At 57.9% G+C, this 223,770-nt stretch carries 229 protein-coding genes and 1 tRNA gene (2 of these 230 only partly in view); 106 read left to right on the top strand and 124 right to left on the bottom strand.

Going from position 1 to position 223,770, the window contains the following annotated elements; genetic code table 11:
• The 3 genes in view from ACR0IV_RS11940 to murJ are tightly spaced (at most 19 nt apart) and all read left to right on the top strand, a layout consistent with a single transcriptional unit that may run on beyond the window.
• Positions 1 to 359, top strand: the end of a protein-coding gene (locus ACR0IV_RS11940; RefSeq protein WP_480470864.1) for a penicillin-binding protein activator. 814 nt of this gene lie to the left of the window's left edge; 359 of the gene's 1,173 nt are visible here — the last part of the coding sequence; its start codon lies off the left edge, out of view; it ends in the stop codon at positions 357 to 359.
• 19 nt (positions 360 to 378) lie between these two features.
• Positions 379 to 3,138 (top strand): [protein-PII] uridylyltransferase, encoded by a 2,760-nt coding sequence (locus tag ACR0IV_RS11935; RefSeq protein ID WP_480659323.1) that lies wholly within the window; start codon positions 379 to 381, stop codon positions 3,136 to 3,138.
• Complete coding sequence (gene murJ, locus ACR0IV_RS11930) at positions 3,135 to 4,676, top strand: murein biosynthesis integral membrane protein MurJ (protein ID WP_480659321.1); 1,542 nt, start codon at positions 3,135 to 3,137, stop codon at positions 4,674 to 4,676. Before ACR0IV_RS11935 ends, murJ begins: the two co-directional genes overlap by 4 nt.
• Before the next feature lie 4 nt (positions 4,677 to 4,680).
• Here the strand turns inward: murJ and ACR0IV_RS11925 are convergent, their stop codons facing one another.
• Complete coding sequence (locus tag ACR0IV_RS11925) at positions 4,681 to 5,367, bottom strand: rhomboid family intramembrane serine protease (RefSeq protein ID WP_480470867.1); 687 nt, start codon at positions 5,365 to 5,367, stop codon at positions 4,681 to 4,683.
• Positions 5,368 to 5,453: 86 nt separating this feature from the next.
• On the opposite strand from ACR0IV_RS11925, the gene trpS reads away from it, so the two are divergent.
• Positions 5,454 to 6,482, top strand: a complete 1,029-nt coding sequence (gene trpS, locus ACR0IV_RS11920) for a tryptophan--tRNA ligase (RefSeq protein WP_480659320.1) — start codon at positions 5,454 to 5,456, stop codon at positions 6,480 to 6,482.
• A 48-nt stretch (positions 6,483 to 6,530) separates the two neighbouring features.
• On the opposite strand, the gene ACR0IV_RS11915 is transcribed toward trpS, so the two are convergent.
• Positions 6,531 to 7,580 carry a Leu/Phe/Val dehydrogenase gene (locus ACR0IV_RS11915; RefSeq protein ID WP_480659318.1) on the bottom strand — a complete coding sequence of 350 codons (1,050 nt, stop codon included), beginning with the start codon at positions 7,578 to 7,580 and terminating at the stop codon, positions 6,531 to 6,533.
• 129 nt (positions 7,581 to 7,709) lie between these two features.
• On the opposite strand from ACR0IV_RS11915, the gene ACR0IV_RS11910 reads away from it, so the two are divergent.
• From ACR0IV_RS11910 to ACR0IV_RS11850, 13 genes are all read left to right on the top strand, one after another.
• Positions 7,710 to 8,171: an Lrp/AsnC family transcriptional regulator gene (locus ACR0IV_RS11910; protein WP_480659317.1), complete on the top strand. Its 462-nt coding sequence runs from the start codon at positions 7,710 to 7,712 to the stop codon at positions 8,169 to 8,171.
• A 58-nt stretch (positions 8,172 to 8,229) separates the two neighbouring features.
• A complete protein-coding gene (locus ACR0IV_RS11905; RefSeq protein ID WP_480659315.1) occupies positions 8,230 to 9,093 on the top strand; it encodes a branched-chain amino acid aminotransferase in 864 nt (287 codons plus the stop codon).
• A 53-nt stretch (positions 9,094 to 9,146) separates the two neighbouring features.
• Entirely contained in the window at positions 9,147 to 9,602 is a 456-nt protein-coding gene (locus ACR0IV_RS11900; RefSeq protein ID WP_480470872.1) for a universal stress protein, read from the top strand.
• A 9-nt stretch (positions 9,603 to 9,611) separates the two neighbouring features.
• A complete protein-coding gene (locus ACR0IV_RS11895) occupies positions 9,612 to 10,205 on the top strand; it encodes a DsbA family protein (protein WP_480659313.1) in 594 nt (197 codons plus the stop codon).
• Positions 10,206 to 10,274: 69 nt separating this feature from the next.
• Positions 10,275 to 10,838, top strand: coding sequence for a NifU family protein (locus ACR0IV_RS11890; protein ID WP_480470874.1), 564 nt, complete (start codon positions 10,275 to 10,277; stop codon positions 10,836 to 10,838).
• Positions 10,828 to 11,415: a tRNA (adenosine(37)-N6)-threonylcarbamoyltransferase complex dimerization subunit type 1 TsaB gene (tsaB, locus tag ACR0IV_RS11885; protein ID WP_480659311.1), complete on the top strand. Its 588-nt coding sequence runs from the start codon at positions 10,828 to 10,830 to the stop codon at positions 11,413 to 11,415. Before ACR0IV_RS11890 ends, tsaB begins: the two co-directional genes overlap by 11 nt.
• The gene (locus tag ACR0IV_RS11880) at positions 11,412 to 11,831 is read left to right on the top strand and encodes a GNAT family N-acetyltransferase (protein ID WP_480659310.1); all 420 of its coding nucleotides are present in this window, start codon (positions 11,412 to 11,414) and stop codon (positions 11,829 to 11,831) included. Before tsaB ends, ACR0IV_RS11880 begins: the two co-directional genes overlap by 4 nt.
• Positions 11,832 to 11,980: 149 nt before the next feature.
• On the top strand, positions 11,981 to 12,979 hold the full coding sequence (locus ACR0IV_RS11875; protein ID WP_480470877.1) for a BMP family lipoprotein: 999 nt from the start codon (positions 11,981 to 11,983) through the stop codon (positions 12,977 to 12,979).
• A gap of 81 nt (positions 12,980 to 13,060) precedes the next feature.
• Positions 13,061 to 14,590, top strand: a complete 1,530-nt coding sequence (locus ACR0IV_RS11870) for an ABC transporter ATP-binding protein (RefSeq protein WP_480659309.1) — start codon at positions 13,061 to 13,063, stop codon at positions 14,588 to 14,590.
• Between the two features lie 3 nt (positions 14,591 to 14,593).
• Positions 14,594 to 15,688, top strand: a complete 1,095-nt coding sequence (locus ACR0IV_RS11865) for an ABC transporter permease (RefSeq protein ID WP_480470879.1) — start codon at positions 14,594 to 14,596, stop codon at positions 15,686 to 15,688.
• Positions 15,688 to 16,698, top strand: a complete 1,011-nt coding sequence (locus tag ACR0IV_RS11860) for an ABC transporter permease (protein ID WP_480470880.1) — start codon at positions 15,688 to 15,690, stop codon at positions 16,696 to 16,698. The genes ACR0IV_RS11865 and ACR0IV_RS11860 overlap by 1 nt, the downstream gene beginning before the upstream one ends.
• Before the next feature lie 227 nt (positions 16,699 to 16,925).
• The gene (locus ACR0IV_RS11855) at positions 16,926 to 17,846 is read left to right on the top strand and encodes a sulfite exporter TauE/SafE family protein (RefSeq protein WP_480659307.1); all 921 of its coding nucleotides are present in this window, start codon (positions 16,926 to 16,928) and stop codon (positions 17,844 to 17,846) included.
• Between the two features lies 1 nt (position 17,847).
• Positions 17,848 to 18,612, top strand: a complete 765-nt coding sequence (locus ACR0IV_RS11850; RefSeq protein WP_480470882.1) for a TIGR02186 family protein — start codon at positions 17,848 to 17,850, stop codon at positions 18,610 to 18,612.
• Between the two features lie 3 nt (positions 18,613 to 18,615).
• Here the strand turns inward: ACR0IV_RS11850 and ACR0IV_RS11845 are convergent, their stop codons facing one another.
• The 6 genes from ACR0IV_RS11845 to ACR0IV_RS11820 form a co-directional block, all read right to left on the bottom strand.
• Entirely contained in the window at positions 18,616 to 19,344 is a 729-nt protein-coding gene (locus tag ACR0IV_RS11845) for an SDR family oxidoreductase (RefSeq protein ID WP_480659306.1), read from the bottom strand.
• Entirely contained in the window at positions 19,341 to 20,873 is a 1,533-nt protein-coding gene (locus tag ACR0IV_RS11840) for an ATP-dependent DNA helicase (protein WP_480470884.1), read from the bottom strand. Before ACR0IV_RS11840 ends, ACR0IV_RS11845 begins: the two co-directional genes overlap by 4 nt.
• Positions 20,874 to 20,934: 61 nt before the next feature.
• Positions 20,935 to 21,573 carry an acyl-homoserine-lactone synthase gene (locus ACR0IV_RS11835; RefSeq protein ID WP_480659305.1) on the bottom strand — a complete coding sequence of 213 codons (639 nt, stop codon included), beginning with the start codon at positions 21,571 to 21,573 and terminating at the stop codon, positions 20,935 to 20,937.
• A gap of 81 nt (positions 21,574 to 21,654) precedes the next feature.
• Positions 21,655 to 22,374 carry a helix-turn-helix transcriptional regulator gene (locus tag ACR0IV_RS11830; RefSeq protein ID WP_480659304.1) on the bottom strand — a complete coding sequence of 240 codons (720 nt, stop codon included), beginning with the start codon at positions 22,372 to 22,374 and terminating at the stop codon, positions 21,655 to 21,657.
• Between the two features lie 367 nt (positions 22,375 to 22,741).
• On the bottom strand, positions 22,742 to 24,028 hold the full coding sequence (gene ccrA / locus ACR0IV_RS11825; RefSeq protein WP_480470887.1) for a crotonyl-CoA carboxylase/reductase: 1,287 nt from the start codon (positions 24,026 to 24,028) through the stop codon (positions 22,742 to 22,744).
• A gap of 112 nt (positions 24,029 to 24,140) precedes the next feature.
• The gene (locus ACR0IV_RS11820) at positions 24,141 to 25,523 is read right to left on the bottom strand and encodes a 1-acyl-sn-glycerol-3-phosphate acyltransferase (RefSeq protein ID WP_480659302.1); all 1,383 of its coding nucleotides are present in this window, start codon (positions 25,521 to 25,523) and stop codon (positions 24,141 to 24,143) included.
• Between the two features lie 145 nt (positions 25,524 to 25,668).
• Between ACR0IV_RS11820 and ACR0IV_RS11815 the strand changes: the two genes are divergently transcribed.
• From ACR0IV_RS11815 to deoD, 3 genes are all read left to right on the top strand, one after another.
• Positions 25,669 to 27,636: a methylmalonyl-CoA mutase family protein gene (locus ACR0IV_RS11815; protein WP_480659300.1), complete on the top strand. Its 1,968-nt coding sequence runs from the start codon at positions 25,669 to 25,671 to the stop codon at positions 27,634 to 27,636.
• Positions 27,637 to 27,753: 117 nt separating this feature from the next.
• Positions 27,754 to 28,071, top strand: a complete 318-nt coding sequence (locus ACR0IV_RS11810; RefSeq protein WP_480470890.1) for an H-NS histone family protein — start codon at positions 27,754 to 27,756, stop codon at positions 28,069 to 28,071.
• An 18-nt stretch (positions 28,072 to 28,089) separates the two neighbouring features.
• Positions 28,090 to 28,800 carry a purine-nucleoside phosphorylase gene (gene deoD, locus ACR0IV_RS11805; protein WP_480659298.1) on the top strand — a complete coding sequence of 237 codons (711 nt, stop codon included), beginning with the start codon at positions 28,090 to 28,092 and terminating at the stop codon, positions 28,798 to 28,800.
• Between the two features lie 14 nt (positions 28,801 to 28,814).
• Here the strand turns inward: deoD and ACR0IV_RS11800 are convergent, their stop codons facing one another.
• Positions 28,815 to 29,678: an urea carboxylase-associated family protein gene (locus tag ACR0IV_RS11800; RefSeq protein WP_480659296.1), complete on the bottom strand. Its 864-nt coding sequence runs from the start codon at positions 29,676 to 29,678 to the stop codon at positions 28,815 to 28,817.
• 289 nt (positions 29,679 to 29,967) lie between these two features.
• Here ACR0IV_RS11800 and ACR0IV_RS11795 point away from each other — a divergent pair, with 289 nt between their 5' ends.
• Entirely contained in the window at positions 29,968 to 30,876 is a 909-nt protein-coding gene (locus ACR0IV_RS11795; RefSeq protein WP_480659295.1) for a DMT family transporter, read from the top strand.
• Between the two features lie 300 nt (positions 30,877 to 31,176).
• Here the strand turns inward: ACR0IV_RS11795 and ACR0IV_RS11790 are convergent, their stop codons facing one another.
• The 10 genes from ACR0IV_RS11790 to ACR0IV_RS11745 form a co-directional block, all read right to left on the bottom strand.
• Positions 31,177 to 31,317 carry a hypothetical protein gene (locus tag ACR0IV_RS11790; protein ID WP_480659293.1) on the bottom strand — a complete coding sequence of 47 codons (141 nt, stop codon included), beginning with the start codon at positions 31,315 to 31,317 and terminating at the stop codon, positions 31,177 to 31,179.
• A gap of 131 nt (positions 31,318 to 31,448) precedes the next feature.
• Positions 31,449 to 32,228, bottom strand: a complete 780-nt coding sequence (locus ACR0IV_RS11785; RefSeq protein ID WP_171233105.1) for a succinate dehydrogenase iron-sulfur subunit — start codon at positions 32,226 to 32,228, stop codon at positions 31,449 to 31,451.
• Between the two features lie 12 nt (positions 32,229 to 32,240).
• Positions 32,241 to 34,046, bottom strand: a complete 1,806-nt coding sequence (gene sdhA / locus ACR0IV_RS11780; RefSeq protein WP_480659291.1) for a succinate dehydrogenase flavoprotein subunit — start codon at positions 34,044 to 34,046, stop codon at positions 32,241 to 32,243.
• Positions 34,047 to 34,064: 18 nt separating this feature from the next.
• On the bottom strand, positions 34,065 to 34,436 hold the full coding sequence (sdhD, locus tag ACR0IV_RS11775; protein WP_480659290.1) for a succinate dehydrogenase, hydrophobic membrane anchor protein: 372 nt from the start codon (positions 34,434 to 34,436) through the stop codon (positions 34,065 to 34,067).
• A 12-nt stretch (positions 34,437 to 34,448) separates the two neighbouring features.
• Positions 34,449 to 34,835: a succinate dehydrogenase, cytochrome b556 subunit gene (gene sdhC, locus ACR0IV_RS11770; RefSeq protein WP_480470898.1), complete on the bottom strand. Its 387-nt coding sequence runs from the start codon at positions 34,833 to 34,835 to the stop codon at positions 34,449 to 34,451.
• Between the two features lie 204 nt (positions 34,836 to 35,039).
• Positions 35,040 to 35,714 (bottom strand): DUF1194 domain-containing protein, encoded by a 675-nt coding sequence (locus ACR0IV_RS11765; protein ID WP_480659288.1) that lies wholly within the window; start codon positions 35,712 to 35,714, stop codon positions 35,040 to 35,042.
• A gap of 63 nt (positions 35,715 to 35,777) precedes the next feature.
• Complete coding sequence (locus tag ACR0IV_RS11760; protein WP_480659286.1) at positions 35,778 to 36,806, bottom strand: MaoC family dehydratase; 1,029 nt, start codon at positions 36,804 to 36,806, stop codon at positions 35,778 to 35,780.
• On the bottom strand, positions 36,806 to 37,012 hold the full coding sequence (locus ACR0IV_RS11755; protein ID WP_480470901.1) for a DUF1737 domain-containing protein: 207 nt from the start codon (positions 37,010 to 37,012) through the stop codon (positions 36,806 to 36,808). The genes ACR0IV_RS11760 and ACR0IV_RS11755 overlap by 1 nt, the downstream gene beginning before the upstream one ends.
• Positions 37,013 to 37,024: 12 nt before the next feature.
• Entirely contained in the window at positions 37,025 to 37,579 is a 555-nt protein-coding gene (locus tag ACR0IV_RS11750; RefSeq protein WP_480659284.1) for an NnrU family protein, read from the bottom strand.
• A 7-nt stretch (positions 37,580 to 37,586) separates the two neighbouring features.
• On the bottom strand, positions 37,587 to 38,444 hold the full coding sequence (locus ACR0IV_RS11745; protein WP_480659283.1) for an HpcH/HpaI aldolase/citrate lyase family protein: 858 nt from the start codon (positions 38,442 to 38,444) through the stop codon (positions 37,587 to 37,589).
• 177 nt (positions 38,445 to 38,621) lie between these two features.
• Here ACR0IV_RS11745 and ACR0IV_RS11740 point away from each other — a divergent pair, with 177 nt between their 5' ends.
• Positions 38,622 to 38,921 carry a hypothetical protein gene (locus tag ACR0IV_RS11740; RefSeq protein WP_480659282.1) on the top strand — a complete coding sequence of 100 codons (300 nt, stop codon included), beginning with the start codon at positions 38,622 to 38,624 and terminating at the stop codon, positions 38,919 to 38,921.
• Here the strand turns inward: ACR0IV_RS11740 and ACR0IV_RS11735 are convergent.
• Entirely contained in the window at positions 38,918 to 39,673 is a 756-nt protein-coding gene (locus ACR0IV_RS11735) for a sulfite exporter TauE/SafE family protein (protein WP_480659281.1), read from the bottom strand. The two genes, ACR0IV_RS11740 and ACR0IV_RS11735, sit on opposite strands and share 4 nt — an antisense overlap.
• Positions 39,674 to 39,834: 161 nt before the next feature.
• Between ACR0IV_RS11735 and mdh the strand changes: the two genes are divergently transcribed.
• The 9 genes from mdh to lpdA all read left to right on the top strand — a co-directional run bounded on the left by mdh (position 39,835) and on the right by lpdA (position 50,967).
• Positions 39,835 to 40,797 (top strand): malate dehydrogenase, encoded by a 963-nt coding sequence (mdh, locus tag ACR0IV_RS11730; RefSeq protein WP_480659280.1) that lies wholly within the window; start codon positions 39,835 to 39,837, stop codon positions 40,795 to 40,797.
• Positions 40,798 to 41,106: 309 nt separating this feature from the next.
• A complete protein-coding gene (gene sucC, locus ACR0IV_RS11725) occupies positions 41,107 to 42,300 on the top strand; it encodes an ADP-forming succinate--CoA ligase subunit beta (protein WP_480659279.1) in 1,194 nt (397 codons plus the stop codon).
• Between the two features lie 83 nt (positions 42,301 to 42,383).
• On the top strand, positions 42,384 to 43,265 hold the full coding sequence (gene sucD, locus ACR0IV_RS11720; protein ID WP_170350627.1) for a succinate--CoA ligase subunit alpha: 882 nt from the start codon (positions 42,384 to 42,386) through the stop codon (positions 43,263 to 43,265).
• Positions 43,266 to 43,718: 453 nt separating this feature from the next.
• A complete protein-coding gene (locus tag ACR0IV_RS11715; protein ID WP_480659419.1) occupies positions 43,719 to 44,258 on the top strand; it encodes a DUF805 domain-containing protein in 540 nt (179 codons plus the stop codon).
• Entirely contained in the window at positions 44,255 to 47,212 is a 2,958-nt protein-coding gene (locus ACR0IV_RS11710; RefSeq protein WP_480659277.1) for a 2-oxoglutarate dehydrogenase E1 component, read from the top strand. Before ACR0IV_RS11715 ends, ACR0IV_RS11710 begins: the two co-directional genes overlap by 4 nt.
• Positions 47,213 to 47,215: 3 nt before the next feature.
• Positions 47,216 to 48,733, top strand: a complete 1,518-nt coding sequence (gene odhB / locus ACR0IV_RS11705; protein ID WP_480659276.1) for a 2-oxoglutarate dehydrogenase complex dihydrolipoyllysine-residue succinyltransferase — start codon at positions 47,216 to 47,218, stop codon at positions 48,731 to 48,733.
• A gap of 2 nt (positions 48,734 to 48,735) precedes the next feature.
• Positions 48,736 to 49,005 (top strand): hypothetical protein, encoded by a 270-nt coding sequence (locus tag ACR0IV_RS11700; RefSeq protein WP_480470912.1) that lies wholly within the window; start codon positions 48,736 to 48,738, stop codon positions 49,003 to 49,005.
• 131 nt (positions 49,006 to 49,136) lie between these two features.
• Positions 49,137 to 49,529: an MAPEG family protein gene (locus ACR0IV_RS11695; protein WP_480659275.1), complete on the top strand. Its 393-nt coding sequence runs from the start codon at positions 49,137 to 49,139 to the stop codon at positions 49,527 to 49,529.
• Positions 49,530 to 49,578: 49 nt separating this feature from the next.
• A complete protein-coding gene (gene lpdA, locus ACR0IV_RS11690) occupies positions 49,579 to 50,967 on the top strand; it encodes a dihydrolipoyl dehydrogenase (protein ID WP_480659274.1) in 1,389 nt (462 codons plus the stop codon).
• 149 nt (positions 50,968 to 51,116) lie between these two features.
• Here the strand turns inward: lpdA and ACR0IV_RS11685 are convergent, their stop codons facing one another.
• From ACR0IV_RS11685 to ACR0IV_RS11670, 4 genes are read right to left on the bottom strand one after another with little or no spacing between them, the layout of a single operon-like run.
• On the bottom strand, positions 51,117 to 51,722 hold the full coding sequence (locus ACR0IV_RS11685) for a pyridoxamine 5'-phosphate oxidase family protein (protein WP_480659273.1): 606 nt from the start codon (positions 51,720 to 51,722) through the stop codon (positions 51,117 to 51,119).
• Positions 51,709 to 52,449, bottom strand: coding sequence for a lysophospholipid acyltransferase family protein (locus ACR0IV_RS11680; RefSeq protein WP_480659271.1), 741 nt, complete (start codon positions 52,447 to 52,449; stop codon positions 51,709 to 51,711). Before ACR0IV_RS11680 ends, ACR0IV_RS11685 begins: the two co-directional genes overlap by 14 nt.
• Positions 52,449 to 53,348: a cell division protein FtsX gene (locus tag ACR0IV_RS11675; protein ID WP_480659269.1), complete on the bottom strand. Its 900-nt coding sequence runs from the start codon at positions 53,346 to 53,348 to the stop codon at positions 52,449 to 52,451. The genes ACR0IV_RS11680 and ACR0IV_RS11675 overlap by 1 nt, the downstream gene beginning before the upstream one ends.
• Positions 53,345 to 54,022, bottom strand: a complete 678-nt coding sequence (locus ACR0IV_RS11670; RefSeq protein WP_480471921.1) for a cell division ATP-binding protein FtsE — start codon at positions 54,020 to 54,022, stop codon at positions 53,345 to 53,347. Before ACR0IV_RS11670 ends, ACR0IV_RS11675 begins: the two co-directional genes overlap by 4 nt.
• Positions 54,023 to 54,204: 182 nt before the next feature.
• Between ACR0IV_RS11670 and ACR0IV_RS11665 the strand changes: the two genes are divergently transcribed.
• Entirely contained in the window at positions 54,205 to 54,909 is a 705-nt protein-coding gene (locus ACR0IV_RS11665; RefSeq protein ID WP_480485020.1) for a zinc-ribbon domain-containing protein, read from the top strand.
• Between the two features lie 5 nt (positions 54,910 to 54,914).
• Here ACR0IV_RS11665 and ACR0IV_RS11660 read toward each other — a convergent pair whose 3' ends face one another.
• The 4 genes from ACR0IV_RS11660 to argH all read right to left on the bottom strand — a co-directional run bounded on the left by ACR0IV_RS11660 (position 54,915) and on the right by argH (position 60,619).
• Complete coding sequence (locus ACR0IV_RS11660; protein WP_480659268.1) at positions 54,915 to 57,452, bottom strand: TIGR02302 family protein; 2,538 nt, start codon at positions 57,450 to 57,452, stop codon at positions 54,915 to 54,917.
• A gap of 35 nt (positions 57,453 to 57,487) precedes the next feature.
• Positions 57,488 to 58,753 carry a diaminopimelate decarboxylase gene (lysA, locus tag ACR0IV_RS11655; RefSeq protein WP_480659267.1) on the bottom strand — a complete coding sequence of 422 codons (1,266 nt, stop codon included), beginning with the start codon at positions 58,751 to 58,753 and terminating at the stop codon, positions 57,488 to 57,490.
• Positions 58,754 to 59,048: 295 nt separating this feature from the next.
• The gene (locus ACR0IV_RS11650) at positions 59,049 to 59,231 is read right to left on the bottom strand and encodes an argininosuccinate lyase (protein ID WP_170395762.1); all 183 of its coding nucleotides are present in this window, start codon (positions 59,229 to 59,231) and stop codon (positions 59,049 to 59,051) included.
• Positions 59,231 to 60,619, bottom strand: coding sequence for an argininosuccinate lyase (gene argH / locus ACR0IV_RS11645; protein WP_480659265.1), 1,389 nt, complete (start codon positions 60,617 to 60,619; stop codon positions 59,231 to 59,233). The genes ACR0IV_RS11650 and argH overlap by 1 nt, the downstream gene beginning before the upstream one ends.
• A 21-nt stretch (positions 60,620 to 60,640) precedes the next feature.
• Between argH and ACR0IV_RS11640 the strand changes: the two genes are divergently transcribed.
• The 10 genes from ACR0IV_RS11640 (at position 60,641) to yddG (ending at position 68,634) form a co-directional block, all read left to right on the top strand.
• Positions 60,641 to 61,207 carry a TlpA disulfide reductase family protein gene (locus ACR0IV_RS11640; RefSeq protein WP_480659264.1) on the top strand — a complete coding sequence of 189 codons (567 nt, stop codon included), beginning with the start codon at positions 60,641 to 60,643 and terminating at the stop codon, positions 61,205 to 61,207.
• 90 nt (positions 61,208 to 61,297) lie between these two features.
• Complete coding sequence (locus ACR0IV_RS11635) at positions 61,298 to 61,627, top strand: hypothetical protein (protein WP_480470923.1); 330 nt, start codon at positions 61,298 to 61,300, stop codon at positions 61,625 to 61,627.
• Positions 61,628 to 61,687: 60 nt separating this feature from the next.
• A complete protein-coding gene (locus tag ACR0IV_RS11630; protein ID WP_480659263.1) occupies positions 61,688 to 62,074 on the top strand; it encodes a hypothetical protein in 387 nt (128 codons plus the stop codon).
• On the top strand, positions 62,071 to 63,042 hold the full coding sequence (locus ACR0IV_RS11625) for a sterol desaturase family protein (RefSeq protein WP_480659261.1): 972 nt from the start codon (positions 62,071 to 62,073) through the stop codon (positions 63,040 to 63,042). The genes ACR0IV_RS11630 and ACR0IV_RS11625 overlap by 4 nt, the downstream gene beginning before the upstream one ends.
• A 91-nt stretch (positions 63,043 to 63,133) precedes the next feature.
• Positions 63,134 to 63,316, top strand: coding sequence for a hypothetical protein (locus tag ACR0IV_RS11620; protein ID WP_480470926.1), 183 nt, complete (start codon positions 63,134 to 63,136; stop codon positions 63,314 to 63,316).
• A 94-nt stretch (positions 63,317 to 63,410) separates the two neighbouring features.
• Positions 63,411 to 64,244: an EAL domain-containing protein gene (locus ACR0IV_RS11615; protein WP_480470927.1), complete on the top strand. Its 834-nt coding sequence runs from the start codon at positions 63,411 to 63,413 to the stop codon at positions 64,242 to 64,244.
• Between the two features lie 190 nt (positions 64,245 to 64,434).
• Complete coding sequence (locus ACR0IV_RS11610; protein ID WP_480659259.1) at positions 64,435 to 65,610, top strand: acetyl-CoA C-acetyltransferase; 1,176 nt, start codon at positions 64,435 to 64,437, stop codon at positions 65,608 to 65,610.
• A 187-nt stretch (positions 65,611 to 65,797) separates the two neighbouring features.
• Positions 65,798 to 66,520 carry an acetoacetyl-CoA reductase gene (phbB, locus tag ACR0IV_RS11605; protein ID WP_170353550.1) on the top strand — a complete coding sequence of 241 codons (723 nt, stop codon included), beginning with the start codon at positions 65,798 to 65,800 and terminating at the stop codon, positions 66,518 to 66,520.
• A 303-nt stretch (positions 66,521 to 66,823) separates the two neighbouring features.
• Positions 66,824 to 67,771, top strand: coding sequence for a transcriptional regulator GcvA (locus ACR0IV_RS11600; RefSeq protein ID WP_480659257.1), 948 nt, complete (start codon positions 66,824 to 66,826; stop codon positions 67,769 to 67,771).
• Entirely contained in the window at positions 67,768 to 68,634 is an 867-nt protein-coding gene (gene yddG, locus ACR0IV_RS11595) for an aromatic amino acid exporter YddG (RefSeq protein ID WP_480659255.1), read from the top strand. Before ACR0IV_RS11600 ends, yddG begins: the two co-directional genes overlap by 4 nt.
• Here the strand turns inward: yddG and ACR0IV_RS11590 are convergent.
• From ACR0IV_RS11590 to ACR0IV_RS11580, 3 genes are all read right to left on the bottom strand, one after another.
• The gene (locus ACR0IV_RS11590) at positions 68,631 to 68,795 is read right to left on the bottom strand and encodes a YdcH family protein (protein ID WP_010443648.1); all 165 of its coding nucleotides are present in this window, start codon (positions 68,793 to 68,795) and stop codon (positions 68,631 to 68,633) included. The two genes, yddG and ACR0IV_RS11590, sit on opposite strands and share 4 nt — an antisense overlap.
• Positions 68,796 to 68,919: 124 nt before the next feature.
• On the bottom strand, positions 68,920 to 69,687 hold the full coding sequence (locus tag ACR0IV_RS11585; protein ID WP_480659253.1) for a tRNA1(Val) (adenine(37)-N6)-methyltransferase: 768 nt from the start codon (positions 69,685 to 69,687) through the stop codon (positions 68,920 to 68,922).
• Entirely contained in the window at positions 69,684 to 69,899 is a 216-nt protein-coding gene (locus tag ACR0IV_RS11580) for a putative signal transducing protein (RefSeq protein WP_480470932.1), read from the bottom strand. The genes ACR0IV_RS11585 and ACR0IV_RS11580 overlap by 4 nt, the downstream gene beginning before the upstream one ends.
• A 56-nt stretch (positions 69,900 to 69,955) precedes the next feature.
• Here ACR0IV_RS11580 and ACR0IV_RS11575 point away from each other — a divergent pair, with 56 nt between their 5' ends.
• Positions 69,956 to 70,954 carry a polyprenyl synthetase family protein gene (locus ACR0IV_RS11575; RefSeq protein WP_480659251.1) on the top strand — a complete coding sequence of 333 codons (999 nt, stop codon included), beginning with the start codon at positions 69,956 to 69,958 and terminating at the stop codon, positions 70,952 to 70,954.
• Here ACR0IV_RS11575 and ACR0IV_RS11570 read toward each other — a convergent pair.
• The 4 genes from ACR0IV_RS11570 to soxR form a co-directional block, all read right to left on the bottom strand.
• Positions 70,947 to 71,768, bottom strand: coding sequence for a 4-(cytidine 5'-diphospho)-2-C-methyl-D-erythritol kinase (locus ACR0IV_RS11570; protein ID WP_480659249.1), 822 nt, complete (start codon positions 71,766 to 71,768; stop codon positions 70,947 to 70,949). The genes ACR0IV_RS11575 and ACR0IV_RS11570 overlap by 8 nt on opposite strands.
• A complete protein-coding gene (locus ACR0IV_RS11565; protein ID WP_480659418.1) occupies positions 71,758 to 73,413 on the bottom strand; it encodes a tetratricopeptide repeat protein in 1,656 nt (551 codons plus the stop codon). Before ACR0IV_RS11565 ends, ACR0IV_RS11570 begins: the two co-directional genes overlap by 11 nt.
• Before the next feature lie 153 nt (positions 73,414 to 73,566).
• Positions 73,567 to 75,213: an electron transfer flavoprotein-ubiquinone oxidoreductase gene (locus tag ACR0IV_RS11560; protein WP_480659248.1), complete on the bottom strand. Its 1,647-nt coding sequence runs from the start codon at positions 75,211 to 75,213 to the stop codon at positions 73,567 to 73,569.
• A 136-nt stretch (positions 75,214 to 75,349) separates the two neighbouring features.
• Positions 75,350 to 75,805, bottom strand: a complete 456-nt coding sequence (soxR, locus tag ACR0IV_RS11555; RefSeq protein WP_480659247.1) for a redox-sensitive transcriptional activator SoxR — start codon at positions 75,803 to 75,805, stop codon at positions 75,350 to 75,352.
• An 85-nt stretch (positions 75,806 to 75,890) separates the two neighbouring features.
• Here soxR and ACR0IV_RS11550 point away from each other — a divergent pair, with 85 nt between their 5' ends.
• The 3 genes from ACR0IV_RS11550 to ACR0IV_RS11540 all read left to right on the top strand — a co-directional run bounded on the left by ACR0IV_RS11550 (position 75,891) and on the right by ACR0IV_RS11540 (position 77,988).
• Positions 75,891 to 76,271 (top strand): VOC family protein, encoded by a 381-nt coding sequence (locus tag ACR0IV_RS11550; RefSeq protein WP_480659245.1) that lies wholly within the window; start codon positions 75,891 to 75,893, stop codon positions 76,269 to 76,271.
• 237 nt (positions 76,272 to 76,508) lie between these two features.
• Positions 76,509 to 76,979: a transcription elongation factor GreA gene (gene greA, locus ACR0IV_RS11545; RefSeq protein ID WP_480470938.1), complete on the top strand. Its 471-nt coding sequence runs from the start codon at positions 76,509 to 76,511 to the stop codon at positions 76,977 to 76,979.
• A 16-nt stretch (positions 76,980 to 76,995) separates the two neighbouring features.
• The gene (locus ACR0IV_RS11540; protein WP_480659243.1) at positions 76,996 to 77,988 is read left to right on the top strand and encodes a hypothetical protein; all 993 of its coding nucleotides are present in this window, start codon (positions 76,996 to 76,998) and stop codon (positions 77,986 to 77,988) included.
• Between the two features lie 5 nt (positions 77,989 to 77,993).
• On the opposite strand, the gene ACR0IV_RS11535 is transcribed toward ACR0IV_RS11540, so the two are convergent.
• Genes ACR0IV_RS11535 through ACR0IV_RS11520 form a run of 4 tightly spaced genes read right to left on the bottom strand, consistent with a single transcriptional unit; the run spans position 77,994 to position 81,283 of the window.
• Complete coding sequence (locus ACR0IV_RS11535; RefSeq protein WP_480659242.1) at positions 77,994 to 79,259, bottom strand: molybdenum cofactor synthesis domain-containing protein; 1,266 nt, start codon at positions 79,257 to 79,259, stop codon at positions 77,994 to 77,996.
• Positions 79,256 to 79,747, bottom strand: coding sequence for a molybdopterin-guanine dinucleotide biosynthesis protein B (mobB, locus tag ACR0IV_RS11530; protein ID WP_480659241.1), 492 nt, complete (start codon positions 79,745 to 79,747; stop codon positions 79,256 to 79,258). The genes ACR0IV_RS11535 and mobB overlap by 4 nt, the downstream gene beginning before the upstream one ends.
• Entirely contained in the window at positions 79,744 to 80,400 is a 657-nt protein-coding gene (gene mobA, locus ACR0IV_RS11525) for a molybdenum cofactor guanylyltransferase MobA (RefSeq protein ID WP_480659240.1), read from the bottom strand. The genes mobB and mobA overlap by 4 nt, the downstream gene beginning before the upstream one ends.
• Positions 80,393 to 81,283 carry a formate dehydrogenase accessory sulfurtransferase FdhD gene (locus ACR0IV_RS11520; RefSeq protein WP_480659416.1) on the bottom strand — a complete coding sequence of 297 codons (891 nt, stop codon included), beginning with the start codon at positions 81,281 to 81,283 and terminating at the stop codon, positions 80,393 to 80,395. Before ACR0IV_RS11520 ends, mobA begins: the two co-directional genes overlap by 8 nt.
• Before the next feature lie 49 nt (positions 81,284 to 81,332).
• On the opposite strand from ACR0IV_RS11520, the gene ACR0IV_RS11515 reads away from it, so the two are divergent.
• Together ACR0IV_RS11515 and ACR0IV_RS11510 are read left to right on the top strand one after the other, a co-directional pair.
• Positions 81,333 to 82,043, top strand: a complete 711-nt coding sequence (locus ACR0IV_RS11515) for an AzlC family ABC transporter permease (protein ID WP_480470944.1) — start codon at positions 81,333 to 81,335, stop codon at positions 82,041 to 82,043.
• The gene (locus ACR0IV_RS11510) at positions 82,040 to 82,372 is read left to right on the top strand and encodes an AzlD domain-containing protein (RefSeq protein ID WP_480470945.1); all 333 of its coding nucleotides are present in this window, start codon (positions 82,040 to 82,042) and stop codon (positions 82,370 to 82,372) included. Before ACR0IV_RS11515 ends, ACR0IV_RS11510 begins: the two co-directional genes overlap by 4 nt.
• On the opposite strand, the gene ACR0IV_RS11505 is transcribed toward ACR0IV_RS11510, so the two are convergent.
• The 7 genes from ACR0IV_RS11505 to ACR0IV_RS11475 all read right to left on the bottom strand — a co-directional run bounded on the left by ACR0IV_RS11505 (position 82,361) and on the right by ACR0IV_RS11475 (position 88,868).
• Positions 82,361 to 82,993, bottom strand: a complete 633-nt coding sequence (locus ACR0IV_RS11505) for a hypothetical protein (RefSeq protein WP_480470946.1) — start codon at positions 82,991 to 82,993, stop codon at positions 82,361 to 82,363. The genes ACR0IV_RS11510 and ACR0IV_RS11505 overlap by 12 nt on opposite strands.
• Positions 82,994 to 83,014: 21 nt before the next feature.
• Positions 83,015 to 83,149 carry an aa3-type cytochrome c oxidase subunit IV gene (locus ACR0IV_RS11500; protein ID WP_480470947.1) on the bottom strand — a complete coding sequence of 45 codons (135 nt, stop codon included), beginning with the start codon at positions 83,147 to 83,149 and terminating at the stop codon, positions 83,015 to 83,017.
• Between the two features lie 68 nt (positions 83,150 to 83,217).
• The gene (locus tag ACR0IV_RS11495; protein ID WP_480470948.1) at positions 83,218 to 83,772 is read right to left on the bottom strand and encodes a hypothetical protein; all 555 of its coding nucleotides are present in this window, start codon (positions 83,770 to 83,772) and stop codon (positions 83,218 to 83,220) included.
• A complete protein-coding gene (locus ACR0IV_RS11490) occupies positions 83,759 to 85,597 on the bottom strand; it encodes a glycerophosphodiester phosphodiesterase family protein (RefSeq protein WP_480659239.1) in 1,839 nt (612 codons plus the stop codon). Before ACR0IV_RS11490 ends, ACR0IV_RS11495 begins: the two co-directional genes overlap by 14 nt.
• Positions 85,598 to 85,661: 64 nt before the next feature.
• Positions 85,662 to 86,114: a DUF6173 family protein gene (locus ACR0IV_RS11485; protein WP_480659237.1), complete on the bottom strand. Its 453-nt coding sequence runs from the start codon at positions 86,112 to 86,114 to the stop codon at positions 85,662 to 85,664.
• Positions 86,115 to 86,118: 4 nt separating this feature from the next.
• A complete protein-coding gene (locus ACR0IV_RS11480; protein WP_480659236.1) occupies positions 86,119 to 87,165 on the bottom strand; it encodes an MBL fold metallo-hydrolase in 1,047 nt (348 codons plus the stop codon).
• Positions 87,165 to 88,868 (bottom strand): acyl-CoA dehydrogenase family protein, encoded by a 1,704-nt coding sequence (locus ACR0IV_RS11475; RefSeq protein ID WP_480659235.1) that lies wholly within the window; start codon positions 88,866 to 88,868, stop codon positions 87,165 to 87,167. The genes ACR0IV_RS11480 and ACR0IV_RS11475 overlap by 1 nt, the downstream gene beginning before the upstream one ends.
• Positions 88,869 to 89,000: 132 nt before the next feature.
• On the opposite strand from ACR0IV_RS11475, the gene ACR0IV_RS11470 reads away from it, so the two are divergent.
• On the top strand, positions 89,001 to 89,948 hold the full coding sequence (locus ACR0IV_RS11470; RefSeq protein ID WP_480659233.1) for an L-threonylcarbamoyladenylate synthase: 948 nt from the start codon (positions 89,001 to 89,003) through the stop codon (positions 89,946 to 89,948).
• Here ACR0IV_RS11470 and ACR0IV_RS11465 read toward each other — a convergent pair.
• Entirely contained in the window at positions 89,945 to 90,499 is a 555-nt protein-coding gene (locus ACR0IV_RS11465; protein ID WP_480470954.1) for a YqgE/AlgH family protein, read from the bottom strand. The genes ACR0IV_RS11470 and ACR0IV_RS11465 overlap by 4 nt on opposite strands.
• A gap of 148 nt (positions 90,500 to 90,647) precedes the next feature.
• Here ACR0IV_RS11465 and ACR0IV_RS11460 point away from each other — a divergent pair, with 148 nt between their 5' ends.
• Both ACR0IV_RS11460 and ACR0IV_RS11455 read left to right on the top strand, forming a co-directional pair.
• Positions 90,648 to 91,460, top strand: a complete 813-nt coding sequence (locus ACR0IV_RS11460) for a protein-disulfide reductase DsbD domain-containing protein (RefSeq protein WP_480659231.1) — start codon at positions 90,648 to 90,650, stop codon at positions 91,458 to 91,460.
• Between the two features lie 4 nt (positions 91,461 to 91,464).
• Positions 91,465 to 91,914, top strand: coding sequence for an NUDIX hydrolase (locus ACR0IV_RS11455; protein ID WP_480659229.1), 450 nt, complete (start codon positions 91,465 to 91,467; stop codon positions 91,912 to 91,914).
• Here ACR0IV_RS11455 and ACR0IV_RS11450 read toward each other — a convergent pair.
• The 6 genes from ACR0IV_RS11450 to ACR0IV_RS11425 form a co-directional block, all read right to left on the bottom strand.
• Positions 91,881 to 95,282 (bottom strand): efflux RND transporter permease subunit, encoded by a 3,402-nt coding sequence (locus tag ACR0IV_RS11450; RefSeq protein ID WP_480659228.1) that lies wholly within the window; start codon positions 95,280 to 95,282, stop codon positions 91,881 to 91,883. The genes ACR0IV_RS11455 and ACR0IV_RS11450 overlap by 34 nt on opposite strands.
• A gap of 5 nt (positions 95,283 to 95,287) precedes the next feature.
• A complete protein-coding gene (locus ACR0IV_RS11445) occupies positions 95,288 to 96,745 on the bottom strand; it encodes an efflux RND transporter periplasmic adaptor subunit (protein WP_480659226.1) in 1,458 nt (485 codons plus the stop codon).
• A 105-nt stretch (positions 96,746 to 96,850) separates the two neighbouring features.
• On the bottom strand, positions 96,851 to 97,393 hold the full coding sequence (gene moaB, locus ACR0IV_RS11440; protein ID WP_480659224.1) for a molybdenum cofactor biosynthesis protein B: 543 nt from the start codon (positions 97,391 to 97,393) through the stop codon (positions 96,851 to 96,853).
• Between the two features lie 6 nt (positions 97,394 to 97,399).
• On the bottom strand, positions 97,400 to 98,020 hold the full coding sequence (locus ACR0IV_RS11435) for a LysE family translocator (protein WP_480659223.1): 621 nt from the start codon (positions 98,018 to 98,020) through the stop codon (positions 97,400 to 97,402).
• Positions 98,017 to 98,616 (bottom strand): metallophosphoesterase family protein, encoded by a 600-nt coding sequence (locus ACR0IV_RS11430; RefSeq protein WP_480659221.1) that lies wholly within the window; start codon positions 98,614 to 98,616, stop codon positions 98,017 to 98,019. Before ACR0IV_RS11430 ends, ACR0IV_RS11435 begins: the two co-directional genes overlap by 4 nt.
• The gene (locus ACR0IV_RS11425; protein WP_480659220.1) at positions 98,613 to 99,386 is read right to left on the bottom strand and encodes a uracil-DNA glycosylase; all 774 of its coding nucleotides are present in this window, start codon (positions 99,384 to 99,386) and stop codon (positions 98,613 to 98,615) included. Before ACR0IV_RS11425 ends, ACR0IV_RS11430 begins: the two co-directional genes overlap by 4 nt.
• Before the next feature lie 85 nt (positions 99,387 to 99,471).
• On the opposite strand from ACR0IV_RS11425, the gene ACR0IV_RS11420 reads away from it, so the two are divergent.
• The 10 genes from ACR0IV_RS11420 to ACR0IV_RS11375 all read left to right on the top strand — a co-directional run bounded on the left by ACR0IV_RS11420 (position 99,472) and on the right by ACR0IV_RS11375 (position 106,012).
• Complete coding sequence (locus ACR0IV_RS11420) at positions 99,472 to 100,086, top strand: scavenger receptor class F, member 2 (protein ID WP_480692743.1); 615 nt, start codon at positions 99,472 to 99,474, stop codon at positions 100,084 to 100,086.
• Between the two features lie 59 nt (positions 100,087 to 100,145).
• Positions 100,146 to 101,081: an aspartate carbamoyltransferase catalytic subunit gene (locus tag ACR0IV_RS11415; protein ID WP_480659217.1), complete on the top strand. Its 936-nt coding sequence runs from the start codon at positions 100,146 to 100,148 to the stop codon at positions 101,079 to 101,081.
• Positions 101,078 to 101,596, top strand: coding sequence for a hypothetical protein (locus ACR0IV_RS11410; RefSeq protein ID WP_480659216.1), 519 nt, complete (start codon positions 101,078 to 101,080; stop codon positions 101,594 to 101,596). Before ACR0IV_RS11415 ends, ACR0IV_RS11410 begins: the two co-directional genes overlap by 4 nt.
• On the top strand, positions 101,581 to 101,967 hold the full coding sequence (locus ACR0IV_RS11405) for a hypothetical protein (protein WP_480659215.1): 387 nt from the start codon (positions 101,581 to 101,583) through the stop codon (positions 101,965 to 101,967). Before ACR0IV_RS11410 ends, ACR0IV_RS11405 begins: the two co-directional genes overlap by 16 nt.
• Positions 101,964 to 102,416, top strand: a complete 453-nt coding sequence (locus ACR0IV_RS11400) for a hypothetical protein (RefSeq protein ID WP_480470964.1) — start codon at positions 101,964 to 101,966, stop codon at positions 102,414 to 102,416. The genes ACR0IV_RS11405 and ACR0IV_RS11400 overlap by 4 nt, the downstream gene beginning before the upstream one ends.
• A complete protein-coding gene (gene pyrC / locus ACR0IV_RS11395; protein WP_480659214.1) occupies positions 102,413 to 103,693 on the top strand; it encodes a dihydroorotase in 1,281 nt (426 codons plus the stop codon). Before ACR0IV_RS11400 ends, pyrC begins: the two co-directional genes overlap by 4 nt.
• On the top strand, positions 103,693 to 104,298 hold the full coding sequence (gene plsY / locus ACR0IV_RS11390) for a glycerol-3-phosphate 1-O-acyltransferase PlsY (protein ID WP_480659213.1): 606 nt from the start codon (positions 103,693 to 103,695) through the stop codon (positions 104,296 to 104,298). Before pyrC ends, plsY begins: the two co-directional genes overlap by 1 nt.
• The gene (locus ACR0IV_RS11385; protein WP_480659211.1) at positions 104,295 to 104,570 is read left to right on the top strand and encodes a hypothetical protein; all 276 of its coding nucleotides are present in this window, start codon (positions 104,295 to 104,297) and stop codon (positions 104,568 to 104,570) included. Before plsY ends, ACR0IV_RS11385 begins: the two co-directional genes overlap by 4 nt.
• A gap of 171 nt (positions 104,571 to 104,741) precedes the next feature.
• Positions 104,742 to 105,218: a YHS domain-containing (seleno)protein gene (locus ACR0IV_RS11380; RefSeq protein ID WP_480659209.1), complete on the top strand. Its 477-nt coding sequence runs from the start codon at positions 104,742 to 104,744 to the stop codon at positions 105,216 to 105,218.
• A gap of 260 nt (positions 105,219 to 105,478) precedes the next feature.
• Positions 105,479 to 106,012 carry an outer membrane protein gene (locus tag ACR0IV_RS11375; protein ID WP_480659207.1) on the top strand — a complete coding sequence of 178 codons (534 nt, stop codon included), beginning with the start codon at positions 105,479 to 105,481 and terminating at the stop codon, positions 106,010 to 106,012.
• Between the two features lie 42 nt (positions 106,013 to 106,054).
• Here ACR0IV_RS11375 and ACR0IV_RS11370 read toward each other — a convergent pair whose 3' ends face one another.
• Positions 106,055 to 107,038 carry a quinone oxidoreductase family protein gene (locus tag ACR0IV_RS11370; protein WP_480470970.1) on the bottom strand — a complete coding sequence of 328 codons (984 nt, stop codon included), beginning with the start codon at positions 107,036 to 107,038 and terminating at the stop codon, positions 106,055 to 106,057.
• Positions 107,039 to 107,236: 198 nt separating this feature from the next.
• Between ACR0IV_RS11370 and ACR0IV_RS11365 the strand changes: the two genes are divergently transcribed.
• Positions 107,237 to 108,094 carry a DUF2189 domain-containing protein gene (locus ACR0IV_RS11365; protein WP_480659206.1) on the top strand — a complete coding sequence of 286 codons (858 nt, stop codon included), beginning with the start codon at positions 107,237 to 107,239 and terminating at the stop codon, positions 108,092 to 108,094.
• Between the two features lie 16 nt (positions 108,095 to 108,110).
• Here the strand turns inward: ACR0IV_RS11365 and ACR0IV_RS11360 are convergent, their stop codons facing one another.
• Positions 108,111 to 109,097, bottom strand: coding sequence for an NAD(P)H-quinone oxidoreductase (locus ACR0IV_RS11360; RefSeq protein ID WP_480659205.1), 987 nt, complete (start codon positions 109,095 to 109,097; stop codon positions 108,111 to 108,113).
• Positions 109,098 to 109,169: 72 nt separating this feature from the next.
• Complete coding sequence (locus tag ACR0IV_RS11355) at positions 109,170 to 109,862, bottom strand: COQ9 family protein (protein WP_480659204.1); 693 nt, start codon at positions 109,860 to 109,862, stop codon at positions 109,170 to 109,172.
• A 111-nt stretch (positions 109,863 to 109,973) separates the two neighbouring features.
• Here ACR0IV_RS11355 and rpsU point away from each other — a divergent pair, with 111 nt between their 5' ends.
• Complete coding sequence (gene rpsU, locus ACR0IV_RS11350; protein ID WP_005614280.1) at positions 109,974 to 110,180, top strand: 30S ribosomal protein S21; 207 nt, start codon at positions 109,974 to 109,976, stop codon at positions 110,178 to 110,180.
• Positions 110,181 to 110,455: 275 nt separating this feature from the next.
• Positions 110,456 to 111,709, top strand: coding sequence for a CAP domain-containing protein (locus ACR0IV_RS11345; protein WP_480470974.1), 1,254 nt, complete (start codon positions 110,456 to 110,458; stop codon positions 111,707 to 111,709).
• 51 nt (positions 111,710 to 111,760) lie between these two features.
• Here ACR0IV_RS11345 and ppk2 read toward each other — a convergent pair whose 3' ends face one another.
• Positions 111,761 to 112,678, bottom strand: coding sequence for a polyphosphate kinase 2 (gene ppk2, locus ACR0IV_RS11340; RefSeq protein ID WP_480470975.1), 918 nt, complete (start codon positions 112,676 to 112,678; stop codon positions 111,761 to 111,763).
• 271 nt (positions 112,679 to 112,949) lie between these two features.
• Here ppk2 and ACR0IV_RS11335 point away from each other — a divergent pair, with 271 nt between their 5' ends.
• Positions 112,950 to 113,789, top strand: coding sequence for a CPBP family intramembrane glutamic endopeptidase (locus tag ACR0IV_RS11335; protein ID WP_480659202.1), 840 nt, complete (start codon positions 112,950 to 112,952; stop codon positions 113,787 to 113,789).
• A gap of 4 nt (positions 113,790 to 113,793) precedes the next feature.
• On the opposite strand, the gene ACR0IV_RS11330 is transcribed toward ACR0IV_RS11335, so the two are convergent.
• Entirely contained in the window at positions 113,794 to 114,252 is a 459-nt protein-coding gene (locus ACR0IV_RS11330; RefSeq protein WP_480470977.1) for an Lrp/AsnC family transcriptional regulator, read from the bottom strand.
• Positions 114,253 to 114,387: 135 nt separating this feature from the next.
• Between ACR0IV_RS11330 and ald the strand changes: the two genes are divergently transcribed.
• Positions 114,388 to 115,506, top strand: a complete 1,119-nt coding sequence (ald, locus tag ACR0IV_RS11325; RefSeq protein WP_480659201.1) for an alanine dehydrogenase — start codon at positions 114,388 to 114,390, stop codon at positions 115,504 to 115,506.
• A gap of 186 nt (positions 115,507 to 115,692) precedes the next feature.
• Here the strand turns inward: ald and ACR0IV_RS11320 are convergent, their stop codons facing one another.
• Together ACR0IV_RS11320 and mscL are read right to left on the bottom strand one after the other, a co-directional pair.
• On the bottom strand, positions 115,693 to 116,487 hold the full coding sequence (locus ACR0IV_RS11320) for a mechanosensitive ion channel family protein (RefSeq protein WP_480471925.1): 795 nt from the start codon (positions 116,485 to 116,487) through the stop codon (positions 115,693 to 115,695).
• A 116-nt stretch (positions 116,488 to 116,603) separates the two neighbouring features.
• Positions 116,604 to 117,032 (bottom strand): large conductance mechanosensitive channel protein MscL, encoded by a 429-nt coding sequence (gene mscL / locus ACR0IV_RS11315; protein ID WP_480659199.1) that lies wholly within the window; start codon positions 117,030 to 117,032, stop codon positions 116,604 to 116,606.
• Positions 117,033 to 117,180: 148 nt separating this feature from the next.
• Here mscL and ACR0IV_RS11310 point away from each other — a divergent pair, with 148 nt between their 5' ends.
• Positions 117,181 to 117,879: a glutathione S-transferase family protein gene (locus tag ACR0IV_RS11310; RefSeq protein WP_480659197.1), complete on the top strand. Its 699-nt coding sequence runs from the start codon at positions 117,181 to 117,183 to the stop codon at positions 117,877 to 117,879.
• A gap of 47 nt (positions 117,880 to 117,926) precedes the next feature.
• Here the strand turns inward: ACR0IV_RS11310 and ACR0IV_RS11305 are convergent, their stop codons facing one another.
• The 11 genes from ACR0IV_RS11305 to ACR0IV_RS11255 form a co-directional block, all read right to left on the bottom strand.
• A complete protein-coding gene (locus ACR0IV_RS11305) occupies positions 117,927 to 118,373 on the bottom strand; it encodes a YtoQ family protein (RefSeq protein WP_480659195.1) in 447 nt (148 codons plus the stop codon).
• A gap of 80 nt (positions 118,374 to 118,453) precedes the next feature.
• On the bottom strand, positions 118,454 to 120,850 hold the full coding sequence (gene pheT / locus ACR0IV_RS11300; RefSeq protein ID WP_480659194.1) for a phenylalanine--tRNA ligase subunit beta: 2,397 nt from the start codon (positions 120,848 to 120,850) through the stop codon (positions 118,454 to 118,456).
• A gap of 88 nt (positions 120,851 to 120,938) precedes the next feature.
• Complete coding sequence (locus tag ACR0IV_RS11295; protein ID WP_480659192.1) at positions 120,939 to 121,343, bottom strand: cupin domain-containing protein; 405 nt, start codon at positions 121,341 to 121,343, stop codon at positions 120,939 to 120,941.
• 66 nt (positions 121,344 to 121,409) lie between these two features.
• Positions 121,410 to 122,204 (bottom strand): CE1 family esterase, encoded by a 795-nt coding sequence (locus tag ACR0IV_RS11290; protein ID WP_480470984.1) that lies wholly within the window; start codon positions 122,202 to 122,204, stop codon positions 121,410 to 121,412.
• 242 nt (positions 122,205 to 122,446) lie between these two features.
• A complete protein-coding gene (locus ACR0IV_RS11285; protein WP_480470985.1) occupies positions 122,447 to 122,866 on the bottom strand; it encodes a hypothetical protein in 420 nt (139 codons plus the stop codon).
• Between the two features lie 155 nt (positions 122,867 to 123,021).
• Positions 123,022 to 124,095 (bottom strand): phenylalanine--tRNA ligase subunit alpha, encoded by a 1,074-nt coding sequence (pheS, locus tag ACR0IV_RS11280; RefSeq protein WP_480659190.1) that lies wholly within the window; start codon positions 124,093 to 124,095, stop codon positions 123,022 to 123,024.
• A 66-nt stretch (positions 124,096 to 124,161) separates the two neighbouring features.
• Entirely contained in the window at positions 124,162 to 125,232 is a 1,071-nt protein-coding gene (locus tag ACR0IV_RS11275) for a Hint domain-containing protein (protein ID WP_480659189.1), read from the bottom strand.
• A 149-nt stretch (positions 125,233 to 125,381) separates the two neighbouring features.
• On the bottom strand, positions 125,382 to 126,752 hold the full coding sequence (locus tag ACR0IV_RS11270; RefSeq protein ID WP_480659187.1) for a glutamate--cysteine ligase: 1,371 nt from the start codon (positions 126,750 to 126,752) through the stop codon (positions 125,382 to 125,384).
• Positions 126,753 to 126,817: 65 nt separating this feature from the next.
• The gene (locus tag ACR0IV_RS11265) at positions 126,818 to 127,345 is read right to left on the bottom strand and encodes a hypothetical protein (protein ID WP_480659186.1); all 528 of its coding nucleotides are present in this window, start codon (positions 127,343 to 127,345) and stop codon (positions 126,818 to 126,820) included.
• On the bottom strand, positions 127,342 to 128,190 hold the full coding sequence (locus ACR0IV_RS11260) for a GNAT family N-acetyltransferase (protein ID WP_480659184.1): 849 nt from the start codon (positions 128,188 to 128,190) through the stop codon (positions 127,342 to 127,344). Before ACR0IV_RS11260 ends, ACR0IV_RS11265 begins: the two co-directional genes overlap by 4 nt.
• Positions 128,187 to 128,912: a 16S rRNA (uracil(1498)-N(3))-methyltransferase gene (locus tag ACR0IV_RS11255; RefSeq protein ID WP_480659182.1), complete on the bottom strand. Its 726-nt coding sequence runs from the start codon at positions 128,910 to 128,912 to the stop codon at positions 128,187 to 128,189. Before ACR0IV_RS11255 ends, ACR0IV_RS11260 begins: the two co-directional genes overlap by 4 nt.
• 12 nt (positions 128,913 to 128,924) lie before the next feature.
• Here ACR0IV_RS11255 and ubiA point away from each other — a divergent pair, with 12 nt between their 5' ends.
• From ubiA to ACR0IV_RS11240, 3 genes are all read left to right on the top strand, one after another.
• Entirely contained in the window at positions 128,925 to 129,887 is a 963-nt protein-coding gene (ubiA, locus tag ACR0IV_RS11250) for a 4-hydroxybenzoate octaprenyltransferase (protein WP_480659180.1), read from the top strand.
• A 66-nt stretch (positions 129,888 to 129,953) separates the two neighbouring features.
• Positions 129,954 to 131,858, top strand: coding sequence for an OmpA family protein (locus tag ACR0IV_RS11245; protein WP_480659415.1), 1,905 nt, complete (start codon positions 129,954 to 129,956; stop codon positions 131,856 to 131,858).
• Position 131,859: 1 nt separating this feature from the next.
• Positions 131,860 to 132,180, top strand: a complete 321-nt coding sequence (locus tag ACR0IV_RS11240) for a hypothetical protein (RefSeq protein ID WP_480470993.1) — start codon at positions 131,860 to 131,862, stop codon at positions 132,178 to 132,180.
• A gap of 13 nt (positions 132,181 to 132,193) precedes the next feature.
• Here ACR0IV_RS11240 and ACR0IV_RS11235 read toward each other — a convergent pair whose 3' ends face one another.
• Genes ACR0IV_RS11235 through pgsA form a run of 3 tightly spaced genes read right to left on the bottom strand, consistent with a single transcriptional unit; the run spans position 132,194 to position 133,556 of the window.
• Complete coding sequence (locus ACR0IV_RS11235; protein WP_480659179.1) at positions 132,194 to 132,637, bottom strand: molybdenum cofactor biosynthesis protein MoaE; 444 nt, start codon at positions 132,635 to 132,637, stop codon at positions 132,194 to 132,196.
• A gap of 1 nt (position 132,638) precedes the next feature.
• Complete coding sequence (gene moaD / locus ACR0IV_RS11230; RefSeq protein WP_480470995.1) at positions 132,639 to 132,884, bottom strand: molybdopterin converting factor subunit 1; 246 nt, start codon at positions 132,882 to 132,884, stop codon at positions 132,639 to 132,641.
• Positions 132,885 to 132,887: 3 nt separating this feature from the next.
• Complete coding sequence (pgsA, locus tag ACR0IV_RS11225; RefSeq protein WP_480470996.1) at positions 132,888 to 133,556, bottom strand: CDP-diacylglycerol--glycerol-3-phosphate 3-phosphatidyltransferase; 669 nt, start codon at positions 133,554 to 133,556, stop codon at positions 132,888 to 132,890.
• A gap of 37 nt (positions 133,557 to 133,593) precedes the next feature.
• Here pgsA and ACR0IV_RS11220 point away from each other — a divergent pair, with 37 nt between their 5' ends.
• Both ACR0IV_RS11220 and ACR0IV_RS11215 read left to right on the top strand, forming a co-directional pair.
• Positions 133,594 to 133,740: a hypothetical protein gene (locus tag ACR0IV_RS11220; protein WP_480470997.1), complete on the top strand. Its 147-nt coding sequence runs from the start codon at positions 133,594 to 133,596 to the stop codon at positions 133,738 to 133,740.
• A complete protein-coding gene (locus tag ACR0IV_RS11215; protein WP_480659178.1) occupies positions 133,737 to 134,621 on the top strand; it encodes a DMT family transporter in 885 nt (294 codons plus the stop codon). The genes ACR0IV_RS11220 and ACR0IV_RS11215 overlap by 4 nt, the downstream gene beginning before the upstream one ends.
• On the opposite strand, the gene uvrC is transcribed toward ACR0IV_RS11215, so the two are convergent.
• From uvrC to ACR0IV_RS11180, 7 genes are all read right to left on the bottom strand, one after another.
• Positions 134,618 to 136,492 carry an excinuclease ABC subunit UvrC gene (uvrC, locus tag ACR0IV_RS11210; protein WP_480659177.1) on the bottom strand — a complete coding sequence of 625 codons (1,875 nt, stop codon included), beginning with the start codon at positions 136,490 to 136,492 and terminating at the stop codon, positions 134,618 to 134,620. The two genes, ACR0IV_RS11215 and uvrC, sit on opposite strands and share 4 nt — an antisense overlap.
• A 290-nt stretch (positions 136,493 to 136,782) precedes the next feature.
• Positions 136,783 to 137,562 carry an SDR family oxidoreductase gene (locus ACR0IV_RS11205; protein ID WP_480659176.1) on the bottom strand — a complete coding sequence of 260 codons (780 nt, stop codon included), beginning with the start codon at positions 137,560 to 137,562 and terminating at the stop codon, positions 136,783 to 136,785.
• Positions 137,563 to 137,583: 21 nt separating this feature from the next.
• A complete protein-coding gene (locus tag ACR0IV_RS11200) occupies positions 137,584 to 138,546 on the bottom strand; it encodes a calcium/sodium antiporter (RefSeq protein ID WP_480659175.1) in 963 nt (320 codons plus the stop codon).
• Positions 138,547 to 138,714: 168 nt separating this feature from the next.
• The gene (locus tag ACR0IV_RS11195) at positions 138,715 to 139,512 is read right to left on the bottom strand and encodes a S49 family peptidase (RefSeq protein ID WP_480659173.1); all 798 of its coding nucleotides are present in this window, start codon (positions 139,510 to 139,512) and stop codon (positions 138,715 to 138,717) included.
• A gap of 104 nt (positions 139,513 to 139,616) precedes the next feature.
• Positions 139,617 to 140,378, bottom strand: coding sequence for an ABC transporter permease (locus ACR0IV_RS11190; protein WP_480659171.1), 762 nt, complete (start codon positions 140,376 to 140,378; stop codon positions 139,617 to 139,619).
• Positions 140,375 to 141,304 carry an ABC transporter ATP-binding protein gene (locus tag ACR0IV_RS11185; protein WP_480659169.1) on the bottom strand — a complete coding sequence of 310 codons (930 nt, stop codon included), beginning with the start codon at positions 141,302 to 141,304 and terminating at the stop codon, positions 140,375 to 140,377. The genes ACR0IV_RS11190 and ACR0IV_RS11185 overlap by 4 nt, the downstream gene beginning before the upstream one ends.
• 105 nt (positions 141,305 to 141,409) lie before the next feature.
• Entirely contained in the window at positions 141,410 to 141,910 is a 501-nt protein-coding gene (locus ACR0IV_RS11180) for an SRPBCC family protein (RefSeq protein ID WP_480659167.1), read from the bottom strand.
• A gap of 138 nt (positions 141,911 to 142,048) precedes the next feature.
• On the opposite strand from ACR0IV_RS11180, the gene ACR0IV_RS11175 reads away from it, so the two are divergent.
• Complete coding sequence (locus tag ACR0IV_RS11175) at positions 142,049 to 143,143, top strand: CaiB/BaiF CoA transferase family protein (RefSeq protein ID WP_480659165.1); 1,095 nt, start codon at positions 142,049 to 142,051, stop codon at positions 143,141 to 143,143.
• 57 nt (positions 143,144 to 143,200) lie between these two features.
• Here the strand turns inward: ACR0IV_RS11175 and hemE are convergent, their stop codons facing one another.
• On the bottom strand, positions 143,201 to 144,235 hold the full coding sequence (gene hemE / locus ACR0IV_RS11170; RefSeq protein ID WP_480659163.1) for a uroporphyrinogen decarboxylase: 1,035 nt from the start codon (positions 144,233 to 144,235) through the stop codon (positions 143,201 to 143,203).
• 107 nt (positions 144,236 to 144,342) lie between these two features.
• Here hemE and hemC point away from each other — a divergent pair, with 107 nt between their 5' ends.
• A complete protein-coding gene (gene hemC, locus ACR0IV_RS11165; protein ID WP_480659162.1) occupies positions 144,343 to 145,299 on the top strand; it encodes a hydroxymethylbilane synthase in 957 nt (318 codons plus the stop codon).
• A gap of 209 nt (positions 145,300 to 145,508) precedes the next feature.
• Here the strand turns inward: hemC and ACR0IV_RS11160 are convergent, their stop codons facing one another.
• Together ACR0IV_RS11160 and ACR0IV_RS11155 are read right to left on the bottom strand one after the other, a co-directional pair.
• Positions 145,509 to 147,749, bottom strand: coding sequence for a CHASE2 domain-containing protein (locus tag ACR0IV_RS11160; RefSeq protein WP_480659160.1), 2,241 nt, complete (start codon positions 147,747 to 147,749; stop codon positions 145,509 to 145,511).
• Positions 147,750 to 147,797: 48 nt separating this feature from the next.
• The gene (locus tag ACR0IV_RS11155) at positions 147,798 to 148,610 is read right to left on the bottom strand and encodes a FecR family protein (RefSeq protein ID WP_480734028.1); all 813 of its coding nucleotides are present in this window, start codon (positions 148,608 to 148,610) and stop codon (positions 147,798 to 147,800) included.
• A gap of 452 nt (positions 148,611 to 149,062) precedes the next feature.
• Here ACR0IV_RS11155 and ACR0IV_RS11150 point away from each other — a divergent pair.
• Positions 149,063 to 149,152: transfer RNA gene (locus tag ACR0IV_RS11150), tRNA-Ser, on the top strand.
• Between the two features lie 366 nt (positions 149,153 to 149,518).
• Positions 149,519 to 149,785 carry a hypothetical protein gene (locus tag ACR0IV_RS11145; RefSeq protein ID WP_480659156.1) on the top strand — a complete coding sequence of 89 codons (267 nt, stop codon included), beginning with the start codon at positions 149,519 to 149,521 and terminating at the stop codon, positions 149,783 to 149,785.
• 30 nt (positions 149,786 to 149,815) lie between these two features.
• Here ACR0IV_RS11145 and ACR0IV_RS11140 read toward each other — a convergent pair whose 3' ends face one another.
• The 4 genes from ACR0IV_RS11140 to ACR0IV_RS11125 form a co-directional block, all read right to left on the bottom strand.
• Positions 149,816 to 150,280 (bottom strand): SDR family NAD(P)-dependent oxidoreductase, encoded by a 465-nt coding sequence (locus ACR0IV_RS11140; RefSeq protein WP_480659155.1) that lies wholly within the window; start codon positions 150,278 to 150,280, stop codon positions 149,816 to 149,818.
• Positions 150,281 to 150,291: 11 nt separating this feature from the next.
• Complete coding sequence (locus tag ACR0IV_RS11135) at positions 150,292 to 150,801, bottom strand: nuclear transport factor 2 family protein (RefSeq protein WP_480659154.1); 510 nt, start codon at positions 150,799 to 150,801, stop codon at positions 150,292 to 150,294.
• Between the two features lie 62 nt (positions 150,802 to 150,863).
• On the bottom strand, positions 150,864 to 151,817 hold the full coding sequence (locus ACR0IV_RS11130; RefSeq protein ID WP_480659152.1) for an alpha/beta hydrolase: 954 nt from the start codon (positions 151,815 to 151,817) through the stop codon (positions 150,864 to 150,866).
• A gap of 114 nt (positions 151,818 to 151,931) precedes the next feature.
• Complete coding sequence (locus ACR0IV_RS11125; protein ID WP_480692741.1) at positions 151,932 to 152,819, bottom strand: helix-turn-helix domain-containing protein; 888 nt, start codon at positions 152,817 to 152,819, stop codon at positions 151,932 to 151,934.
• Between the two features lie 721 nt (positions 152,820 to 153,540).
• Here ACR0IV_RS11125 and ACR0IV_RS11120 point away from each other — a divergent pair.
• Both ACR0IV_RS11120 and ACR0IV_RS11115 read left to right on the top strand, forming a co-directional pair.
• Positions 153,541 to 154,341, top strand: a complete 801-nt coding sequence (locus ACR0IV_RS11120; protein ID WP_480659149.1) for an MBL fold metallo-hydrolase — start codon at positions 153,541 to 153,543, stop codon at positions 154,339 to 154,341.
• A complete protein-coding gene (locus tag ACR0IV_RS11115; RefSeq protein ID WP_480659413.1) occupies positions 154,341 to 155,282 on the top strand; it encodes an MBL fold metallo-hydrolase in 942 nt (313 codons plus the stop codon). The genes ACR0IV_RS11120 and ACR0IV_RS11115 overlap by 1 nt, the downstream gene beginning before the upstream one ends.
• Position 155,283: 1 nt before the next feature.
• Here the strand turns inward: ACR0IV_RS11115 and ACR0IV_RS11110 are convergent, their stop codons facing one another.
• From ACR0IV_RS11110 to ACR0IV_RS11045, 14 genes are all read right to left on the bottom strand, one after another.
• Entirely contained in the window at positions 155,284 to 156,342 is a 1,059-nt protein-coding gene (locus ACR0IV_RS11110) for a YeeE/YedE family protein (RefSeq protein ID WP_480659147.1), read from the bottom strand.
• Between the two features lie 52 nt (positions 156,343 to 156,394).
• Positions 156,395 to 157,618: a 5-aminolevulinate synthase gene (gene hemA, locus ACR0IV_RS11105; RefSeq protein ID WP_480659146.1), complete on the bottom strand. Its 1,224-nt coding sequence runs from the start codon at positions 157,616 to 157,618 to the stop codon at positions 156,395 to 156,397.
• Position 157,619: 1 nt separating this feature from the next.
• Entirely contained in the window at positions 157,620 to 158,054 is a 435-nt protein-coding gene (locus ACR0IV_RS11100; protein WP_480659145.1) for a DUF302 domain-containing protein, read from the bottom strand.
• Positions 158,055 to 158,134: 80 nt separating this feature from the next.
• The gene (locus ACR0IV_RS11095; RefSeq protein WP_480659143.1) at positions 158,135 to 159,397 is read right to left on the bottom strand and encodes an FCSD flavin-binding domain-containing protein; all 1,263 of its coding nucleotides are present in this window, start codon (positions 159,395 to 159,397) and stop codon (positions 158,135 to 158,137) included.
• A 24-nt stretch (positions 159,398 to 159,421) separates the two neighbouring features.
• Positions 159,422 to 160,129: a c-type cytochrome gene (locus ACR0IV_RS11090; RefSeq protein ID WP_480659141.1), complete on the bottom strand. Its 708-nt coding sequence runs from the start codon at positions 160,127 to 160,129 to the stop codon at positions 159,422 to 159,424.
• A gap of 2 nt (positions 160,130 to 160,131) precedes the next feature.
• The gene (locus ACR0IV_RS11085) at positions 160,132 to 161,457 is read right to left on the bottom strand and encodes a c-type cytochrome (protein ID WP_480659139.1); all 1,326 of its coding nucleotides are present in this window, start codon (positions 161,455 to 161,457) and stop codon (positions 160,132 to 160,134) included.
• A complete protein-coding gene (soxC, locus tag ACR0IV_RS11080; protein ID WP_480659138.1) occupies positions 161,441 to 162,703 on the bottom strand; it encodes a sulfite dehydrogenase in 1,263 nt (420 codons plus the stop codon). Before soxC ends, ACR0IV_RS11085 begins: the two co-directional genes overlap by 17 nt.
• A 24-nt stretch (positions 162,704 to 162,727) precedes the next feature.
• A complete protein-coding gene (gene soxB, locus ACR0IV_RS11075) occupies positions 162,728 to 164,425 on the bottom strand; it encodes a thiosulfohydrolase SoxB (RefSeq protein WP_480659137.1) in 1,698 nt (565 codons plus the stop codon).
• Positions 164,426 to 164,512: 87 nt separating this feature from the next.
• A complete protein-coding gene (soxA, locus tag ACR0IV_RS11070) occupies positions 164,513 to 165,358 on the bottom strand; it encodes a sulfur oxidation c-type cytochrome SoxA (RefSeq protein ID WP_480659136.1) in 846 nt (281 codons plus the stop codon).
• A gap of 70 nt (positions 165,359 to 165,428) precedes the next feature.
• The gene (gene soxZ / locus ACR0IV_RS11065; RefSeq protein ID WP_480472253.1) at positions 165,429 to 165,758 is read right to left on the bottom strand and encodes a thiosulfate oxidation carrier complex protein SoxZ; all 330 of its coding nucleotides are present in this window, start codon (positions 165,756 to 165,758) and stop codon (positions 165,429 to 165,431) included.
• A gap of 34 nt (positions 165,759 to 165,792) precedes the next feature.
• Entirely contained in the window at positions 165,793 to 166,209 is a 417-nt protein-coding gene (soxY, locus tag ACR0IV_RS11060; protein ID WP_480659135.1) for a thiosulfate oxidation carrier protein SoxY, read from the bottom strand.
• 46 nt (positions 166,210 to 166,255) lie between these two features.
• Positions 166,256 to 166,732, bottom strand: coding sequence for a sulfur oxidation c-type cytochrome SoxX (soxX, locus tag ACR0IV_RS11055; protein ID WP_480659134.1), 477 nt, complete (start codon positions 166,730 to 166,732; stop codon positions 166,256 to 166,258).
• Between the two features lie 131 nt (positions 166,733 to 166,863).
• Complete coding sequence (locus tag ACR0IV_RS11050; RefSeq protein WP_480472250.1) at positions 166,864 to 167,442, bottom strand: thioredoxin family protein; 579 nt, start codon at positions 167,440 to 167,442, stop codon at positions 166,864 to 166,866.
• 14 nt (positions 167,443 to 167,456) lie between these two features.
• Positions 167,457 to 168,197, bottom strand: a complete 741-nt coding sequence (locus tag ACR0IV_RS11045; protein ID WP_480659133.1) for a cytochrome c biogenesis CcdA family protein — start codon at positions 168,195 to 168,197, stop codon at positions 167,457 to 167,459.
• Between the two features lie 80 nt (positions 168,198 to 168,277).
• Between ACR0IV_RS11045 and ACR0IV_RS11040 the strand changes: the two genes are divergently transcribed.
• From ACR0IV_RS11040 to ACR0IV_RS11030, 3 genes are all read left to right on the top strand, one after another.
• The gene (locus tag ACR0IV_RS11040) at positions 168,278 to 168,652 is read left to right on the top strand and encodes a hypothetical protein (protein WP_480659132.1); all 375 of its coding nucleotides are present in this window, start codon (positions 168,278 to 168,280) and stop codon (positions 168,650 to 168,652) included.
• A gap of 100 nt (positions 168,653 to 168,752) precedes the next feature.
• Positions 168,753 to 169,061, top strand: coding sequence for an ArsR/SmtB family transcription factor (locus tag ACR0IV_RS11035; RefSeq protein WP_170543314.1), 309 nt, complete (start codon positions 168,753 to 168,755; stop codon positions 169,059 to 169,061).
• A 41-nt stretch (positions 169,062 to 169,102) separates the two neighbouring features.
• Positions 169,103 to 170,164: a YeeE/YedE family protein gene (locus tag ACR0IV_RS11030; RefSeq protein ID WP_480659131.1), complete on the top strand. Its 1,062-nt coding sequence runs from the start codon at positions 169,103 to 169,105 to the stop codon at positions 170,162 to 170,164.
• A 1,282-nt stretch (positions 170,165 to 171,446) separates the two neighbouring features.
• Here ACR0IV_RS11030 and ACR0IV_RS11025 read toward each other — a convergent pair.
• The gene (locus ACR0IV_RS11025; RefSeq protein WP_480659127.1) at positions 171,447 to 172,460 is read right to left on the bottom strand and encodes an AraC family transcriptional regulator; all 1,014 of its coding nucleotides are present in this window, start codon (positions 172,458 to 172,460) and stop codon (positions 171,447 to 171,449) included.
• A 112-nt stretch (positions 172,461 to 172,572) separates the two neighbouring features.
• Here ACR0IV_RS11025 and ACR0IV_RS11020 point away from each other — a divergent pair, with 112 nt between their 5' ends.
• Genes ACR0IV_RS11020 through ACR0IV_RS11005 form a run of 4 tightly spaced genes read left to right on the top strand, consistent with a single transcriptional unit; the run spans position 172,573 to position 177,902 of the window.
• Entirely contained in the window at positions 172,573 to 174,336 is a 1,764-nt protein-coding gene (locus ACR0IV_RS11020) for an acyl-CoA dehydrogenase family protein (RefSeq protein WP_480659125.1), read from the top strand.
• A gap of 21 nt (positions 174,337 to 174,357) precedes the next feature.
• Positions 174,358 to 175,167, top strand: coding sequence for a methylthioacryloyl-CoA hydratase (gene dmdD / locus ACR0IV_RS11015; protein ID WP_480659123.1), 810 nt, complete (start codon positions 174,358 to 174,360; stop codon positions 175,165 to 175,167).
• A gap of 16 nt (positions 175,168 to 175,183) precedes the next feature.
• The gene (locus tag ACR0IV_RS11010; RefSeq protein WP_480659121.1) at positions 175,184 to 176,797 is read left to right on the top strand and encodes an AMP-binding protein; all 1,614 of its coding nucleotides are present in this window, start codon (positions 175,184 to 175,186) and stop codon (positions 176,795 to 176,797) included.
• A gap of 1 nt (position 176,798) precedes the next feature.
• Positions 176,799 to 177,902, top strand: coding sequence for a dimethylsulfoniopropionate demethylase (locus tag ACR0IV_RS11005; protein WP_480659120.1), 1,104 nt, complete (start codon positions 176,799 to 176,801; stop codon positions 177,900 to 177,902).
• Positions 177,903 to 178,191: 289 nt separating this feature from the next.
• Here ACR0IV_RS11005 and ACR0IV_RS11000 read toward each other — a convergent pair whose 3' ends face one another.
• The 12 genes from ACR0IV_RS11000 to ACR0IV_RS10945 form a co-directional block, all read right to left on the bottom strand.
• Positions 178,192 to 179,973, bottom strand: a complete 1,782-nt coding sequence (locus ACR0IV_RS11000) for a thiamine pyrophosphate-binding protein (protein WP_480659118.1) — start codon at positions 179,971 to 179,973, stop codon at positions 178,192 to 178,194.
• The gene (locus tag ACR0IV_RS10995; RefSeq protein WP_480659116.1) at positions 179,973 to 181,382 is read right to left on the bottom strand and encodes an aldehyde dehydrogenase family protein; all 1,410 of its coding nucleotides are present in this window, start codon (positions 181,380 to 181,382) and stop codon (positions 179,973 to 179,975) included. Before ACR0IV_RS10995 ends, ACR0IV_RS11000 begins: the two co-directional genes overlap by 1 nt.
• Positions 181,363 to 182,277 (bottom strand): sugar phosphate isomerase/epimerase family protein, encoded by a 915-nt coding sequence (locus ACR0IV_RS10990; RefSeq protein WP_480659115.1) that lies wholly within the window; start codon positions 182,275 to 182,277, stop codon positions 181,363 to 181,365. Before ACR0IV_RS10990 ends, ACR0IV_RS10995 begins: the two co-directional genes overlap by 20 nt.
• Positions 182,278 to 182,431: 154 nt before the next feature.
• Entirely contained in the window at positions 182,432 to 183,622 is a 1,191-nt protein-coding gene (locus tag ACR0IV_RS10985) for a Gfo/Idh/MocA family protein (RefSeq protein WP_480659114.1), read from the bottom strand.
• Positions 183,615 to 184,289 (bottom strand): hypothetical protein, encoded by a 675-nt coding sequence (locus ACR0IV_RS10980; protein ID WP_170353334.1) that lies wholly within the window; start codon positions 184,287 to 184,289, stop codon positions 183,615 to 183,617. Before ACR0IV_RS10980 ends, ACR0IV_RS10985 begins: the two co-directional genes overlap by 8 nt.
• Complete coding sequence (locus ACR0IV_RS10975) at positions 184,279 to 185,466, bottom strand: Gfo/Idh/MocA family protein (RefSeq protein ID WP_247748107.1); 1,188 nt, start codon at positions 185,464 to 185,466, stop codon at positions 184,279 to 184,281. Before ACR0IV_RS10975 ends, ACR0IV_RS10980 begins: the two co-directional genes overlap by 11 nt.
• Entirely contained in the window at positions 185,456 to 186,292 is an 837-nt protein-coding gene (locus ACR0IV_RS10970) for a citryl-CoA lyase (protein WP_480659112.1), read from the bottom strand. The genes ACR0IV_RS10975 and ACR0IV_RS10970 overlap by 11 nt, the downstream gene beginning before the upstream one ends.
• Entirely contained in the window at positions 186,289 to 188,181 is a 1,893-nt protein-coding gene (locus ACR0IV_RS10965) for a bifunctional sugar phosphate isomerase/epimerase/4-hydroxyphenylpyruvate dioxygenase family protein (protein WP_480659111.1), read from the bottom strand. Before ACR0IV_RS10965 ends, ACR0IV_RS10970 begins: the two co-directional genes overlap by 4 nt.
• Complete coding sequence (locus ACR0IV_RS10960) at positions 188,181 to 189,476, bottom strand: TRAP transporter large permease (RefSeq protein ID WP_480659110.1); 1,296 nt, start codon at positions 189,474 to 189,476, stop codon at positions 188,181 to 188,183. The genes ACR0IV_RS10965 and ACR0IV_RS10960 overlap by 1 nt, the downstream gene beginning before the upstream one ends.
• Positions 189,473 to 190,048, bottom strand: coding sequence for a TRAP transporter small permease (locus ACR0IV_RS10955; protein WP_480659108.1), 576 nt, complete (start codon positions 190,046 to 190,048; stop codon positions 189,473 to 189,475). The genes ACR0IV_RS10960 and ACR0IV_RS10955 overlap by 4 nt, the downstream gene beginning before the upstream one ends.
• 30 nt (positions 190,049 to 190,078) lie before the next feature.
• A complete protein-coding gene (gene dctP / locus ACR0IV_RS10950; protein WP_480659106.1) occupies positions 190,079 to 191,089 on the bottom strand; it encodes a TRAP transporter substrate-binding protein DctP in 1,011 nt (336 codons plus the stop codon).
• Between the two features lie 88 nt (positions 191,090 to 191,177).
• A complete protein-coding gene (locus tag ACR0IV_RS10945; protein ID WP_480659104.1) occupies positions 191,178 to 192,479 on the bottom strand; it encodes a Gfo/Idh/MocA family protein in 1,302 nt (433 codons plus the stop codon).
• Between ACR0IV_RS10945 and ACR0IV_RS10940 the strand changes: the two genes are divergently transcribed.
• Positions 192,478 to 193,131: a GntR family transcriptional regulator gene (locus tag ACR0IV_RS10940; RefSeq protein WP_480659103.1), complete on the top strand. Its 654-nt coding sequence runs from the start codon at positions 192,478 to 192,480 to the stop codon at positions 193,129 to 193,131. The genes ACR0IV_RS10945 and ACR0IV_RS10940 overlap by 2 nt on opposite strands.
• Positions 193,132 to 193,536: 405 nt before the next feature.
• Here ACR0IV_RS10940 and ACR0IV_RS10935 read toward each other — a convergent pair whose 3' ends face one another.
• Complete coding sequence (locus ACR0IV_RS10935; RefSeq protein ID WP_480659102.1) at positions 193,537 to 194,394, bottom strand: DctP family TRAP transporter solute-binding subunit; 858 nt, start codon at positions 194,392 to 194,394, stop codon at positions 193,537 to 193,539.
• Positions 194,395 to 194,563: 169 nt separating this feature from the next.
• Between ACR0IV_RS10935 and ACR0IV_RS10930 the strand changes: the two genes are divergently transcribed.
• The 4 genes from ACR0IV_RS10930 to ACR0IV_RS10915 are packed head-to-tail and all read left to right on the top strand — an operon-like array spanning position 194,564 to position 198,395.
• Positions 194,564 to 195,469 carry an alpha/beta fold hydrolase gene (locus ACR0IV_RS10930; RefSeq protein ID WP_480659100.1) on the top strand — a complete coding sequence of 302 codons (906 nt, stop codon included), beginning with the start codon at positions 194,564 to 194,566 and terminating at the stop codon, positions 195,467 to 195,469.
• The gene (gene leuC, locus ACR0IV_RS10925; protein WP_480659099.1) at positions 195,466 to 196,845 is read left to right on the top strand and encodes a 3-isopropylmalate dehydratase large subunit; all 1,380 of its coding nucleotides are present in this window, start codon (positions 195,466 to 195,468) and stop codon (positions 196,843 to 196,845) included. The genes ACR0IV_RS10930 and leuC overlap by 4 nt, the downstream gene beginning before the upstream one ends.
• Before the next feature lie 17 nt (positions 196,846 to 196,862).
• Positions 196,863 to 197,468: a 3-isopropylmalate dehydratase small subunit gene (gene leuD, locus ACR0IV_RS10920; protein WP_480659098.1), complete on the top strand. Its 606-nt coding sequence runs from the start codon at positions 196,863 to 196,865 to the stop codon at positions 197,466 to 197,468.
• Positions 197,469 to 197,483: 15 nt separating this feature from the next.
• A complete protein-coding gene (locus tag ACR0IV_RS10915) occupies positions 197,484 to 198,395 on the top strand; it encodes a LysR family transcriptional regulator (RefSeq protein WP_480659097.1) in 912 nt (303 codons plus the stop codon).
• Positions 198,396 to 198,825: 430 nt separating this feature from the next.
• Here the strand turns inward: ACR0IV_RS10915 and ACR0IV_RS10910 are convergent, their stop codons facing one another.
• Positions 198,826 to 199,116, bottom strand: coding sequence for a hypothetical protein (locus ACR0IV_RS10910; RefSeq protein ID WP_480659096.1), 291 nt, complete (start codon positions 199,114 to 199,116; stop codon positions 198,826 to 198,828).
• A 224-nt stretch (positions 199,117 to 199,340) separates the two neighbouring features.
• Here ACR0IV_RS10910 and ACR0IV_RS10905 point away from each other — a divergent pair, with 224 nt between their 5' ends.
• Positions 199,341 to 200,843 carry a phospholipase D family protein gene (locus ACR0IV_RS10905; RefSeq protein WP_480734006.1) on the top strand — a complete coding sequence of 501 codons (1,503 nt, stop codon included), beginning with the start codon at positions 199,341 to 199,343 and terminating at the stop codon, positions 200,841 to 200,843.
• Between the two features lie 489 nt (positions 200,844 to 201,332).
• On the opposite strand, the gene ACR0IV_RS10900 is transcribed toward ACR0IV_RS10905, so the two are convergent.
• On the bottom strand, positions 201,333 to 202,205 hold the full coding sequence (locus tag ACR0IV_RS10900; protein WP_480659093.1) for a bile acid:sodium symporter family protein: 873 nt from the start codon (positions 202,203 to 202,205) through the stop codon (positions 201,333 to 201,335).
• 227 nt (positions 202,206 to 202,432) lie between these two features.
• Here ACR0IV_RS10900 and ACR0IV_RS10895 point away from each other — a divergent pair, with 227 nt between their 5' ends.
• From ACR0IV_RS10895 to ACR0IV_RS10880, 4 genes are all read left to right on the top strand, one after another.
• The gene (locus ACR0IV_RS10895; RefSeq protein ID WP_480734003.1) at positions 202,433 to 203,410 is read left to right on the top strand and encodes an AraC family transcriptional regulator ligand-binding domain-containing protein; all 978 of its coding nucleotides are present in this window, start codon (positions 202,433 to 202,435) and stop codon (positions 203,408 to 203,410) included.
• Positions 203,411 to 203,571: 161 nt separating this feature from the next.
• Positions 203,572 to 204,438: a cysteine hydrolase family protein gene (locus ACR0IV_RS10890; RefSeq protein WP_480659090.1), complete on the top strand. Its 867-nt coding sequence runs from the start codon at positions 203,572 to 203,574 to the stop codon at positions 204,436 to 204,438.
• Positions 204,439 to 204,486: 48 nt separating this feature from the next.
• Complete coding sequence (locus tag ACR0IV_RS10885; protein WP_480659088.1) at positions 204,487 to 204,972, top strand: YHS domain-containing (seleno)protein; 486 nt, start codon at positions 204,487 to 204,489, stop codon at positions 204,970 to 204,972.
• A 134-nt stretch (positions 204,973 to 205,106) separates the two neighbouring features.
• On the top strand, positions 205,107 to 205,676 hold the full coding sequence (locus ACR0IV_RS10880; RefSeq protein ID WP_480659087.1) for a carboxymuconolactone decarboxylase family protein: 570 nt from the start codon (positions 205,107 to 205,109) through the stop codon (positions 205,674 to 205,676).
• A 47-nt stretch (positions 205,677 to 205,723) separates the two neighbouring features.
• On the opposite strand, the gene ACR0IV_RS10875 is transcribed toward ACR0IV_RS10880, so the two are convergent.
• The gene (locus tag ACR0IV_RS10875) at positions 205,724 to 206,623 is read right to left on the bottom strand and encodes a LysR family transcriptional regulator (protein ID WP_480659086.1); all 900 of its coding nucleotides are present in this window, start codon (positions 206,621 to 206,623) and stop codon (positions 205,724 to 205,726) included.
• A gap of 118 nt (positions 206,624 to 206,741) precedes the next feature.
• Here ACR0IV_RS10875 and ACR0IV_RS10870 point away from each other — a divergent pair, with 118 nt between their 5' ends.
• Genes ACR0IV_RS10870 through ACR0IV_RS10860 form a run of 3 tightly spaced genes read left to right on the top strand, consistent with a single transcriptional unit; the run spans position 206,742 to position 209,375 of the window.
• A complete protein-coding gene (locus ACR0IV_RS10870; RefSeq protein ID WP_480659084.1) occupies positions 206,742 to 207,368 on the top strand; it encodes a pyridoxamine 5'-phosphate oxidase family protein in 627 nt (208 codons plus the stop codon).
• Between the two features lie 60 nt (positions 207,369 to 207,428).
• Positions 207,429 to 208,409 carry an alpha/beta fold hydrolase gene (locus tag ACR0IV_RS10865; RefSeq protein ID WP_480659082.1) on the top strand — a complete coding sequence of 327 codons (981 nt, stop codon included), beginning with the start codon at positions 207,429 to 207,431 and terminating at the stop codon, positions 208,407 to 208,409.
• A gap of 54 nt (positions 208,410 to 208,463) precedes the next feature.
• Positions 208,464 to 209,375 carry a PhzF family phenazine biosynthesis protein gene (locus ACR0IV_RS10860; protein WP_480659081.1) on the top strand — a complete coding sequence of 304 codons (912 nt, stop codon included), beginning with the start codon at positions 208,464 to 208,466 and terminating at the stop codon, positions 209,373 to 209,375.
• 372 nt (positions 209,376 to 209,747) lie between these two features.
• Here the strand turns inward: ACR0IV_RS10860 and ACR0IV_RS10855 are convergent, their stop codons facing one another.
• From ACR0IV_RS10855 to ACR0IV_RS10845, 3 genes are all read right to left on the bottom strand, one after another.
• Entirely contained in the window at positions 209,748 to 210,893 is a 1,146-nt protein-coding gene (locus ACR0IV_RS10855) for a M24 family metallopeptidase (protein WP_480659080.1), read from the bottom strand.
• Positions 210,894 to 210,895: 2 nt separating this feature from the next.
• The gene (locus ACR0IV_RS10850; RefSeq protein WP_480659078.1) at positions 210,896 to 212,044 is read right to left on the bottom strand and encodes an amidohydrolase; all 1,149 of its coding nucleotides are present in this window, start codon (positions 212,042 to 212,044) and stop codon (positions 210,896 to 210,898) included.
• A gap of 557 nt (positions 212,045 to 212,601) precedes the next feature.
• Entirely contained in the window at positions 212,602 to 213,516 is a 915-nt protein-coding gene (locus tag ACR0IV_RS10845; RefSeq protein WP_480659077.1) for a LysR substrate-binding domain-containing protein, read from the bottom strand.
• Between the two features lie 180 nt (positions 213,517 to 213,696).
• Between ACR0IV_RS10845 and ugpB the strand changes: the two genes are divergently transcribed.
• From ugpB to ACR0IV_RS10815, 6 genes are all read left to right on the top strand, one after another.
• The gene (ugpB, locus tag ACR0IV_RS10840) at positions 213,697 to 215,007 is read left to right on the top strand and encodes a sn-glycerol-3-phosphate ABC transporter substrate-binding protein UgpB (protein ID WP_480659076.1); all 1,311 of its coding nucleotides are present in this window, start codon (positions 213,697 to 213,699) and stop codon (positions 215,005 to 215,007) included.
• Positions 215,008 to 215,068: 61 nt separating this feature from the next.
• Positions 215,069 to 215,950, top strand: coding sequence for a sn-glycerol-3-phosphate ABC transporter permease UgpA (gene ugpA / locus ACR0IV_RS10835; RefSeq protein WP_155150415.1), 882 nt, complete (start codon positions 215,069 to 215,071; stop codon positions 215,948 to 215,950).
• 20 nt (positions 215,951 to 215,970) lie between these two features.
• Entirely contained in the window at positions 215,971 to 216,807 is an 837-nt protein-coding gene (gene ugpE, locus ACR0IV_RS10830) for a sn-glycerol-3-phosphate ABC transporter permease UgpE (protein ID WP_480659412.1), read from the top strand.
• Positions 216,808 to 216,810: 3 nt separating this feature from the next.
• A complete protein-coding gene (ugpC, locus tag ACR0IV_RS10825) occupies positions 216,811 to 217,866 on the top strand; it encodes a sn-glycerol-3-phosphate ABC transporter ATP-binding protein UgpC (RefSeq protein WP_480659075.1) in 1,056 nt (351 codons plus the stop codon).
• The gene (locus tag ACR0IV_RS10820; protein ID WP_480659074.1) at positions 217,866 to 218,813 is read left to right on the top strand and encodes a glycerophosphodiester phosphodiesterase family protein; all 948 of its coding nucleotides are present in this window, start codon (positions 217,866 to 217,868) and stop codon (positions 218,811 to 218,813) included. The genes ugpC and ACR0IV_RS10820 overlap by 1 nt, the downstream gene beginning before the upstream one ends.
• A 105-nt stretch (positions 218,814 to 218,918) precedes the next feature.
• Complete coding sequence (locus ACR0IV_RS10815) at positions 218,919 to 219,368, top strand: NUDIX hydrolase (protein WP_480659072.1); 450 nt, start codon at positions 218,919 to 218,921, stop codon at positions 219,366 to 219,368.
• 412 nt (positions 219,369 to 219,780) lie between these two features.
• On the opposite strand, the gene ACR0IV_RS10810 is transcribed toward ACR0IV_RS10815, so the two are convergent.
• Positions 219,781 to 221,676 (bottom strand): adenylate/guanylate cyclase domain-containing protein, encoded by a 1,896-nt coding sequence (locus ACR0IV_RS10810; protein WP_480659071.1) that lies wholly within the window; start codon positions 221,674 to 221,676, stop codon positions 219,781 to 219,783.
• Between the two features lie 483 nt (positions 221,677 to 222,159).
• On the bottom strand, positions 222,160 to 222,528 hold the full coding sequence (locus ACR0IV_RS10805) for a winged helix-turn-helix transcriptional regulator (RefSeq protein WP_480659070.1): 369 nt from the start codon (positions 222,526 to 222,528) through the stop codon (positions 222,160 to 222,162).
• Positions 222,529 to 222,658: 130 nt separating this feature from the next.
• Here ACR0IV_RS10805 and ACR0IV_RS10800 point away from each other — a divergent pair, with 130 nt between their 5' ends.
• Together ACR0IV_RS10800 and ACR0IV_RS10795 are read left to right on the top strand one after the other, a co-directional pair.
• Entirely contained in the window at positions 222,659 to 223,267 is a 609-nt protein-coding gene (locus tag ACR0IV_RS10800; RefSeq protein ID WP_480659069.1) for an NAD(P)H-dependent oxidoreductase, read from the top strand.
• A protein-coding gene (locus tag ACR0IV_RS10795; protein ID WP_480659068.1) for a glutathione S-transferase family protein crosses the window boundary here: on the top strand, positions 223,254 to 223,770 show its 5' portion. Its footprint extends 203 nt past the window's final position; the window shows 517 of its 720 coding nt (coding positions 1-517); the start codon lies at positions 223,254 to 223,256; its stop codon lies off the right edge, out of view. The genes ACR0IV_RS10800 and ACR0IV_RS10795 overlap by 14 nt, the downstream gene beginning before the upstream one ends.

Genomic DNA, 223,770 nt, shown 5'->3' with positions numbered 1-223,770 from the left:
CGGCACAGACGCTAGAATTGCCAGGCGTTCAGGGCGGATGGTTTGCATTGCCGGATCCGGCCAAAGCGCAAGCCTATCGCCAACGCTACAACAACACCTATGGCGAAGCCCCGCATCCGATCAGTGGCCTGGCCTATGACGGAATCGCGGCCATTGGCGCCTTGGTCAGCCAGGGTAAATCCAATGCATTGACTGGGGCAGCCCTGACCCAGAATGCAGGGTTTCAGGGTGTCGGCGGTATCTTCCGCCTGCGTCCTAACGGTACCAACGAACGCGGTCTGGCGGTTGCCACGATCCAGAACAAACAGGTGGTTGTGATTGACCCTGCCCCACAAAGCTTCTCTGGCGCCGGATTCTGAGCAACCGGCGCAGGCAACCATGCCTGACAACAAACTGATCTGCCCCGCTGACCGGATTTTTGACTCGGTCGGTATTCAAGCCAACCTGTCCGCCGCCGTTGAAAGTGGTGCGGACAATGCGGCTCTGCGGGCTGAAACCGTCCGCATCCTGCGCGACGCTCAGAAGGCGGGGCGCGCGGCCATCGCCGACGCATTCGCCAAAGCCCCGTTTGATGCGCGTCCGCTGACGCGCTCTTACACCTATCTGACGGATCAACTGGTCTGTACTGCGATGCGCTTGGCCAGCGAGTACCTGCACCCGCTGGCCACACCGACGCAGGGCGAAAAGATCGCCGTGCTCGCTGTGGGCGGCTATGGCCGAGGCGAAATGGCGCCCTCGTCCGATGTCGATCTGCTGTTCCTGACCCCCTACAAGATCACCGCCTGGGCCGAGAGCGTGATTGAATCCATGCTCTACATTCTTTGGGATTTACGGCTGAAGGTCGGCCACTCATCCCGCACGATCAAGGATTGCCTGCGACTGGGGGGGGACGATTTCACCATTCGCACCGCCATGTTGGAGCAGCGCTATCTGGCCGGGAACAAAGAGCTGGCCGAAGAGCTTGAGGCACGGCTGAAAGCGGATCTTTTCAAAGGCACTGAGCGTGATTTTATCGAAGCCAAACTGAAAGAGCGTGACGAGCGACACCTCAAACAGGGTGAACGCTATATGGTCGAGCCCAACGTCAAAGAGGGCAAGGGCGGCTTGCGCGATCTACAGTCGCTCTACTGGATCGCCAAGTATATCTACGGCGTTCAGGATGTGGCCGAGTTGGTCCCGCTGGGTCTGTTCACACCAGATGAATTCAAAGGGTTTGTTCAGGCCGAAGACTTTCTCTGGGCTGTGCGCTCTCACCTGCATCTGGTGACCGGTCGCGCCACTGAGCAGCTGACTTTCGACCTGCAGGTCGAGGTTGCCGCGCGGATGGGTTATGAAGACCGCGCAGGGCGGCGCGCTGTCGAAGTATTCATGCAGCGCTATTTCCGCGAAGCAACCCGCGTAGGTGAGTTGACCCGCATCTTCCTGACCAAGTTGGAAGCGGCTCATATGAAAGGCGCGCCGCTATTGGAACGCATCTTCCGCCGTCGCCCCCGGGTGAAAGCCGGATACAGGGTTGTGCATGGCCGGTTGGATATCGCAGACCCGGATACCTTCCTGTCAGACAAGCTGAACATGCTACGGCTCTTCGAAGAAGGCTTGCGCACCGGGATGCTGATCCATCCGGACGCAATGCGTCTGGTCACCGCAAATCTGCGCCTGATCGACGAGGATATGCGCACCGACAAGGAAGCACAGCGCATCTTCCTTGATCTGATGTTGAAGCACGGCAACCCCGAGCGCGCCTTGCGACGGATGAACGAGTTGGGGGTTCTGTCGGCCTTCCTGCCCGAGTTCGAGCACATCGTGGCGATGATGCAGTTCAATATGTATCACAGCTATACGGTCGATGAGCACACGATCCAATGCATCGTAAACCTCGCCCAGATCGAACGCGGTGAATTGATCGAGTCGCTGCCACTGGCCTCGTCTATCCTCAAAGAAGGGGTCAACCGTAAGGTGCTGTATGTGGCGCTGCTGCTGCATGACATCGCGAAGGGGCGGCCCGAGGATCACTCGATCCTTGGTGCGCTGATCGCGCGCAAGGTGGCCCCGCGGCTGGGGTTGAACAAATCGGATTCCGAAACGGTGGAATGGCTGGTGCGCTATCACCTGCTGATGTCGGATATGGCGCAGAAACGCGATATCTCGGACCCGCGCACCATTCGCGATTTCGCCAAGGCGGTCGAGACGGTCAAACGGCTGGACCTGCTGACGGTTCTGACCGTTTGCGATATTCGCGGCGTTGGCCCGAATACGTGGAACAACTGGAAAGCCACCCTGCTGCGCGCGCTGCACGCTGAAACCAAGCGTGCGTTGGAAACGGGGATGGAAGACCTCAACCGCGCCAATCGCGGTGCCGGGGCGAAAAAACTGCTACGGGCTGAGTTGGCCGATTGGTCCAAAGCCGATCTGAAAACCGAGACCGGGCGGCACTACGATCCCTATTGGCAAGGTCTTAATCTCTCGACCCATGTCGAGTTTGCCGAGATGCTGAAAGCGCTGGAGGACAGCGGTGATCCCGGAGAAATGGGAATTCGCCTGCACCCCGACGAAGATCGCGACGCGACGCGGGCCTGTTTCGCCATGGGGGACCATCCGGGGATCTTTGCGCGGATCGCCGGGGCCTTGGCACTGGTCGGGGCCAACGTCGTCGATGCGCGCAGCTATACGACCAAGGATGGCTATGTGACGGATGCCTTCTGGATTCAGGATGCCGAGGGCCATCCCTATGAGACGTCGCGCATACCGCGCCTGACCCAGATGATCCACAAGACACTGAAGGGTGAGGTGGTGGCGCGCGACGCCCTGAAATCGCGCGACAAGATCAAGAAACGCGAACGCGCCTTTAATGTGCCGACCCATATCACCTTCGACAATGACGGGTCCGAGATTTACACGATCATCGAGGTCGACACCCGCGATCGCCCCGGCCTGCTCTATGACCTCGCGCGCACGCTGGCCGCAGCCAATGTCTATGTCGCCAACGCCGTTATCGCGACTTATGGTGAACAAGTGGTCGATACCTTCTATGTGAAGGATATGTTCGGGCTGAAATACCACTCGGAAAGCAAGCAGCGCGCACTTGAATCAAAGCTGCGCAAGGCCATCACCGAGGGCGCCGAGCGCGCCGCCTCATGAAGCAGATCCGCCTGTTTTCGGGTTTCTTTACGGTGGGCTTCTGGACGCTCGCCAGCCGTATCCTTGGCTTCCTGCGGGAAATCCTGCTGACCGCCTATATCGGGCCGGGTCCGGTGATGGACGCCTTCGTTGCTGCCTTCCGGCTGCCCAACATGTTTCGCCGGTTTTTCGCCGAGGGTGCGTTCAACGCAGCCTTCGTGCCTATGTTCTCCAAACGGTTGGAAGGGGGCGAGAACGCGGAAGGTTTCGCACAGGATGCCTTCAACCTTCTGGCCATGGCCGTATTGGCATTGGTCGGTTTGGCGATGGTTTTCATGCCTGCACTGGTCTGGGTCACGGCCGAGGGGTTCTATGGCGACGAACGCTTCGATCTGGCGGTGGACTATAGCTATGTCGTCTTCCCTTACATCCTGTTCATGTCGCTGGCCGCGCTGTTTTCCGGGGTGCTGAACGCCACTGGCCGGTTCGCTGCTGCCGCCGCTGCGCCGGTTCTGTTGAACATCTTCGCCTGTTCCGCACTGATCTTCGGAACTCTCTCGGGCGGCGAAGTGATCCGCTGGTTGATCGCCGTTATCCCTGTCGCAGGCGTTGCTCAGCTTGCGCTGGTCTGGGTCGCAACCGAACGCGCCGGCATCCGTATCCGTCCCGGCCTGCCGAAACTCAGCCCCGAAATGCGACGAATGGTGCGTATCGCGGTACCTGCCGCGCTGGCCATGGGGGTGACACAGGTCAATCTGGTCGTCGGGCAGTTGGTGGCCTCGAAAACTGAGAAAGCTGTTAGCTGGTTGTTCGCGGCAGATCGCCTGTACCAACTACCCTTGGGCGTGGTCGGGATCGCCGTAGGCATCGTCCTGCTGCCCGATCTATCCCGACGTCTGCGGGCCGACGACAGGGACGGCGCACGCAATGCCTTTTCTCGAGCCGGAGAATTCACGCTACTACTGACCATCCCATCAACCGTAGCTTTTGTGATCATACCCGTGCAACTGGTCTCGGTTCTGTTTCAACGCGGCCAGTTCACCGCCGAGGATACCGCGGCCACAGCTCTGGCCGTCGCCATCTATGGAATCGGCCTGCCTGCTTTCGTGCTGCAAAAGCTGTTGCAGCCATTGTTCTTTGCCCGGGAAGACACGAAATCTCCGTTCCGCTATGCCGTTGTTGCGATGGTGATGAACGCCGTTCTGGCCTTTGGTCTTTATCCCGTGGTCGGCTGGATCGCGCCCGCCATCGCCGCCTCAACCGCCGGATGGGTGATGGTCCTGTTGCTGGCGCTGGGTGCGCGGCAATTCGGGGACGAAGCGCGCTTTGATGACCGGTTCAAGCGCCGGGCGGGACGGATCGTTGCGGCCTCAATCGGGATGGGGGTCGTGCTCTATGCAGCCATTCATCTCTTTGGTTGGGCCTTCGAGCTTTCTGGTTTGCGTTATCTCGCGCTGCTGCTGCTGATCGCAACGGCGGGGGTCGTCTATTTCGCACTCGGCCACCTGTTCGGGGCCTTCAAACTGTCGGAGTTCCGCACCGCGCTGCGACGCGGATGATCGCTCAATCGCGGCGTATCCTGCCTACGATACGCGCCCATCCACCCGGAGCCAGAAAGAACGACAGGCCGAACCCGGTGGCAAATCCGCCCAGATCCGCAACCCAGTCCGACGTACCGCCAAAGAGCAGACCGAACAGCAACTGGATACCCATCAGCATCGCAATCAGGCTGAAGGCGCGGGACTGGTTCGCCCCGACCAAAGACAGCTTGCGCCAGAGCAGCCATGTAAATGCGCCGATCAGCCCGTAGACGGGCGGGAATCCTCCAACCAGCGGATACGCAGGATCGAGCAGCACCGCATATGCGAGCGCACCACCGACACCGGACAGCACAAAGATGATCAGCATCGCGACGCTGCCAAACACCTCTGCCACCATCTTGCCCATCGCCAAAACAAAGACACAGACAAAGATCGCCTGCGTAAAATTGGCCGAGACAAAGGGATAAGTGACAAAGCGGATCACATGTTCGAATGGCCAGCGCCCGTTCTGCATCATCCAGTCGAAGATGTCGGGGGAGAACGTATACTGCTGCAACGCATCCAGCCGCCAGCCCACTGCCGACGGCCCACCGACAATCCCACGTGCGCCCAGTTGCAGGACCACTTCAATCCCCATGATGAACAACGTCAGCGCCACAACCACGGGCGGCAGAGGATTCACAGGCGGGGTATAATGCTCACTGCTCATTGGGCTTTACCTTTGCGGCTGTTGACGTCCCTTGACCTCATGGGTAAGCGACGGGGACTGATTTTTCCAGACGGGAGTTCCCTTCGATGACCGAGACCAATTTCACGCCGCGCGTGTTCTCCGGCATCAAGCCTTCAGGAAACCTGCACCTTGGCAACTATCTGGGTGCACTCAAGCGCTTTGTGGACATGCAGGGCCCTGAGTTCGAAACCATCTATTGTATGGTTGACCTGCACGCGATCACAGTCTGGCAAGATCCAGAAAAACTGCGCGAAAAGACGCGTGAGGTCTGCGCCGGTTTTATCGCCGCCGGTCTGGATGCAGAAAAATCTATCCTGTTCAACCAGAGCCAGGTTGCCGAGCATTCGCAACTGGCCTGGATTTTCAACTGCGTGGCCCGCATGGGCTGGATGCAGCGGATGACGCAGTGGAAGGACAAGGCCGGCAAAAATGCGCAGAACGCTTCGCTGGGCCTGTTTGCCTATCCCTCGCTCATGGCGGCAGACATCCTGATTTACCATGCCACGCATGTGCCCGTTGGCGAAGACCAGAAGCAGCATCTGGAGCTGACCCGCGATATCGCAACAAAGTTCAATCATGACTACGGAGTCGATTTCTTTCCACTGACAGAGCCTGTCATCGATGGACCAGCTCCACGCGTGATGAACCTGCGAGACGGTACAAGCAAAATGTCATCTTCCGATGCCTCGGATATGACCCGGATCAACATGATTGATGATGCGGACACAATTGCCAAGAAAATCCGCAAGGCCAAGACCGACCCGGATGCTCTGCCGTCTGAGATCGATGGCCTGTCCGAACGTCCTGAGGCGCGCAATCTGGTGAACATCTATGCCGCGCTCAGCGATCAAACGGCCGAGCAGGTTCTGGCTGAGGTTGGTGGCAAGCAATTCGGTGAGTTCAAGCCGATGCTGGCCGAACTGGCAGTCTCAAAGCTAGCGCCGATCTCGTCCGAGATGGCGCGCCTGATGGGGGAAGAGGCCGAGATCGATCAGATCCTCGCACGCGGCGCCGAACGCGCGCGTGAGATCGCCGCTCCGATCCTGCAGCAGACCTATGAGATTGTCGGAATGGTGGGCGCAGGCAAAACCTGATCTCTCAACCAATGGAACGCCGCCCCAATAAGGGCGGCGTTACTTGCTTCAAGCGGCTTCGGCACGCAGCGTTTCGTATACGATGGCCTCGGCAATCTCGTGCGGGCTGATCGCCTCAGCCTTCGCTCGCATCAGAATACGATCCATGGTCTGCTCCAGCGCCTGCAACCTGTGCGCCACCCAATCTTCGCGATCAGCCACGCGCAGAATCTCGGTTGCGACATTTATGATCCCACCACCGTTTGCCACGAAATCCGGGGCATAGAGGATGCCCCTGTCGTGCAACAGTTGCGCGTCGCTGTCATTGGCCAACTGGTTGTTCGCGCCGCCCGCAACTGCCCCGACCCGCAGCAGCGGGACACTGGTTTCATTCAGGATACCACCGATGGCGCAGGGGGCGAAGATGTCGGCCTCGACACCGTAAATCGCGTCGGGGGCAACCGCCTGCGCGTTGAACCGTTCGGCAACGCGCGCCGATTGCTGTGCATCGATATCGGTAACGATCAAATGCGCGCCTGCGTCGTGCAACAGGTGGCAGAGATGCTCACCCACATGGCCCAGCCCCTGGACCGAGACCCTTAAGCCATCAAGATCGGTCTTCCCGAACCGGTGCCATGCGGTTATACGGACCGCGTTGAAAATCCCACGCGCAGTAATGGGCGACGGATCACCGCTGGCGAAGGCTCCGTCGGCCAGCCCGGCCACGTAATCCGCCTGCGCCCCGATATGCGCCATGTCGGCGGGTGTCATGCCCATATCCTCGGCGGTCCAGTAAAGCCCGTTCAAGCTCTGCACGACGCGCCCGAAAGCCTTGAGCAGTTCAGGTGATTTGTCGATGCCGGGATCACCGATGATCACCGCCTTGCCACCGCCCAGCGGCAGATCGGCTGCGGCGTTCTTGAACGTCATGCCACGCGACAGGCGCAGCGCGTCCTGCAGCGCCTCGGCCGCGTGACCATAGGGCCGCATCCGCACGCCCCCAGCCGCTGGTCCGCGCTGGGTTGAGTGGATTGCAACATAGCCCAACAGGCCCAGCGCGTTGTCTTTGAATTCAACCACGCGCTCGTGCCCGGGCGCATCAACTTCGGTGATTTCCATAAGCCTCCTCCGGAATGTCCCGAAGAGTTTGCCACTTTCAGGCGAGAGATTTTCGCCATTGTACAGCTGGATATCGCCTTAGGTTGGAGTTATTCTCTATGAACGTATAAACTAATAGGTATATCCTCTATGGATGCCATAGACGCAAAGATCATTCGCGCCCTGCAAAAAGATGGCCGCATGACCGTCATCGATCTGGCTGAGCATATCGGGCTGTCCCCAACCCCCTGCGCGCGGCGGCTGGAGCGTTTGCAGCGCGATGGCATCATCACCGGCTATGCCGCGCAGGTCGATCCTGAACAGCTTGGATTTGGCGTCTCCATCTTTGTCTCGGTCGAGTTGGAGAAGCAGGACCGCAATGCGATCGATGCCTTTGAGAAAGCGATCCGTCGGTGCGACGAGGTGATGGAATGCTATCTGATGACCGGATCTCGGGACATCCTTCTGCGCGTTGTTGCGAAAGATCTGAACGCCTTTGATGCGTTCTTGGAAAACCGGCTGATGCAGATACCGGGGATTCGAAACCTCAGATCGAACTTCGCGCTGCGCACCATGGTCAAACGCGAAGCACTGCCGTTGCATCATGGATAAACCACTGGACCTTGCGCCAGCCCCAACCTAGGTTTTCCCCGAACTGAGGGAGAACACGATGGCAGTCGGCACAAACATCCGCACCTATTTCGACGGTCAATGGCATGACGGGGACGCACCGATCATGCGCGCAGCCGACCATGGCGCATGGTTGGGGTCGTCGGTTTTTGACGGCGCACGGTTCTTCGACGGGTTGACGCCTGACCTGGACGCTCATTGCGACCGCGTGAACCGCTCTGCCGAGGCGTTGATGCTGACTCCGACCATCACAACTGAACAGATGGTTGAGTTGGTTCACGAAGGGCTTGAGGCCTATGCGCCTGACACCGCCGTATACATCCGCCCAATGTATTGGGGCATCGACGGCGATGTTACGGCGATTGTGCCGCAGGAAAACAGTACGGGATTTGCGATCTGCCTCGAAGCGATTCCGATGGCCCCCGAAACTACCTCGGTCACGCTGACAACCACACGGTTTCGTCGCCCAGTGCTGGAATCTGCCGTCGTAAATGCCAAGGCTGGCTGCCTCTATCCAAATAACGCCAGAATGCTGGCCGAGGCGCGGTCCAAAGGGTTCTCGAATGCTCTGGTGGCGGATGCGATGGGTCACGTGGCCGAAACGGCAACGGCCAATATCTTCATGGTTCGCGATCGAGAGGTTTTCACCCCCATCCCCAACGGTACATTTCTTGCCGGGATCACCCGCGCCCGCCACATCAAGAACCTGCGCGCAGATGGCGTGGCCGTGCACGAAACCGTTCTGAGTTTTGATGATTTCCACAACGCCGATGAGGTGTTCATGTCCGGCAACATGAGCAAGGTGACTCCGGTCACCGCGTTGGATGACACGCAATATCAGGTCGGCCCTGTTGCCCGCCGCGCCCGCGAGATGTACTGGGATTGGGCCGCGAGCAGCCGCTAGTTGCCAGTGCATGCCCGGTCGGGCATGATCGCGAAAACAGTCAGGGGACAAATATGCGTAAATTCCTGGTCGTTCTGGATGACAGCCGCGAATGCCTGAATGCAATGCGTTTTGCGGCCATGCGCGCGGCGCATACAGGCGGTGGTGTCACGATCCTGTCCGTCATTCCTCCGGACGAATTCAACCACTGGATCGGCGTGGCAGAAGTCATGCGCGAAGAGGCTCGTGAACGCATTCATGCCCATTACGAAGTTTTCGCCAAATGGATGCGCGACAAGCAAGAAGTTGAACCTGAACTGGCCATTCGCGAAGGCGACCCGGTGCCCGAGATTATCGCACATGTTCAATCCGACCCCGAGATCGGCGTTCTGGTGTTGGGTGCAGGCACCGACAAGAAAGGCCCCGGCCCATTGGTAACGCAACTGACCCGCAACTCAGGTAGCCTGCCGATCCCGATCACCATCGTGCCCGGCGATCTAAGCAAGGAAAAGCTTGAAGAGATTACCTGAGGCCGACCCGTGAGTGCAAAACTCCAGTTCTGGTTCGATTTCGCCTCGACCTATTCTTATCTCAGCGCAATGCGGGTCGAGGCCGTGGCCTCGGATCATGGCGTGGCTATCGAATGGCAGCCTTTTTTATTGGGTCCGATCTTTGCCGCACAGGGATGGGAAACCTCGCCGTTTAACCTTTATCCTGCAAAAGGTCGGTATATGTGGCGCGATATGGAACGTCTCTGCGCCGCGCGCGAACTACCGCTCAAGCGCCCGGACATCTTCCCTCAGAACAGTCTGAAAGCGGCACGCCTTGCGCTGGCCATCGACGATCCTGACCAACGTGCAGCCTTTTCCCGCGCCGTCTATTCGGGGCAGTTTGGCGCGGGTCGGGATATTTCCGACCTGCAGTTTCTGGCAGATTGTCTGACGGTTGCGGATGCATCACCTGACCTGATCGACAGTATCAATGACCCTGCAATCAAGGCCGCTTTGTTCGGTCAGGTCGACCGGGCCAAGGCGCTGGATATCTTCGGCGCACCCAGCTTTGTTGTCGGGGATGAGCTGTTCTGGGGTGACGACCGTTTGAATGACGTGATTTCTTACGCCACATCAATTTAGAACGGTTCCAAATCTTGACTTCACACGCGCCTGAGCGCATATCAGGGTCACCTTAAACGGAGCCGCGCCATGTTCATCCAGACCGAATCCACACCCAACCCGGCCACATTGAAATTCCTGCCTGGCCAGACGGTGCTTGAGGCGGGAACGGCAGATTTTCCAAGCGCCGAAGCGGCTGAGAAATCACCTCTGGCACAGCGCATTTTTGGGGTGAACGGTGTGACGGGCGTGTTCTTTGGCAACGATTTTGTCACTGTCACAAAATCTGATGACGTTCAGTGGGACCATATCAAACCCGCCATCCTTGGCGCGGTGATGGAGCATTATCAGTCCGGCCAACCGGTAATGGGAGAAGATGCCCAAACCGCCTCGGGCCATGCTGAGCATACGGGTGAAGATGCTGAAATCGTCAACCAGATCAAAGACCTGCTGGACAGCCGTGTGCGCCCCGCTGTTGCGCAGGACGGCGGCGATATCACCTTCCACGGCTTTGACCGCGGCGTTGTCTATCTGCACATGCAAGGGGCTTGCGCGGGTTGCCCATCTTCGACTCTGACGCTGAAGATGGGAATTGAGAATCTGCTGCGCCACTACATCCCCGAGGTAACCGAGGTACGCCCCGTTGCGGTCTGACCCAACGATTCTGGCATTTGACACATCGGCCGCGCATTGCGCGGCCGCTTTGCTGTGTGGCGATCAGATCATCGACACAATCGTCGAGCCCATGACCCGCGGTCAGGCCGAACGGCTCATGCCGTTGCTCGAAGAGCTGCTGACGCGGAATGGGCGAAGCTGGCAAAGCCTTGATGCGATCGGCGTCGGCATTGGCCCAGGCAACTTTACCGGTATTCGGATCTCTGTCTCTGCCGCGCGCGGGCTCGCGCTGGGGCTCAGCGTTCCAGCGGTCGGAGTATCCGGGTTCGATGCATTGGCGGAACTGGCTGCCCCGGGTCAGATCCCCGCGATTCCAGCACCACGCGAACAGGTCTATATTCAGCCCGACACAACACCGCGCCTGGTCGCTCGCAACGAAGCGGAAACGCTTGCCCCCCTGTTCTTCTGCGATGAACCTGCCCGTCAGGTTGAGGCGATTGCGCAACTGGCGGCCCGCCGCTGGCAATCCACCCAAACGTCGCCAGCTCCGCTTTATGTCAGGCCTGCCGATGCCGCACCGTCGCGCGATGTGCCACCGGTCCTGCTGGACGAATGACTCCGGACGCGCTCGCCAAGATCCATGCGGCGGCTTTTACGCAGTCCCGCCCCTGGAGCGCATCAGAATTTGCTGATCTGCTGAACGGACGATTCACCCATCTTGCTGGCGACGAGCGATCCTTTGCCTTGTTTCAGGTAATCGCGGATGAGGCAGAACTGCTGACCATCGCGACTCACCCAAAATACCAACGACGAGGCCTTGCCCGGCGGGTGATGGCAGATTGGCAAGCTCGCGCTCAGCAACTGGGGGCATCGCGGGCGTTTCTTGAGGTCGCTGCGGACAATACTGCGGCCATCGCATTGTACGAAATGTCAGGATATACGCCCTGCGGACGGCGCACTGCCTATTATCGGCGCAATAACGGCCCGAAAGTGGATGCCATCATGATGGAACGCCACTTAGACAGCAAATAATCCAATTTTTTTGACCAGCCGATCAAAATTCAGTTGACCGGGGCTGTTGCAAACGGCCTTAATTCCCGCCATCACAACAAGTATGCTCGCTCTGAGTGGGTGGCGGGGTATATTGGCCCCAGACCGATAATAACCAACGGGAGTAACAAATGACCCTTATGAAATCCTTGATGGGCGCCGCAGCAGCGGTTGCACTGACAGCTGGCGCGGCACTGGCCGAACCCGCCTTGATCTTCGATCTGGGTGGCAAGTTCGACAAGTCGTTCAACGAGGCGGCGCATAACGGTGCTTCACGCTGGGCGGAAGAGACCGGCGGCACCTACCGCGAGATCGAGATGCAGTCCGAGGCCCAGCGCGAACAAGCCCTGCGCCGCTTTGCCGAAGCGGGCTCGAACCCGATCATCACCATGGGCTTCGGCATGGCCGACCCGCTCAGCGCTGTTGTGGCCGACTACCCGGACACGACCTTTGTTGTGGTCGACGTGACATGGCTGGACGCGCCTAACCTGCGTCAGGTCGGTTTCGCCGAACATGAAGGCTCGTATCTGGTCGGCATGATGGCGGCGATGGCGTCCAAATCCGGCACCGTGGGTTTCATCGGCGGTATGGATGTTCCGCTGATCCGTCACTTTGGCTGCGGCTATGCGCAAGGCGCCAAAGCCGTGAACCCCGATATCAACGTGGTTGCAAACATGACCGGAACCACTCCGGCGGCATGGAACGACCCGGTTAAAGGTTCAGAGCTCACCAAAGCGCAGATCAGCCAGGGTGCTGACGTGGTTTACGCCGCTGCTGGCGGTACCGGTGTTGGCGTGCTGCAGACCGCTGCGGACGAGGGCATCCTGTCTATCGGTGTGGATAGCAACCAGAACCACCTGCATCCGGGCAAAGTTCTGACCTCGATGCTGAAACGTGTGGACGTCGCCGTTTATGAAGCGATGAAAGCGGGTGAGGGCGTTGAAACCGGCGTATTCGTCATGGGCCTGTCCGAAGATGGCGTTGGCTATGCGATGGACGAAAACAACGCTCCGCTGGTTTCCGATGACATGAAAGCCGCGGTCGACAAGGCCCGTCAGGATATCATCGACGGCAACGTGAGTGTTGTCAGCTATTACGAGAACGACAGCTGCCCGGCACTGCAGTTCTGATATCGCGCGGGGCGGTGGATATGTCCTCCGCCTCGCAACCATTCTGCCGCATGCGGCCCCTTCGGCAATTGAGGACAAGACATGACCGTCCCCGCCATTGAGCTCAAAGGGATTTCCAAAGCCTTTGGGCCGGTTCAGGCTAACAAAGACATCTCCATCAGCGTCGCCCCCGGCACGATCCACGGGATCATCGGTGAAAACGGTGCGGGCAAATCCACGCTGATGAGCATCCTCTACGGCTTCTACAAAGCCGACAAAGGTGAGATCTGGATCAACGGAACCAAGACCGACATTCCCGACAGTCAGGCCGCTATCGCCTCGGGCATCGGGATGGTGTTTCAGCATTTCAAACTGGTGGAAAACTTCACCGTTCTGGAAAACATCGTTCTAGGTGCTGAAGATGGTGGGCTGCTTGCACCATCGCTGGCGAAAGCCCGCAAGGAACTGAAAGCGCTCGAAGAAGAATACGAGCTGTTTGTCGATCCGGACAAACGCATCGATGAGATCGGTGTGGGCATGCAGCAGCGGGTCGAAATCCTGAAAGCGCTCTACCGCAAAGCCGAGATACTGATTCTGGACGAACCCACCGGCGTTCTGACCCCTGCCGAAGCCGATCAACTGTTCCGTATCCTCGACCGGTTGCGGTCCGAGGGGAAGACTATCATCGTGATCACCCACAAGCTGCGGGAAATCATGGAAAACACCGATACGGTCTCGGTGATGCGGCGGGGCGAGATGACGGCGACCGTCAAAACCGCCGACACCAACCCACAGGAGCTGGCCGAATTGATGGTGGGCCGCAAGGTGTTACTGCAGGTCGACAAAGTACCTGCCCAACCGGGCAAGCCGGTTCTTGAGATCGAAAATCTCAGCGTCATCGACGGTGCCGGGGTCGAGCGTGTCAAAGGCATCAACCTGACGGTCCGCGCGGGCGAGATCGTCGGCATCGCCGGCGTCGCCGGGAACGGGCAATCCGAATTGCTTGAGGTTTTGGGCGGAATGCGGCCCGGTCAAGGATCAATCAAACTGAACGGAGAACCTCTTGCTCTCAGCGGTGCGGGTTCGGACGGTCAGGCGCGGCGCGCGCAGCACATCGCCCATGTCCCCGAAGACCGACAGCGCGAAGGCCTGATCATGGAGTTTCACGCGTGGGAAAATGTGGCCTTCGGCTATCACCGCGATCCTGCCTACAAGCGCGGCATCTTCATGGATAACGCCGCCCTGCGCGCCGACACGGAAGCCAAGATCGAAAAATTCGACGTGCGCCCGCCCAATGGCTGGCTGACCGCCAAGAGCTTTTCGGGCGGTAACCAGCAGAAGATCGTCGTTGCACGGGAAATCGAGCGTAATCCTGACCTGTTGTTGGTCGGGCAACCCACGCGCGGCGTGGATATCGGTGCGATCGAGTTTATTCACAAGCAGATCGTCGCTCTGCGCGATCAAGGTAAGGCGATCTTGCTGGTCTCGGTCGAGTTGGAAGAAATCTTCTCGCTCTCAGACCGGATCGCGGTGATGTTCGATGGACATATAATGGGCGAGCGTCTGCCCGCCGAGACGGATGAAAAAGAACTGGGCCTGCTGATGGCCGGTGTTGCAGGAGAGGCCGCCTGAATCATGGAAAAAATGCCCAAATGGGCCGATGTGGTACTGATCCCGCTGATCAGCCTGCTCTTGGCCACAATCCTTTCGGCACTTGTCATCCTCGCGATCGGAGAAGACCCGATTGAAGCGGTGAACCTGATGGTCACGGGCGCTTTGGGGTCGACTTATGGCTGGGGATACACGCTCTATTACGCGACGAACTTCATCTTTACTGGTCTGGCCGTTGCCGTGGCCTTTCACGCACGCCTGTTCAACATCGGTGGCGAAGGTCAGGCCATGCTGGGGGGCTTGGGCGTTGCTATCGTCTGCCTATCCGTGCCCTGGCCGCACTGGACCATTGCTTTGTTGGCCGCCTGCGCCGCATCGATGATCTTTGGCGCAGCCTGGGCGGCGATCCCGGCCTATCTGCAAGCCAAGCGCGGCAGCCATATCGTGATCACCACGATCATGTTCAACTTCATCGCTGCTGCTTTCCTGAACTACATGCTTGTCAACGTGATGCGCCCGCAAGGCTCGCAAGACCCTGCGACCGCGCGTTTCCCCGAGGCAGTTCATCTGCCAACGTTCCAATCCATGTTCTCAACCGCTGAGAACGTGATGTTCCGAGGCGCGCCTGCGAATATCTCGTTCTTCGTGGCGCTTATCGCCTGCGTCGTTGTCTGGGCTCTGATCTGGCGCACGCGTCTGGGGTATGAAATCCGCGCCTACGGCCATTCGGAAACCGGGGCTGTTTACGCCGGTATCTCGCCGGTCAAAATCACCATCATTGCCATGCTGATCTCGGGCGCTCTGGCAGGCCTGATGGCGATCAACAACGTAATGGGCGAGGCTGAACGGCTGGTTTTGAACTCGACCGAAGGGGCCGGGTTCATCGGGATTGCGGTTGCGCTGATGGGCCGCTCGCACCCGTTCGGCGTGTTTTTGGCCGCAATCCTGTTTGGCTTCCTTTATCAGGGTGGCGCAGAACTAGCGCTGTGGACATCGATCCCACGCGAGCTGATCGTGGTCATTCAGGCGCTGGTCATCCTGTTTACCGGCGCACTCGACAACATGGTACGGATGCCGCTTGAAAAGCTGTTCCTGAGCTTCCGGAAGGGATCGACCTGATGGATATCTTCCTGACTCTCATCCAGGTTCTGGATTCGACCATTCGTCTGGCAACACCTCTGCTGCTTGCCTGTCTGGCAGGGCTTTATTCCGAGCGTGCGGGCATCTTCGACATCGGCCTCGAAGGTAAGATGCTGATGTCAGCCTTCTTCTCGGCTGCCGTGGCCGCGGTAACCGGATCGGTCTGGCTCGGCCTGCTGGCGGGAATCGCGTCCTCTCTGGTCCTCTCGGCGCTGCACGGGTTTGCATCGATCACGTTCCGGGGCAACCAGCTGATCTCGGGCGTTGCGATCAATTTCCTCGCCTCTGGCATGACGGTTCTTGTAGCGCAGAGCTGGTTTCAGCAGGGCGGTCGCACACCGTCCCTGTTCGGCGGTGGGCGGTTTGAATCCGCTGAGTTCCCCTATGCCATCGGTCCTACGGACGCCGAATTAACCGGGCAACCGGTTTCCGAACTGATGTCCGAAACCAACGTCCCGCATATGATCTATTCCGAGCTTCTGTCCGGCCATTCTGTCCTAGTCTATACGGCCTTCCTAATGGTGCCTCTGACCTGGTGGATTCTGTTCCGCACCCGGTTTGGGCTACGCCTGCGCGCGGTTGGCGAAAACCCAGCTGCGGTGGATACCGCCGGTGTCTCGGTCGTCGGCCTGCGCTATGCGGCTGTAGCGATCTGCGGTGTGCTATGCGGGATCGCAGGGGCCTATCTGGCAACAGCGCTACAAGCAGGGTTCGTAAAAGAGATGACCGCAGGGCGCGGGTTCATCGCTTTGGCTGCCCTGATCTTTGCGAAATGGCGGCCCTGGCATGCGATGTGGGCCTGCCTGTTGTTCGGGCTGCTGCAGGCCATCGCACTTCGATTCCAGAACATCGATCTGGGAGGAGTGGTGATACCGGTACAGGTCATGGACGCTCTGCCTTACATCCTGACCGTGGTGATCCTGGCTGGGTTCGTAGGCAAAGCTGTACCGCCACGCGCAGGCGGCGAACCCTATGTGAAAGAGCGCTGATAAGGCCAGTTCTGGACTGCCCTGCAGTCCTGTTTGCTGCAAAGCGGCATACGGAGTTGATTTTGTATGCCGCAACCGTTCTAAAGAGGTATGGACTTGCCCCGCAACAACTCTGCAGCTCAGGCATCTACCGGCCAAGCTGTTGCGTGCGCTTCGTCTGTTGAGTTTTACGTTGTCCCGGGATCCGCTGCCGCGCGCGGCGTGACCCTTCCCGTTTAGAAGAAGCCATGCAAATCTATCTTCCGATTGCCGAAGTCTCCGTAAATGCCTTTTTGCTGTTTGGCCTGGGCGGCTTGGTGGGGATCTTATCTGGCATGTTCGGAGTAGGCGGCGGCTTTCTGATGACGCCGCTCTTGTTCTTCATCGGAATACCCCCCGCCGTTGCGGTCGCGACCGAGGCCAATCAGATCGTCGCATCGTCCTTTTCGGGCGTTCTGGCTCATTTCAGGCGCCGAACGGTTGATCTTAGAATGGGAACGGTGCTTCTGGTCGGCGGCTTGATTGGGGCCGCCCTGGGTGTGATCCTGTTCAACTATCTCAAAAGCCTTGGACAAGTCGATCTACTGGTCAAGCTTTGCTATGTCGTTTTCCTTGGCGTAATCGGCAGCCTGATGTTTGTCGAAAGTCTGAATGCCCTGCGCAAGTCCCGCAAGGGCGGCGGCGCAACCCCAAAGCGCCGTCAACGCGGATGGGTGCACGCGATGCCGTTCAAGATGCGGTTTCGGACCTCGGGGCTGTATATCTCGGTCATCCCGCCGGTGATGGTTGGACTGTTTGTTGGCATTCTGTCCGCGATCATGGGCGTTGGTGGCGGGTTCATCATGGTGCCTGCGATGATCTACCTGCTTGGGATGCCCACCAAGGTGGTGGTCGGAACCTCGCTGTTCCAAATCATCTTTGTGACGGCGTTCACCACCATGCTGCATGCCACCACCAACTATACGGTTGATGTAGTCCTCGCGGTTCTGCTGCTGGTCGGCGGCGTGGTTGGTGCTCAGATCGGTACGGTGATCGGAGCGCGGATGCCAGCCGAGCAGCTGCGTGTTCTGCTGGCTGCCCTTGTTCTGGTGGTTTGTGGCAAACTCGCGCTGGACCTGCTGCTGCAACCGGCTGAGCTGTATTCACTGGGCGATGCGGGAGGTCATTGAGATGTTGCGTCTGATAGCCGCCCTCTGCCTGATCTGCTTGCCAGCTTACGCCGCCGAAGAACAGGTTGTTCTTGGCCTGTCTCAGGACCGCGTTTCGATCACCGCGAATTTCGACGGCTCGGAGATTCTTGTCTTTGGTGCGGTCAAGCGCGAAGCTCCGATCCCTGAAGGACCTCCGCTTGAAGTGATCGTGTCGGTCGTCGGCCCGTCCGAACCCGTCACCGTGCGGCGCAAAGAAAAGAAGTTTGGTATCTGGGTGAACACTGACAGTCTTGTCGTCGATCTTGCCCCCAGCTTTTACGCAGTTGCCACCAGTGCACCGTTTGGCGAAGTACTGACCAATACGGAAGACCTACGTAACAAGGTTTCGATCGAGCGCGCCATCCGGTCGGTTGGCGCAGATATGAACATTCAGGGCGCGCAGGACTTTGCGGCTGCGGTTATTCGCATCCGCGAAAGCGAAGGACTTTATTCGATCCGGGAGAACACCGTTGCGGTGGATGAGCAAACCTTGTTCCGCACATCGATCGAAATGCCTTCAGATCTGACCGAGGGTGACTATACCGCCCGCATTTTCCTGACCCGCGGCGGCAATGTCGTATCGAGCTTTGAGACATCGATCGACGTGCGCAAGGTGGGGTTGGAACGGTTTCTATATAATATGTCCCGTCAGCAGCCGATCTGGTACGGCCTGATGTCGCTGGCTATCGCCATCGCTGCCGGTTGGGGGGCATCGACCGCCTTCCGGTTATTGCGCGAAAATTAACCGTTATCCTCGCCCGATATAGGGCATGGTCGTTGCCATGACGGTCATGAACTGCACGTTCGCCTCCGGCGGCAAACTGGCCATATGCAAAACCGAACGGGCTGCATCGTCGACATCCATGGTTGGGTCGGGCATCTCCCCTGCAGCGATGGCCTTGTCGACCAGATCCTGAATCATCGGTGTGCGCGCATTTCCAATGTCGATCTGTCCGCAGGCGATATCAAACACGCGCCCATCCAAAGACAGGCTGCGGGTCAGGCCGGTGATTGCGTGTTTTGTCGCCGAGTAATGTACCGAGTTCAGGCGCGGCACATGGGCCGCAATCGAACCGTTGTTGATGATCCGCCCACCCTGAGGCTGCTGTCCCCGCATGGCTGCAAACGCTGCACGGGCGCATAGAAACATGCCATTCAGGTTTACATTGACCGAGTTGTACCAGTCCTCAAGCGCGATCTCGTCGATGGTGCCGCCGGGCGCGAAAATGCCAGCGTTGTTGAACAGGACATCCAGTCGGTCGGCCTTCGCCATGAACTCAGAGAAGGCGGTTGTAACGGCATCAGGATTGGTCACGTCCGCGACCAGAGGAACTGCGTTGTCGCGCCCGTCGGCCATCTTGTGCAGCTTGTCCGCGCTGCGCGCCAACAATCCGACGACCCATCCCTCGGAGAGGAATAGCTCGGCCGTCGCTCGGCCTATGCCCGAACTAGCGCCGGTGACTATGATCGTTTTCATGTCTCTTCTGCCTCTAAAGTCAGTGCAGGCGCAGCCTCGGCCCGCAAATCGTCCACGCGCAGGGGGTGGGTCGGCTTGGACAACCGATTACGCACCACCCAGACCAGCCGCTCCTGCGCACGGGTGATGGCCACATAAGCAAGGCGCTTCCACAAGGGCTGCCCTGCCTCGGTCCGTCCCATGCGGGCAGCAGCGTAGATATCGGGCGCGAACACCTGAACCGTATCCCACTGGGACCCCTGCGCCTTGTGAATCGTCACGGCAGCACCGTGCAGGAATGTGGCCCCCATACGGGCAGCATAGGGAATGAACGGCTCTTCCTCATCCGGTTTTTCGATCTGTACAATCGATGCCGCGCTGACCTGAGGGTCTTCGGCCCCCATGACGTGCAGACGCGAAAACCCAGGCTTGCGGCCAGGACCCAGATAGATGACCTGCGCGCCCTTGATCAGGCCACGCGCCTCAAGGTCCAGCCGCTTCTTGCGGTGCTTCAAAGGAAGTTCAATGCCATCGCAAATCAGTGGCTCACCTTCCAGCAACTCTGTCTCTGGCGCACCATGAACATTGCGGAATGCCTGGATCAGACGAATTCGGGTGGCGTTACGCCAGACCAGAACCGGGCTGCGCGCCATCAGATCAACCTCGACCCTTTGCCCCCAGATCACACGGTCGTCCTTACGGGCAGTCTCTTCGATCAGACGTTCGAAATCCTCAAATCCCATCGCCGGATCGGACAGTGCATGTGCGAGGTCAAGGATCGGGTTGTCCGCTGTCTGCCGATGCACCCGGTGCAAAATCTGTTTGCGCGGCTCTGGCAAGCTGTCGAACACCATTGAGCCCGACTGATTCACAGGCGCCAGCTGCGCGGGATCACCGAACAGCAGCAATGTAGGGAAAATCTCCTTCAAATCCTCGAACTGGCGATCGTCCAGCATAGAGGCCTCATCAACGAAGCCGATGTCCAAAGGCTCTTCCCGGCGCTTCCAGCCGGTGATGAAGTCGGATCCACGCAATCCGGCCGCAGCCAAAGCACCCGGGATGGATTTGTTGTTGGCATAAAATGCAGCGGCACGATCCAGCGCCTCGTCCGTCAGCCCCTCAATCTCGGGCCGTTCGTCATTGCCGGCCAACCATTCCGCGATCCGCTCATATTCCGGGTCGTAGACCGGAGTGTATAGGATGCGATGAATGGTTGTCGCGGGCACACCACGCAAACGCAATACGCTGGCGGCTTTGTTCGTCGGGGCAAGGATCGCAAGGCTGCGCTTATCTCGGGCTTTGCGGCTTTCGAAATCGCCCGAGATCAGGTTGACTCCGGACTCGGCCAACGCCTTATAAAGCTCGGCCAGTAACAGGGTTTTACCCGATCCCGCCTTACCAATCACAGCCATGACACCCGATTGCCCGCCGCCCGGCAGTTTCAGCAGAGCATCGTCGTGAAGGTCGACACCGGCGGTGCGCAACATCTCGGCAATGTTGTCGAAGGCGGTGGCCTGATCTTCGGAAAAGGTGACTTGGGGCAAGGACATGGCGCGACCCTACAGGGACGCGCCGCCCGCCACCAGACACCGAATGCGATTTCCACCCGGGTCAGGCGGACAAAGCAAACCGATGCTGTGCGGTGTTGCCGAACGCCGCCTTGAACCACAGTCGGGACAGCTCACGCGGGATGCCCGCACGGGCCGCAACCCGGTTACAATCGTCTGCCGAATAAGGCCACAGGCCGACCGATATCTGATCCCGACCAGCCCCTTCCGAACCCAGCACCACCGGTGAAGACCCGATCATGCGGTAAATCCGGATCATCCGCGCATCAAACACGCCCGCGATGTGAGTCAGACCAAAGCCTTCCATCACCTCGCCCCCACTGAGCATGATGGCCCCCGCCGTATGCGCGCTTGCGGTGCGCGACAGGCAAAATCGTGTCACTTCCCAGATCAAGGGGCTACAGATCGGGCTGGCTCCGGTCAGGTGCCCGAATACTTCGTTTACCATCACCGGGCCAGTCGTCGGCAGGATCCGCATCGATCCGCCATGGCTGCCATCCGCCTCTTCCCAGATCACATAGAGCGGGTTCAGATCGTCATATTGATCCCGCTCTTCCCCGTGTTCGTTAACCTTCACATCCCATCCCAGCCGGGTTTTGAACTGATCGGCGCGGTCCCGAAACATCCCCTTGGCCAGAGCTGGAAATTTATGCAGCTCGTCCGCGTACAGATAACGCAACATGACGTATTCCCCTTGTCGTCCACTTGGAACAAAGGGGGTACGTACTTGTGGTTAATTTGCAGTTTGGGCAACGTACGGTCGTTAAACGACTATTAAACCTCGGCTAAGCGCGGTTGCGATGGCATGAGTCGTGTTCTGTGCGCCCAGCTTGGCGCGCGCGCTTTCGATATAGGCGCGCAATGTATGTTCCGAGATCGAAAGCGAATGCGCAACCTGCGCCCTACTATAGCCCAGCGCCAACAGCGTCATGGTATCTATTTCACGCGGCGAGAGGCTGCGCGTGGCTTCCGGTTGCCGATCCTTGGCAAATTCCAGCGCTTTGCGATTCAGAAAATGCGCCACAAGAATCAGATCACGACCATAAGTCGCAATGAAGCTCTGCCAGGTCTTATCGTCACAATTGTGGTTCACCGTAAACAGCGCAAATTGCCCGCTTGGACCGCGCAACGGGATTGAATAGCCCTGATTGCCAACGCCATGCGCCAGTGCATCATCCAAAAAGGCGCGCACTGCCTTGCCGGACCAGTTCAACTGCTTCCAGTCCACCGCATGAAAGCGCTGAAAACAGCCTAATATGACGGGATCAATCCGATGGTAATTCTTGTCCCGATATCGTTCGTCCCAAGCGTCCGAGTAAGTGGTAAACCCATATTGGTCTCCGGCGCCGTCAACCCAATGATAGGTGATGTGATCGATCTGCAACCGGTCTCGCAATTGGACCGAAACATTGGTCAGCTCTTCAAGCGTGCTGGTGCTTTCCAAATCCTCGAGGATTTGGCTCAAATCGAATTGTGTTACCATTCGTCGGCGCGCAAGCCTCATCCTTCAAGGACGCGATCTCGGCCGCAGCGATCAGCCTGGTATCGTCAAGCTGTTCGGCAAGCGCGATTAACCCGTTTGCCACCGCAAAGGCGTTGAGGTCCGACAATACGTCCAGTATCCACTCATTTTGCGCCATCAAGGTGTCCCCGAAATAGTTAACGAAGAGTTAACACAACCATAACATGTGCAGACTATTTCGGCCTACTCGCTGCTTTCTACTCCCCAAAAATGGCGGGGTCTCTCCTGCTAAGCCTTTGATAAAAATCACCACTGCCTCAAACGCAAAACACCCGCGCAGCAAGGGCGTGCCGCGCGGGTGCTTCGATCTTGTGTTACAGTCTGGACGTTAGTCGCCTGCAGCGAGAACTTCTTCCAAAGTCCGCATGCCTGTATGTGGCGCCTGAACCAGAACGGACATGTTGCCGGGCTTATGTTCGTTCCGCATCATTTTCATATGCGCCTCCGGCAGATCCTGCCATGTGAACACTTCGGACATGCAGGGATCAAGACGGCGCTCAACCATCAGCTGGTTTGCCGCCGCGGCCTGTTTCAGATGAGCGAAGTGAGACCCCTGCAGACGCTTTTGGTGCATCCACATATAACGAACATCGAAGGTCAGGTTGTAACCGGTCGTACCGGCGCAGATAACAACCATTCCGCCCTTCTTCACTACGAAGGTCGAGACGGGGAAAGTGCTTTCGCCCGGGTGTTCGAAGACCATGTCGACATTCACACCCTTGCCGGTGATATCCCAGATCGCCTTGCCGAACTTACGAGCCTCTTTGAACCACTCGGCATATTCCGGCGTGTTCACGGTGGGCAGCTGACCCCAACAGTTGAAGTCCTTCCGGTTCAGAACGCCCTTGGCACCAAGACCCATAACAAAGTCGCGCTTGCTTTCGTCCGAGATCACGCCGATCGCGTTTGCACCTGCTGTATTGATCAGCTGGATCGCGTAAGACCCCAGGCCGCCCGACGCACCCCAAACCAGAACGTTCTGGCCCGGCTTCAGGTCATGCGGTTCATGCCCGAACAGCATCCGATAGGCCGTGGCCAGCGTCAGCGTATAGCAGGCGCTTTCTTCCCAGGTCAGGTGCTTGGGCCGTGGCATCAACTGCTGCGCCTGCACATTAGTGAACTGGGCAAAAGATCCATCGGGGGTTTCATATCCCCAGATCCGCTGGCTGTCCGAATACATCGGATCGCCACCGTTACAGTGCTCGTCATCGCCATCGTCCTGGTTGCAATGGATCACAACCTCATCACCGACCTTCCAGCGGCGCACCTTGTCGCCTACAGCCCAAACGATACCCGAAGCATCAGATCCCGCGATGTGGAACGGCTGACCATGACCGTCAAACGGGCTGATGGGCTTACCAAGCGAAGCCCAGACACCGTTGTAGTTGACCCCCGCAGCCATCACCAGCACCAGTACCTCGTGGCTGTCCAATTTCGGAACATCGACCACCTCAAGCTGCATCGCCGTGTCCGGTTCGCCATGGCGTTCCTTGCGAATTGCCCAGGCATACATCTGCTTGGGAACATATCCCATCGGAGGGATCTCTCCCATTTCATAGAGGTCTTTTTCGGGCGCATCGTACGACGCGATGCCACTGTCGACGTCTAAAGCCATGCTGGCCTCCTTTAACTCATCCATTGCCGCGCCGCAGAATCGCGGCTTTCACCAACTGGGATATTGGCGACAAAGAAATATTGCAATAGTTTTTGGTGCTACTTTTGTAATTTTATGACCCAGCAGTTGCAGAAACTGTTTCTGCAACTGCAAAATTACCGTCCCGAGGGGCAGGCTCTGATGCTGCGGCATAATAATCAAGTAGCTCTGCGCGCTCACCCGATGGGCGCAAGATGCCATTCTTGCGCGACAGAATCCGGCGTTCAGTCAGCTGATTGATGGCATCGTCGATGGCATCGCCCGCATCCGGTTCGAGTGCTCCACCCTCAGCGCCCAGCAAACGGGCCTTAAGGTCATCCTCAGTCATCTCACCCTCTTGCTGGATCAGGCGACACGCCGCTGGGAGAGGGGCGAAAGGAATAGCCGCGCCAATCCTTTGCATCAGTTCACGCGCAAGATCAGTGGTCAGATCCCGCTCGTGCGTGGCGCGGAATTGCTGTAGCGAGATTGGGGTGGCGTAGCGCACCGAAGCTACGCCGAACCGCTTGTAGCGCCCGACCACGCGCCGCCATAACTGTTTCAGGGTCCATCGCGTGATCACACCGATCCGAGCACGGAAACGACGTTCCGTATCCTTCGCAGCGGCGGTCAGAACGGTATCTTCCAGAACCCGGTCATAGTTCAGCGCAACCGGTACGAAAACCACATCGCGCCCCTGCGGGTCTGATGCATCAACTATGTATTTAAGAAGACCAAGCTTGGGCCGACCCAGCTTACCGGCCAAACTCAAGCCTCCCTCAGGAAACATGGCCTGAGTGACGCCCGCCTCGGTCGCGTGGCGCACATAGCTGGCCAGCACCTGGCGATAGAGATCACTGCCCGATTTGCGGCGAATAAAGTAGGCCCCCATTGCACGGATCAGGCGACTCAGCGGCCAGACGCGCGCCCATTCCCCCACTGCGTATGACAGGGTGGAATGATCTGCCGCCAGATAGGTGACCAGAACGTAATCCATATTGCTGCGATGGTTCATCACATAGATGACCGTCGCATCAGGATCGATGTTGTCCACGGCAGCCTTGTTCTCATAGCTCAGCCGAACGTTATAGAACGCATTGCTGAGCATACGGGCCAGACGGATCGCAATGCTGAAATAAGCAACCGTCGAAAACGAAGGCGCGATCTCGCGCGCATAGCGTCGGGCCTGCTCGGACGCTACCGCATCCGGAACGCCTTCCTCTTTCGCATGCCGCTGTACTGCTTTGGTGACCTGAGGGTCATAGATCAAACGCTGGATCATATCGTGCCGTCCCGCCAGCTTGAACGGCTGGATCGGGCGCTGAAGGCGATCGTTCAGACGCGCAACAGCGCGTTCAAGCCTGCGGCGGAAGAACCATCGCACCGACGGGAACAGGAAATGCGATGCAAAAGTGACCGCGGCAAACAGCACGATCAGTACAAACAGCCAAAGCGGAAGTTCCACGGTCTGAGTCATGGGGGCACAGTGCCATCAAACGCGACCGCTCACAATCTGAAGAAAGCAGGTTATGCCGCGACGCAGCGAATTGACATATGCTGAAAATTACGATTTATCACCATGGAACGTAATTTTATTGCTCATCGACTCGCGAGGCCCATCCATGACGCAGACGCAGAAAGACCGCCCCTGGCTGATCCGAACCTATGCTGGTCACTCTACGGCCAAGGCGTCCAACGCGCTCTATCGTGCGAACCTTGCAAAAGGGCAAACCGGCTTGTCCGTCGCCTTCGATCTGCCGACGCAGACCGGGTACGACAGCGACCATGTTCTGGCGCGCGGTGAGGTCGGCAAGGTGGGCGTGCCGATCTGCCATCTGGGCGACATGCGCATGCTGTTCGATCAGATTCCGCTGGAGCAGATGAACACCTCGATGACAATCAACGCCACTGCACCATGGTTGCTGGCGCTTTACATCGCGGTGGCCGAGGAACAGGGCGCGGATGTCTCCAAGCTGCAGGGCACGGTTCAGAACGACCTGATCAAGGAATATCTGAGCCGCGGTACCTATGTCTGCCCGCCGAAACCATCGCTGAAGATGATCGCCGACGTGGCCGAGTATTGCTACACCAACGTGCCCAAATGGAACCCGATGAATGTGTGTTCCTATCACCTGCAAGAGGCCGGCGCGACGCCCGAGCAAGAGCTGGCCTATGCTCTGGCTACGGCCATCGCGGTGTTGGACGAATTGCGCCCCCGTGTTCCGGCTGAAGATTTCCCGGCACTTTGCGGTCGCATTTCATTCTTCGTGAATGCGGGCATCCGCTTTGTTACCGAAATGTGCAAAATGCGCGCCTTTGTCGATCTTTGGGATGAGATTCTGCAACAACGCTATGGCGTCGAAGATCCCAAGTTCCGCCGATTCCGCTATGGCGTTCAGGTCAATTCGCTGGGCCTGACCGAGCAGCAACCCGAAAACAACGTCTATCGCATCCTGATCGAGATGCTGGCGGTGACACTGTCCAAGAATGCCCGCGCGCGCGCAGTGCAACTGCCCGCGTGGAACGAAGCACTTGGCCTGCCGCGTCCCTGGGATCAGCAGTGGTCAATGCGGATGCAGCAGATTCTGGCCTATGAAACCGACCTGCTGGAGTATGGCGATCTGTTTGACGGCAATCCGGTGGTTGATGCCAAGGTCGAAGAACTCAAAGAAGGTGCGCACGCCGAGTTGGCGAACCTCGAGTCGATGGGCGGAGCGGTTGCCTCAATCGAGTACATGAAATCCCGACTGGTGGATTCGAATGCTGAACGGCTGAACCGGATCGAGCGCAATGAAACCGTCGTGGTCGGCGTAAACAAGTGGACCGAGGGTGAACCATCCCCCCTTCAGACCGAGGATGGCGGCATCATGGTCGTCGATCCTGCGGTCGAACAGGATCAGATCGGGCGCCTGAATGACTGGCGCGCAGATCGCAACGACGCGGCCGTTGCAGCCGCGTTGAACGACCTGCGTGAGGCAGCGCAATCGGGGGCCAATGTGATGGCACCTTCGATTGCAGCGGCAAAAGCGGGCGTCACCACCGGCGAATGGGCCGAAGAAATGCGCAAAGCCTACGGCACCTATCGTGGACCGACGGGCGTTTCCGGCTCGGTGTCCAATAAGACCGAAGGGCTGGATGATCTGCGGGCTGCCGTTGATGCGGTCAGTGACAAGCTCGGTCGCCGATTGAAATTCCTTGTTGGTAAACCGGGTTTGGACGGACATTCAAACGGCGCCGAGCAAATCGCTTTCCGCGCCCGCGATTGTGGCATGGATATCAGCTATGAGGGCATTCGCCTGACACCCGAAGAGATTGTCTCCGCCGCGCGTGAGGACAATGCTCATGTCATTGGTCTGTCCATCTTGTCCGGCAGCCACCTGCCATTGGTGCAAGATGTGATGACCCGCCTGAAAGACGAAGGTTTGAGCCATATCCCCGTCGTTGTTGGCGGGATCATTCCCGACGAAGATGCCGAGAGCCTGCGCGCCATGGGGGTAGCTGAAATCTATACGCCCAAGAACTTTGAGCTGAACACGATCATGGGCGATATCATCACTTTGGCGGACCCAAAAAATATGGCGGCGGAATAAGAACGCCACCTCTATAAAATCTCCATTTCTATTTCCAATAAAAAAGGAATAGACAGGACCGGAAATTGCGATTTCCCAATTCCAGTGTTTTGGGAGCAAACGGTGTGGAGAAAGAAAATGGCGATCGATCTTGAAAAAATGTCGCACAAAGAATTGCTTGAATTGCGCAATAAAGTCGAAAAAGCGCTGAAGGGCGCCGAGGCACGCGCACGTAAAGAAGCTTTGAAAGCGGCGGAAAAAGCGGCCGCGGAATTCGGGTTCTCCTTGTCCGAATTGTCGCCCGAAGGTGCAAAAGCCACGAAATCCACCAAGGCCGCACCCAAATATCGCAATCCGAGCAATGAGGCCCAAACCTGGACGGGCCGGGGTCGCAAGCCGCAATGGGTGCATGACGCCCTGAAAGCCGGGGCCGACATATCTGATCTGGAAATCTGAGCGGAGGCATTTGCCGAGATGACAATTCATATCGGAGCCGAAACAGGTGATATTGCCGAAACCGTTCTTTTGCCCGGTGACCCCTATCGCGCGAAATGGGCGGCAGAGACATTTTTGAGAGACGTCAAACTGGTCAATGACGTTCGTGGCATGCTTGGATTTACCGGCACGTGGAACGGAAATCCGGTGACCATTCAGGGTAGCGGCATGGGGATGCCGTCGCTGTCGATCTACGTCAACGAACTGATCCGTGATTACGGGGCGAAAACCCTGATCCGCATCGGCTCCTGCGGGGGTATGCAGGACAGCGTCAATGTACGCGATGTCATTCTGGCAATGACGTCCACCACGCTCAGCACACCGTCGCGCGGGATCATGAAAGAGATGAACTTTGCGCCTTGCGCCGATTGGGACCTGCTGCAGGCCGCCGCGCAAGCGGCAAAGGCCAAAGGCACACCAACCCATGTGGGTGGCATCTATTCCTCGGATGTATTCTATGACGAACGCCCTGATCTGAATGAACAGATGGTGCGCCACGGCGTTCTGGGGGTCGAGATGGAAGCCGCCGAGCTTTACATCCTCGCGGCGCGCCACAAATGCCGTGCTCTGGCCGTCCTGACTGTCTCGGACCACCTGCTGACCGGCGAAGCGCTGCCCTCATCCGAGCGCGAGCGCAGCTTTGGCGACATGGTCGAGATCGCGCTTGAGGCGGCGTTCACAGCGTCTTAACCCACCTCTAAACGCTAAAGCCCATGCGTGCGATCATATGCATTGCGCGCAGGGCTGCTCCACCCTTCCAACGCGCCGTCGGCAGGGGCAAAGACTTCGACCAGCAGTGGATGGCACGACGCCGTGTCCGAGGAATGTTCGGATGAGCAGTCACCACCAGGACAGGCACTGAGATTGCCCAGCAGGTCGATCTCGGCAAAGAACTCCAGGTAATCACCCGGCCGCACGGGTGAGGCTTTCATGAAGTACTGACCGGTATCGCGGGTGAACCCGGTGCACATGAACACGTTCAGAACATCGTGCACCGCAGGCTCAGCCTCAGCTAGGGAAATACTCAGGTGACCTGCCAATGCGCGGGTCAGGTTCGAATGACAACAATGATGGTACTGAGTGCCCGAGAGCAGATTGCCCGTATATGGATCACAGCGGGTACCGATCACATCATGAACCGAACCGCCAAACGCATCGATCCCATACCAGCCCAGCGTATCGGCAATGATGGTCGCCATTGGGCGCATATGCGGGAAGCTTGACCACATCTGCTCACCCGTCGTCAGGTGGGTGCCGTGTAGCGCGCGGGTTTTGCCGGAATAAAACCGTTCAGACAGGTCGTTCAGGTTCCAGATATTCAGGTCCCCGACCTGCGGACCTTCGACCGAGGTGATGCGAAAGAAATGCCCGGCAGGCACCTCAAAACAACGCGCCTCACGCGCGGGCACCAACACTTCATCGGTTTTTTGCGCGGTTTCGCGGGCTGCTTGGTACAGCGCCAAGTGCGGCTTCGGCAACCCGTCGGTGGGATAGCAAATAACGGGCGCGATGGCGCGGCGGTCTTCGGCGTCGCTCGGCGGTTGGGGGAAGTTCTGAGAATCTATCATGGCTCGAGATTGGCGCAGTTCGCGTCGACGTAAAAGCCCAAAGCTGCACGGTCACGGGCCAACAGGGGCGAATTTTAGGTGACTCAGTTTGGAGACGACCGAGGAGCGATACCGCTAAACACTTCTCAGCCTAAGCTTCGGGATTCGCGTGCTAATAGCGGCCATCCCAGCTTCAGCTTCGACTCTCGGCGTTACGAATAAGGCGTGTTTTTTTATTTTTGTCAATAGGTTACCCGTTGCAAATCGTGAGTCGCTCCGCGCGGCGACACATCCCATCGGAGCGTCAGACATGAACACCAACACACCGTCCGCCCCTTTCCTCAGGGCCGCCTTCGTAATCATCCTCGCGATCGTACTGTACGATGTCATGGGGGCGATTGTGAAACATCTCAGCGCTCAGTTCTCGACCCAAGAGCTTACGGTATTTCGCAACCTATTCGGGCTCATCCCTGCGTTGGCGATCCTGCTGTCATCGCGCGACTGGATCGACGCGGGTCGACCAATTGCCGTAAGACAATGGCGGCTGGCCATCGCGCGCGGAGCCTTGGGCGTCATGGCGCAGATGAGCTTTTACCTGTCGCTCATCTATATGGATCTTGCGACTGCCACGACATTGGTCTTTGCGGGCCCTTTATTCATCACCGCCTTATCGGTGCCGATCCTTCGGCACAAAATCGGCCACTGGCGGTGGCTGGCGGTTGGGTTGGGCTTCGTCGGTGTGATGATGGTGCTAAAGCCGGACACAGCGCATTTGAGTTGGCACACGCTGCTGCCGATCTGCGCCGCGCTTGGCTATGCAAGCTCCAGCGTGACCGCAAAGCTCTTCGATCGCTCCGTACCGACCGCATTGATCAACCTCTACTACACCATAACCGCGCTCATAAGCTCGACCATCTTCGTACTGGCGACTACCGGATTCTCTCTGATCGAAGAACCAGTCATCTGGATATGGCTTGGCTCGATGGGTCTGGTCGGAGGACTGGCCGCCCTTTGCATGACAACAGCAAACCGAATGGCTGACCCCAGCAGCCTGTCACCCTTTCAATACTTCGGCATCCCGTCCTCATTCATTCTGGGTTGGGTCTTTTTTGCCGAGACTCCTTTTGATGATCTTATCCCCGGAGTATTCCTAATCGTTGGCGGCGGCCTTCTGATCATCGGGCGCGAAAGAACCATCGCCAGGCAATCTGGCCCCTGATTGCTGAGAAACCAGACCCTTCCCCGAAAACCCGATCAGCGCGAAAAACCGGAAGCTCGTCACCCCTGCCCCTTCAGGCAGCGGATTGGTTCTTCATCCGATTGAGAAACCGCACCGCAGAAACTGCAACGCCATTGCCCTTCGTCCCGATGCTGCCGCCATCTGCACTCGCGCGTCAGCGAAGAGGTTCGCGAACGCCAAAAGAGATAAGCGAAAACACCAGCGGCAAGCAAAAGCAGAAGGACAGGCATCCTTCTGCTTTGCTGATTGCTAAGAGATTTTCAAGGTCAGGCAGGCGCTTTACGCTGCATTAGCGTATTCGAACAGCTCCGGCGCTTCCTCAAAAGCTGGGACCTTGGGTTCGGGTGCATAGTAGCTCCAAGCCTGCTCTAGAAGCTCAAGAGCCTTAACTGCATCGGTTTTCTTTTTATCTGTGCTCATAGGAGTGATCCCGTAATCGTCTTATCACTCCTCCCCATCCGAACCATACGCCTGCCCAAAGGCGGGCGCATCGTCCATTTTTGCAGATGGGGATTGCACTTGCCGCAAACCGGCAAGTGCAATGTTTCGCTTTACACCGCGCGTTCGACCATCATCTTCTTGATCTCGGCAATCGCCTTGGCCGGGTTCAAGCCTTTGGGGCAGGTCTTGGCGCAGTTCATGATCGTGTGGCAGCGGTACAGCTTGAACGGATCTTCAAGCTCATCCAGACGCTCACCCGTGGCCTCATCCCGGCTGTCGATGATCCAGCGATAGGCATGCAGAAGCGCTGCGGGGCCGAGGTAGCGGTCACCGTTCCACCAATAGCTGGGGCACGAAGTCGAACAGCTGGCACACATCACGCATTCGTACAGACCATCCAATTTTTTGCGGTCTTCGATCGACTGCTTCCATTCCTTCGCAGGACGGTTGGTCTTGGTCTCCAGCCACGGCATGATGCTGGCGTGCTGGGCGTAGAAGTGCGTCAGATCAGGGATCAGGTCCTTGACCACCGGCATGTGCGGCAGCGGATAGATCTTCACGTCACCTTTGATCTCATCCATGCCATAGATACAGGCCAGCGTGTTGATCCCATCGATGTTCATCGCGCAAGAGCCACAGATGCCCTCACGACAGGACCGGCGGAACGTCAGGGTCGGATCGATTTCGTTCTTGATCTTGATCAGCGCATCCAGAACCATCGGGCCGCAGGTGTCCATGTCGACGAAATAAGTGTCCACACGTGGGTTCTGGCCATCATCCGGGTTCCAGCGATAGATCTGGAACTTGCGCACGTTGGTTGCGCCTCCGGGCTTGGGCCAGGTCTTGCCGGTGGTGATCCGGGAATTCTTGGGGAGGGTCAGTTGTACCATAAGTTCCTCTCCTTAGAACGTCCGCGCCTTGGGCGCGATTTTCTTGAGGCTGATGCCGCCTTCGTCCTCGGTGGTCAGCGGATCGACGATCACTGGGCGATAGCTGAGGTCTACATTCGTGCCCTCGACCCGGCTGATGGTGTGAACCCGCCAGTTCTCGTCATCTCGGGTGGTGAAGTCCTCATGCGCATGGGCGCCGCGGGATTCCTTGCGCGCCTCGGCGCCAACGATGGTGGCCAGCGCGTTGGGCATCAGGTTGGTCAGTTCCAGAGTCTCCATCAGGTCGCTGTTCCAGACCAATGAGCGGTCGGTGACCTTCAGATCGTCCATCTTGGATGCGATGGCTGTCATCTTCTCGACCCCTTCGGCCAGTGTCTTGCCAGTCCGGAACACAGCAGCATCAGCCTGCATGGTCTTTTGCATTTCAAGCCGCAGATCGGCGGTGGCGATGCTGCCATTGGCATTGCGCAAGCCGTCGAACCGGTCGAACGCCTGGTCGACCGATGCCTGGTTCAGCACCGGGTTGGGCGCGTTTGCGTCCACCACCTGACCGGCGCGGATCGCCGCCGCGCGGCCGAATACAACAAGGTCGATCAAAGAGTTCGAGCCCAGACGGTTCGCTCCGTGGGCCGAGGCACAACCTGCCTCGCCGACGGCCATCAGGCCGGGCACCACGGCATTGGGATCGGCGGCGGTGGGGTTGATCACCTCACCCCAATAGTTGGTCGGGATACCACCCATGTTGTAGTGCACGGTGGGCAGAACCGGGATCGGTTCCTTGGTGACGTCGACACCGGCAAAGATCTTGGCCGATTCCGAAATACCCGGCAGCCGTTCCGCCAGCGCCTCGGGCGGCAGGTGGCTGAGGTTGAGGTGGATGTGATCCCCCTCACCCCCGACGCCGCGTCCCTCGCGGATTTCCATCGCCATTGAACGGCTGACATAATCGCGCGGCGCAAGGTCCTTATACTGGGGCGCATAGCGCTCCATGAACCGTTCGCCTTCTGAGTTGGTCAGGTATCCGCCTTCACCGCGCGCACCTTCAGTGATCAGGCAACCCGAGCCGTAGATACCGGTGGGATGGAACTGCACGAATTCCATATCTTCCAGCGCCAGACCGGCACGGGCCACCATGCCACCGCCGTCGCCGGTGCAGGTATGGGCCGAAGTAGCGCTGAAATAGGCGCGGCCATAACCGCCGGTCGCCAGCACAACCATCTTGGCGTTGAAAACATGCATGGTGCCGTCGTCCAGCTTCCAGCAGACGACCCCCTGACATTGCCCGTCATCGGACATGATCAGGTCGATGGCAAAATATTCGATATAGAACTCAGCGTTGTTCTTCAGCGACTGACCATACAGCGTGTGCAGGATCGCGTGGCCGGTGCGGTCGGCGGCGGCACAAGTCCGCTGCACGGCAGGGCCTTCGCCGAACTCGGTGGTGTGACCACCAAATGGGCGCTGATAGATCTTGCCTTCTTCGGTACGGCTGAACGGCACGCCATAATGTTCCAGTTCATACACCGCCTTGGGTGCCTCACGCGCGAGGTATTCCATGGCATCGGTGTCACCCAGCCAGTCGGACCCCTTGACGGTGTCATACATATGCCACTGCCAGTTGTCGGGTCCCATATTCGACAGCGATGCGGCGATCCCGCCTTGCGCGGCAACGGTGTGCGAGCGGGTCGGGAACACCTTGGTCACGCAGGCCGTGCGCAAACCCTGTTCCGCCATGCCCAGCGTTGCCCGCAGGCCGGCCCCACCAGCGCCGACAACGACCACGTCATATTCATGCGTTTCGTATTCGTATGCAGCCATTTCTTTCAGCTCCGGGAATTAGAGGGCAATGCGCGCGATGGCGAAAACGCCAGCCGCAGCTGCGCCATAGGACAGACAGGTGGTGAGGATGATCAGCACCTTTTTCAGGGTGCCGTGAACATAATCCTCAAGCATCACCTGCGCGCCTTCGGCAAAGTGTTTGAACCCGACCACCAGTGTCAGCGCGGCGACAATCGCCGGGAAAGGGCGCGCGTAATAGTCCAGCACCACATCATAGGGCTGACCCAGAACCGGGCCGAATGTGAAGATAAACAGAGGAACAAGGATCAGCAGAGCCACCGAACTGACCTTCATGCTCCAGAAATGGGCGGTGCCCGATTTGGCCGAACCAAGACCGATCGCGCGTTTGCGGTCCGTCAGATAACGCATCGTGAGACTCCTTTACGCTACGATCAAAAGAGTGAGCAGGGTCAGAACGACCGAGCCGATGACAACGGCCCAGCCCAGCTTGGTTGCTGTGGGCAGGTCCAGACCAACCGCGTTGTCCCAGATCAGGTGCCGGACGCCCGCCAGTGTGTGATACCACAACCCCCACAGAGAGAATGCCATGACCAGATCACCCAGTACCGAGGTCAGCCACCAATTGGCGCGCTCAAACGCTTCGGGAGACGTCGCTGCGGCCAGGAACCACCAGACGATCAAAAGCGCGGCAACAATCATCGCGTTTCCGGTGATACGGGTCAGGATGGATGTGACCGACGTCAGCTGAGGACGATAGATCGACAGGTGCGGCGAAAGCGGGCGGTTGCCCCGATTTACATCGGCCATGGCGGCTCCTTTTCGGTTGGCTACCGAACGTTTTACTGTTTTTTGCGACACTGTCACGCGCTGCAGGTGCAAAAAGCGTTAAATTTGCCGCAAATCGCATGATAAAACTGTTTTGTGATCACGAGCATATTTTGCGTGATCACAAAACGAACTCAAGGCCGCCAATGTTAGCGTTTTCAACGCTAAAGCAATGTGATCACGAATCTATTCCTGGCCTTGTTTCAACCCCGCAGTCTGCTGCGTCACTTCGCGCAGCAGTTTTTTGCGAATGCGCTCAGGGTAGTCGGCAAATCCCGCAGCCGAGACGACAAAGGCCCCCTCGCCCACAATGACGTTTTCGAAAAAATACGCCGTCAGATCAGGTTCGCTCTCTTCAATGGCAATTGCGTTTACGGTAACGCCCCGCTCGCGCAGTTTGGGGCGCAGTTTTGCAGGCTCGATACCCTCGTTCGAAATTCCATCGCCCGAGAGGTCTATAAGATGGCGCTTGCAATCGGTCACCTTGTCGAAATGAGCAATTGTCATTTCAAGAGCTTCGCCAATCGCGGTTGAAAAGTTGCGCCAGACACGTGGGTCTGCGGCGACCTGCCCCGCGAAGTTATCGAGGGTGGCAAAACTGTCGATCCGGGTCCATGGAAGCGTAACGCGCTGACGCGAACTGCCGGTCCACTGCACCAGCATCAATTGAGCCTGTCCGCGCACCAACGCCTCAGACACAATCGGATCACGTAGACCGGCGGCAAGGCCATCCATTTGTATCCGATATTCCTCGGAATCGACCGAGCCCGAAACATCCACCGCCAAAGCCAGAGCCAGATCACAGGCGTGGGCCTGTGAGGCCAGGCACAGGCTGGCAGTGATCGCGCGCAACATCATCATTAGGCAAACGTAGCACGGAATTCCCGGACCGCGATCACTTCAATGTCAATGGGCGGGCTTGCCTTACATGGGCATCAAGGCCCAGTAGTCGAGATCCAGAAGGACGTTTGGCAGGTATTTCCCGTCGTCATTGCGCAAGGCAAAAGGCTCACCACCCTTGGTGGCCACCAGCCTCAGGCGCAGTGCTCCGACACCCGGCGTTCCGGTCTCGGCCTTGTCCAGAACCTCGGACCAAGCCTTGATCGTATCGCCTGAAAAACAAGGGTTGGCATGGGCGCCACCGTTCAGGCCAACGATCATCTGTGCGTTTGCCAGACCGTTGAACGACAAGGCCCGCGCCATCGAGATGACATGCCCGCCATAGATCAGCCGACCATCAGGACGGAAGGTCAGGTCGAAATGCACCTTGGCGGTGTTCTGCCACAGACGGGTGGCCAGCATATGCTCGGCCTCTTCGACGGTCACGCCATCGACGTGATCAATCGTTTCTCCCGTGTTGTACGCATCCCAGCGATGGTTTTCACCGGATTGTACAAAATCGTAATTGGAGAAATCGAGGCTTTTCGGCACCGCCAGATCGCCGACATCCAGCGCTTTCTTCAACTCGGGCACGACTGTCTCGGGCGCGGGCACGTCGAGGTTCGATTTGCGCACCATCACCCAGCGCACATATTCGATGACCACTTCGTCGCGCTGGTTTAGGCCGCGTGTGCGGACCCAGACCACCCCGGTTTTGCCGTTTGAATTCTGCTTTAGACCAATCACTTCGGATTCGGCGCGCAGGGTATCGCCGGGATAGACAGGTTGCAGCCAGCGTCCCTCGGCATAGCCCAAATTGGCAACCGCGTTCAGTGAGATATCGGGAACCGTTTTCCCGAACACCACATGAAAGGCTGCCAGATCGTCAATCGGGCTTTGGGGTAAGCCACAATTCCGGGCGAACTCGTCCGAGGAGTAGAGCGCGTGACGCGCTGGGTAGAGCGCGTGATACAAAGCACGCTCGCCATCCGTCACGGTGCGCGGCACGGCGTGGTGCAGCACCTGCCCGACGGAATAATCCTCGAAAAAGTTACCCGGATTGGTTTTTGCCATTATTGCTGTCCCAGTTTCATGTCGGGGGAATAGTCGGCGTCGACCTCTTTGGTCACGGCCTGCGCGCAGCGCATCACATTGGTGGCGGCGTCAAAGGCATAGGAGGGGTCGCCATAGAGCTCCCATCCTTTTGCCAATGCGTCCGAGACTTTGTGGCAGAAGGCCGACGTGTCTTCTTCTGTCAACAAACGATAAAGTTTCGCCATTGCCTCAGCCCCTTATCCGCCGAACGGAGATGGGCCAACCAGCCCGTGTATATAGCCGATGATGCCCATCAGCACGATGGAGCCAACGAAGAACATCGCGTCCTTGCCGTAAGTTCTGGGTTCGCCCGGGGTCCACTCGGGTTCGGACTTGTTGATCACAATCACTTCGACAATGGCCCAGGCCAGCAAGCCGCCAAACAAAACGATCGACGCCAGATCACCATTCACCAGCAAATGCGCAAAGGCCCAGAGCTTGAAGCCGCCCAGCATAGGGTGACGGACCTTGTTCAGCAGGCGACCCTTGGTTCCGGCAGGGCTCAGCAGATATATCGCGATCAAGACCAGCAGGTTGTTGACGTGAATCAGGAAGGTCGGCGGCGCCCAGACATAGATGAAATCGGTCATGCGGTAGCCGAAAATCATCAGCAATATCGAGACCACCAAAGCCAGCGCCACGACGCCCTTGCCCGCATCGCCCATGGCGGCACGGCGTTCCGGCATCACACGTTTGAACAAATGTGCGGCCCACCAAAGCGCCACACCAAGGATCAGAAGAACAAAGCCCATTGCTGGCTTACCCCGCTTGCAAAGCTACTATCGCCTCTGCTTTTGCCAGAGTTTCACGGGCAGTTACAACGTGCAGGTTCTCAACAATCTTGCCATCGACCACGGCGACGCCCTGCCCCTGTGCCTCGGTCTCTTCAAAGGCGGCGATTTGGCGTCGGGCCAGATCAATCTCATCTTCCGAGGGCGCAAAGGCCGTATTCGCGATGTCAACCTGAGCGGGGTGGATCAGCGTTTTACCGTCAAAACCCATATCACGGCCCTGGGCACATTCGGCCTGAAGACCGTCGGCATCCTTGAAGGCGTTGTAGACGCCGTCGACGATGATCAGACCTTCGGCCTTTGCGGCCAACAGGCACAGGCCCAGTGAGGTCATCATCGGCAGGCGGTCAGGGCGGAAGCGGGTTTGCAGTTCTTTCGCCAGATCATTGGTGCCCATCACAAAGCCTGCCATCAGCGGATGTGCGGCAATTTCCGCGGCGTTCAGCATTCCGCGCGGCGTTTCCATCATCGCCCAGATCGGCAGGTCTCCGGTAATCGCCGCCAGCGCGTCCACGTCAGCGGCAGAGCTGACCTTAGGCAGCAATACTGCATCCGCATCCATCTCGCGCACGGCCTCGGCATCGGCGCGCCCCCATTCGGTGTCCAGCCCGTTGATCCGCACGATCTTGACCCGCGCACCATAGCCCCCGGTGGCCAGAGCCGCCTTGAGCGTCTCGCGTGCATTGTTCTTTTCGTCGGCTGAAACCGCGTCTTCCAGATCAAAGATGATCGCATCCACTGGCAGCGTGCGCGCCTTATCCAATGCCCGCTCGCGCGAGCCAGGGATATAGAGAACAGAGCGATAGGGGCGTTGACGCGGGTCCACGGGACTCTCCCTTTGAAATAATGTTGCGCGGAATGGGGCATTTTTTGACGGAAAGTTCAAGGACAAAAACGCCGCAGCGCAGCATTTACAACAAGCGACGCAACGTGCGTTGCCTTAACGCGATCTCTTTCTGGCTGCAGCACGCTGTTATCCGAAAGGAACCGAAAGGGGTGACCGATGAAGACAATATTGCTGAAAATGACGATAGGTCTGGGCATCATGGTGCTGGCAGCGCAGCAGGTCAGCGCGCAGAACTGCGCTCCGCGCGAAGATGTGATCAAACGATTGGCGAAAACCTACGGTGAAACCCGCCGGGGTATCGGCATCGCGCGTCAGGGTGCGGTGATGGAGATGTTTGCCTCGGACCAGACCGGCAGCTGGACGATTGTTGTGACCTTGCCCGAAGGTGTGACCTGCCTGATCGCCTCGGGCCAGTCCTTTGAGGCGCTGGCCGAGAGTTTGCCGCCCAATACTTAAACCAGCGCATCCCAGATCAGTTTGCTGCCGGTCAGGCTGAGCAGAACATAAGAGATGCGAAAGAACACGCGTTCGGACAGCTTGAAATGTGCCCGGACGCCCAGCCAGGCCCCAAGGATCGCGAATGGGGTCAGCAACAGATCGGCCAACGCCGTGTGCCAGGTGAAGAGGCCCAGATAAGCGAAGGGCACGAATTTCACCGCGTTGATCACCCAGAAGACCAGCACGGTCGAGGCCTGAAACTCGGTTTTCGTCAGACGTTGGGACAGCAGATAAACGGCGGCGGGCGGGCCGCCTGCGTGGCTGACGAAGCTGGTGAACCCGGCGACCAGCCCGGCAAACAGGCCCGCCGAAGGTGGCAGCCGGTTGGCGAAGCCGCGCACCCAGCCCCTGGTCTGGGCAACGTGCCAGATCACGAACCCCACCGATATCCCGCCGATCAACAGGCGCAACATATCGTCGTCGGTGGCACGATAGAGCCACGCGCCCAGCGCGACACCCGGCACGGCACCAAGGATCAGCAGGCGTGAATCCGACCAGCTCCAGCGTTTCCAATAGGGCCCCAGCGTGGCCAAATCGATCACCATCAGGATCGGAAGCATCAGCGCCAGTGCCTGCCCGGGCGTCAGGATCAGGGCCAGAATCGACGAGGACGCAAAGGCCACGCCCGAGCCGAACCCGCCTTTCGATATGCCCGCAAAGATCACCGCAGGGATCGCCACGGCAAAAAACATCAAGTTCATCTCGAACATGGGGCGTCCCGGAAATAGGCATGATTCACAGGCGGTTTAGCGCAATCGGCGGGGTGTGTGCAAACGGTATGCGGTGGCATGCCGCGCCGCAGAAGGCTTGCGTGACGCCGCTTTTGCGACTAGCACAACCGCGATTTCAAAACCGACCGGAGATATTCCAAATGGCCAGACCCAAGATCGCGCTGATCGGCGCAGGTCAGATCGGCGGCACGCTCGCCCACCTCGCAGCAATGAAAGAACTGGGTGACGTCGTGCTGTTCGACATCGCCGAAGGCACCCCGGAAGGCAAGGCGCTGGATATCGCCGAATCCGGCCCTTCGGAGGGCTTTGACGCCAAGCTGAAAGGCACCCAGTCCTATGAGGACATCGCAGGCGCCGACGTCTGCATCGTCACCGCCGGTGTCCCGCGCAAACCGGGCATGAGCCGCGATGACCTGCTGGGCATCAATCTGAAGGTCATGAAATCGGTCGGTGAAGGCATCGCCGCCAACGCGCCCGACGCGTTCGTCATCTGCATCACCAACCCGCTGGACGCGATGGTCTGGGCCCTGCGCGAATTCTCGGGCCTGCCGCACAACAAAGTCTGCGGCATGGCGGGTGTTCTGGACTCAGGCCGTTTCGCACACTTCCTCTCGGAAGAGTTCAACGTTTCGATGCGCGATGTGACAGCGTTCGTTCTGGGCGGTCATGGCGACACCATGGTTCCGTCGATTCGTTACTCGACCGTTGCCGGTATCCCGCTGCCCGATCTGGTTGAGATGGGCTGGACCACGCAAGAAAAACTGGACGCCATCGTTCAGCGTACCCGTGACGGCGGTGCCGAGATCGTAGGTCTGCTGAAAACCGGCTCGGCGTTCTATGCACCCGCCACATCGGCGATCGAAATGGCCGAAGCCTATCTGAAAGACCAGAAACGCGTGCTGCCCTGCGCCGCCTATTGCGATGGCGAGCTGGGCGTCGAGGGCATGTATGTCGGCGTACCCACAGTGATCGGTGCTGGTGGTGTCGAGCGTGTGGTCAATATCAAGCTGAACGAAGAAGAGCAGGCCGGTTTCGACAACTCGGTCAACGCCGTGAAGGGCCTGATCGAGGCATGTAAGGGCATCGACAGCTCGCTGGCCTAAGTTACAAACTTAGAACCAATGAACCGGCCCCCTTCACGGGCCGGTTTTCTTTTGCGCGATACCTCACGAGTTTAAAGATGTTCGCGCAAACGTCGCAAAACTCATCTATGAATGTGTTTTGCAAGCATGTTGCAGGATCATCGAATCAAATCCCATAGCTCACAAATTTTGTGATCACACCCCAAAAACCTGTGATCACAAATACCGAAAATCTTCGACAATTTCCCGTGACACGTCAAAAAACTCTTTAAATTTGACCCTTAGACACCCCTATAACAGGGCAATCGTAGTCAGACGGGACATATTTCGATGAACATTCACGAATATCAGGCCAAAGCGCTTCTTCGCAGCTATGGCGCTCCGGTCTCCGATGGTCGCGCCGTGTTGCGCGCCGAGGAAGCCAAAACCGCAGCCGGTGAACTGGACGGACCGCTTTGGGTCGTCAAGGCACAGATCCATGCGGGTGGACGCGGCAAGGGCTCTTTCAAAGAGGCCGACGCTGGTGAAAAAGGCGGTGTCCGTCTGACCAAATCGGTGGAAGAAGCCGCCGAGGAAGCCAAGAAGATGCTGGGCCGCACGCTGGTCACGCATCAGACAGGCCCCGCAGGCAAGCAGGTGAACCGCATCTACATCGAAGCCGGCTCCGGCATCGAGCGCGAACTGTATCTGGCCCTGCTGGTGGATCGCCAGACCAGCCGCATCTCATTCGTCTGCTCGACCGAAGGCGGCATGGATATCGAGGAAGTGGCCGCCGCCACGCCCGAGAAGATCCTTTCGTTCTCGGTTGACCCTGCCACCGGCTATCAGGCTTATCACGGCCGCCGCATCGCCTTCTCTCTGGGTCTGCAGGGCGCGCAGGTCAAGCAGTGTGTCAAACTGATGAACCAGCTCTATAACGCCTTCGTCGAGAAGGACATGGAGATGCTGGAAATCAACCCGCTGATCATCTCGGACAAGGGCGACCTCAAGGTGCTGGACGCCAAGGTCGGCTTTGACGGCAACGCGGTTTACCGCCACCCCGACATCGCCGAACTGCGCGACACGACCGAGGAAGACCCAAAGGAATTGGAAGCCAGCAAATACGACCTGAACTACATCGCGCTGGATGGTGAGATCGGCTGCATGGTCAACGGTGCCGGTCTGGCGATGGCCACAATGGACATCATCAAGCTCTACGGTGCCGAGCCTGCCAACTTCCTCGACGTTGGTGGCGGTGCGACCAAAGAGAAAGTGACCGAGGCGTTCAAGATCATCACTTCGGACCCGCAGGTCAAAGGCATTCTGGTCAACATCTTCGGCGGCATCATGCGCTGTGATGTCATCGCCGAGGGCGTTGTGGCGGCAGTGAAAGAGGTCGGCCTGCAGGTCCCGCTGGTCGTGCGTCTGGAAGGCACGAATGTCGAGAAAGGCAAAGAGATCATCAACACCTCTGGCCTGGACGTGATCGCAGCGGACAACCTGAAAGACGGTGCCGAGAAGATCGTGAAGGCCGTCAAAGGCTGAGTGTCATCCCGTAGGGTGGGCTTCAGCCCACCTTTCCGAAGATTTTGGCGGGCTGAAGCCCGCCCTACAAAGGAGAACGCCAGATGGCAGTCCTCATCGACGAAAATACCAAAGTGATCTGTCAGGGCTTTACCGGCTCGCAGGGCACATTCCACTCTGAACAGGCCATCGCCTATGGCACCAAGATGGTTGGCGGCGTGACCCCTGGCAAAGGCGGGATGACACATCTTGACCTGCCCGTATTCAACTCGGTCCACGAGGCCAAGCACGTGACCGAAGCGAACGCCTCGGTGATCTATGTTCCGCCGCCTTTCGCGGCTGACTCGATCCTCGAAGCGATTGATGCCGAGATGGAAGTGATCGTCTGCATCACCGAAGGCATTCCGGTTCTGGACATGATGAAGGTGAAGCGCGCGCTGGAAGGTTCAAGCTCGCGACTGATCGGCCCGAACTGCCCCGGTGTCATCACGCCCGACGCCTGCAAGATCGGTATCATGCCCGGCCACATCCACAAGCGCGGCTCGGTCGGCGTTGTGTCGCGTTCGGGCACCCTGACTTATGAGGCCGTCAAGCAGACCACCGATGTGGGTCTGGGCCAGTCCACCTGCGTGGGCATCGGCGGCGACCCGATCAAAGGCACCGAGCATATCGACGTGCTGGAATGGTTCCTGGCCGACGACGAAACCGAGTCGATCATCATGATCGGTGAGATCGGTGGCTCGGCCGAGGAAGAAGCCGCGCAGTTCCTGGCGGATGAGGCCAAGAAAGGCCGCAAGAAGCCGACCGCTGGCTTCATCGCAGGCCGCACAGCCCCTCCGGGCCGCCGCATGGGCCACGCGGGCGCCATCGTCGCCGGCGGCAAAGGCGGTGCCGAGGACAAGATCGAAGCCATGCGCTCGGCCGGTATCGTTGTGGCCGAAAGCCCGGCGCAGCTGGGTGAGGCCGTACTGGAAGCGATTGGGTGATGGCAGATCGACTCTCCACAGGCGCTGAGGGTAGCGCCCGACCCTGGGTGGGTGCTGCAAGCGCCCTCCCGGGGGGAGGGTCGGGCGCTGCCCAACGGTGCCGCCGGGCGGGAGTCATTCTAGCGGTCGCCTGCTTGGGCGGCGCGGTCAGCGGCGAAACTTCAAACGAACCGCCGTTGGACCGATTCATCGTACGCGCCATTCCTGGCATAACAGGCGGTTCGACAGAAACGCTGGGCGATGACCGAATCTCATTCACTTATTTGAGCATTCGTGTCGACGATAAGGAATTGCAGCAAGCAGCCGATTTCTGGTGCACGCAGTTTGAAGGTTCCCCGAGACTTGTTTCGGATACGGCAGTCGGCAACTCACTTCTGCTATTTGAGCGTCGCCAGTCAATATTCGACTGCGCTATCGGAAACTAGAGGATAAGGCATGAGTCAAATGAAACCCATGACCTTCTCCGACGCCATCCGCACCTGTTTTGCCAAGTTCTTCACCTTCTCGGGGCGTGCCTCGCGGCCCGAATACTGGTTCTTTTTCCTGTTCATCGTGATCTGGAACATCATCGCCGGGATTATCGACTGGCAGTTCTTCACTCAGGTTGCAGTGACCGAAACCGAAACTTCCAAATCAGTCACGGCCACCTCGACAGGCCCGGTGCAAAGCATCGTCAGTCTGATCGTCTTTTTCCCACATTTGGCCGTCGCGTGGCGGCGGATGCATGATACCGGGCGCAATGGGCTTTATGCCTTGTTACCGATCCTGTTGATCCTCGGAGCAATGGCAGTTCTGGTCTTTGGCATTGGCCTTGCCAGCCAGTTCCACGGCGGCACGCTTGATATTCTGTTCACCCGCGCCACTTTGCTGATCGTCATTCCGACACTTATCGTTCTCATAGTGTCGCCCCTCCTGGTTCTATGGTGGCTGACCCGCCCTAGTGAACCCAGCACCAACCAATACGGTCCCAACCCATATGAGGTAGCCCAATGACCGAACACTCGCCCAACGACCAGTTTCACGCCTCGAGCTTCATGCAGGGGCATAATGCCGAATATCTGGAGCAGCTGTATGCCCAGTACACCAAGAACCCGGGCGCTGTGGATGCTGCCTGGGTCGAGTTCTTCAAGGCCATGGGCGATGATGCGCCGGATGTGCAGCGCGAGGCTGAAGGGCCTTCTTGGGCACGGTCAGACTGGCCGCCGATGCCGGCGGATGATCTGACCGGGGCGCTGACCGGAGAGTGGGCCGAGATCGATGCCAAGGCGGCTGGAAAGAAGATCAAGGAGAAGGCGGCAGACAAGGGCGTTGAGGTCAGCGACGACCAGATCAAGCGCGCGGTGCTGGACAGCCTGCGGGCGCTGATGCTGATCCGGGCCTATCGCATCCGGGGTCACCTGGCCGCCAATCTTGATCCGCTGGGCATGCGCGCTGCCAGCACGCATCCCGAACTTGACCCCAAGACCTATGGCTTTACCGATGCCGACATGGATCGGCCGATCTTTATCGACAACGTGCTGGGACTGCAGATGGCCAGCATGCGGCAGATCGTCGAGATCGTGAAGCGGACCTATTGCGGCACCTTCGCGCTGCAATACATGCATATCTCGAACCCGGAAGAGGCCGCTTGGCTGAAAGAGCGGATCGAGGGGTACGGCAAGGAAATCCAGTTCACCAAGGAAGGCCGCAAAGCCATCCTGAACAAGATGGTCGAGGCCGAAGGCTTCGAGAAATTCCTGCATGTCAAATACATGGGCACCAAGCGGTTTGGTCTGGATGGTGGCGAAAGCCTGATCCCGGCGATGGAGCAGATCATCAAACGCGGTGGCGCGCTGGGTGTGCGCGACATCGTTATCGGGATGCCGCACCGGGGTCGCCTGAACATCCTCGCCAACGTGATGCGCAAGCCATATCGCGCCATCTTCAACGAATTCCAGGGCGGCAGTTTCAAGCCCGAAGATGTGGATGGCTCGGGTGACGTGAAATACCACCTCGGCGCTTCTAGCGACCGCGAGTTTGACGGCAACAGCGTGCACCTGTCGCTGACGGCCAACCCCTCGCACCTTGAGGCGGTAAACCCGGTGGTTCTGGGCAAGGTCCGGGCCAAGCAGGATCAGTTGAAGGATGACGACCGCACCGCGGTAATGGGCATTCTGCTTCATGGTGATGCAGCCTTTGCCGGTCAAGGCGTGGTGGCCGAAGGGTTCGGCCTGTCCGGTTTGCGCGGCCACAAGACCGGTGGCACCATGCATATCGTGGTGAACAACCAGATCGGATTTACCACTGCGCCTCATTTCAGCCGCTCCAGCCCCTATCCCACGGATATCGCGCTGATGGTCGAAGCGCCGATCTTCCACGTGAATGGCGACGACCCCGAGGCGGTGGTGCATGCGGCCAAGGTGGCGACCGAGTTCCGTCAGAAGTTCCACAAGGACGTGGTGCTGGACATCTTCTGCTATCGCCGGTTTGGCCATAACGAGGGCGATGAGCCCATGTTCACCAACCCGATCATGTACAAGAAGATCAAGACGCATAAGACCACGCTGTCTCTGTACACCGAGCGTCTGGTCAAGGACGGCCTGATCCCCGAGGGCGAGATCGAGGATATGAAGGCGGCCTTCCAGGCGCATCTGAACGAAGAATTCGATGCCGGGAAAGACTACAAACCCAACAAGGCCGACTGGCTGGATGGGCGCTGGTCGCATCTGGACAAAAACAAAGAAGAGTATATGCGCGGCGAGACGGCGATCACGCCCGAAACGCTGAGCGAAATCGGCAACGCGTTGACTCATGCGCCGGACGACATTGCGGTTCACAAAACGGTTGCACGTCTGCTCGAACACAAAAAGCAGATGTTCGAAACGGGTCAAGGTTTTGACTGGGCCACGGGTGAAGCGCTGGCCTTTGGATCCTTGCTGACCGAGGGCTATCCGGTGCGCCTGTCCGGTCAGGACGCCACGCGCGGAACCTTCAGCCAGCGCCATTCGGGTTTTGTTCATCAGGAAACCGAAGAGCGGTATTACCCGCTGAACAACATCCGCAAAGGGCAGTCGCAGTATGAAGTGATCGACTCTATGCTGTCCGAATATGCGGTGTTGGGCTTTGAATATGGCTATTCGCTGGCCGAACCCAACGCGCTGGTTCTGTGGGAAGCGCAGTTTGGCGACTTTGCCAACGGTGCGCAGATCATGTTCGACCAATTCATCAGCTCTGGCGAAAGCAAATGGCTGCGAATGTCCGGTCTGGTCACCCTGCTGCCGCACGGGTTCGAGGGGCAAGGCCCCGAACACTCATCCGCGCGACTGGAGCGGTTCCTGCAGATGTGCGGTCAGGACAACTGGATCGTAGCGAACTGCACCACGCCTGCGAACTATTTCCACATCCTGCGCCGTCAGTTGCATCGGACTTTCCGCAAGCCGCTGATCCTAGTGACACCGAAATCGCTGCTGCGCCACAAGCTGGCGGTCAGCAGCACCGAAGATTTCACCACGGGCTCCAGCTTCCACCGGGTGCTTTGGGATGATGCGCAGAAAGGGAACTCCGACACCAAGCTGGTGGCGGATGACAAGATCAAGCGGGTCGTCATGTGTTCGGGCAAGGTCTATTTCGATCTGCTGGAGGAACGCGACGCGCGTGGTATCGATGACGTCTACCTGATGCGGATCGAACAATATTATCCCTTCCCGGCGCATTCGCTGATCAATGAACTTGAGCGCTTCAAAGGCGCCGAGATGGTCTGGTGCCAGGAAGAGCCCAAGAACCAGGGGGCCTGGTCCTTTATCGAGCCCAATATCGAATGGGTCCTGACCCGCATCGGCGCAAAACACACACGTCCGGTTTATGCCGGTCGCGCCACATCGGCCTCGCCCGCGACGGGTCTGGCCAGCCAACACAAAGCCCAACAAGAAGCGCTGGTGAACGAAGCGCTGAGCATCAAAGGAAAGTAAGCGATGACGATTGAAGTTCGTGTACCTACGCTTGGCGAATCCGTAACCGAAGCCACGGTTGCGACATGGTTCAAGAAACCCGGTGACGCAGTAGCCGTGGATGAAATGCTGTGTGAGTTGGAGACCGACAAGGTCACCGTTGAAGTGCCCTCTCCTGCCGCTGGCGTGATGGGTGAGATCGTCGCAGCCGAAGGTGAAACCGTGGGCGTCGACGCCCTGCTGGCCACAATCGCAGCTGGTGAAGGTGCCGCTCCTGCTCCGGCCACTGCGGCTGCTGCGCCTGCGGCGGCGGCTCCGGCCGCATCCGGCGGCAGCGTGGACGTGATGGTGCCGACGCTGGGCGAGTCCGTGACCGAGGCGACCGTTTCGACATGGTTCAAACAGGTTGGCGACAGTGTGGCGCAAGACGAGATGCTGTGCGAGTTGGAGACCGACAAGGTCTCGGTCGAGGTTCCGGCCCCGGCAGCAGGCGTTCTGGCCGAGATTGTTGCGCCCGAGGGCAGCACAGTCGATGCCAGCGCCAAACTAGCGGTGATTTCGGGCGCGGGCGCGGGTGCTGCACCCGCTCCGGCTGCTGCGGCGGCGGCCCCGGCTGCGGCAGCAAGCACCGGCAAGGACGTGGCAAACGCCCCATCAGCCGAAAAGGCGATGGCCGAAGCCGGCCTCTCGGCGGATCAGGTCACCGGCACCGGCCGTGACGGTCGCATCATGAAAGAAGACGTGGCGAATGCGGTCGCAGCAGCTACGGCCCCAGCGCCTGCGGCGGCTGTGCCCGCCCCCGCTGCCCAAGCTCCACGTGCGCCTGTCGCCGCCGAAGATGCAAGCCGTGAGGAACGCGTGCGCATGACCCGTCTGCGCCAAACTATCGCCAAGCGTTTGAAGGATGCGCAGAACACTGCCGCCATCCTGACCACCTATAACGAGGTGGACATGACCGAGGTGATGGCCCTGCGGAACCAGTACAAGGACCAGTTCGAGAAGAAGCACGGCGTGCGACTGGGCTTTATGTCCTTCTTCACCAAGGCCTGCTGTCACGCGCTGAAAGAGGTTCCGGAAGTGAATGCCGAGATCGATGGCAATGACATCGTCTACAAGAACTTCGTGCATATGGGTGTCGCCGCCGGTACGCCTCAGGGTCTTGTGGTTCCGGTTATACGTGACGCAGACTCGATGTCTTTTGCAGCGATCGAGAAAGCCATTGCAGAGAAAGGCAAACGCGCCCGCGACGGGAAACTATCGATGGCCGAGATGCAGGGCGGCACCTTCACCATCTCAAACGGCGGTGTCTATGGCTCGCTGATGTCCTCACCCATCCTGAACCCGCCGCAATCGGGCATCCTGGGCATGCACAAGATCCAGGACCGTCCGATGGTCATCAACGGTGAGATCAAGATCCGTCCGATGATGTATTTGGCCCTGTCCTATGACCACCGGATCGTGGACGGCAAAGGCGCGGTGACCTTCCTTGTCCGCGTGAAAGAGGCGTTGGAAGACCCCCGCCGCCTGCTGATGGATCTGTAACCATGGCTACGCATGTACTCTGGCAGGCCGATGTGGCCGATTTCAACGCCTGGCTGAAGGTCTTCCGAGAAGACCGCAAGATGCGGGAGGCCTCGGGTATCCGCGACCTTCACGTCTGGAAAGACCCTGATCAGCGCGACCACGCCGTCGCGATGTTCGAAGTAGCGGATCTTGAAAGAGCGCGTAAGTTCTTCGACTCGGAAGAGCTTGCCATGCATCACGAGCGTGGCGGCGTGGCCCATATTCAGGTCAAGCTGCTGGAGCCGGTCTAGCCTGCTAACAAAGCTGGTGTGCAGGGTCGACCCTGCACACATAACAGCAATTGCGCGTGAAACCCGCCTGCTCCTGAGCCCGTGAGATATTAAACCCACGTCCGCACACCCGCTGAAAAGGATATGTGAACATGTCTTCGGAACTTTCGATTTTGGCGCTCTATGGCCTGCTGGTCGTGGTAATCATCCTGCTGAACGTCCTGACTGCCATGTCTCAGGTCGGGTTGATGACGCTGGGTGGTGCGCGGGATGATATGCCGCCGCTGACCGGCGTCGCTGCGCGGGTTGAACGTACACTGTACAACTCGGTCGTCGCGATGGCGCTGTTTGCACCTGCCGTTTTGATCCTGTCCGCCAAGGACGCATTCACATCCGGATCACTGTTGGCAGCTCAGATCTTCCTGATTGCGCGTATTGCTTTCGTTCCCATCTATGCCTTCGCCATCCCGATACCTTTCCTGCGCACCATCGTCTGGGTCGCGGGATTTGTTGCGACGGTTTATCTTTATCTGCTAGCCCTATAAGCAAAAAAGGCTGCGTCAGAACGCGGTCAAGACACCAAGGAGTGCCCGAATGTCCAGCTATGACGTCATCGTAATCGGAGCCGGCCCCGGCGGCTATGTCTGCGCTATCCGCTGCGCCCAACTGGGGCTGAAGACCGCCGTTGTCGAAGGGCGTGAAACGCTGGGTGGCACCTGCCTGAACGTGGGTTGCATCCCGTCGAAAGCGTTACTGCATGCCTCGCACCAGTTGCACGAGGCCGAGCATAATTTTGCCAAGATGGGCCTGAAGGGCAAAAGCCCCTCGGTCGATTGGAAGCAGATGCAAGCCTACAAGGATGAGGTGATCGAGGGCAACACCAAGGGCATCGAGTTCCTGTTCAAGAAGAACAAGATCGACTGGCTGAAGGGTTGGGGTTCGATCCCCGCCGCAGGCAAGGTCAAAGTCGGAGACGACGTGCATGAGGCCAAGAACATCATCATTGCATCGGGGTCCGAGCCTTCGGCGCTGCCCGGTGTCGAAGTGGACGAAAAGGTCGTCGTGACCTCGACCGGCGCACTGTCTCTGGGCAAGATCCCGAAAAAGATGGTGGTGATCGGTGCTGGCGTGATCGGGCTGGAGCTGGGCTCGGTCTACAGCCGACTGGGTGCCGAGGTGACGGTGATTGAATTCCTCAAGGAGATCACGCCGGGCATGGACCCCGAGGTTCAGAAAACCTTCCAGCGCATACTCAAGAAGCAAGGCCTGAATTTCGTCATGGGCGCAGCGGTGCAGAAGACCGAGGCAACCAAGACCAAGGCCAAAGTCACTTACAAACTGCTCAAGGATGACAGCGAGCATGTGATCGACGCCGACAGTGTTCTGGTCGCCACGGGGCGCAAGCCTTACTCAGATGGTCTGGGCCTGGACGCCCTGGGCGTTGAGATGACACCGCGCGGCCAGATCAAGGTGGGTGCCGACTGGCAGACCAACGTGCCGGGCATTTACGCCATCGGTGACGTTATCGAGGGGCCCATGCTGGCCCACAAGGCAGAAGACGAAGGCATGGCCGCCGCCGAACAGGTCGCGGGCAAGCACGGCCACGTGAATTACGGCGTCATTCCGGGTGTGATCTATACATGGCCCGAGGTCGCCAATGTAGGCGAGACCGAGGCGACGCTGAAGGAACAGGGTCGTGCCTACAAGGTTGGCAAGTTCATGTTCATGGGCAACGGTCGTGCCAAGGCGAACTTCGCGGCGGATGGGTTTGTGAAAATCCTGGCGGATAAAGAAACCGACCGCATTCTGGGCTGCCACATCATCGGCCCAGCAGCCGGAGACCTTATCCACGAGGTCTGCGTCGCCATGGAATTTGGTGCCTCAGCCGAGGATCTGGCGCTGACCTGCCACGCACATCCGACCTATTCGGAAGCGGTTCGCGAGGCGGCTTTGGCTTGCGGTGACGGCCCGATTCATTCCTGAACCTGCGCGCGTCTCATGCTAAGGGTGCGAGGCTCTGCCTCGCGCTCCGATGCATTTTTGGCCAGATGAAGACCAGATCCCCTGCTTCATCTGGCCAAAAATACCCCGGGGGAGTCGCGGCTTGCCGCGGCGGGGGCAGAGCCTCCTTTCTACCACATGGTTTTGGCGGCGCGTGAGCCCCATTCCTGATCATATTGTGCGCCGCCTTCTTCGCCAGCGGTCATTTCTGCGAGGATTTCCCCGACGCTTGGCAGGGTCTCTGCTTCACTACCACCCTTCCACGTCTGCGCGCGCATCAACGCCCGGGCGCATTGGGTGTAGATCTCGGCAATTTCAATAACGATAACCGTGGCGGGGCGTTTGCCGCTTTTCTCAAAGCGGTCGCGCAATGGTTCATCCGCTGTCAGACGCGCTGAGCCATTCACCCGAACCACTGTGTTCGAGCCGGGAACCATGAACAACAGCGCCACACGCGGGTCACGCACGATGTTTCTCAGACTGTCCAGCCGGTTGTTGCCACGCCAATCCGGCAAGGCCAATGTACCGGGATCGAGTTCCAGCACGACGGGGCTGTCATCGCCGCGCGGACTGCCATCAACGCCTTCAGGGCCAACTGTGCTGAGGATACAGAGCCGTGAGGTCATGATCCATTTGCGATAAAGCGGTGTCAGCTGGCGGGCAACCTTGCGCAAGGAAGGCGCCCCGGGCGTGCCATAGAGACCTTCAAGCGTGGCGATATCGTCAATGTACTGCATCTGGATCAAACCCTACTTCCCGCATCAACGCATTCGATCGTGTCTCGATGACATCTTCGAGCCTCTCAAGAAAAGCATCGCGGTTCACTCCGGGCTCGATTGGATCAAGGAAGTCGACAATTGCGGTACCGGGTTTACGCAGGATGCCTGTCCGCGGCCAGAATACACCTGCATTCGTGGCAACCGGTACGCAGGGAAAGCCCAACCCTTCGTAAAGAACCGCAGTGCCCACTTTGTAGGGTTTCTGCGCACCCGGTGCGACGCGCGTGCCTTGTGGATAGATGACCAACTGACCGGGTTCGCTGAACTCTTTCGCGACATCTTTCACCATTTTGGCCACCGCAGCCCCGCGCTTGCCGCGATTGACCGGGATACAGCCCAGACGACGCGCATACATGCCGATCACGGGCGTAAACAGCAGTTCGCGTTTCATGATGAACTTGCCGTGGGGGACCGCAGCGAAAATTATGATGATGTCCAGAAAGGACTGGTGCTTGGCACCCACGACCACCTCGGTATCCGGAACCGTCCCACGCACTTCGCAGCGAATGCCCACCATCCAGCGTGCCAGCCACATGGTGCTGCGGGCATAGGTTTTACACGCCTGCAAGGCACCGCGCTTGGTGAACAAGGCATAGGGTGCAAAGACAATCCCGAGGATCAGCATCCAGGCATAGATTGTGATCATGAAGATCAGTGAGCGAACCCATTGAAAGGCCATGAACATCACGAAAGCTCCTTTAACTTGCGCCGCGCTGCCGACCATGTGGCCAGGAAGGCGACCGCAGCCCCCAGAACCGGGATCAGCGCAGGCAACAGCCAGCCGGTACCCTGAAATCCCAGCCCAGTCAGAAATCCACCCGTATCAGACGCCTCGGGCAACAGTAAAACGCCCGTCATTCCCAGCAAAGTACCGACGACGGCCCCAAACAATGCGCGGAAGGTAAACCTTCGCACGAAGGCTCCGGCGATGAAACGATCACGCGCGCCAACCAGACGCAGAACCTCGATAATCTGCGCATTTGCGGCAAGCGAGGCGTTTGCGGCGAGGGTGATCATGGCGGCGGTAGCGCCGCCGATCAGCAGAATCGAGATCCAGCCCAGCCGCCGCAGCGACATGGCCGCATCCACCAAAGGTTCGCGCCAACGCGTGTGATCGTCCAGCACCGCGCCCGGCACCTCGGCACCTAGCCGCAAACGCAGGCCAGCGGCGTCCAGACCCGGCGGGCCTTCGATGATCTCGATCAGCTGCGGCACGGGTAGGGTGTCCAGCGGCAGATCGGGACCAAACCAGGGAGACAGCAGTGCCGCCTGTTCTTCACTTGTCAGCGCGCGGGCCGATGCGACACCGGGGGTTTGTTGCAACACGGTCAGCGCGGCCTCGGTTTGTGCCGCGCGTTGGTCAGCCGGTGCATTGATCCGCAGCGTGGCTGCCCCTGCCAGTTCCGAGGCCCAGCGATCCGCCAGACGGCCCGAGGCCAGCGACAAGGCCAGCGCAAACACCGCCAGAAACGCCATCGCACCCGACACGAACAGCGTCAGCTGCGCGGTAAACCCGGTAGGAGGCACCACCCGGTCAGCACGTGCGTCGCGGCGCAGCAGGTTGCGGATATCTCCCTTGCTCATAGATCTGCCCCCGCGAGCTGCAGCCGGCGTTGCGAGATCCGCAAGACTCGCGCCTGAACCTGGCTTTTGGCGGCGCGGATCAGGCTCAGATCGTGGGTGGCGATCAGCACGGTCTTGCCCATCCGGTTCAGCTCGACCAGCAGACGCAGCAGACGTTGCGACATCTCCCAGTCGACATTGCCGGTGGGCTCATCCGCCAGCACAACGTCGGGTGATAGAATGACGGCGCGAGCCAAGGCGGCGCGCTGACGCTCACCGCCAGACAGCTCAGGCGGCAGCGCCCCAAGGCGGTTGCCCAACCCGACCCAGCCCAGAAGTTCGTTCAGATCATCCTGTTCGCCGGCATCTCCGCGTCCCGATACCATCAACGGAAGCGCGACGTTTTCGGCAACGGTCATGTGATCCAGAAACCGGCAATCCTGATGCACGACACCGATCCGGCGCCGCAACAGAGCCATCTGATCGCGGTCCAGCCGTGCGATGTCCTCACCAAATGCGCTGAGCCGCCCCGAGGTTGGCAACAATGCGCCATAACAAAGCTTGAGCAATGTGGTCTTGCCCGCGCCCGACGGCCCGGTCAGGAAATGGAACGACCCCGGTTGCAATCGCAACGACACGTCGCTCAGCAATTCACCGCCGCCATAGCTGTAGCTGATATTCTCCAGCTCGATCACGCCTGCCCCCTTTGTTATGCTCACCTCTTGCCCGAGCGCAGCGGCGGTTTCAATGCCTCGGGCGGGTCCAATTGGCGACACTTGGCCCGCGATGACGAAAACGCGCTTTGCTGTTGGGTCTTAACGGAATATCATCCCTGAAAAAACTATTATCAGGCCCGCTTGTCCGGGCAGGAGGCAGAATGCGTTTAACGTGTCCGAATTGCAGTGCCCAATATGAGGTTCCCGACGAGGTGATCCCGGAAGGTGGTCGCGACGTTCAGTGTTCGAATTGCGAGCAGACCTGGTTCCAGACCAAGACACCAGAGGCCGGAGCGCCGAAAGCCCCCCCTGCGCCAGAGGTTGAAGAGGTTGCAGAAGAGGTGGAGGAGACCGCCGCGCCCGAGGCCGCCGATAGCGAGCCTGAGGCATCAGAGGACAACGGGAACGTGGACCCGGCGGTTGCCAACATCCTCAAGGAAGAAGCTGCGCGCGAGGCCGAACTGCGCGAACGCGAAGGCAGCAATCTGGAAAGCCAGCCCGATCTGGCGCTTGATCCGCCAGAGGAACCCAAGGTCAAACCCAAACGGCCTGCCGCGACCGAGACGGCCTCTGACTCAGGGCAGAAAGAGGCGTTGCCGGATGTCGAGGCGATCAATTCGGGCCTGCGCAGCGATTTGACATCTGATGCGACCGAAGCGGCCGCCCCGGTGCGCAAATCCGGTGGCTTCCTGCGCGGCTTTACCATCATTGTCGTCATCGGAATTATTCTTCTGATGATCTACGGCAACGCCAACCAGATCAGCGAAGCGATCCCGCAGGCCGATCCGGTTCTGAAATCCTATGTCTCTGTGATCGATCAGGCCCGTATCTGGCTTGAAACACAGACGGGCGGCGCTCAGAACTGAGGCACTCAGAACCGTTCTAGCAAACGCTTGAGGTATTCCAGTTCGATCTGGGGCCGATCCGTTTCGCCGGTGCGGCGGCGGATTTCGTCCAGGAGTTCCCGCGCGCGACGATAGACATCTTCGCCCTGTAGCAGGTTATCATCGGTCGAGATCGATCCCGCTGAACCCGGCGTACGACCCAGCGGGTCACGGTTGTTGGCCTCCATGTCACCAGCTTCGGTCCCTTGACCCGGCTGGTTCTGCTGGTTCTGCGCCATCGCCTCGCCCAATGAGCGCATGCCTTCCCGCAATGCTTCCATCGCCTCGGACTGGCGGTCTATGGCCTCGGCCAGATCATTGCCGCGCAGGGCATCCTCCGCCTCGTCCATGGCGCGGCCCGCACGGCCCAGCGCCTCGCGCGCGGCTTCGCCTTCGGGGGTGCCACCACCGGGCAAACCCTGTTCCTGACGTTGCAACTCATCGCGCAGCGCCTGTTGCCGGTCTGCCAGTGACGGCTGACCAGAGTCGCCATCGCCGGGCTCGTCCGAGCCCTGGCCCTGACCATCATGGCTCTGCCCCCGGCCCTGCCCTCCCGAGCGGCCTTCGTTGCCCTGACTTTCGCCTGCCTGAGCACCCGGGTTGAACTGTTCCTGCAGATCTCGGAACGCCTGATCGCTGAGGCCCTGTTGTTCACGCAGGGTTTCCGCCAATCCTTCCATGGCCTGCTGACCTTCGGACTGGCCACCTTGGCCCTGCCCTTGGGTGACACGCATGTTTTCCATCATTTGCTGGAACTCTTCCAACGCCTGCTGCGCCTCGGCCATGCGGCCCTGTTCCATCAGCTCCTGAATACGGTCCATCATCCGCTGCAGGTCATCCTGCGTCATCTGCAGAGTTTCACCGTTGGGGCCTTGCTGACCCTGCTGCGTCTCACCGTTTTCCTGCGCCAGCCGTTGCAGCTGCCGCATGTAGTCCTGCGTCGCCTCGCGCAATTCCTGCATCAGCTCGGCGATTTCCTCGTCGCTGGCACCATTCTGCATCGCCTCGGTCAGACGTTCCTGCGCGCGCCGCATCCGCTCCAGCGCATCGGCCAGCGTTCCATCCTCGATCAGAACCGCCAAATCCCACAGGGCCTGAGCAATCTCTTCCTGCTGCTTTGCATTCAATGCGCCGTGCCGGTCAAACGTCTCCAACCGGCGCAAGATCACACGCAGGCGCAGATAAGCAGTGTCCGAGCGGAACAGGTCTTCGGGCAAATGCGAAACCGCGCGCAGCAGCTGCGATACGCGCAGCGCATTTTCGCGCGACCAGAGCAGATCGCGCCGCTGTTCGATCACAGCCGCGGCCAGCGGGTCAAAGAAACGCCGTGCGGGCAGGTCTGTCAGATAGGGCTCTGCCACCGTCTCCTGATCTGATGCATCCGTGGCCATGAGGGTGATCTTTACCGGCAGATGCGCCCAGGGGTGCTGCGAGAAATCCTCGATCAGGTCTTCGGTGAAATCGGTTCGGTCACCGGTGATCGGCATCGGCAGCTCGACCGTGATCGTCTCACGCGGTTCCGGCTCGGTGGCCAGCCCGTATTGGCGGTCGACCGCCGTCAGATCCAGCTCGATCCGGGCCGTGCCCGAAACGATGCCGTAATCGTCCGCTGCCGCGAAGGGCAGTTTCATCTGACCACCGGCCTCGGCCTCTGCCGTACCCGCCGCAGCGATCTGAGGGGCGGTGTCAGGCAGGATGTTCAGCGCCCATTCGCGCCCCGCCGGACCGTCGATCCGCAGCTGACCGGACCGTTCGGCGACAAATTCCTGCTCCGGTTCTGTCGCAGCTTCGGTGCCAAGAGGTGTCGAAGTTTCTGTCAGGCTGTGCGCGCCAACTTCTCCGTAAAACCGCAATGTGATCCGACTGCCTTCGGGCACCGTCAGCGTTGGATCGGTCTGATCCGCCAGGTACAGCGTCGGCAATCCGGTATAACGCGGCGGCTCAACCCAACCTTCCCAGCTAGGCCCCTGCCCGGCCTGCGCCGTGCCCGGTGTCATGTCCGCCACCGATCCGATCCGCCAGAACGACCCGAACAGTGCTGCTACGACCAAAGCCAGCAAGGCGGCATAGCGCAAGGCATAGGGATCGCGAGAGGCCAGCCGCAAATCGGGTTTTACCGGATCGGCCTGCGCAGCACGCGCAGCCATGCGCGACTGATGGGCCTGCCACAGGGCCACCGAATCCGCATCCATCGCACCGATCGCCTGATCATCCATCAACGCCTGAATCGGTCGCCCCGGCAAGGTTTCATCCAGCCGAACCAGCGCTTCGGCACGGGTTGGCAAGTGGATGCGTCGAATGCCGAGAATCGCAGTCGCGACCAGCCCCAGCACGCCGACAGCAGCGCAAATCCAGACGGTTTCGATGCGCACAAGGTCCTGAAGCCCCAACATCAGGGCCGCCAGCAGAACCATCAGGATCGAGAAAAACGGCCAGAAGGCGCGCAAAACCTGCTCGGCCAGCATGCCCCCATGCGTCAGCCACAGGGACAATCTCGGAATCGGCAGGGTCTGGTTGTCGCGCAAGGCGGGCCTCCTGATCGGCCCGCGCGCCTATCGCGTCAGAGCCACTCTGGTATGGTATCGCGGTTTATGATTTCGTCAAAGCTTGGCCGTTCACGAATTACGGCAAATTGATCCCCGTTCACCAGAACCTCGGGGATCAGGGGACGCGTATTGTATTCGCTGGACATCACCGCGCCATAGGCCCCCGCACTACGGAAGGCGATCAGATCGCCCGATTTCAGCGGCGGCATGTTGCGCTGCTTGGCAAATGTATCGCCAGATTCACAGACCGGGCCAACGATATCATAGGGTCTTTGTTCGACCCCGACGGCGGGTTCTTCGACCGCCACGATGTCATGATGCGCCTCATACATCGCAGGGCGGATCAGATCATTCATCGCGCCGTCGAGGATAAGGAAATCGCGGTCTTCACCGGATTTGACATAGATGACCTTGGACACCATCAGGCCCGCATTGCCTGCGATCAGGCGGCCGGGCTCAATCTCGATCTCGCAGCCCAAATGACCCAATGTTTTCTTGATCATCGCGCCATATTCGACCGGGAGTGGAGGCGCGTCATTGGAACGCGTATAGGGAATGCCCAAACCGCCACCCAGATCAAGACGGCGGATATTGTGGCCCTCGGCGCGCAGACGCTCGGTCAGGTCAGCGACCTTGTTGTAGGCCAGCTCAAACGGTTCAAGCTCGGTCAGCTGAGAGCCGATATGGACGTCAATCCCGATCACTTCGAGCCCCGGCAGGCTTGCGGCCAGCGCATAAACCTCAGAAGCGCGCGAGATCGGGATGCCGAACTTGTTCTCGGATTTGCCGGTGGCAATCTTGGCGTGGGTCTTTGCGTCCACATCCGGGTTCACCCGCACGGTGATCGGCGCAACCTTGCCAAGTTCCAGCGCGACCGCGTTGATCACCTGCATCTCAGGTTCAGATTCGACGTTGAACTGGCGGATGCCGCCCGTCAGGGCCGTGCGAATCTCGTCCGCAGTCTTGCCGACGCCCGAGAAGACGACCTTATCTCCGGGCACGCCTGCGGCCTTGGCGCGCAGATATTCCCCACCCGAAACCACATCCATCCCCGCGCCCGCCTGCGCCAGCGTCTTCAGAATCGCCTGATTGCTGGCGGCCTTCATCGCGTAACAGACAAGGTGATCGGTACCCTCAAGCGCATCGTCGAACAGCTTGAAATGCCGCAACAGGGTCGCCGTTGAATAGACATAGAACGGGGTTCCGACCGCGGCTGCGATTTCGGAAACGGGGACGTCCTCGGCGAAAAGCGCGCCGTCGCGGTAGAGAAAATGATCCATGAAAGCGCGCTTAGACCAAAAGAGGCATGTGGATCAAATGATTCCGGTGGGGTTGTGGTCACCCGTCGCGGTTCAGAAGGTCTTTGACGCGCCAACCCGTGCGTATCCTGAAACCGAGATACCGGATCCGCTGGGTGTGGCCGATGGCTCCGTTCGGGGTGTACCTGACGGGTCGCAAGCTGCAAGCACGACGAGGCAGAGGATCAGGCCGACAGGTCTCATGCTATTTCTCTTGGTCATTCAGAACGTGCCTGATGCAAATGGGTGTACGATCCGTAGATTACAAATTCGGATTTCAGAGCCCGAGATAAACGCCCAGCCCACCGCGTCTAAGACCAACGCCAACACCGCCATAGGTGCCACTGCTGCCCACACCGACACTTGCGCTCATCGTTGGTTGGATGGGTTCGCCATCTGCACCGCAGCCAGCCAGAGCCGCTGCGACCGCAATCAAGAGCACCACGCGTCGTATCTGCATTACACCAGCGCCTTCCATCGCTCGATCTGGGCCCGCACCTGATCCGGTGCGGTGCCGCCATAAGACTGGCGCGAGTTTACCGAGTTTTCGACCGTAAGAACAGAATAGACGTCATCGGTGATGTCTGCACGGACGGATTGCATGTCTTCGAGTGTCAGGTCGGGCAAATCGCATCCTTTGCTCTCGGCCATCGCAACCAGCGAACCGGTGACATGGTGCGCATCTCGGAACGGCAGGCCCAGCACGCGGACCAACCAATCGGCCAGATCAGTTGCAGTTGAGAAACCCGACCCAGCAGCGGCGGCGAGGCTTTCGCGGTTGGCGGTCATGTCCTTGACCATGCCCTCCATGGCTGCCAGCGCGAGCATCCAGTTGTCGGCGGCGTCAAAGACCTGTTCCTTGTCTTCCTGCATGTCCTTGGAATAGGCCAGCGGCAGACCCTTCATCACCATCATCAGCGCGGTGTTGGCTCCGTATATGCGGCCCACCTTGGCGCGGATTAGTTCTGCGGCGTCCGGGTTTTTCTTTTGCGGCATAATCGATGAGCCGGTCGAGAACCTGTCCGAGAGTGTCACAAAGCGGAACTGGGCCGAGGACCAGATCACCAGCTCTTCAGCAAAGCGCGATAGGTGCACGGCGCAGATCGAGGCAGTGGACAAGAACTCCAACGCAAAATCACGGTCGCTGACGGCGTCCAGAGAGTTTGCGGCTGGGCGGTCGAAACCCAGCGCTTCAGCCGTCATCTGTCGGTCGATGGGGAACGAGGTCCCGGCCAGCGCGGCTGCGCCGAGAGGGGATTCGTTCATCCGGGCACGGGCATCGCGAACGCGGGACAAGTCGCGGCCGAACATCTCGACATAGGCCATCATGTGATGGCCCCATGTGACGGGCTGCGCGGTTTGCAGGTGCGTAAAGCCGGGCATGACCCAATCCGCCCCGGCCTCGGCCTGCGCCAAAAGCGCGCGGATCAGAGCCAGAAGGCCAGTTTCAGCCGCGTCAAACTGATCACGCACCCACAGTTTGAAATCGGTCGCGACCTGATCGTTGCGCGAGCGGCCCGTGTGCAGACGGCCTGCGGGTTCGCCGATCACTTCCTTCAGCCGCGCCTCGACATTCATGTGGATGTCTTCCAGCGCAGTCGAGAACTGAAATTCTCCGTTCTGGATTTCTGACAAAACGGTGAGCAGCCCTTCCCGAATGGCCTGCGCGTCATTATCAGTTATAACGCCTGTGGCAGCCAGCATGGCGGCATGGGCGCGCGAGCCTGCAATGTCCTGGGCTGCCATCCGCTGATCGAACCCGATCGAGGCGTTGATTGCCTCCATGATCGCGTCTGGACCGGCGGCAAAGCGGCCGCCCCACATCTGGTTCGAGGATTGATCGGTCATGTAAGAAAACCCGGAGTTGATATGCGCCTATTTCGTCTGATCCCCCTTTATATGGCCCTTGCGCTGGGTGCAAACGCGGCTTTGGCAGCAGATGCCGAGACCCTCGGCCCGTTGCGTGACGGAACTCTGAAACGGTTGATCCTGCATAAGGAGCCCAAAGAGGCCAAGACCATCGAATTCCAGTTGGAAGATGATGGCGGCGTTGGCACGCTTGAGGACTACCGCGGCAAATACGTGCTGATAAATTTCTGGGCCACGTGGTGCGCCCCCTGCCGCAAAGAGATGCCGCAGATTGCCGAGCTTCAGGAAGAGTTCGGTGGCGACAAGTTTGAGGTGCTCACCTTGGCCACCGGGCGCAACACGCCTGCCGGGATCAAGAAGTTCTTCGATGAGAACGGCATCGAGAACCTGCCACGCCATCAGGACCCAAATTCTGCTGCTGCGCGTGAATTTGGCGTTATTGCCCTGCCGATCACCGTGATCCTGAATCCCGAAGGTCAGGAAATCGCCCGCCTGATTGGCGATGCCGAGTGGAACTCGGACAGCGCCAAGGCGATTGTAGGGGCGCTGGTGGGTGCCGAAAGCTAACGCACACGCCTTTGCGATCAAATTGTGTTAGACTGGAACCGGCCCCGATGGGCCGGTTTTCGTTTGTAACCTGAGAGAAGGGAGACGGCGATGAAACCGGTGGTTTTATTGATTGGCCGTTTGCCAAATGTCATCGGCGACGTGGCGCGACAGCTGGATCACATGCCGATCCAATGGCTGGGTGCGCATGATCAGGATGAGGTAAAGCGGCAACTCGATGCCGAACCGCGCATCGTCTGTGCGATCATGGGCGCCGGCCTCGACGACAAGATTCGCGGTGAAATGGTGGGTATCATCGCCGCGCGCAGGCCTGATATCTGTATCCACCTCAAAGACCGGGCTTCCGGCCCTGAAGGGTTGGTGCCGTTTGTTGAGCGGGTCGTGCAGCACGAGCTTCCGGAAACGCTCGAGGCCGACTGACGCCACGCCACCTTTGACAGTACCTTTGCCGCTCTGCACTCTGCCGGGTGGGAGGACGCAATGCCGCTTGAAATATTGCTGGTTCTGGTGGTCGGAGGTATCGCCGGGATCACTCTGATGCTGCACCTGACAGGGCGATCGCGCGTGCGCGATCTGACGCCTGAAACAGCCGCGTCCGAATGGCTGCGCCATGCACCAGATGATTTCATCATTGATATCACCATCGCACATGACAAACGCACCGCACTGATCCGCACTGAAACCGGAAACGGGCTGTTGTGGTCCTTCGGTGCCGATACCGTGGCGCGGCACCTGCTGGACTTCGACTGGATCAACCATTCGGACGGGCTGGAGGTTCAGTTTCATGATTTCGGAACACCCAAGGTTCTCATTCATCTCGATGATTTTGAACGCCCCCATTGGCAGAATTTGATGGACCCCACATGACCGACCAAGTGAGCTTTCCCGACGCGGTGCAATGGGCCGTACCCTTTTTCATAGCCGCCATTCTGGCCGAGTTCCTGTGGATCGCCATCAAAGGCCGGGGCGGACGGTATGAGACGCGCGATGCCGTGACCTCGTTAATCATGGGCGCAGGGAATATCGCCTCGGGTTTTCTGTTGGGTTTTATCGCCTATGCATTCTTCATGTGGCTGTGGCATATCACGCCGCTGAATCTGGGCACCTCGATCCCGGTGATCATTCTTTGTTTTGTGCTGGATGATCTGCGTTACTATTGGGTGCATCGCTTTGGCCACCGCATCCGCTGGGTCTGGGCCAGCCATGTGAACCACCACAGCTCGCAGCATTACAACCTGACGACGGCGCTGCGGCAGACCTGGACCTATACGTTCACCTTCATGATGGTGGTGCGTGCGCCGCTGATCCTGCTGGGGTTCCATCCGGCCATGGTGCTGTTCGTGGGCGGGTTGAATCTGATCTATCAGTTCTGGATTCACACCGAAGCCATCGGCAAGATGCCCCGCTGGTTTGAGGCGGTGATGAACACGCCAAGCCACCATCGCGCCCATCACGGGCGCAACGCACGCTATCTGGATTGCAACTATGCTGGTGTCTTCATCATCTGGGACAAGCTGTTCGGAACGTTTGTACCCGAGCAGGAAGATGACCGTGTCGATTATGGGTTGGTCCACAATATCGGCACGTTCAACCCGCTGCGTGTGGCCTTTCACGAATGGGTCAGCATCTGGCGCGACGCCACACAGCCCGGACTGACCCCGCGCCAGCGTCTGGCCTATTGCTTTGCACCGCCGGGCTACAGCCACGATGGCAGCCGGGACAATTCCGGACAGATCAAAGCCAAACATCTGCTCCGCCACCCGGAAGATCGCGGGACGCCCGGATTTGAGCATCTGGACCCGCCAGTGCCCAAAGGACAGGCAGAACAAGCCTGAGCATAAGCGGATTTGCGCGAGCTTGGTTGATTTCCGGGCTCAGAGCTCCATATGAGACAGAAGTTTTGTATCCGTGCAGCCTGAGGCCATTATGACCCGCATCATCACTATCTCGACGTTTATTGGCCTTGCAGGGCTGGTAGTGGCAATGTTGGCGGCTCTGGGTGCGGGCGTATCTCCGGTTGCTTTGGCGCTTGGATTTGCAATGACCGCGCTTGGCATGATCGGCGCGGTGGTTGGTGCCGCCGGATACGCGTGGCAATCGGTACGCTGATCTGACGTGCGCGCAGAAAACTGAGTTTTCTTAACCGCAGATTCACTTGTTTGACCTGAAATCAGAGCCATTCCTTTCGTGGACAGGCTTGGATATGCGGGACAAGAAACTGGCAGACGTGCCCGAAGGCTCGGACAATCCGCTGAATGCGGCTGTGTCATCCCGGGATGGTTCGGTCGTGCAAATGGCGACCGAAGCGGTGAAACACAAACAATGCAAACTGGCCTTTCAACCGGTCATGCAGGCACAGCCGCCGCAGAATGTTGCCTTTTACGAAGGGTTCATCCGCGTTTTGGACGAAACCGGTCGGGTGATACCGGCGCGAGAATTCATGCCGCAGGTCGAAAACACTCCTATCGGGCGCGATCTGGATTGCGTTGCGCTTGAGATGGGATTGCGCACCCTGATCCGAAATCCCGGTATTCGCTTGTCTATCAACATGTCCGCCCGATCCATCGGCTATGCCGGATGGTCCCGCGTGCTGGACAGGTTTCTGAAAAAAGACAACAGCCTGGGGGAAAGGTTGATTCTGGAGATCTCGGAAAGGTCGGCCATGCAGGTGCCCGAGCTGGTGGTGGATTTCATGGACCGACAGCAGGCGCGCGGCATCGCCTTTGCGCTGGATGATTTCGGCGCCAGCAATTTCAGCTTTCGCTACTTTCGCGAGTTTATGTTCGACGCGGCCAAGATTGATGGTCAGTTCATCCGCGGAATTGCTCAAAACCGGGACAACCAGGCTCTGGTGCGTGCCCTGATCGCCGTGGCGCGGGAATTTGAGATTCTCGTAACAGCCGAATCGGTCGAAACCCCCGAAGATGCCGCCTTTCTGGTCGCTAACGGAGTCGACTGTCTGCAGGGCTTTCTGTTTGGCGCGCCATCGGTTGCGCCACCGTGGGCATCAGATAGTCAGGCAAAAACAGGTAGTTGAATAGTTGAAGGTGCGTCTTTTCGCACCGAATCCGGCACTGAGACAAGCTGACCGTTGCTGCACATGCAGCATTAAGGTATTGCAAAGAGACTGGAGCGGGGGATCACGAGGCGCTCTTGTTTTCGAGGGGTACCTCTCGACCTGCGCCGTCAGACATCCCGCTGGACCATGACGGTAAAGGATTGACTATATGACCAACGTAGTAATCGCATCCGCCGCCCGCACAGGTGTGGGCAGCTTTGGTGGTTCGTTTGCGAACACCCCTGCACATGACCTCGGCGCTGCGGTCCTCGAAGCGGTTGTGGACCGCGCCGGGATCGACAAAGGCGAAGTAAGCGAAACCATCATGGGCCAGGTCCTGACCGCCGCCCAGGGTCAGAACCCTGCACGCCAGGCGCATATCAATGCGGGCCTGCCGCAGGAAAGCGCGGCTTGGGGCATCAACCAGGTTTGCGGCTCGGGCCTGCGTGCCGTTGCCTTGGGTGCGCAGCACATCCAATTGGGTGATGCCGAGATCGTTGCCGCTGGTGGGCAAGAGAACATGACCCTGTCACCCCACGCCGCCGCCCTGCGCGCCGGTCACAAGATGGGCGACATGAAGTATATCGACACGATGATCCGCGACGGTCTGTGGGATGCCTTCAACGGCTATCACATGGGTCAAACGGCTGAGAACGTCGCTGAGAAGTGGCAGATCAGCCGCGACATGCAGGATGAATTCGCTGTCGCATCGCAGAACAAAGCCGAAGTGGCCCAGAACGCCGGCAAATTCGCCGACGAGATCGTGCCCTTCACCATCAAAACCCGCAAGGGCGACATCGTGATGGACAAGGACGAATACATCCGCCACGGCGCGACCATGGAGGCGATGGCCAAACTGCGCCCGGCCTTCACCAAAGACGGCTCAGTCACCGCGGCAAACGCTTCGGGCCTGAACGACGGCGCGGCGGCGACTCTGCTGATGTCGGCGGAGAATGCCGAAAAGCGCGGCATCGAGCCTCTGGCCCGCATTGCATCTTACGCAACCGCCGGTCTGGACCCGTCGATCATGGGCGTCGGCCCGATCTACGCCTCACGCAAGGCGCTGGAAAAGGCGGGCTGGTCGGTTGACGATCTGGATCTGGTCGAGGCCAACGAAGCCTTTGCCGCACAGGCCTGCGCCGTGAACAAGGACATGGGCTGGGATCCGTCGATCGTGAACGTGAACGGCGGCGCGATTGCCATCGGTCACCCGATCGGAGCGTCGGGCTGCCGCGTTCTGAACACGCTTCTGTTCGAAATGAAACGCCGTGACGCCAAGAAGGGCCTGGCGACCCTCTGCATCGGTGGCGGCATGGGTGTCGCCCTCTGCGTGGAGCGCGACTAAGCGTTTTGACATCCAGATAATAAAGGCGCCCCCTCCGGGCGCCTTTTTTGTACCACTGGGGCCTGGCCTCGAAGATGCGACGATATTGCCACCCGGAATTCAAAAACACGGCACGAAACAATATTGCGCAACACAAATCAGCACAGTAACAACATTACCAAGACGATTGAAATTGGAGGAATCCTAAATGGCACGTACAGCACTCGTAACCGGCGGTTCTCGCGGCATCGGCGCAGCAATTTCCAAGGCGCTCAAGGCCGAAGGATACAATGTTGCCGCCACTTATGCGGGCAATGACGAAGCCGCAGCAAAATTCACCGAGGAAACCGGCATCGCCACCTACAAGTGGAATGTTGCTGATTACGACGAATCCAAAGCAGGCATCGAAAAAGTCGAAGCCGAGGTTGGTCCGATCGACATTGTGGTCGCCAACGCAGGCATCACCCGCGACGCGCCGTTCCACAAGATGACGCCCGAGCAATGGCATCAGGTGATCGACACAAACCTGACCGGGGTATTCAACACCGTTCACCCGGTTTGGCCGGGTATGCGTGAGCGCAAGTTTGGCCGTATCATCGTAATCAGCTCGATCAACGGTCAGAAGGGCCAATTCGCTCAGGTGAATTATGCGGCGACCAAAGCGGGCGATCTGGGTATCGTGAAATCACTGGCTCAGGAGGGTGCGCGGGCCGGTATTACCGCCAACGCGATCTGCCCCGGCTATATCGCGACCGAGATGGTGATGGCAGTCCCCGAGAAGGTACGCGAGTCGATCATCGGTCAAATCCCGGCGGGTCGTCTGGGTGAACCGGAAGAAATCGCGCGTTGTGTGGCGTTCCTGGCGTCAGACGATTCGCAGTTTATCAACGGTTCGACCATCTCGGCCAACGGGGCACAGTTCTTCGTCTAAAGCGAAGGCATTGGAATGAAAACGGGCCGGTCCACCAAGGACCGGCCCTTCTTTTATCCCGTAAGACCGCGCGCGCTGCGGTCAGCGGGAACCGAATAGCCAGGACCAGAACCCTACAACCGCCTTGCCACGCTCTTCATGTGCGCGGTGAATGGCGCTTTGGATGGCTGGGTTTGTCGTCATCTCGATCATGTTGAACCCTTCTCTATCAAGGTGGATTTGTCTTGCCTTCAACATTACCTTTGATTTTAAACTGCACAAACGAGAGTTTTCGCCACTTCAGTTCAGAAATATTTAACCGAGATGTCCGACCGCCTGCCCCCTCTCACCGCTTTGCGCGCCTTCGATGCCGCAGCACGAAATATGTCATTCGCCAAAGCCGCGGATGAGTTGAACGTGACCCCGGCCGCGCTGTCCTTTCAGATCAAATCATTGGAGGAGCATCTGGGTCACCCCCTGTTTCGTCGCCTCAACCGCGCAGTGGAACTGACTGAGGCCGGGCGAACGCTTGCTCCGGGAACTGCGGATGGTTTTGCTGCGCTGCAAGTCGCGTGGCAGGCAACGCGGCGACTGCAGGATGAAACCAGCCTGACGGTCACCGCTGGCCCCGCCCTGACGGCTAAGTGGCTGGCGCCGCGCCTGTACGAATTCGCCCGGGCCAATCCGGGGATTGACCTGAAGTTCTCGGCTACATTGCGCAACATGGATCTAGAACGCGATGACGTGGACGTGGCAATCCGCTTTGGATACGGACCCGATGAGGGCCTGTATTCCGTTCCCGTCCGCAGGGAATGGCTGACGCCAGTGATGACGCCGGAACTGGCGGAACAGTTCCCGACACCCGAGTCTCTGCGGGACGCCCCTCTGATCCACGACGATTCGATTAGTTTTCTAAAACCGCGCTGCGATTGGCCTGCATGGTTCCGTGCCGTAGGGCTGGATTTCACGCCGACCCACGGCGCGCATTTTTCGAACGCGGATCACGCCATCGACGCCGCTGTGGCCGGAGTTGGCGTGGTGCTAGGACGGCGCGCGATGATCCTGAAAGACCTGACCGAAGGTCGTTTGGTGGCACCGTTCAAAGTGGCGCTGGAAACCGCCGGGCGCTTTCGCTTTCTGTGTCTGCAAGGAGCGGAAAAACGACCCCAGATCGCAGCGTTCCGCGACTGGTTCATATCCGAGATTGAAAAGACCGCGCATATATCGGATGAGTTCGAAATCATCCCGGTCGAGAAGGTGTCCACTGAATGAGTAAAATGGCTGCGACTGCAATCGGTTTTGTCGCTGTGTTGCTCTGGTCCTTGCTGGCCCTGTTCACGGTGGGCTCGGCCCCGACTCCGCCTCTATTGCTGAACGCAATCTGCTTTTCGATCGGCGGTATGTTGGGCCTGATCTGGACTGTTGCGAGTGGCGGCGTCGGGCAGCTTCGCCAGATCGCGTGGACCACCTATCTGTTCGGAACGATTGGACTTTTCGGCTACCATGCGCTCTATTTCTCGGCCTTGCGCATGGCCCCTGCAGCCGAGGCCGGGCTGATCGCCTATCTCTGGCCCCTATTGATTGTACTGCTGTCTGGCCTGCTGCCCGGTGAGCAGCTGAAACCTGGTCATCTGATCGGGGCGTGCCTTGGCTTTGCCGGGGCCGCCGTCATCATCACCGGTGGGGGCAGTGCGGGGTTTCAGATACAGCACCTGCCCGGCTATGGGTTGGCTTTGCTATGCGCACTGACATGGTCAAGCTACTCGGTCCTGTCGCGTCGTCTGGGCGATGTCCCTACAAGCTCGGTTGCGGTGTTCTGCGTATTGACGGCTATTGCCTCATGGATCTTGCATTTCGCGGTAGAAGAGACGGTCTGGCCACAGACCGCGTTGAGCTGGGGCTCAACCCTCGCACTGGGGCTGGGGCCGGTGGGCTTGGCGTTCTATGTCTGGGATATCGGGGTCAAGCGCGGGGATATTCAAATCCTCGGCACCGCCTCGTACGCGGCCCCTTTGCTTTCCACGCTGGTCTTGGTTCTGGCCGGGATCGCCGCCCCGTCCTGGGGTCTGGCGATCGCGGCTTTGTTTGTCACCGGTGGCGCTGCCATCGCGGCCCGCGCCAGCCTGAAGGCTTAAGCCGACAGGCGCTCGATCTCTTCTTTAAGCTTCAGCTTCTGTTTCTTCAGCTGGGCGATATGGAGATCGTCGATACCAGGTGAGCGTTGCGCTTCTTCCACTTCAAGACCGAGAATTTCATGTTTCTTCTTCAACTCCGTCAGATGTGCGCTCACGCTCATGGCGGTCCTCCTTCTCTGGTTTGTAAGTGTCACGTAAGAAGTTGATCACATCATTTCCAGCCTGTCACGCTGCAGTCGCACAGAATCTGTAATAAATCCGACAAATTCGGCTGGTCATTGCCGATCAGTCGAACAACCCCGTCAAAGCCGCCCCATCCCGCAACACAGCCGAGACCTGAGGCGTATAGCTTTCGCCATCCTGAACATGCCGGTCCCCCGTATGCAGCACCAGCGGTGCAAGCAGCCGGAATGCAGCGCGCCCACCTTTTCTGGCGCGCAGGATCACCAGCTCGGCCGCACGATTTATGCGGGGCGACAATGGCAGCACCTCGACCGAGCCTAAGCGACCCGCACAGCCTGCCAGCATATCGGGCAAACGGTCGGCTTTCTGAATCATGTGCAGATACCCGCGCGGAGCCAGCCGCCGGGCGGCAACATCGATCCAATCCTGCAACGGCGTATCCTCGCCCAATGCGGCCCTACGTCCCGCGTCTGTGGACGAGCTGTGTGCTCCGGCGCGATAATACGGGGGATTGGCAATGACGTGATCGAACTGCATCTGGCGCAGGTCATCTGGCAAGGCATTCAGATCGGCCTCGACCACGGTCAGTGCAGCGTTGTCATCCGCATTCCGGCGCGCCAGTTCCGCATATGCCTGCTGCAGCTCAACCCCGGTCGCCTGCAATTGCGGCACGCGGGCCATCAGGCATTGAATGGCGGCACCGGCCCCGCAGCCCAGCTCCAACACCGTCTGGCCCGCATGCACGGGGACGGACGCGGCCAGCAGGACCGGATCAACCCCCGCCCGATATCCCGAGCGCGGTTGCCATAACCGTACGCGGCCGCCCAAAAAATCATTGCAGGTCAGATCGCTGTCGGGAAAACTCTTCATCGTCCCAGCGGGATCTCATTGTCACGCATGACTCGCTCGGCACGGTTCAGATCGTCGGCCCGCACCATCAGGCGGCGAGGGAAGATTCCGATGCCACCTTCGAGGATGCTCATATTTACGTCCATCTGAAAGCAGTCTATATCCTCGCCTTCAAGGAGAGCCGTTGCAAAAGCCAGGATTGTCGGATCGGTACTGCGCAATAGTTCTTTCATGGGGATGGATGTAAGGGCAAGGTGAGCCGGAAGTCGAGCCTTGTATCAGGAGTGTGATGGACGTCGGCACAATCTCGAAACCGCATGAACGTCTAGCAGAGATGCTGGCGGATGAAATGGCAGCGGTCAACACGCTGATTCGGACGCGTATGGCGTCGGAACATGCCCCGCGCATCCCCGAAGTGACCGCCCATCTTGTCGAAGCTGGCGGTAAGCGCCTGCGCCCGATGCTGACATTGGCTGCGGCGCAGTTGTTCGGCTATTCCGGCGACCATCATGTCAAACTGGCTGCAACGGTCGAGTTCATTCATACCGCAACCCTGCTGCATGACGATGTAGTTGATGAAAGCGGGCAGCGGCGCGGGCGTACTACCGCGAACCTGCTGTGGGACAACAAATCCAGCGTACTGGTTGGCGATTACCTGTTTTCCCGCAGTTTCCAGCTGATGGTCGAAACCGGATCATTGCGGGTTCTGGACATTCTGGCCAATGCCTCGGCGACCATTGCCGAAGGCGAAGTGCTTCAGATGACGGCAGCCACTGATCTGGGCACGGATGAGGGCGTGTATCTGCAAGTGGTGCGCGGCAAGACGGCCGCGCTGTTTTCTGCTGCAACCGAAGTGGGTGGCGTCATCGCTGGCGCGTCTGAAGCCCAGGTCAAGGCGCTGTACGACTACGGAGACGCACTGGGAATTGCGTTCCAGATCGCTGATGATCTGCTGGATTATCAAGGCAATAGCGCGGCGACGGGTAAGAATGTAGGCGACGATTTCCGCGAACGTAAACTGACCCTGCCCGTGATCAAGGCCGTGGCGCAGGCCACCGCCGAAGAGCACGCCTTCTGGGAGCGTACGATTGGTCGCGGACGTCAGGAAGACGGCGATCTGGATCATGCCCTGTCGCTGATGGCGAAATACGGCACGCTGGACGCGACGCGCGCTGATGCCTTTGGCTGGGCCGCCAAGGCCAAGGCAGCACTTGCGGCACTGCCCGATCATGAAATCCGCAGCTTGTTGGGTGATCTCGCAGACTACGTCGTTTCGCGCCTCAACTAAGCGTCACGGCACGGCACCACCATTCTGGGTGCGCCGCGCCGATTTCATAGGCGGCAAAATGAGCAGCTTTCAGAGTTGGATAAAGCGCGAAACAGGTCGAGCCTGAGCCTGACATGCGCGTCAGAAGCACGTCTCGTGTATCGCTTAGCGCATCAAGGACATCCGGGATGTCCGGTGCCACGGATGCCGCAGGTGCCTCCAGATCGTTCCGCTGATCCAGCAGCCACTCAGTGCAGTCTTCCGGTGTTGCAAACGCGGGAATCATTGCAGGCATCGGCGCGTTGTCTCGACTCTGCAGAGCGGAAAAGACCGGCCCGGTCGGAACCGGGATACCCGGATTGACCAGAAGCGCGGGCAAGGGCGGCAAAGTAATCGGCTCGACCTGGTCGCCGATCCCACGCATTCGCCCCGCCGAGGCCTGGATACAGACCGGAACATCGGCACCCAGTGAAACCGGAACGGTGTCGGCCATTTTTGCCCCTTGGGCGGTCAAACTGCGCAGGACCGCTGCTGCATCCGAGGACCCGCCGCCAATACCGCCGCCATGGGGCAAGTGTTTTTCCAGTTGGATTTGCCCTGTCCACCCGGCGGCTTCAGCCGCCTGCCACACCAGATTGCGCGCGTCACAGGGCACGCCATCAGCGAACTCTCCGCTGACATCCAACGTCAAATCCGGCCCGGTGGTCAGCGTCAAACGATCTCCGACATCGGCGAAAACAACCAGCGAGTCCAGCAGATGATAGCCATCCGCGCGCTGGCCGGTCACATGCAGGGTCAGGTTGATCTTGGCGGGCGCAAACGCCTCAGCCTTCATTGGCAACCTTCAGGGGCTCAGCGCCTTCTTCCTGCAACACCACGTCCAGCCCGGCCTCGATCTTGCGGCGGATGCGTTCAGGATCGGCCTCGCCATCGGTGTCTTCGGGATCAATGAAGGACAGAGCGCGTTTCCACTGGAATTCGGCTTCGCGGGCACGGCCCACGGCCCAATAGACATCGCCCAGATGGTCGTTGACCACCGGATCGACCGGCATCAGTTCGACCGCACGCTCCATATGATCCACCGCTTCTTCATAGCGCCCCAGACGGAACAGGACCCAGCCCAGACTGTCGACGATATACCCGCTGTCCGGGCGTGCAGCGACGGCGCGTTCAATCATCTCAAGCGCTTCGTCCAGCTTTTCCTGCCGCTCAACCAGCGAGTAACCCAGATAGTTCAGCACCTGCGGCTGATCCGGGTTCAGCTCCAGCGCGCGGCGGAAGTCGGTTTCGGCCTCGTCCCAGTTCTTGAGCCGCTCGTGCGAGATTCCACGGGCATAGTGCAGGAACCAGCTGCCGCTGATGCCATCCTCGGTCAGATCAATCGCGCGGTCATATGATGTCACCGCCGCAGCATAATCCTCCTGCTGACGGCGCAAATCGGCCAGCGCTACATGTACACCGGGCAGATCGGGGTTTTGCGCGGCCAGGTTCTGCAGTACCTCGGCAGCTGCGTCTTTGCGCTCTGACCGGCTGAGCACTTCGGCGCGACCAAGCTCAGCGGCGTGATAGTCACTGCTTTCCGGCGGCACCTGACGATAGACGTCAACAGCCTGATCATATTGCTCAAGCCCGTCCAGCAGTTCAGCGCTCAGCAGAATGGCATCGATATGGTCGGGGCGCAGGAACATCGCGATACGGGCATAGAGCAGGACATAATCCGGCGACGCCTCGGCGCTGAGCGCGGCGCCAACCGAGAAGAACACCTCGGCCATGCCATCCTGCGCCGAGCCCACATGGGTAAAGGGCAGCGTTTGCCCGTCGGTCAGCTGCGCGACATAGTTTTCAATGGTCGGGTCGCTTCCGGCAGCAAAGACATCGTCAAGAAATTGCAGCGCATCCGTGTTCCGATCCAGCTGTGACAGAACCTCGGCCCGTGCCAGCGCGGCGCGGCGCGACAGCCGGGCGACGGTTCCGTCATTGGCCGCAAAGATCGCCTCGGCCCCTTCGAAATCGCCAATCGATGCCAGCGCCACGGCTTTGTGATAAAGCGCGAAATCCTTCAGACCTTCCTGCGTTGAAACAAGATCAAACTGCTCCATCGCTTTGGTCATGGCACCCTGGTCCATATAGGCCCAGGCGGCCATCAGCCCGTCAACCAGTGGGCCAACGCCTTGCGTCTCGGGATCACGGGCCAGAAGCTCTTCGAGCGCGCCATCTGCAATCAGGTTGGCGGAAATGACCATCCGCGCCGCCTGGCTCGGCAGGCCGTTGGCCTCAATGGTTTCTGCCACGGGCAGCGCGCGCTTGATCTGGCCAAGAGCAAGCCGTGCCACCACGACATTCTCAAGCAGCTTGGCGTTTTGGGGGTCGGTCTTCAGCGCCTGCGAATAATAGCGTTCTGCCGCAGGATAGTCGCTCTGATAGATCGCCTGCCGACCGGCCAGATACGAGCCCGTATCCGCCATCGCGGGAAGCATCATTGCTGAGCTGAGGATCACGGCCAGTGCCGTGCGTCGAATCAGGGAAACCACCGATATCTGCCTTGCTATCATTGAATGTACGTAAGCTAGGGCTTCGGCAGGCAAGAGGCAATGGCAGAGCCTTCACGACCCTGCCAGAGCCCGTCTTTTCGCTTACATGTTGGGATAGTTCGGGCCATCCCCGCCCTGCGGCGTGGTCCAGGTGATATTCTGGCTGGGATCCTTGATGTCGCAGGTTTTGCAGTGGACGCAGTTCTGGAAGTTGATGACGAATCGCGGACCGTTCTCATCCTCGACCATCTCGTACACGCCTGCGGGGCAATAACGCTGCGCCGGCTCATCGAACTTGGGCAGGTTCACTTTGACCGGGATCTCGGGGTCGGCTAGCCGCAGGTGGCAGGGCTGGCTTTCCTCGTGGTTGGTCGCCGCGAAAGACACGTTGGTCAAACGGTCGAAGGACAGCACGCCATCGGGTTTCGGGTAGTCGATAGGCTGGTGCTTGCTGGCATCCTCGGTCGATTCCGCGTCGTTCTTGCCATGGCCCAGAGTGCCCAGCAGCGAGAAGCCCAGCGTGTTGGTCCACATGTCCATGCCACCCAGCATTAGCGAGGCGGTCAGGCCGTATTTCGACCAAAGCGGTTTAACGTTGCGCACCTTCTTCAGATCGCTGCCGATGGCACCTTCGCGCACGTCGGTTTCATAGGCGGTCAGCTCATCACCCGAACGCTCGGCCTTGATGGCGTCATAGGCGGCCTCAGCCGCGGCTTTGCCCGACAGCATGGCATTGTGGTTGCCCTTGATGCGAGGCACGTTGACCATGCCCGCCGAACAGCCCAGCAGCGCCACGCCCGGAGCTACCAGTTTCGGCATCGACTGATAGCCGCCTTCGGTGATCGCCCGTGCGCCGTAAGCCACACGCTTGCCGCCCTTCAACAGGTCAGCCACCATCGGATGATGCTTGAAGCGCTGGAATTCCATGTAGGGGTACAGATGCGGGTTCTTGTAGTTCAGGTGAACCACAAAACCGACATAGACCTGATTGTTTTCAAGATGATAGATGAACGACCCGCCGCCTGCATTGCTGCCCAGCGGCCAACCCATGGTGTGCGTGACGCTGCCTTCCTTGTGCTTGGCCGGGTCGATCTCCCAGATCTCTTTCATGCCGACGCCGTATTTCTGCGGCTCTTTACCGGCAGACAGGTCGTATTTGGCGATAACCTCCTTGGATAGAGAGCCCCGGACGCCCTCCGACAGGAAGACGTATTTGCCGTGCAGCTCCATGCCCGGTTCGGTGTTGGGACCGTAAGAGCCATCGGGCTCCAGACCAAACACACCTGCCACGACGCCTTTGACTTCGCCGTTTTCGCCATACACCATTTCAGAGCAAGCCATGCCGGGGAAAATCTCAACACCCAGCTCTTCGGCCTGTTCAGCCATCCAGCGGCAGACGTTGCCCATCGACACGATGTAGTTGCCGTGGTTGTTCATCAGCGGCGGCATCGGGAAATTGGGGATGCGCAGCTTACCGGCCTCACCCAGCATGTAGAAGTTGTCTTCATGCACCGGAACGTTCAGCGGCGCGCCCTTTTCCTTCCAATCCGGGATCAGCGCGTCCAGACCGCAAGGGTCCAGCACCGCACCCGACAGGATATGCGCCCCCACTTCCGAGCCTTTTTCCAGTACCACGACATTCAAGTCGGCATCCAGCTGTTTCAGACGGATGGCCGCTGACAGGCCCGCGGGGCCTGCACCCACGATCACCACGTCATATTCCATCGCTTCGCGTTCAATCTCGGCCATCGCGGGCTCCCTAGCTAACTTTCCGAATTGGCGCTTTCACTGCGTGGTCGGCGCAATATTGTTTCACGGCTGATTACATGCTGAGAAAGACATAGGTCAATCGAAACACGGCGTAACAATGCCTCTATTCGACACTTCACGCCTCTGGCGCATCACCCATCAGGTATCTGGGGCCGCTGCCATGGGTTTTGGCCCGGTCATCGGGGTTGTAAAGCCTGCATTTGGGCAAGCTGAGACACCCGCAGCCGATGCATCCGTCCAGATTGTCGCGCAACCGTATCAAAGTATCGATTCGCGCGTCGAGATGAGCGCGCAACCCCTGACTGATGTCTTTCCAATCCTGTGGTGTGGGTGTTCGATTGCCCGGCAGGCCTGATAGCACTTCACGTATCTCGGGCAGGGTCAGGCCGAACTGCTGCGCAATCATGACGAAACTCAGCCGCCGGATATCGGCCCGCTGGTATCGGCGTTGCCCTCCGGCATTGCGCCAGGGCGCGATCAGACCTTGCGCCTCATAGTACCGGATCGCTGAAACAGCCAGCCCAGTGCGCCGAGCCAATGCGCCAATTGCAAGCCCCTCGGAAACCGCCATCTCATCCTCACAAATAATCCTTGACCTAAAGTTAGGTTTAGAAATTACGGTGAGTCGGGACAAGCCAAATCGTAAAGGAGCTCCCATGATGGCAACGCTTGAACACACTAACTTCACCGTCCGCGACCCCAAGGCATCGGCGGCGTGGATGCAGGACGTCTTTGACTGGAAAACGCGGTGGGAGGGGCCGGCCATAGCCGGCGGCTATACCGTGCATGTGGGCGGGCCCCACACCTACCTTGCGCTTTACAACCCGGGCAACCCAAAGCCACTGAACGACAGCAGCTATGACATCGTTGGCGGCCTGAATCATGTGGGCGTGCTGGTCGAAGATCTGGATACCACCGAGGCGAAGGTCAAAAAGGCCGGGTTCGAGCCGCACAATCACGCCGATTACGAGCCCGGCCGCAGGTTCTATTTCCGCGACGACAATGGCATCGAATTCGAAGTGGTCCAGTATGATTGAGCTGCTCTGGCTCGGAACCGACGCCCATCGCTGGCGGCGCGGTGACCTTCTGAGACACCGTCATAGGCGAGCTATGCCGCCGCCAAAACGGCGCTAAGTTGCAGGTTGCGCCAGAAGGCGCGCCTGCCCTCTTGCAATTCACGCCTCATTTGGGTCAGGTAATTGCCGACCCATCTTTCGCCCCGACGCTATCACCCTGCGGCGGGGCGTCACAATTTCTGCGTGGACGACAAGACTATGGAAAAAATCCCCATGACGCCTGCGGGCAATGCCGCGCTCGAGGCAGAGTTGAAGAACCTCAAATCGGTGGAGCGACCGGCGATCATCGAGGCAATTGCCTCGGCGCGCGAACTCGGCGACCTGAAAGAAAACGCCGAATACCATTCAGCCCGTGAAAAGCAGGGCTTTATCGAAGGCCGCATCAAAGAGCTTGAGGGCGTGCTGTCGCTGGTTGATGTGATCGATCCGACCAAGCTGTCCGGCGCGGTGAAGTTCGGGGCCAAGGTCACTTTGGTCGATGAAGACACCGACGAGGAAAAGACCTGGCAGATCGTGGGTGAATATGAGGCCAATATCGAAGCGGGCCTTCTGAATATCAAATCCCCCATCGCCCGCGCCCTGATTGGCAAGGATGAAGGCGACAGCGTCGAGGTCCGCACCCCCGGCGGTGTGCGCTCATACGAAATTCTGAGCATCGAATACGCCTGATCCGGAGCGTCACGTCATGTCCGACACCGACCCTGATCCGGAAGATAAGAAACCGACCTCTCTGGGCATCTACGATCGACCCGGTTCCCCTTCGGTGACCGGGATCGAAATCGCGGCAGGTGCGCTCAGCCTGTTGTGGCTGGTCGTGGCCGTGGTGTTTCTGGTGCTGCCCGGCGCTGGGCAGGGCGGATTTATCGTTACGGCTCTGGCCGTGTTCCTGCCGGTCGCGATGATCTGGGTCGCGGCGCTGGCGATGCGTGCCAGCCGGATCATGCGCGAGGAAAGCGCCCGGCTGCAGACTGCGATCGATGCCATCCGCAACAGCTATGTCACGCAGCAACAGCGCGCGGCCAGCACCTATGAGCCGACGGTGGGCAAAAAACTGGACGAAATTGCCGAGACCGCCAAGAAAACCGAAAGCGCATTGGCCACATTCTCGACCAACCGCGCCGAGCCGACGCGGCCCGGCAAGCGATCGTCCGAACCTGCCAATCAGACTTCGCTGGAGCTGGGCACATCGGCGGAAGAGATCACGCCGCCGCTGGCCCGGGATGTATTCATCCGTGCGTTGAACTTTCCGGAAACGCAGGATGATAAGGAAGGCTTCAACGCTTTGCGCGTTGCGCTGAAGGATCGCAAGGCGGCAAAGCTGGTGCAGGCCTCGCAAGACGTTCTGACCCTTCTCAGCCAGGAGGGGATCTATATGGACGACCTGCGTCCCGACATGGCCCGGCCTGAAGTCTGGAGACAGTTTGCGCATGGCGAGCGCGGGCGGTCGGTGGCCACGTTGGGAGGCATCCGCGATCGGTCCTCGCTGGCGCTGACGGCGGCGCGGATGAAGCAGGACCCGATCTTTCGCGATGCGGCCCATCACTTCCTGCGCCGATTCGATCACATGATCGCTGATTTCGAACCCGAGGCCAGCGACGCCGAACTGACCGCACTGGGTGAGACCCGAACGGCGCGGGCCTTCATGCTGGTTGGTCGCGTGGCGGGGACGTTTGACTAAGGCGTTTAGAGCCCGAAGCTACCATAGGGGTAAAACCGCACCGGATCACCCGGCTGAATATGGCGCGCGCCGTCTTCGATCTCGACCAGCCCCTCGGCCCAGCTGAGCCCGCTGATCCGGCCAGAGCCTTCGGACCGGAACACCTCGACCCGGCCCTCTCGAATGCGCGCGCGCAGGTATTCGCGGCGGCCCGGTTTCTTGCGTTTCTCGAATGCGGCGGGCACGTCAAAGCCCTGCGGTTCCTGCCATCCTGCACCAGCCATCAAACTTAGTGTCGGGCGGGCGAAGATCAGCGTGCAGACCAGCGCCGCCACGGGATTGCCGGGCAGACCGAATACCGGAGTTTCCTGCCACATACCCAGCGCCAAAGGCCGCCCCGGTTTCAACGCGATGCGCCATTCCTGCATCGCCCCCGCCTCACGCAGCAGGGCCGAGACATGGTCCTCATCCCCCGCCGAAGCCCCGCCGCTGGTCAGGATCACGTCAGCTTGCGTCGCTGCATCGTCCAGTCGCTGTTTCAGCGCGCCCCTGTCATCGGGCACACGCCCTAAGTCGACCGCATCGAAGCCCATACGCGCCATCAGAGACAGCAACATCGGGCGATTGGCATCGTAAATCTGCCCGTGCCCCACAGGGTCGCCCGGTTCGACCAGTTCATCGCCTGTGGACAGAATTCCCACGCGAAGGACCTTGCGGACCGGGACCTCATTAATGCCTACCGCCGACATCAGAGCCAGATCCGCTGGTGTGACATGCCGCCCCGCGGCCAACGCGACGTCGCCCTCGGCGACGTCTTCGCCCGCCTTTCGCGCATTGGCCCCCTGTTTCAGCGGGCCGTGAAAGGCAATGTGGCCGTCCTGAACCGTCACGTCCTCTTCCAGAATGACCGTCTCCACACCCTCTGGCAGAGCGGCCCCGGTCAGAACCCGGATTGCATGGCCCTGCGGCACCGTCCCTTCGAACGGGATGCCTGCAGCCGCCCGCCCCTTAATCAACGGCATAACGCAGGGGCCTTCGGGTATGGCCCCGGCAAAGCCATAGCCATCCACCGCCGTATTCGGCAGCGGGGGATTGGAGCGTTTGGCAATCACATCTTCTGCCAGAATGCGCCCAACGGTCTGCATCAGAGGCACGGTTTCTACCCCGGTCACCACCGTCAACCGGCCGCGCAACAGGGCCAAGGCGTCATCGACCGGTGTCCAGTTCACCCCGGCGGGTAGCGCAAAACAATCGTCGCGCAGGGGCGGAGGCGTGATATCCGGTTTGCTCATAACCCGACCTCTTTCAGTATGAAATCCGCGATGGCGGTGGTGTCGTTCAGATCGAAAACCACACGATCCGTGTCCAATGGAGTATCGCTCGCAATCGCCCGAATGGATGGGTCATCGGGGGCAATCAACGGGTTGTTTGCGACGGCGCGAAACGCCTCGACCTTGGGATGGGATTCGCGTTTGAAGCCTTCGATCAATACCAAATCGACGGGCGAGAGGCGGCCCAGCAGATCAGCCAAAGACGGCTCCGGCGCGCCGCGCAGTTCCTGCATCACTGCGATGCGCTGCCCCGAGGCCAGCAGCACCTCGGACGCGCCTGCTGTGCGGTGGCGACAACTGTCGGTGCCGGGTTGGTCGACATCGACGGAATGATGCGCGTGCTTCACGGTGGAAACGGTGAGACCACGACCGGTGATTTCAGCCACCAACCGCTCCATCAACCCGGTTTTGCCCGCGTTTTTCCAGCCGGTGACGCCATAAATCCTCATGCCTGCTCCAGCAGTGTTTCAGCGCGGGCAAGATCATCGGGGGTATTGACGTTGAAGAAGGGATCAAAGGGCTCGGCCGGAAACAGGGCCTCGCGCCCATCGTGCTGATCGGTCCACAGCACCACCTTGCGCAGCCCGTCCTTCAGCGCCGCCCGCAGATCATCGCGCAACGCGACGGGCCAGAGGCCGAAGGTCGGGTGCCGGTTCACGCGTTTGCCGCCGCCGGATTTCAAAGCTTCATCGCCGGTGCGCGGAGTTGTGGCAAGTACAAGGGGATGTTTCTGCCCATCAGAGGCCCGCACCAACTGTCTCACCAGATCACGCGGAAAGAACGGTGTATCCGCGGCAACCGTCACGATGGATTGCGCGCCTTGTTCAACGGCCCAATCGAGACCTGCGAGAACACCGGCCAGAGGTCCGGCGAACCCTTCAATCGAATCTGCGATCACGGGCAAGTCCAACTCGGAGAACCGAGAGGCGTCCCCGTTCGCGTTGAGCGACAGACCGTCCACCTGAGGCCGCAGCCTGTCTATCACGCGATCCAGCAGGCTAATTCCGCCGATCTGCAACAGCCCTTTATCGCCTCCTCCCATGCGGGTCGCGAGGCCACCAGCCAGAATAACGCCCAACGGCTTTTGCAGTTGTTCAGCCATTGGCACTCTTCCTGCGATGTTTCTTGTCCTCGACCGCCACAGTCGCTGGGTCCACGTCACGCATCAGACGATCCTCACCTGACAAACACACGAACCGCTGCCCGCGCATCCGACCGATCAGAGTCAGGCCGACCTCGCGCGCGATCTCGACGCCCCAGGCGGTGAAGCCGGAGCGCGAGGCCAGAACCGGGATGCCCATCATCGCCGTTTTGATCACCATTTCCGAGGTCAAACGACCGGTCGTATAAAGGATCTTGTCCGCGGCCCCCTCACCCTCGGACAGCATCCATCCCGCGATCTTGTCGACGGCGTTGTGGCGGCCCACATCTTCCATATAGACCAGCGGGCGGTTTTCACGGCATAGCACGGTGCCATGAATCGCCCCGGCCTCAAGGTACAGCGACGGGGTGCGGTTGATCTTGGCGGCCAGATCATACAGCCACGAGGTGCGCACCGAGACCTGTGGCAGACGCACGTCCTCAAGCCCCTCCATCATGTCACCAAAGACCGTGCCCACGGCACATCCGCTCGTGCGGGTTTTTTTCTTCAGCTTGTCCTCATACGAGGTTTCACGCGCGGTGCGCACAACCACAGTTTCCAGATCGTCGTCATAGTCGACCTGAGTGATCTCATCATCCGCAAGCAGCATGCCCTGATTGCGCAGGAACCCCAGCGCAAGATATTCGGGATAGTCGCCAATGGTCATCGCCGTCACGATTTCCTGCGAGTTTAGAAAGATCGTCAGCGGGCGTTCCTCGACCACCGAGATCTGGCTGACCTCACCATTCTGATCCACGCCTTCCACGGCACGGGTCAGGCGGGCCGATCCCGGATCGGGCGCGATGAGATAGTCTGACAGGTCCAATTCCGTGGCCAATTGCAACCCCTTCCCAAGACGGCTACTGCTGCTCGCAACACCATAGGATTTAGCCATGACCTCTGCCACATCCAAGTCATACTTCTGGAAAGGTTTTCGCGACGGAACGCCGTTTGTCTTTGTCGCGATGCCCTTTGGTCTGTTGTTCGGCGTTTTCGCGACCGAGGCGGGGTTTAATGTCGTTCAAACACTGGCCTTTTCCGCCACCGTCTTTGCCGGGGCGGCGCAATTCACGGCGCTGCAATTGCTGCAGGACAATACCCCCACAATGATCGTCCTGATCTCAGCGCTGGCTGTGAACCTGCGGGTCGCGATGTATTCGGCCTCGCTGACGCCTTACTTGGGCGCGGCACCATTGTGGCAGCGCGCCTGTGCAGCCTATCTGATTGTCGATCAATCCTATGCCTGCTCGATGGTCCGGTTTGAAAAAGAACCTGATATGTCTGTGCCCCAACGCATGATCTATTTCGTCGGTTCGGTCACACCGATCACACCACTTTGGATTCTGGGCACCTATCTGGGGGCGGTGCTGGGCACGCAGATCCCGGAAAGCTGGGCCCTGGACTTTGCCTTGCCGATCACGTTTCTGGCCATGATCGGGCCGATGATGCGCACCTTTGCGCATGTGGTTGCCGCACTTGTTGCGATTGTGGTTGCTCTGCTCACCGTCGCAGTGCCGTTTAACCTTGGCCTTCTGATCGCAGGTGCCGCCGGGATGATTGCCGGCGCGCAAGCCGAACTGATGCTGGAGCGGAGCAAGCCATGACCCAGATCGACAACGTGACTATCTGGATCATCATCATCGGTCTGGCAGTTGGAAGCTATCTTCTGCGATTCACCTTCATCGGGTTAGTCGGAGATCGCCCGATGCCGCCCTGGCTGCTGCGCCACCTGCGTTACACCGCCGTTGCGATTATCCCTGCCCTGATCGCGCCGCTTGTGGTCTGGCCATCGGCAACCGACGGGCAACCGGACTTGCCGCGCATGGCCGCAGCCGCAGTGGCGCTGACAGTCGGGTACGTTACCAAGAATGTGCTGGCGGCGATCTTTACCGGCGCAGCCACGCTCTATGGTCTGCTTTATCTAGTTGGTTGAGGTCGCTTCGAGCTGATTGAGCCGCGCGTTGTTTTCTGCCAGCCCCTGCTGCAGATCAGCCGAGTCACTCTCACGATACTCGGTGGTGACAACCCCCGGGACCTGCCCGAATTGGTCCGACAGTTTCACCGGATAGAAGGTCGTGCTGATCTGCTCGAATCCCGGTACCTGCTGCAACAGCTGCGAGGTTGAGTTCGCGCAGAACGCCCCTGCCACTGGCCCCATCTGTTTGGCCAGTTGCAGCGCAATCTCGGCTTGTTGCGGGGTCACTTCGATGGTCTGGATGCGGGCATAATGGGTTTCGCGCGCATGGCTGCTGCGATAGGCCCGTTCGACATTCGGGGTGATGCCATAAAGCACATCGTTCTTGATCGGAACCACATCCGCCCGGAAGGACCCGGCAGGATCGAAGATCACGCGTTCGCTGCCGCTGATCATCAACGATGTATGCGCGCCTGACCCGGTGCGCGTGCTGATCATGGTATAGAGCGTCAACGTCGATGGCCCCGGATCACGATAGGATCGGGCCACAATCTCAGACGAATCTGCCTGCGGGCGCTGCGAACCGGCGCAACCCGCGACGGTCACCGCCAACAGGCAGGCTATCAGAAACCTGAACACGGAACGCGCCTCGGGGACCGATTAGGACGCAAAAACCGCCAGGAAAATGCAAAGGAAGACAATCGCCACCACGCACCAGGTGGTGAATTTGACGAAACCATCGAAGGTTTTGGTCTGAACGGTGATGTCCATCTCGCCGTGCTTGTGATCAGCCATGTTCGTAAGAATCCCAATTCGCGTGTTTGAGATGTTGGATAATGCAAAATTCAGGGCCTGTCACGACGTCAATCGCGCGCAGTTGAACCAAAGATCGTGCAGCCCGGATAACCGAACCCCCAGCGCCAGGGCAACCCACTGCAGGGACCGCCCCCAAAACGCACCGCCAGGAACATCGCCTCGGAGGTGATGGAATGGACGGATTTGATCTGCTCCGGTGTCATGTCGTAGCGTTCGGCATAGTCCTTGGCATGGGTCACACCGTGGGCTTTGACGCAGGCACGCAGGGCGTCATCAGCCGCGAGGCGGGCGTCAAAGCTGGCCTCGGCCTGTGATGCGCCGCCTGCGTTGTGATAGGCGCGGTCATGGGTGACACAGCAATATTCCCAGGGCGGATGCTCTTCATAGAGCAGGCTGAACTTGGGGAAAGTCTCGGCGACCAGACGCCAGCTTGATGATAACCCGCCCGAACAGCCATCGGTTTCGAACGGGATCAGTTCGGCCCCTTCGATGGAGCTCATCAACACCCGGTGCGCTGGCATTTCCACGTTGCGCATCAGGTCCTGTCCGGCAGCGGGCAGCGCGCAGCAGGCCAGAAAGGTGGCAAGCTTAAGGGCTTTCATCGCGCATCTCGGCAGTGTCAACCGACAGACCAAAGGTGGTCGCCAGCCACAGCATGAGCCGTTCACCCAGTCCCATCTCGGACCGAACACGCAGCACTTCGCGGGCTATCGCCGGACGGTCGGTAATCAGCCCGTCGACCCCCATTGAAGCCATGGCCGACATTTGCAGCGGATCATTCACCGTCCACACATAGATATCTTTGCCCGCCTCGTGGACCGAGCGGATGAGGCCTGGCGAAACAGTTGCCGCGTTCACGGCCACGAAATCGCCCTCCAGCCCCGACAAGTCGCCAATCGCTGTTGCCGCCAGAACCCCCGCCCGCCAATCGGGGCGCAGCGCTTTCATCTTCTGCACTGCCGGGTATTTCAGCGACATGGTGGCGATGTCGTCCTGCATCCCTAGCTCTTCGACAATCGCAGCAACGCGATTTTCCAGATCAACGTCGTGACCATAGTATTTCAACTCGATGATGACCTTGGATTTGCCTTTAGCAGCTTCCAGAACATCACGCAGCGTGGGTGTACGTTCCGAGGCGTATTCAGGGCCGAACCAACTGCCGATATCGATCTCGGCCACATCCTCCATGGTCGCGTCCCACACCTTGAGCGGCACGCCCGCCAATTTCATGAAATCGCTGTCATGGGCGATGATGACCACATCGTCTGCGGTTTCCTGCACGTCGATCTCAACCCAGTCGGCGCCATCCTCAATCGCCTTCAGAACCGACGCCATCGTGTTCTCGGGTCGCAACGCCGCCGCGCCCCGATGGCCAATGACATCCGCATGATCCGGAGCCTGCACCCGTTCCAGCAGTTCCTGCCCGAACCAGAGCCCGATGAGCAGAGCGACGACCGCGCCCCCGACCACGGCATATAGCGGCGCAAGCAGATTACCAGGTTCGGGATGGGGCACTTCTTTGCCCTTTGCATCAAAAAACCCATCCAACAGAACCGCCAGCGCCCCCAGCGCGATTGCAGCCAGCACCAACCCGGCCAGCGACCAGAGTCCGGCAACGATCAGGCTGAGGATCAGGGCGAGGCGCAGGTTCGTACCCTCTTGCAGCGGCACCAGATCGAAGAAGAACCCGGCAACGATTGCGATCAGCGATGCGAAGACGATGCGCAGGACCAGCCACAGGGCAAGTTCGATCTTGAGGCGGCCACGGCGCCCTTCCATCTGCTCGGCGCTGCGATCAAAGGCCTGCGCTGGCGTGCAACTTTCGAACAGCACCAGATGCAGCGCCAAGGCCCAGGCCGAAAGCTTGCGGATCAAAACCCACGCCAGACAGAGAACCACGAAACCGATCAGGACCACCGCGACCCAGAATGAAGGTGGGTGGAATGTGAGGTAATAATTGATGTCGTATTCCGTCAGCGTCCACCACGCTATTGCTCCGGCCACAAGCACGAAGGGCAGTGCCAGAAGCAAAACGCGCAGGATGAAACGCGCCGCAAAGCCGAACAGCGCAGGCAGGCGGGTCAAGATCAAACGGATGGAGGCACTGCCTGCCCGCCACGGATCGCTCTCACCCATCCGCAATGAACCGGCCATGACCGAGAACACAAAGACTTCGGCCAGCAGAAACAGGCTGAGCACCGCAACTGCTGCGATGAAGCCCGCAGGCGACAGCAGGAACATGGCGATGTCCTGATCGGTCAGCGCCGATTGATTCGACAGGGAGACGGCCAAATTGACCGCGATGGCCACCCCCGGCGCGATCAAAGCCACCAGCAGCAACCGCACCGCCAGATAGATCGGCACAAAGACGCGCCGCCGCGCCCATGCGCCGCGATAGGCGGTTGTAACGGCTGAGAAATTGGTCACGCAGCACCCTCCTGAATGATGATCTCATTCAAGGCTGCGAAAGCATGAATTGCAAGAGTGTGCGTTAGCTGTCTTCCAGATCAGCCGCCAGTCGGAACCCGATGCGATTGGCCGGTTTGTCCTCGACCGTTTTGGGCAGAGCGCGCAGCATCACGTTCAATTGGCTGACATGCTGGACCAGCTGGGTCTTCGCCCCACCGCCATCCGAGCCATAGAAGGTGATCACATCGGGATCAAAATAACCCATGCCTTCAATCCGCATCACACCGGCATCGCCGCCGGTGAAACCCATGGCGACCTCTTGATCGCCATCCAGCGTTTTCTCGAAGTTCTGGATATACATGATCAGCCGCTCATAGGCCCATTGCGCCGGGCTTTTGGTTTCGACCGGCGCTTGCAAAGTTTTGGGCAGATCCTTGTTGCCCGAGGCCGCCTCGGGGTTGGCATGCACCTCGTAGCATCGTGGTAAAGCTGCGGATTCCGCCGCTTCGGCCGAGGTTTCGATCTGGTCCTGCATCGCTCTACCCTTTGCGCTGATACTCCCACGCCCCGTCCGCGCGGCGCGTCCGGGTGACCGCTCCAATGTGGTAGAGATGGTTCACATGTGCAACCGCTTCGACCAGCGCGAGGCCGTATTCACCGCCCTTGATCTGGCGCTTGAACAGCGGGGGAAAGCACTCGGCGGCGGTTTTGGGGTGGTCGAGGTCGTTTAGCAAACGTTCCAATGCGCCGTGGTGATTGTCGATCAACTGACGCATCCGAATGGGCAACCCGGTGAACGGTAGTTTGTGTCCGCCCAACACCAGTTGATCGGGCCGGGCCAAAGGTTGAAGGCGTTCGCAGGCCTCCAGCCAGTCGGCGACGGGATCAGCCATTGGCTCGGTGGCATAGACGCCCAGATTGGAACTGATCGAGCTGAGTATCTGATCTCCGGTCAGCACCAGATTGTCGTCGCGGCTCCAGAACGTGCAGTGTTCGGGCGCGTGGCCATTGCCCATATGCACGTCCCAATCTCGCCCGCCCATGCGGATCACATCGCCCTGTTTGATCCGAGTAAAGCCCAGCGGCATAGGGTAGACGGTGTCGGCAAAGTTGAAAGGCCGCTCGGCCATCCGACCCGCTAACACATCCGCGTCCATTCCGGCGCTGCGATAGTAATCGAGCGTTTCCTTCGGCCAGTTCTCCTGCACGTCCAGCGTCAGCATTCGGGCGAACAGCCAGGCGGTGCGGCTGGTAACCAGTTCGGCGCTATGTTCGGACTGGAACCAACCTGCGTTGCCCACATGGTCGGGGTGGTGATGGGTGACCACAACCCTGTGGACAGGCTTACCGGCCAGAGGCCCTGCCATCAGGTTCTGCCAGATGGCACGCGTTTTCTTCGAAGAAAGCCCGGTATCGACGATTGTCCAACCGTCACCATCATCCAGCGCGTAGACATTCACATGATCCAGCGCCATAGGCAGAGGCAGCCTGATCCACAAAACCCCCTCGGCAACCTCGACCCATTCGCCGGGAGCAGGTGGTTCCTCCCACGGGTATCGCATTACTTGTGGAGCCTCGCCATCCATCAGACCGCCAACTCCTCTGCGCTGAGTGCGTATAGGTCATCAGCCCCGTTCTGCGCCTGTGCCAGAAGGCCGGTATGCTCGGGTAGCAACGCGTTGATGTAGAACCTTGCCAGTTTGGCGCGCGGTCCATCGGGATCGGCAAGTGCCGCAGACAAGTGGTAATGCCCACCCAACACCCGTGCGAAAGCCTTGAGATAGGCCGCCGCCCCGGCAAAGCGGTTGTTCATGTCTGATTGCGCGACGATCCACTCGGTGGCTTCACGCAGTGACTCAGTGGCCTCCCACACCGGACCGGCGAGTTCCGGCATCGTCGCGCGGGCTTTTTCGGCCTGATCCTCGATCTCATCCAGAAGGTTCGAGGCCGCCTCACCCCCGTCCATCATCTTGCGCGCGACAAGATCCATGGCCTGAATGCCATTAGTGCCTTCATAGATCGCGGTCACGCGGACATCGCGGTAATACTGCGCGGCTCCGGTTTCTTCGATGAAACCCATACCGCCATGCACCTGCACACCGGTCTCGGATACACGCATACCGGTCTCGGTGCCGAACGCCTTGCAGATCGGTGTCAGCAGCGCGGCCCGCGCGGCCCAATCTGCGTCGCCCGTGGCCTGAGCCATGTCGATGGCGGCGGCATTAGCCAACATGATCGCCCGCGCCGCAAATACATCTGCGCGCATGCTCATCAGCATCCGCCGCACATCCGCGTGGTCGATGATCGTGCCCGAGGGTGTCTTGCCTTGCTTGCGCTCTAACGCATATTCCAGCGCGTGCTGATAGGCTCCTTCGGCGGCCCCCACGCCTTGCCCGCCAACGCCCAGACGTGCATTGTTCATCATAGTGAACATCGCGGCCATCCCGCCATGTTCCTTGCCGACCAGCCAACCCTTGGCTCCGTCATACTGCATGACGCAGGTGGGAGAGCCGTGCAGACCCATCTTGTGTTCCAGCGAGACCACCTTCAGGTCATTGGCCACGCCGCGATTGCCGTTCTCATCAGGGATGTACTTGGGCACCAGAAACAGCGAAATTCCCTTGGTCCCCGGCACGCCGTCCGGCAGACGCGCCAGAACCAGATGGCAGACATTCTCGGTAAAGTCGTTATCGCCCCATGAGATGTAAATCTTCTGGCCGGTCACCGAATAGGTGCCGTCACCGTTATCCTCGGCCTTCGAGGTCAGCGCGCCGACATCCGATCCGGCCTGCGGTTCGGTCAGGTTCATGGTACCTGACCATTCGCCCGCCATCATCTTGGGCAGATAGAGCGCTTTCAACGCGTCGCTTGCGTGATGCTCCAACGCTTCGATCTGGCCCTGGGTCATCAACGGAGCCAGCTGCAGCGACAGGCAGGCGGCGCTCATCATCTCATTCACGGCGGTGGTCATGGTCATGGGCAGGCCCATGCCGCCATATTCGGGGTCACCGCTCATCCCGATCCAACCGCCTTCGGCGATTGCTTTCCACCCTTCCGCGTAGCCCGGAGAGGTGCGCAATACACCGTTCTCCAACCGGGCGGGTTCCAGATCACCGGGGCGTTGAAGCGGTGCCATGATCTCTTCGCACATCTTCCCCGCTTCGGTCAGGATGGCGCTGACCACGTCCTCGCTGGCTTCCGAGAATTTCTCGGTCGCGGCGATCTGGTCAAATCCGATCACATTGCGGAACAGGAATTCATAGTCTGAGATCGGGGCGCGATAGGGCATTGTTTCCCTCTGAGTCTGGCAAGTTGTCAGCGTGGGGTTGGAATCCCGGCCCCACGCCGGTATTCATCTGGGCTGGCACGATTACCTACCGTTACCTGAACTGCAAGCAACTAAAACGCGGCGTCACGATCCATGACCCTTCTCGGTACTCAAGACTTATCCGCAGACGCGGATGGCATCGCTCAGGCCGCCGACCTGTTGCGGCAGGGGCTACTGGTCGCCTTCCCGACCGAGACTGTCTATGGCCTCGGAGGTGATGCACGAAACGGAGAGGCAGTGGCCGCGATCTATGAGGCCAAGGGACGGCCCAGCTTTAACCCGCTGATCGCCCATGTCGCCTCGACCGAGACTGCGAAACGGTTCGTTGAATGGACCGATCAGGCCGAGCAATTGGCGCAGGCCTTCTGGCCCGGTCCGCTGACACTGGTTCTACCTTTGCGCGCCGACCACGGGATATCATCGCTTGTCACCGCCGGATTGGATACTTTGGCCGTCCGTGTGCCCGCACATCCGACTGCGCGGGCATTGCTGGCGGCGTTCGATGGCCCGGTGGCAGCCCCTTCGGCCAATCCTTCGGGTCAGATCAGTCCGACCACGGCGGCGCATGTCCGGGCAGGGCTAGAGGGGCGCATTGCGGCGATTCTGGATGATGGGCCATGTGGTGTCGGGCTTGAGTCCACCATTGTCGGTCTGGCCGGTGCCCCGGCTTTGCTGCGCCCGGGTGGGGTTGCTTTGGAACAGATTGAAGACGTTCTGCAGACGGAATTGCATCACCATCAAGCGGGCGATCTTCTGACCGCTCCGGGGCAGTTGCAATCGCACTACGCACCAGATGCGCTGGTCCGCCTGAACGCCGGGTCGCGCCAAGGGGATGAAGTTCTGTTGGGTTTTGGCCCGGTCGATTGCGATCTGAACCTATCTAAAAACAGCAGCCTGCCCGAGGCCGCCGCCAATCTATTCGCCGCGCTGCACGCGCTGAACGAAACCGGCAAACCGATTGCAGTATCTCCAATACCGGACCATGGGTTGGGCGCAGCCATCAACGACCGCCTGCGCCGCGCGGCGGCTCCGCGCGACTAGGCGCGGCCCGCGCTGGCTGACAGGGACAAAGGATCAACCCCGAGCGTGGCCAAAGCGGCCTCCCATTTCTCGTCATCCGGCACATCGAAGACCAGTTTCGAGGTCGCATCGGTGGTCAACCAGCCATTCATCGCGATTTCGTCCTCAAGCTGATCGGGTCCCCAGCCGGAATAGCCCAGCGTCAGCATCGAATTCAGTGGCCCCTTGCCCGAGGCCAGATCCTCGAGCACATCCAGCGTGGCCGTCATGCTGAAATCTTCGGAAATCTGCATCGAATGCAGATTGGCCTCGTAATCCGAGCTGTGCAGCACAAAACCACGCGACATCTCGACCGGGCCGCCGAACTGGACCAGACGTTCCCCCACCACCGGAATACGGCAGGGGATGTTGAGCTGTTCCAGCAGGGTCTTGATTCGCAGATCCGAGGGCTTGTTCACGATCAAGCCCATCGCGCCGTCTTCGCCATGGCTGCAGATATACACGACCGAATGCTCGAATCGTGGATCGCCCATGCCGGGCATCGCAATCAACAGTTTTCCCGTAAGGTCCATCAGCAGACATCTCTTGCGCCATAGGATGATCCTAGAATGACCCCGCGGAAGCCGGAATGGCAAGGGATCAGCCCGGATTTCCGTGCATTTCAGCGAAGTGACCGGAACGTGACTTGGAATTCACGCCCGAAATGCGCATGTTCTGCATATGAAAACGCTTTGGAAACCCACTGCAGCCGCGCTGGCCGCCACCCTTTGCATCGGCTCCCCTGCCCTCACGCAAGGGCTCGACAATCTGGTGCAGCTTGAGGTGCTGGACGGTGGCAAGACCTCTGAGGGCACCTATCAGGGGGCTTTGCGCCTGACGCTCAAGGATGGGTGGAAGACCTATTGGCGTGCGCCGGGCGATGCAGGTATTCCGCCGCAGTTTGACTGGAACGGATCCGGCAATGTCGCGGATGTCGCAATCACTTGGCCCGCGCCGCATGTGTTTGACCAGAACGGCCTGCGCTCGGTCGGGTATGAGGATCAGCTGGTGCTGCCGGTCGAAATCACGCCTCGAAACCCGGCTAAACCTGTGCGTTTGCGTGGTGAGATGGATCTGGGCGTTTGCAAGGATGTCTGTGTGCCCGGTCGACTGGATTTCGATCACACACTGGATGCCGAGGCCGGGCGTAATCCGGCCATCGCTGCTGCCCTCGCCCAGCGCCCGTTTTCCGAGCGTGAGGCCGGCGTGGCAGGAGCAACCTGCCATCTGACTCCAACTGCGGACGGGATGCAGATCGAAGCGCATATCACCATGCCCTCAGCGGGCGGGGCCGAATTTGCGGTCATCGAGCCGGGCAATCCGGCGCTTTGGGCATCGCAACCCGAGACACGCCGCCAAGGCAATACTCTGATCGCAAGCTCAGAGGTCATCAGTGCCTCGGGCGGGCCATTTGCATTGGATCGGTCTGAGGTGCGCATCACCGTTCTTGGCGCGAACCATGCCGTGGACATACAAGGGTGCAGCGCAGGCTGACCGGATGAGCCAAACCCCAAAGATCGGTGCTTTGGCGGTCGTGCTACACGACAATCAAGTGCTGTTGGTGCAGCGTAACAAGCAACCCGATGCGGGTCTTTGGGGATTTCCCGGCGGCCATGTGGAATGGGGTGAAACCGTTCTGGACGCCGCCGCCCGTGAATTGCGGGAAGAAACCGGCGTTATCGCCGAGCCTCTGGCCTATCTCGACATTCTCGACCTGCTGTTGCGCGATAGCGATGGGCAGGTGCGGGCGCATTACCTGCTGGTCGGTGTAGCGTGCCGCTATGTGTCGGGCACGCCGGTCGCAGCGGATGACGCTCGGGATGCGCGGTGGTTTCCAGTCGAAATGATTATGACCGGGGACCTTCCGATGAGCGACCGGGTGCCCGACCTGCTGAAACTTGCCTTAGCAACCGATCAGGCGACGGACCGCTCAGACAGACGCGCGTAGAGTACGCTGGACAGCACCACACCCAACAGCAGGATCAGCACCGCTCCGACCGCGAAGACGCCAAAACCCATCTGCAAAACGCTTGGGCCTTCAGCAGCTGGATAGAATCCAGAAAGCAACGCCAAAGGCGCGCCTGTCACCGCGGGCCAGATCATCGAGGCGCCCAGCCAGACCGCCAATGCAACGCCTGTTGTGCGCACAGCGATACGCACCACCCGATCCGGCGCGCGCAAGGCACGTCGCATCGAGGTCATGGGCCGCGAAACGTCGTTTAGGATGGCCAGCAACGCAGGCACCAGCAACAGTATCAGCACCATGCCAAAGCCCAGCCCGTAGACCAGAGTGATTACCGTCGGTTTCAGGAACTGCGCCTGCTGTGAGCTTTCGTACATCAACGGCGTCAGACCCAGCACTGTGGTCAGGGTGGTCAGCATCACGGGCCGCAATCGGTCAGCCGTGCCTTCGACAATCGACGGCACAAGCCCGCGTTCCTGTTGATATCCGTCAATCGTGGTCACCAACACGATCGAGTCATTGATGATGATTCCGGTCATGCCCAACAGTCCAACGACGGTGAACATGCTCAGCGGCACGCCCCACAGGTAATGCCCCCAGATCGCACCCACGAGGCCAAAGGGGATAATCGCCATCACCACGAGAGGTCGCGTCCAGCTGGCAAAGACCCAGGCCAGCACCAGATAAATCCCGGTCAGACACAGGATCAGCCCGGTCCGCGCCTCGGACAGGAACTCGTCCTCCTGCTCACTCAGACCAGCCATGCGCCATTCGACCTGACGTTCGGCGGCAATGTTGGGCAGAATCTCTTCGCGCATGGCGCGGGCAATCTCGGCGGCCTGCGCCGGATCATCCTCGGAAATATCGCCGTTCACCGAGATCACACGCAGGCCGTTTTCACGCCGGACGGTCGAGAACCCCGATTTCCGTTCGACTGATACGATATCGGCCAGCGGCACATAGACCCCATCAGGCGTCCGCATCAGCGTGCGTTCAAGGAAGTCAGCGGTCAACTCGCCTTCTGGCAGTTCCACCCGGATTTCGGCGCTGCGTGGACCGTCGGGGAAGGTGGCCGCCTCGATCCCGTTCAGACGGTTTCGCAGCACCCGGCCCAGCGTCTCAATACGGAAGCCCAGCGCCTGACCTTGCGCGGTCAGATCCAGAATGAACTCTTCCTTGTCATAGGCCAGATTATCCTCGAGCGCCGAGACCTCAGGGTATTTCGACAATGCCGCCTGCAGGTCCTCGGACGCGGACTTCAGCGTGTTTACATCCGCCCCAAAGAACTCCACATCGATCGCGTCACCGCCCGGCCCCGAACGCCAGCCACGGAAGCTGAGCAATTCGACCTTCGGGTGGCGCGGCACGAAATCCTGCAGCTCGCCCACAAATTCGAAGCTGGAATAGGGGCGCAGATCGGCGTCGATCAATTCGATCGAGATACCGCCCAGCAGATCACCATCCTTGCCGTCTGCCGCGCGCAGGCCATACCCGGCAGAGCCGCCGACCTCGGCCAGAACATATTCGATTGGGTTACGACCATGGCGCTCTTCGTAGATCTGGCCCAGCTCTTCGGTGGCCTGCTGCACCATGCGCATCATTTCCAGCGTGTCGGCGCGGGTGGCACCTTCGACCATGATGAAATTACCGGTGACTGAGCCGCGTTCCGGCGCGTTGAAGAACCGCCAGTTCACGTCGCCCCGGATGAACAGCGCGATCTGGCTGGCCAATATGACAACCATCAACGCGACCACCACATAGCGCGCCCAGACCACCCAGGCGACCAGTGGACGAAACAGATGATCGCGCACCCAGCGGAACCCCTTGTTCACGACGCGGTTTGGCCAGTCATACCAATGTTCCTTGGCCGAATGTGTGATGGCGTGCGCCATATGGTTCGGCAGAATCAGAAAGCATTCGATCAACGAAGCAATCAGGACAGCAATGACCGTGAAGGGGATATCGCGGATCAGTTCTCCGAACCGGCCACCGATTGCGGTCAGGCCGAAAAAGGCGATGACTGTTGTGATGGTTGCCGCAAACACCGGCATCGCCATGCGCCGGGCGGCGCGTTCGGCGGCGATCATTGGGGCCTCACCCAGACGGCGGGCGCGGAAATCGGCGTGCTCCCCCACGACAATGGCGTCATCGACGACGATGCCCAGCGTGATGATCAGACCAAACAGCGACACCATGTTCAGCGACAACCCTCCCAGATACATCAGCGCAATCGCCGCCGACATCGCCACCGGAATACCTGCGGCCACCCAAAAGGCGATGCGGGCGTTGAGGAACAGGAAGAGCAGGCAGACCACCAGCCCGAGGCCCACCAGCCCATTGTCCACCAGAATATCCAGACGGTCGGTGATTGCCTGCGCGCGCGTGCGGATCAACTCGACCGTGATGCCTTCGGGCAGGCTGGCCTGCATTTCGGCCACCACATCCTCGACCGAGCGCTGAATACCGATGGCATCACCCAGATTCGAGCGGTCAACGCGGATCGACATGGCCGGATTGTCGCCCACGAAATAGCTGCGATTGCGCGTGACGCCCTCGACCCGGATCTGCGCCACATCGCCAACAACCAGCTTTGAGCCATCGGCAAAGTTACGCAGAGCGATACCTTCAATCTCTTCCGGGGTACGCTTCTCGATGCCAGTCCGGATGCGCGCATTGGCGCCCGTGACATCACCAGCAGGGTTTGCCGTGACCTCGGCGGCAATCGCCTCGGCGACCTCCGAGAGCGATATATCATTTGCAATCAGCTGCGCAGTGGGCACCTCGACCACAACACGCGGAGCGGCCAGACCCCGGATCGTGGTGCGCGTAACGCCGACGGCAAACAGGCGGCTGATCAGCTCATCAGTGAACTTGGCCAGCTGCTCGGCCTCGATAGGGCCAGTGATGACCACATCCGTCACGCGATCCCGCCACGCCCCGCGCCGGATCGTCGGCTCTTCGGCGTCTTCGGGCAAGTTGGTCACACTGTCGACGGCAGTCCGCACCTCCTCAACCGCGCGGGACATGTCCCAGTTCGGCTCAAACTCCAGCCGGACCCGTGCCGAACCTTCACGTGAGGTGGACTCGGTACTCGCAACGCCTTCAACAGCCAGCAGCGCTGGTTCCAGCAATTGGATGATGCCATTATCGACATCTTCCGGACCTGCGCCCTCCCACTCGACATCCACATCGACGCGTTCAAGAATAACGTCGGGAAAGAACTGTGCCCGCATGTTGGGGATCGCTGCGATACCCAGCACCAGCATGACCAGCAGCAGCAGATTGGCCGCTGTCCTGTGCCGGGTGAAATAACTCAGGATACCGCCCGCCGCGTTGGGAATGTCGCGGATCATAGCGCCTAGCCCCCGGCCCGATTGTCATCAAGACGGCGCACGAGGGTGGCGGGCACCTTAGCCTCACTCAGCTGACCCAGCATCTGCGCTTTGTCTTCCTGTGACATCGCATCGCTGGCTTCGACCTGCGCGACAAGCTGGGCGCGCTTTTCATCCGAAAGCTCAACCATGCGCGGGTCAGCTTCGGCGCTCGCCTCAATCCGCAGGGGCCGCACCCGCACGCCCGAGCCCAGCAATGGGGTCCGGCCAATCACCACTTCCCGACCTTCCAGACCGACGCCACGCAGCAACACTTCATCGCCCTGACGGCGGATCAATTGTACGGCCAGAGGCTCCAGCCGGTCATCCGGGCCAAGCACCAGCACATTGCCCGCAGCATCCAGAACGGAGGATGGCAGACGTACGACATTGTCGAGCGGCTGTTCCTCGATCGAAACGGTGACGAAATCCCCCGGCTTGAAGCCGGGCGCATCGTCGAGGCGGGCGTATATCAACCGCCCCGTCTGCCCTTCACCCGCGGCACCGCTGTCCCGGCTGATCCGGCCTCTGGCGGTCAGATCGGTGCCAGTGACCTCAAGCGAAACTGTGACCGGAGCGGAGATCAGGTCACCCTGCGCATCAAGCAGGCGCACGAACTGGGCAGTTGAGACACGGAAAGCGACCTCAAGCGCGTTGGGGTCCACCAGTTCAGCCAGTTTTTCGTTGGCCGCTACCAGACGCCCTTCGACCAGCGTGACTTCGGTCAGCGTCCCATCGAATCCGGCATGGATCGACATATCCTCCAAATCGCGTTCGGCCCCTTCCAGAGCAATGCGGGCGCGGGCGAAAAGAGTGGTCGCCTGATCCACCCGGGATTCGGCTTGCGCCAATGCAATCCGGCGCGCCAGAACCGCCTGATGGGCAGATGTTGCGGCCAGTTCCGCCTCTTCAACGCTGGCAGCTGCGCCGACGCCGCGAGTCTGCAGGTCCTGTTGACGCTGCAGCGCCCGGTCGCGCAGTTCGGCCTGCGCTTCGGCTGATTTCAACTCGTCCTGCGCCAGCAGCAGAGAGCGTTCGGCATCCCGCTCTTCAAACTGGGCATCCAGAAGATCGGATTTGGCGCGGTCTAGTGCCGATTGCATATCGGCCGGGTCAAGCTCGACCAACAACTCACCGGCGGTCACGGTGCCGCCATCTTCGAAATCTTCGGCCAGCGACACAACGCGCCCGCCCAATGCCGCCCGCAGCTCCAACCGGCGGCGGCTTTGAATCTGTCCGAATGCTTCCAGATAAGGGGTGACGGTTTCCGGCTCGGCAGTGCGGACACTCACGGCGAAGATACGTTCCCGCGCCTCAGGGGCCTGCTTGTCCTTGGTTAGCACATCCTGCACCGCGCCCGAGATCATCTGCGCGGCAACAATCAACAGGCCCAGCGTCAGAAACGCCAGGAACACCCCAACAAGGCTTTGCCGCAGAAATCGCATCGGTCACTTACCTCGGGTCGCACATGCTGCCTTCCGCAAAGGTAGCCGGGTCGTAAAAAATGCCAAGCCACAAAGCGGTTATGATGCGTTGAACGCAGAACCAGTCTACTTCCGTCGCAGATGTTCGTCCAATCTGGGCATTATTTCCACGAAATTGCAGGGCCGGTGGCGATAATCGAACTGTTTCTCAAGAATCGCGTCCCATGCGTCCTTGCACGCGCCTGGGCTGCCCGGCAGTGCAAACAGGTATGTCCCGCCCGCCACGCCACCTGTGGCGCGGGATTGCACCGCCGACGTTCCGATCTTTTCCATCGACACGATGGTGAAGACAGTGCCAAAGGCCTCGATCTCTTTTTCGTAGACGTCCCGATGTGCCTCAACCGTCACGTCACGACCCGTGAGGCCCGTGCCGCCGGTCGAGATCACAACGTCGATTTCAGGGTCCGCGATCCATGTGCGCAATTGGTCGGCGATCTGGGCGCGTTCATCCTGAATGATCTTGCGATCCGCCACCGAATGGCCCGCCTTTTCGATCCGATCCACCAACGTCTGGCCCGAGCGGTCTTCGGCCAGAGACCGGGTGTCCGACACGGTCAGAACAGCGATACGGACGGGAATGAACTCCATGCTTTCGTCAATGCGTGACATATGACGTCAAGCCCTTTCCATGATGGCAAGGCGGATGGCGAGGGCGGTGAAAATCCCCCCCGTTACCCAGCCCATGATGCGCGAGGCGCGCGGGTTAGAAATCAGCATCCGTCCGGCGCCACCGGCAAACAGGCCCACTAGGCCGTTCACCACAAAACCGCCCAGCGCGATAATGGCACCGAGGATCAGGAACTGCACCAGAACCGAGCCCAGCGCTGGGTTTACGAATTGCGGGATGAAGGCCAGCACGAACAGGATCACCTTGGGGTTGGTAAGGTTCACGATCATCCCGTCGCGAAACGCGAAATGCTTCGGTTTACTTGGGGCGTCGCCCGAAACTGCCTCGTTCCGGATCGCCCCCCACGCGAGATAGAGCAGATAAGCAACGCCCATCCAGCGGATCACATCGAACAGCCACGGCAGTGTCGCGACTGCCGCGCCAAGGCCGAGACCAGCAATCAGGACGTGTACCATGCCGCCCACAGCGACCCCGGCACTTGCGGCAAGCGCCGGGCGCGGACCCGCGCGCAAACCCTGACCGAAACAAAACATCATATCCGCACCGGGTGTGAAATTCAGCGCCAGTGCGGCCGGAATGAAGGCCAAAAGGGTGACCGTCTCGATCATGTGTTCACCTCGAACCAATGTATTTTGGGGCCCAGGTTGGCGATCTGGCTGCGTCCGATCGTGCCGCGATAGCCCCAGCTGTCATGGATATGCCCGCAAAAAACATGAGTTGGCTGAAGCCGTTCAATTGCGTCCCGCACAGAAACCGATCCCACAGACAGGCCTTGCGAAGTGGTATCGCCATGCCCCTTGGGCGGAGAATGCGCGATAAGGATATCTGTGGCTTCGCAACGATTCAGCAGCTCTGCTGCCTCCGCTTCGGTCAGGTCACAAGACCAGTCGCCAAATGGGGTCACGGGCACGCCATAACCCAGACCAAACAGGCGCAAACCATCCAGGGTCATGCCCGTTCCATGCAGAACATGTGCACCGTCGGGTGCGGCGGCGGTCAGTTCCTCGGCGCTTTCGGCATTGCCGGGCACCAGAACCAGCGGCGCGGCGATGCCTGAAAGCATATCCATCGCCTCATCCAACCCGCGTCGTCCATTGCAGAAATCTCCGGCCCCAATGACCAGATCAGCCTCGGCACTCGCGGCCACCAGATCGGCGGCACGGTTGCGCGCCATGTGCAGGTCAGAGAACGCCAACACCCTCATGCCCCGCCCCTCAGCCGCGCTTGCAGGTCCAGTAAATCGGCCCAGGCCTGTCGCTTCATCTGCGGTTGACGCAGCAGGTAGGCCGGGTGGAACATCGGGATGACCGGCAGGTTCAGCGTCTGATCCCATTTGCCGCGCAGCCGCGTGATACCGCGTTTGCCCAGCACGGCCTGACAGCTGATATTGCCCATCACCACCAGCACCTCGGGCCTGGCCAAGGCCACGTGGCGTTCCAGAAACGGTTTCATCATGCCGATCTCTTCCGGCTTGGGATCTCGGTTCTGCGGAGGCCGCCACGGCAGCACATTGGTGATATAAACGTTCTCACGCCTGTCCAGATCAATCGCCGCCAGCATCCGATCCAGCAATTGCCCGGCGCGTCCGACAAAAGGCTTGCCCTCACGATCTTCATCGCGCCCGGGTGCCTCGCCGATGATCATCACGCGCGCTCCGGGCGTGCCGTCAGCGAACACCAACTGCCGCGCGCCGCGTTTCAGGTCGCACAACCCGAAGGACTCCATCGCAGCGCGCAATTCGCTCAGCGTGCCGGCGGCTTTCGCTGCGTGCTGCGCGACCTCTGCCGGATCAACCTTTTCGGGTGCCTCGGATGGCGCAGTTGACTTCACTGAGGCGGGCTTTTTGGCCTTGGGCGCTTTGTCCGGCAGCCCATAGCGATCGATCGGCGCATCCGCGATCGCGTCAGTTGCGCCCAGCTCAATCTGCCACTCCAGCAGCGCCCGCGCGGTATGATAGTCCAAGCCCGATTCCATAGCTCTCAATCTAACCAGCTTTTGATCGAGGGAAAGCGAATAGACCTTGCCACAGCCCCTTCGCAAGCCGACCATGCGGATATTCATGCTTTTGACCCTGCGAATCCTTCTGATCGGACTGTTGCTGACCCTTGTCAGCGACCCTGCGCAGGCGAGCTTTCATGATCGGCAGGGGCAGTGCCGCGCCGGCCAACTACAATGCGGTCGCAATTGTTGCCCCGCTGGCCAACGCTGCAGTTTCGATGGCCGCTGTATTCCCCCAGGTCACACTTATTGCGGTGGCGGTCGTACCTGCGGCCCGTTCGAGCGCTGCGTGGCAGGGGGAACCCGTTGTGCCCCAGCGGGGGCGAATAAATGTACTTCACGTCTGGATTGCCCGGGCGGCAGCTTCTGCAACGGGCGCGGCGAATGTGAGCGCATCACTCCGGATATCGATCCCGCACCAGCCACGACCTGCGCGGATGGGCGCACCTGTGAGTCAGGTTCCTCGTGCCTGCCCGGCGGTGGATGCTCGCGCCCCGGCTGGTTTTTGTGCGAGGAAACCGGTTCGCAATGCCGCCCCGGCTTCAAATGCTCGGCCCATCAGGGCTGCGTGCCGATCAAGGCTATCGATTGCGGCTATGGCAAATGGTGCAAACCCGGCGAGCAATGCCTGCCTGAAGGCGGATGCGAGAAACTGCCCGAAGGGTCGGAACCTTAGGTTGCCTCTGCCCGCGTGGCTTCCTATAAGCGGTCCGATTGTCAGACAGGAGCCCGCCCATGCGTTTCGCCCATCGTCACCTTCTTGGCATCGAGCATCTGTCGCAATCCGATATCACCGCTATCCTCGATCTGGCTGAAACCTATGTCGATCTGAACCGGCAATCGACCAAGCATTCGGATGTGCTGTCGGGGCTGACGCAGATCAACATGTTCTTTGAGAATTCTACCCGCACGCAAGCCAGTTTTGAACTGGCGGGCAAGCGTCTGGGCGCGGATGTGATGAACATGGCGATGCAGGCAAGCTCGATCAAAAAAGGCGAGACGCTGATTGATACGGCGATGACGCTGAACGCGATGCATCCCGATCTGCTGGTGGTGCGGCACCCCCATTCCGGGGCAGTGGACCTGCTGGCGCAGAAGGTAAACTGCGCCGTGCTGAATGCGGGCGATGGGCGGCATGAACACCCGACGCAAGCCTTGCTGGACGCGCTGACCATCCGCCGGGCCAAGGGCCGTCTGCACCGGCTGAACATCGCGATCTGCGGAGACGTGGCGCATTCCCGCGTGGCACGCTCGAACCTGATCCTGTTGGGCAAGATGGAGAACCGCATCCGACTGATTGGCCCGCCGACGCTGGTGCCGTCTCAGTTCGCTGAGTTTGGGGCTGAGATCTACGACGACATGAATGAGGGGCTGAAAGACGTCGACGTCGTGATGATGCTGCGTCTTCAGAAGGAACGGATGGACGGCGGCTTCATCCCCTCGGAACGCGAATACTATCACCGCTACGGTCTGAATGCTGCAAAGCTGGCGCTGGCCACACCCGATGCCATCGTCATGCACCCCGGCCCCATGAACCGCGGGGTCGAGATCGACGGTACGCTGGCAGATGACATCAACCGGTCCGTCATTCAGGAACAGGTCGAGATGGGCGTCGCCGTCCGCATGGCTGCCATGGATCTGCTGGCGCGCAATATGCGAGAAGCCGCATGAGCAATCTGACCATTGCCCCCCACGAACGTGGCGTGATCCGCCTGTTCTCGCTGGACATGCGCCCGGAAGAGGCGAAATTCCTGCGTGAACCGGGGGCTGTCGATCAGGTGCTGGGCGTCAAAGGGCTGGACCCTGAACAGATCGATATCTTTCCGGTATCCGACCTCGAAGACCTCGGACTCTATGGCTATCTCAGCGAAGGCTGTGGCGTTTCCGAAGACCAGTTGGACCGCCCGAGGTTGGAGGCCATTGAAGGCTGGGTAATGGTCTTGCGCAGTGCCGCATTCGGCGGCCGGTCGGCCACACTTTCACCTGACCCCCGCCTGCATCTGATAGGACTCTTCACCGAAGAGGCGACCAACTGGACCGGCGGCACAATTGAGACCGAAAGCGCCAAGCCATTCTCGGCCCCACAGACCATGCCGACCGATGACACACCGCGCCGCTTCGGCTCCTCAATCATTGCTTTGCTGATCCTGATTGTCATCGGAGGTGCCTTGTGGCTGATCCTGTGATCTTCACCCCAGACAAAGGTGCTTATATCCGCACCAATACCTGGCTGGCCGCCCTTGCGATGGCAGGCGCAATGGTGGTGCTCTGGCTGATCGGCAATCCATACGTCTGGACCGGCGCGCCTGCGGGTCTAGCCGCGATCGGCTTCCGCGCGTGGTATCTGGCCTCGGAAGAGCTGACCGCCACTTGGGAGATGACGGACACCACCCTCACCGGCCCCGGTCCGCGCAAAGTGGCGTTGAACCAGATTGAGGTCGTCAACACGATGGGCAGTTTCGTCCAGATCGTCACCAAGGGCGGCGACAAGCACCTGATCAAGTATCAAGCAGATCCCGCAACCACCAAAGCCGCAATCGAAAGGGCCATGGCATGAGTGACGAGTGGTGGCGCAAAAGCATACCTGAAACTGAAGAAGTTCTGTGGTTTGGGCAACCGGATCAAGGGTTTTTCCCACCCCGATACGGTTGGGCCTACAAAGCTGGGCTTCTCGGGTTAACTGCTTTGTGGCTTGCCAGCCCTTGGATATTTGACACAGTTAGAGACTTCTGGAAACTCATCTGCGGCACTTTGATCTTGCCTGTCACGATGTGGGCAGACCGTTTTGTTCGGGCACAACGCATGTATGTAGTAACCTCGCACAATGCGTGGGTACTCAACAAAGAGCTAAAGACCAAAAACTTGAAGATCGATCAGTTTCTCAACTTCCGAACCGGACGCCGCACTATCTTATTCAACCGGCACCCGTTTTTTTCATTTGATCATCTTGCTGACCCCGATGCCGCTATGAAGGCGCTGCACCAAGCCCGCGAGGCCTCCACATGACATCTTTAGTTTTCACCAACGCTCGCCTGGTTGATCCCGACGCGGGTACAGACAGCACCGGCTGGTTGCAGGTCACCGATGGCCGGATCGTGGCGCGTGGCGAGGGCGAAGCTCCGATCACGGAAGCGCAGGTGATTGATTGCGGCGGGCAATGCCTCGCCCCCGGTATCGTCGATATCGGCGTCAAGGTGTGCGAACCCGGCGAGCGACACAAGGAAAGCTATAAATCCGCTGGTCTGGCAGCAGCTGCAGGAGGGGTGACCACCATCGTCACCCGCCCCGATACGCTGCCTTCGGTCGACACGCCCGAGACGCTGGAATTCGCAACCCGGCGCGCGCAGGCGGATGCGCCCGTCAATGTGTTGCAGATGGCCGCACTGACCAAGGGGCGCGAGGGGCGCGAAATGACCGAGATCGGTTTTCTGCAGGACGCAGGCGCCGTGGCCTTTACCGATTGCGACCATGTCATCACCAATACCAAGGTGTTTTCGCGCGCCCTGACCTATGCAAAATCCTGCGGCGCGCTGGTGATTGCGCATCCGCAGGAGCCGGGACTCAGCAGCGGTGCCGCAGCAACCAGCGGCAAGTTTGCGGCACTGCGCGGTTTGCCCGCCGTGTCACCAATGGCCGAGCGTATGGGGCTTGACCGCGATATCGCTCTGCTGGAGATGACAGGCGCGGCCTACCATGCCGATCAGATCACCACTGCCCGCGCGCTGCCTGCGCTCGAACGCGCCAAGCGGAACGGGCTGGATATCACCGCCGGGACCTCGATCCACCATCTGACGCTGAATGAGTTGGACGTGGCCGATTATCGCACCTTCTTCAAGGTGAAGCCTCCGCTGCGGTCGGAAGATGACCGGCAGGCCGTGATCGAGGCGGTGCGAAGCGGGTTGATCGACACGATCAGCTCGATGCACACCCCGCAGGACGAGGAAAGCAAACGCTTGCCGTTTGAAGAGGCAGCCTCGGGCGCAGTCGCGCTGGAGACGCTGCTGCCTGCGGCGTTGCGCCTGTATCATTCCGAACAGCTGGACCTGCCGACCCTGTTCCGTGCCATGGCGTTGAACCCGGCGAAACGGCTGGGTCTGGAAAGTGGCCGATTGGCCGAGGGTGCGCCCGCCGATCTGGTGCTGTTCGACCCGGACGTGCCTTTTGTGCTGGATCGGTTTGCGTTGAAATCCAAATCGCAGAACACTCCATTTGACGACCAGCGTATGCAGGGTAAGGTCACCGCAACCTATGTGGCCGGAAACGAAGTCTACCGGAGAGCCTGATGCCCCTTTTCGACAGCACAATGACCCAGCTGATCCTGTGGGCGGTTCTGGGCTACCTGATGGGATCGATCCCGTTTGGGATGGTCATCGCCAAGGTGATGGGACTGGGCAATCTACGTAATATCGGGTCGGGCAATATCGGCGCAACGAATGTGCTGCGGACCGGCAATAAGGCGGCTGCAGCGCTGACACTACTGCTGGATGCAGCCAAGGGGGCGGTCGCGGTACTGCTGGCGCGGGCAATGGTCGGAGAAGACGCCGCGCAGATCGCAGCCTTGATGGCCTTCCTCGGCCATTGCTTTCCGGTCTGGCTGAGCTTCAGGGGCGGTAAGGGCGTCGCCACGTTTCTGGGCATCTGGCTGGCGCTGGACTGGCGCGTCGGCCTTGCCTGCTGCGCGACCTGGCTGGTGGCCGCCGCGATCTGGCGCATTTCGTCAGTTGGCGCCCTGGCTGCCGCGGCGCTGTCAACAACGTGGATCATGGTGCTGACCGATGGCAGCACATTCATTCTGGGGATCGTGCTGACCCTGCTGGTCTACTGGCGGCACAGCGCCAATCTGGCCCGGATCAAGGCCGGGACCGAGCCCAAAATCGGCAAATCGTGACCCAGTCGGAGCGCGTCGCAAACGCTCTGGCCGACCTGCCGACAGGCACATTCACCGGGATCGCCGACAGCCGGCGCTATGTCGTGTCTCACCAGATCATGGCGCGTGGAAAGTCGCACAAACTGGTGGCGCACGAGCTTGGCGGACCGGACTATATCAGCCTGAACCTCTATCTGACACGCAACAGTGGGGCACTGTTGCGCCCTTGCGAGATGTCTGCCGAAAAGGTGGCGGCCTTCGTTCTCGCGCTGGTCCCTGACGTGCGCGAATGAACAGGCGCTATTCGCGCATGCACAATCACAATTGATTGCTTTGAACGTGAACAGGGCACCTCCCAATTGGATGATGTGACAGCCAATTACGGGCTTCGCAAAAACAAATCCGGTTCGCCGGAGCAAAATTCAGTTGCTCGAACGCGAGCCTATTCACGAAAGGTGAACACAATGAACAAGTTCAAATCCCTCATCGGCGGTGTCGCACTGTCTGTTGCAGTTGCAAGCACGGCCCTGGCCGCTGGCGTAGAACTGAACGCAAGCTCGACCGGTCTGGCGCTGCAGGGTTATGACCCGGTTGCCTATTTCACTGTCGGTGAAGCCACCAAAGGCAGCTACAAAATCACCGCGTTGCACAACGACGCGCTGTACCGCTTTGCTTCGGAAGAAAACAAAGTAGCCTTTGAAGAAAACCCAGAAGCATATCTGCCTGCATATGGCGGCTACTGCGCATTCGGCACCGCGATGGGCTTCAAGTTCGACGGTGACCCGAACTACTGGAAGATCGTTGACGACAAACTGTATCTGAACCTGTCGGCCGACATTCAGGAACGCTGGGAAGGCGACATCCCCGGCTTCAACGAGCGCGCCGACGCCAACTGGAAAGACATCGCTCACAAGACCCCTGCGGAACTGCAAGAGCAGTAATCCGCTGATTAAATCCAGTGCATCGGCGGCGGATCGTATCCGCCGCCGTTTGTCGTTTGAAGACCCTCTGCTCGGGACCTATCTGATCCAGCAGATAAGCGCCCGATGGCAACGGGCCAGCGCTGCCAGGCAAGCAGGCCATGCGCACACTGTTCGGAATAGCAGAATATTCAATGATCCGGCCCGAGGGTCGGACCGTATCTATCGATATGGCCACGCGATGACATGCTGCGGCCGGGTTCTGAGCGAAAGGATAAAGAATGACAGGTAAACTGGCGATTTTCACGACTGTCGCGACTCTGGCGGCGGGATCAGCAATGGCGCAAGCCTCGGGCAACTGGACCGGATTTTACGGCGGTGCGCAGTTGGGGTATGCCGATATCGATACCAACCTGTCCGGCGTGAACGGGGATGGCCTGATCGGCGGTATCGTTCTGGGTTACGATTACGATCTGGGCGACTGGGTTGTTGGTGGTGGCTTCGACTATGACTGGACCGATGTGGACCTGTCAGGTGCGGCCACGGTCGAGAACGTCTGGCGCATCAAGGCACGCGCGGGCTACAAGGTGAACCCGCAAGGGCTGCTTTATGGGACCGCGGGCTATGCCGATGCGGATACCGACACGCTGGGCAGCGACAACGGTTGGTTCATTGGCGCCGGCTATGAACAGATCGTGGCCCCGAATATCAGCGTCGGTGGTGAGTTGCTGTACCACGAGTTTGATGACTTCAATTCATCCGGAGTGGATGTCGACGCCACCACGTTCCAAATTCGCGTTGCCTATCGGTTCTGAGGTCAGATTATGGAGCCCGGCGCACAAGCCGGGCTCAGCCCCCTACGGTTCCAGAACCGTACTGCCGGTGGTCTGGCGCGCCTCAAGCGCGCGGTGGGCATCGGCAACCTGATCCAGCGGGAATTGCTGGTCCACATGGATCTTGACCTCGCGCCCTTCCACCTTGCCAAACAACCTACGCGCCATCGCCTGACAAACGGAATGGTCGGCAATATGGGTGAACAGTGTCGGACGGGTGATTTTTAGCGATCCCCTTTGTGCCAGCATTCCCAGATCAAAAGCCGGAACCGGCCCCGACGCATTACCGAACGAGATCATCATGCCCAGCGGTTTGAGGCAGTTCAGAGACCCCTCGAACGTATCCGCGCCAATTGAATCCATCACGACATCAACACCCTTGCCGCCAGTGATTTCGGCGACGCGCTGTTCAAAATCCTCGGTCCGGTAGTTGATGCAATGTGCGGCCCCGTTGAACTGCGCAAGGCTACATTTCTCATCCGTCCCGGCGGTGCCGATCAGCGTGATCCCCTCGGATTTCGCCCATTGGCAGGCGATCAGACCCACACCCCCGGCAGCAGCGTGGAACAGCACCGTATCGCCGCGCTTCAACGGTGTCGTACGATGGAACAGATATTCTACCGTCATGCCCTTCAGCATCATCGCGGCGGCAGAGCGGAACGAGATACTCTCGGGCAGCGGACAGACCTGCGCGGCAGGCATCACGCGTGCCTCGGAATAGGCTCCGGATGGTCCTGCGGCATAGGCGGCGCGCTGGCCGGGTACAAGATGGGTGACACCTTCGCCAACAGCTTCGACCACACCTGCCGCTTCCATACCCAAAGCATGGGGCAATTCCAGCGGATAGAGCCCGCTGCGTTGGTACACATCGATGAAGTTCAAACCGCAGGCGTGATGTCGAATGCGCACCTCGCCGGGGCCCGGCTCACCCAACGGGCGATCCTCGATCCGCAGGACCTCGGGTCCGCCGGTTTCGTGAATGACGACTGTGCGTGCTGTTTGCTGCATGAATGCCTCCGTTTCCTTTTGAAACAAAGCTAACACGCCTGTGCGACAGGGCAATCCTTGCGGTCGCGCAGGGTTGATCGGGCAAGTTTTTGCAAAATATGCTATACTATCTCCAGACGTAGCCGGGTGATCCGGTCACGACCGCACGTCTCACCGGATGCATCCCGCCGCATATCCATGCCAGGGAAGGGGATGATCATGGACAAGACAATCGGAAATCCAGTCAGCTGGGTCGCCCGTCAGATGCGGGCAACCGGCGACCATATGGCGGAATCGGTCAGTGAGATCGGCAGCGCGGATACCAGTGCAATGCCGGTTGTGCACACGCTGACCCTGCAGGATCTGCGTGCCTGTCTGAGGGCGGGGTATGAGGACTTTTTGCAAACCCGTGCAGATGCGGTTTTTGTGATCCTGATCTACCCGATAGCCGGGCTTTTGATGTTCGGAATCGGGCTCAACAAAGACATGGTGCCGTTGCTGGCCCCACTGATTGCGGGCTTTGCGCTGGTCGGACCTGTCGCGGCCGTTGGTCTGTATGAAATCAGCCGCAAGCGGGAACAGGGCGGCGACGTCCATTGGCTTGATGCGTTTGGTGTTTTCCGCTCGCCCTCATTCGGTGCAATTCTGGCGCTGGGGTTCTATCTGGTAATGCTGTTGCTGATTTGGCTGATGGTCGCACAGAGCATCTATGCGCAGACGCTCGGGCCTGAGCCTCCGGCTTCGATTACGAGTTTCGTGACCGACATCTTCACCACCAGCGCAGGTTGGGCGATGATTCTGGTCGGAACGACAACGGGCTTTATCTTCGCGTTGATCGCGCTGGCGCTCAGCGTGGTCAGCTTTCCGTTGCTTCTGGACAAGAAGGTAGGCGTACCGGTTGCCGTTGTAACCTCGGTCCGCGTATTGCGACACAATCCGCGCGTGATCCTGACATGGGGCGTAATCGTAGCGGCCATGTTGGTACTGGGCGCAATCCCGATGCTGTTGGGGCTGATCGTCGTGATGCCAATCCTCGGCCACGCCACATGGCACCTGTATCGCCGGGCGGTCGCCTGACCACCCGGAAGCCAGATCAGTCCGCGACCTTGAGGACGATTTTGCCGATATGGCCCGAGCTTTCCATCCGCGCATGCGCGGCTGCGGCGTCGGCCAGTTCAAACTCGGAATCCATCACCGGGCCGACCTTCCCCGCCTCAAGCAAGGGCCAGACGGCTTCACGCAGATCCTGAGCGATACGCGCCTTGGCCAGATCGCTTTGCGGGCGCAGTGTGCTGCCGGTCAGGGTCAGTCGCTTGACCATCATCAGGGCAAAATTCAGCTCGACTACAGGGCCTTGCAGAAAGGCGATCTGAACCAGCCTCCCATCCTCGGCCAGAGCCTTGACGTTGCGCGGGATGTAATCACCCCCCACCATGTCTAAGATCAGATTCGCGCCACCTTCGGCGCGCATCGCAGCCACGAAATCCTCATCGCGATAATTGATCGCCTTTTCCGCCCCAAGCTTAAGGCAAGCCTCGCATTTCTCAGCCGAGCCAGCCGTTGCAAAGACCCGAGCGCCAAATGCGTTGGCCAACTGAATTGCGGTCGTTCCGATCCCGCTGGAGCCACCATGGACCAGAAAACGTTCTCCTGCTTTCAACCCACCGCGCGTGAATACGTTGGACCAGACGGTAAAGAAAGTCTCAGGCAGGCAGGCCGCTTCTTTCAAACCCATGCCCGCAGGCACCGGCAGGCAATGCGCGGCGGGCGTGGCGACGTATTCGGCATAGCCACCGCCCGGCAACAGCGCGCAGACCTGATCGCCCACGGCCAGACCTTCGACGCCCGAGCCCATTGCAACCACCTCGCCCGAAGCTTCCAGACCCGGAAGATCGCTTGCCCCCGGCGGCGGATCATAGGCCCCGGCCCGCTGCAGCGCGTCCGGACGGTTCACCCCGGCATAGGCCACCTTCAGAATCACCTGACCCTCGGCGGGTTTCGGAATGGGGCGTTCAGCCACCTGCAAAACATCCGGACCACCGGGTTGGGTGATTTCGACAGCGCGCATTGTCTGGGTCATGGACACATCTCCTTTGCCTATTGCCTAGCAGGCAGTAGCGCAGAGGCCCAGCAGCAAGTGAAAGCGCTGCGACTATTTTCCGGATGACAGCGAACCGGGCAGGTTATAGGGCATCTTCACCGGAGCCTTCACCTGACCGGCCAGCCAATTGGGTACGGCCAGGAACGGTTTCAAAAGAGGATTGCCATTCACCTGCGCCTTGAGCTTCTCGAACTGCATCACCCCTTCGATCCGCCGATCAAGGAATTCCCATGTCGCCTGATAGCCCGGACTGTCATCACCAAGCCAATACAGCAGGGTCGAGGAATACACGCCCGACAAGGTCACGCGTTTGGTGTACCAGTTTACGTCATCCGAGCTGTCGCCCAATCCGTCCCAGATCAGATCACAGGTACCCCAGATCGCCTTGGCCCCGTCTGCTGCGTAGATCGGCAAGGCGAAAAGGGTCACGCCACGCCGCACGGCCTCTTTGTCGTCGACCGCTTGCAGGCGGAATCGGACGGCGGCGGCAATCTTGTCGCGAAACTTCAGCCCGCTCAGATCCTCGATCTTGATCCGCTCCAGCATCGCTTGATCACCGCGCGCGTGAAAGGCCAGCGCCAGATCAACGGCGCCGCGTGGGCAGATTGCGTGGGCCAGCCCCGCATCCAGGTCGCAATCGGCAATCGCCGCGCGAAAGCTGGTTTCGGACCAACCGTCGAACGGCACATGGTTCAGCATAGCGTCCAAAAGCTGTTCTTTGGTGTCTTCATAAGTGGCGGTCATATCGGGTCTCCGGTCTGCGGGTCCAGTACTAGACAAGTTAGGCGCGCTTTGCTATACGGCCACTTCCTGCAATTTCCTTGCAACTCTATCTAGAAAGGTGGTGACAACCACATGCAGGTTAGTGTTCGCGACAATAACGTCGATCAGGCGCTTCGTGCCCTGAAGAAAAAGCTGCAGCGCGAAGGCGTGTTCCGTGAAATGAAGCTGAAGCAACATTTCGAGAAACCGTCCGAGAAAAAAGCGCGCGAGAAAGCTGAAGCGATTCGTCGTGCCCGTAAACTGGCACGCAAGAAAGCCCAGCGCGAAGGTCTGCTCTAAGACTTTCCTCGTCCAGCTTTGGATGACACTATTTGACGACCCCCGAGGCCTCGCCCGGGGGTTTGTCGTTTCAGGACAGGTGACGCACCGCTTAGACGCGGTAACTTGCCGATTTGGCCACGTCTTCCACAGTCGGCATATTGCAGCGCATCGAATCGCGGTGCAGTTGCATTCCTTCGCCGAAAAACGCTCATTCGGATTGCGCCCCTATCAACTGTCTTCACCTCCCCGCTATCTGAGCCCGTCCACTCAGACACAACAAAACGGAGGCACTGATGTCGACAGCAAGCACGGTCGAGCGGGAAATGCTGGCGCTGATTAACCAAGAGCGCACATCCCGCGGGTTAGACCCCCTGCAACTTGAGACTCAATTGAATGAATCATCCGAGGACCACAGCGCCTGGATGCTGGATACCGACCGCTTCAGCCACACGGGAGCGGGTGGTTCATCCGCAACGCAGCGCATGCAGGCGGCGGGGTTCGATCTATCGGGCAGTTGGCGCACCGGCGAAAACATCGCGTGGCAATCGGAACGCGGCGCGCCGGGCATCAGCGATGATGTGGCCCAGCTGCACGAAAACCTTATGAACAGCCCCGGCCACCGTGCCAACATCCTGAATCCCGATTTCAAATATATCGGCATCGGGATCGAAACCGGTGACATGCGGGGCTTTGACGCGGTCATGGTTACCCAGAACTTCGCCACCACTCAGGCCGAAGTCATGCTGGATACGGACGGCACGACCCCACCCGTAACCCCGCCGGTCGACGAAGTGGCCGAGCCCGAGGAAGAGGTTGTCACTCCGCCTGAACCCGAAACACCCGCAACCGATGTCACTGAGACCGAGGAGCCGGTGGTCGAAACACCGGAGACCGACGTTACAGAAACAGAAGACCCCGTGGACGAGACGCCGGATACCGACGTGACCGAGACGGAAGAACCTTCGGATGAAACCCCGGACACAGATGTAACCGAGACCGAAGAACCGTCAGATGAGACCCCGGATACGGATGTGACTGAAACCGAAGAGCCGTCAGATGAGACCCCCGAAACTGACGTGACCGAGGTTGAAGAGCCAGAGCCCGATGCCCCGGTGGAAGAGGTCGATGAGCCTGAACCGGAAACCCCGGAAACCGACGTGACCGAAGTCGAGGATCCCATCGATGAAGAAAATGAGGAACCCGCAGTTCCTGAGACCGATGTCACGGAAGTCGAAGAGCCAGAGCCGGAAACGCCTGACACCGACAGCGTCGAAGATGATATGCCCGATATGGCTTGCTTCGATGTGGCGGCTTTCCTGGCCGAGATCGAATCTTTCGTAAACGCGCTTCAGGCCCGTTTCGATCAGTTCGACTGGGCCCCGGTACAGCAGGCCAAGACGCCCGAGCTTGATGATTTTGACTTCGTGCCCGGCGCGGACATGTTCGAAGACGTCACCGAGACCGTCGAAACCGCGTTTGAGGATACGACGGACGATTTCTGCAACGTCTTCACCTACGAAATGAACTGCGCGTTCGATTTCGGCTAATGTCACAATTCAGGCGCGGGGGATCAGTTCTCCCGCGCCACTTTTATGCCTTCAGTAAATCTTCGGCACGTGCAGCTCGTCCGGCAGAATGCGCCGTTCGTATTCGGGGTTATAGCGCCGATCGGGCAGGTTCACTTTTTCCTGCGGAACGTCGTCATAAGGGATCTTCGTCAGCAGGTGTTCGATACAGTTCAGGCGTTCGCGTTTCTTGTCGTTGCCTTCGACAATGTACCACGGGGCCTCCGAGATGTTGGTGCGGAAGAACATGTCTTCCTTTGCCTTCGTATAGGCCTCCCATCGGATACGGGATTCAAGGTCCATGGGCGACAACTTCCACTGTTTCATCGGGTCGTGGATGCGCATCAGGAATCGCAACTGCTGCTCTTCGTCGGTGATCGAGAACCAGTATTTCAACAGGATGATCCCCGACCGCACCAACATACGTTCGAATTCGGGAACGTCTTGAAAGAACTGCTCGACCTGATCTTCGTTGGCAAATCCCATCACCCGCTCGACACCGGCGCGGTTGTACCAGGAGCGGTCGAACAACACGATCTCACCCGCCGCCGGCAGATGCGGCACATAGCGTTGGAAATACCACTGACTCTGCTCACGGCGACTGGGCGCCGGTAGGGCCACGACACGAGCCACACGCGGGTTCAGACGCTGGGTGATCCGCTTGATCACACCCCCCTTGCCCGCGCTGTCGCGCCCCTCGAACAGAATGCAGACCTTTGCCCCGGTATGCACCACCCAGTCCTGCACCTTGATCAGCTCGGCCTGCAGACGCAACAGGTTGCGGAAATACACCTTGCGGTCCAGCATGTCGGGGTGCTGGTCCTTATAGATCTTGCGCACTTCCATCGAGAGCATGGGTTCGCTGAATTCAATTTCAAAATCTTCGTCCAGCGTGTCTTCGAGTTCGGCTTCAAGCCAGTCTTTGGGGGCGCGATCGTTTTCGTAGGCCAAGGTCTGCTCCTTATCATTCACCGGGACCGGACAATATCAGGGCTGTGTAACCGGCGGATGTCATCGCCCGCTGTGATCGTCTAATAAACGCGGCGGACGTTTACGAGGTCTCCGGATCAGGAATACTGGCGCGGTCTTGTTCGGGTTACAAGCGTCTGAATTGCCGCAACACCAGAGAATGCCGCAATTCTGGCGCGACTGCCTGGAATATCAGCACTTGCCTTTCGACCCCCAACTTCCGCATCTAGGATTGGTACGAACGGAGTCTGTCGTGAGCCATCTTCTGCCTCTGCTGCCTGTACTTTGGCCCTGGCTGTTTCTGATTGCTGCCCAGATTGGGATGCTGTTCGGCAGTCGCAACATCGCGCTCATCCTGCTTGCAGCATTCGGAGCAACTGTTCTGTTGCGCGGGCTTGTATCTTGGGATGCAGCACTGATCATCCTTTTGGGCCTGCTGGGGGCCGCTCAGCTCCCCCGTCTCAAGGGCGCGCCGCTGGTATTTGGTCACCTCATTCTAATCGGCTGGTGCCTGGCGCTGGCCTCGCATCTGTTGCCCGGTGTGCGCAACCCGCTGGTTCTTGATCAAGTGCAGGCGGGACCCGAAAGCAGCCTGTTCACGATGTATGTCAATCTGGACAAGCCAATGATCTTCTTTGCCGTGGTGTTGGCGTGGCCTGCGATGCTGAACGCAAAGCACGTCGTCAAATTCGCACCACTGCTCGTTGGGCTGGTGTTGCTGCCCATATTGCTGACCGCAGGCCTGGTATCCGGCGCAGTGAACCCGGAACCCGGCCTGCCCGAGTGGTGGCTAATATTCGCGTTGTCCAATCTGTTCCTGACCTGCCTGACGGAAGAGGCGTTCTTTCGTGGCTATCTTCAATCAGCGATGACCAACCGGTTCGGACCATTGGCAGGCATTGTGACGGCTAGCCTGATATTCGGCCTCGCCCACGCAGCGGGTGGTGCGGTGTTGGTCATCTTCGCAGCGTTACTTGGGTTCGCCTGCGGTCTTGGCTATTTCGCAACGGGTCGCCTTTGGGTGCCTGTCTTGATGCATTTCGGCTTCAATCTGGCCCACTTTCTGCTGTTCACTTATCCCGGCCCGGCTTGATCTCTCAAACCGGCAGAGCGGTTGTCTTGAAAACCGTCCTAAGCGCGAACGAACTTTGCATCTGCGCCACGCCCGGCAGGCGCGACAAGAATTGACGGTGAATACGCGCGAAATCTTCCGTGTTTTCGGCAACAACCTTCAGGATATAATCTGCGGTGCCCGCCATCAGGTGGCATTCCAGGACGTCCGGTATCCGTGCGACGGCCTTTTCAAACGCCTCCAGAACTTCTTCTGCCTGTCCTTGCAAAGTGATCTCGACAAAGACGGTTGTTGGTACGTTCAATTTGCGCGCATCCAGCAGGGCCACGTAATCCTTGATGTACCCATCGGCCTCAAGCCGCTGCACGCGGCGGTGACAGGCTGACGGCGAAAGGTTTGCCTGTTCCGAAAGCTCCGCATTCGACATTCTGCCTTTGCGCTGCAGCGCTGCGAGAATCTTTCGATCTGTTGCATCCAATGTCATTTGCGCACATCCATCGCGTATATGAAGAAATTCTTCGGATAATTTCCCACAGTTTCAACAATTAGCAAGCGGGGTTTCACAAAAATTGCGCTGCAAATTGCCCATAATTTAGGCAGTTTATAAACGGAGTCTCTCATGAAAATCGGCTGCCCCAAGGAAATCAAACCTCAGGAATTCCGCGTCGGCATGACCCCGAATGCCGCACAGGAAGCAGTGGCACGCGGTCACGAAGTGATCATCGAAACTGGTGCCGGGATGGGCTCGGGCTTTGACAACGATGCCTATTTGGCCGCAGGCGCGCGCATCGTAGACACGGCAGAAGAGGTGTTTGCAACGGCTGACATGATCGTCAAGGTCAAAGAGCCACAAGCCGTCGAGCGCAAAATGCTGCGCGAAGGTCAGTTGCTGTTCACCTATCTGCACCTTGCACCCGATCCGGATCAAACTCATGACCTGCTGGCCTCCGGCTGCACCGCGATTGCTTATGAAACCGTGACGGATTCCAGCGGCGGCCTACCCTTGCTGGCCCCGATGTCCGAGGTCGCGGGACGGCTGGCCCCTCAGGTCGGATCGTGGACCCTGCAGAAAGCCAATGGCGGGCGCGGCGTTCTGATGGGCGGTGTCCCCGGCGTTGGCCCAGCCAAAGTGGTGGTGATCGGCGGTGGCGTTGTAGGCACTCACGCAGCCCAAATCGCTGCCGGTATGGGTGCGGATGTCACTGTACTGGACCGCTCTCTGCCACGTTTGCGTTATCTGGATGACGTGTTTGGCGGCCGTTTCAAGAACCAGTATTCGACCGCAGGCGCCACTGCTGAATTGATCCAGGACGCCGATATGGTAATCGGTGCGGTCCTGATCCCCGGCGCTGCCGCACCAAAGCTCATCACGCGAGAGCAGCTCTCGACCATGAAACCGGGTGCGGTTCTGGTAGATGTGGCAATCGATCAGGGCGGCTGCTTTGAAACCTCGAAAGCGACCACCCACGCCGACCCGATCTATGAGGTTGATGGCATCATGCACTATTGCGTCGCCAACATGCCAGGCGCGGTCGCACGCACCTCGACCATCGCGCTGGGCAACGCAACGATGCCGTTCATGTTGTCGCTGGCGGACAAGGGCTGGAAACAGGCTTGTCAGGACGATCCGCATTTGCTGGCCGGTCTGAACGTGCATGCCGGTCAACTGACCTATTACGCGGTGGGCAAAGCGCTGGGCATCGATGTGGTCGCCCCCAGCCTTGTGATCAAATCATAAACCCTCCCTCCTCTGAAAGCGCTCTCTGACGAGAGTGCTTTACAGCGTTGGGCTAGGCGCCGCGCTTGCGGCGCGGCAGCGCTAGTTGAAACCTTAGCAAAAAAACGAAAGCGCCGCGCAGAATGCGCGGCGCTGGGCCCAACCGGAGGAGGGCATTTCCAATGCCCGCTCGACGGGTGGGAGGGCTCAGCCCTCTTTGTGGATCTCCACCGAATGCGGATAGGGGATCGAAACACCCTTCGCGTCGAATGCTTCTTTGACCGCTTTGGTAAGCTCAAACTTCACATCCCAGTAATCCGCAGCCGCACACCAGACGCGGGTCGTCAGATCCACCGAACTGTCCCCCAGGTTGGTGACCCGCACCCATGGTTCGGGGTCGCCCATAACCCGCGCATCCGCCTTAGCCACATCCAGAATGATATTCATCGCTTCATCTGCACTGTCGCCATAGTCGATGCCAAACACCAGATCGACCCGGCGCGTGTCATGCGCAGAAAAGTTGGTGATCACAGATCCCCAGGCCTGACCGTTCGGGACGATGATCTGAACGTTATCCGGCGTCACCAGTTCAGTGGTGAACAGGTTCAGGTCCTTCACCGTACCCGCGGTACCACCGACATCCACATATTGACCAAGCTTGTAGGGGCGGAACACCACCAGCATCACCCCGGCTGCCAGATCACTGAGCGTACCTTGCAGCGCCAGACCGATAGCCAGCGACGCCGCACCCAGAATGGCGACGATGCTGGTGGCCTCGATCCCGAAAATCCCCAGCACGGCAACCAGAACCATGGCCAGAATGGCCCATTTGATCATACTGGCAGCAAAGTTGCCCAGCGTCGGATCAATCTGAGGCGTCTTGTTGATGCGGCGGCGCACAACACCCGAGATCATCCCGGCCATGATCCAGCCCAAAATGAGAACGATCAGGGCCTTGCCCGCGTTCAACAATATCGGCAGATAGCCATTTGCCATACCCATGGCTTGGTTCGCCATTTCGATCGTCTGATCCATTCTGGCCTTTCCTTCTTTCAGTCATTTCATAAAATGTGGCCTCGCCAAACCGGCGAGGCCACAACCCGCACAATTGGCAGGGTTTACTTCTTGAGTGCGTCGCGGATTTCCACCAGGATGTCCAGCTCGCTGGGGCCTGCGGGTGCCTCTTCGGCCGCCTCTTCTTCGGCCGCAGCGGCGTCCTTGACCCGGTTGACCATTTTCACCAGTAGGAACACGACCCACGCTATGATCAGGAAGTTGATGACCGCCATGATGAACGCGCCATAGGCAAAGACCGATGCACCGGTTTCGCGGGCAGCTTCTAGGCTTGCACCTTCGGCTACATCACCGGCCAGAACAGCATAATTGTTGGTAAAGTCGACACCACCGGTGAACAGGCCGATGAGCGGGTTGATCAGGTCGCCCACCAGAGATGTGACAATTGCGGTAAACGCCGCGCCGATGATGATACCGACGGCCATATCCATGACATTGCCCTTGGCAATAAACGTCTTGAATTCCTGAATCATGTTTCCCTCTCTTCGGTGGTGTTCGACCGATTGTTTTGGTTTTCGCGCGCAGGCGCAGAGTAATTGTGCGCTAATTGCACTATTAAATGCATGTTTTTATGGGAAACAGCGCCTATTTTTCCCCGAACGGCATTTTTCAGGAGGTCCCATGCCCGCCTTTGCATCCTATTCCATTACTGACAAGTGGCCCGCCCGGGACCCGAGTGTCATTCAGCTATATTCCTTTCCCACCCCGAATGGTGTGAAAGCCTCAATCATGCTGGAGGAGACCGGCCTGCCTTATGAGGCGCATCTAGTCACGCTGGCAGACGCAGATGTTAAAAGCCTCGAATTTCTGTCGCTGAACCCCAACAACAAGATCCCGGCGCTGATCGATCCGAATGGACCTGATGGCGAACCACTGGGTCTTTTTGAAAGCGGGGCGATCCTTCTGTATCTGGCTGAAAAAAGCAACATGTTGCTGGGACGGACCAAAGCGGACAAGCATCGGGTCACCCAGTGGCTGATGTTCCAGATGGGTGGGTTGGGGCCGATGTTTGGTCAGCTGGGTTATTTCCACAAATTCGCCGGCAGCGAGATCGAAGACCCCCGCCCTCGCGAACGCTATGTGACCGAGGCCAAACGCCTGCTGAACGTTCTGAACACGCAGCTGGATGGGCAGGATTGGATCGCCGGAGACTATTCGATCGCAGATATCGCCATCGCGCCCTGGTTGCGTGGCCTCGATTATTACGGCGTCAAAGAGATGATCGGCTGGGAAGGTTACACCAATGTCATCGCCTATCTCGACCGCTTCCTTGAACGGCCTACGGTCCAAAAGGGTCTGACTATCCCCCCACGGGACTGACCTGAAAACCGGGCAACGGTGCCTCGGCGCCGCGCCCGCCTACAGGCTTAGCCGGGCAAGCGGCCCGACTCGACATAGCGAAGAATTTCCACGACCTGCGAAGGCTCCTCGGCGACGGCGAGTGCAGCAGCATCCACTTCTTTCAGGGCGTGCTGATGATCGGGGCCGTGCAGAACGATGATCGATTTGCCCAGAGCCGCCGCATATCCCGCATCAAAAGCCGCGTTCCACTGCTTGTACTTGTCACCAAAGCGCACAACGACGATGTCTGCCTCTGAAATCCCCTTGCGGGTCCGGATCGCGTTCACCATCGCACCCTTGTGGTCGTGCCAATACTTGTTTGGTTCCTCACCCAAGATCGCAACGCCGCAATCGTCCGAGGCTGCATGGTCTGTCACTGGGCTGCAGAACACGACGTCCAACCCTTCGGCACCAGTGATGATTTGTTCGCGCCAATCCGTGTGAATCTCACCGGACAGATAAACCTTTAGCATCTCTTGCTCCTCCCGCGAAAAAGGGGCGCAGCCGCCCCTTCGTCTTCTCAGAAATACTCCCGCCAAAGGCGGATGCAGTCTTAGCCGCGTAGCACGCCGCCCGTGGCTTTCGCCACCTTCTCGACGATCTTGGCACTGACCGCCTCGATGTCTTTTTCCTTCAAAGTCGTGTCCGAAGGCTGCAGCCGCACGGTGATGGCCAAAGATTTCTTGCCCTCGCCCAGACTGCCGCCGATGAACTCGTCAAAGACGCGCACATCTTCGATCAGCACCTTATCGGCACCCGCGGCCGCATTCACCAGTGTCAGTGCCTCGATATCGGCATCCACGACGAAGGCGAAATCGCGTTCGACCGCCTGAAGGTCTCGCAGTTCCAGCGCCGAGCGGGTCGCGCCCGATTTGCGCGGCATCGGCACCTCATCCGGCCAGATGGTGAAAGCCATCGCGGGACCCTTGATGTCCATTGCCTGCAACACGCGTGGGTGCAGTTCGCCGAACACGCCCAGCACCTTCTTCGGCCCCAGACAGATCTTGCCATGGCGGCCCGGGTGCCACCACGCATCACCGTCCCGCATGATCTGCACCTTGGCAGGCGCGCCGATTGCGGCCAATACCGCCTCGGCATCCGCCTTGGCGTCGAACACATCGACCGGGCGCGAAGCACCATGAACGTCTTTCGGTCCCGATCGACCCACCAGCAGGCCCGAGATCTGTGTTTTCTGATCCCCCGGCTCGCCATCGTGGAACACCGGCCCAACCTCGAATAGGGCCAGATCCGCATAACCCCGCGCCTGATTGCGCGCAGCCGCCTGCAACAGACCGGGCAGCAGATCGGGACGCATATGGCTCATCTCTGACGATATGGGGTTTTCCAGCATAGTCTTGTCGTCACCGCCATCAAACAGCGCTGCCGAGGCCTGATCGATGAAAGTATAGGTCACGCATTCATTGTACCCCAGCGCGGCACAGGTCCGGCGGGCCATGGACTGACGGCGCTGTGCCGGTGTCATCACGGGCTTAGGAATACCACCCGTTACACGCGGCAAAGGCTTGCCCTGCAGCTTGGTCAGGGATGCGATCCGCGCGACCTCTTCCACCAGATCGGCTTCGCCCATGATATCGGGACGCCAGCTGGGCACATGCGCCATCTCGCCGTCCAGACGGAAGCCGAGGCGTGTCAGGGTCTGCCGCTGTTCGCTTTCAGGGATATCCATCCCGACCAAGGACTGCACCCGCGCCGCATCCAGCTTATAGGCCCGCGCATGGTTCGGGGCCTTGCCAGCCTCGACCACGTTCGAGGCTTCACCGCCGCAGATATCCAGGATCATCTGCGTCGCATGTTCCAACCCTTCGCGGGTGTATTCCGGGTCGACACCACGCTCGAACCGATAGCGCGCGTCCGAGTTGATCTTTAGCGCCCGGCCGGTCAGAGCGATCTGCACGTGATCCCAGAACGCGCTTTCAAGGAAGACGTTCACCGTCTCCTCGGTGCAGCCGGTTTCCTCACCACCCATGATCCCGGCGATCGATTCCGGACCCTTGTCGTCAGAAATGACCATCATGCCGGGTTGCAAGGTGTATTCCTTCTCGTCCAACGCCACCAGCTTCTCGCCGCCTTTGGCGCGATGCACACGCAGGTTGCCTTGCACCTTGTCAGCATCGAATACGTGCAGCGGGCGGTTGTGATCGAAGGTCATGTAATTGGTGATGTCCACCAAAGCCGAGATCGGACGCAGACCGATGGCCTTCAACTGGTCCTGCAGCCATTGCGGGCTGGGGCCGTTCTTCACGCCCTTGATCAAACGCCCGGTGAAATGCGGTGCGCCATCCAGCGTGTCCTCGTCAATGGTCACCTTGATGGGGCTTTCGAAATCACCCGCCACCGGGGCATAGTCGCGCTGTTTCAGCGTACCAATGCCCCGCGCAGCCAGATCACGCGCGATCCCCTCGACGCCCAGCGCATCGGGGCGGTTCGGCGTTATTGCGATCTCGATCATCGGATCAACCTTCGACGGGTCGTTCTCGGCCAGCCAGTCGACGAATTTGTCGCCAACCTCGCCCGAGGGCAACTCAATGATGCCGTCATGCTCGTCCGACAGCTCAAGCTCGCGTTCCGAGGCCATCATGCCAAAGCTCTCGACACCACGGATTTTGCCGACGCTGATGGTGATATCCAAACCGGGGATATACGTGCCCGGTTTACATACCACGACCGTGATGCCCTCGCGTGCGTTGGGCGCGCCACAGATAATCTGCAGATCGCCCTCATCGGTCTCAACCGTGCAGACGCGCAGCTTGTCGGCATCCGGGTGCTTCTCAGCATGTTTCACATGACCCAGCGTAAAGTCCGCCAGCCGGTCCGCCGGGTTCACGATCTCTTCGACCTCAAGGCCCAGATCGGTCAGCGCCTCGGCGATCTCGTCCACCGAAGCATCGGTATCAAGGTGGTCCTTCAGCCAGGAAAGAGTGAATTTCATCGGTCGGTTTCCGCCAGTAAATCTCGGGTCAGACCGCATGTAGCGGATATTGCACACAGGGGAAAGAGGGCGCGTGGCGTCCCCCTCGCTACTCCTCTGCGACCGTGTTTGAAACGCTATCCGATCCGACAAACACCGCCAGAACCCTCGCAATTCCATCACCGGTATTCTCGCCCGCGTGGGATGAGTGCAGCGCCTCAACCAGTGCGTCGCCGGCTCTGAAGACCCGGATACCCGCCGTGCCGTAATCGACGGTAATCTCACCTTCCAGAATATAGGCCGCCAGAGGGGCCTCGTGATGATGCAAGCCGGTTTTCTGCCCCGGCTGCAGAGTGACGATGGCCATGGTGATCTGCGGCTTGCCTGCAGGGTATTCGAGTGGCTCACCCGCGACTGTGGTATCGGTCTGCAACAGCACATCAACCGGAGGATAAGTGTCACGGGCGAAGGCAGGCGCGGCGGCCAGAATCAGGGCAAGCGGCAACAGTCTCATCAGATAGGGTCCTTAATCAGGTTGCACCGCTTAGGGGAGTGTGAACGCGCGGCGATGTCAAACACCTCAGGGATAGGTCGGTTTGCGCCCCAACAGTTCATCCAGCTGTCGCCCGATCCAGCCATGCGGGATGAAATGCCCGCCCGGATGGGTGTCCAATGTGACCTGCCCGCGTGCGCAATCGGTCCATTCCACGCGGCTGAGGGTCAGGATCGGAACAACGCTCCAATCCCCGCGCGGGGTCGCATCGTGGCAGTCATAAGCCGCACGCCACAGCGCGACCGGATAAGTCGTGTCGCCATTCGCGCCATAGGGAAAATCCATCACCGTATCGCTCAGCCCGTGCACATGGCGTGCCTCGCGCGGGGCTTCGGGGCAGTCTTCCGTCTGACGGATGCTGCCCGCAACGGCCAGCAAGGCGGCAATATCATTGCCCGACTGGCACACATAGCGCCACGCCATTGCGCCGCCGAAGGAATAGCCCGAGACATAGATACGGTCCGGATCAATCGGATAGCGTTTGGCGACGTCCTGCAGCACCGCATCGGCAAAAGGCACATCGCCCGTGTCCGACGTCCAGAAATCCCAGCTTTTGCCCAAACCGTTCGGGGCCACCAGCAACACGCCCCGCAGCTTGGTCGCCCCGGCGATGCGTTCATGATTGACCACCACAGTCCCCTGCCGCGCCCAGCCGTGGAAATGCAACAGCACCGGCAGAGGCGTTTCCCCGTCCCAGCCCTCGGGCTCGAGCACATGGTACGAGCGGTCACCGACCTCGCAGGCAACATCACCGTGGCAGGTATCCACGGCGGCGGCTTGGGTGGCGGTCAGCAGAAGAAGGCAGAGCAGTCGATAGATCATAGGCCGGAGCCTAGCCACCTGACGCCAACTGTCACGTCACAACCCTGTGGGAACCTGTAACAAGCCGTGCAGGCACCAGACCGTGGGATGGCGAGCCTTAGTCGGTGGTGGGCACTTTAAACTGGCCAAATCCGCGCGCTGTTCGAGCGGTGCGCTGACGGAGACAAATCGCCAGCCCGTGCGGGCGGTCTGGCGATGGCGCGGGGGCCTATCGGCCTTTGCTCCGCGCTTCTCCCCTCAGTCTATACTCTAATGTCAATCCACCCAACTGCGATCGCAATTGCAAACGCCACTACACTCAAAACAAAAAAGATACTTGCTTTGGAATGGAAGCTCTCCATGCGAGCTAGTTTCTCTGCCAAATACAAAACCCAATCTTCGTGTGACTTCTTTGGCACAACTTTGTTTTCCACCACGGGAACTTGCCTCATCGAGAGAGAAAACATGGCAATTGCAACTAACAACAGAACGAAAGCAATGAGTTGGAGGAAATCGACCAAATAATTTTGCGGAGTTCCAATCAAAAAGCTGATAACGGAAAAGCCAGACTTAGGACTAAGCCCTCCCAGGGCTTTCAATACACCTAAGCCACCGAACGCTGAAACGGCGAGTGTGAAGCTTCTCTTTGACCGATCCTGCAGACCATTAATCAGTCGCAACATTCGTTGCACACGGTTAATGGAGTATACAGCATGGGCTTCGCTCCCGCATAACGGGCAGTGACCTAGGTGACCATCTGAATGGTCACAAAACCCACCATGTGAAGCACAGAAGTATCGGCCACTACTTATGTCTAAGTAATGCCATAACTTCCCTGTCACCGCGACAAACCACCATGCAGGTTCGGCATATCCAACGCCGCGAACCCGTAGTGCCGCAGCCAGCGCAGGTCAGAATCAAAGAACGCGCGCAGATCAGGGATGCCGTATTTCAGCATCGCCAGACGGTCGATGCCGATGCCAAAGGCAAAGCCCTGATAGACCTCGGGGTCGATGCCACCGGCGGCGATCACCTTGGGGTGGACCATGCCGGAGCCCAGAATCTCCATCCAGTCATCGCCCTCGCCGATCTTCAGCTGGCCGTTATCCCAGGAACAGCGGATATCGACCTCGGCCGATGGCTCGGTGAAGGGGAAGTGCGAGGCGCGGAAGCGCAGCTCGACGTCGTCGACTTCGAAGAAGGCCTTCACAAACTCTTCCAGAACCCATTTCAGGTTCGCCATCGAGATGTCTTTGTCGATCGCCAACCCTTCGACCTGATGGAACATCGGCGTGTGGGTCTGGTCATAGTCGGCGCGGTAGACGCCGCCCGGACAGATCACGCGGATCGGCGCGCCCTGTTTCTCCATCGACCGGATCTGGACGGGCGAAGTATGAGTACGCAGCACATGCGGCGGGCGCTCATCACCCTCGGCCCGGTGCATATAGAACGTATCCATCTCGGCCCGCGCGGGGTGGTGGCCGGGAATGTTCAGGGCGTCGAAATTGTGCCAGTCGGTCTCGATCCGCGGCCCTTCGGCGACGGAGAAACCCAGTTCGGCAAAGATCGCGGTCAGTTCCTCGGTTGCCTGGCTGACCGGGTGAATCGAGCCCTGACGGCGGGCGCGGGTCGGCAGGGTGACGTCCAGCCATTCAGTGCGCAGACGCTCATCCAGTGCCGCATCGGCAAGGGCTGCCTTCTTGGCAGAAAGGGCTGAGTTGATCTCATCCTTCAGGGCGTTCAGCGCGGGGCCGGCCACCTGACGCTCTTCAGGAGTCATCTTACCCAGCTCGCGCATCTTGAGCGCGACTTCACCCTTTTTGCCAACGGCGGCGACACGGATCGCCTCCAGCGCGTTTTCGTCGCCCGCTTCGGCGATTTGACCCAGATATTTTGCCTTAAGATCGTCCATGACGGTCCCCTGAATGCTGTTGAGGCTCTGCTATCACAGCAGTCCGCGAAATCAAGAGGGGGCGGATCAGGTTGCGGTCAGAACCGCCGCCTGCGGGCCACTGCGCACCGGTCGGATCGTGTCGCCATAAACGCTCGGGTGCTGTCGCAGCTCGGGGAACAGGGCAAACAGTTCCTCGGCGGCGGCATCGCCAAGCCCTGCAACGGCCTGAGCGCCGGGAAAGAAGCTTTCCGAGATCAGGCCTGAGGTCGTCACCAGTTGATGGCGGTCAAAAAACAGATGCACATACCGCACGATATCGCAGGGGGTTTGCGTGATGGTTGTGCCGTTGATCAGGGACTTGGCCGGTACGAGAATCTCGTCCTCGCCAAACAGCAGCTCAGCCTGCCAGCCCGAGATCAGAACACGGTGCTGTGGCGAAACGCGAATATCACTTTCCGTCCCCAAAACACCTGCCGAGATGAGCACCGGAGCAAACCGCCCCTGTCCTCGGACCGTGCGGTCTCCGATCCATTGTACCGGACATGCGCCCTGATCGACGGTCAGAACCAGATCGCCGGGGCGCAACGCTTCGACCCGTCGCGGACCACCCGGCGTATCCACCAGTGTTCCAGCGGCAAAACAGGTTGCACCACTGTCGCCGGGCGAAAGGCTGCCATAAACCAGAGTGTCCGGGTCCGGCTGGTTGAACTGCAGCGTCGTCGTGGTCCGGCTGGGCCCAACGAGAACCGGCAGATTTACCGAGGTCTGCCCGGCCGCCAGCCCGTTCTGCGCGACGATGTTTTGCGTGCCCCCTCCGATGTCATAAAAATCTATGACCTCACCCGTCGCGGTATTGGTCAGCGCGTAGGCCTCAAAATTGGTAGCGCCGCCGCCGTTCGGATCCGTGAGCAGGATGGGAAAGTCATCAGCTGAAATGACAAAAATCTGCTCGTTGTTATCCGGGTCCACGGTGACCCTGATCCCTGGCACGTCTGTCAAAGGGATCTCGATGCCAACCTGTCCGTTGGCCTGATAGAACGATACTGTAAAATCAGCCGGAATTTCCGTCGACCCCAGAGAGACCTCAAGGAACTCTGCCACACCCGTCTGGGCGGCGTAGGCATTTGAGTAATGGAGCTCACTAATTCGGGCCATTGCACTATCACTCGATGATTTCTAGGCCCGACTAAATCGCATGGACCCCATATCCTGCAAGACGGGTTGCGAAAGAAGGCAAATATTCACCTAACGGCCACAGGCCCGGACCCAATGCGCATCGAAGTCACGCACCGGGGCGATATGATTCAATAGCTAAATTCCGGGTAGATGCGGGTCAGATCTCCGTTCCAGTCGCCATCGTAACGATCCATCAATTCATCTGCGGGGACCTGACCCGAATCGATGCTGTCCTTGAGCGCATTCAGGAAATGGGTCTCATCCTGAACCAAACCGCCTGCCCCGGCGCGTGCGCGCGCGGCGAGACCGGCATCTGCGATCGAGACGACCTCGCGTGCCAGATCATGCATATTGATCTTTCCTACCTGCGCCTGCAGGCCATCTTTCGCCGCCGCGACCCGCAATGCTTCGCGCGTCTCGGCATCCCAGCCTTTGACCAGATCCCAGGCGGCGTCCAAGGCGCCTTGGTCATAGGTCAGACCGACCCAGAATGCGGGCAGAGCACACAGGCGCCGCCATGGGCCACCATCAGCGCCGCGCATCTCCATGAATTTCTTGATGCGCGCTTCAGGGAAGGCCGTGGTCAGGTGATCGGCCCAGTCGGATAAGGTTGGCGTCTCACCCGGCAGAGCGGGCAATTTGCCCTGCAGGAAGTCGCGGAAAGACATGCCCAATGCATTGATGTACTGACCGTCGCGATAGACGAAATACATCGGTACATCGAGGGCGTATTGCACGTAACGCTCGAACCCGAAGCCCTCTTCGAAGACGAAAGGCAGCATACCGGTGCGCGCATCGTCGAGGTGCCTCCAGATATAGCTGCGCCAGCTTTTCTGGCCGATCGGCGTGCCCTCGAAAAAGGGTGAATTTGCGAACAGCGCCGTGGCAACAGGCTGCAGTGCCAGGGCAACGCGCAATTTCTGCACCATGTCGGCCTCGGACCCGAAGTCGATATTGACCTGAACCGTACAGGTGCGCCGCATCATGGCGCGGCCCATGGTACCGACCTTTTCCATATAGTCGTTCATCAGCCGATAGCGGCCCTTGGGCATCAGCGGCATCTCGTCATGGGTCCAGATCGGGGCCGCGCCCAGACCGATGAAACCCACGCCGATCTCATCGGCGATATCTTTCACTTCGCGCAGATGGGTGTTCACCTCATCGCAGGTCTCGTGAATGGTCTCCAGCGGAGCGCCCGACAGCTCCAGCGCGCCGCCCGGCTCCAGACTGACATTGGCACCGTCCTTTTCAAGCCCGATCAGATGCCCCGCCTCACGAACCTCGGCCCAGCCGTGGCGGTCGCGCAGTCCTTCGAGCACGGCCACGATAGACCGGGTGCCTTCGAACGGCAGCGGTATCAGCGTGTCCTTGCAATAGCCGAACTTCTCGTGCTCGGTCCCGATGCGCCAATCGTCTTTGGGCTTGCAGCCCGATTCCAGATATTCGGCCAGTTGCTCATGGCGTTCGATCGGTCCGCCGCCGGACTGGGGGATGGACATGAACCGGTCTCCGATCCTGCTGTGTCTGTCTTAGCCGCCAGTCCTGAGCGCAAACTGCGCCAGTGTCAATGCAGGCGCAGATGCGCAGGTCGCATCGGACGGCGCTCCCATATCACCACCGGATGGATCGCGCCGCCGTTCAGTTCAGCCAGCATTTGTTCGGTTTTCAAACCGGGCAGATTCGAGAACACGTCGAACAGCGCCTCAGCCCCCTCGGCGTTCACCGGAATGTGAAGTGTTGGTTGACCCGGCTGATCCAATACCCAGTGCGCCGGGTTCGAGGTCGGGTCCAGCGCCAAACGCTCGATTTCGCGCGTCGCGACGATGCCGCCATCAAGCGGGCCGAGATAGATGATCTGTCCTTCATCAATCGTGACCACGCCGGGGCCACCCGCGCCGGTACGGAAGCGGGCGCGCTGTACCCCAATCACAGCCAAGGCCACGGCAATCACCAACAACAGCCAGCCGAGCCAGCCCAGCACCCCCCCGGGGCCGCTGATCCAGCTGAGGCCCACCAAAAGGACGACCAAAGCCACCAACACTTCGCGCCAGCGCCATAAGGTCAATTTGGCTTCGGGTCGAATGAAACTCATGCAATGTCCTTCGGGTTGGTGAACAGGATCAGCGAGTAGTGACCCGCAGGTTTGAACCCGATTGCCATATAAGCACGCGCAGCAGAATCGGAAGCTGCGAACAGAACGGCGCGTGAAACTCCCCCATCTCGCGCCTCAATCAGATGTAGGGCCACGGCGAGACGGGCATAGCCACGACCACGCAACCCCGGCGGGGTGTAGACACCGCCGATTTGCACGATTTCAGGCAGGCGAGCGTTGAACCCGGTCATGGAAACAGGCTGATTGTCAATCAACAGAACCCGGTGGGAGTCGCGCTTGGTATAGGCTTTGAAATCTTCACAGGCCTGTTTCGCTGCACGCGTCGGATCGAAATCCATAGCCTCGATCAGATAGTCCCGCCGCCAGTTTTCGGTAACCGATCTGTCGAACTCTCCCATCGGCACGAGTTGGGCGCTTGTTGCCTCCGGCAGGACAAGTCGATCCAGCTCCAGCGAGAATCCCGGCTCGTCACTGTTGAGCGTCGCGGGCCGGTCTTCCCATCCGCCAAGTTTCATGATCCGGCGCGCCTGCCTGGCTTCGGCGGCGATACCAAACAAGGCGTTCCCCCGGATCAGATGGATGGCCGCCGCCAACTCTTCGTCAGAGCAGTCTGGGCATTGTGGCAGAACCATGCCCTCATTCGTAATGGCAAACACGGCACGTATGGGATCGCCCAGCAGCCACATTTTCAAAGAACGAAGGTGCGGGCCGTTCAGACCAAAGTCACGCATGTTGGCCAGCGGGAACATAGAAGTCTGAATGTGCTGCGATAGAAAAGTGTCGATCTGCGAAACGTCGCTGACCTGCGCCGCGCGCCAGGTCACGACCAGTCCCCCAAAGCCTGTTGCCACATGGTCATCGCCGCAACCGCCGCCGTGTCAGCGCGCAGGATACGCGGCCCCAAGCTGACGATATGAGCATAAGGCAATCCCGTCAGCCGCTTGCGCTCACGCTCAGAGAACCCGCCCTCGGGGCCGATCAGAATGGCCCATGGCTGAGACTTCTCATTCGCAGCGAGACGCAGGGCAGAGCCCACCTCGGCCTCGTCACAGAACATCAGCTGGCGGTCCTCAGACCATGTGTCCAGCACCCGGTCGAGCCGCTGCAAATCGGTGACTTCGGGCACAAAGGTGCCACCGCATTGCTCGGCGGCCTCGACCGCATGAGCCTGCAGGCGGTCCTGACGGATACGTTCGGAATTGGTAAACTCGGTCTGCACGGGCATGATCCGCGCTGCGCCCATTTCCGCTGCCTTTTCAACGATAAAATCGGTGCGCGCCTTCTTGATCGGTGCAAAGAGCAGCCACAGGTCGGGTGGCAATTGCAAGGGTTTGGTGTGCTCGGCACAGGTCAGCGTTCCACCCCGTTTGCCCGCCTCAGCAACCTCTGCCAGCCATTCGCCATCCTGTCCATTGAACAACGCAACCTGCCCGCCCACCGACAGGCGCATCACGCCGAACAGGTAATGCGCCTGTTCGCGCGTCAAAGGAACCGATTGCCCCGGACCCAAAGGGTGCTCTACATACAGTCTGATCTTCGCAGTCATGAGACCCTACATATGCAAGGCAATGCCCCAACACCAGACGGTCAGGTCGCGGATGCGGTCACCGGGAACTGGGTCGACACCCATGCCCCCGCTTTTATCCGTCCCTATCTGCGGCTCAGCCGCGCGGACCGACCGATTGGCACATGGCTATTGCTCATTCCCTGCTGGTGGGGGCTGGCACTGGCGATCCTCAGCGATGGTTCACCCCGATGGGAGGACTTGTGGATTGCCATCGGCTGCGCCATCGGCGCCTTCCTGATGCGTGGCGCGGGCTGCACATGGAACGATATCACCGACCGAGAGTTCGACGGGAAAGTGGAACGCACCCGCTCGCGCCCGATCCCATCGGGTCAGGTCAGCGTGCGGCAGGCGATGTTCTGGATGGTGCTGCAATGCCTGCTGGCTTTGCTGATTCTGCTGACTTTCAACCGCGCGGCGATTGCCATGGGTGTCCTGTCGCTGTTGCCGGTCACGATCTATCCTTTTGCAAAACGTTTCACTTGGTGGCCGCAGGTCTTTCTCGGGCTGGCCTTCAACTGGGGTGTACTGCTCGCCTGGGCGGCACATACAGGAACGGTTGGTTGGCCTGCGATCATACTCTATCTATCAGGCATCGCCTGGACACTATTCTATGACACGATCTATGCCCATCAGGATGCCGAAGACGATGAACTCATCGGTATCAAATCCACCGCCCGCCTGTTCGGGACCGATACGGCCCGATGGCTCAAGTATTTTCTGGTTGGTACGGTCGGCCTGATGGGGCTGGCCATTATCGATGCGTCGCTGCCCAACGCATCAGTTCTGGCGCTCGTCGTAGCGTTGGGTGGGCCATGGGCCATGGGGTGGCATATGGCGTGGCAATTGCGCGGCCTCGATACCGAGGACAACGCCAAACTGTTGCAATTATTCCGGGCCAACCGCGACACCGGCTTGATTCCGCTGATCTTCCTCTGCGTCGCCCTTTTGCTCTGATTGCACCTCCGGGCCGGGCTCTGTATGAGTCCGAAACTAACCGCCCGAGGAGTCTCGATCCCGCCCATGCGCCTGCCTTATGCCCTTGCTGTTGCGTTGATCTTTGCGGTGTCCGCCGGTCTGTCCCTGGTGGCCGCCAGCTTTTCGGTCAGCAAGATCGAAGACGCATCGGAACTTGCTGTGCGCCGGGCGCTGAACCTGCAGGGACATGACTGGGCCGAGGTTGAATCCGATGGCCTGCGTGTCGTGCTGACCGGAATGGCTCCGGATGAGGCGACACGGTTCAACGCCCTGACCGCCGCCGGAACCGAGGTCGATACCTCGCGCGTCATCGACGATATGGAAGTCGCACCGACCGCCGATCTGACACCCCCCCGGTTCTCTGCCGAAATCCTGCGCAACGATAGTGGTATTTCGGTCATCGGTCTGGTGCCGGCCAGCGAGGATCGCGACGATCTGATGAACCGCCTGCAACGGTTGGATCAGGACGCGACGGTTTCGGACCTGATGGAAAGCGCCGACTATCCCGCGCCCAAGGGCTGGGATCAGGCGCTGGACTATGCGATTCAAGCACTGTCTGATCTACCACGCGCAAAGATATCGGCCAGTCCGGGACTCGTACGCATCACCGCCATTGCGGACAGCCAGCAAGAGAAAGACCGGCTGGAACAAGACCTGAGCCGCGCCGCACCTCCAGGCTTGCGTATTGGTCTGGCGATCTCGGCGCCGCGCCCTGTGATCACGCCGTTCACCCTGCGCTACCTGATCAACGAGGACGGCGGGCAGTTCGACGCCTGTTCTGCGCAGGACGAAGACGCGCGCGACATGATCGTCGAGGCCGCACAACAGGCCGGGCTTAGCGGACCTTATTCCTGCACCATCGGTCTGGGCGTACCATCCCCACGCTGGGCGAACGCAGCGCAGTTGAGCATCCGGGCTCTGTCCGAACTTGGACGGGGTTCGGTCACGTTGTCGGATGCCGACATCACTCTTGTCGCCGCGCAGGACACCAGCCCGCTGGAGTTTGACCGCATTGTAGGAGAGTTGGAAAACGCGCTTCCCGAAGTGTTCGTCTTGCATGCGGTTCTGCCCGAACCCGAGCCAGATGACCCGACAGGGCCGATTGAATTCGTTGCAACCCGCAGCCCCGAGGGTTTGGTTCAACTGCGCGGGCGTGTGGGTGACGAGACCCTGCGTGATATGACGGACAGTTTCGCGCGCGCGGCCTTTGGTTCCCTGCAGGTGCATACGGCGACCCGGATCGCGCCTGACCTGCCCGCGGACTGGCCCGTGCGCGTTCTGGCCGGACTGGAAGCGCTGTCGCAGTTGCACAATGGTGCGCTGACCGTGACGCCAGACAATGTTACGCTATCGGGGCTCAGCCATGATCCCGATGCCAAGGCCCGGATCGCAGGCCTGCTGTCGGACAAGCTGGGTGAAGCACAGGACTACTCCCTATCGATCACCTATCAGGAGCCGCCCGCCCCTGCAGATGCCCCGCCCGACCCCGAGATCTGCGAAGAGCAACTGGCCGAGGTGCAGGCCGCGAGCAAGATCGCGTTCGAGCCGGGTTCAGCGACAGTGGCCGCCGATTCCCGCGATGCCCTGAACCAGATCGCGGATATCTTGCGAGAATGCGGCCCGATCCGGTTGGAAATTCAGGGCCATACCGATAGTCAGGGCCGGGAAGAGATGAACCAGCAACTCAGCCAGGCGCGCGCGCAGTCGATCCTGAACGAGCTGCGCGGACGGCGGGTGCCGACCTCAAGTTTTTCGGCCGTGGGTTATGGTGAGACACAACCGATCGCCGACAACGACACCGAAGAAGGTCGCGAAGAAAACCGCCGCATCGAGTTTCGTCTAATCCGGCCCGAGCCCGTGGCCAATACCGAAACAGGGCTTGAGGCGATGGAGGCCGAATCCCAGACACCAGAAACCGACGCAACGGATGCGGGCGAAGAGGATCAGTAAGTTGAACAGAACAGAATTCATCATCGCCACCGCCATCATCCTGTTCGCAGCCTTCTGCATGGGATGGTTTGCCAATTGGCTAGCCCATCGCCTGTCTCGCGTGCGCCAAAGCGACGTGGCCGATCTGGATCGCATGAGCCAGGAGTTACACGAGGCCGAGGAAACCCGCGATCAGGCGATTACCTATCTGCAGCAGCGTGAAGCAGAGCTGACCAATCAGCTAACCCAGACCGAAGCCGAGCTGACCGCTGCGATGGAAGGTCTTCGCGCGGCGAGGCAGGAAGCCGAAGAAATGCGCGGGCGGATCAACAACGCGGATTAAAAACGCTGCGCCTTTACCATCGGGTCAGCGCGTCTTCATCCTCATCTTTGGCGGCTACCCACTCTGCGCCGGAATTGGTGATTTCCTTTTTCCAGAACGGCGCGCGGGATTTGAGGTAATCCATCAGATACTCCGCCGCTTCAAACGCGTCCTTGCGATGCGGCGCGGCGGTGGCGACCATCATGATCCGGTCCCCCGGAGCCAGCCGACCGTGGCGGTGAATCACCAGCACATCCCCCAATGACCATCGGGCCTGTGCCTCTTCTGCGATCTTGGTCAGGGCGCGTTCGGTCATGCCCGGATAATGCTCGATCTCCATCACATCCAGATCGCCCGAGGCCAGATCACGCACGACCCCCGTGAAGGTGACGATGGCCCCATTTGCATCATCTCCGGCGGCGAAAGCGTTGGCCTCGGCCCCCAGATCGAACGCTTCTTCCTGAACCGCGATGCGCATGTCAGCCACCCGTCATGGGCGGAAAGAACGCAACTTCGCGCACACCGGTCAGGGGAGCGTCGAAATCCGATAGTTCCTGATCCAAAGCCACGCGCAGGGCCGAAAGATCGGCAAAGGCGGCGGCATAGCGATCCTCGCGCGCGCTGAGTTCGGCAACGAGGTCATTAACCGTTGCCGCCTCAGTTTCGACTTTCTCTTTCGGCAGGCCGATGCGCTCACGTACCCATGCGAAATACAGCACGTCCATCGCTTAAGTCTCCTTCAGGTGGGGCATGGCTTTACGTAGGTAGTCATAGCCGGTGATCAATGTCAGCGTCGCAGCGATCCAAAGCAGCCAAAGCCCGATGCGGCCCGACCAGAACATGCCTTCCAGATGCCAGCGGATATGATTGAGGTCTTCCACCTGCCCTGAAAGCACCTGATCAATGAGGGCAGAGTCCATGCCGAACGTAGCCATCACAAAGTAGTGTTCAAAGATCCCCTGCGAGAACAGGATCGCAATCGCCACCATTTGCGCCGTAGTTTTCCACTTCGCCAGTTTTGTCACTTTCAGGGTTCCGGCCACGTCACCAAGATATTCCCGCAGGCCCGAGACAAAGACCTCGCGGAACAGGATGACCGTCGCGGGCAGTACCAGCCACGGCGTCCAGCTTTCGGTCGAATACCCCACCAGTATCATCAGCGCGACTACCACCATCGCCTTGTCGGCAATCGGATCCAGCATCGCACCCATTTTGGTCTCTTGCTTCCAGGCCCGTGCGAGGTAGCCGTCAAACCAGTCGGTAATCGCGGCGGACAGGAACAGAATCAACGCAAACCAATCAGCATAGGGTCGCGTAAAATACAGAAACATCACGGCCAGACCGGGGGCGGCCAACAGGCGCAGCAGGGTCAGGATATTGGGCAGGTTCCACTTCATGGCTAAATCTTTACATCGCTGCTTCGGGACATAAAAGATGGCATTCGAAAATCTGGCCCGATCACAGGCGGTTGCGATGCATTTGACCAAAGGGTCGCAACAGCGAGATCTCGGTCAGATACGGCTTGGCCTGCGCTGGCTTTGCGGTCAGATTGGCCCGCAGTTCCAGCAGAGCGAAACATGACGACTCATATTCAAACCGATCCCCTGTCAAACCTGATCGGCAGCGCGTGGATGATCGCAGCCATGGCCTTGTTCGCGCTCGAGGATGCGTTCCTGAAGAGTGCGTCGGGCGCAATCCCGATCTGGCAGGTATTGGTTCTTTTTGGCACAGGGGGTGCCGTCATTTATGCCGTGGTCGCCATGCTGCGCGGCACGAAGCTGTTTCAGCCTGACGTCCTGTCCCGCCCGATGAAGGTCCGCGTAGTTTTCGAGATCTTGGGACGGCTGTTTTATGTGCTGGCCATTGCGCTAACCCCGCTGTCTTCGGCCACGGTCATCCTTCAGGCCACCCCCCTGGTCGTCGTGGCGGGGGCCGCGCTGTTCTTTGGCGAAAGTGTCGGTTGGCGACGCTGGTTCGCCATTCTGATCGGCCTGATCGGCGTGGTGATCATCATCCAACCAACCGAGGACAGCTTTTCGGCCCTATCGATCCTTGCCGTATTGGGGATGCTCGGCTTTGCCGGGCGGGATTTGGCCAGCCGCGCGGCGCCGGCCTCATTGGGAACCGAAGTTCTGGGATTCTACGGCTTCCTCTGCATCGTGGCCGCGGGGCTGGCCTATCGGTTTTGGGAGGGCACGCCCATGCAACCTCTGACGCCAGATGTCAGCCTGCATCTGGTTGGTGCGACCCTGATGGGTGTCATGGCCTATGCCTCGTTGATGAAGGCGATGCGCACGGGTGAGGTTTCATCGGTCACGCCGTTCCGATATTCCCGACTGCTATTCGGGATTGGTCTGGGTGTGGCGATGTTTGGTGAGCGTCTGGACCAGACCATGTGGATCGGCAGCGCGCTGATCGTCGCCTCGGGGCTCTATATCCTCTGGCGTGGGCGGCGGGACTAGCCCTTGTCGTGGAAGAAATCATAGACCTTCTGCGCCAATCCGGCTGAGATCCCCTCGACCGCTTTCAAATCCGCCAGATTAGCCCGACTGACAGCCTTCGCACTGCCGAAATGAGCCAGCAGAGCCCGCTTTCGCGCAGCCCCCACGCCGGGGATTTCATCCAGCGGCGTCGCGCCAACAGCCTTAGCGCGTTTGGCCCGGTGGGTGCCGATGGCAAATCGGTGCGCTTCATCTCGCAGGCGTTGGATGAAATAGAGCACCGGATCGTTGCGTTTCAGTGCGAAAGCGTGCTGACCGATCCGATGGAATTCTTCCTTGCCGTGGTCACGGTCCACGCCTTTGGCGACGCCGACCATGGGGATGTCTTCGACGCCGTGTTCGACCATGATCTCATGCACCGCGCTCACCTGCCCGGCCCCACCGTCGATCAGCAGAAGATCGGGCCACATGCCCTTGTCGCGATCCGGATCCTCTTTCTGCAGGCGGGTGAAACGTCGTGTCAGCACCTCTTTCATCATCCCAAAATCGTCACCCGGTGTCAGGTCATCGCCACGGATGTTGAATTTGCGATAGGCGTTTTTCATGAACCCCTCAGGGCCCGCCACGATCATGCCACCCACCGCGTTGGTGCCTTGAATGTGAGAGTTGTCGTAGACCTCGATCCGGCTCGGCGGGCCGTCGAGTTCAAACGCGTCGGCCACCCCGCGCAACAACTTGGCCTGCGTGGCGCTTTCCGACATGCGCCGGGCCAGCGATTCCCTTGCGTTGCGCAAGGCGCCTGCGACCAGTTCCTGTTTTTCTCCGCGCTGGGGCACCAGGATTTCTACCTTGCGCCCTGCTTTCTCAGTCAGCGCCTCCTGCATCAGATCGGCGTTTTCGATCCCGTCTGACAGGATCAACTGCCGGGGCGGTTCCTTATTGTCGTAGAACTGACCGAGGAAGGCCTCCATCACCTCAGCCGGGGACACATCGACCCCAACCCGAGGATAGAAATCCTTGTTCCCCCAGTTCTGGTTGGCGCGGATGAAGAACACCTGAACGCAGGCCTGCCCGCTATCCATATAAAGGCCGATCACGTCCGCCTCGGTCACGCCACGCGGATTGATGCCTTGCGAGGTCTGTACCTGCGTCAGCGCCCGAATTCGGTCGCGCAGACCGGCGGCGCGTTCGAATTCCATCGCCTCAGAAGCGGCCATCATCTGCTCGGCCAACTCTTCCTGCACCTTGGTTGACCGGCCCGAAAGGAACCGTTCTGCATCTTTGACGCTTTCACGGTAGTCCACGTCAGAAATCAACCCGACACACGGCCCTGAACATCGCTTGATCTGATAGAGCAGACAGGGCCGGGTGCGGGTGTCGAACATAGAATCCGAACAGTTGCGCAGCAGAAACGCCTTTTGCAGCTGGTTTAGCGTCCGGTTCACGGCCCCTGCGCTGGCGAAAGGGCCGAAATAGGCACCCTTCTCTTTCTTCGCCCCGCGATGCTTTTTGATCTGCGGAAAGGCATGATCCTTGGCAACCAGAATGTTCGGAAAGCTCTTATCGTCTCGCAGCAGCACGTTGTATTTGGGCTTGAGCTGCTTGATCAGATTCTGCTCCAGCAGCAGCGCCTCGGTTTCGGTCCGTGTGGTCAGGAACATCATCGAGGCCGTCGCGGCGATCATCTTCTCGATCCGCCCGGAATGTCCCGGTCGGGTATAGTTTGAAACCCGCGCTTTTAAGTTCCGCGCCTTGCCCACATACAGAACCCGACTGTCCCCATCCAACATCCGGTACACGCCCGGCGAGCTGTCCAGCGTTTTCACATAGCGCTGAATACAGGCGTAGCCGGTCTTCTGAACATCAGAGGTCGAGTCGGAGTGAGAGGTCATGAGCCAGAGATATGATTCTGTGGCCATGGCTGCAATCTTGTGAGCCAATGATCAAGAGAAAACAAATCCACGGTTTCTGTGGATAACTGTGCAGATAAGTTTTGGGCTGTCTCGAATTTCCCTTGTTTCATTAAGGATTCTTTGATTTGCACAAAAAATAGGCACTTATGTAAGCATTTGTATTTATTATATACTTTTTCATTCATGGGACAAGTGTATGAAAAACAAGACATTTTTGTAACGTATTCGTAACGGGATTGAGAGCGGTGCAAAACTTGCACCGAAATTACTTATTCTACGCCCAAAACGTCCGGGGTTTGCCAGCCGAGATGTTGCCCGCCATCCACGCACAACAGCTGCCCGGTGACCGTGTGGGCATCCAGGAAATAGCCGAGGGCTGCGGTAATATCGGACGGATTCGCCCCACGCTCCAAAACCGTGTTCATGCGTTGCGCCTTGAAATGGCCTTCGCTTTGGCGGTGCCCCTGTATCGTCGGCCCCGGCCCGATCGCATTGACGCGGATTGCGGGTGCCAGAGCCTGCGCAGAAGTACGGGTCAACGCCCACAAACCCATCTTGGCAATGGTGTATGACATGAACTCGGGCGTCAGCTTGCGCACACGCATATCGACCATATTAACGATCAAGCCGGTCGCGACCGGTTCACCAGCATCGTCGATTTCGGGCAACAGCTCCTGTTCCGCCATCGCCTGCGTCAGCACGAAGGGCGCGCGCAGATTGCTGTCCATGTGCCGGTCCCAGCTTTGGCGGGTGGCGGTATGGATGTTGTCGTATTCGAATATCGAGGCGTTGTTCACCAGGCATGTTATCGGACCGCCAAGCGCCTCGGTCGCACGCGGCACCAGAGACGTGACATTTCCCTCGTCCAGTAGGTCAGCCTGCAGTGCAATGGCGGATCGGCCCAGCGCCTTGATCTCGGCAACGACCTCTTGTGCTGGTTGCTCCGAGGTCGCGTAATGCACGGCTACATCATACCCGCGCTTTGCCAGGTAGAGGGCCATCGCACGACCCAGGCGAATTCCAGCACCGGTCACCAAAGCTTGGGGCATGAAACGTCTCTTCCTGTCCAGTTACGCCAACAGAGAGATGACATAGACCGCATACAGAACTGTCAACAACATTCCCCAGCCGCGCGTGATGTCCTTCTTGAAGAACACAAAAGGGATAAGCAGCAGGGATGCGCCTAGCATGACCCACAGGTCAAATTCCAAAAACTCCGGGTCGACAGGAATACGGCCAAACAAGGTGGCGATGCCGACAATGGCGAGCAGGTTGAACATGTTCGACCCGATCACATTGCCCAGCGCCACATCGGCCTGCCTGCGCAATGCAGCCATCACGGTGGTCGCAAGCTCGGGCAACGATGTCCCGACAGCGATCAGCGTCAGTCCGATCACGGTTTCGCTTACACCGTAGGTGCGGGCGATTACCGTCGCGTTGTCGACCAGCAGATGCGCCCCCATGGGCAAGCCGATCAGCCCCAGCACCAGATAAATGGAAATCTTCCAATAGGGCATGTCGGGGTCGGCCTCTTCCAGGCCATCCAAATCATCGTCATCGGCGCAGGCTTCTCCACAGGCTTTGCGGTGGGCACGCGCCTCGCGGAAGGCGTTCCAGAGAACCAGTGCCAGCGCGGCAAGCAATATTGCCCCGCTGAACAGGTTAAACACACCACAGAAAGCCAGCCCAATGAACAGAACCGATGCCAGCAGCATGAAGACATAGTTCTTGCGGCTGTCACATTCGCTTGTGTGCAAGGTGGCCAACAGGGCAGGCACACCAAGAACCAGCAGAATATTCGCCGTATTCGACCCGACTACGTTGCCGAGCGCAATTCCGGGCGCGTTTTCCTTGATCGCGCTGATGGCAATCAACAGTTCGGGGGCAGATGTCCCGAAAGCCACGATGGTCAGGCTGACGATCAGCGCGGGCACCCCCAGACGCAGGCTGAGGTTAACGGCACCGCGCACCAGCGCGTCGCCTGCCAGCAGCAGGATCAGCAGGCCGAGGCCGGATAACAGCCATGCTGTCATGAACGGCCTCCTTTTTCACAGGCACAGGGGCCTTTGCCGATTCTGAATCTTCCGCATCGCGTACATCTGGCCGAGTTCAAACGCTTTTGACCGGGAAAGCGCAGCTTCCCGAACATCGCCAAGACGGCCATACCGACCAGGAACAGGGTAACGGCCTTGATGATCACTTTACAGACCGAAACGCGCGTAGGCCGCCCGCTCCTCTAGCCCGGCGATGGCGTCCTGCGCCATCCGGGCCCCAAAGCGCGACCAAATTGGTTTCTTCAACCCGTAACGGCGGAATTTAACCTTTTCACCAAAACGGTCCTGCATCTTGGGCTTGAGATGACCAATGCCGTCGATCAGACCCAATTCCTGCGCCCGCCGGGCCAACCACACTTCGCCGGTAAACAAATCCTGATTTTCATCCAGCTTGCCCCCTCGGCGGGACTTTACATGCGTGATGAAGTTCTCGTGGATGTCATCCAATAGCCGCTTCAGCCGCGCGACGTCCTCTTTCTTCTCCGGAGCAAACGGATCAAGCATCGACTTTGATTGGCCCGCCGTATGGACGCGCCGCTCAAACCCCTGACGCGCCAGAAAGACATGCGCGCCGAACCCCGATGAAATCACACCGATCGACCCCAGAACCGAGCTATCGTCGGCATAAATCTCATCCGCAGCGGCGGCCAGCCAATAGCCTCCCGAGGCGGCGACATCTTCGACAAAAGCATAGACGGGGATGTTTAGCTCATCCGCAAGACGCCGGATGCGCGCCCCGATCAGCGAGCTTTGAACCGGTGATCCACCGGGCGAGTTGACCTCAAGCGCGACTGCCGCGGGCTTGCCTTTGCGAAAAGCTTTTTCCAGAACCGGCGCAAGCGAGGTGGCATTCATCGATCCACGCCCGGCCACTCCGATGGCACCAGACAGACGGACCACGGCCACGAAAGGCTGTTTTTTCAGGAACGGCACGCTCAACTTCATGGAAGCCGATGTAGAGCGCGCTCGGCCCGTTAACAAGAGACCCGAAGGGCCATAAACGCGACGTGAACCAATTTCACACACCCAATCGGCAAAAATGCAACGCACTAGCTGCGGATGCGCCAACCGGTTTTGAATATCCAGCCGATCACGGCCAGACACAATCCGGTAAAGCCGAGAATAGCCAACAGGCTCCAGAATATCGGGACATCCGCGATACCGTAGAAGGACCAGCGGAAGCCAGATATCAGGTACACGACCGGATTGAACAACGTGATCGTCTGCCAGACAGGTGGCAGCATTGAGATGGAATAAAACGTCCCTCCGAGGAAGATCAAAGGCGTAACGACCAGCTGCGGGATCAGCGACATCTGTTCGAAATTGCTGGCCCAGATGCCGACGATGAACCCCAGAAGGGAAAAGCTGAGGCAGGTCAGAACCAGAAAGGCCACCATCGCCAACGGATGCTCGATTCGTATCTCAACGAAGAATGTGGCCGTGATCAGAATCACCACGCCGACAAACAGCGCCTTGGTCGCCGCTGCGCCGACATAGCCGATAACGATCTCGATGAAATTGATCGGCGCAGACAGCAATTCATAGATCGTGCCCAGAAATTTCGGGAAGTAGATACCGAACGACGCGTTCGAGATCGCCAACATCACCACCGACAGCATAATCAGCCCCGGCACAATGAAGGCACCATAGGATACGCCCTCGACCTCCTGGATACGACTACCGATAGCGGTCCCAAAGACCACGAAATAGAGTGAGGTCGACAGAACCGGCGACAAAAAGCTCTGCGCCAGAGTGCGGAAAAACCGATTCATCTCAAACCGGTAGATGGCGGCGATTGCGGACCAGTTCATGCGCTCTCTCCGGACACTAGATTGACGAATATTTCCTCGAGACTCGACTGCCGGGTCTGCACGTCGCGCAGCACCAGACCAGTCTGTGCCACATCATTCAGCAAGGTAGTGATCCCTGTGCGTTCGGCATTGGTGTCATAGGTATAGATCAGCACATCCCCATCGCCATTCAGCGTCAACTGGTGCTCGGACAAGCTGTCCGGGATGGTCGAGATCGGTTCGGTCAGCATCACTTCGATCTGCTTCTTGCCCATCTGCGCCATCAGGGTGTCCTTGTCCTGCACCAGCAGCAACTCACCCTTGTCTATTACACCCACGCGATCGGCGATGGCCTCCGCCTCTTCGATGTAATGCGTGGTCAGGATGATTGTGACCCCGGCCTGTTTCAGCTCGGCCACAATCTCCCACATGTCCTTGCGCAGCTCGACATCCACTCCAGCGGTAGGCTCATCCAGAAACAGCACACGCGGCTCATGCGCCAGCGCTTTGGCGATCAGCACCCGGCGCTTCATACCGCCCGACAGTTCCTTGATCGCGTTTTTGCGTTTATCCCACAGCGACAGCTTGCGCAGAATTTCTTCGATCCGCGCGTTATCGCGCCCGTGGCCGAATAGGCCGCGCGAGAACCGAACGGTGTTCCAGACCTTTTCGAACGGCTCCAATGCGATTTCCTGCGGTACCAGACCGATCATCTTGCGCGCCGCCCGGAAATCCGTCTGAATGTCATGGCCGCCCACCGTCACCGACCCAGAAGTCGGCGTGGTAATCCCGCACACGGTCGAGATCAGCGTGGTCTTACCCGCGCCGTTCGGTCCCAGCAGTGCCAGGATCTCGCCTTCTTCGATGTCCAGCGTCACGCCTTTCAGCGCCTCAAAGCCATCGGCATAGGATTTGCGCAAATCCCGGATGGATAGAATGGTTGTCATGCGATCCCTCGTTCTGGCCCTGCAACCTATCGCGCCAGATCAACAGGGAACAGCCCCATCACGCACAGAGCCCTGCGCGCCTGCGCAGAGATTAGTCGCGGCCCGTCAACGCCCCAGCCAACCTGGCTTAGCTTCCTCTTCCGACGCGTCGCCTTCTGGTTCAGGATCATCGAAATGGGCTTGCAGATTGGCAAAGAACTGATCGGCCATCTTTTTGGCAAACCCATCGATCAGACGGCTGCCCAGCTGCGCCAGCTTGCCCCCCACTTTCGCCTCGACCTCATATGTCAAAGCAGTTCCGCCCGCGTCGTTGGCCGCCAGCGTCACTTGGGCACTGCCTTTGGCAAAGCCCGCCGCACCGCCTTTGCCCTCGCCTGCGATGGTCAAGCGCTCAGGCTCGACCATATCGGACATGGTGACTGTACCCTTGAAGGTCGCCTTCACCGGGCCGACCTTTTGCACAACGGTGGCCTGATAACCGTCTGTCGGATTGCCGGTGATCTCTTGCGCGCCACCAATGCAGGCTTTCAGCACTTCGGGGTCCAGCAAGGCACTGTAAACAGCGGCAGGCGGAGCCTGAATCTCACGCGTGTCGTTAAGCTGCATCTGACAATCCTCTCTTACAATACTACGACCGACCTAGCCCTGAAACGACGACGCAAGCAACCCATTTGCAACGGCCCGGCGCATTCTCCGCTTGCATTCGATATCCCATGACGAAACCCTGTCGCGCAGGAGGACACCATGCTGGCAGGTTTGCGTATCATCGAATTCGAAGGGCTCGGCCCCGCCCCGTTCGCCGCCATGACGCTGGCAGATATGGGGGCTGATGTGATCACCATTCACCGCAAAGGCGGTGCAATCACCCCCGGCATGCCCGAATGCTCCCTCTTGGATCGCGGCAAACGATCCATCGCGCTGGACCTCAAGGATCAGGAGGACCTGAACACCGCAAAACACCTGATTGCCACCGCTGACGCGCTGATTGAAGGCTTCCGCCCCGGCGTGATGGAGAAGCTTGGGCTTGGTCCTGAACCCTGCCACCACCTCAACCCAGCACTGGTCTATGGCCGGATGACAGGCTGGGGGCAAGACGGGCCCCTGTCCAAGACCGCAGGCCACGATCTGAACTATATCGCCCTGTCAGGGGCGCTTTGGTACGCATCCCAGCCAGATCAACCACCCCAGACGCCCGCCACGCTGGTTGGCGATATCGGAGGCGGAGCCATGTATCTGGTGGCAGGTTTGTTGGCCGGTATGATCAACGCAAAAAACACCGGCATCGGTACAGTGGTCGATGCCGCAATCTATGATGGCTCAGCCCATATGATGAACCTGCTGATGAGCTTGCGGCAAACTGGAAACGTCTCGGACACACGTGGCCAAAGCTTGCTGGACGGCCCCCACTGGAGCCGTGTCTACACATGCGCTGATGGCGGGCACATTTCGGTACAATGTCTGGAGCCCAAATTCTACGCCTGCTTTCTCGAACAACTCGGCCTCTCTGAAGACGCTGAATTTACGAAACAATACGACCGCAGCACCTGGCCCCGCCTGACAGAACGCCTCACAGACCTCTTCGCCACAAAACCCCGCGACCATTGGGCGGATCTGTTTCGAGGCAGCGACGCGTGCGTAGCCCCCGTCTTGTCACCTGAAGAAGCGCTGGTCCATCCGATGAATACCGCGCGCCAAACATGGATCGACCCCGACGGCACGAGACAGGCCGCCGCCGCTCCGCGGTTCTCGACCCATCAGTGGCATCCCAAACCAAGTCCCAAACGCGGAGAGCATACGCAGGACGTCCTAAACGACCTCCCGCCCGCTTCATCTGGCTAAAAATATCCCGGGGGTGAATTGGCTGCAGGCCCAAAGGGGGCTGGCCCCCTCACCCGCTTATCGCCCGCGCACCGTATCAATCATCAACTGAACATTGTCAGGATCCGCATCCGGCGTAATCCCGTGCCCCAGATTGAAAATATGCGGGCCCTTCGAAAACGCCTCGACAATCCGGCGCGTCTCGTCCACCAGCGCCGGCCCACCTGTCACCATATGGGACGAGGCAAGGTTCCCCTGTACGCAACCATCGACCTGCACATGCTCAGCCGCCCAATCTGGCGAAACAGAATTGTCCAGTGCCACGCAATCCACACCGGTGGCCTTGGCGAAACCTACATAGCCATCGCCTGCTTCGCGTGGGAAGCCGATCACAGGAATGCCCGGGTGGCGCGCTTTGATCGCCTGCGTGATTTCACGACAGGGCTCAACCGCGTATTTATGAAACGCCTCACCTTTCAGCGACCCGGCCCAGCTGTCGAAGATCTTCACCACCTCAGCACCTGCTTCGATTTGAGCAGACAGGTACTCGATCGTCGCCGCTGTGATCCGATCCAGCAAGGCCTCGAACAATGTCGTGTTTTCCTCACGCAACACATGGGCAGGACCCTGATCCGGCGTGCCGCGCCCTGCGATCATATAGGTGGCCACAGTCCACGGCGCGCCCGCGAATCCGATCAGAGTCGTCTCGGACGGCAATTCCCGCGACAAAATACGAACCGTCTCATAAACCGGCGAAAGGGTTTCATGAATGTCCTCGACTGGCTTCAGCGCATCAAAATCCGCTTGCTGCGTGATCGTGGACAGGCGCGGACCTTCGCCGGTGACGAACCACAGGTCTGCACCCAGGGCCTGCGGAACCAGCAGAATATCGGCAAACAGAATCGCTGCATCAAACCCATACCGGCGGATCGGCTGCAAGGTGACTTCTGCCGCCAGTTCCGGATTATAGCAGAGTGACAGGAAATCACCGGCCTGCGCGCGGGTGGCGCGATACTCGGGCAGATAGCGCCCCGCCTGGCGCATCATCCAAATCGGCGGAACGTCCTGAACTTCTCCCGCCAGTGCTCGCAGCAGTTTCTTTGTCTCGGCCATACCTGCCCCCAATCTTTTGGTCTGCCGCCACGCGTCGGGCCTCAGTGGCAATTTGTCAAGCTCTGCCCCCATTGTCAGGGCAATGTGACGCGACTAAAGCTGTGGCCATGACTTTGACATTGCCAACCCCCGCATCGCCACTGAAAATCGGCACCCGTGGATCGCCTCTCGCGCTGGCGCAAGCCTATGAAACGCGCGCGCGCCTGGGAAAAGCTTTTGATCTGCCTGAAGAGGCTTTCGAGATCGTGGTGATCAAAACCACCGGTGACAACCGCGCCATGATTGATGCGGACCGCCCGCTGAAAGAGATCGGTAACAAGGGCCTCTTCACTAAAGAAATCGAAGAGGCGATGCTGAAGGGTGAAATCGATATCGCAGTTCATTCGACCAAAGACATGCCCGTGGAACAACCCGAAGGGCTGGTGTTGGATACTTTCCTGCCGCGCGAAGATGTGCGCGATGCCTTTATCTCACCGAGCCTGAGTTCAATCCACGACCTGCCGCAAGGCGCTGTGGTCGGCACCTCATCGTTGCGACGCCGGGCACAGTTGCTGAACCGAAGACCTGATCTGAAGGTGGTCGAGTTCCGCGGTAATGTGCAAACCCGGTTGAAGAAACTGGCCGATGGCATTGCGGATTGCACATTTCTGGCGATGGCCGGATTGCGTCGGTTGCAAATGTCCGAAGTCCCGGCCACCGCGATTGCGCCTGAGGACATGCTACCCGCTATTGCGCAAGGCACCATCGGCATCGAACGGCGTAGCGACGACAGTCGCGCCGGTCAGATGTTGGAAGCCATCCACGATATCGAAACCAGTCAGCGCCTCGCGGCAGAGCGCAGCCTTCTGGCTGGGCTGGATGGGTCCTGCGAGACTCCGATTGCCGGGTTGGCGGAAATCCGGGACGGCCAATTGCACCTGCGCGGCGAAGTGCTGCGCCCCGATGGGTCCGAATCGATCAGCGAAGAGGCCACAAGCCCCGTCGAAAACGGGCACGAACTGGGCCGCGCCATGGCCGAATCCTTGTTGAAACAGGCTGGCCCCGGGTTCTTCGACTGGCGTTAATTTAAGAATTTCTCGTTAATGTGAACTGCTTCACTGTCGCTCGCGCAATGGTGGTGCAGTATGAGTTCATTCCGATGAGGATAGAAGGTCAGTCTCGAATATATCGAAAGTTTTAGCCCGTATTGTTTTAGATAGTATTCGAGGGGGCGAGATTGATCTTTCTGTCCGATTGAGGCGGGGCGCGGTTGATATCCAACTGCGTCCCGTTTTCATTTTTGTTCGGCGAGCTGCCCCACAGCGCTGTGGTGGCTGAATACTACCAGCTCAGCCTGCGGCTCGGCCCGGAAATCCACCGTGCGACCAAGCAAAGACCGGTAAAAACCTGCGAGGCCGGATTCAACACTGGGTGCCAAAGCGGCGCAACCGTCACATAGATCTGCGATAGCAAGCTGAGGCGCACGCTCGCGTATGGCAGTCAATAATCGATCATGAGCCCGCGTCAGAGCTACAAACTCTTCAGTGTCGGCCAGCGCCTTATCACCAACCAGAACAAAAACCGGTTCGGGTTCGCTTTTGCCCTTCAGGTCGACATACCCTGCTTCCAACAGCGCCAGATCGGATTGCGCTACCTGCTGCACGCTCTGGGACACAAGGATATCGTAATCCACATGGCGGCAATTCTGTTCGATCCTGGCCGCAACATTCACCACATCGCCTATCACCGTATAGTTGAAACGGCTGCGCGATCCGATATTACCAACACATGCCGATCCCGTTGCGCATCCCGTAGCCAAAGCGATTTCCGGACGGCCTCGCATGATGGGTGAGGCATTGAATCCCCGCAACGCCGCGCGCATTTTCAGTGCCGCCCAGGCGGCGCGACAAGGGTGATCTTCGACCGGTAGAGGCGCATTCCAGAACGCCATGACCGCGTCACCTATGAATTTGTCGATTGTGCCGCGTTCATCCAGAATCTGGTCGCCGATTTTCGAGAACAACTCGTTCAGCAAGGCCACGAGATCGGTGGCCGAAACCGACTCGGACAGAGGGGTAAATCCGCGGATGTCCGAGAACATCACGGTGATCTCCTGCGATTCACCGCCCAGCTGCAATTGATGACCGTTGGCCTCCATTTCATCCAGAATCTCTGGCGCCACATAGTGCGAGAAGGTCTGTCTAATCACGCGCTTCTCGCGCTCGGTCGAGGCGAACAAGTATCCCGCAAGCAATCCGAAATTCGCCATCCCCCCGGCCAGCGGGAATGTGGCGTCAAACAGAACGGATTGGTTGTAGAACGCCAGCCAACTGATCGCGATCACTACCGCCGCCGCGACGCCGCCGGCTATGAATGAGGCTACCGCACCGAAACTGGACATTACTCCGATGACGATGAGGCCCAGCAGAATAAAGGATAACAGCTCAAGGGCAGAGGTGACATCCGACCTGCTGAGCATCTCACCTGCCAGTATCTGTTCAAGTATCTGAGCATGGATCGACACGCCCGGCACCGATTCACCCAACGGCGTTTGGTGCATATCAAACAGACCTGCGGCGGATGTGCCTACCAGAATAATGCGGCCCTCGATTTCCGAACGCAGCGCGGGGTCATCCGGGTTTTGCATGATTGCGTCGGCTGACAAGTACAAATCTGGCTGATCTCGCCTGTACCTGACCCAAACCTCGCCATTTTCGGTTGTTGGCAATCGAAATTCCCCGATCTCGACCGCAAGGACGATCCCCTCCTCGTCCGAAGAACCCTCAACCAGAATATAGGGCGCATCCAGAGCAATCCTCAGAGCTTCGATGCCCAAACCCGGCAACGCTCCATCCGGTCCGCCCCACAATGCCGGAACCCGCCGCACGACCCCCATTCCGCCGATGGGTGAGACATTAACGCCGCCGATTCCGGCCGCGCCGCGGTCCAGCGGCGGGGCAATTGGCGTCCAGTAAGGCACCGAGACCAAACCTGCCGTCGGGTTTTCACCGATCTCGACGATACCGGCTTTCGCGCGTATTTTGCTTCCTTCCTGAGACGTTCGTGCGGCGGTGCCCATCACGACCGGCCAGTGAGCGACCTCCAACCCGAACAAGACATCATAATCAAGCTTTTGCGCATGGCTCTCTACGGTCAAGACCCCATCAAGCGCCGGATCATTGAGCAAACGCGCAGGCGAATATCTGTCGGGCTCGACAAACAACATATCAAAGGCAATTGCCGCTGCGCCGTTTTCCCCGAGGTTCTGGACCATCTGAGCCAACAAGGTGCGTGGCCAAGGCCATTGCCCCCAGCTTGCCAGCGATTGCTCGTCTATATCCAGAACCCGAACCGGCAGATCGGGGTTGTATTCCCTCGGTGCTATGCGCTGAAGAATATCGAAGTAGATCAAGCGCGACATGCGCACGGGATAAGGGTCCAGAACTCTTATAAAGCAACCCAACAGGATCAGTGCCAGGCCCACCAGCCTAAATCCCAATCGTCGCCCAATTCTGTCTTTAATCTTACCCGCCACGGTCGCCTCCCTGGCGCAGGGGGAAAAGAACTCAAATCTTGATCTGGCCTACCATCCCGCAGTCGCGGTCACGTCGCCTGCAGTGGCCGTGGCTTGCGCGCCTGATCCGGCAGTGCTGCCTCCGGAAGGATCAGCCGAGACATTCAAACCGCCCCCCGAGCTCACACCTGCGCCGGACGAAGTGCCCGAGCCTACGCTCGACCGCGCCCCGGGATTGTCTCCGCTTTGACGAGCCGGAGCTTCTGTGCGCGACTGCACCTCTCTACGGGTTGCCTCTTCACGGGGCGCCGCAGGGTTCCGGTCCGGTCGCAACGGTTCAACTTGTGGTACGCTCGCCGTTCGGTCAGAACAGCCTTCGGCACGGAACTGAAAGGATGGCAACAAGTTCTGCTGAGATCTGACAAACGGAAAACCGCCTTTTAGCGCCTTGTCGTATTGCGCCTGATCGGCGGGTCGTCCGACCTGTCCGCCTGAATTGGTCGCGAACATACTGCATTGCCGACTTGCCGACCGACACGATCCACGCCGCCCGCACATCTGCACGGTCCCCTCGAGTACCAACATCGCACTCTGCTGTTGTGAAGTGATCCACATATCGAAGGTCGTGCCGCGCACCGCCATCGTGGCCGACGGCGTTTTGATCGAATAGGCCCGCTTGCGGCTTTTGCCCGAGATGAACCGGAAACTGCCCCCAAGCGCCTGAACCGTAAAATTCTTGGCCTTACGATTCCCCCGCAGCATGGAGACATCTAAAATCATCTGCGCATTCGGACCCACCGCAATCTTGGTCTCGTCGACAAACAGCAGCTGAACAACACCCGTCCGGTTGGTCGAGATCGTGTCCCCCGACACCAAATCCATACCCTCACGCAGGCGAATTTTCTTGCCGGAGCGAGTTACCTCAGCACCGGGCTTTACACTCAGAACTTTTCCGATTGACGCAATCACCGGCGCCGGTATCGCAACTAGGACTATGAAAACAAATAACAACTTCAACCAGACCAAACCCAAGTCCCCTTCCCCCAAAAGGTACCCATCGGGGATTACACTCACCCCGCGCCCGATATCTGTCACCTCAGTACGCTAAACCAAAATTGTCTTGCGATGCATTAAATCTAAGCAAATATGCGCTAAAGACGTGGAATTTGGCAAGCTTTCACTTCACGACCCACCTTTCAGACACCTTCAGACTGGGCCTTTCTGTCGATGCTGCAGATATGTTCTGATGGATTTGCCCCTTGTCTTCAGAAAATTACGCCAAGCATTGAAAATCGCCTTGTATCCGGTTAACTGCCAAGGATATACCGGCCAACGGAGACGTGGCCGAGTGGTCGAAGGCGCTCCCCTGCTAAGGGAGTAGGCGGGAAACCGTCTCGAGGGTTCGAATCCCTTCGTCTCCGCCACCAACTCAGACCATCTTATTATCAATATAAAACAGATACTTAAGCAAAAGCGGTAAGGGCGAGTCCCACACGTTCGCCCTACGCATCGTCAAGTGCGACGAACATGCGTAACGTGAATCGGTAGGTCCATTGATACAGCTTGAGACTGTTGGAATTTGAAGCCGAAGCAGGGGCAACTTGAGAGTTATCGGGATATCTTAACGTCAAGAAAGCAAACAAATACTTGAAGACGGAAAGGAACAGGACAGTGAGGTCTGAAGACTAGATAAACCAAGAAATGCTCGCAATGCTTGAGAACGTAATGGCTAAAGGGGGAATGATGTGTATTCGTCTTTAGACGACATCGCTACCGTTGGGGCCTATGAGATGATTAAGTTGGTCGGTGACTTGTTGCCGCTCGACTACGATGAGGCTCCCAAAGTACTCAGCGAAAAGGAAATAGAAGCCATTTCTAAGTTTGCAGAGCTTGCCGAATACGCAGCCGATGCTACTGAAGAAGATACTTGGAGCGTTGACTGGTTTAAGAGCTCGGAGGAATGGGTCAGCGTGTCCAAATTCGCAAAACAGGCATTGGCTGTCTTCTCCGAACGCGGACGCTTTTCCGAGGAACACAAAGAGCTTTTTGCGACATAGTATGCAGCTAGTTTGGGCTCAAAACAGACCTTAACCGGGTGTGCCAGAGGACATGCCGGTCAGCGCCCCCGCTCCTGAAGACACGTTGACGATCCGCGCATCCTCTCTGCGGCGCAAGAGCGATACCGCGGCGATTGTGGTGTCCCAGGGGCCAAAGAGGTTGTTGTCAAACGCGTGGCGCACGCGCTCAAGATCCGCGCGATGGGCCTGCTGATCCGTGTCGTAATCCACGCCCGCATTGTTCACCAGGACATCGAGATGCCCATAGGTGGATGCAATCGTTGAAAAGGCGGCTACGACCGAGCCCGGATTGGATACATCCAATTGCAAGGCTTCCGCCCCATGCCCAATGTCCTGCGCTGCAGCCCGCCCTTTTTCCAGATCACGAGCGCCCACCAGAACTTTCATCTCATGGTCCTGCGCCAGTTGGCGACAGACTTCTTTGCCGATGCCGCAATTGGCTCCGGTCACGAGTGCGATGCGTTGATTGGTCATGGTCTTCTCTCTCAATTCGCCCCAGCAGCGCGTTCGCCAGCAATGGCGACAAGGCCACGGTCACCGGTTTCCCACAGTGCAGTCATGGTCATCGAGGTGACAACCCAGCGGTCATCTGATTTTTGCAGCTCATAGCTGTAGCGTCCGCCCAACACCCAAAGATCATCGTCGATCCGGTGCGTCGCCGTGAAGTCGGCATCGGCCGTCGCGGAGCCTTCGGAAATTGAGGTGATCGTGTGATTGGTCACCATGTGATGCGTACTGTCAAATCCTGGCAGGAAAGCGGCCCAACCCGCCACAAGGTCATCAGAAGATTGCGTCGCCGGTTCCCCACCCCAAAGACTGGTGTAGTCGGTGGTGAGTGTGTTGGCGAACGCGCTGCGCACGCGGGCCCAATCATGGCGATCCGCACCGGCGGCGATGTCAGTGATTGAGGTTGAGATTTCAGCCTGTTGATCGGCAAAGGCCACGCCGCCGATCAGAGTGGCCGCGGTGAGGGTTGTCGCAAGTTTTCTGTACATGGGGGCGCTCCGAATACATGAAAGGTGAGCGCCGGACGGAATTCCAGCGCCCAATTGACGGCTTAGTTGTTCAGACCGGCGCGGAAGTGGTCGGCCACTGTGTCAGCTGCACGGGTCACGTCCTCGGGGTTGTCGTAGAAATCGAACTGAGTGACACCCTCCAGCCACTGCGCTGTCGCTTTCCCAGCAAATCCGGCCAGGAAAGTCTGCACGCCCTGCGGGATAGCCGCGCTTTCCGAATGCACAACCGCCAGCGGCTTGTCCAAACGCTGCGGATTGTCGGCGGGGTGATAGGTCAGCCAGCCTTCCCAGCCTGCGTTGTTCCATTTGTCGTCATATTCCGGGATCGCGCCGCGGTCGGCTTCGTAATAATAGCCGCCGATTGGCATCAGGACACCCTCGGCACCTTCCGGCCCTGCGGCGGGAATGATCTGCCCCCCAGCGGCCTCGGCAGCCTGCGATACTTCGATCAGTCCGGCGACACCTTCTTCGCCACCGTAAACCGCCTCAACGATTTCTTCGTTCTGCAGCCAGGGTGCGACCAGACCCAGGCTCTGAATCAGCGGATTACCGGAAACGGCATCGACCATGTATCCAGCCGAAGCGCAGATACCCAGGCCGTTGATGTGACCGGCATCCACCTCAGGCAGACTCGCAACGAACTCGATCGCAGCTTTGATGTCAGAGGTCTTGGCCTCGGGGCTTTCAACAAAGCGCACGTGGTTCGGCAAATCACCGGATTTACCCCAACCACGGAAATCGAAAGTGAAGGCGGCGAAACCACGTTCGGCCATCTCGCGGGCGTAGTTGGCGGGCATCTGCTCTTGTACAGAGGTCCACGCCCCGGTGACCACGACGGTCGGCAGCGGCGCATCACTGCGTTCCTCTGGCAGATAGAGCGTGCCGGACAAAGTCGCGCCTTCGTTTTCGAAGGTCTCTGTGCGGGTCTCTACCTGAGCAATCGCAGCTGACGAAGCCAACAGCGCTGCAGCGGTGTTCAGAGCGAGGGTTTTCATGGTGGTATCTCCCAAAAAATCTGTCTGGATGGGCGCAAGCCCGATGACCAAAGAGATACCTTTAGGAAGCCGTATATACTTGCACCGGACTGCCGCGTTTTTGAAGGATCCTGCTCAGGCGTTGTTTGCAGCGCGGTATGCGCGCGGGGTCTGTCCCACCACCTGCTTGAAACTGCGTGTGAAATGCGCCTGATCCGAAAATCCACACACCAGCGCTATGTCCCCCAACGGGCGACCGCGATCCTGCATCATCTTCATGGCCTGCTCAATTCTATACGCCATGACATACTGCATTGGAGTTGAGCCCAGCGTTTCCTTGAAGACCCGGGCGAAATGCGACGGGCTCATCCCCGCCTCGACCGCCATTTGATCCACGGTGATGGTCTGATCGAACCGGTTTTGTACATAATCCAGAACACGTTGATAATGTTGAGACGTGAACCGAGAAGTCAGCTCAATATCTTCGGCGCGACGTTTTCCATATTTCTGAAGCAGTTTGACCAGAAACACGCGGCTCATGGCCTCGAACATAACCGCGGAAGACATGTCATCTGCCTCAAGCGCATCCCGCAGGATGACGCTTGCGGTACATAAGTCAGGATCGGAGAACTGCGGCAGGTCGTGAAACTGTTCTGGTGCCAACAGCATGCCAAGCTCAGCCTGAGCAAAGCGCTGAACCCTATCCGGATGCAAGGTGATCACTATCACGTCGGACTGCCCGTACCACCGCCAACCCGAACGCACGCCCGCTGGAGTCACGATGACCTCGTCCTTGCAAAAGATGAAATCGCGTAGTGTACCATCTCGCCAATTCTGAACGCGATGCCCCTTTTCCTGCAGGTTCAGAAGGACATGGTGTTCTGCAAACACCTCTTCCGGCATCCGATCGGGTTCGGCCCGAAAATACCGCACCGACATCAACTCCGCCGCCGAAGGGCGGTGCATCACATCACTATTCAGCAACGGTTCTGAAGGGTAGATATCAGCGTATCTCAAGGGCACTGAGCAGCTCCCGTTGGCCACGTAGATAGATTGGCAGATATCGGCATCGCGGACAACGTTCGATACGTGGGGTTTACGGATGCAGGTGTCATGCTCGTTGTCGGTCGGAGCTTGGGTATTTGCGAGCAATAGAAAAGATTACGGCTGCCTTGCTACCGCAGCCGGTTGAAATGCGATCCCACGCAATGGCCGATATTCAGCGGCCCCGTGGTGCGGTCCTCGGTCAGGACGACAGGCTTTGTCATTTGGTGTCCTCGTAGGTTGAGGCGCTGCATTGGGAATGCGAGAAACACAGAGGACCGCCCAAGCGGCGGCCCATAAGTAGAAAATGGAATTATCTGGCCGTCACATTTTTTTGCCAACCAGCAGAGTATCAAGATGATCAGCCGGTTATCCACGCCCGCGGCAGTATTGCCAGATCAGGGGTCCGCCAAGCTGGCGCACTCGATGACGCAATCGCGGACCTCAGGGCACAACAACTCTAAAGTTCTCCACTTTTCCTGACCATGACGCGCCGATCTAGTAGGGCACGGCGTCGCATCCATTTCCATCTTTCGTCATTTACAAATTAAAATATTCATTTTAATGATTATATATGAATGAAAATGCATTTTCTCGACGCACTTTCTTGTACAGCGCCGCGTGCCTCGCGGCGCTTGGCGCTCAATCCAAAATCGTTCGGGCGGAGTTTCAGCTCGGTTCTTCGGCCCGGATTACTACATTGTCAGACGGATACCTGTCGTTGCCGCCGGAAATGGTCTTCGGCTCGATGCCGAAGGAAGAACTCGAGTTGCTTCTGAACAGCAAACAAGTGGATGTGACCACGTACGAACCAGAGTGCAACGTGGCGCTCTATCGCGATGATGAAAACACGGTCCTGTTCGATGTTGGAGCTGGCCCGGATTTCATGCCCACATCCGGCAAGCTTTTGGAAACTCTTGAAACAATCGGCTTGTCGCCCGAAGACGTCACGCACGTGATCTTCACCCATGCGCACCCCGATCACATCTGGGGTGTTCTGGATGACTTCGACGATCTGCTTTTCACCAACGCCACGCATCATTTTGGCCGCAATGAATGGGATTATTGGTGGAACCCTTCAACAGTGGCTTCGATCGGGGAAGATCGCGCTGCGTTCGCTGTGGGCGCAAAACGGCGTATGGAAGCAATTGAGCATCAGGTCGCGTTCTTTGATGATGGGCAAGAGATTCTTCCCGGTATTGCCGCCCGTGCAAGCTTTGGGCACACGCCCGGTCACATGGCCTTTGAAATTCGAAATGGCAGTGACTCTGCGATGATCGTCGGCGACGCGCTCGGAAATCCGCACGTGGCTTTTGAACGTCCCGATTGGCACAGTGGCACTGATCAGGATCCCCAAGCCGCCGCATCCACGCGGAACTCGCTGCTGGATCAGATATCTCAGGAACAAATGAAAATCATTGGCTTCCACCTGCCGAACGGAGGGGTTGGCCGGGTCGAAAAGACCGACTCCGCATATCGATTTATTGGAGAGCCTTCATGATGCGATCGCTCATAATTGCCTTGACCTTCGCCACACCAGCTTGGGCAAGCGAGGAAATTGCGGACCAATACCCGCAAAGCATGCTGTATTCCAAACCGGTCGAGTACATCCCCGGCGTCTATTCCGCCATTGGCGCGACGGCTCCGCCCACTTATGAAAACTCTGGCCACAACAACAACCTCAGCTTCATTGTAACCGGTGAAGGCGTGGTGGTTATTAACGGCGGCGCGGCCTATGTCCTTGCCGAAGCGCTTCACAAGGAAATTCAGGCAATCACAGATCAACCGGTCAAGCTTGTCTTCAACGAGAATGGTCAGGGGCACGCGATGCTGGGCAACGCGTACTGGTCAGAACTCGGCATTCCTATCATCGCTCATTCGGATGCAGCAGCCGAGTTCGAGGAATACGGCCCTCAGATCCTCGAAGGAATGCAGCGATACAATCAGGACAAGGCAGAAGGGACATTCCTGGCTGGCCCAACCGAGACATTCGATGATGAGTACGTGGTTGAAATGGGTGAGTTTCGGATTGAGGCAAAATATCTCGGGCCTGCACACAGTCCCGGCGATATCTCGATCTGGTTGCCGAACCAGAGCCTTGTCATCGCGGGTGATATGGCCTTTCACGAGCGTATGTTGCCGATTTTTCAGGAGACCTACACCGCAGATTGGCTGGAAAGCTGGGACAACGAATTCGAGGCTTTGGAAGCTACATATGTCATTCCCGGGCACGGCCATCCGACAAACATGGATCAGGTGCGCCGCTATACCCGCGACTACCTGATATATCTGCGCGGCAAGATTCAAGAACATATGGATGCGGGCGGTGATCTTGCTGAGGCTTATTACGTCGATCAGTCACCGTACGCCCACTTGGATACGTTTGAGGAACTGGCGACGAAAAATGCCGGGCGCGTGTTTGAACAGATGGAATTCGAGTAACTCAGGAACGTTGCGGAACAGGTATTCGCATCAATAACCTATGCGTGCAGATCGCCCCGACCCACATGAAAAAAACGGCAAGCCACGCGGTCAATGACAGGGCGGACCCTCCTGAAAGCCCGGCACCTACGGCGCAACCTCCTGCCAGCATCGCACCGAACCCCATGAGGACAGCTCCAACGAGGTAGCGTTCCATCGGAGTATCCGGACCAAACCGTTCGACCCTCCACTCCCCTGCAACCAAGGCCGAGCCTGCGGCACCAATTGCGACACCCGGAACAAGGCCGATACCGAAGGACAACACGACGTTTCGCTCGGCAACCAACGCCATGAGTGTATCCGTGGCCGGCCCGGTAAACGTGACCGATGACACAGGCACAACTTCAAAAGATGCTTGCGCGATGGCAAATGTCATCATCCAGCCCAGCGCCACAGCCGCGCCAACTCCTGCGGCTGTTACGACCCTCGCAAGCGTGACCTTCCGGTGGAATGCAAATGCAATTGCCAACACCAATCCCAAGGCTGCGACGGCTGTATACGTCGCTGGCGAAAAACCAAGTATTTCCGAAAGATCGCGCGGCGCGCCTCCTGAGACAGTCCAGATACCAGAAAGCAACTCGCGCGCAGGACTGAGAACGCCCGTGTAAGCTGCCTGAGCCACCAAGGTTAAAACCAATCCTGTCACGAGCGCGCGCAGATTCCCGCAAGAGGCCAAGACCAGCAATCGTGATGCACATCCGCGCGCCAGCACCATACCGACGCCGAACATCGACCCACCAATTATTGCACCGCTAAGGCTGCCCGTCGACGCGATGGCACGTGTCCCGGAAAGGTCCAGCCACTCAAACCAGACAAGCGCCTGCACTAAGGTGAGCGCCGCACTAAAAGCGATCAGCCAAACCGCCAAACGGGGACCAAACTCGCCTTCGGCGACTTCGACGGTCGATGCTCGCAAACAAAAGTGAGACTTCTGAGCAGTCACGCCGAACAAGACACCGACGAGGACTCCGGCAAATGCCAAGGCGCCAGGGTCTCCCAACAGATCAATGAGCCTCTCCATGAACAGAAACTCTCACTTCGTCGCGTGTGTATCCTTGTCTTCGGTCAAGTTGTCATTGCGCAGCCACTGGACTGCGCGCCAATTGGCATTGCGTCCACAACTCACCTAATGCTGATACTAGTCGATCCACGTCTTCGGTGGAATGCACCGGCGATGGTGTAATCCGCAGACGTTCCGTTCCCTTGGGGACGGTTGGATAGTTGATTGGCTGGATATAAATCCCGTAGTCACGCATCAATACATCAGAGATGAAGCGACACTTGACCGGATCGCCGACCATTACCGGAATGATGTGACTTGGGTTCGGTGTATGCGGAATGCCCAGATCGTCCAGCCTGTCTCGAACTTCGCACACGCGCTGCTGGTGTAGATGTCGTTCGGAATTGCTTTGCTTCAGGTGCCGAACCGAAGCCGTTGCGCCTGCAGCCACGGCGGGAGGCAATGCAGTGGTAAAGATGAATCCGCTGGCGAAGGATCGGACAAAATCGACAAGCTCTTTCGACGCCGCGATATATCCACCCACTACACCGAACGCTTTGCCCAATGTTCCCTCGATGACGGTTAGCCGATCCATCAGGCCTTCGCGTTCCGCAATGCCACCGCCGCGCGGTCCATAAAGCCCTACGGCGTGAACCTCATCCAAATAGGTCATAGCGCCATAGCGGTCCGCCAGATCACAGATCTCGGCAATTGGTGCGATATCGCCATCCATGGAATAGACGCTTTCGAACGCAATGAGTTTAGGGGCATTGGCAGGCAGTTCAGCAAGGTGCCTTTCAAGATCCGCCACATCGTTGTGTTTCCAGATTCGCTTCTGACAACGACTGTGGCGAATGCCCTCGATCATAGAGGCATGGTTCAGCTCGTCAGACAGAACAGTGATGCCTGGAATGCGGGATGCCAATGTGCCTAACGCGGCCCAGTTCGACACGTAGCCGGACGTAAACAGCAATGCCGCCTCTTTGCGGTGCAAGTCGGCAAGTTCCTGTTCCAGCAAAACATGCGCGTGAGTGGTTCCTGAGATATTCCGCGTTCCACCTGCCCCAGCACCGTTTTCATCAATCGCCTTATGCATTGCCGCAAGAACACTGGGGTGCTGACCCATACCGAGATAATCGTTCGAACACCAAACCGTGACTTGTTCGGGACCGTTTTCCGCGTAGCTGCGTGCGGTTGGAAATGCACCACGCTGTCGTTCGAGATCAACAAAAATTCGGTAGTTCCCGTCTTCTTTCAACTGCTCCAATTGATCTCGAAAATACTGTTGGTAGTTCATTTCAGTTCCCAACAGCCTCTTCCACGATCCCGGACAACAGGGACTGGACCTTTTGCATCGGCCCGTCAGGGTAGCTTCGGTATCCCACCATCACGCCACTTTCATCTTCGGCTACAAAAATCCCATAGGGGCAGAAGCCGATATTCATCGGGTCGGCTTCCATCACCTCGCGCGAGATTTTTGCCGAGCAGAAAATGAAGATGTCTGCGGCGGCGAATATCTGTTTATCGCTGCCGACATCAACGCCTGTTCGATTCAGCATTTCGCCAACATGGCTCACATAGTCGATGACCAGCCCCTGCCCCACAATCGCGGACTCGACGGCGAATGTTGCATCATCAAAACCGCCATCAAACGGGGTGGTGATGACCTCTTCCGCAAATGTCTGGCTCGCAAGAACAGCGGAAAACGTGGCCGCAGCGATAACGTGTTTCATAATTCTAGTCCTCTTCCTGAACCGCATTTTCTCAGATTGCTCATCGGGGGTTTTGACACCGGCCAAAGCCCCCGAATGCCTTAACCGAACATGTCTGAGGTGATACCGGCGTACCAACCCAGCGATTCTTCGTAAGTCGCTTTCCTCAGGTCGGCATCTTCGCCGGTCTGGCTGATGAAGCCGTCCACTTTGGCGATCTTTTCTGATGTTGCCTCGTAGGTTGCACCAACCTTCACACCATCATCGGTATCGATGAGCGACCAGCACGTGTTGGAGAATTTGGCCGGGAATACTTTGGACCCGGTCAACGCACCTCGCACGGCATTCGCACAGACCTTTGCCTGACTGTTGGCCGAGAAACCGGATTTCGGCATGTCACCCTGCTGGCTGGCGTCACCAAGAACGTAGATATCTGGATCGGCCTTGGAGGACATGTCCGCGGCGTTCACCGGCGCCCAGTTGCCATCGGTCACGCCTGCCATTTCTGCGATGCGTCCGGCTTTCATCGCTGGGATCACGTTGCAGACATCGATCTTTGTCTCTTCGCCGTCGATGGTCACCGTCATCGCATCCGCGTTTACGGATACATTGCCGCCGCCGAAATCCTCGCCGATCCAGTCAACCATTCCTTCGTAGTGGTTGGCCCAACCCTCTTGGAACAACGACATCTTGGAAAACTTCGGTTTCGGGTCGGCAACGATGATCTTTGCTGTCGGGTTGTTCGCCTTCAGAACATGCGCGACCATTGAAACCCGCTCATACGGTCCGGGTGGGCAACGGTACGGGTTCGGAGGGGCGACCATCGCGAAGGTACCGCCCTCGGGCATTGCCATGATCTGCGCTTTCAGAAGCTCAGTCTGAGAACCAGCCTTGTACGCATGCGGCATCTTGTTCTGCGCTGAGACGTCCCAGCCCTCGACTGCGCCATCAACAAAGTCGATACCTGGGCTCAGGATCAGCTTGTCATACGGAACGGATCCGCCGCCGGCCAGGGACACAGTCTTGGCATCGCGATCCACCCCTGTGGCCCAATCATGGACGACGTTGATGCCGTAGTTCGCTGCAAGCGTGCCATAACTGTGGGCGATGTCCGATAGCTCCTGAAAACCGCCCAGATACAGGTTTGAGAAGAAGCAGGTGTAATAGGTCCGCGACGGTTCGATCAGCGTCACGTCGATCTCACCCTTGCTGTCCTTTGCAATATAACGAGCGGCAGTTGCGCCGCCCGCACCGCCGCCGACTACAACGACTCGTGGCTTGCCTTGAGCCAACACCATCGGTGCCGATAGCCCGGCCGCCACTACGCCGGCAGCTCCGAGAAATACTCGTCTGTTGAGTGTCATCGCGTTTCCTCCCGTTGGGCAATGTTAGTTTGGGTTATTGAAGTAGGCGGCCAAAGCCGCGATCTCGTCATTGCTCAGCCGTCCTGCGATCATTTGCATGACCGGATGCGGCCGCTGTTTTTCCTTGTAAGCGTGCATCGCGACGACAAAGTCCTCGTCCGGCCAATACACGATCGAAGGAATACCCTCATCGTTACCTTCGATCTGGTGGCATGTTGTACATTCGCTGCTCAGATATGCGCCGTACTCAGGATCTCCTTGTATCGCCAGGATCGCGGGGTCGACAGAATGGTCCGTGCCCTTCGCTGTGGGATCCGCTTCGGGGATGTCCTGAGGATTGTCGGAGAATCCGCGTAGATAGGCGATTACATTTGCCCTGTCTTCTGGATCTTTCAGGCCACGAAAACTCATTCTCGTACCTGACGCGAAGGCGCGCGGGTTTTCGATATAGGCCGAAAGAGTATCCGCATGCCATTCCAGACCTGAGTTTCCCGCACGCACGAGACTCTTGGAATAGTTGAAGCCATCCAAACCTGCTGCCTTGCGCCCAAAAACCCCATTCAGATGCGGCCCGATTTTGTTTTCAGCCCCTTGCCCAACCTGATGACAGCCTTTGCATTGGGCGAACACTGCTTTCCCCGCCTCAGCATCGCCAAGGTCTTCTGCCGCGTAGGTCGATGAGGCAATAGCCCCAAAGAACACGGCATAAACCAGTGCGTTCGCCCAACGCATGGTCAACTTCCAAACGTCTTCAGATAGAAGATCAAAGCTTCGACATCGCCTTGTTTCTTAAGGCCTGCAAAAGACATCCGAGTGCCTTTCATGTATTCCTTGGGCTTCGTGAGGAAGGCGGTCATTTCTTCATCGGTCCAGACGAGCCCCGCCTCGGCAGCGGCCTTCATCGCTTTGGAATATTTGAACCCCTCGACCGATCCGGCATTGGCTCCGATCACCCCATTCAGCGCAGGCCCGGTGCTGTGCTTTGCACCGTCTCCGACCTGATGACAGGACTTGCACTTCTTGAAGACTTTCTCTCCGGCGGCAACCAGTTCTGCCGCCCCGTTGGCCTCCTCGGTTTCTTGAACTGCTGGTGTTGCGGCGGCCTCTTCTTCCGGCTGTGGCGCAGCTACGGGAATGAACGTGGGCCCTTCTGCCGTAAATGTCGGCAACTCATCCGGATTGGCATCATTCATGACCGAGATCGAACCACCCTCCGGCGGGGTTTCAACCAGAAAGACAGAGCGCATCGTAACGGCGGTTTCTGCTTTGCAGTTCTCCATGCAAGGTTCTTCGCTCCATTCGGCGTACTCGGTCTCGGGTCGAACATCGACGACAAAGCCGTCCATGTTGTACATCTCAAAATCGGCGAAGTTTTCGTTGTTCAGCTCGAAATCGTCATCCACCAAATCATTGGAATAGAGGATGTATGCGACAATTGCGTAGGTCTCATCCGGTGTCAGTGTGCCCGCTTCACCAAAGGGCATTGAGCGGGAGATGTAATCCCATGCGGTCGACAAATGCGGCCAATAAGATCCGACGGTTTTTACAGGATCGTCGTCCGCAAGCGTATCGAACCCACCGGCCAGAACAGGCCAGTTGTCGGCACCTTCGGCAAATTCGCCGTGGCACGACGCGCAGCGGTCGACAAACACCTCTTCACCGGTCCAGACGTCGCCTGACCCTGCGGGTAGGCCTCGCCCGTCAGGCAAGACGTCAACGTCCCAGGCCGCAATCTCTTCTTCCAGTGCGGGCCGCCCAAGCCCAAAGGTACCGTCACGGTCGGGCACGGGTGCGGTCAGGTTCATGCCATTTGCGGCCCGTTCCACCGCCTCAGCCTGGATTTCTTCGACCTTAAGCTCTAACTCAGCTGCTCGATTGGCTTCTGCCTGCGCTTTTTCCTGGGCCGTAGCGGCATGCGCTTCGACCTGGCCAATCCGGGTCTCCAAAGTTTCTATCTTCGCCTGACCGTAGTTTCGGTTCGCGAAAGCCACTGCTGCCGCAAGCACCAACGCCGTGCCGCCAAATACGGGCAGGAATACATGACTAAGAGACTTCGACATTCTCAGCGATCCCTTCTGCGCTTACGTACCAAGTCTGGATACAGTTGTTGTGGTAGACCGAGTTTTCTCCACGCTTTTCGCGTAGCTGGTCTTTGGTCGGCTGCACATAGCCAGTCTCGTCTATCGCCCGGGCCTGCAAAAGCATTGGTGCTCCGTCCCAGTTCGTGTCGAGATAGAAGCGCGTCAAAGCCTTGCTGTCGCCCTGCTTGCCAAGACGCGCCGTCTCCCAGGTGATCCCACCGTCCTTGGACACATCGACCCGTGTAATTTGCCCGTGGCCTGACCAGGCAAGTCCGGAAATGACCAAGGGCCCCGGCCCGTGTTTGATCGGCATTTGCGGGCTGGGTGAGGTGATGACGGATTTTGCATCCATCACCCAAGTCCATTTTTGGGCTGTGCCATCGGCGTAAACATCGGTGTATTTTGATGTTTCTTCCCGGCTTTCGACCGCCATATCGACGACTTCGATGCGGCGCAGCCACTTGACCCACATGTTGCCTTCCCAGCCCGGGACGACCAGTCGCACGGGGTATCCATGCTCCATCCGCAGCGCTTCGCCATTTGCCTTAAAAGCCACCAACACGTCATCCAGCGCTTTTTCCATCGGGATGGAGCGGCCATTGGATGAGGCATCTGCGCCTTCAACATAGACCCATTTGTCTGGTGAGATATCGGCGCCTGCTTCCTGCAATAGCGTCCGCAGCGGAACGCCGGTGTATTCCATGTTGTGAATCATGCCGTGGGTAAATTGGACGCCATTGAGTTGCGCACCCGCCCACTCCATACCGGTATTCGCCGCACATTCGCAGAAATACACGTGGTTTTCGCGCGGGAACCGCTCAATGTCGTCGTAAGTAAACACAAGCGAGCGATCGACCAGCCCGTTGATCATCAGGCGATAATCCTCTTTGCGCAGCTCGATCGCACCTGAATGGTGACGTTCAAAGGCACACCCTTGCGGAGTGATCGTGCCATCAAGCGCGTGGATTGGTGTGAAGTTGATCGACGAAATCGGAGAGGCGGTCAGCCATTCCACGTTGCGACGAACGACATGGGATTCGAAGCTGATTGGCATACCGTAAGGTGACTCATCGACACCGGCACCCGTGTAAGAAGCCCAATCCCGAAGCTCTGTTATCAGCGGGTCGGGCGTGTCCGCCACTGCTGCCCCTGCAACGGATCCTGCGGCGACCGCAGCGCTGCCTCTCAGGAAGGCCCGGCGGGACGGTTTGAACGCGTCATCCATATCTCTTAGGTCTCCATCTGTTTCTTAAGCGCCGACAACATCGACACTGGTGTTCTCTTGCACCGTGACGGTGCCAAGGTTGCGAATGTGGTTTTCGACGACATCCCAGATCGGCGGACCCTCAGTGCCTTCGTTGACACTAGCCCAACCAGCCACGACGTAGGTTTTCGATGGATCAATCGCTTCACCTGTCTTGAGCAGGGTCATTTCGCTGATCCGTTGCCCTTGTGGCTTGGTCACATCGATGCGGTAGCCAAGCCCACCGACGCGAACCATATCGCCGCCCTGTTGGTAGTAGGGATCGGGATTGAACAGGTTGTCACCGACATCCTCGAGGATCACATGGATGAATTCGCCTGTCATTTCTGTGCGGTAGGCATTGGGATACGACATCGATGTGACGTTCCAGATGTCCTCGCGCGTAATCTCCTGTCCCGGCAGGATTGAGGGTCCCCAACGGACGCCGGGCGACATCGCGATATCCGCTTCGCGTTCGCTGAGCAGCGCATCGCAAATCAGGTCATCCCAGGTGCCGTTAAAGTTGCCGCGGCGGTAGAGCAACGAGTCCGTTTTGCCGATCACCTCGCCCAGCGCGGTTTCATATGGCGCGCGCTGTTCGTCGATCAGAGCAGTGATCGCTGGATCGGGCGCAATGACGTCAGAGAAGATCGGGATCAGCTTGTGCTTCAGCCCCATCATCTGCCCGTCCCTCACGTCGAGATCCACACGGCTGACGAATTTTCCGTTCGAGCCAGACGCGATGATATGCGTTTTACCCACCAGAACCGGCTCGGGCAGCGCATCATGAGTGTGGCCGCTGAGGATCACGTCGATCCCTTGCACCCGGCCTGCCATCTTCTTGTCCACGTCAAAGCCGTTGTGGCTGAGGACAACAACGACATCAGCACCGGCATCGCGAACCTCGTCCACCATTGCCTGCATGTTCTCATCCCGGATACCGAATGAATATTCTGGGAACATCCAGCCCGGGTTCGCGATTGGCATGTAAGGGAATGCCTGGCCGATCACGGCGACCTTTGCACCGCCCCGATCAAAGAACTTGTAGGGCTGGAACAATTCTGCAGGTTCATCCCACTCGGCATCAAAGATGTTCTGACCCAAGGCCGCAAAGGGCAAACCTTCGACGATTTCGTTAACCCTGTCGCTGCCCAACGTGAACTCCCAATGGAAGGTCATAGCATCGGGTTTCAGCGCGTTCATGACATTGACCATGTCCTGACCGGCCGTCTGATAGCAGGTATAGGAACCATGCCACGTATCGCCACCGTCCAATAGAAGGGCATCGGGACGGTCCGCTCGAATTGCGTTTATGACCGTTGAGACCCGGTCCAATCCACCGACCCGACCATAAGCCTTCGCCAGTGCCGAGAAATCATTGTAGGTCAGTGCATAGGCCGACGGGCTTCCATCTTCGATGCCATAGGCCTTGCGGAAAGCGGCGCCAGTAACATGCGGCATCTGACCCTGCGCATCGCCAATCCCAAGATTGATCTCGGGTTCACGGAAGTAAATCGGCTTGTGTTGCGCGTGAATATCGGTGACATGGATCAGGCTGATGTTACCAAAGGTCTCAAAATCCAGTAGTTGATCCTGTGTCAGGCTTTGCTGCGCAGCAAGTCTGGCCCATTTGCCAAACCCGGACGCCCCGTACAAAGCCGATGCAGCCATTGAAACCTGCAAGAAGTCACGTCGAGAAATCATCTATCAGCTTTCCTATGACACATATAAATGTGTGAATGTTATCCGTATGAAAAACCCGCGCCGGGCATCGCCCACGCGGGTCGTTCGTTACTGACGTACTGCAGGAGTTTCGACTGAAAGCCCGTTGCCACGCGAGGCAACATAGAGCTCCAGCGCACGGAACTCGTCCGACCCTTCAGCAAAGGTTTCCGCCCGCGTATCGCGAATACAACCGCGGAAACGATTGTGGCGCGAGATCAGCTTGGCCTGCTTCAAACGGTAAGTCGGGAACCCATTGATCATACCCTGGCTCAGGTGATCCGCTCGGATCATATTGCCCCAATTGTCTTCGTGACAGTTGGCACAGCTCAGCTCTAGCTGACCGTAGCGAGTATAATACATTTCCTTGCCCTGCTCCCAAAACGGGGCGGCATCGCCATCAATAGCAACATCCATAGGCATCCCGCGTGACTGCAGACCGATCAAGGCGACCATACCCTGCATGTCTCCGCCAGACCATTTCCAGGCATCCGCCTCCATGCGATCCGTACGGCACTTGTTGATCAGATCTTCCATGACCACCAGCTTGCCGCTTTCGGCATCAAACTTTGGCATGGACGCCTGCAATCCTTTGAAGCTTTCCACCCCATCATGGCACGAGGCACAGCTTTCCCCAGCGGCACCATCAACCGTCTCAAAGAGATCGGCAGCCTGATCGACGAAGATCATCGCCGGATTGTCGAAATCATCAATTTGTAGCGCCTGGGTTTCATCTGTCCTGAAATGCCAGCCCGAGTAGATCGTATCGAAGTTCTCGACATGCGCTGGTGCCTCGGTGATCGAGGTCATGTCCAGCTCGTCATTGATCACAAGATTGTCGTCGTCCGGTCCGGCCATTGCCGCCACTGGGAAAACCAGAACTGCCGCGATCGCCGTTAGTGCCTTGGTATTCATTGCGTTCCTCCCTTGGTGGACCAGCGCCAGAATTCACAACCAGCGCTGACCTTCCTTAGTGGTCGAGCCGTCAGGCGATCTCGATCATTTTTTTCTCGTCGTAGACCGAGCCGTCATCATCGTACCAAGTGAAAACGAACTCGCCGGCTTCAGGCACAGTTGCTTCAAACTGAAAGTACGGATTGGTCGAAATCGCCGGCTCCATAGTCACATCAACCACCATTTCTCCGTTAAACTCGCAGGTGAAACGGTTGATAATCGAACGCGGAATAACGTTGCCTGCTTTATCCTTACGCTGGCCGCTTTCCATCTTGTGGCTGATCAGAGTCTTGATCGTTATGGTTTCACCAGCAGCGGCTGTCTTTGGAACCTTGACGCGGGGTTTTACACCGGATGCCATTGGTTAGTCTCCTGTTCTTCAGGGCGCGTGGCGATCAGCCGCCGCAGCCGCCGATTGTCACTTTTACGGTCGCGGACGCTTTGGCAAAGCTGCCATCTGCCATCTTCGCCACGGCGATGACATCTTGCGTTCCGGCAAGACGAATGCGGGTTGAAGCGGCTTGTTCAGCAGCCAGCGGGCCGAAATTGAACGTTGCGACACCCGGCTCGGGGTTGCCCGCGGCCACAATGAGAATTGCAGCAGCACCCGGAGCGTTAACCTCGATTGGTACGGTGTTCCCGTTTTCTGCGATTTCCGGTGCTGTCAGCGTGACGCCGCCGTCAGCCACATCTGCCCCGCCTGTATATGCGGCGATTGCATCTTCAGCGGCCGCATTTGCGCGTAACGGCATAATTGTCAGGAACGCGGCGCCCAGCCCAAGGGCCAGAGTCTCGCGGCGAGAGAGTTCCATTTTCAATCTCCTTTGAATCTTCGAGAATTCACGCCAGAAAGCGCGATCATTCTTCTTTCAAGGTCGCAAGAAACGCGACCACGTCCTCGATTTCCTGTGCTGTCAGGATCGACATCAACGGCGCGCTTGGCGCTTTGCCGGTATAGGCATCGCCCGGGCGGATATAGCCGTCATCCTTGTAGAATGCCGGCATTACCGTGCCTTCGAACGTCATCTTTGCGTTTGCGACCAATCCGCGAAGCTCTGCTTCGGTCCAACGATCACCGGCACCGTCCAGTATCGGTCCAACTTCGCCATGGAACGGAATGTCGGCCAAGGCCGAGACCGCGTGGCACGCCACGCAATTGCCTTTTGACTTGTCGCCAACGATAAGCGCGCCGTTTGCCGCGTCACCGGTAACGCCTGTCAAAGAGACCTCGATAGCGCCATAGTCATCATAGGTTACGTTTTTCGGATCTGTATCTGCCGCATATGCGGCAACTCCCGTCATTGCGCAGACCGATATTAAGAGTCTCAGCTTCATGATCCCTCCCATTTGCTAACGCGCCGACGGCGCCTTGCGACCCAAAGCCTTTGTGTACCGTAGTCGACGAGTACCGCCTGTCGCAACATTAAATTCATTATAATGAATTTTTTTATTTATAACAGTAGCGCTCAATCTTGCGAAACATTGTTTCGCTCTTGAATGCGACGCGCGTGATACCGCTGAAAATCTTCACCATTATCAAGTTCGTATCGTTTCTCATCGACCCAGGTGAAAAGATCTAAGGTTGTTCCCTTGGCGAACGCTCCGGGCATTACAGCGACCGCGGCATCGATGGCTGTGGCACCCTCGGGCACCTCTTCTGGCAGGAATACAAGCGTTGGAGTAAACAGAATCCCCCATTTGCGCATCAGCGCTCTTTGCTCGTTCTCTTCCCCGTCAAAGTCGGTGGCCGTAGTGCTTCCATGCAAATCCAGTTGGACGACAAAGAAATTCTCTTCGAGAAACGCCTCCAGGTCAGGCTGGGGGAACACCTCTTCGTGCATCTTTTTACAATAGATGCAGCCCTGCTGTTCAATGAATAGTACCAACCGTTTGCCCTCGCTTGAGGCCTCTTCAAGATCCTCGCGGAGGTCTTTGAACGTGTCGCGCATCCACGGTGTCTTATGCAATCCGTCGTCGCCCAGCTCAGCGGCGGAAACTACCCCGCCTATCAGGCAAGCGATTAAAACTGACAAAGCTCGTTTCATGTCTTCCTCCCGAATTAACCTATGGCTGCAAGCCATGGCATGTGGTCGAGCATCCATTGTGCAATGTGATTGATGGAGTTGGTTGCGATGAGGGTGCCGAAGAGTATCAAAAAGCCACCCATAGTCTTTTCGATGAGGGGCAAGTGTTTCCTGAACCGCGCCATCCACTGCATGAAGGGGCGAACCAGAAAGGCCGCCAGAACAAACGGTGCGGTCATTCCAACCCCGTAGACAAACAGAAGCACCGCACCACGCCAGGCTGTTTCGGTTCCGGCCGCCGTGAACAGGATCGCAGCAAGGACCGGCCCAACACAGGGTGTCCAGCCAAAAGCAAATGCCAATCCAAGGACATAGGCCCCAATCAGACTTACGTTTGATGTCTCACCGACGTCTGCACGAAATTGGCGATACAGGAACCCGATGCGAACGAAACCCAAGAAATGCAGACCCATCGCAATGATGATCGCCGCTGCGATCCAACGCAGGATGTCGAAATACTCTCGTACCAGCTGTCCAAATATCGAAGCCGTCGCCCCAAGCGCCATGAAGATCGTTATGATCCCCACTGCAAATGCGATTGCAGAAAGCGTCGCCCTGCGTCGAACGTCGGCGGAGATAGACGAACCCGCAGATATCTGCTCCATCCCAACCCCCGCCAGATAACTCAGATAGAACGGCACAATCGGCAGGATGCAGGGCGACAGAAAAGATAGCAGTCCTGCGACCAAAGCTCCTGCAAATGTTATGTCGAGCATGGTCAAACCTGTCCTGACGCGCTATCATTCACACATTCAAAATAATAAAGATATATTGCTACAGTCAATCGGAGCTTGAGATGCGCCACCTATTTCTGCTTGTGCTTGCGATTTTTTTGCTTGTTTGCCCCGAGATTTCACGGGCGGAAATGGCGCTTCTGATGGCAGAAGAAGAAGGGTGTATGTGGTGTGCCCGATGGGACGCCGAAGTTTCAGAGATCTACCCCAAGACACCCGAAGGAAATGCCGCTCCGCTTCAGCGCGTCGATATTCATGAGGCCCTGCCTGATGGCATAGCGTTGGAGCGACCTCTCTACTTCACACCAACCTTTGTTCTGCTGGACAATGGTCAAGAAGTCGGCCGGATCGAGGGCTATCCCGGTGAAGACTTTTTCTGGGGTTTGCTGGGCGTTTTGCTGCGTGACGCAGGGGCGCCGCTTGAGACCTCTGGATAAATTGGGGCAGATTACATAAACTGTTTTGAATGCGTGAAGCCAAGAAAGCGAGGCGATCTTGTTGGACAAATCTTCGAAACTGCCTGTGTTCTCCAAGGACATGTGCGCCGAAGACATGGACAGAATGATGGAGAATGCTCAGACGGCGTCAAGTTTCCTCAAGGCAATTAGCCACGAGGGGCGCCTGATGATTTTGTGTTATCTGTCGTCAGGGGAAAAATCTGTCACGCAGATGGAAGAAATGCTCTCGGCACGTCAGGCTGCCGTGTCACAACAACTATCCCGCTTGCGCTTTGAAGGCTTGGTGAAAACGCGGCGTGAGGGGAAAACGATTTACTACAGATTGGCTGATGATCGATCGACGCAAATTCTGGAAGTCGTTTACGATCTTTTCTGCAGGGAGAAGTAGAAGCCGTTCAGAAAACCGCCAGCTTTGGGAGGAGACTGGCAATGTTCGAAGCATTGGGAGACGCAAATACCGTTGCTCTGATCGGTTTGATTGGTGGCATCGTATTAGGGCTGGCTGCGCGCATCGGCCGTTTTTGCACGTTGGGTGCAATCGAAGACTACCTTTACGCAGATGATGACCGACGGCTACGCATGTGGGCTATTGCAATCGGTGTTGCGATTGTCGGCAGCCACGCGGCCATGGGGTTGGGATGGCTTGATCCTGTCGGAACAAGGTACCTTGCGCAGACCTGGAACCCACTCGGTTCGATCGTGGGTGGCCTTATGTTCGGTTACGGAATGGCCATCAGCGGAAACTGCGGCTATGGCGCGCTGGCACGGCTGGGAGGTGGCGACCTTAGATCATTTGTCATCGTTTTGATCATGGGCCTGTCTGCTTACGTCGTGATGTCCGGGCCGCTCGCATATCTGCGGGTTTGGGCCTTTCCAGTGGAAATGGACCTGCGTGACCCGCAGAGCATTAGCTTCCTGACCGAACGGCTGACCTCGATTCCAGCTTGGCTCATCGGCGCTGTCATCGGCATTGCTTTGATGGTTTTCGCATTGGCAAACCAGCGCTTCCGCCGCACACCGGCGCAAGTATTTTGGGGATCCGTCGTCGGACTGGCGATCGTCTCAGGCTGGCTTGGTACGAATTGGGTTGCGACAAACGGTTTCGACGGTGAGCCGGTGCAAACCCATACCTTCGCTGCACCCCTTGGTGACACGATGCTCTACCTCATGACAGCGTCTGGAAACACGTTGTCCTTTGCGGTCGGATCAGTCTCTGGCGTTCTCATTGGCGCATTTTGGGGGTCGTGGTCTAAAGGCCATTTCCGATGGGAAGCTTGCGAAGATCCGCGTGAGCTCAAGCGGCAAATGCTGGGCGCGGCGATTATGGGTCCAGGAGCGATCATCGCGGTTGGCTGCAGCGTCGGGCAAGGCATATCTGCCTTCTCACTTCTGGCCTACAGCGCACCCGTAACATTCGCTGCAATATTTGCAGGCGCAGCGCTTGGATTGAGACAACTCGTGTCTGGACTGTCTTTCATAGCTGAGCGTTGAGTTAAAGGTTCAAGTCAGAGTGGATCCGGGTTAACGCCAGCGCAGCTTACGTGCAGAAAACTAAAGAGTCCTCGCCCATAGTTTTGAACGGCATTTACACATAAGTTTACACTTTTGCGCTTACTTTTTGCGCGGTTCCAAGACCATGTTCAAATTGATGGCAGTCGTCAAAAAATTCCGTCTACTCTAAACACTAGCGCCCAGCCAAAAATACGTCCCGGTTGGAAAAATTCAATCGTATTCAGGCGGACGCAGTTCAGAAGCAATTACGGGGAATTAGTTTGCCAATCATCCAATCAGTAATCAACGTCGCTAAATTACGAGTTTAGTGTCACCAGAACCGTCGCCGGTTGGAAAGTGAACAAGGCCAACGTCGGGCACGTTGTCCAAGACTGGATTTCTATCCCCAGCCAGTAAGCTAATGCTCATTATCGTTCCAACGCTGGCATCATGGCGATTCCGCTGACTCGAAATGCTGGCCGACCCAATAAAGGCGGTGGGATCTGCGCGAATCATCAATTTGTCCCCGGTCGGGCACACGTATGCGCCGGTGGATGTGGATGATCCGAACAATAAGTATCGCGACTATGATCCGTTGCTGGCCTACGGGCAGTCCAAGACCGCAAACATTTGGTTTACACGTTAACTCGTTCGGCGCTGGTCTGACTACGGCATGATCAGCTTCGGGGTTCATCCAAGGGGCATTCAAACAGAGCTTGGTCGCGATCTTGAACCAGAATTGCAGCAACGATTCGAACAGTTGATCAACGACTACCCGAACATCTGGAAGACCAACCAGCAAAGTGTTGCAACTTCTTGCTGGACCGCGACAACACCCGATTTTTGCGGCAAAGGCTGGCCGCTATTTGGAAGACTGCCATATCTATGAACCCACAGCCGACGATCAGCTGCAAGGAGGACATTCGGACTACGCGTATGACACAAAGAGTGCTGAGAAGCTTTGAGATATACCCAACGAGATGTTGGGCAGACAGTTCTGATCGCAAACTGGTTTCGGTTGTTAGCTGGCAACTGGCGATGTCGGTTGCAGGCCGCGCCACTAATTCTGTTCTACAGGGTTGGTTGACGAAATTGCGTATAGAGGCCTGAAAGTTGCCCTTGGAATAACCCAACTATATTTTCGATCGAGCACGTGTTTCTGGAACTACCCCCGATTTGCGTAGATTGGCTGATATTCAGCAAAACCTTGTGTGCATTCAGTGCAAAGGTAGGGATACGGGTTTGGCCCCCCGTTAAAAGACTTCTTGACCGAGTCTCGAACTCACATCCGGTATGACCCCGGTGTCCGGTCTGTCCATTTTCGGAAAGCCCTATGGAAGTTCGCCGGGGCCGAGAAGCCAGTGTCAAACGCGATTTGATCTATACTGTCCGTGCTTTGCTGAAGTGAACGGATCGCGATGTCGCGGCGTAGGGCATCTTTTATGTCCTGAAAGGACGTTCCTTCGTTTTTCAAGCGTCTGTTCAACGTCCGAGGCGTTATTTTCAGAGCGTGGGCCGCATCCGGAAGCTGGCAAGCCTGCCACGTCGCACCGTAAAGAAAGGCACGAACGCGTAGGCTGTAAGTATGGGCGCGCGAGCCGGTAAAGATCCAATCCAGCGGCGCGCGTTGAAGGAATACGGATGCCTCGGCGGGACTGCGGGTGATCGGGCGGGTGAATTGGCGTGAGTCGAAGCGAATACTGGTTTGTGGGGCGTCGAACTCGACGGGGCATGGAAAGACGACCGAATAGTCCGCGGCAAACTCCGGACGGGCGAAGGCAAAGCAAACCGTTTGCACCGGCGATTCTGATCCGCTGAGCCAGGATAGCAGCCCATGCGCAAGTTTCAGAATCAGCATGTGGCCGAACCGTTGCGGCTGGGTTTCAACCAAGTAAGGCACCAAAGTCAGCGCCACCTCGTCTGATTTGCTGTGTAGGTCAAAATAGAAGTCATCCAGGAGCAGGTTCCAGAACGTCGAGAACCGATAGAGAGCCGAGGTCAGGCTGCCTGCGCCGCGCTGCACCGTCACAAGATGCTGCAATGCTCGGGGCCGGATCGGGCGGCTCCAGAGCCCCATCATTTCGTCCCCGGTCTCGGGCGCGGCAAGCTGATAAAGCCGAGCGATCTCATTCAGCGTGACACGTTGAGTTGGTGCCATTGGGCGGGCTTGAAGGCCTGAGCGTTCCAGCAGAGAAGCCATCTCTTCCGGGGTGCAACGAGACCCAAGTGCATCCAGCCAATCCTGAATAAATGCAGCTGATACGGTCGTCAGAGAGATAGGGTCCTGGCTGGTCATAGAGATCTCTGTTTGGCGTGATCGGATAGCATTTTGGCAAAATATGAGCTTATCGGCAACCTCTTCAGCAGATAGATGACGCGAAACCATAGTTGCCGCCAGGGAGCCTAGGATGTCCTATCAGCCGCCCGTCCAGGATTTGATGTTTTGTATCGAACACCTGTCTCATTGGGAGCAGGTGTCATCGTTGGCGGCGTATTCAGACTACGACCTGGCTGATATTGGTGCCGTGCTGGAAGGTTATGCCCGGTTCTGCGGTGAACAGATTGCACCATTGTCGCATATCGGCGACACGTTGGGTGCCCGGTTCGACAACGGGCGCGTGACGATGCCTGAAGGTGACGTGCATGCCTATGCTCAGTTCGTCGAAATGGGCTGGCAGGCACTGACTCACCCGGTGGATTATGGCGGCATGGGACTGCCGCGAACTGTTGGCGCGGCGGCGGTAGAGATGCTAAATGCCGCCGATATGAGCTTTGGCCTTTGCCCGTTGCTGACCGATGGGGCCATTGAGGCGCTGCTGCTGACTGGCTCGGACGAACAGAAAGCCACATATCTGGAGCCGCTGATCGCGGGACGCTGGTCCGGCACGATGAACCTGACGGAACCACAAGCGGGTAGCGATCTTGGCCGCGTGGCGACCAAAGCGGTGCAATGTGCGGATGGCAGCTATGGCATATCTGGCACCAAGATTTTCATCACATATGGCGCTCATGATCTGACCGAGAACATCATCCATTTGGTGTTGGCGCGTACTCCTGATGCATCCGCCGGGCCAAAAGGGCTAAGCCTGTTCATCGTGCCGCAGAAGCTTGTGGAAACGGATGGCGCGGTAGGGGCCGAGAACACGGTCAACTGCGTGAGCATTGAACACAAGCTAGGCGTCCGCGCCAGCCCGACGGCAATGCTGGAATATAAGGACGCCACGGGGTTCCTGATCGGCGAGGAAAATCGCGGGTTGGAATACATGTTCATCATGATGAACGCAGCGCGGTTTTCCGTTGGGGTGCAAGGCATTGCGACCGCTGATCGTGCCTATCAGCGCGCGCTGACCTATGCGCGCGAACGGGTACAAAGCCGTCCGGTGAACGGCCAAGTCAAGGACGCCGTCCCGATCATCGAGCACCCGGATGTGCGTCGCATGCTCATGCGGATGCGCAGCCTGACCGAAGGTGGGCGGGCCATGGCCGCCGCGACTGCAGGGTTGCTGGACATCGCGCACCATCAAGACAATCCAGAGATGACTGCACTGGCTGAATTCATGGTTCCGCTGGTCAAAGGTTTCTGCTCGGAACGCGCGGTCGAGGTCGCCTCGCTGGGTGTGCAAATTCATGGCGGCATGGGCTTTATCGAGGAGACCGGTGCCGCGCAGCATTACCGCGACGCACGTATTCTGCCTATCTACGAAGGCACCACTGCCATTCAGGCCAACGACCTTCTGGGGCGCAAGGTGATGCGCGACGGCGGTGAAACCGCACGCCATTTCGCAGCTCGGATAGAGGCAATTGAATTGAGACTGGCTGAGGGTGATGCAACCGCGCAAGCTATCGGGACAAGCCTAACGCAAGCGCGCGACGCGTTTGAAACCACATTGGATTGGTTGTTGGAAAATAGCCGAAAGGACATTGACGCGGCTTTCGCGGGCTCTGTTCCCTTCTTGATGCTGACCGGCACGCTGGCGGCAGGTTGGAAGCTGGCAAAGGGTGCCTTGGCTGCGCAAACTGCGCTGGACGCTGGACAGGACGTGCAATTCATGACCCAGAAAATCGCGACTGCACTCTTCTTTGCCCAACACGTCTTGCCCGAGTGCACAATGGAACACACCCGCATCATGAACGGCTCGCGCAGCCTGCTTGACGCGGCATTCCCTGAATAACTCCTTGAGAGGACCTGACCTATGAATGATGTCGTGAACCCCGACACTTACGAAAACCTCGCGATTTCAGAGCGTGAGAACGGCCTGTTTGTCGTGACATTGAACCGCCCTTCAAAGCGCAACGCGCTGGATGTGGCCACCATCGAGGAACTGATACGCTTTTTCAGCGGTGCCCGCATGGCCGGTGTCAAAGCCGTGGTTTTGGCCGGTGAAGGCAACCATTTCTGCGCGGGCCTTGATCTGGTCGAGCATTGGAAAGCCGACCGCAGCCCGGATGACTTCATGCATGTCTGCCTGCGCTGGCATGAGGCTTTCAACAAGATGGAATATGGCGGTGTGCCAATCATTGCTGCACTCAAAGGTGCGGTTGTTGGCGGAGGACTGGAACTTGCCAGCGCGGCACATATCCGGGTGATCGATCCGGGCACCTATTTCGCTCTGCCCGAAGGACAGCGCGGGATTTTCACCGGCGGCGGAGCGACCATCAGAGTTTCAGACATGATCGGCAAGTACCGCATGATCGACATGATCCTGACGGGCCGCGTCTATCAGGGGCAAGAGGCCGTCGATCTGGGATTGGCACAATACATCACCGAAGATGGCGGCAGCATGGCCAAGGCGATGGAGCTTGCAGAACAAATTGCGCAGAACTTGCCGCTGACCAACTTTGCCATCTGCTCTGCGATCAGCCACTTGAACAACATGTCCGGCATGGATGCAGCTTATGCAGAGGCCGTGGTTGGCGGAGTGGTCAATACCCAACCTGCGGCTCGTGCGCGCCTGGAAGCCTTTGCAAACAAAACCGCCGCCCGCGTGCGGCCTAACAGCTAAATCAGGCGGAACCGGGATGCGTCACCATTTCGAGGCTCTTCAGAAGACGCGGGCAAACCATGTGCCTTTGTCACCGATATCCTTTCTACGCCGCGCCGAAAACCTGCACGGCGCGCGCGCAGCGGTGATCTATGGTGACACTCAGCGAACATGGGCCGAAACTGCAACCCGCATTCGTGCTGTGGCCGGTGGGCTCGTCGAACTTGGCGTGCAGAATGGCGATACCGTTTCAGTGCTGAGCCCGAATATACCGGAACTCTTCGAGTTGCACTTTGCACTGCCGCTGACGGGCGGGGTCCTCAACACGCTGAACACGCGGCTGGAATCGGAAACCATCGCCTACATTCTGGATCACGCGGACACGAAACTGGTAATCGTGGATCAGGAGCTTGTACCGCTTTTGTCCAAAGCTTTTGATCTTCTCGGTCGATCTTTGCCAGTGGTCGAGATTGTCGATCCTGCCGTTGTAGGTGAGAGCCTTGGTGGTCAAACCTACGATGCGTTGACCGAAGCCTCACCGTTACCAATAGAACTGCCCGATGACGAATGGGATGCCATTGCGTTGAATTACACGTCCGGTACATCCGGTCGCCCGAAAGGTGTCGTCTATCACCATCGCGGGGCCTATCTGATGGCGCTCGGAACCGGGACTGCCTGGCAGATGCCGACTTACCCTGTCTATCTGTCAGTGGTACCGATGTTCCACTGTAATGGTTGGGGTCACCCGTGGTTGATGGCCATGCTTGGCGCAACTGTCGTGTTTACTCGTGTTCCGGTGGCAGACCGTATTCTGGACGCGATCCGTACCCATGGCGTGACTCATTTCGGCGCGGCGCCCATCGTGTTGCAGATGCTAGCCGAAGCCGAGAGCGGCACGCCCTCCTTCGATCCTGCGATCCGCGTTTTGACGGCAGGCGCACCGCCGCCGCCTTCAGTTCTCGAAAAGACCCGCGCAATGGGTTTTGATGTCATGCAGGTCTACGGCCTGACGGAGACCTATGGGCATATCTCACAGTGCCTCTGGCAGGAGGAGTGGGATGATCTCAGTTCCGCTGAGCAAGCCGAATTGCAAGCGCAGCAAGGCATCGCCTTTCCGATGGTCGAAGAGGTTACGGTGATCGACCGTAGCAACGGCACACTCGTAGCGCGTGACGGCAATACACAGGGCGAAATCGCCATTAGGGGCAACACGGTGATGGCGGGATATTACAAAGACGCCGAGGCCACGTCGAAAGCTTTTGAGGATGGTTGGTTCTGGTCCGGCGACGGCGCTGTCTTACATGAAAACGGCTACATCCAGATACGTGACCGCCTGAAAGACGTAATCATCTCCGGCGGAGAAAACATCTCTTCGGTCGAGGTCGAAGCGGTTCTTTACCGCCATGAGGCCGTTCAGGCAGCTGCCGTAGTTGCGATGCCGCACGAAAAATGGGGCGAAGTCCCCTGCGCGTTTGTCGAATTGCGCGAAAGTGCCGATACAACATCTGACGAGATCATAGCGTTCTGCCGCGAACATCTGGCCGGGTTCAAGGCCCCCAAAGCCGTCGTCTTCGAAACTCTTCCCAAAACCTCCACTGGCAAAATCCAGAAGTTCCAGCTTCGGGATCGCGTCAAAGCAATGGACCGTTGAAATGCGTCTGCTGTCCCAATCCCGCCGCCTGCGTCAGACCCCTTTTTCCGAGGGCGTCGAAGACAAGGGCGTTACCGCCTACACCGTCTATAACCGGATGCTGCTGCCTACGGTTTTTGAGAGCGTCGAGGCGGATTACCGGCATCTCAAATCTCACGTCCAGGTCTGGGATGTGTCCTGCGAACGGCAGATCGAACTGAATGGCCCGGATGCGGGCCGCCTGATGCGACGGTTGACCCCTCGCAATCTTGAGAAAATGCAGGAAGACCAGTGTTACTACGTGCCGATTGTCGACGAAAATGGCGGCATGCTGAATGATCCGGTCGCGATCAAACACAGCGAGGATCGCTGGTGGATCTCAATCGCCGACAGCGATCTGCTTTTGTGGATTAAGGGTTTGGCCGTCGGTGCAGGTATGGATGTGCGGGTGTTCGAACCTGACGTCTCGCCACTGGCCGTTCAAGGACCAAAGTCGGATGACCTGATGGCGCGGGTCTTTGGAGACGAGGTTCGGGATATCCGCTTCTTCCGCTACAAACGATTGGCGTTTCAGGACACGTCCTTTGTGATCACGCGCTCTGGTTACTCGAAACAGGGCGGCTATGAAATCTATGTCGAAAACGGTGCCTACGGTATGCCTCTATGGAACACCCTTTTCGAAGCCGGAGCTGATCTGAATGTTCGCCCGGGATGTCCAAACCTGATCGAAAGGATCGAAGGCGGGCTGTTGAGCTATGGCAACGACATGACAATGGAAAACTCGCCACTGGAGTGTGGTTTGGGAAAGTTCTGCAAACCCGGCGAGGACAGCGACCACATCGGCATGCATGCACTGGCTCGCGAGGCCGAAACTGGCCCGACCCGACAGATCCGCGCGATTTCCATTCCCGGTGATCCCGTGCCTCCTGCCCGTTCAGCTTGGCCTTTGTTCAAAGACGGAAAGCGGGTCGGTCAAATCACATCCGCCGCCTGGTCACCTGACTTTGGAACAAACGTCGCAATTGGCATGGTTGATGCCCAGCATTGGGACGCAGGCACGATGCTAGAGGTGCGAACCCCAAATGGCGACCGACCGGCCGAAGTGCGGGCTGCGTTCTGGATATAGCCAAAGCCATGGCGACGTAAGAGGCAACGATCTGTTGTCCTCAGGATACAAAGTCGTTTTGGAGGCTCACAAACGAACCCACTTATTTAATTTAACACCTGAACGGCCCAAATGTGAAAAGGCAATTTTATGCTATTTTTTATGTACTTGCGGGTGGTTGGGTCCACTCTTCACTCAACGCACTGCTGGCAAGGCAGACTGACGTTTCTTTAATCACTTTCGCGAGCAAGAAATCAGGTCAGGTCCGCGCGAAGCACTTCCCTTGCGGTGTGTGCCTCGCGCAGACAGTTTAAGTTGCAACGTGCGAAACATCCCGGTCTGGCGAATAGATGTCGAGAATGTTCCAATGTCCGGTCGTTGGTGTCGGGTTGTTGATCATTGGCACATCAAGCACGGTTGGCTTGCCGCTCGCGATTGCCGCCTCTAATGCGGGCAACAATTCATCAGCAGCGCTGAGCCTGTGCCCATCCGCACCGTAGGCTCGCGCTATGTCGGCATAGCCCGGTCCGTTTGCGGGTGCGGCGGCTGATCCGGGGAATGTAGTCCCGTAGGTCAGACCGTAGTGTGCCTTTTGCAGACCTGCGATAGTGCCGAAGGCGTTGTTGTTCATGACCAGCCAGATAATGCCCAAATCAAGTTCGACCGCCGTTGCCAACATCGACGGGTTTTGACCGAAGCCACCATCGCCGACCAAGCTGAGTACAACGCGATCAGGTGCTGCCAGCTTCGCGCCTATCGCGCCCGGAGGGCCAAAGCCCATCGTCGCGAACCCGCCCGGAGTCAGGATCGAACCCGGCGTCAGGATATCGAATTGCTGTCCGACGCCGTTCTTGTTCCACCCTACGTCCGTGGTGATGATGGCGTCCTCGGGCAGAGCCTTCCGGGTATCTGCCAGAATACGCTCGGGCATCATTGGAAAGGCTGATGAAGTCGCCATTTCCACGTTGCGCGCTTTGAAGTCTGTCCGGAAGTCAGAAATCTTCTGCTCCAGCGTGGGGCGTTTAAAGCCCTCTGGATACATCTCGCGGGCAACCCGATTGAGAACGCGCAAGGCAACTTTGGCGTCCGCGACGACGCCGATCTCGGTGGGATAGTTCCGACCGATCTCCTGCGGTTCAATGTCGATATGAATGACCTTGGACCCGGGGATGTTGAACGTATAGCCAGGATACCAGCTGGAACAATCGGCCTCTTTGAACCGCGTTCCCACGGCAAAGATATAGTCCGCATTCAGACAGGACTGATTGACCAGTTCTGTACCCCAAAAGCCAGTCATTCCCAGCACAAGCGGATGGTCGTCCCGCAACGCGCCCTTGCCCATCAGAGAATGAGCAACGGGCAGCCCCATATGTTCAACGAACGCGCGCAACTCCTCGCTGGCTTGAGCTAGAAGGATACCACCGCCGACATAGGCGACCGGGTTTTCGGCCTGCGCCAGGGCCTCAATGATTTCACGCGCTGTTTCATCGTCAATCGACGGTTTCTTGAGCGCGCGCGTGTTGTCGCGGATACGGTCGAAGCTGTCCGCGGGGATCACTTCAGAGAAGATATCCATGGGGACATTGACCAGAACCGGCCCGGGCTGTCCGCTTTCAGCGAGATGAAACGCCTTTTCCAGAATTTCGGCCATCAGGTCTGCGCGATCCACCCGCCAGGCGCGTTTTACGAAGGGGCGATAGATCTCCCACTGGGCGGCGTCTGCATGAAGGTTCACTTCCTGATGCGGGTGTTTGCCATAATAATGCGTAGGTATGTCCCCAGCGATCACGACCATGGGGATACAGTCCAACGCAGCATTAGCGACCCCGGTGGCGCAATTGGTCAGTCCCGGGGAGAGATGGGACAGCACCACCGAGGCCTTGCCCGTCACGCGGGCATAAGCGTCCGCCGCGTGGCTGGCGATCTGTTCATGCCGCACAGTAACGAAATCAATCGGGCTTTCGGCCAGTGCAGCGAGAACCGCGATGTTCGTGTGGCCACAAAGGCCGAACACATGTTTCACCTCACGGCGTTCGAGAAAGTCGACGATATGTTCAGCAACGGTTTTGCCTTCCAGTTTCGCTCCGTCCATCACGCGACCTCCTGTCCGTAGAATTCACCGAACAGGTCCGGCTCCGAGGGGCGATCCTCGGGTATCGGACGGCTGACCCAGGTGTAGTTCATCATGTGTTTCATGGTGACGTTTTCGTTGGTGATGTTGCCGCCCCAGATGCCACAGCCCAGGCTGCTGGTCATGGGCATGCCATTGGTCCACGCGCCAGCATTGGCCTTCGATTGCGGCTGTCGTACCATCATACGGCTAACCGGAGCCAGACGCGCCAACCGATCGATGTGATCGTCGTTGTGGCTATAAATCCCGCAAGAATGGCCCTTACCGCCGGTGTTGTAGATCTGGCTGACCATTTCCAGCGCGTCATCGAACGTCTCGAAGTGATAAAGCGCCATCAGCGTGGTCAGTTTCTCCTTGGAGAACTTGTACTGCGGCCCGATTTGCCCCTGATTTTCAACCATCAGAAACTTGCGATCTTCTGGGATGCTAAAACCGGCGACCTTGGCTGTTTGCTGCGGCGGACAGGCGATGGTCGGGAAGGTGCGGTTGCCTTTGTCGTCCCACATGGCCGCTTCGAGCATGGCCTTCTCTTCATCCGAACACAGGTAGCCGCCTTCGGCTTGAAGCGCCTTGACCATATCGTCGTAAACCGAGCGCTGGATGATGATGTTGCCGTCGGCCGAGCAACCCGACCCAAAATCAGAGGTCTTTGAAATTCGTGTGTTCTGAGCGGCGATGTCCAAGTCGGCTGTCTCGTCGATGACGATGGAGGAATTGCCCGCGCCGACGCCATAGGCCGGTCGCCCTGAACTATAGGCCGCTTTGACCATCGGCTTGCCGCCCGTCGCCAAAGTCAGGTCGCAGATCTCCATTAGATGTTGCGTCAACGGGATCGACGGTTTGCGAATGGATTGAAACAGATCCTCGGGGGCTCCGGCAGCACGACAAGCTGCACGCATGACCTCGACCATTTCGTAAGTCGTGTGAGCGGTGCGAGGGTGCGGGCTGAAGATGACCGCATTTCGGGCGTTGGCGGCGGAGACACCGGTCACCGGTGGCGTCATCGCCGGATTGGTCATGGGGATCAGAGACGCAATCACACCAGCAGGTTTGGCATATTTCACCAGCCCCTTGTCCTCATCAACCTCGACGATCCCTGTCGAGGGCGTGCGCAGGACATCACGCAATACCATGTGAATCTTGAATCGTTTCGCAGGGCGTCCGGCGCGATCTCCGATACCGCTTTCGTCCACGCCTTGCTGGGCCAGACGCGTGAAGGTTTTTTCGTTCCCTGCGTACCAGGCAATGGCCTGAGACAGGCGATCCAGCCTGTCCTGATCCCAATCCTCAATCTCGGCCATGGCAGCGCGGGCGCGTGCCAGCATATCGGCCGCCATGTTGCGGTCGTTTTCAGTGAGCTCTTTGCCCATGATGATCCTCTTGGTGTTTTGGAATTGCTGCATCGGGCATACGACGCTGTGACCGCGCCTCGCCGAATGTTCGCTTGGCGTGGCTGAGACAGCGACGCGCATGTTCTTCGTATCCCAACTCGGCAACGCGGCTTTGGTTGGGCAATTCAATGGAGTAGTCGACGGGCGGCATCCGTTCGATGATGCCGGTGAAATCAATCCAGCCTTCACCGGGGTAGAGCCGCGCATCGCGGGCCAACTGGATCATGCCCTCGCGCGTATCAGCGATGCCGGGCAGGCAATCAGAGATATGCAGGAAGTGAAACAGGTCCGAGGGGACGTGCAAAAGCTCTCCCAAATCCACGCGGCTGAGGTGCAGATAAAGCGTATCGACCAGAATACCGCCATTCGGTTGATCAGAGGCACGCACGATATCAAGCGCCTCATCTAGAGTGCGCAGGCGTGAAAAACTTGGAAATTCCAGATCCACCGTTAACCCATAGGGCGCTGCCAACTCGCAGGTTTCCGAATAGACGTCGATCAGGAAGTCACGATCATCGCGGGTGTTGGTCCACGCGCTCATGATCATGCGTTTGGCGCCCAGTTCCCCACCGATCTCCAGCGAGCACTCAAAACTACGCGGGTCCACGTCTTCGGTGATGCGTGCGATCTCGATATCCAGAACCTTCAGACCCGTGGTTGCAAGCGCCGTCTTTGTGGCCTGCACCTGTGCCTTGTCGATTGGAGATTGAGTGAATTCACCGGGCACATGCATCGGAATGAAGCGGGGGCTGACGGCATCGTAACCGGCCCGCGCTGCGATATAGACCAACTCGGGCGGCGTACAGCCAATCAGCGTCAGATGCGCCAAGGAATAGAGAGAGGGGCTTGCGCCAGCCTCTTCGGGTTTCACCATGAACGGCAGCTCCACGTGTCTGCGAATCTCAAATTCATCACACGTAGTAAAAAATATCTGATATTTTTGAAAATATCAACTCTTAATACTGAGCAGGAAATGAAAGCGCCCGGGCAACTGCCCGGGCGTGTTTTTCATTCTTGTTGGCAGAGCCTTAGAGAGTGACCCAGTCACCTCCGGACTGGTGAGAGCGCACGGAGGCTTCAATAAACCGGACGCCATCTGCACCTTGTTCGACACTGGGATAAGTAAGCCAATCATCCGGAACGGTAACGCCATCCCGACGCGCGGCTACGGCCATAGCAAATTCCGTATAGAGGTTGGCCCAGGCTTCGATAATCCCTTCTGGGAAGCCGCGCGCGGTCCGGATTAGACGTTCTGCGCCGGGGCCGATGCCATGCCCGTGACCTCGGCTGATGATACGATCCGGCTCACCGAACCGATTGAACTTCAGCTGTTCCGAATTCTCCAGGTCCCACTCGAGACCTCCTTCGTTCCCGAATATGCGCAACCGCAACCCTCCCCGATTCCCGGGGGCAAGGCGTGTCGCCATCAGGGTCCCCGGAACCTCGTTTTGATAGCGGGTGAACATGAATGCTGTGTCTTCCAAAGGCTTTGGCGCGCCGCAGACATGAAACTCAGCCCGTAGGTCGGTCAAGGGCAGGCCCGAGACAAAACTGGCGAGATGCGCGGCATGGGTGCCGATATCGCCGACACAGCTGGTCGGACCAGAAATCTTTGGGTCCAGCCGCCATTTGACGTGGGGCGCATCTGCCACATCATCGGGCGTCATCCAGTCTTGCATGAACTCGACGTGGATTTGGTTGATTTTACCGATGCCGCCTTCCGCCACGATTTGTTTGGCCTGACGGATTACTGGAAAACATGACATCGCATAGCCGACAGCAAAGATGTGTCCCGTGCGCGCGGTAATCTCCTCAATCCCTTCGGCCTCCGCGACTTCGTTGGTCAGGGGCTTATCGCACAGCACGTCAATGCCCGCCTCCAGAAAGGCTTTGGCCGCTTCGAAATGAACGTGGTTCGGGGTGGTGATCATGACGGCATCTACGCCATCCGGGCGTGCCGCCTCGGCCTGTGCCATCTCCTCGAACGACGCGTAGCACCGGTCGGCCGGCAGGAACCACTCGGCCCCACGCGCCTTGCTTCGCACGGCGTCAGAACTGAGCGCTCCTGCGACGACCTCCCACCGGTCGGTCATCCGCGCGGCCGTTGCCTGCGTGACAGAGATACGTCCGCCGCCAACAACACCCAGCCGCAAACGGCGAGACAATCGGGGGAAAGGTCCGTCAAAGTTCAGGTCTTCGGAAAAAAGTCTCTCAGCCATTCTGAATCTCCATTTCCGGGACCCGTACGCCTTCCGGCAGCATTTCCACCGCCATGAAAATGCTGGGGGTAATCGTCTCGTACTGATGCCAGGGATAGTTGCCTTCGGCGTCATACATCGGTTTGTGCGTCGTGCCGGGGGCCATGAATTCTTCGAGGTAAAGGGATTCAACATCCCGCTCACGGCATTGCTGCATTTTCCCAAAGCCTACGATTTGTGTATGCACTTCGCGAAACCCCGGTACCGGGCAGAACGGATGATCCTTGTGCAATCCGACATTCAGCGGCACCGAGCCGGAATGGTACATGGTCAGCCCAACGTTACCCACAAAGACCTTTGGCGACATGTAGTGGCTGACACCGCGTAAACGCTCCTCTTGGCGAACATCAAAAGCAGATGGCCATGTATCTTTCACCCATGCGAACAACTCGTTGTCATCGGCATGGGCGTCGAAATCGTGGACAATGACTGCACGTTCCACGCCGCTAAGCGTGCTGTCTTGCACGATCACAGAGGAAAGCGGTGCAATGGTCTGATCCTCGACAGAGAGATTTCGCCCCCCAAGGTTAAGGACGATGGCGCGACCCTCGATAGAAATTCTGCGCTCGTCAGTTATGTGCTGGACGCGAAAGAATGGCTGAGCAAAGTCGAGTGTCTCAATCGGCATGAACCAATTCCTTCCTCTCATCGTTAAGGAAATCGACCGGCAAAGGCTCCGGAGCCGCGCAACGGCTTTCTATCGTCTGATAGGCGCCAAATTTTGGTGCCCGTTCGATCGCGTCCATGACCTCGAAAACGTGGTAGGCGAGCGCTCCACTTGCACGGGGTTGGCGTCCTTCTTGCGCCGCCAGGGCCAGATCCAAAAGGCCGAGACCACGGCTGTCCTCATTGAACCCGTGTTTGTTGACGACCACCTGCCAGCCTTCGCGACCGGATGGGCGCGGCTGATGAGACCAGCGCGAGGTCTCCCGCGTTTTCAGCCAGACATCCCCCTGAAAGATGTTGGCACCATGTACCGGGTCAGGGTCTGGGATGCTGATGGTGCCTTTTTCACCGTAGATCTCGAACCGCGGCGTTTCGCTATCCCAGACGTCAAAGCTCATGGTCATCGACCCTATAGCCCCGGAAGAGAACTGCAGCAGGCTTAGGGAATGCGTGTCGACCTCGACATCCATCCATTCACCGTTGCGAGGGCCGTTTTCGATCATCCTTTTGTCGAACGTGCGCCGAGCCATTCCGGCGACCCGGTCAACCGGACCAAGGCAGCAAACCATGGCGGTCAGGTAATATGGCCCAAGGTCCAGCAAGGGCCCGCCACCGGCCTGGTAGTAGAAATCCGGGTTGGGATGGTGGCGTTCCGTCCCGTGGGTACCGACATGGGCAAAAACCCCTGTCGGTTTGCCAATGGCACCCTCATCGATCAAGCGCCGAACGGTTTGCCAACGACCGCCCAGAAATGTGTCGGGTGCGCAACCGACCAGCAGCCCCTTTTCAGAGGCCATGTGCAGAATCGTCTTACCATCCGTTCGATCCATAACCAGCGGCTTCTCGGAATAGACGTGCTTGCCCGCCTCCAACGCACGCAGGCTGATTTCGGCATGCGCCGCCGGAATTGTCAGATTCAGAACGCAGTCAATCGTCGGATCGTCAAACACCCCATCTGGCGCACAGGCCTTGGCGATACCGTATTGATCTGCCTTGGTGCGGCTTTCCGAAGGGTCAAGGCTTGCGCAAGCCACGACCTCAACGTTTGAGAATTTGGATAGTGTTTTTAGATAAATATCGCTGATACGACCACAGCCGATAAGGCCGACCCGGAAGGATTTCGATGTCTCACGTGTCATCATTCCTGTCTTCGTAGAGGGGTAAGTAATTAGGGGGCATCGGCCCTTTGTTGCGGCCACCCTGGTTCATCTGTTCCCAAGCGTGAGCGAGTATTCCGACCGAGCGGGACAGGCAGAACAGCCCTCGCGACAAGGGCGCAGGAAAGCCAAGTTCGCAGAAGATCACAGCTGTCGCGCCGTCAATATTCATGGCAATTGGCCGACCGCCTCGTTGACGACCGAGTTCGGCTTGAACCTCTTCTCCGATATCGGCAAACCGGCCAGAAACTGTGCCTTCTGCCGCCGCATCTCGAACAAGTTGCATCAATCGAGGCGCACGTGGGTCAACGGGCTTGTGAAACCTGTGACCAAAGCCCGATACGATCTTGCCGTAGGTCTCGCGCCAGCTGTCCAAGCCATCCCGAACAGCGTCATTCAGCGAAGCTCCCGCATCCATGCGGACCGCGATATCATAGTACAACTCTGCGCACTGCTCTCCTGCACCTCCATGCACGTCTCCCAGCATGTTCACCGCAGTCGCCATCGCATTATTGAGACCTACCCCGCAGGTGGCAGCCATGCGCGCCGCCGCGATAGAGGGCGCCTGCGGGCCGTGATCCACGCCTGCGACCAGCGCAGCCTCAAACAAACGCGCCTGAGCATCGCTGGGCAGATCGCCCCGTACCATCAGCCAGATCATCTGCGGGAAGGTTACATTCCCGATCAGGTCCTCGATGGGATTTCCACGAAACGCGATCTGTCCGGGTTTCATGTCGATAATAGACGTGCGCCACCATTGGCGAACTGCGCGCTCGTCGCTTGTGATTTTGTCTTCCGAGTCGGTCATTGGAGTTGCGTTTCTTTCGCGGGGTATTGTTTCGTTTGTGCAGCAAGGCGAATGGGGGCATTCCGTGCACCATACCCTGCATAGCCCGCGCGGCGTTCAACGATTTCAAAAAACAGTCCGTTGAAGATCGGGCGGCTGTAGATCTGAAAATACTCGGCACCCGCTGCTCGGTCGTAGAGAATGTTACCCCGGCGCAGTTGGGCGATCAGATCATCCTCCAATCCGAAGGTCGCTTGCAGATCGGCGTAGTAGTTCTCTGGGATCGTCAAACTGGGAAAGCCTGATTTACGCAACTGATTCGACGTTTCGAAAATGTCGTCCGACCGGAAAGCAATGTGCTGAACTCCGGCTCCAAAGCCGTCTTCCAGGAATGACGCCGCCAGAGTTCGGCGCCCAACAGCCCCGTTCAGGTTCAGGCGCACTTCGCCTTCGGGGCTTTCAATGGCCTGGCTTTGAACGACGCCGGACGGGTCTGCCACGTTCACGATAGGAGACTTTGCCATCTCAAAAGTCGAAATGTAGTAGAGAAGCCAGCTTTGCATCTCATCGTGACGCATCGTCTGTGCCAAATGGTCGATACGGCGCAAACCGGCGGGCTGGGTTGCTTTGGTTTTCGCGACCGGCTCGAACTCGATATCCCAGACACGGTGCAGATCGGATTTCTCATCGATGAAATGGACAACATTACCACCGACACCTCGGATGGCGGGGATATCCAGCTCTCCGGTGCCCACCGGCTGCGAGAAATTCGGCGCGCCCAGTGCAGTCGCGCGTTGAACCGTTTGATCCGCATCCTTGACGCGCAATCCCATATCACAAACCGAAGGACCGTGGCCCAGAAACGCCGAGTGGGCAAAGCCTTCCTTTTCGGTATTCACGACGATGTTTATGGCACCCTGCCGCCACAGCTCGACAGACTTGCTGACGTGCTTTCGTTCCATGCGAAAACACATGGCCGAGAGCATTTCTGCCAGCTGCGCGCCGCTTGCTTCGTCGGCTGTAAATTCGATGAATTCGAAGCCCGACGCATAAACGCGTTCGGGCAGGTCCGGGATGCCGAAATCGGCTCCCGGCTCAGTCCGCAACACCTCGTCCAAAAGATTGACCAGCGACCTGAAGCTGTCACTTGCCAGCGTTTGACCACCGGGTTGCGGCGCTGCCTCGTTGACACGCGCAATGGACCAAGGCCCCTTGTACCCAGCACGCGCCAACACCCGAACGAAACCCGCTAGGTTCAGCGACCCAAGCCCCGGCAGAAGCCCAAAGTGCCGTTTGAGCCGACGTATATCCATCTCAAGTCGAGGTGCATCGGACAGTTGCACATGGAACAGCCGCTCTCCGGGAATGTCCCGAAGGCGGGCGGGTTTGGACCCGTCAGCGAGCGAGAAAAAGGAATTCAATGCCAACCCCAGATGAGGGCTGTCGACAGCTTCAACGACGCCCAACGCCAGCTCATCCGAGTGAATAAGATCCGACCATGGCAAGCCCATATAGGCCAGACGCAACCCCATCTCTTTCGCGATCTCGGCCGCCTCGCCAAAATCTGCGATTACCTGTTCTTCAGTTGCAGCGGTATCGACCTCGAAAGCAGACCCGATAAGCAGCAAGTCCGTTCCCAACTCGTTCATCAGGTCGAGTTTGCGCTTCAGTCGATCAAAGGCGCGCTCACGTCCGGCTTCGGGCTGGCCTTCAAGATTATGGAAGGGTTGTAACAGGCATATCTTCAGGCCGAGGTCCGATGCAATCTTGCGGACTTGCGATGGCGGTCCGTCAAAAGCGGTCAAATCCGGTTCGTGTAATTCGACACCCCCGAATCCCGCGTCAGCGATAGCACTCAGCTTTTCAGCCAGATCACCGGGGATCGACGTTGTCGAAACCGACAGGCACATTATCCCTGATATCCAAACATACGCGGCAACCACAGGACCAGATCCGGCATCAGCATCATTATCACCAAGGCGAAGATGAGAACCGCGAGGAAGGCCCAGATTTCGGAGATGATTTCGCGCAGCGGAATGTCCGTCACGGCGTTGATCACAAAGAGTAGAATGCCATAGGGCGGCGTGATCAAACCGATCATTGAGTTCACGACGACCAGCACTCCGAAATGCACCAGATCAATCCCGAGCGCTTCGCAGGTTGGAATGAACAGGGGCACGATCACCAGGATGATCGTTGTTGCGTCTAACACGCATCCCAGCGCGAGGATCAGCAGGTTTACGAGGATCAGGAATACAATGGGGCTAACATCCGAACCCTCCAGCAGTGCCGAGATCGTCTGTGGAATCTGTTCCTGAATGACGATGAAGTTCAGAATGAACGCGCCACCAATGACCACCCCGACGGCGGCGGAGGAGCGCGCGCTGTCGACGAACACTTGATAAAGGCCACGGAAGGTCAGCGCGCGGTAGAACAACGCTGCCAGTAGCAGAGCGTAGAATGCAGCAACTGCGGCGGCTTCGGTCGGAGTGGTGACGCCGCCATATATACCGTACAGCAGGATTGCGGGCATCAGCAGTGCCGGAAACGCGTTGGCGGTTTTAGCCGGCAATTCGCGCAGAGGAACAGGTTCTTCCAATGCAAAGTTCCGCTTTCCGGCCAGATAATAGTTCATCGCCATGAGGACGACGCCCATGATCAGGCCAGGCAGAATGCCAGCCAGGAACAAGGACCCAATAGAGGCTTTCGACACCAGCGCGTAAAGGACCATTGGAATCGAGGGCGGAATGATCGGGCCGATCGTCGCCGACGCCGCTGTGATTGCGGCCGCATAGCCCCGGCTGTAGCGGCCATCCTTGGTCATCATCTCAATGATGATCTTGCCGATCCCTGCCGCATCCGCGACGGCCGAGCCGGACATGCCCGAGAAGATCAGAGACGCCACAACGTTGACGTGCCCAAGACCGCCCTTGAAACGCCCGACCGCAGCGACACAGAAGTTCAGCAGACGGTCGGTGATCGAACCCGCGTTCATGATATTGGCGGCGACGATGAACAAAGGCACGGCAAGCAGGATCGTGCTTTTGTAGAAGCCTTGCAGGATTTTTTCACCCGCCAGCGCGACGTCCAGACCAGCGACACCCAGATACATCAGTGACGCCAAAAGGATGGAATAGCCGATAGGGGTCCCGATGCCTGCCAGAACAAAAAGCGTCAGCAGGCAGGAAAGAAGTTCAAAACTCATTTGCTTGCGTCCTCGTCGTCTTCCACGTCAACGCGGGGATGATCGTCGACCACGTTAAATCCCACGACCATTTCAAGTTCGGTTTTAGGTGGGCCGTTGCGCATGATGTCGAAGAACAGCCAGCCATAGCGCGCGGCGACAACCAACATGAAGACCGCATAGATCGAGAACACGGTGCGCAGCGGTATCTTCTCACCCGAGAACGGGTTCCGCACAGTCGCGGTTTTGCGGATTTTCATCCAGTCGATGTAGTCCCACGTCGGCAGGAAACTGTAGAGCATCCCGATCACAATCGCCGCGGCGGCCAGCATCGCAAAGACCTGACGCACACGCATAGGGACCGAAAGATAGATAATGTCGAATTTCACATGATCCCGCTCGCGCACAATGAAGGCGCAGCTGAAGAAAATCACCCAGACCCAGAGGATGCCGATCAGTTCAAGCGTCCAGCCTGCTGGGGTAAAGAAGTAGCGCAGCAAAATCTGCAGAAGAAAAATCAGGAAGATTGCCGCCAGCATCCCGCCGGCAATCGCTTCGGTCAGTCGGGAGAACCCCTTTAGAAAGCCTTTCATCGCGGTTCTCCCTCCCTTGTCTTGGCGGACTTAGTTGCCCAGAGCGTTGATCTGATCCAGAACACCGTCCGGCCAAGCCCCGGCAAACTCGCTTTCAAGATACATCGACTGTACCTGATCACGGAACGCTGCGAGATCGGGTTCGTAGATCTCCATGCCCTGCTCTTTCAGGAAGCTGACCAGATCTTCTTCCTTCTGAAGTTGCTTCTGGCGACCCGCTTCAGCGGCTGCGTCGGCTGCTTCCTGAACCTTGGCTTGCTGTTCCGGTGTCAGTCCGTCCCATACCCCTTTGCCGATGGCGATGTAGTTCAGGTCAACCAGATGAGACGTCAAAACGATCTGGTTGGTCACTTCGTAGAACTTTGCGTCCACAACGGTCGGCAGCGGGTTGTCTTGACCATCAACAGCACCGGTCGACAGCGCAGTATAAACTTCCGAGAACGCCATCGGTGTCGGGGCAGCACCCAGTGCTTTGCCAAGGAACTGCCATGCATCTGTGCCCGGCATCCGTAGGTTCACACCTTCCAAGTCGGCAGGCGTCGAAACCGTCAGTTCATCCTTGGGCTGGCGCAGGTTCACCTGACGACGCCCCAGATACATGACCGACAGCAGCTTGACGCCCAGTTCTTCTTCGGCCTTTTGTTTGAAGGCATCCATCAAAGGATCGTTGAAAACGGCCACCTGATGCGCGGCGTCCTGATGGACGTAGCCTGCGGTAAAGATCGAAAACTCGGGGAAGAACTGTGCCAGTTCCTGCGCCGAGGTGATCGACATTTCCAGGTTACCCCGGCTGATGGCGTCCAACTCGGTGCCTTGCGCAAAGATGGTGCCGTTGTAGCTGGGCTCATAGCTTGCGAAATCGGCGACCATGGGCGCAAAAACCTCGGCCATGGCGACCGAGCGTTGGTCGGTCTCCGATCCTGATGTTGCGAGGCGAAGTTGCACTTTGTCTTCCGCCAGCGCACCACTTGTTGCGCTAAACAAAACACCGGTTGCGACCAGGGCTGATACAGCAGCCCGGCGGGTAAGTTTGGTAATCACTTTGCTCCTCCCTGAGACATCATGATGCATTATTCCGATTCTGAGTTTTGACCTATTTTGGACATTTTGCAAGATTTTTTACAAAATATCAGATATTTTTCATTACCTGCAATCTCTGCTGCTGCATTTCCTGAAGGCTTCTTATCCTAACGGTCTCGCCAGCCCTGCAGGAATTCTGAATAGCTTCAATAACTTGAAGCGTTCTAAAACCTTCCCATCCAGACACAGTCGGCTCAGCTTCGTGCCGAGCTACTTCAACAAAGTGCCTAAGCTGATTGACCAGAGGGTCAGACGCACCCTTCTTCAGCGCGGTTGATGAGATTGGCGTCCACCAGTCCCTTTGCTCACTCTGGTAACTCCACAATCGAAGATCGGGAACGGACAACGAACCATGAGAGCCACCTATCATGTAGCTACTCTCAGTGGTTGAAGGATAGATTGGATATTCCTGTGACGTCATCTCCCAGCTCCATGGAGCAACGATGCTGTCGGACACACTTATGGTCCCTATCGCTCCGCTTTCGAACGTCAACAGAGCACCGGCAACATCTTCGTTGTCGTAGCCCCGCTGCGATGCAGCCGACTGAGCCTGAACGGTCACGACTTCTCCGGCCAAATACCGCAGAAGATCGACGTCGTGGACCAGATTGACTGAGATGGGCCCTGCACCTGGTTTCTTTCGCCAGGGCGCAGCATCAAAATACTCGTCTGGCTTATAGAACCAGCAATTCGCATGGACAGCGCGCACATCGCCAATCTTCCCACCGACAATGGCTTCCTTAGCCGACCGGATCAGAGGATTGTGTCGACGATGATGTCCGACCATCAGTGGCACATTGGCCTTCTCCGCTGCTTGAACAAGTTCAAGTGCCGCAGTGGCTTCTACGGCGATCGGTTTTTCGACAAGAACGGGACAACCGTGTCGAACACACGTGAGGCCTTGTTCGACATGAAGCGTGGTCGGGGTCGCAAGCACAGCTCCGTCCGGCGTCAGATTTGCAAACATATCCTCGAGGGTCTCGTAACATGTGACCCCGTGCTCAACGGCGTAAGCACGACCTTCATCGCTGGGGTCGACCACCGCAACGAGATCAACATGGCGCAACGCTCGGATAGCGTCTGCGTGGCGGCGCCCAACAAGACCAATGCCGACAATGGCAATGCGAAAGTTCTTAGACACTTTGCTTCCTTCCGGAGGGCCCGGCGAATCCCGAAACCGATGATTGCGATCGGGCTGCTTTGCCCAACTTGGCCACGACCGTATTGGGGTTTTTGCGATTCCGCAATAATGTATGATATTTTTATTTTTACCATACATCAGTTTGGATTGCTGATGTCTCTGAAAAATGCTAATTGAACGAGGAAATTGATAATATCGGGTGAAACGCATGGCGAAACAGCCGTCTACGATAGGTGCAAGCACCTATCAGCGCATCAAGCGGGACATCATCTTCGGGGAGCTGCAGCCCGGCTCCAAACTGAAGCTGGACGCCTTGAAGGAACGCTACTCGGCAAGCCTTTCGACACTTCGTGAAACGCTGAACAGGCTCGCCAGCGATGGATTCGTCGAAGCTCCCGAGCAACGGGGTTTCCTGGTTACGCCGGTTTCAAGAGAAGACCTGACCGAGATATCAGAACTGCGAGTCCTTTTGGAATGCCATGCGCTAGAATTGTCCATTGCGAATGGCGACACGGATTGGGAAGGTAATCTGGTTGCCGCACACCACAAACTGCACCTGATGGAACAGCAGCTTCTTAGAGGAGATGATTCCGAAAAGGAGACCTGGAAAAGATATGATTGGGAGTTTCACCAGGCGATGATCTCGGCCTGCAACTCCAAGAACCTTCTGTCTCTGCACTCGATCATCTACGATAAATACTTACGCTATCAGATGCTCGTACTGACCTATCGCGGCGAAGATGCCGTAAAGGAGCACAAGGGCATGTTTGATGCCGCGCTAGCCCGAGACGCAGACACGGCGAAGAGACAGTTGGAAGATCATATCCGAAACGGACTGGCGCATACGCTGGAGGCTATGTGACCTTCGCCATTACCGTGACCATCAGAACATTCAATTTGGATCTGCACAAACTATTCCAACCTCTCTTGATTGAAATCGCTGCCTGGTTTTGAAAAAAGGGTCGAGCACAGTTTTCAGTAATGGCACGGGCTTTAACAGTCCTCATTTGTTCAAAACCCGATCGCCGCTGAAGGCATATAGTCGATCAGCCAAACGCCGTTGTGAGCTCGATAAAACAGATGGCCATCGCGGCGCCTACAGCCGGTGTTTATTCCAAGTAGGACAGGCTTTCCATGCCGTTGCCCGACCTTGCCAGAGTCGTCGCGGGCGATCATTCCAGCTTTTGATTTAGTTGGAACTGGCCTTTGCCAACACCCGGGAATGACATCGCATCTTTCGCGGAGAGGTAGTTTCACCGCGCCGTAATTAGGTCGCCAGGCGGTTCTTTTGATTGACCTCATAGGATTCCGAGTTCCGGGTGGCCGTTACTTCGTCCAGAATGGTCAGGAACTGCTCCCGCACCTCCGTGTCCAGACCGTCCAGCCAGTCGACGGAGATCACCATCAGATAGTCGATAATGCCGTGATTGGTTTCGGTAATACCGTCCTGCACCTCGAAGAATTTCTTGCCATATATGTTGGACCAGACGTTTTCCTGCCCATCGACAACACCCTGCTGTAGCGCGCCGTGGACCTCCGAGAATGCCATCTTCTGAGGGCTACCTCCGATGGCTTCCATCTGCGCCACCAGCACGTCCGAGGACATGACCCGGAATTTCAACCCATCCGCGTCGGCCGGTGTAACCAGAGGTTTGTTGGCCGACATCTGTTTCATGCCGTTGTGCCAGAAAGTCAGGCCCTGAAGGCCGCGACGCTGCATCGAGTCTAGCAGGGCTTGCCCGGCGTCCGAGGTCTGGAACGCATCTACCGCCTCGATATTCTTGAACAGGAATGGCAGGTCGAAGATACGGAATTTCTTGGTGAACTTTTCGAACTTCGACAGTGACGGCGCGGCCAGTTGCACGTCGCCCTGCAGCATAGCCTCGAGCACCTTGTCATCGTTGTAGAGGGTCGAGTTCGGAAAAACCTCCATACAGGCTTTACCGTCCATCTCATCGTTGATGCGCTGTTCCAGCAGCGTCGCTGCGATACCCTTGGGATGTTTGTCGGTATTGGTAACATGGCTGAACTTGATGACGACTTCGCCCGGATCACAGGCGGCAAATGCGGCACCCGCACCAGTAAAGAGCGTGACAACCAGGCTTGATGTCTTCCAGAAATTCATAGCTTCCTCCCGTTCTGTCAGGCCGGTCTGACCCGATCAAAGATGCTGAACGAGAGTACATGCTTGGGCGGCGATGATTTTTCGGAAGAATTGATCAGTATATTCGATCAATATCGGTGTAAAAGTCGGGTATCGTGAATAACAACCCATTTTCGCGGAGCGCTCCGGTATGTTTCTGGATTTCGAGGAACTGACTCTGAATGTCGGCGAGCAGAAGATATTTGTTCGTCACGGGGGCGACCCTGGCAATCCGGGTCTTTTGTTGTTGCACGGCTATCCGCAGACATCGGCCATGTGGCATGCGGTTGCCCCGCAGCTCACAGATCAGTTCCATGTCATCTGCCCTGACCTTCGCGGATATGGTCGATCGTCCAAACCCGCCTCAGATGATCCGCATATGCCCTATTCGAAGCGCGAAATGGCAAAGGACATGGTCTCGGTCATGTCTCAGATGGGACATGAGACTTTTCTGGTTGGTGCCCATGATCGCGGTGCGCGCGTCACGCATCGAATGGCTCTGGATCATCCACAGACTGTCCAGGCGATGGTCCTGTTGGACATCGCGCCGACGCGTGAAATGTATTGCGACACCTCGAAAGAGTTTGCCACTGCCTATTGGCACTGGTTCTTTCTGATTCAGAAGCACCCCATCCCGGAACAGATCATCGGCAATGATCCCGCGCAGTTCTGGAAATTAAAATGTTTCAATCAGGCCAAGGGCGAAAATCCTTTTATCGCTGCGGCCCTCGACGAATACATCACCGCCTTCAGCACACCCGAGGCCGTGCACGCCTCGTGCGAGGACTATCGTGCCGCTGCGACCATCGACATCGAACATGACGATCAGGACGACGGGCGGAAGTTCGAGCAACCGCTGATGGTCCTTTGGGCCAAGCGTGGGGTCATCGAGACCTGCTTCGATGCAATGGCGCTGTGGCAGGAGAGAGCGCACCGAGTCGAGGGCGAGGCCGTCGATGCTACGCACTACATGGTCGAAGAGATCCCGGACGAAATAGCCAGCCGAATGCGCGCATTTTTCCTGCGCCAGATCGAACAGAAGGATGCTGCCGAATGAGCAGGACGCTTTACGACAAACTGGTGGACGCACATAAGGTCTGCGATCTGCCGGACGGCGACATGCTGATCTATGTCGATTTCCACATCATGAATGAATACACCAGCCCGCAGGCCTTTTCCGGGCTGGATCAGAAAGGACTTTGCGTCTGGCGACCCGAGGCCCATTTGTCGGTGGTCGATCACGTGAATGCCACACGGCAGCGCGATCCGCATGATGCGGCGTCCAAGCTGTTGATCGACAATCTGGAAGCCAATTGCAAGAAGTACAACATCGCATTCTATGGTCTGGACGACCGCCGCCAGGGAATTGAGCATATTGTTGTCCCCGAACAGGGGCTTGTCGCGCCAGGGATGCTGATCGCCTGCGGCGACAGCCATACCACCACCTATGGCGCCTTCGGGGCGCTGGGTTTTGGTATCGGCACATCCGAAGTCGAACATGTGCTGGCCACGCAAACCCTGCGCTATAAGCGGCTGAAGACTATGCTGGTCAATATCGATGGCGATCTTGCCCCCGGTGCGACCGCCAAGGACATCATCATGAAGGTGGTTCAGGTAGTCGGCGCGGGCGGCGCCAATGGCTATGCCGTCGAGTTCTCCGGGTCGGCCATCCGCGCGCAGGAAATGTCCGGGCGGATGACGATTTGCAATATGGCGGTTGAATTGGGCGGACGAGCCGCCCTGATCGGAGCCGACGAAAAGGCGCTGGAGAAAATCAAGGGACGTGCGCATAGCGGCACGCTGGATTTTGGTGGTCTGGAGTGGAACTCGGACCCTGGCGCAGAGTATGATACGGTGTTCGAGATCAACGCCGCCGATATTGCCCCGCTTGTCAGCTGGGGCACCAGCCCGGATCAGTCGGTTCCTGTCGACGGCTCAGTCCCAGCTGAGACCGAGGGGATGACGCCCAAGGCTCGCGAAGCGCTAAACCGGGCTCTGGACTATATGGGCTTGAAAGCGGGTCAGGCGATGACCGATATCGAAATCGACAGCGCCTTTATCGGATCTTGCACCAACAGCCGTATCGAGGATCTGCGCGCTGCGGCCACAATCCTGAAAGGAAAAAAGGTCGCCGGATCGGTAAATGCCATCGTCGTTCCCGGTTCAACCTATACCCGCCTACAGGCCGAGTCTGAGGGGATCGACCGGGTGTTTATCGAGGCGGGTTTTGACTGGCGCCCCGAAAGCGGCTGTTCGATGTGCCTTGCGATGAATGACGATGTCGCCATGGATGGGGAACGGATTGCGTCCTCGACCAACCGCAATTTCGAAGGTCGGCAGGGCCGCGGGGCCCGCACCCATTTGATGAGTCCGGAGATGGTGGCTGCCGCCGCCATCCACGGTCGTATCGCGGATGTCCGCAAATTTTTTTAGCGAAGGAGCGGAATAAGATGCCAAAAACTGTTCATGGGCTCGCCGCCGCCCTGCCGCTTGCCAACGTCGATACCGATGTGATAATGCCCAAACGCTTTCTGATCACCATCACGCGCGAAGGGCTGGCGGATGGCACATTCGCTGACCTGCGCTTTCACGACGACGATACGCCGCGCACGGACTTTGTACTGAACACACATCCCTGGCACGAGGCCAGAATATTGATTGTCGGCGACAATTTTGGCTGCGGTTCAAGCCGGGAACACGCGGTTTGGGGGCTGGTTCAGCTGGGTATTCAAGGCATCATCGGCACCGGCTTTGCGGGCATTTTCTATGATAATGCACGTAAGAACGGCCTTGCTTTGCCCATCGTCAGTCCCGAGGTACGGGATCAGTTGATGCAAGCGGCCACTCATGAGGATGGTGTCAGCTACACGATTGATATCGAAAACCTGGTCATCAGACATGGAGAGGCAGAGCTGCCGTTTGAAATGGATGACGCGACGCAGACCGCCCATCTTGAGGGGCGCGACGACACCCTGAACTCGCTGGAAATCGCGGACGCGATCCGGAAATTCGAGAGCAAGTTAGGTGAACGGCAACGAGTTCGTGTCATACAGTAGTTAGGACAAGTTGAATTGGAACTTCGCCAACTTCAGTGCTTTGTAGCCGTCGCCGAAGAACTGCATTTTCGAAAGGCGGGCGAACGCCTCGGCCTCAGCCAGCCCGCCCTGTCCGACCGCATTTCCGCACTAGAACACGAATTGGGCTTTGCGTTGTTCTTTCGGACAACCCGGCAGGTCAGGCTGACGCAAGCGGGCTCCGAGTTCTTGCGCGACGCTAAGCGGATACTGGCGGATATCGACAAATCCGTTTCCAAGGCCCGGCACACGGCCGACAGTGGGCTGAAGACTTTGCGGGTTAGCGGCGTTGACGAGGCGATCTCAATGCTGTTGCCTCCTGCGCTGATGGAATTCCGAAAACGGCAACCTTCAGTGCATGTGAACATTCTGGAAATTTCGTCTTCGGACCATCATACGCAAGAGCTTGCAAATCACCGCACCGACATTGCATTTGTCCGCCAGCCTCCTGAAGATGAGTTTCTGAAGGCAGATCTATTGTATCGGCAGGGCGCCGTCGTGGTTTTGCCGTCCGCATCGGAACTTGCAGGCCGGAAATCGCTTTCAGCGGCAGATATCAGGGATCTTCCGGTTATCGGATTTCCAAAACACGCCCGCCCGATCCTGTACGACCTGCTCTGGAACAGCTACCGCGCGCATGGATGGCAACCGAACATTGCCTGCGAAGTCATAGACAAGTCCACCATGTTGCAGCTGGTGGCGCACGGAGTTGGCATCGGGCTGGCCCCCGCATGGATCCGCGGCCTTGCGCCTGCGGAATTGAGTTGCATCCCGTACCAAACGGACGGCAAGAGCATCGAGCTCTACGTCGCGCACCGGGCAGCAGGAAACTCGAAATTGGTGGATGAGTTTGTGGATGTGGTCAAAGACATCTCCTTAGGCCTGCAAGCCGTTGGGGTGGGTCAGTGATACTATCCCGATTGGCATCGACCGAAGCATTCCGCCACTTAATTTGAATAGTCCCAGAAGCCTTGAAATGGCTCCGGCGCTCGCCCGAAGCGTATATGTCGGAATACTATACGATGAGGCGAAAGTGTTGGCGGCGATCCGCCCGCGATCGACATTTGGGTACAGCCCCGCGAGAAATTTCAAGCGAAGTGTGGGTCTTTCCTCTTGCATGATTGCGTCGGTGTTAATTGTGGCTGCTCCCACAACTAACAAAACTAGACATCGTACGTTCGCGAACGAATATGGGTGATCCTACAGCGCCTCTGTAGGGACGCACGTAAAGCTGCATTCCTATCATTGATCTTATTCAGAAAATCTGGGTGTCGTCGCCCATAATTTTGCATAGCAATTGCGCATAAGTTTGCACGATTTGCCCATAAGTTTGCACTGTTCACCATACGCGCTCAATTGTCGATTGACTTAGCGTAACCGCCAACAATGCAAACACCAACATGAGCACCGCTTGCGCATGTGGGTTTATGGAAAGCGCTTCGTAGCCAACCAAATAGGTCAGCAAAATCCCGGAATAGCACGTCGCCAAAGAAGCCAGGGCAGCCAAGACAGCTCCGATCCCGATTGGCATCGAGATTTTGAACTCCTCTGTTGCCACGCCGATACTGTCGGCCACTGCACGCGGCGAAGGCTCCGCGGCGGAGTTATTTCTGTGTTCGGGATCAGGCATGGTCCTCGTTTGCGCTTGGCTGCTGGTAGAGTACGTTTGAATTGAGATTGCGTCAAAATCACATACCTGCATGGGGAAGTTGAGGGTTTCACCAAATCAACAACGACCAGCGAAACAGTCTCATACTTCACAGAACAAACTTGCAATCACCCGTCTCGGCGTAGTCACCTAGGATATGGGGATGGAGGAAGCTGATGAGACGATGGAAGTTTGTGGTCTGTATTTTGTTTACGCTGACCCTTGTTGCTTGCGCCCCCAAAACTCGCACATATGAAAAGACGGTATCGGCTTCGCTGCCGGCAAATTCGCGCACAGCTCTAAGTCGGGCGGCCAATCGGCTTGGCGATCCCAAAGACGGGCGGTCAGGGGTCAAGCTGATCAGTGACGGCGAAGAAGCTCTCGTATCACGGCTATTGCTGGCTGCTGCGGCCGAGAGAACGATAGACGCCCAATACTACCTTCTGCACGACGACCCAACCGGTCACCTGTTCGCCGCCAGTCTTTTGCAAGCGGCAGATCGGGGTATTCGTGTCAGGCTGTTGCTGGATGACATGGATACGTCCAGCTACGACGCGATGACCGCCGCGTTGGATAATCACGAAAACATTGAAATCAGGCTTTTTAATCCATTCTGGCGAGAACAAAGCCTGTTGATCGCGGGGCTGACGGACTTCAAACGCATCAATCGCAGAATGCACAACAAGTCCATGACGGCAGACAATGTGTTCACGATTGTGGGTGGGAGAAACATCGGCGCCGAGTATTTTCTTGCACGGGAAGAAATGAACTACGCTGATCTGGATGTGCTGGCCGCAGGCCCCGTTGTACGCGAGGTGTCGCGAAGCTTTGACTCATACTGGAACAGCGAATTCGCGGTTCCGGCTCGTGTGGTCGTTGGAGAACCTCAGGAGTTAGACCTTGGCGATGCGCGCAGCAGGTTGAATGAGTTGGTCGAAGAAGCGAAGCAAACCCAGTACGGTGCTGCCCTCAGAAAGTCAGCACAAGAGAACTTCGCAGATGGGGCCCTGTCACTAGATTGGCTGCCTGCGAAACTCTATGCTGATCCGCCGTCAAAAGCCGCCGGTCTCGAGAACTCAGGTCCCGTTCTAGCATCTCAATTGCTTCCGTACTTTGAGAATGCCAGCAGTGAGGTGAACATCGTCTCAGCCTATTTCGTGCCGCGCAACAACGGTGTGAAATGGCTGACCGAATTGGAGAACCGCGGTGTCGACGTAAAGGTTGTAACCAATTCACTTGCATCTAACGACGTCGCACCCGTCTACGCACACTACGCCAAGAAACGCCGTGCACTTCTACGCGGTGGAGTAGAACTCTATGAGCTGCGACCGGACGCCTATCAGGTTCAACGCCGCGGTATTAACTGGGCTCAATCGAGGTCAGGCCTACATTCCAAGGCATTTGCAGTTGATGACCGATACTTGTTCGTAGGGTCGTTCAACTGGGACCCCCGATCTGTCAACATCAACACCGAGATGGGAATTTTGATTGACTCGCCAGCATTGGCTACACAAACGATGGGTGCTTTGGACGACGCGCTACCCGCATACACATATAACGTGACGCTCGAGAAAGCTGGTCAGCTGAAATGGACGACAAGAGGCGATGATGGCACCGTAATTGAGCACCAATCCGAGCCGACGGGATCAGCCTGGGATCACATAGTTGCAGGGTTTCTAAGTATTTTGCCAATTGGATCCCAGCTTTAGGTTTTTTGGCAGATAACCGACGCTGCCAGAGAACTCCGGCCTGTAGAACGGTGGCCTTGTGTCGAAATCGTCAGCTGATCATTTCCAGCCGTTCGTTTGGTTTGTCCGCTAGCTGGAATTTGCAAAGTCCAATTTCTGCGCATTTCTGTAATTCGGGCAACGCGCGGCATCAGCCAAAGTAGGATCGATGCGGCCATTCTCCGCGGCTTGCATGTTTGGCAGGTCCAGCCCAATCCGAACACTTAATCCAAGACTTTGCAAATCCGACTTGCGGACAAAACTGACCTTGGAGTCTACACCTTCGCTGACGCAGGATCCACCGCACTGGCAGCAACAGCTCTTCCCTTCAACAGGGAAAAATCGTCAAAGCGGCCGTTCCAAAACGGGCTTGGGAGCTCCTTGATCGCTCTTTGACCAGACGGCGCTCTGGTATGGAAACTAAGGGACTTGGCCCAGCCCATAACCAGAGCTAGCAAATAGGCGTCAGGATCATGAAATTGGGCTTCTTCGCGCAAGGAAAGTGAAGGCAGGCAACATTGTTACGATCCAGACCACGCTATAAATTGCGGATGGGATGGCATATTCGCTTAACCCATTGGTGTTAGGCAACAGCAAGGTGGCAATTGCGATCCCCAAAGCTCCGTTTTGAACGCCGGTCTCAATTGAAATCGTCTTCGCCTCGATGTCCGTGCATCCGAGCATCCCTGAACTCATGATGCTAATAAACGTGAGTGACGCACCTACAACAAAAAGTACGGGTCCAAGTCTAAGGTAGTTATCCGCGACCACCACCCAGTTTGAAATGATCGCGCCTCCGATGACCATCGCAAAAAGTAGCATAGAGACCTTGCTAAAGATTGGTTCGACAGCGGCTACAATCCGCGGCGCCAAGGATCGCGCGATCACCCCGGCTAGGATCGGTGAAGCTGTTAAAAAAAACATTGCTATAGCCGTCGACGAAATGTCGATAGCGGGCGCAGTTGCCCCCATGAACATCTGCATCGAAAACCCCAGGATGAGTGGTACGGTAACGACACAAGTCAGACTGAAGACTGCTGTAAGAGTAACGGACAAAGCGACATCCCAATTCGAAAGCTTGGTCGCGATGTTACTGATCGCCCCGCCCGGACAGGCCGCTAAAATCATGATGCCAACGGCTGTCTCAGCGGAAATCCCAAAGATAAAAGTCACCATCAAAGCGATGCAAGGCAGCAAAATGATCTGGTTGAGAGCGCCGACGCAAAAGGCCCGTGGACGTCGTCCGATGCGTTTAAAGTCAGCCGCTGTGAGTCCGAGGCCAAGGCAGAACATGATGACAACAACTGCGAGCGGCAGCAGCACAGATATGAAAATTTCGCCCATCTAACATGACCTCTATGACTGCATGCTTCCGCACGCTTTCGGACGATACCGTTCAGAAAACCTGATGACGAGTTTTATCAGTTTGGCGCATTTATCCTAAAGCGCCCGAAGATCGAGGCTGTCTTTATTTATTATACCTATCACAGGGTTGGACGATCTGGCGTGAAAGAGCTTTCCAGTGCTAATCTCACTGAATGGCAAGTGTAACCTATGCATTCGCCCGCGCGATGGCCAACGCCGCCGGGATGACGCTGAACGACGATGGCGCCCTGATTTCGAATGGCGCTGTCGTGCTGCGTTTACCAGAAGCTCAAGACGGCCAATTGGCGGATGATGCGTATTTCGATCTGATCGATTGGATTCGTGCGCAACAAGCGGACGAGGCCGCGTTGGTTGAGGCCTATGCGAACGCGATTGCGACCGATGATCTCGGCGTACTTGGCTTGGCCGTAAAGACAGCTCCGACCTTGAGGCAATCTTTGCAACGGATCGAGCGTTATTTTCGTCTCGTGACGGACACCGCAGTTTACAGACTTGATGAAACTGGCGATCCGGTCCTTTGGGTTTTTGAAGGACAAACACCACATCGCGCCGCCTTGGAACTGCGCAACGAATGCGCGCTTGCTGCCTTTGCAAGGAACATGCATCGGTTTGTGGGTGATGGGTTGTCGCTCGCATATGTCACGTTTCAGCATCCATGCAGACAAGAACCAGAGCGTTACGCCGAATATTTCGGGTGCCCGGTTCGATTTGAGAGCGCCCACAACGCCATTGCTATGCGCCCTGCTATGCTGGAAAGCGAAAATCGTCTTGGCGATCCGGGCCTGTCAGATTTCATGACGAAGCACCTGGATGAGGAGTTCAACTCTCGCGATGACCACACCTCACTGAGCCAAGCAATTGTCCACCGGCTTACACCAGCCCTGAGTAACGGCGCGCCGCAAGCAGCGCATGTCGCACAAGAGATGGGAATGAGCGAGCGCACGCTTTACCGCAGGTTGGCCGAAGAAGGGCTGACCTATCGCGACGTTCTTGGTCAAGCGCAAGTTGCACTTGCTCGTGACCTGCTCCGTGACGGTAAGGCTTCCATAGCCGAGATCGCCTTTATGACCGGGTTTTCGGAACAGAGCACGTTCAGCCGCGCCTTCAAGCGTTGGGTCGGACAGGCTCCCGCTCGTTTCCGACAGCAAGCGACCTCCGACTAGGCGCACACCTCAAGACCACATGGCAGGTTCGGCCAAAACCTTGGCAGGGCGGGCCGATACCTCAATCGAGGTGGTGCCTAACTTCTTCTTTGTCAGATCCACCTGGGGCGCTGCCGAGTAAAGCAAACCCATTTGCCCCTCTCAGACAAAGGAAATTTGCAATGAGCAATCATGACCACAAACATGGAGCAAGCTGCGCTTGCGACGTCACGCCCGAACGCGTTGATATGGCGCGCCGCCGCCTCCTGACGCAAGCCGCCGGGGCGGCCGCAGCAGGTACAACAATAATGGCTGGCGGGCAGGCCCTTGCCGCGACCGACGAAGCACGCGCCTACTATGCTGACCCGGAAAATCCAGGCCTTCCCCAAATCGACATGACCATCGAGCCGGGGCGTACTGCGCTTGTGGTGACCGACCCCCAGATTGATTTTTTGTCAGAGGACGGTGTGACGTGGGGCGTCGTTGGCGAAAGCGTGACCGAGCAGGGCACCGTCGACAATATCGAACGGCTTTTCATTGCCGCCAAGGCTGCGGGGATGCCGGTCTTCATCTCGCCCCACTATTACTACCCGCATGACCACAAATGGGAGTTTGAGGGCACTCTGGAAGCGACGATGCACAGCATCGGCATGTTTGACCGCCTGGGACCGCTCAATTTGGACAACTTCGAGGGCTCAGGTGCCGACTGGATGCCGCAATATAAGAAGTACATCGAGGATGGCGAAACCATCATTTGCTCGCCACACAAGGTTTACAGCCCTGCTCAGAATGACCTGAACCTGCAAATGCGTAAACGCAAGATCGACAAGGTGATCCTCGCGGGGATGTCGGCGAACCTGTGTACGCAGGCGCATCTCTACGAGCTGCTGGAGCTGGGCTACGAAGTCGCTGTCGTTCGCGATGCCACAGCCGGAGCCAAGGTGCCTGAAGGTGACGGGTATCTCGCCGCCATCATCAACTTCCGCATGGTCGCCAACGGCGTCTGGTGGACCGACGACGCGGTTGAGCGCATTGGCCAATCGGCCTGACCCAAATCGATCTTCCAATTTGATCCTGACTTCCTGAAAGGACATATCATGACAAGCATCTTTACGTTTCCCGCACTTACAACAGCGTTGACTCTCGCCCTAGCGGCGGCGGCATTGGCTGACGATGAATACAACGTTTCGAACAGTCTTACCTTGACCGGGCAGCCCCTCGGCATGCATGGCGTCGATCCTGTATCGATGTTTGAAGCCGAAAAACCCGAAATGGGCAACGCCACTTTTACATCGGCCCATGATGGAGTGGACTACTATTTTGCGTCGCAGGCAGCGCAAGCCACATTCGAGGCGGATCCGACGGCACATCTGCCTCAATTCGGCGGGTTCTGCGCCTTTGGCGTCTATGTAGGCAAGAAGCTTGATGGCGATGTTCGGTATGCCGATATCGTGGACGACAAGCTTTATCTCTTTGTGAATGAGGACATCTTCAAGAAGTACCTTGAGGACAAAGAGACCGTGATCCAAGGCGCCCATGCCAAGTGGACAGACATCCACCGCACGCCTGTCAGCAGCCTTTGATTGAGGAATTTGGTGGCTTTTGCCGGTCGGAGTCACCGCTGCCTCGCCCCTCCCAAAAGACCGGCATTTCTCCAAAACGCCACGCTCGCACACAATTCGCGTGCGTCGAAGGCTTTGCCCAAAGGAAACCAGACATGACTGATTTTGAGACCTATACAATCGCCTCTGCCCCTGACGCCGCGAAACCAATTCTGGAAGCATCGCTGAAAGGGTATGGCTTTGTGCCCAACCTTTATGCGGCCATGGCCGAAGCCCCTGCAATTCTTGAAGGCTACACGACACTTTCCAGCATCTTCGGAAAGACCAGCCTGTCAGAAACCGAGCGCCAGATCATCCTTATGACCAACAACCGGTTGAACGGGTGCAAGTACTGCATGGCCGCCCATACCACGCTTTCGCAGATGGCAGGAGTCCCCGAGGACGTCATCGCAGCACTACGTGATGGCGGCCCTATCGCCGACCCCAAATTGGAAGCACTGCGCAAATTCGCCATCGTGATCAACGAAAGCCGAGGCTGGCCCAGCGACGCTCAGGTCGAGGCGTTTCTGACGGCAGGCTACACACGCCAAACCTTGTTGGAAGTCATCCTTGGCACCGCTTTGAAAGTCCTGTCGAACTATACGAACCATGTGGCGGACACAGCTCTGGATGATGCCTTTGTGACAAATGCATGGACCGCCTCGGTCACAGCGGCGGCAGAATAGCGCGAACTCGCCTTTTGATGGTAGCACGCTCAAACCTGTTTCCTGTGTTAGCCAAGTAGGGGATTGGATTTGAGGCGCTCGACTGCAAAATCGACAAAGGCGCGCACCTTCGCAGACACGGTTCGTCCCTCTTGATGCACAAGATGGATGGGAACCTCGGGTGGTTCATACGACTTTAGAACAGTCTTGAGCCGCCCATCTGCGATGTAGGGTGCCACTTGATAGGACAGAAGCCGTCCAACACCATGACCTTGCAAGGCCAACTCGATCACAGCGTCATTTGTGTTCATGCTGATACGTGGGCTCATGCGTTTGGTAACAGTCTTTCTGCCCCGTTGAAAATGCCATTGGCCCGATGCATTCAAGGCAGTTGAATTAATGATTGCGTGGCGGGATAAATCATCGGGCGTGTCTGGTTCGCCATATTGGTCAAGATATTTACGGGAAGCAAACACGACCTGCCTCACCGTACCACACCTGACAGCCATCAAACTGGAATCAGCGAGGTTGCCAATTCTGATCCCGACGTCGAGACCCTCATCAATCAGATTGACCACGCGGTCCACATAGAGCGTGCGCGCCGAGAGCTTTGGATACTGATCCAGAAACTCGCCCAATATTGGAGTGACGAACATACGGCCAAACAATACTGATGCAGTAACACTAATTTCCCCGGTCGGTTCGGCATAGGAACCGACAGCGGCGCGCTCGGCCTCTTCAAGGTCAGCCAGAATACGTCTGGCATCCTCAAAAAACCTTTGCCCGCTATCAGTCAGCATCACCGAACGCGTTGTGCGTACAAAAAGACGTAGCCCGAGGCTGTCCTCAAGCATAGAAACCATTCGGGTCACTGTCGGTGGTGACATGTTGAGGTCGCGGGCCGCAGCGGCGAAACCTTTCAGTTCGGCGACCTTCACAAAGACGTTTAACGCGTGAAACTTGTCCAAGACATTATTCCGTTTTTTAGAATAATATATTGCAAAATATCCAAATTCCGCAACTTGAAAGCCCCAATTAACTTCACCTCAGTCCCAAGGCATCGCCCAGACCGAGATGGAGTATTCAATGGCACGACCCTTTGCAGAGATCAGCTTCACGCCCTCCGTGCGCGAAACGCAGGCAAAAAATGGCTCGGCGAACGGTTACGCGAACTTTCTGGCTGGCACGCGCCAGGAGGACTTGATCAGCGCGGTTGAGGCCAGTTTCATCGCGCAAAGGGACGGCTTCTATCAGGCAACGGTTTCAGAAACTGGCTGGCCCTATGTACAATTTCGCGGTGGACCTGCGGGTTTTCTGAAAGTGCTGGATGAACGGACACTTGCCTACACCGATTTCCGCGGCAACCGGCAATATCTCAGCACCGGGAATCTGCTGGGCAATGACCGAGTCTCGCTGATCCTGATGGATTATCCCAATCAGCGACGCCTCAAGATCTGGGGTCGGGCGAAACTCATTGATGCCGAGGCCGATCCGGTACTGATGCAACGCCTGAGTGAGCCGGGCTATCGCGCTCATCCTGAGCGGGCGATTGTGATCAAGCTTGAGGCAATGGACTGGAACTGCCCGCAGCACATCCCCCAACGCCTGACCCTTGAAGAATTTGAAGATTACCTCGTCCCGCTTCGCACCGAGCTGGAAGCACTGAAAGCTCGAAACGCAAAGCTCGAAGAGGCACTGGGTCAGCAAAACTGAACGATATCAAGCGCCGCGCGCTCAAGCGCGCACGCCGTAACCTGAAGAAAGGAAACATCCATGTCACACAAATTGAAAACTGCCCTGAGCGCCAGCATTCTCGCATTTTCCATTGCTGGGCCATGGGCACCAGTCCCTGCTATTGCCGCAGAGACTGGAATTGAATCTACGCAAGCCGTCAGCTTCCGCACGGAAGAAATCGGCGACATCGCTATCGCCTATCGTGAAGCCGGAGATCCAAACAGACCTACTGTCCTGCTGCTTCACGGCTTTCCGACCTCATCACATATGTTCCGCAACCTTATACCTGAACTGGCCAAGCACTACCACGTGATCGCACCCGATTTTCCCGGATTTGGAGCATCGGAAATGCCAATGGCCGAAGGCTTCGAGTATTCCTTCGCGAATATCTCCGAAATGATGACATCGCTGCTCGACCGGAAGGGTGTCGAACAGTACTCGGTCTATTTGATGGACTATGGTGCCCCGGTTGGTTTCCGAATGTTTGCGGAGCAGCCTGAACGGGTCACGGGCTTCATCATTCAAAACGGGAATGCTTATGAAGAAGGGCTGCGCGAGTTCTGGGATCCAATCAAAGCCTATTGGGCCGAGCCATCGCAAGAGAACGGCGACCAGCTTCGTGGATTCCTCACTCTGGATGCAACCAAATGGCAGTTCACCCACGGTGTTAAAAAACCGGAACTGATCAGTCCCGACAATTATTGGCATGTCCAATACCTGCTCGACCGCGAAGGTAATCAAGAAGTGCAACTTGAACTCTTCCTGGACTACGGCACCAACGTTGCAGAGTACCCAAAATGGCAAGCGCTGTTTCGCGAGCATCAACCCCCGGCACTGCTGATGTGGGGTAAGAATGATCACATTTTTCCGGTCGAAGGCGCCTATCCCTTTCAACGCGATCTGAATGATCTCGATTTTCATCTGCTCAATACGGGTCACTTCGCGCTGGAAGAATATGGGCCAGAGATTGCAGCGCAAATGACCGCCTTTCTGAACCGCATCACCGCCACCAGCAACTGACCTAAAACTGGCCGCACCATGCTCAAAGGTGCGACCGACGCATGGAGAAAACCAATGAATACGCAAGCAAATACTGTCAGACAGGTAAAGGTTGAAATCGTACACGGCTTTGTCGACGGTGGCGCCGGTGGAAATCCCGCAGGCGTCGTTCTGGACGCTGATAAATTGGGCGAACAGGATATGCAAACCGTCGCGGCAAGGGTTGGATTGTCCGAAACGGCCTTTGTGTCGCAGTCCAAGACTGAGGGCTTCAAACTGGATTTCTTCACACCGAACAGGCGCATCGCTCATTGCGGTCATGCAACAATTGCCGCCTTCTCTCACCTTGACGCGCTGGGCCGGATTCCCAATCCCAACACCTCGAAGGAGACAGTTGATGGGCCAAGGCGCATACTAATGAAAGAGGGCGCCGCCTATATGGAACAGCTAGCCCCAAAATACGCGATACCAGAGGAATGGGTGGAAAAAGGTGTAAGCATCGACGATGTACTGAACTCCCTTGGGATCAGCAGACATCACCTTGATCAGGAAATACCACCGATTTTAGTCAATACCGGTAACAGTTTCATTGTCATCGGCCTCGCTGATGCCGATGGTCTTGCCAATGTGAAACCAGATTTTGCCAAAATCACGCAAATCAGCGAACGACTGGATTTGATCGGCTACTACGTCTTCACAAGAGACCCATCGGCGGCCGACCGAGACGCTACAACCCGCATGTTTGCGCCCCGATACGCGATTGAGGAAGAAGCCGCGACGGGGATGGCTGCGGGGCCCTTAGCATGTGTATTGCACGACTTTGTCGGATCATCTCAACGATCATTTCAAATCGAACAAGGGGTGTTTATGAACCCGGCGAGTCCGAGCTTGATAAAAGTTGATCTGGACATCGAGAATGGAACAATTTCCGGCCTGATGGCGGGTGGTTACGGCATGGTTAAACGCTCCCTTCGAATTGCTTTCTAGCGTTAAACAGCTAGTCAAATGTGATGTTTGCTTGCTGCCAATTTCGCGTACGGTGAAATTGGGCACTGAATTCATCCGTTGGCGGGACGTCTGGTTTTCCATTGCAATGCGACACGAATACTTGCGTGCCTGAAGAACAATCCTTGCTGCGTGCGCGTGCAGCACGAATTTGCGATGGCTGGGTTGGCTCAATATTGCCGTTCTCTGCGGTCTGCGTTGTTGGCCGGTCGCAGCCCAAACCGGACATTCAATCCAAGACTTTGCAATTCCGGCTTAGCGGACAAAGTGAGCTTTCGCCGCATCAGAACTAATGGCCGCTTTGCTATCAATAAGAGCACCGTCACTAAAATTGGGCTGGCTATTCAAGACGGATCACAAGATGAGTTGATCAATTGTCTTTGGATGATTGGTCACTGGCTCATAACCGTCTTGCGTTATGATAAAGCTGTCACCGATCTGGGCGCGGAAGGTATCTACTGACACAGATCCATCCACTGCAAAAACCATGCCTGGCTGAAGCATTGTTGTTTCGCCGGTGACCAATTGTGGAGCTTCCAGAAAACTGAAACCTGTCGCACGACCGCAACGAAAAGGATACTCGTATCCTGCACCTTGAATAACTTCTGCATATGCAGCGTGAACGCTTTCTGCTGTCGCACCGGGGCGCAACGCATTAAGCGCGGCTTGCTGACTGGCCAGTGCGACCTCATAGACCGCGGCCTGAGACGGGTCACTAATCTCGCCAATCCAAAAGGTTCGATCAAAGCCCAGCTTGAAGCGGTGAAAATTAGTCATGCCGCAGAAACAGAGGAACACCGGCTCGCCGCGCCGCATGATACGTGTGGTGGCGCGGTGATGGGTCTTTGTGATTGCCTCGCCCGAAGCCATGATTTGCAGGAAGTGCGTATTCGGTGACATATCGGCGTCATCGTAATAGGCGCTCAGAAGTTCTGCCGCTTTGCGCGTTCCTGCTTGCGATGTGGCAAGGGCTACTTCGTATTCCGGCACACCATCCCCGATGGCAGCGCGACCGGCGTTCATCATGGCGTTTGCGACCTGACCTGCATGGCGGGCAAGCAGTAGTTCTCGGTCGGATTTGATCATCCGCATCTCGGACAGGATCGGTGTGATTGAGGTGAGATTTTGCGCATCAACCAGTTCATCAACATATGCGCGCACAAGGGCTGGCATGTGATTGGACTCTATTCCAATTCGCCTGGCACCTTTGACGGCGGCAGGCAATTCAGCGCGCCATTCCGCCCCCATTCCGTCATTCCATGCCGCAATCCTGTCTACACGCGCCGCAGATTGAGCCGTGTTGAGGTCAATCGTGGGTGTGATCAACAGGCTGGGGCCGTCGCGCGGCACCACCAATATGGTCGGGCGGCCAAATTCCATATGCAAATAGTCGTAGTACCCCGTCAGGTAATAGACATTGTCGTCATCGGTGATGAAAGCGACATCAAGGCCTTTTTTGCCCATTTCAACGCGAAGCGTATTCATACGGGAATCGAACATGGTTAATCGCATCCGTTTCCGGCTACCGGCAGGCGGTCACGCACCAGTTGCGCCCAAAACGCGACCCCAATTGGCAACAGATCATCGTTGAAATCATAATCGTCCGAATGGAGTGGCTGGCCACACGGCCCCTCTTGCCCGTTGCCGAGCAGCAAGAAGCACCCTGGAACAGCAGCCGAGAAATGTGCGAAATCCTCTGAGAAACTCATGGGTTCGCGGTTGCCTTCAGTCTCCAGCCCCAAGGCGAGAGCCGCGTCTACGACTGCGCGAGTTTGTTCCGGGGCATTGATCGTCTCGATGAATTCTGTGTTGAATGTCATAGATACTTTTACGCCGTGGGCGGCTCCGATACCGTCCACAAGCTGGCGCATAAGGCGCGCGACCTCCTCGCGATCTTCGGGCATCCGTGCGCGCACATCCCCCTTGAGGGTTGCGACACCAGGAAGGACATTGCGCTGACCATCGGTCAGGAATTCCGTCACCGAAATGACAACACCTGCGCCCGGAGCAAGCTTGCGCGAGACGATGGTTTGCAAGGCCTGCACAATCTCTGCCCCGATGGTGATCGCATCCCGCCCAACCTGCGGCATGGAGGCGTGACCTCCTTGTCCTTCGATCAGTATCTCAAACAAGCTTTCGCTCGAACAGATTTGACCGGGCCGAGTGGAAATCTGCCCCACTGGCGCGGCAGGAAGATTGTGAATGGCATAGACTTCCTCAACGGGAAAACGCTCCAGCACACCCTCGGCAATCATGGCTTGCGCGCCCAATCCGTGCTCCTCGTTGGGTTGGAAAATGAACAGCACCGTGCCATCGAAATCGGGCTCTTCAGCAAGGGCTGCCGCCGCGCCCAAGAGCATGGTCATATGGCCGTCATGCCCACACGCATGCATCACACCAGCCGTCTGTGAGACATAGTCATGGCTGCTTGCCTCATGTATCGGCAGTGCGTCCATGTCAGCTCTTAGACCGATGGCGCGATTGCCTGTCCCGCGTTTCAAGACACCAACAACACCCGCGCCGACATGGGTCTCGATTCCGAGATCTTCTAGGATGCCTGCAACCCGTGCTTTCGTGTTTTCTTCAGCAAACCCGAGTTCGGGCATTCTGTGAAATTCATGGCGTAGGGCAATCAGGTCTATTGGTGGCATTCGTTTTTCTCACTGGATGGCCTCCAACGAGGTTAACTTGAAAATTCGGCAATGCAGGCAGGAAAACGACCTATGGCAGGAAATCTAACAAATACCTGAAACACCAGCGTATGATCAAAGCAGACATTCGCGCCGGTCGCAGCATTATCCATTTGGGCTCTTACTTCCAGTCGGAGTACACCGCAGAGAATGATGGCAGCGAGCCCAACCTGTGAGTTCACTTTTTTCGCTGCGCGCGCAAGTAGCACAGTTTTTGCTGTATGCGCATCATAGCTGGCTCGGCGACGCGGCGTGAAAACCAGCCATTCGTGCCACACGCAACGAGAGTTTGTCGGGTAAAGTGCAAGGAGTGGACAAAGCGGGCACTAGAGTAGCCTAGGGTTAGGAGCTAGATCATCCAAGCTCAACTGCATAACCACTCGGTTTTTCGCCGCTTTTGGCTGTTAGGCGAGGTCGATCTTGGTGGCTTTTCCAAACGCTCAAGATTTGGTTTTATCTATTAAGATAGAAAACGAGCGGCTTGCTGGCGGCTAACATTAGCGTTTGCAACCTTGCAATCAATGACGGAGTTTATCCGCCTTGAACGGTGCCAGGCTCTCTCGAAACTGCTCGATAAACTCAAGCGTCACCAGTGACGGTTGCTTCAAAATCGGGCGCACAAGGGAAAGTGTGTGTGACAGGAGCGGTTTGAACGGTCGGTAGCTCAATCCGTTGTCTGCATATTGAACGGCGTCCAACTCGCTCACTACGGAAATCCCGACACCTTTTACCGCCAATTCACAAGCCGCCGTGAACTGCCTGACTTCAATGTGGGAATTCAGTTTGACGCTGGCGTTTTGAAACGCTTTTGAAAGTTGTCCAAAAAAAACGCTGTCGCGCCGTGTGTGAATAATCTTGGCATTTGCAAGATCCGTAGGTGTCACCTCGGAGAGTTTTTCCAATTCATGTCCGGTAGGAAACACGCAAACCGTACGGACATCGATGTCTCTGCTTTCGACGGCCGGATGCCCGTTAAAGCTGTCTGTGATTCCGAAATCATATTGCTCACCGATCATCCACTCGAGAATGCGTTCCGGTCTGTCAGGCTCGATCGTCATAGTTACACCTGGCCGATCTTCTAAAAACGTGGCGATGACGTTAGGAAGGTGACTGGTGGCGAACCCGGGCAAGCATGCGATGCGGATGTGTCCCGCTTTGCGTTGCGTTATGTCCTGACTGACATCCGAGATCTGCTTCATCAATTCCAAAACACGCTCTACGCTGGGTTGCAGATAACGCACTTCCTGCGAAGGCACTAAGCGACCTTCACGGCGATCAAAAAGTTGAAAGCCAAGCGATTTTTCCAGATCAGAAAGCAGTCTGCTGACCGCAGGCTGGCTTATCCCAAGATCCGTAGCTGCAGCAGTGACCGACCCATTTGTAGAAACTGCCATGAGCGCTTCCAATTGGCGGATCCTCAAAGTTTGACTCATGCTTTGAACCTGGTTCGTTGTTTGCTTTGTAAGTTTATAATGTTATGTTATGTTTTTCTCAAAAATTAAATGCTTGAATTATAAAATTGTGACGTTAACGTCGTGAAATCGTCATGTGTGCTGATTACGCGTTGCGGTCGGTATTCAACGAAGCATCAACACTGATGCATGGGAGGAATCATGAATAAGCAATTTCTCGGCGCTCTCGCCGTAACTACTGCGTTGTCCCCCGTGGCGGCGATGGCGCAAACTGAAGTTCAGTTCTGGCACGCCTTCACCGGCCGACTGGGTGAGCTTGTTAAAGCGCAGGTTGAAGAGTTCAACGCCAGCCAGGACGAGTTCGTCGTGGTCGAAAGCCACAAGGGTAACTACTCGGAAACTCTGAACGCAGGTATTGCGGCTTTCCGTGCCGGTGAGCAGCCCCACATTTTGATGGTCTTCGAGGTGGGCACGGCAACGATGATGTCGGCTGAAGGTGCGATCAAACCGGTTTATGAAGTGATGGCAGAAAGCGGCGCATCCTTTGATCCGGATGCGTATATCGGGGCTGTCAAAGGCTACTATACAACCACAGACGGTCAGATGCTGTCTCTGCCTTTCAACTCGTCCACACCTGTTCTGTGGGTCAATCGTGATGCCTTCGAAGCGGCGGGCGTTGATCCGGACACGGATTTGTCGACCTGGGAAAAGGTTGGTGATGTGCTAGAGCAGCTGAAGGCTGGCGGCGAGGACTGCCCGCTGGTGACCGCATGGCAGAGCTGGATTCACCTCGAGAACCTATCGGCCTATCACGACGTTCCGTTCGCATCGCAGGACAACGGTTTTGCCGGTCTGGACACTGAACTGATGCTGAACGGTCCGGCGCAGGTCGCACATCTGACGGCAATGGGTGACTGGGCCAAGGATGGCAAATTCATCTACACAGGGCGTAGAAACGAAGGTGGTGCAAACTTCCGGGCTGGAGAATGCGCGTTGTTTACGGAAAGCTCGGCCGGTTACGCCGGTATCAGCTCCGAGGCTGAGTTCAAGTTCGACGTGCGCCCGCTGCCCTATTGGGAAGCCTTGGTGAGCGAGCCGCAGAATACCATTATCGGTGGCGCTTCGCTTTGGGTGATGGAAGGCCACGATCCTGAAGCATACAAGGGCGTGGGTGAATTCCTCAGCTTCCTGTCATCGTCAGGCGTGCAGGCTTCGTGGCACCAGAATACTGGTTATCTTCCGATCACGGCGGACGCAGGCGATGTTACGCGCGCTGCAGGTTTCTATGAGCAAAACCCCGGTACTGATATCGCGGTGATCCAGATGACTGCGAAGGAACCAACCGCAAACTCGAAAGGTCTACGTCTGGGATCGTTCGACCAGATCCGCGGCATCATCGACGAAGAGCTTGAAGCCGTCTGGTCTGGTGAAAAAACCGCTCAGGAAGCGATGGACAGCGCAAAAGAGCGCGGTGATGCACTGCTGCGCCGGTTCGAATCCGCCAATCAATAAGTGTTAATTTGATGCGGGCCTTTAGCAGGCCCGCATTTTCTTTCTTCAGTGGATTATCAGGATGGAAAAACGCGTCACTTTCCGCGGCTGGCTTTTGCCATTGGCGCTGATCGCCCCTCAGGTCATCATTTCCGCTGTTTTCTTTTTCTATCCGGCTGGGCAGGCTGTTTGGCAATCTCTGTTCATACCTGACCCTTTTGGGCTGTCTTCCCAATTCGTGGGGCTCGGCAACTTTGAGTTCCTGCTGAGCGATAAGTTTTACCGCGCATCGTTTGTGACAACTGCAGTGTTTTCAACGCTCGTAACACTGTGCTCAATGATACCGGCTTTGTTTCTGGCCGTTATCGCGGATCGCCTGATCAAGGGGTCAGGCGTTTACCGGACGCTGCTGATCTGGCCCTACGCCGTTGCCCCTGCCGTGGCAGGTGTGCTGTGGCTGTTTATGTTCAACACGCGCGTTGGTGTCGTGTCGTGGTACCTCGGCCAACTCGGCTATGACTGGAACCACGTCCTGAACGGCACCGAGGCCATGGGACTGGTGGTTGTAGCCTCGGCCTGGGGGCGCATCAGCTATAACTTCCTGTTCTTCTTTGCGGCGTTGCAATCGGTCCCAAGGTCGGTGATCGAGGCTGCCGCGATAGACGGAGCGCGATTCTGGCGCCGGTTCTTTACGATCGTGTTGCCGTTGCTGTCTCCAACCGCGTTCTTCTTGTTGGTGGTGAATGTTGTCTACGCATTCTTTGAGACCTTTGGCGTCATCCACACGATCACTGGCGGTGGCCCACAGCAGGCGACGACCATTCTAGTCTACAAAGTCTTCTCGGATGGGTTCGTTGGACAAGATCTCGGTTCGTCCTCCGCTCAGTCCGTCATCCTGCTTATCGTCGTTGGTCTGCTGACCGTCATCCAATTCAAATACGTGGAAAAAAGGGTGCACTACTGATGGCAGCCCAACAACACGGAATGGTCGAAAAACGTGGCATGGGGATCTGGTTGACCCATACCATGATGATCCTTGGCGTTCTGATCATCTTCTTCCCGATCTGGCTGGCCTTTGTGGCGTCGACTGTCACTCAGCCAGAGATCGTGACACCTCCCATGCCGTTGGTGCCAGGCGATCAGTTCTGGGAAAACTACAAGGCCGCGCTGTTTTCTGGTGTGAATGTCCCTGTCGCCACTATGCTATTCAACAGCCTCGTGATGGCGATCGGGATTGCGGTGGGCAAGATCGTCATTTCACTGCTATCAGCCTTTGCGATTGTCTATTTCCGCTTTCCCGGACGGACGACGTTCTTTTGGCTGATCTTCCTAACACTCATGTTGCCGGTTGAGGTCCGTATCGTTCCGACGTTCGAAGTTGTCGCTGGGTTCGGTATGCTCAACAGTTATTATGGTTTGATCTTCCCTCTAATTGCGTCGGCCACGGCAACGTTCCTGTTCCGGCAGTTCTTTCTAACGATCCCGGACGAACTGGCCGAAGCGGCTCGAGTCGATGGTGCCCGCCCGATGCGGTTCTTCATTGATATTGTTGTGCCCATGAGCCGGACCAACATCGCGGCGCTGTTCGTGATCCTTTTCATCTATGGATGGAACCAATATCTCTGGCCGCTTTTGATTACCACCGACCCCGAAATGAATACCATCGTGATGGGTATCAAACAGATGTTCCCTTCCGGCGATGATGTGGCCGAATGGCCGGTCATCATGGCCACATCCATTCTGGCGATGATCCCACCGGTCATCGTGGTGGTTTCGATGCAAAAGCTCTTTGTCCGCGGCCTTGTCGATAGCGAGAAGTAAGAAATGGCAACAGTAACCCTAGAGAACGTCAAAAAGAGCTTTGGCCCGACGGACGTCATCCATGGCATCGATATCGATATTGCGGATGGTGAGTTCATCGTGATCGTTGGCCCCTCGGGCTGCGGCAAGTCCACGCTGTTGCGGATGGTTGCGGGGCTTGAAACCGTGACTGCGGGTGAAATCCGAATTGGGGATGAACGAGCCAACGACAAGGAGCCGATGGATCGTGACATCGCGATGGTGTTCCAGAACTATGCACTCTATCCACATATGTCTGTGCGACAGAATATGGGCTACGGCCTTAAGATCGCCGGCCTTCCAAAGAACCAGATCGACCAGAAGGTGACCGAGGCCGCCAAACTGTTGCAACTGGAACCCTTATTGGATCGCAAACCAAGACAGCTTTCCGGTGGCCAACGTCAGAGGGTGGCGATGGGTCGGGCTATTGTTCGCGAGCCCGCTGTCTTCTTGTTTGATGAACCGCTGTCGAACCTGGACGCTAAACTGCGTGTTCAGATGCGTCTGGAAATTCGTGAGCTTCAAGAGAAGCTGGGCATCACTTCGCTTTACGTAACCCATGATCAGGTCGAAGCGATGACGATGGCAGACAGGATGATCGTCATGAACGGCGGTATCGCCGAGCAGATTGGAACTCCGCTCGAGGTTTACGAAACGCCGAGAACCCTGTTTGCAGCGCAGTTCATTGGCAGCCCTGCGATGAATGTGTTTGATGCCCGACGTGAAAACGGGGCAATCAAGATCGGTGAAATAGAGGTCGGTCCGTCTGCAGGACCGGATACCGAGCTAAAACTGGGAATCCGCCCAGAGCATCTGCTGTTGGCCGACAACGGCCCGCTGGAAGCGGCAATTCAGATGGCAGAACCATTGGGCGCAAATACTCTGTTGCACGGCCAACTCGCGGGGGTTGGCGGAGCGATCACAATAAGCCTTCCGGGCGTCCATCCGATCGAGGGCCGACATCCGAATATGCGGTTTTCGGTCGCCTCCGAACACATGCATCTGTTTGACCATTCAACCGGGGAAAGGCTGGAAAGCTAATGGGGTTTCCGCAGGTCGAAGCATTTCGTGGCGGTAACAACCTAATCCGTGTTGTGGGCCATCGGGGTGCGAGGGGCGTTTTACCTGAAAACAGCATGATTGGCTTTGATTTCTCACTGTCCATCGGCGTACCGCTTCTTGAATTTGATGTTGTCCTGACGGCCGATGACGTTCCGGTCATAACCCACAACCATCGTCTGCACGCATCTAACTTTCGCGACACCAATGGCCTGTTTCTTTCCGGAGAAGAGCCAAAAGTCTCTTCTCTGACTTTCGAGCAGATCCAGCAATTCGATATTGGACGGTTAGACGGACATTCTGCCTATGGCCGACGCTTCCCGGATCAGGCGCAACTGGACGGCGTTCGTGTCCCAAGGCTGATAGACTTGCTCGATTTGGTAACCGAACCAAAATACGGCGATGCGTATCTGATGCTCGAACTGAAGTCGGATCCTGACCTGGCTCACGATGCGCATTATCGAGAGAGCTTTGTTGGGCGAGTTCTTCAGGAAGTTCGCGCCAAAGGTCTATCTTCGCGCGCGGTTTTGCACAGTTTTGACTGGAACCTTTTAGAGGAATGCCAGCGACAGGCTCCGGATATGCCGTCTTCTTACCTTACGCAGCTTCCGGAAAACGAGGACGATGTAGGCGAGGATTCCTCGAAAGCGGTTTGCCCAGACTTTCGCGGTCGCTGCGACGAAATCCCACTTCTTGTCAAGCAAGCCGGTGGTTCGCTTTGGTGCCCATACTATGCGGATGTGACAGCAGAAAATGTGGCCCTCGCAAAAGAGCTAAGCCTATGTGTCGCCGTTTGGACCGTCAATGAGCACGAAGAAATAAGCAGGATGATCGACCTGCGCGTGGATGCAATCGTATCTGATTACCCTGGGCGGGTTCAAAGGCATCTGTCGGATTTAGGCATGGGGTGGTATGTCAGCAACCAGTGAATTCTGCGCCGCATATCCGTGACGTTTCTTGTGCTTCTTCCAGTCACAGTCGGAAAGGATCATTCACATCATAACTTCAACCTGCTGTGTAAGACGAAAAGCATAATGGTTCAGCGTACTAAACAAGTTGCAGCATTGCCTCTGCAATTGTTCGGTGACCGCCTCAAGGTGCTCCTTATCACGTCGCGTGACACGGGTCGCTGGATCATACCTAAGGGCTGGCCGATGGATGGTGAGCAAGACTGGCGCGCGGCAGAAATAGAAGCGTTGGAGGAGGCTGGGGTGGAAGGTATAATTTCTCGCAAGCCCATCGGTGAGTTTGAGTACGCTAAGGTTTTTGACGACGGCACTAGTGTCCAGGTGAAAGCCACCGTCTACCCGCTCTACGTCGATAAGGTAAAGCACCGGTGGAAGGAAAGGCACGAAAGAAAGAGGCATTGGTTTTCGCCTAAAGAAGCTGCAAAAGCCCTCAAACAGCCAGAACTGGAAGACTTGCTCTTGGACCTAAAAGACAATCCAAGAAAAAACAAAGCAATCTGCGAGCTGCTACCTTGAACCGATGTGTCGCAGTTTATCCTGGCTCAGGGCGATAGCTATTTTACTCCGAAAGACTCAACTTAACCCTTTTATCCGGAAATAGTTTTCAGCGCCTGAGAGGTGCTACAAGTTTGGCAATGCCAAAGGCTCTTCGCAATCTGCTTGCCCGTCATCGATGATTCACAATGCAGGCAATACCATTTATTCGACTCGGACTGGTCATCGGCAATTCTTCACTTAGACGGCTGGTCACAGCCCAAACCGAGCATTCGCCACTGGGTTTTACATAGCTGACCTTGGAGATGGATTGTGAATACTGCAAATGCAGCCCACTTATCTGCCATTCGTTGAGGTCGCAAATTATACCGTGATGCAAATCCACGCGATACATAATGATCATTCAAGTTACAATTAGTCAGTATCAAAACCATCAATCAGCGCGCCGATCCGGCAATCCAGCAGCACGTAAATCGTCAATAAAGCCGTCAGGAACGCTTTTATCTAAGAACTTTCCGCTGAGACTGTGTCGTTGGTCCTCAATCGTATAGTTAGGCTGATTTTCCAGCAATTTGTCTATCGAGCCTTTGGCATCCTCAAGCCGCCCCGATCGTACGTAAAGTGCCGCCTGCGTACGGCGCGCCAAGTTAGGTATTTTCGTCATCCGATCTATCGCTTCGAGACCAGCTTCATATTCACCGGTGAAATACAGCGCCCAGGCGAGGCTCCAAAGGTACCAATCTGGATGATGGGGGTTCAGACGGATCGCGGTTTGGAGTCTTTCAACAGCCTCGTTCGCGCGGCCAAGGTAAACCAGCGTTTCAACGGAACCCGCCAATACACCTGCCGAGTTGGGGTTAAGCGCGATGGCGCGGTCATACTCTTTTTCGGCTTGCTCAAGGTTATTGGCCTGCATGAACGTGTGAGCGAGAACCCAATGCGCCAAAGAACTGTCAGGATCGAGCTCAACAGCTTTGCGAGCCGCCGCGAAGGCAAGGTCGAGGGCTTGTTTTCGCGGTCGATCGGCACACCATCCCCAGCGATCACAGTTGATATGCACCCAGGCGAGGCTGAAATAGGCAACCGAATAAGCCGGATCCAGCTCGATAGCCTCTTCAGCCAACCGTTTGGCTTCTTGATTGCCTGCCGGTGTGAACTTCAACCGTTCCGCGCGGCTCAGATAAACAAGCTCATATGCCCCAGGGCTTTGAGTGGGTTGACGCAGCAATCGGTCGTATTCAGCGAGGTCGATATTCTGTTCCAGCGTCGCGACAATCGTTCGGGTGATTTCATCCTGCAGCGCAAAGATGTCCACCATGTCGCGATCATACGTATCAGTCCAAATCGCATTCCCGGCCGCCGCGTCTATGAGGGTCGCATTCACGCGAAGCTTGTCACCTGACTTTTGCTGACTGCCTTCCAATACATACCGCACGCCCAGTTCCTTGGCGATATCGCGAAGATCTGCCGACTTGTCTCTGTAGAAGAAGCTAGAGTTTCGGGCGATTACGAAAAACTCAGGAAAGCGGGAAAGTTTGGCAATGATCTCTTCACTGATCGCGTCGCTGAGGTAGCCCTTGTCGCTACCCTGGCTCAGGTCACTGAATGGCAACACGGCAATCGACGGCTTATCCGGCAGCGGACGTTCCATTTCTGCTATCTTCACCGGCTGAAAATCAGGTGCGTTGAAGCGCCACACGACTAGTCCGACAACAAGGATTAGAGCAACAAAGACAACACCAGCCGCCCGGGCAGCGGACGGAATTCGGTTTGGCTTAGTGATCTTGACAGAAGATACCAGCCGCGTCGCTTTTTCATTCAGCTCCACGTTAAAGACCGGTACAGGCAGTTCAATATTCTTGACCTTCACTCGGCCCAAATCCTCAAAGTCCAGATCCAGTTTTCCGCGAACCTGGCTAAAGACGTTGCGGTGAACACAAACTCCACCGGGTTGAGCAAGGCTTTCGATCCTTGCAGCAAGGTTTACACCGTCCCCGTAAATGTCCCCGCCCTCATCAATCACGTCACCGACGTTGATTCCGATACGGAATTCAATTAGGTCGCCAGCGGGAACATCAGAGTTCCTTTCGGGCATGCCGCACTGTATTTCGACTGCAAAACGAACCGCATCCACAACGCTGGTAAATTCCATCAACGCCCCGTCGCCCATCAGTTTGATGGTTCGCCCTCCGTACTGAACAGCCTTGGGGTCAATTAGTTCCGAACGATGCCTTTTGAGAGTTATTAGTGTTCCCGCCTCGTCGTCTCTCATGAGGCGGGAATAGCCGACTACATCGATAGCAAGAATGACCGTGAGTCGACGTTTCACTAGTGACTCCCCCTTAAGGAAGGTTAAGGAAAAACGATAAGAATTTCCACATTGTTCAATTATGTTCAAACTGATGAGCACCCGGCTTGAAAACGCATTATCATCGGCCCTTAACTGCCATTAGTCCCGCAAAACCGCTGCTGCGGTGCAGCACGCCAAAGCAGCCGTTCGCTTTGGGTGCGAGAACTTAGTTTGTTCGAACTAGAGGCCTGCGGGACAACTGTTACCCGACCGGACAACTAAAATGGCACTGAACGACCCCACAGGAATTTGTTTAATAACACGCCGCCGCTCCAAAACTTCGCAAGCGTATATTTCAATTGTTTTGTATAAAAATACGCGCGTATTATTTTCTTTAGGCCAGCAAACTCACTGAGTTCTATTCTAAGTCACCATGTCACTTCATCTGCTGTATTGGCGCAAACCACGTTTGTTACGTGGTCAAGAAACACTAGCTTTTAGATCCGAGCAAACAGATAGAGCTCATCGCTTCAAACCGTTAGGTAACCCCTCACTCCACTTTCTTAGCTCGTCGAGAAACCCGAGCGCTGTGCGGCCAAACTCGGTGATGGAATACTGAACGGACACCGGAGCGGTATTCATCACTTGCCGCGTAACCAGGCCCTGCTCCTCAAGCTGACGCAACCGCTCGGTGATCATCTTCTTGCTGGCCCCTCCGATCATGCGGGACATATCATTGAAACGCACAGGACCATCCCTGAGGTGCCACAGGATCGATCCGGTCCATTTTCCGCCGATGATCCGCATTCCACGCTCGATGGCACATGGCTCCAGGCAGGCCTCCGAGACCTGTCGACGTCCTTTGGCATCCTCGTTAATCCGTGCCCGCATCGTCGTCCTTTCACTCAGGAAACTAGGTTACTAAAAGTATACTGGTTGATTTCTGCAACCTGCATCCTCAAGTTCCCTCTGAACCCAAGACAAGTCAAGGGTTCAGAGATTGTACCTATAGGATATGGACATGAGCAAAATCCTGATCGTGAACGGCACCCAGCCCTACGACTTCGCCCCCGGGCGGTTGAACGCCAGCCTGACGGACCATGCGCGTGAGGCGTTGACAGCCATGGGGCACGAGGTGCGCGTGACCACCGTTGCCGATGGTTACGACGCGAATGCCGAGGTCGAAGCGCACCTTTGGGCCGATACAGTTATCATGCAGTTCCCGGTGAACTGGATGGGCGTCCCGTGGATTTTCAAGAAATACATAGATGAGGTTTACACGGTCGGGATGGATGGTCGTCTGAGTGCAGGGGATGGCCGTACAACGGACGCGCCCAAGGCCAACTACGGTACAGGCGGCACGCTAAGCAGCAAGACATACATGCTGTCGGTCACGTTCAATGCGCCAAGAGAGGCTTTCGACGACGCATCCGAGCCGTTCTTTGCCGGTGGCAGCGTTGATGATCTGCTGCGCCCGATGCACCTGAACGCAAGGTTCTTGGCCATGCAGCCCCTGCCAACTTTTGCAGCGTTCGATGTTATGAAGAACCCGGAGATCGAAGCCGATTTTACCCGCTTTGATGCGCACCTGAAGGCCACATTTGCCGAGGTCGAACATGTCCCGGCCTGATATCCACCTTTATACCGCCGGCACGATGAACGGCTACAAGCCGGTCATCTTTCTGGAAGAGGCAGGTGTGCCGTACGACCTGACTCACATCAACTTTTCCAAACAGGAACAGAAAGCGCCGGGCTATCTGGCGCTGAACCCTATCGGTAAGATCCCGACTATCGAAGATCGTGAGGAAGGGCGCGCGATCTTCGAATCCGGCGCGATCCTTTGGCATCTGGCCGAAAAATACGGAAAATTCCTGCCGTCGGACCCGGCCAAACGATCCGAGGTGATGCAGTGGATGTTCTTCCAAGTGGGCCACGTCGGTCCGATGATGGGGCAAGCGATGTACTTTCAACACATCGCCGCACCCAATGGCCATGAAGAGCCCTTTTCGATCCGTCGCTACGTGGACGAAAGCCGCCGCTTGATGGAGGTTATGAACACGCGTCTGGACGGGCGCGAGTGGATCGCTGCAGACGAATATACCATCGCTGACATGATGCTGTACCCGTGGGCGC

The organism is Ruegeria sp. C2, from assembly GCF_056537765.1.
Note: the sequence above shows the minus strand (reverse complement) of the source record. Positions and strands in the feature narration are given on the sequence as shown.

Excerpts from the sequence above, each read along its gene's own strand:
- ACR0IV_RS11935 (WP_480659323.1), top strand. The coding sequence starts at position 379 with ATGCCTGACAACAAACTGATCTGCCCCGCTGACCGGATTTTTGACTCG.
- murJ (WP_480659321.1), top strand. The coding sequence starts at position 3,135 with ATGAAGCAGATCCGCCTGTTTTCGGGTTTCTTTACGGTGGGCTTCTGG.
- ACR0IV_RS11925 (WP_480470867.1), bottom strand. The coding sequence starts at position 5,367 with ATGAGCAGTGAGCATTATACCCCGCCTGTGAATCCTCTGCCGCCCGTG.
- trpS (WP_480659320.1), top strand. The coding sequence starts at position 5,454 with ATGACCGAGACCAATTTCACGCCGCGCGTGTTCTCCGGCATCAAGCCT.
- ACR0IV_RS11915 (WP_480659318.1), bottom strand. The coding sequence starts at position 7,580 with ATGGAAATCACCGAAGTTGATGCGCCCGGGCACGAGCGCGTGGTTGAA.
- ACR0IV_RS11910 (WP_480659317.1), top strand. The coding sequence starts at position 7,710 with ATGGATGCCATAGACGCAAAGATCATTCGCGCCCTGCAAAAAGATGGC.
- ACR0IV_RS11905 (WP_480659315.1), top strand. The coding sequence starts at position 8,230 with ATGGCAGTCGGCACAAACATCCGCACCTATTTCGACGGTCAATGGCAT.
- ACR0IV_RS11900 (WP_480470872.1), top strand. The coding sequence starts at position 9,147 with ATGCGTAAATTCCTGGTCGTTCTGGATGACAGCCGCGAATGCCTGAAT.
- ACR0IV_RS11890 (WP_480470874.1), top strand. The coding sequence starts at position 10,275 with ATGTTCATCCAGACCGAATCCACACCCAACCCGGCCACATTGAAATTC.
- ACR0IV_RS11880 (WP_480659310.1), top strand. The coding sequence starts at position 11,412 with ATGACTCCGGACGCGCTCGCCAAGATCCATGCGGCGGCTTTTACGCAG.
- ACR0IV_RS11875 (WP_480470877.1), top strand. The coding sequence starts at position 11,981 with ATGACCCTTATGAAATCCTTGATGGGCGCCGCAGCAGCGGTTGCACTG.
- ACR0IV_RS11870 (WP_480659309.1), top strand. The coding sequence starts at position 13,061 with ATGACCGTCCCCGCCATTGAGCTCAAAGGGATTTCCAAAGCCTTTGGG.
- ACR0IV_RS11865 (WP_480470879.1), top strand. The coding sequence starts at position 14,594 with ATGGAAAAAATGCCCAAATGGGCCGATGTGGTACTGATCCCGCTGATC.
- ACR0IV_RS11860 (WP_480470880.1), top strand. The coding sequence starts at position 15,688 with ATGGATATCTTCCTGACTCTCATCCAGGTTCTGGATTCGACCATTCGT.
- ACR0IV_RS11855 (WP_480659307.1), top strand. The coding sequence starts at position 16,926 with ATGCAAATCTATCTTCCGATTGCCGAAGTCTCCGTAAATGCCTTTTTG.
- ACR0IV_RS11850 (WP_480470882.1), top strand. The coding sequence starts at position 17,848 with ATGTTGCGTCTGATAGCCGCCCTCTGCCTGATCTGCTTGCCAGCTTAC.
- ACR0IV_RS11845 (WP_480659306.1), bottom strand. The coding sequence starts at position 19,344 with ATGAAAACGATCATAGTCACCGGCGCTAGTTCGGGCATAGGCCGAGCG.
- ACR0IV_RS11840 (WP_480470884.1), bottom strand. The coding sequence starts at position 20,873 with ATGTCCTTGCCCCAAGTCACCTTTTCCGAAGATCAGGCCACCGCCTTC.
- ACR0IV_RS11835 (WP_480659305.1), bottom strand. The coding sequence starts at position 21,573 with ATGTTGCGTTATCTGTACGCGGACGAGCTGCATAAATTTCCAGCTCTG.
- ACR0IV_RS11830 (WP_480659304.1), bottom strand. The coding sequence starts at position 22,374 with ATGGTAACACAATTCGATTTGAGCCAAATCCTCGAGGATTTGGAAAGC.
- ccrA (WP_480470887.1), bottom strand. The coding sequence starts at position 24,028 with ATGGCTTTAGACGTCGACAGTGGCATCGCGTCGTACGATGCGCCCGAA.
- ACR0IV_RS11820 (WP_480659302.1), bottom strand. The coding sequence starts at position 25,523 with ATGACTCAGACCGTGGAACTTCCGCTTTGGCTGTTTGTACTGATCGTG.
- ACR0IV_RS11815 (WP_480659300.1), top strand. The coding sequence starts at position 25,669 with ATGACGCAGACGCAGAAAGACCGCCCCTGGCTGATCCGAACCTATGCT.
- ACR0IV_RS11810 (WP_480470890.1), top strand. The coding sequence starts at position 27,754 with ATGGCGATCGATCTTGAAAAAATGTCGCACAAAGAATTGCTTGAATTG.
- deoD (WP_480659298.1), top strand. The coding sequence starts at position 28,090 with ATGACAATTCATATCGGAGCCGAAACAGGTGATATTGCCGAAACCGTT.
- ACR0IV_RS11800 (WP_480659296.1), bottom strand. The coding sequence starts at position 29,678 with ATGATAGATTCTCAGAACTTCCCCCAACCGCCGAGCGACGCCGAAGAC.
- ACR0IV_RS11795 (WP_480659295.1), top strand. The coding sequence starts at position 29,968 with ATGAACACCAACACACCGTCCGCCCCTTTCCTCAGGGCCGCCTTCGTA.
- ACR0IV_RS11790 (WP_480659293.1), bottom strand. The coding sequence starts at position 31,317 with ATGAGCACAGATAAAAAGAAAACCGATGCAGTTAAGGCTCTTGAGCTT.
- ACR0IV_RS11785 (WP_171233105.1), bottom strand. The coding sequence starts at position 32,228 with ATGGTACAACTGACCCTCCCCAAGAATTCCCGGATCACCACCGGCAAG.
- sdhA (WP_480659291.1), bottom strand. The coding sequence starts at position 34,046 with ATGGCTGCATACGAATACGAAACGCATGAATATGACGTGGTCGTTGTC.
- sdhD (WP_480659290.1), bottom strand. The coding sequence starts at position 34,436 with ATGCGTTATCTGACGGACCGCAAACGCGCGATCGGTCTTGGTTCGGCC.
- sdhC (WP_480470898.1), bottom strand. The coding sequence starts at position 34,835 with ATGGCCGATGTAAATCGGGGCAACCGCCCGCTTTCGCCGCACCTGTCG.
- ACR0IV_RS11765 (WP_480659288.1), bottom strand. The coding sequence starts at position 35,714 with ATGATGATGTTGCGCGCGATCACTGCCAGCCTGTGCCTGGCCTCACAG.
- ACR0IV_RS11760 (WP_480659286.1), bottom strand. The coding sequence starts at position 36,806 with ATGGCAAAAACCAATCCGGGTAACTTTTTCGAGGATTATTCCGTCGGG.
- ACR0IV_RS11755 (WP_480470901.1), bottom strand. The coding sequence starts at position 37,012 with ATGGCGAAACTTTATCGTTTGTTGACAGAAGAAGACACGTCGGCCTTC.
- ACR0IV_RS11750 (WP_480659284.1), bottom strand. The coding sequence starts at position 37,579 with ATGGGCTTTGTTCTTCTGATCCTTGGTGTGGCGCTTTGGTGGGCCGCA.
- ACR0IV_RS11740 (WP_480659282.1), top strand. The coding sequence starts at position 38,622 with ATGAAGACAATATTGCTGAAAATGACGATAGGTCTGGGCATCATGGTG.
- ACR0IV_RS11735 (WP_480659281.1), bottom strand. The coding sequence starts at position 39,673 with ATGTTCGAGATGAACTTGATGTTTTTTGCCGTGGCGATCCCTGCGGTG.
- mdh (WP_480659280.1), top strand. The coding sequence starts at position 39,835 with ATGGCCAGACCCAAGATCGCGCTGATCGGCGCAGGTCAGATCGGCGGC.
- sucC (WP_480659279.1), top strand. The coding sequence starts at position 41,107 with ATGAACATTCACGAATATCAGGCCAAAGCGCTTCTTCGCAGCTATGGC.
- sucD (WP_170350627.1), top strand. The coding sequence starts at position 42,384 with ATGGCAGTCCTCATCGACGAAAATACCAAAGTGATCTGTCAGGGCTTT.
- ACR0IV_RS11715 (WP_480659419.1), top strand. The coding sequence starts at position 43,719 with ATGACCTTCTCCGACGCCATCCGCACCTGTTTTGCCAAGTTCTTCACC.
- ACR0IV_RS11710 (WP_480659277.1), top strand. The coding sequence starts at position 44,255 with ATGACCGAACACTCGCCCAACGACCAGTTTCACGCCTCGAGCTTCATG.
- odhB (WP_480659276.1), top strand. The coding sequence starts at position 47,216 with ATGACGATTGAAGTTCGTGTACCTACGCTTGGCGAATCCGTAACCGAA.
- ACR0IV_RS11700 (WP_480470912.1), top strand. The coding sequence starts at position 48,736 with ATGGCTACGCATGTACTCTGGCAGGCCGATGTGGCCGATTTCAACGCC.
- ACR0IV_RS11695 (WP_480659275.1), top strand. The coding sequence starts at position 49,137 with ATGTCTTCGGAACTTTCGATTTTGGCGCTCTATGGCCTGCTGGTCGTG.
- lpdA (WP_480659274.1), top strand. The coding sequence starts at position 49,579 with ATGTCCAGCTATGACGTCATCGTAATCGGAGCCGGCCCCGGCGGCTAT.
- ACR0IV_RS11685 (WP_480659273.1), bottom strand. The coding sequence starts at position 51,722 with ATGCAGTACATTGACGATATCGCCACGCTTGAAGGTCTCTATGGCACG.
- ACR0IV_RS11680 (WP_480659271.1), bottom strand. The coding sequence starts at position 52,449 with ATGTTCATGGCCTTTCAATGGGTTCGCTCACTGATCTTCATGATCACA.
- ACR0IV_RS11675 (WP_480659269.1), bottom strand. The coding sequence starts at position 53,348 with ATGAGCAAGGGAGATATCCGCAACCTGCTGCGCCGCGACGCACGTGCT.
- ACR0IV_RS11665 (WP_480485020.1), top strand. The coding sequence starts at position 54,205 with ATGCGTTTAACGTGTCCGAATTGCAGTGCCCAATATGAGGTTCCCGAC.
- lysA (WP_480659267.1), bottom strand. The coding sequence starts at position 58,753 with ATGGATCATTTTCTCTACCGCGACGGCGCGCTTTTCGCCGAGGACGTC.
- ACR0IV_RS11650 (WP_170395762.1), bottom strand. The coding sequence starts at position 59,231 with ATGCAGATACGACGCGTGGTGCTCTTGATTGCGGTCGCAGCGGCTCTG.
- argH (WP_480659265.1), bottom strand. The coding sequence starts at position 60,619 with ATGACCGATCAATCCTCGAACCAGATGTGGGGCGGCCGCTTTGCCGCC.
- ACR0IV_RS11640 (WP_480659264.1), top strand. The coding sequence starts at position 60,641 with ATGCGCCTATTTCGTCTGATCCCCCTTTATATGGCCCTTGCGCTGGGT.
- ACR0IV_RS11635 (WP_480470923.1), top strand. The coding sequence starts at position 61,298 with ATGAAACCGGTGGTTTTATTGATTGGCCGTTTGCCAAATGTCATCGGC.
- ACR0IV_RS11630 (WP_480659263.1), top strand. The coding sequence starts at position 61,688 with ATGCCGCTTGAAATATTGCTGGTTCTGGTGGTCGGAGGTATCGCCGGG.
- ACR0IV_RS11625 (WP_480659261.1), top strand. The coding sequence starts at position 62,071 with ATGACCGACCAAGTGAGCTTTCCCGACGCGGTGCAATGGGCCGTACCC.
- ACR0IV_RS11620 (WP_480470926.1), top strand. The coding sequence starts at position 63,134 with ATGACCCGCATCATCACTATCTCGACGTTTATTGGCCTTGCAGGGCTG.
- ACR0IV_RS11615 (WP_480470927.1), top strand. The coding sequence starts at position 63,411 with ATGCGGGACAAGAAACTGGCAGACGTGCCCGAAGGCTCGGACAATCCG.
- ACR0IV_RS11610 (WP_480659259.1), top strand. The coding sequence starts at position 64,435 with ATGACCAACGTAGTAATCGCATCCGCCGCCCGCACAGGTGTGGGCAGC.
- phbB (WP_170353550.1), top strand. The coding sequence starts at position 65,798 with ATGGCACGTACAGCACTCGTAACCGGCGGTTCTCGCGGCATCGGCGCA.
- ACR0IV_RS11600 (WP_480659257.1), top strand. The coding sequence starts at position 66,824 with ATGTCCGACCGCCTGCCCCCTCTCACCGCTTTGCGCGCCTTCGATGCC.
- yddG (WP_480659255.1), top strand. The coding sequence starts at position 67,768 with ATGAGTAAAATGGCTGCGACTGCAATCGGTTTTGTCGCTGTGTTGCTC.
- ACR0IV_RS11590 (WP_010443648.1), bottom strand. The coding sequence starts at position 68,795 with ATGAGCGTGAGCGCACATCTGACGGAGTTGAAGAAGAAACATGAAATT.
- ACR0IV_RS11585 (WP_480659253.1), bottom strand. The coding sequence starts at position 69,687 with ATGAAGAGTTTTCCCGACAGCGATCTGACCTGCAATGATTTTTTGGGC.
- ACR0IV_RS11580 (WP_480470932.1), bottom strand. The coding sequence starts at position 69,899 with ATGAAAGAACTATTGCGCAGTACCGATCCGACAATCCTGGCTTTTGCA.
- ACR0IV_RS11575 (WP_480659251.1), top strand. The coding sequence starts at position 69,956 with ATGGACGTCGGCACAATCTCGAAACCGCATGAACGTCTAGCAGAGATG.
- ACR0IV_RS11570 (WP_480659249.1), bottom strand. The coding sequence starts at position 71,768 with ATGAAGGCTGAGGCGTTTGCGCCCGCCAAGATCAACCTGACCCTGCAT.
- ACR0IV_RS11565 (WP_480659418.1), bottom strand. The coding sequence starts at position 73,413 with ATGATGCTTCCCGCGATGGCGGATACGGGCTCGTATCTGGCCGGTCGG.
- ACR0IV_RS11560 (WP_480659248.1), bottom strand. The coding sequence starts at position 75,213 with ATGGCCGAGATTGAACGCGAAGCGATGGAATATGACGTGGTGATCGTG.
- soxR (WP_480659247.1), bottom strand. The coding sequence starts at position 75,805 with ATGGCGGTTTCCGAGGGGCTTGCAATTGGCGCATTGGCTCGGCGCACT.
- ACR0IV_RS11550 (WP_480659245.1), top strand. The coding sequence starts at position 75,891 with ATGATGGCAACGCTTGAACACACTAACTTCACCGTCCGCGACCCCAAG.
- greA (WP_480470938.1), top strand. The coding sequence starts at position 76,509 with ATGGAAAAAATCCCCATGACGCCTGCGGGCAATGCCGCGCTCGAGGCA.
- ACR0IV_RS11540 (WP_480659243.1), top strand. The coding sequence starts at position 76,996 with ATGTCCGACACCGACCCTGATCCGGAAGATAAGAAACCGACCTCTCTG.
- ACR0IV_RS11535 (WP_480659242.1), bottom strand. The coding sequence starts at position 79,259 with ATGAGCAAACCGGATATCACGCCTCCGCCCCTGCGCGACGATTGTTTT.
- mobB (WP_480659241.1), bottom strand. The coding sequence starts at position 79,747 with ATGAGGATTTATGGCGTCACCGGCTGGAAAAACGCGGGCAAAACCGGG.
- mobA (WP_480659240.1), bottom strand. The coding sequence starts at position 80,400 with ATGGCTGAACAACTGCAAAAGCCGTTGGGCGTTATTCTGGCTGGTGGC.
- ACR0IV_RS11515 (WP_480470944.1), top strand. The coding sequence starts at position 81,333 with ATGACCTCTGCCACATCCAAGTCATACTTCTGGAAAGGTTTTCGCGAC.
- ACR0IV_RS11510 (WP_480470945.1), top strand. The coding sequence starts at position 82,040 with ATGACCCAGATCGACAACGTGACTATCTGGATCATCATCATCGGTCTG.
- ACR0IV_RS11500 (WP_480470947.1), bottom strand. The coding sequence starts at position 83,149 with ATGGCTGATCACAAGCACGGCGAGATGGACATCACCGTTCAGACCAAA.
- ACR0IV_RS11495 (WP_480470948.1), bottom strand. The coding sequence starts at position 83,772 with ATGAAAGCCCTTAAGCTTGCCACCTTTCTGGCCTGCTGCGCGCTGCCC.
- ACR0IV_RS11485 (WP_480659237.1), bottom strand. The coding sequence starts at position 86,114 with ATGCAGGACCAGATCGAAACCTCGGCCGAAGCGGCGGAATCCGCAGCT.
- ACR0IV_RS11480 (WP_480659236.1), bottom strand. The coding sequence starts at position 87,165 with ATGGATGGCGAGGCTCCACAAGTAATGCGATACCCGTGGGAGGAACCA.
- ACR0IV_RS11475 (WP_480659235.1), bottom strand. The coding sequence starts at position 88,868 with ATGCCCTATCGCGCCCCGATCTCAGACTATGAATTCCTGTTCCGCAAT.
- ACR0IV_RS11470 (WP_480659233.1), top strand. The coding sequence starts at position 89,001 with ATGACCCTTCTCGGTACTCAAGACTTATCCGCAGACGCGGATGGCATC.
- ACR0IV_RS11465 (WP_480470954.1), bottom strand. The coding sequence starts at position 90,499 with ATGGACCTTACGGGAAAACTGTTGATTGCGATGCCCGGCATGGGCGAT.
- ACR0IV_RS11460 (WP_480659231.1), top strand. The coding sequence starts at position 90,648 with ATGAAAACGCTTTGGAAACCCACTGCAGCCGCGCTGGCCGCCACCCTT.
- ACR0IV_RS11455 (WP_480659229.1), top strand. The coding sequence starts at position 91,465 with ATGAGCCAAACCCCAAAGATCGGTGCTTTGGCGGTCGTGCTACACGAC.
- ACR0IV_RS11450 (WP_480659228.1), bottom strand. The coding sequence starts at position 95,282 with ATGATCCGCGACATTCCCAACGCGGCGGGCGGTATCCTGAGTTATTTC.
- ACR0IV_RS11445 (WP_480659226.1), bottom strand. The coding sequence starts at position 96,745 with ATGCGATTTCTGCGGCAAAGCCTTGTTGGGGTGTTCCTGGCGTTTCTG.
- moaB (WP_480659224.1), bottom strand. The coding sequence starts at position 97,393 with ATGTCACGCATTGACGAAAGCATGGAGTTCATTCCCGTCCGTATCGCT.
- ACR0IV_RS11435 (WP_480659223.1), bottom strand. The coding sequence starts at position 98,020 with ATGATCGAGACGGTCACCCTTTTGGCCTTCATTCCGGCCGCACTGGCG.
- ACR0IV_RS11430 (WP_480659221.1), bottom strand. The coding sequence starts at position 98,616 with ATGAGGGTGTTGGCGTTCTCTGACCTGCACATGGCGCGCAACCGTGCC.
- ACR0IV_RS11425 (WP_480659220.1), bottom strand. The coding sequence starts at position 99,386 with ATGGAATCGGGCTTGGACTATCATACCGCGCGGGCGCTGCTGGAGTGG.
- ACR0IV_RS11420 (WP_480692743.1), top strand. The coding sequence starts at position 99,472 with ATGCTTTTGACCCTGCGAATCCTTCTGATCGGACTGTTGCTGACCCTT.
- ACR0IV_RS11415 (WP_480659217.1), top strand. The coding sequence starts at position 100,146 with ATGCGTTTCGCCCATCGTCACCTTCTTGGCATCGAGCATCTGTCGCAA.
- ACR0IV_RS11410 (WP_480659216.1), top strand. The coding sequence starts at position 101,078 with ATGAGCAATCTGACCATTGCCCCCCACGAACGTGGCGTGATCCGCCTG.
- ACR0IV_RS11400 (WP_480470964.1), top strand. The coding sequence starts at position 101,964 with ATGAGTGACGAGTGGTGGCGCAAAAGCATACCTGAAACTGAAGAAGTT.
- pyrC (WP_480659214.1), top strand. The coding sequence starts at position 102,413 with ATGACATCTTTAGTTTTCACCAACGCTCGCCTGGTTGATCCCGACGCG.
- plsY (WP_480659213.1), top strand. The coding sequence starts at position 103,693 with ATGCCCCTTTTCGACAGCACAATGACCCAGCTGATCCTGTGGGCGGTT.
- ACR0IV_RS11380 (WP_480659209.1), top strand. The coding sequence starts at position 104,742 with ATGAACAAGTTCAAATCCCTCATCGGCGGTGTCGCACTGTCTGTTGCA.
- ACR0IV_RS11375 (WP_480659207.1), top strand. The coding sequence starts at position 105,479 with ATGACAGGTAAACTGGCGATTTTCACGACTGTCGCGACTCTGGCGGCG.
- ACR0IV_RS11370 (WP_480470970.1), bottom strand. The coding sequence starts at position 107,038 with ATGCAGCAAACAGCACGCACAGTCGTCATTCACGAAACCGGCGGACCC.
- ACR0IV_RS11365 (WP_480659206.1), top strand. The coding sequence starts at position 107,237 with ATGGACAAGACAATCGGAAATCCAGTCAGCTGGGTCGCCCGTCAGATG.
- ACR0IV_RS11360 (WP_480659205.1), bottom strand. The coding sequence starts at position 109,097 with ATGACCCAGACAATGCGCGCTGTCGAAATCACCCAACCCGGTGGTCCG.
- ACR0IV_RS11355 (WP_480659204.1), bottom strand. The coding sequence starts at position 109,862 with ATGACCGCCACTTATGAAGACACCAAAGAACAGCTTTTGGACGCTATG.
- rpsU (WP_005614280.1), top strand. The coding sequence starts at position 109,974 with ATGCAGGTTAGTGTTCGCGACAATAACGTCGATCAGGCGCTTCGTGCC.
- ACR0IV_RS11345 (WP_480470974.1), top strand. The coding sequence starts at position 110,456 with ATGTCGACAGCAAGCACGGTCGAGCGGGAAATGCTGGCGCTGATTAAC.
- ACR0IV_RS11330 (WP_480470977.1), bottom strand. The coding sequence starts at position 114,252 with ATGACATTGGATGCAACAGATCGAAAGATTCTCGCAGCGCTGCAGCGC.
- ald (WP_480659201.1), top strand. The coding sequence starts at position 114,388 with ATGAAAATCGGCTGCCCCAAGGAAATCAAACCTCAGGAATTCCGCGTC.
- ACR0IV_RS11320 (WP_480471925.1), bottom strand. The coding sequence starts at position 116,487 with ATGGGTATGGCAAATGGCTATCTGCCGATATTGTTGAACGCGGGCAAG.
- mscL (WP_480659199.1), bottom strand. The coding sequence starts at position 117,032 with ATGATTCAGGAATTCAAGACGTTTATTGCCAAGGGCAATGTCATGGAT.
- ACR0IV_RS11310 (WP_480659197.1), top strand. The coding sequence starts at position 117,181 with ATGCCCGCCTTTGCATCCTATTCCATTACTGACAAGTGGCCCGCCCGG.
- ACR0IV_RS11305 (WP_480659195.1), bottom strand. The coding sequence starts at position 118,373 with ATGCTAAAGGTTTATCTGTCCGGTGAGATTCACACGGATTGGCGCGAA.
- pheT (WP_480659194.1), bottom strand. The coding sequence starts at position 120,850 with ATGAAATTCACTCTTTCCTGGCTGAAGGACCACCTTGATACCGATGCT.
- ACR0IV_RS11295 (WP_480659192.1), bottom strand. The coding sequence starts at position 121,343 with ATGAGACTGTTGCCGCTTGCCCTGATTCTGGCCGCCGCGCCTGCCTTC.
- ACR0IV_RS11290 (WP_480470984.1), bottom strand. The coding sequence starts at position 122,204 with ATGATCTATCGACTGCTCTGCCTTCTTCTGCTGACCGCCACCCAAGCC.
- ACR0IV_RS11285 (WP_480470985.1), bottom strand. The coding sequence starts at position 122,866 with ATGTTGCGACTGATTAATGGTCTGCAGGATCGGTCAAAGAGAAGCTTC.
- pheS (WP_480659190.1), bottom strand. The coding sequence starts at position 124,095 with ATGGACGATCTTAAGGCAAAATATCTGGGTCAAATCGCCGAAGCGGGC.
- ACR0IV_RS11275 (WP_480659189.1), bottom strand. The coding sequence starts at position 125,232 with ATGGCCCGAATTAGTGAGCTCCATTACTCAAATGCCTACGCCGCCCAG.
- ACR0IV_RS11270 (WP_480659187.1), bottom strand. The coding sequence starts at position 126,752 with ATGTCCATCCCCCAGTCCGGCGGCGGACCGATCGAACGCCATGAGCAA.
- ACR0IV_RS11265 (WP_480659186.1), bottom strand. The coding sequence starts at position 127,345 with ATGAGTTTCATTCGACCCGAAGCCAAATTGACCTTATGGCGCTGGCGC.
- ACR0IV_RS11255 (WP_480659182.1), bottom strand. The coding sequence starts at position 128,912 with ATGACTGCGAAGATCAGACTGTATGTAGAGCACCCTTTGGGTCCGGGG.
- ubiA (WP_480659180.1), top strand. The coding sequence starts at position 128,925 with ATGCAAGGCAATGCCCCAACACCAGACGGTCAGGTCGCGGATGCGGTC.
- ACR0IV_RS11245 (WP_480659415.1), top strand. The coding sequence starts at position 129,954 with ATGCGCCTGCCTTATGCCCTTGCTGTTGCGTTGATCTTTGCGGTGTCC.
- ACR0IV_RS11235 (WP_480659179.1), bottom strand. The coding sequence starts at position 132,637 with ATGCGCATCGCGGTTCAGGAAGAAGCGTTCGATCTGGGGGCCGAGGCC.
- moaD (WP_480470995.1), bottom strand. The coding sequence starts at position 132,884 with ATGGACGTGCTGTATTTCGCATGGGTACGTGAGCGCATCGGCCTGCCG.
- pgsA (WP_480470996.1), bottom strand. The coding sequence starts at position 133,556 with ATGAAGTGGAACCTGCCCAATATCCTGACCCTGCTGCGCCTGTTGGCC.
- ACR0IV_RS11220 (WP_480470997.1), top strand. The coding sequence starts at position 133,594 with ATGGCATTCGAAAATCTGGCCCGATCACAGGCGGTTGCGATGCATTTG.
- ACR0IV_RS11215 (WP_480659178.1), top strand. The coding sequence starts at position 133,737 with ATGACGACTCATATTCAAACCGATCCCCTGTCAAACCTGATCGGCAGC.
- uvrC (WP_480659177.1), bottom strand. The coding sequence starts at position 136,492 with ATGACCTCTCACTCCGACTCGACCTCTGATGTTCAGAAGACCGGCTAC.
- ACR0IV_RS11205 (WP_480659176.1), bottom strand. The coding sequence starts at position 137,562 with ATGCCCCAAGCTTTGGTGACCGGTGCTGGAATTCGCCTGGGTCGTGCG.
- ACR0IV_RS11200 (WP_480659175.1), bottom strand. The coding sequence starts at position 138,546 with ATGACAGCATGGCTGTTATCCGGCCTCGGCCTGCTGATCCTGCTGCTG.
- ACR0IV_RS11195 (WP_480659173.1), bottom strand. The coding sequence starts at position 139,512 with ATGAAGTTGAGCGTGCCGTTCCTGAAAAAACAGCCTTTCGTGGCCGTG.
- ACR0IV_RS11190 (WP_480659171.1), bottom strand. The coding sequence starts at position 140,378 with ATGAACTGGTCCGCAATCGCCGCCATCTACCGGTTTGAGATGAATCGG.
- ACR0IV_RS11185 (WP_480659169.1), bottom strand. The coding sequence starts at position 141,304 with ATGACAACCATTCTATCCATCCGGGATTTGCGCAAATCCTATGCCGAT.
- ACR0IV_RS11180 (WP_480659167.1), bottom strand. The coding sequence starts at position 141,910 with ATGCAGCTTAACGACACGCGTGAGATTCAGGCTCCGCCTGCCGCTGTT.
- ACR0IV_RS11175 (WP_480659165.1), top strand. The coding sequence starts at position 142,049 with ATGCTGGCAGGTTTGCGTATCATCGAATTCGAAGGGCTCGGCCCCGCC.
- hemE (WP_480659163.1), bottom strand. The coding sequence starts at position 144,235 with ATGGCCGAGACAAAGAAACTGCTGCGAGCACTGGCGGGAGAAGTTCAG.
- hemC (WP_480659162.1), top strand. The coding sequence starts at position 144,343 with ATGACTTTGACATTGCCAACCCCCGCATCGCCACTGAAAATCGGCACC.
- ACR0IV_RS11155 (WP_480734028.1), bottom strand. The coding sequence starts at position 148,610 with ATGGATTTGGTGTCGGGGGACACGATCTCGACCAACCGGACGGGTGTT.
- ACR0IV_RS11145 (WP_480659156.1), top strand. The coding sequence starts at position 149,519 with ATGATTAAGTTGGTCGGTGACTTGTTGCCGCTCGACTACGATGAGGCT.
- ACR0IV_RS11140 (WP_480659155.1), bottom strand. The coding sequence starts at position 150,280 with ATGACCAATCAACGCATCGCACTCGTGACCGGAGCCAATTGCGGCATC.
- ACR0IV_RS11135 (WP_480659154.1), bottom strand. The coding sequence starts at position 150,801 with ATGTACAGAAAACTTGCGACAACCCTCACCGCGGCCACTCTGATCGGC.
- ACR0IV_RS11130 (WP_480659152.1), bottom strand. The coding sequence starts at position 151,817 with ATGAAAACCCTCGCTCTGAACACCGCTGCAGCGCTGTTGGCTTCGTCA.
- ACR0IV_RS11115 (WP_480659413.1), top strand. The coding sequence starts at position 154,341 with ATGCGATCGCTCATAATTGCCTTGACCTTCGCCACACCAGCTTGGGCA.
- ACR0IV_RS11110 (WP_480659147.1), bottom strand. The coding sequence starts at position 156,342 with ATGGAGAGGCTCATTGATCTGTTGGGAGACCCTGGCGCCTTGGCATTT.
- hemA (WP_480659146.1), bottom strand. The coding sequence starts at position 157,618 with ATGAACTACCAACAGTATTTTCGAGATCAATTGGAGCAGTTGAAAGAA.
- ACR0IV_RS11100 (WP_480659145.1), bottom strand. The coding sequence starts at position 158,054 with ATGAAACACGTTATCGCTGCGGCCACGTTTTCCGCTGTTCTTGCGAGC.
- ACR0IV_RS11095 (WP_480659143.1), bottom strand. The coding sequence starts at position 159,397 with ATGACACTCAACAGACGAGTATTTCTCGGAGCTGCCGGCGTAGTGGCG.
- ACR0IV_RS11090 (WP_480659141.1), bottom strand. The coding sequence starts at position 160,129 with ATGCGTTGGGCGAACGCACTGGTTTATGCCGTGTTCTTTGGGGCTATT.
- ACR0IV_RS11085 (WP_480659139.1), bottom strand. The coding sequence starts at position 161,457 with ATGTCGAAGTCTCTTAGTCATGTATTCCTGCCCGTATTTGGCGGCACG.
- soxC (WP_480659138.1), bottom strand. The coding sequence starts at position 162,703 with ATGGATGACGCGTTCAAACCGTCCCGCCGGGCCTTCCTGAGAGGCAGC.
- soxB (WP_480659137.1), bottom strand. The coding sequence starts at position 164,425 with ATGATTTCTCGACGTGACTTCTTGCAGGTTTCAATGGCTGCATCGGCT.
- soxA (WP_480659136.1), bottom strand. The coding sequence starts at position 165,358 with ATGAATACCAAGGCACTAACGGCGATCGCGGCAGTTCTGGTTTTCCCA.
- soxZ (WP_480472253.1), bottom strand. The coding sequence starts at position 165,758 with ATGGCATCCGGTGTAAAACCCCGCGTCAAGGTTCCAAAGACAGCCGCT.
- soxY (WP_480659135.1), bottom strand. The coding sequence starts at position 166,209 with ATGGAACTCTCTCGCCGCGAGACTCTGGCCCTTGGGCTGGGCGCCGCG.
- soxX (WP_480659134.1), bottom strand. The coding sequence starts at position 166,732 with ATGAAGCTGAGACTCTTAATATCGGTCTGCGCAATGACGGGAGTTGCC.
- ACR0IV_RS11050 (WP_480472250.1), bottom strand. The coding sequence starts at position 167,442 with ATGAAACGAGCTTTGTCAGTTTTAATCGCTTGCCTGATAGGCGGGGTA.
- ACR0IV_RS11045 (WP_480659133.1), bottom strand. The coding sequence starts at position 168,197 with ATGCTCGACATAACATTTGCAGGAGCTTTGGTCGCAGGACTGCTATCT.
- ACR0IV_RS11040 (WP_480659132.1), top strand. The coding sequence starts at position 168,278 with ATGCGCCACCTATTTCTGCTTGTGCTTGCGATTTTTTTGCTTGTTTGC.
- ACR0IV_RS11035 (WP_170543314.1), top strand. The coding sequence starts at position 168,753 with ATGTGCGCCGAAGACATGGACAGAATGATGGAGAATGCTCAGACGGCG.
- ACR0IV_RS11030 (WP_480659131.1), top strand. The coding sequence starts at position 169,103 with ATGTTCGAAGCATTGGGAGACGCAAATACCGTTGCTCTGATCGGTTTG.
- ACR0IV_RS11025 (WP_480659127.1), bottom strand. The coding sequence starts at position 172,460 with ATGACCAGCCAGGACCCTATCTCTCTGACGACCGTATCAGCTGCATTT.
- ACR0IV_RS11020 (WP_480659125.1), top strand. The coding sequence starts at position 172,573 with ATGTCCTATCAGCCGCCCGTCCAGGATTTGATGTTTTGTATCGAACAC.
- dmdD (WP_480659123.1), top strand. The coding sequence starts at position 174,358 with ATGAATGATGTCGTGAACCCCGACACTTACGAAAACCTCGCGATTTCA.
- ACR0IV_RS11010 (WP_480659121.1), top strand. The coding sequence starts at position 175,184 with ATGCGTCACCATTTCGAGGCTCTTCAGAAGACGCGGGCAAACCATGTG.
- ACR0IV_RS11005 (WP_480659120.1), top strand. The coding sequence starts at position 176,799 with ATGCGTCTGCTGTCCCAATCCCGCCGCCTGCGTCAGACCCCTTTTTCC.
- ACR0IV_RS11000 (WP_480659118.1), bottom strand. The coding sequence starts at position 179,973 with ATGGACGGAGCGAAACTGGAAGGCAAAACCGTTGCTGAACATATCGTC.
- ACR0IV_RS10995 (WP_480659116.1), bottom strand. The coding sequence starts at position 181,382 with ATGGGCAAAGAGCTCACTGAAAACGACCGCAACATGGCGGCCGATATG.
- ACR0IV_RS10990 (WP_480659115.1), bottom strand. The coding sequence starts at position 182,277 with ATGGTGAAACCCGAAGAGGCTGGCGCAAGCCCCTCTCTCTATTCCTTG.
- ACR0IV_RS10985 (WP_480659114.1), bottom strand. The coding sequence starts at position 183,622 with ATGGCTGAGAGACTTTTTTCCGAAGACCTGAACTTTGACGGACCTTTC.
- ACR0IV_RS10980 (WP_170353334.1), bottom strand. The coding sequence starts at position 184,289 with ATGCCGATTGAGACACTCGACTTTGCTCAGCCATTCTTTCGCGTCCAG.
- ACR0IV_RS10975 (WP_247748107.1), bottom strand. The coding sequence starts at position 185,466 with ATGACACGTGAGACATCGAAATCCTTCCGGGTCGGCCTTATCGGCTGT.
- ACR0IV_RS10970 (WP_480659112.1), bottom strand. The coding sequence starts at position 186,292 with ATGACCGACTCGGAAGACAAAATCACAAGCGACGAGCGCGCAGTTCGC.
- ACR0IV_RS10965 (WP_480659111.1), bottom strand. The coding sequence starts at position 188,181 with ATGTGCCTGTCGGTTTCGACAACGTCGATCCCCGGTGATCTGGCTGAA.
- ACR0IV_RS10960 (WP_480659110.1), bottom strand. The coding sequence starts at position 189,476 with ATGAGTTTTGAACTTCTTTCCTGCCTGCTGACGCTTTTTGTTCTGGCA.
- ACR0IV_RS10955 (WP_480659108.1), bottom strand. The coding sequence starts at position 190,048 with ATGAAAGGCTTTCTAAAGGGGTTCTCCCGACTGACCGAAGCGATTGCC.
- ACR0IV_RS10940 (WP_480659103.1), top strand. The coding sequence starts at position 192,478 with ATGGCGAAACAGCCGTCTACGATAGGTGCAAGCACCTATCAGCGCATC.
- ACR0IV_RS10945 (WP_480659104.1), bottom strand. The coding sequence starts at position 192,479 with ATGCGTTTCACCCGATATTATCAATTTCCTCGTTCAATTAGCATTTTT.
- ACR0IV_RS10935 (WP_480659102.1), bottom strand. The coding sequence starts at position 194,394 with ATGAATTTCTGGAAGACATCAAGCCTGGTTGTCACGCTCTTTACTGGT.
- ACR0IV_RS10930 (WP_480659100.1), top strand. The coding sequence starts at position 194,564 with ATGTTTCTGGATTTCGAGGAACTGACTCTGAATGTCGGCGAGCAGAAG.
- leuC (WP_480659099.1), top strand. The coding sequence starts at position 195,466 with ATGAGCAGGACGCTTTACGACAAACTGGTGGACGCACATAAGGTCTGC.
- leuD (WP_480659098.1), top strand. The coding sequence starts at position 196,863 with ATGCCAAAAACTGTTCATGGGCTCGCCGCCGCCCTGCCGCTTGCCAAC.
- ACR0IV_RS10910 (WP_480659096.1), bottom strand. The coding sequence starts at position 199,116 with ATGCCTGATCCCGAACACAGAAATAACTCCGCCGCGGAGCCTTCGCCG.
- ACR0IV_RS10900 (WP_480659093.1), bottom strand. The coding sequence starts at position 202,205 with ATGGGCGAAATTTTCATATCTGTGCTGCTGCCGCTCGCAGTTGTTGTC.
- ACR0IV_RS10895 (WP_480734003.1), top strand. The coding sequence starts at position 202,433 with ATGGCCAACGCCGCCGGGATGACGCTGAACGACGATGGCGCCCTGATT.
- ACR0IV_RS10890 (WP_480659090.1), top strand. The coding sequence starts at position 203,572 with ATGAGCAATCATGACCACAAACATGGAGCAAGCTGCGCTTGCGACGTC.
- ACR0IV_RS10885 (WP_480659088.1), top strand. The coding sequence starts at position 204,487 with ATGACAAGCATCTTTACGTTTCCCGCACTTACAACAGCGTTGACTCTC.
- ACR0IV_RS10880 (WP_480659087.1), top strand. The coding sequence starts at position 205,107 with ATGACTGATTTTGAGACCTATACAATCGCCTCTGCCCCTGACGCCGCG.
- ACR0IV_RS10870 (WP_480659084.1), top strand. The coding sequence starts at position 206,742 with ATGGCACGACCCTTTGCAGAGATCAGCTTCACGCCCTCCGTGCGCGAA.
- ACR0IV_RS10865 (WP_480659082.1), top strand. The coding sequence starts at position 207,429 with ATGTCACACAAATTGAAAACTGCCCTGAGCGCCAGCATTCTCGCATTT.
- ACR0IV_RS10860 (WP_480659081.1), top strand. The coding sequence starts at position 208,464 with ATGAATACGCAAGCAAATACTGTCAGACAGGTAAAGGTTGAAATCGTA.
- ACR0IV_RS10855 (WP_480659080.1), bottom strand. The coding sequence starts at position 210,893 with ATGTTCGATTCCCGTATGAATACGCTTCGCGTTGAAATGGGCAAAAAA.
- ACR0IV_RS10850 (WP_480659078.1), bottom strand. The coding sequence starts at position 212,044 with ATGCCACCAATAGACCTGATTGCCCTACGCCATGAATTTCACAGAATG.
- ACR0IV_RS10845 (WP_480659077.1), bottom strand. The coding sequence starts at position 213,516 with ATGAGTCAAACTTTGAGGATCCGCCAATTGGAAGCGCTCATGGCAGTT.
- ugpB (WP_480659076.1), top strand. The coding sequence starts at position 213,697 with ATGAATAAGCAATTTCTCGGCGCTCTCGCCGTAACTACTGCGTTGTCC.
- ugpA (WP_155150415.1), top strand. The coding sequence starts at position 215,069 with ATGGAAAAACGCGTCACTTTCCGCGGCTGGCTTTTGCCATTGGCGCTG.
- ugpE (WP_480659412.1), top strand. The coding sequence starts at position 215,971 with ATGGTCGAAAAACGTGGCATGGGGATCTGGTTGACCCATACCATGATG.
- ugpC (WP_480659075.1), top strand. The coding sequence starts at position 216,811 with ATGGCAACAGTAACCCTAGAGAACGTCAAAAAGAGCTTTGGCCCGACG.
- ACR0IV_RS10820 (WP_480659074.1), top strand. The coding sequence starts at position 217,866 with ATGGGGTTTCCGCAGGTCGAAGCATTTCGTGGCGGTAACAACCTAATC.
- ACR0IV_RS10815 (WP_480659072.1), top strand. The coding sequence starts at position 218,919 with ATGGTTCAGCGTACTAAACAAGTTGCAGCATTGCCTCTGCAATTGTTC.
- ACR0IV_RS10805 (WP_480659070.1), bottom strand. The coding sequence starts at position 222,528 with ATGCGGGCACGGATTAACGAGGATGCCAAAGGACGTCGACAGGTCTCG.
- ACR0IV_RS10800 (WP_480659069.1), top strand. The coding sequence starts at position 222,659 with ATGAGCAAAATCCTGATCGTGAACGGCACCCAGCCCTACGACTTCGCC.